This is a genomic window from Rhodanobacter denitrificans (genome assembly GCF_003335105.1).
GTDB classification, from domain to species: Bacteria; Pseudomonadota; Gammaproteobacteria; order Xanthomonadales; family Rhodanobacteraceae; genus Rhodanobacter; species Rhodanobacter denitrificans_A.
Genome location: NZ_QFWQ01000001.1, coordinates 1 through 219,431 on the forward strand (window position 1 = coordinate 1; position 219,431 = coordinate 219,431).

General features: G+C 66.8%; 198 protein-coding genes. 111 read left to right on the forward strand and 87 right to left on the reverse strand.

The window, feature by feature from the left end; all coding sequences use genetic code 11:
- Positions 1 to 540 precede the first annotated feature (540 nt).
- The 10 genes from DEO45_RS16390 to tkt all read left to right on the forward strand — a co-directional run bounded on the left by DEO45_RS16390 (position 541) and on the right by tkt (position 11,985).
- The gene (locus DEO45_RS16390; RefSeq protein WP_147269653.1) at positions 541 to 831 is read left to right on the forward strand and encodes a hypothetical protein; all 291 of its coding nucleotides are present in this window, start codon (positions 541 to 543) and stop codon (positions 829 to 831) included.
- Between the two features lie 80 nt (positions 832 to 911).
- Positions 912 to 1,688, forward strand: coding sequence for an Imm50 family immunity protein (locus DEO45_RS00005; protein ID WP_114340279.1), 777 nt, complete (start codon positions 912 to 914; stop codon positions 1,686 to 1,688).
- 62 nt (positions 1,689 to 1,750) lie between these two features.
- Positions 1,751 to 2,197, forward strand: coding sequence for a hypothetical protein (locus DEO45_RS00010; protein ID WP_114340280.1), 447 nt, complete (start codon positions 1,751 to 1,753; stop codon positions 2,195 to 2,197).
- Positions 2,198 to 2,704: 507 nt separating this feature from the next.
- Entirely contained in the window at positions 2,705 to 3,079 is a 375-nt protein-coding gene (locus DEO45_RS00015) for an iron chaperone (protein ID WP_223250720.1), read from the forward strand.
- Between the two features lie 199 nt (positions 3,080 to 3,278).
- Positions 3,279 to 4,682 (forward strand): glucose-6-phosphate dehydrogenase, encoded by a 1,404-nt coding sequence (zwf, locus tag DEO45_RS00020; protein WP_114340450.1) that lies wholly within the window; start codon positions 3,279 to 3,281, stop codon positions 4,680 to 4,682.
- Positions 4,676 to 5,392, forward strand: coding sequence for an HAD family hydrolase (locus tag DEO45_RS00025; RefSeq protein WP_114340282.1), 717 nt, complete (start codon positions 4,676 to 4,678; stop codon positions 5,390 to 5,392). The genes zwf and DEO45_RS00025 overlap by 7 nt, the downstream gene beginning before the upstream one ends.
- Before the next feature lie 38 nt (positions 5,393 to 5,430).
- Positions 5,431 to 6,534 (forward strand): transaldolase, encoded by a 1,104-nt coding sequence (gene tal, locus DEO45_RS00030; RefSeq protein WP_114340283.1) that lies wholly within the window; start codon positions 5,431 to 5,433, stop codon positions 6,532 to 6,534.
- Positions 6,531 to 8,195 carry a glucose-6-phosphate isomerase gene (gene pgi, locus DEO45_RS00035; RefSeq protein ID WP_114340284.1) on the forward strand — a complete coding sequence of 555 codons (1,665 nt, stop codon included), beginning with the start codon at positions 6,531 to 6,533 and terminating at the stop codon, positions 8,193 to 8,195. Before tal ends, pgi begins: the two co-directional genes overlap by 4 nt.
- Positions 8,192 to 9,838: a phosphoglucomutase (alpha-D-glucose-1,6-bisphosphate-dependent) gene (pgm, locus tag DEO45_RS00040; protein ID WP_114340285.1), complete on the forward strand. Its 1,647-nt coding sequence runs from the start codon at positions 8,192 to 8,194 to the stop codon at positions 9,836 to 9,838. Before pgi ends, pgm begins: the two co-directional genes overlap by 4 nt.
- A 98-nt stretch (positions 9,839 to 9,936) precedes the next feature.
- On the forward strand, positions 9,937 to 11,985 hold the full coding sequence (gene tkt, locus DEO45_RS00045) for a transketolase (protein ID WP_114340286.1): 2,049 nt from the start codon (positions 9,937 to 9,939) through the stop codon (positions 11,983 to 11,985).
- A gap of 5 nt (positions 11,986 to 11,990) precedes the next feature.
- Here tkt and DEO45_RS00050 read toward each other — a convergent pair whose 3' ends face one another.
- Positions 11,991 to 12,746 (reverse strand): Bax inhibitor-1/YccA family protein, encoded by a 756-nt coding sequence (locus tag DEO45_RS00050; protein WP_114340287.1) that lies wholly within the window; start codon positions 12,744 to 12,746, stop codon positions 11,991 to 11,993.
- A 123-nt stretch (positions 12,747 to 12,869) separates the two neighbouring features.
- On the opposite strand from DEO45_RS00050, the gene hemC reads away from it, so the two are divergent.
- Positions 12,870 to 13,787: a hydroxymethylbilane synthase gene (gene hemC, locus DEO45_RS00055; protein ID WP_114340288.1), complete on the forward strand. Its 918-nt coding sequence runs from the start codon at positions 12,870 to 12,872 to the stop codon at positions 13,785 to 13,787.
- Between the two features lie 125 nt (positions 13,788 to 13,912).
- On the opposite strand, the gene DEO45_RS00060 is transcribed toward hemC, so the two are convergent.
- A complete protein-coding gene (locus tag DEO45_RS00060) occupies positions 13,913 to 14,728 on the reverse strand; it encodes a DUF481 domain-containing protein (protein ID WP_114340289.1) in 816 nt (271 codons plus the stop codon).
- A 277-nt stretch (positions 14,729 to 15,005) separates the two neighbouring features.
- Here DEO45_RS00060 and DEO45_RS00065 point away from each other — a divergent pair, with 277 nt between their 5' ends.
- Both DEO45_RS00065 and DEO45_RS00070 read left to right on the forward strand, forming a co-directional pair.
- Entirely contained in the window at positions 15,006 to 15,989 is a 984-nt protein-coding gene (locus DEO45_RS00065; RefSeq protein WP_114340290.1) for a helix-turn-helix transcriptional regulator, read from the forward strand.
- A gap of 11 nt (positions 15,990 to 16,000) precedes the next feature.
- Positions 16,001 to 16,939: a patatin-like phospholipase family protein gene (locus DEO45_RS00070; protein WP_114340291.1), complete on the forward strand. Its 939-nt coding sequence runs from the start codon at positions 16,001 to 16,003 to the stop codon at positions 16,937 to 16,939.
- 8 nt (positions 16,940 to 16,947) lie between these two features.
- On the opposite strand, the gene DEO45_RS00075 is transcribed toward DEO45_RS00070, so the two are convergent.
- From DEO45_RS00075 to DEO45_RS00095, 5 genes are all read right to left on the reverse strand, one after another.
- Entirely contained in the window at positions 16,948 to 17,316 is a 369-nt protein-coding gene (locus tag DEO45_RS00075) for a DUF488 domain-containing protein (RefSeq protein WP_114340292.1), read from the reverse strand.
- Positions 17,317 to 17,394: 78 nt separating this feature from the next.
- Positions 17,395 to 18,111, reverse strand: coding sequence for a glycosyltransferase family 2 protein (locus tag DEO45_RS00080; protein WP_114340293.1), 717 nt, complete (start codon positions 18,109 to 18,111; stop codon positions 17,395 to 17,397).
- A gap of 169 nt (positions 18,112 to 18,280) precedes the next feature.
- Positions 18,281 to 19,150, reverse strand: coding sequence for a ParB/RepB/Spo0J family partition protein (locus DEO45_RS00085; RefSeq protein WP_189339636.1), 870 nt, complete (start codon positions 19,148 to 19,150; stop codon positions 18,281 to 18,283).
- A gap of 3 nt (positions 19,151 to 19,153) precedes the next feature.
- Positions 19,154 to 20,020 carry a ParA family protein gene (locus DEO45_RS00090; RefSeq protein ID WP_114340295.1) on the reverse strand — a complete coding sequence of 289 codons (867 nt, stop codon included), beginning with the start codon at positions 20,018 to 20,020 and terminating at the stop codon, positions 19,154 to 19,156.
- A gap of 69 nt (positions 20,021 to 20,089) precedes the next feature.
- Positions 20,090 to 21,181 (reverse strand): ABC transporter ATP-binding protein, encoded by a 1,092-nt coding sequence (locus DEO45_RS00095; RefSeq protein ID WP_114340296.1) that lies wholly within the window; start codon positions 21,179 to 21,181, stop codon positions 20,090 to 20,092.
- A gap of 128 nt (positions 21,182 to 21,309) precedes the next feature.
- Here DEO45_RS00095 and DEO45_RS00100 point away from each other — a divergent pair, with 128 nt between their 5' ends.
- The gene (locus tag DEO45_RS00100; protein WP_114340297.1) at positions 21,310 to 22,665 is read left to right on the forward strand and encodes a GH1 family beta-glucosidase; all 1,356 of its coding nucleotides are present in this window, start codon (positions 21,310 to 21,312) and stop codon (positions 22,663 to 22,665) included.
- A gap of 9 nt (positions 22,666 to 22,674) precedes the next feature.
- Here DEO45_RS00100 and rsmG read toward each other — a convergent pair whose 3' ends face one another.
- Together rsmG and DEO45_RS00110 are read right to left on the reverse strand one after the other, a co-directional pair.
- The gene (gene rsmG / locus DEO45_RS00105) at positions 22,675 to 23,304 is read right to left on the reverse strand and encodes a 16S rRNA (guanine(527)-N(7))-methyltransferase RsmG (RefSeq protein ID WP_114340298.1); all 630 of its coding nucleotides are present in this window, start codon (positions 23,302 to 23,304) and stop codon (positions 22,675 to 22,677) included.
- A gap of 150 nt (positions 23,305 to 23,454) precedes the next feature.
- The gene (locus DEO45_RS00110) at positions 23,455 to 23,910 is read right to left on the reverse strand and encodes an SPFH domain-containing protein (protein ID WP_114340299.1); all 456 of its coding nucleotides are present in this window, start codon (positions 23,908 to 23,910) and stop codon (positions 23,455 to 23,457) included.
- A 752-nt stretch (positions 23,911 to 24,662) separates the two neighbouring features.
- On the opposite strand from DEO45_RS00110, the gene DEO45_RS00115 reads away from it, so the two are divergent.
- From DEO45_RS00115 to DEO45_RS00125, 3 genes are read left to right on the forward strand one after another with little or no spacing between them, the layout of a single operon-like run.
- Positions 24,663 to 25,823, forward strand: coding sequence for a DNA methyltransferase (locus DEO45_RS00115; RefSeq protein ID WP_223250721.1), 1,161 nt, complete (start codon positions 24,663 to 24,665; stop codon positions 25,821 to 25,823).
- A 6-nt stretch (positions 25,824 to 25,829) separates the two neighbouring features.
- On the forward strand, positions 25,830 to 27,317 hold the full coding sequence (locus DEO45_RS00120; RefSeq protein WP_114340301.1) for a TRM11 family SAM-dependent methyltransferase: 1,488 nt from the start codon (positions 25,830 to 25,832) through the stop codon (positions 27,315 to 27,317).
- Complete coding sequence (locus tag DEO45_RS00125) at positions 27,314 to 28,435, forward strand: restriction endonuclease (protein WP_114340302.1); 1,122 nt, start codon at positions 27,314 to 27,316, stop codon at positions 28,433 to 28,435. The genes DEO45_RS00120 and DEO45_RS00125 overlap by 4 nt, the downstream gene beginning before the upstream one ends.
- Before the next feature lie 270 nt (positions 28,436 to 28,705).
- Here the strand turns inward: DEO45_RS00125 and DEO45_RS00130 are convergent, their stop codons facing one another.
- From DEO45_RS00130 to DEO45_RS00150, 7 genes are all read right to left on the reverse strand, one after another.
- On the reverse strand, positions 28,706 to 29,626 hold the full coding sequence (locus DEO45_RS00130; RefSeq protein WP_114340451.1) for a hypothetical protein: 921 nt from the start codon (positions 29,624 to 29,626) through the stop codon (positions 28,706 to 28,708).
- 180 nt (positions 29,627 to 29,806) lie between these two features.
- The gene (locus DEO45_RS16395; protein ID WP_147269654.1) at positions 29,807 to 30,118 is read right to left on the reverse strand and encodes a hypothetical protein; all 312 of its coding nucleotides are present in this window, start codon (positions 30,116 to 30,118) and stop codon (positions 29,807 to 29,809) included.
- A gap of 88 nt (positions 30,119 to 30,206) precedes the next feature.
- Complete coding sequence (locus DEO45_RS16805) at positions 30,207 to 31,376, reverse strand: TniQ family protein (RefSeq protein ID WP_114340303.1); 1,170 nt, start codon at positions 31,374 to 31,376, stop codon at positions 30,207 to 30,209.
- Entirely contained in the window at positions 31,328 to 32,299 is a 972-nt protein-coding gene (locus DEO45_RS00140; RefSeq protein ID WP_114340304.1) for a TniB family NTP-binding protein, read from the reverse strand. Before DEO45_RS00140 ends, DEO45_RS16805 begins: the two co-directional genes overlap by 49 nt.
- Positions 32,300 to 32,301: 2 nt before the next feature.
- Positions 32,302 to 34,143 carry a Mu transposase C-terminal domain-containing protein gene (locus tag DEO45_RS00145; RefSeq protein ID WP_189339638.1) on the reverse strand — a complete coding sequence of 614 codons (1,842 nt, stop codon included), beginning with the start codon at positions 34,141 to 34,143 and terminating at the stop codon, positions 32,302 to 32,304.
- Entirely contained in the window at positions 34,133 to 34,516 is a 384-nt protein-coding gene (locus DEO45_RS16400) for a hypothetical protein (protein WP_147269655.1), read from the reverse strand. The genes DEO45_RS00145 and DEO45_RS16400 overlap by 11 nt, the downstream gene beginning before the upstream one ends.
- Positions 34,506 to 35,036 (reverse strand): TnsA endonuclease N-terminal domain-containing protein, encoded by a 531-nt coding sequence (locus DEO45_RS00150; protein ID WP_189339639.1) that lies wholly within the window; start codon positions 35,034 to 35,036, stop codon positions 34,506 to 34,508. The genes DEO45_RS16400 and DEO45_RS00150 overlap by 11 nt, the downstream gene beginning before the upstream one ends.
- A 1,163-nt stretch (positions 35,037 to 36,199) precedes the next feature.
- On the opposite strand from DEO45_RS00150, the gene DEO45_RS16810 reads away from it, so the two are divergent.
- The 4 genes from DEO45_RS16810 (at position 36,200) to DEO45_RS00170 (ending at position 39,992) form a co-directional block, all read left to right on the forward strand.
- Complete coding sequence (locus DEO45_RS16810) at positions 36,200 to 36,511, forward strand: helix-turn-helix domain-containing protein (RefSeq protein ID WP_223250729.1); 312 nt, start codon at positions 36,200 to 36,202, stop codon at positions 36,509 to 36,511.
- A 96-nt stretch (positions 36,512 to 36,607) separates the two neighbouring features.
- Entirely contained in the window at positions 36,608 to 38,176 is a 1,569-nt protein-coding gene (locus DEO45_RS00160; RefSeq protein ID WP_262982177.1) for a recombinase family protein, read from the forward strand.
- Positions 38,177 to 38,190: 14 nt separating this feature from the next.
- On the forward strand, positions 38,191 to 39,072 hold the full coding sequence (locus DEO45_RS00165; RefSeq protein ID WP_114340308.1) for a plasmid partitioning protein RepB C-terminal domain-containing protein: 882 nt from the start codon (positions 38,191 to 38,193) through the stop codon (positions 39,070 to 39,072).
- Positions 39,069 to 39,992, forward strand: a complete 924-nt coding sequence (locus tag DEO45_RS00170) for a plasmid partitioning protein RepB C-terminal domain-containing protein (RefSeq protein ID WP_114340309.1) — start codon at positions 39,069 to 39,071, stop codon at positions 39,990 to 39,992. The genes DEO45_RS00165 and DEO45_RS00170 overlap by 4 nt, the downstream gene beginning before the upstream one ends.
- A 56-nt stretch (positions 39,993 to 40,048) precedes the next feature.
- Here the strand turns inward: DEO45_RS00170 and DEO45_RS16815 are convergent, their stop codons facing one another.
- From DEO45_RS16815 to DEO45_RS00180, 3 genes are read right to left on the reverse strand one after another with little or no spacing between them, the layout of a single operon-like run.
- A complete protein-coding gene (locus DEO45_RS16815; RefSeq protein ID WP_223250722.1) occupies positions 40,049 to 40,381 on the reverse strand; it encodes a DUF6527 family protein in 333 nt (110 codons plus the stop codon).
- Positions 40,378 to 41,754 (reverse strand): ThiF family adenylyltransferase, encoded by a 1,377-nt coding sequence (locus tag DEO45_RS00175; protein ID WP_114340310.1) that lies wholly within the window; start codon positions 41,752 to 41,754, stop codon positions 40,378 to 40,380. Before DEO45_RS00175 ends, DEO45_RS16815 begins: the two co-directional genes overlap by 4 nt.
- The gene (locus DEO45_RS00180) at positions 41,754 to 42,458 is read right to left on the reverse strand and encodes a multiubiquitin domain-containing protein (protein ID WP_114340311.1); all 705 of its coding nucleotides are present in this window, start codon (positions 42,456 to 42,458) and stop codon (positions 41,754 to 41,756) included. Before DEO45_RS00180 ends, DEO45_RS00175 begins: the two co-directional genes overlap by 1 nt.
- A 106-nt stretch (positions 42,459 to 42,564) precedes the next feature.
- Here DEO45_RS00180 and DEO45_RS00185 point away from each other — a divergent pair, with 106 nt between their 5' ends.
- The 3 genes from DEO45_RS00185 to DEO45_RS00195 all read left to right on the forward strand — a co-directional run bounded on the left by DEO45_RS00185 (position 42,565) and on the right by DEO45_RS00195 (position 46,893).
- Positions 42,565 to 42,882: a helix-turn-helix domain-containing protein gene (locus DEO45_RS00185; protein ID WP_189339641.1), complete on the forward strand. Its 318-nt coding sequence runs from the start codon at positions 42,565 to 42,567 to the stop codon at positions 42,880 to 42,882.
- Positions 42,882 to 43,673, forward strand: coding sequence for an ImmA/IrrE family metallo-endopeptidase (locus DEO45_RS00190; RefSeq protein ID WP_114340313.1), 792 nt, complete (start codon positions 42,882 to 42,884; stop codon positions 43,671 to 43,673). Before DEO45_RS00185 ends, DEO45_RS00190 begins: the two co-directional genes overlap by 1 nt.
- 1,129 nt (positions 43,674 to 44,802) lie before the next feature.
- Entirely contained in the window at positions 44,803 to 46,893 is a 2,091-nt protein-coding gene (locus DEO45_RS00195; RefSeq protein WP_114340314.1) for an ATP-binding protein, read from the forward strand.
- Between the two features lie 66 nt (positions 46,894 to 46,959).
- Here the strand turns inward: DEO45_RS00195 and DEO45_RS16405 are convergent, their stop codons facing one another.
- A complete protein-coding gene (locus DEO45_RS16405) occupies positions 46,960 to 47,283 on the reverse strand; it encodes a hypothetical protein (RefSeq protein WP_147269656.1) in 324 nt (107 codons plus the stop codon).
- Between the two features lie 872 nt (positions 47,284 to 48,155).
- Between DEO45_RS16405 and DEO45_RS00205 the strand changes: the two genes are divergently transcribed.
- Positions 48,156 to 48,695 (forward strand): hypothetical protein, encoded by a 540-nt coding sequence (locus DEO45_RS00205; RefSeq protein WP_114340316.1) that lies wholly within the window; start codon positions 48,156 to 48,158, stop codon positions 48,693 to 48,695.
- A gap of 303 nt (positions 48,696 to 48,998) precedes the next feature.
- On the opposite strand, the gene DEO45_RS00215 is transcribed toward DEO45_RS00205, so the two are convergent.
- Positions 48,999 to 49,562: a PIN domain-containing protein gene (locus tag DEO45_RS00215; protein ID WP_114340317.1), complete on the reverse strand. Its 564-nt coding sequence runs from the start codon at positions 49,560 to 49,562 to the stop codon at positions 48,999 to 49,001.
- 3 nt (positions 49,563 to 49,565) lie between these two features.
- Positions 49,566 to 50,021 (reverse strand): helix-turn-helix domain-containing protein, encoded by a 456-nt coding sequence (locus DEO45_RS00220; protein WP_114340453.1) that lies wholly within the window; start codon positions 50,019 to 50,021, stop codon positions 49,566 to 49,568.
- Between the two features lie 815 nt (positions 50,022 to 50,836).
- Here DEO45_RS00220 and DEO45_RS00225 point away from each other — a divergent pair.
- The 7 genes from DEO45_RS00225 to DEO45_RS00255 all read left to right on the forward strand — a co-directional run bounded on the left by DEO45_RS00225 (position 50,837) and on the right by DEO45_RS00255 (position 61,095).
- Positions 50,837 to 51,865 (forward strand): LacI family DNA-binding transcriptional regulator, encoded by a 1,029-nt coding sequence (locus tag DEO45_RS00225; RefSeq protein ID WP_114340318.1) that lies wholly within the window; start codon positions 50,837 to 50,839, stop codon positions 51,863 to 51,865.
- Positions 51,866 to 51,918: 53 nt separating this feature from the next.
- The gene (locus DEO45_RS00230; protein ID WP_114340319.1) at positions 51,919 to 54,930 is read left to right on the forward strand and encodes a TonB-dependent receptor; all 3,012 of its coding nucleotides are present in this window, start codon (positions 51,919 to 51,921) and stop codon (positions 54,928 to 54,930) included.
- 101 nt (positions 54,931 to 55,031) lie between these two features.
- Positions 55,032 to 56,552, forward strand: coding sequence for a tryptophan halogenase family protein (locus DEO45_RS00235; protein WP_114340320.1), 1,521 nt, complete (start codon positions 55,032 to 55,034; stop codon positions 56,550 to 56,552).
- Positions 56,553 to 56,625: 73 nt separating this feature from the next.
- Positions 56,626 to 58,089 (forward strand): glucoamylase family protein, encoded by a 1,464-nt coding sequence (locus tag DEO45_RS00240; RefSeq protein ID WP_114340321.1) that lies wholly within the window; start codon positions 56,626 to 56,628, stop codon positions 58,087 to 58,089.
- A complete protein-coding gene (locus DEO45_RS00245) occupies positions 58,086 to 59,402 on the forward strand; it encodes a sugar ABC transporter substrate-binding protein (protein ID WP_114340322.1) in 1,317 nt (438 codons plus the stop codon). The genes DEO45_RS00240 and DEO45_RS00245 overlap by 4 nt, the downstream gene beginning before the upstream one ends.
- On the forward strand, positions 59,399 to 60,277 hold the full coding sequence (locus tag DEO45_RS00250) for a carbohydrate ABC transporter permease (RefSeq protein ID WP_114340323.1): 879 nt from the start codon (positions 59,399 to 59,401) through the stop codon (positions 60,275 to 60,277). The genes DEO45_RS00245 and DEO45_RS00250 overlap by 4 nt, the downstream gene beginning before the upstream one ends.
- Positions 60,274 to 61,095 (forward strand): carbohydrate ABC transporter permease, encoded by an 822-nt coding sequence (locus DEO45_RS00255; RefSeq protein ID WP_114340324.1) that lies wholly within the window; start codon positions 60,274 to 60,276, stop codon positions 61,093 to 61,095. Before DEO45_RS00250 ends, DEO45_RS00255 begins: the two co-directional genes overlap by 4 nt.
- 126 nt (positions 61,096 to 61,221) lie before the next feature.
- Here the strand turns inward: DEO45_RS00255 and DEO45_RS00260 are convergent, their stop codons facing one another.
- From DEO45_RS00260 to xth, 3 genes are all read right to left on the reverse strand, one after another.
- Complete coding sequence (locus DEO45_RS00260) at positions 61,222 to 62,055, reverse strand: pirin family protein (protein ID WP_114340325.1); 834 nt, start codon at positions 62,053 to 62,055, stop codon at positions 61,222 to 61,224.
- 181 nt (positions 62,056 to 62,236) lie between these two features.
- Entirely contained in the window at positions 62,237 to 62,914 is a 678-nt protein-coding gene (locus tag DEO45_RS00265; RefSeq protein WP_114340326.1) for a YecA family protein, read from the reverse strand.
- Positions 62,915 to 62,919: 5 nt separating this feature from the next.
- Entirely contained in the window at positions 62,920 to 63,687 is a 768-nt protein-coding gene (gene xth, locus DEO45_RS00270) for an exodeoxyribonuclease III (protein WP_114340327.1), read from the reverse strand.
- Positions 63,688 to 63,923: 236 nt separating this feature from the next.
- Between xth and DEO45_RS00275 the strand changes: the two genes are divergently transcribed.
- Positions 63,924 to 64,133: a cold-shock protein gene (locus DEO45_RS00275; RefSeq protein WP_007512189.1), complete on the forward strand. Its 210-nt coding sequence runs from the start codon at positions 63,924 to 63,926 to the stop codon at positions 64,131 to 64,133.
- A gap of 61 nt (positions 64,134 to 64,194) precedes the next feature.
- Here the strand turns inward: DEO45_RS00275 and DEO45_RS00280 are convergent, their stop codons facing one another.
- On the reverse strand, positions 64,195 to 66,252 hold the full coding sequence (locus tag DEO45_RS00280; RefSeq protein ID WP_114340328.1) for a M3 family metallopeptidase: 2,058 nt from the start codon (positions 66,250 to 66,252) through the stop codon (positions 64,195 to 64,197).
- Positions 66,253 to 66,339: 87 nt separating this feature from the next.
- Here DEO45_RS00280 and DEO45_RS00285 point away from each other — a divergent pair, with 87 nt between their 5' ends.
- A complete protein-coding gene (locus tag DEO45_RS00285; RefSeq protein WP_114340329.1) occupies positions 66,340 to 66,870 on the forward strand; it encodes a gamma carbonic anhydrase family protein in 531 nt (176 codons plus the stop codon).
- A 6-nt stretch (positions 66,871 to 66,876) separates the two neighbouring features.
- Here the strand turns inward: DEO45_RS00285 and DEO45_RS00290 are convergent, their stop codons facing one another.
- The 3 genes from DEO45_RS00290 to aroE all read right to left on the reverse strand — a co-directional run bounded on the left by DEO45_RS00290 (position 66,877) and on the right by aroE (position 68,653).
- Entirely contained in the window at positions 66,877 to 67,449 is a 573-nt protein-coding gene (locus tag DEO45_RS00290; protein WP_114340330.1) for an energy transducer TonB, read from the reverse strand.
- Positions 67,450 to 67,559: 110 nt separating this feature from the next.
- A complete protein-coding gene (locus tag DEO45_RS00295; RefSeq protein ID WP_114340331.1) occupies positions 67,560 to 67,826 on the reverse strand; it encodes a YkgJ family cysteine cluster protein in 267 nt (88 codons plus the stop codon).
- Entirely contained in the window at positions 67,823 to 68,653 is an 831-nt protein-coding gene (aroE, locus tag DEO45_RS00300) for a shikimate dehydrogenase (RefSeq protein WP_114340332.1), read from the reverse strand. The genes DEO45_RS00295 and aroE overlap by 4 nt, the downstream gene beginning before the upstream one ends.
- A 118-nt stretch (positions 68,654 to 68,771) precedes the next feature.
- On the opposite strand from aroE, the gene DEO45_RS00305 reads away from it, so the two are divergent.
- Positions 68,772 to 69,029 carry a hypothetical protein gene (locus DEO45_RS00305; protein ID WP_114340333.1) on the forward strand — a complete coding sequence of 86 codons (258 nt, stop codon included), beginning with the start codon at positions 68,772 to 68,774 and terminating at the stop codon, positions 69,027 to 69,029.
- A gap of 39 nt (positions 69,030 to 69,068) precedes the next feature.
- Here DEO45_RS00305 and DEO45_RS00310 read toward each other — a convergent pair whose 3' ends face one another.
- A complete protein-coding gene (locus DEO45_RS00310) occupies positions 69,069 to 70,556 on the reverse strand; it encodes a RimK family protein (RefSeq protein WP_114340334.1) in 1,488 nt (495 codons plus the stop codon).
- Positions 70,557 to 70,754: 198 nt separating this feature from the next.
- Here DEO45_RS00310 and DEO45_RS00315 point away from each other — a divergent pair, with 198 nt between their 5' ends.
- Complete coding sequence (locus DEO45_RS00315; RefSeq protein WP_428992409.1) at positions 70,755 to 71,300, forward strand: GNAT family N-acetyltransferase; 546 nt, start codon at positions 70,755 to 70,757, stop codon at positions 71,298 to 71,300.
- A gap of 8 nt (positions 71,301 to 71,308) precedes the next feature.
- On the opposite strand, the gene DEO45_RS00320 is transcribed toward DEO45_RS00315, so the two are convergent.
- Positions 71,309 to 71,998: a hypothetical protein gene (locus DEO45_RS00320; protein ID WP_114340335.1), complete on the reverse strand. Its 690-nt coding sequence runs from the start codon at positions 71,996 to 71,998 to the stop codon at positions 71,309 to 71,311.
- Positions 71,999 to 72,109: 111 nt separating this feature from the next.
- Here DEO45_RS00320 and lptM point away from each other — a divergent pair, with 111 nt between their 5' ends.
- The 8 genes from lptM (at position 72,110) to rbsK (ending at position 78,634) form a co-directional block, all read left to right on the forward strand.
- Complete coding sequence (gene lptM, locus DEO45_RS00325; protein WP_114340336.1) at positions 72,110 to 72,274, forward strand: LPS translocon maturation chaperone LptM; 165 nt, start codon at positions 72,110 to 72,112, stop codon at positions 72,272 to 72,274.
- A gap of 10 nt (positions 72,275 to 72,284) precedes the next feature.
- Positions 72,285 to 73,130: a diaminopimelate epimerase gene (gene dapF / locus DEO45_RS00330; RefSeq protein ID WP_114340337.1), complete on the forward strand. Its 846-nt coding sequence runs from the start codon at positions 72,285 to 72,287 to the stop codon at positions 73,128 to 73,130.
- Positions 73,131 to 73,224: 94 nt separating this feature from the next.
- Positions 73,225 to 73,911: a DUF484 family protein gene (locus DEO45_RS00335; RefSeq protein WP_114340338.1), complete on the forward strand. Its 687-nt coding sequence runs from the start codon at positions 73,225 to 73,227 to the stop codon at positions 73,909 to 73,911.
- A gap of 7 nt (positions 73,912 to 73,918) precedes the next feature.
- The gene (gene xerC / locus DEO45_RS00340) at positions 73,919 to 74,806 is read left to right on the forward strand and encodes a tyrosine recombinase XerC (protein ID WP_114340339.1); all 888 of its coding nucleotides are present in this window, start codon (positions 73,919 to 73,921) and stop codon (positions 74,804 to 74,806) included.
- Positions 74,807 to 74,920: 114 nt separating this feature from the next.
- Positions 74,921 to 75,457 carry an ATP-dependent protease subunit HslV gene (hslV, locus tag DEO45_RS00345; RefSeq protein WP_114340340.1) on the forward strand — a complete coding sequence of 179 codons (537 nt, stop codon included), beginning with the start codon at positions 74,921 to 74,923 and terminating at the stop codon, positions 75,455 to 75,457.
- 133 nt (positions 75,458 to 75,590) lie between these two features.
- On the forward strand, positions 75,591 to 76,925 hold the full coding sequence (hslU, locus tag DEO45_RS00350) for an ATP-dependent protease ATPase subunit HslU (protein ID WP_114340341.1): 1,335 nt from the start codon (positions 75,591 to 75,593) through the stop codon (positions 76,923 to 76,925).
- Between the two features lie 27 nt (positions 76,926 to 76,952).
- Positions 76,953 to 77,582: a hypothetical protein gene (locus DEO45_RS00355; RefSeq protein ID WP_189339642.1), complete on the forward strand. Its 630-nt coding sequence runs from the start codon at positions 76,953 to 76,955 to the stop codon at positions 77,580 to 77,582.
- 158 nt (positions 77,583 to 77,740) lie between these two features.
- Complete coding sequence (gene rbsK, locus DEO45_RS00360) at positions 77,741 to 78,634, forward strand: ribokinase (protein WP_114340342.1); 894 nt, start codon at positions 77,741 to 77,743, stop codon at positions 78,632 to 78,634.
- A 4-nt stretch (positions 78,635 to 78,638) separates the two neighbouring features.
- Here rbsK and mnmE read toward each other — a convergent pair whose 3' ends face one another.
- From mnmE to rpmH, 4 genes are all read right to left on the reverse strand, one after another.
- Complete coding sequence (gene mnmE / locus DEO45_RS00365) at positions 78,639 to 79,982, reverse strand: tRNA uridine-5-carboxymethylaminomethyl(34) synthesis GTPase MnmE (protein WP_114340343.1); 1,344 nt, start codon at positions 79,980 to 79,982, stop codon at positions 78,639 to 78,641.
- A gap of 151 nt (positions 79,983 to 80,133) precedes the next feature.
- Positions 80,134 to 81,870, reverse strand: a complete 1,737-nt coding sequence (yidC, locus tag DEO45_RS00370) for a membrane protein insertase YidC (protein ID WP_114340344.1) — start codon at positions 81,868 to 81,870, stop codon at positions 80,134 to 80,136.
- Positions 81,871 to 81,934: 64 nt separating this feature from the next.
- A complete protein-coding gene (gene rnpA, locus DEO45_RS00375) occupies positions 81,935 to 82,339 on the reverse strand; it encodes a ribonuclease P protein component (RefSeq protein ID WP_114340345.1) in 405 nt (134 codons plus the stop codon).
- A gap of 29 nt (positions 82,340 to 82,368) precedes the next feature.
- A complete protein-coding gene (rpmH, locus tag DEO45_RS00380; protein ID WP_007510029.1) occupies positions 82,369 to 82,503 on the reverse strand; it encodes a 50S ribosomal protein L34 in 135 nt (44 codons plus the stop codon).
- Between the two features lie 203 nt (positions 82,504 to 82,706).
- Between rpmH and dnaA the strand changes: the two genes are divergently transcribed.
- The 9 genes from dnaA (at position 82,707) to DEO45_RS00425 (ending at position 93,188) form a co-directional block, all read left to right on the forward strand.
- Complete coding sequence (gene dnaA, locus DEO45_RS00385; RefSeq protein WP_114340346.1) at positions 82,707 to 84,041, forward strand: chromosomal replication initiator protein DnaA; 1,335 nt, start codon at positions 82,707 to 82,709, stop codon at positions 84,039 to 84,041.
- Positions 84,042 to 84,288: 247 nt separating this feature from the next.
- Entirely contained in the window at positions 84,289 to 85,389 is a 1,101-nt protein-coding gene (dnaN, locus tag DEO45_RS00390) for a DNA polymerase III subunit beta (protein WP_114340347.1), read from the forward strand.
- Between the two features lie 96 nt (positions 85,390 to 85,485).
- Complete coding sequence (gene recF, locus DEO45_RS00395) at positions 85,486 to 86,565, forward strand: DNA replication/repair protein RecF (protein ID WP_114340348.1); 1,080 nt, start codon at positions 85,486 to 85,488, stop codon at positions 86,563 to 86,565.
- A gap of 95 nt (positions 86,566 to 86,660) precedes the next feature.
- Positions 86,661 to 89,093, forward strand: coding sequence for a DNA topoisomerase (ATP-hydrolyzing) subunit B (gyrB, locus tag DEO45_RS00400; protein WP_114340349.1), 2,433 nt, complete (start codon positions 86,661 to 86,663; stop codon positions 89,091 to 89,093).
- A gap of 256 nt (positions 89,094 to 89,349) precedes the next feature.
- On the forward strand, positions 89,350 to 90,639 hold the full coding sequence (locus DEO45_RS00405) for a tetratricopeptide repeat protein (protein ID WP_428992410.1): 1,290 nt from the start codon (positions 89,350 to 89,352) through the stop codon (positions 90,637 to 90,639).
- A gap of 217 nt (positions 90,640 to 90,856) precedes the next feature.
- Positions 90,857 to 91,516 carry an energy transducer TonB gene (locus DEO45_RS00410; RefSeq protein ID WP_114340351.1) on the forward strand — a complete coding sequence of 220 codons (660 nt, stop codon included), beginning with the start codon at positions 90,857 to 90,859 and terminating at the stop codon, positions 91,514 to 91,516.
- Between the two features lie 55 nt (positions 91,517 to 91,571).
- The gene (locus DEO45_RS00415; protein WP_223250723.1) at positions 91,572 to 92,345 is read left to right on the forward strand and encodes a MotA/TolQ/ExbB proton channel family protein; all 774 of its coding nucleotides are present in this window, start codon (positions 91,572 to 91,574) and stop codon (positions 92,343 to 92,345) included.
- A gap of 11 nt (positions 92,346 to 92,356) precedes the next feature.
- Positions 92,357 to 92,779 (forward strand): ExbD/TolR family protein, encoded by a 423-nt coding sequence (locus tag DEO45_RS00420; protein WP_114340353.1) that lies wholly within the window; start codon positions 92,357 to 92,359, stop codon positions 92,777 to 92,779.
- 4 nt (positions 92,780 to 92,783) lie between these two features.
- Positions 92,784 to 93,188: an ExbD/TolR family protein gene (locus DEO45_RS00425; RefSeq protein WP_114340354.1), complete on the forward strand. Its 405-nt coding sequence runs from the start codon at positions 92,784 to 92,786 to the stop codon at positions 93,186 to 93,188.
- 75 nt (positions 93,189 to 93,263) lie between these two features.
- On the opposite strand, the gene DEO45_RS00430 is transcribed toward DEO45_RS00425, so the two are convergent.
- Both DEO45_RS00430 and DEO45_RS00435 read right to left on the reverse strand, forming a co-directional pair.
- Positions 93,264 to 94,007, reverse strand: coding sequence for a pyridoxine 5'-phosphate synthase (locus DEO45_RS00430; protein WP_114340355.1), 744 nt, complete (start codon positions 94,005 to 94,007; stop codon positions 93,264 to 93,266).
- A gap of 81 nt (positions 94,008 to 94,088) precedes the next feature.
- Positions 94,089 to 94,733: a 4'-phosphopantetheinyl transferase family protein gene (locus tag DEO45_RS00435; RefSeq protein WP_114340356.1), complete on the reverse strand. Its 645-nt coding sequence runs from the start codon at positions 94,731 to 94,733 to the stop codon at positions 94,089 to 94,091.
- 95 nt (positions 94,734 to 94,828) lie between these two features.
- Here DEO45_RS00435 and DEO45_RS00440 point away from each other — a divergent pair, with 95 nt between their 5' ends.
- Positions 94,829 to 98,308, forward strand: coding sequence for a hybrid sensor histidine kinase/response regulator (locus tag DEO45_RS00440; protein ID WP_189339643.1), 3,480 nt, complete (start codon positions 94,829 to 94,831; stop codon positions 98,306 to 98,308).
- A gap of 7 nt (positions 98,309 to 98,315) precedes the next feature.
- On the opposite strand, the gene DEO45_RS00445 is transcribed toward DEO45_RS00440, so the two are convergent.
- The 4 genes from DEO45_RS00445 to acs all read right to left on the reverse strand — a co-directional run bounded on the left by DEO45_RS00445 (position 98,316) and on the right by acs (position 107,444).
- Positions 98,316 to 99,779, reverse strand: a complete 1,464-nt coding sequence (locus tag DEO45_RS00445) for a glutamate synthase subunit beta (protein WP_114340357.1) — start codon at positions 99,777 to 99,779, stop codon at positions 98,316 to 98,318.
- A 19-nt stretch (positions 99,780 to 99,798) separates the two neighbouring features.
- On the reverse strand, positions 99,799 to 104,502 hold the full coding sequence (locus DEO45_RS00450; RefSeq protein WP_114340358.1) for a glutamate synthase-related protein: 4,704 nt from the start codon (positions 104,500 to 104,502) through the stop codon (positions 99,799 to 99,801).
- A 206-nt stretch (positions 104,503 to 104,708) separates the two neighbouring features.
- Complete coding sequence (locus tag DEO45_RS00455) at positions 104,709 to 105,380, reverse strand: response regulator transcription factor (protein WP_114340359.1); 672 nt, start codon at positions 105,378 to 105,380, stop codon at positions 104,709 to 104,711.
- Between the two features lie 123 nt (positions 105,381 to 105,503).
- A complete protein-coding gene (acs, locus tag DEO45_RS00460) occupies positions 105,504 to 107,444 on the reverse strand; it encodes an acetate--CoA ligase (protein ID WP_114340360.1) in 1,941 nt (646 codons plus the stop codon).
- 221 nt (positions 107,445 to 107,665) lie between these two features.
- Between acs and DEO45_RS00465 the strand changes: the two genes are divergently transcribed.
- Positions 107,666 to 109,042 (forward strand): hypothetical protein, encoded by a 1,377-nt coding sequence (locus DEO45_RS00465; RefSeq protein ID WP_189339644.1) that lies wholly within the window; start codon positions 107,666 to 107,668, stop codon positions 109,040 to 109,042.
- Positions 109,043 to 109,199: 157 nt separating this feature from the next.
- Complete coding sequence (locus DEO45_RS00470; RefSeq protein WP_114340361.1) at positions 109,200 to 110,870, forward strand: MFS transporter; 1,671 nt, start codon at positions 109,200 to 109,202, stop codon at positions 110,868 to 110,870.
- A gap of 79 nt (positions 110,871 to 110,949) precedes the next feature.
- On the opposite strand, the gene DEO45_RS00475 is transcribed toward DEO45_RS00470, so the two are convergent.
- Positions 110,950 to 111,204: a GlsB/YeaQ/YmgE family stress response membrane protein gene (locus DEO45_RS00475; RefSeq protein WP_114340362.1), complete on the reverse strand. Its 255-nt coding sequence runs from the start codon at positions 111,202 to 111,204 to the stop codon at positions 110,950 to 110,952.
- 152 nt (positions 111,205 to 111,356) lie between these two features.
- On the opposite strand from DEO45_RS00475, the gene DEO45_RS00480 reads away from it, so the two are divergent.
- A complete protein-coding gene (locus tag DEO45_RS00480) occupies positions 111,357 to 113,033 on the forward strand; it encodes an AMP-binding protein (protein ID WP_114340363.1) in 1,677 nt (558 codons plus the stop codon).
- A gap of 10 nt (positions 113,034 to 113,043) precedes the next feature.
- On the opposite strand, the gene DEO45_RS00485 is transcribed toward DEO45_RS00480, so the two are convergent.
- Positions 113,044 to 113,283 carry a hypothetical protein gene (locus DEO45_RS00485; protein WP_114340364.1) on the reverse strand — a complete coding sequence of 80 codons (240 nt, stop codon included), beginning with the start codon at positions 113,281 to 113,283 and terminating at the stop codon, positions 113,044 to 113,046.
- Positions 113,284 to 113,428: 145 nt separating this feature from the next.
- Between DEO45_RS00485 and DEO45_RS00490 the strand changes: the two genes are divergently transcribed.
- The gene (locus tag DEO45_RS00490) at positions 113,429 to 114,547 is read left to right on the forward strand and encodes a PA0069 family radical SAM protein (protein ID WP_114340365.1); all 1,119 of its coding nucleotides are present in this window, start codon (positions 113,429 to 113,431) and stop codon (positions 114,545 to 114,547) included.
- Between the two features lie 4 nt (positions 114,548 to 114,551).
- Here DEO45_RS00490 and DEO45_RS00495 read toward each other — a convergent pair whose 3' ends face one another.
- From DEO45_RS00495 to DEO45_RS00510, 4 genes are all read right to left on the reverse strand, one after another.
- Positions 114,552 to 115,145: an HAD family hydrolase gene (locus DEO45_RS00495; protein ID WP_114340366.1), complete on the reverse strand. Its 594-nt coding sequence runs from the start codon at positions 115,143 to 115,145 to the stop codon at positions 114,552 to 114,554.
- 148 nt (positions 115,146 to 115,293) lie between these two features.
- Positions 115,294 to 117,351, reverse strand: coding sequence for a S9 family peptidase (locus DEO45_RS00500; RefSeq protein WP_114340367.1), 2,058 nt, complete (start codon positions 117,349 to 117,351; stop codon positions 115,294 to 115,296).
- Positions 117,352 to 117,442: 91 nt separating this feature from the next.
- Positions 117,443 to 118,345 (reverse strand): patatin-like phospholipase family protein, encoded by a 903-nt coding sequence (locus tag DEO45_RS00505; RefSeq protein WP_114340368.1) that lies wholly within the window; start codon positions 118,343 to 118,345, stop codon positions 117,443 to 117,445.
- Positions 118,346 to 118,419: 74 nt separating this feature from the next.
- Entirely contained in the window at positions 118,420 to 119,451 is a 1,032-nt protein-coding gene (locus DEO45_RS00510; protein ID WP_114340369.1) for a class 1 fructose-bisphosphatase, read from the reverse strand.
- Positions 119,452 to 119,604: 153 nt separating this feature from the next.
- Between DEO45_RS00510 and DEO45_RS00515 the strand changes: the two genes are divergently transcribed.
- The 11 genes from DEO45_RS00515 to DEO45_RS16410 all read left to right on the forward strand — a co-directional run bounded on the left by DEO45_RS00515 (position 119,605) and on the right by DEO45_RS16410 (position 129,080).
- Entirely contained in the window at positions 119,605 to 120,216 is a 612-nt protein-coding gene (locus tag DEO45_RS00515; RefSeq protein ID WP_114340370.1) for a DJ-1/PfpI family protein, read from the forward strand.
- A gap of 10 nt (positions 120,217 to 120,226) precedes the next feature.
- On the forward strand, positions 120,227 to 120,415 hold the full coding sequence (locus DEO45_RS00520; RefSeq protein WP_114340371.1) for a hypothetical protein: 189 nt from the start codon (positions 120,227 to 120,229) through the stop codon (positions 120,413 to 120,415).
- Positions 120,412 to 120,816: a GFA family protein gene (locus DEO45_RS00525; protein WP_114340372.1), complete on the forward strand. Its 405-nt coding sequence runs from the start codon at positions 120,412 to 120,414 to the stop codon at positions 120,814 to 120,816. The genes DEO45_RS00520 and DEO45_RS00525 overlap by 4 nt, the downstream gene beginning before the upstream one ends.
- Positions 120,817 to 120,919: 103 nt before the next feature.
- Positions 120,920 to 121,624, forward strand: a complete 705-nt coding sequence (locus DEO45_RS00530; protein ID WP_114340373.1) for a helix-turn-helix transcriptional regulator — start codon at positions 120,920 to 120,922, stop codon at positions 121,622 to 121,624.
- Between the two features lie 103 nt (positions 121,625 to 121,727).
- Positions 121,728 to 122,342 carry a ParB-like protein gene (locus tag DEO45_RS00535; protein ID WP_114340374.1) on the forward strand — a complete coding sequence of 205 codons (615 nt, stop codon included), beginning with the start codon at positions 121,728 to 121,730 and terminating at the stop codon, positions 122,340 to 122,342.
- Positions 122,339 to 124,000 (forward strand): SulP family inorganic anion transporter, encoded by a 1,662-nt coding sequence (locus tag DEO45_RS00540; protein WP_114340375.1) that lies wholly within the window; start codon positions 122,339 to 122,341, stop codon positions 123,998 to 124,000. Before DEO45_RS00535 ends, DEO45_RS00540 begins: the two co-directional genes overlap by 4 nt.
- Positions 124,001 to 124,002: 2 nt before the next feature.
- On the forward strand, positions 124,003 to 125,787 hold the full coding sequence (locus DEO45_RS00545; RefSeq protein ID WP_223250730.1) for a DUF885 domain-containing protein: 1,785 nt from the start codon (positions 124,003 to 124,005) through the stop codon (positions 125,785 to 125,787).
- 78 nt (positions 125,788 to 125,865) lie between these two features.
- Positions 125,866 to 126,276 (forward strand): MbcA/ParS/Xre antitoxin family protein, encoded by a 411-nt coding sequence (locus tag DEO45_RS00550; RefSeq protein ID WP_114340377.1) that lies wholly within the window; start codon positions 125,866 to 125,868, stop codon positions 126,274 to 126,276.
- Positions 126,277 to 126,388: 112 nt separating this feature from the next.
- On the forward strand, positions 126,389 to 127,078 hold the full coding sequence (locus DEO45_RS00555; RefSeq protein ID WP_114340378.1) for an RES family NAD+ phosphorylase: 690 nt from the start codon (positions 126,389 to 126,391) through the stop codon (positions 127,076 to 127,078).
- 43 nt (positions 127,079 to 127,121) lie between these two features.
- The gene (locus DEO45_RS00560; protein WP_428992411.1) at positions 127,122 to 127,793 is read left to right on the forward strand and encodes an SGNH/GDSL hydrolase family protein; all 672 of its coding nucleotides are present in this window, start codon (positions 127,122 to 127,124) and stop codon (positions 127,791 to 127,793) included.
- A 153-nt stretch (positions 127,794 to 127,946) separates the two neighbouring features.
- Positions 127,947 to 129,080 carry a hypothetical protein gene (locus tag DEO45_RS16410; RefSeq protein ID WP_147269657.1) on the forward strand — a complete coding sequence of 378 codons (1,134 nt, stop codon included), beginning with the start codon at positions 127,947 to 127,949 and terminating at the stop codon, positions 129,078 to 129,080.
- 194 nt (positions 129,081 to 129,274) lie between these two features.
- Here DEO45_RS16410 and DEO45_RS00565 read toward each other — a convergent pair whose 3' ends face one another.
- Positions 129,275 to 129,793 (reverse strand): lipocalin-like domain-containing protein, encoded by a 519-nt coding sequence (locus DEO45_RS00565; protein ID WP_114340380.1) that lies wholly within the window; start codon positions 129,791 to 129,793, stop codon positions 129,275 to 129,277.
- A gap of 123 nt (positions 129,794 to 129,916) precedes the next feature.
- Here DEO45_RS00565 and DEO45_RS00570 point away from each other — a divergent pair, with 123 nt between their 5' ends.
- Positions 129,917 to 130,792: a LysR substrate-binding domain-containing protein gene (locus DEO45_RS00570; protein ID WP_114340381.1), complete on the forward strand. Its 876-nt coding sequence runs from the start codon at positions 129,917 to 129,919 to the stop codon at positions 130,790 to 130,792.
- Positions 130,793 to 130,795: 3 nt separating this feature from the next.
- Here the strand turns inward: DEO45_RS00570 and phhA are convergent, their stop codons facing one another.
- Complete coding sequence (gene phhA / locus DEO45_RS00575; RefSeq protein WP_114340382.1) at positions 130,796 to 131,683, reverse strand: phenylalanine 4-monooxygenase; 888 nt, start codon at positions 131,681 to 131,683, stop codon at positions 130,796 to 130,798.
- Between the two features lie 143 nt (positions 131,684 to 131,826).
- On the opposite strand from phhA, the gene DEO45_RS00580 reads away from it, so the two are divergent.
- Positions 131,827 to 132,303 (forward strand): Lrp/AsnC family transcriptional regulator, encoded by a 477-nt coding sequence (locus DEO45_RS00580; RefSeq protein WP_114340383.1) that lies wholly within the window; start codon positions 131,827 to 131,829, stop codon positions 132,301 to 132,303.
- Positions 132,304 to 132,306: 3 nt separating this feature from the next.
- Here the strand turns inward: DEO45_RS00580 and DEO45_RS00585 are convergent, their stop codons facing one another.
- The gene (locus DEO45_RS00585; RefSeq protein ID WP_114340384.1) at positions 132,307 to 133,596 is read right to left on the reverse strand and encodes an MFS transporter; all 1,290 of its coding nucleotides are present in this window, start codon (positions 133,594 to 133,596) and stop codon (positions 132,307 to 132,309) included.
- 84 nt (positions 133,597 to 133,680) lie between these two features.
- On the opposite strand from DEO45_RS00585, the gene DEO45_RS00590 reads away from it, so the two are divergent.
- The 4 genes from DEO45_RS00590 to DEO45_RS00605 all read left to right on the forward strand — a co-directional run bounded on the left by DEO45_RS00590 (position 133,681) and on the right by DEO45_RS00605 (position 139,775).
- Complete coding sequence (locus DEO45_RS00590; RefSeq protein WP_114340385.1) at positions 133,681 to 134,289, forward strand: TetR/AcrR family transcriptional regulator; 609 nt, start codon at positions 133,681 to 133,683, stop codon at positions 134,287 to 134,289.
- Between the two features lie 97 nt (positions 134,290 to 134,386).
- Positions 134,387 to 135,199 (forward strand): lysophospholipid acyltransferase family protein, encoded by an 813-nt coding sequence (locus DEO45_RS00595; RefSeq protein WP_114340386.1) that lies wholly within the window; start codon positions 134,387 to 134,389, stop codon positions 135,197 to 135,199.
- Positions 135,196 to 136,215, forward strand: a complete 1,020-nt coding sequence (locus DEO45_RS00600) for a YheT family hydrolase (protein WP_114340387.1) — start codon at positions 135,196 to 135,198, stop codon at positions 136,213 to 136,215. Before DEO45_RS00595 ends, DEO45_RS00600 begins: the two co-directional genes overlap by 4 nt.
- Positions 136,216 to 136,529: 314 nt before the next feature.
- On the forward strand, positions 136,530 to 139,775 hold the full coding sequence (locus DEO45_RS00605; protein ID WP_428992413.1) for a GH92 family glycosyl hydrolase: 3,246 nt from the start codon (positions 136,530 to 136,532) through the stop codon (positions 139,773 to 139,775).
- An 11-nt stretch (positions 139,776 to 139,786) separates the two neighbouring features.
- Here the strand turns inward: DEO45_RS00605 and DEO45_RS00610 are convergent, their stop codons facing one another.
- From DEO45_RS00610 to DEO45_RS00630, 5 genes are all read right to left on the reverse strand, one after another.
- Complete coding sequence (locus DEO45_RS00610; RefSeq protein ID WP_114340388.1) at positions 139,787 to 140,401, reverse strand: 2OG-Fe(II) oxygenase; 615 nt, start codon at positions 140,399 to 140,401, stop codon at positions 139,787 to 139,789.
- A gap of 28 nt (positions 140,402 to 140,429) precedes the next feature.
- Positions 140,430 to 140,636: a DUF3820 family protein gene (locus DEO45_RS00615; protein ID WP_223250724.1), complete on the reverse strand. Its 207-nt coding sequence runs from the start codon at positions 140,634 to 140,636 to the stop codon at positions 140,430 to 140,432.
- Between the two features lie 8 nt (positions 140,637 to 140,644).
- Positions 140,645 to 141,457 carry a class I SAM-dependent methyltransferase gene (locus DEO45_RS00620; protein WP_114340390.1) on the reverse strand — a complete coding sequence of 271 codons (813 nt, stop codon included), beginning with the start codon at positions 141,455 to 141,457 and terminating at the stop codon, positions 140,645 to 140,647.
- 353 nt (positions 141,458 to 141,810) lie between these two features.
- Positions 141,811 to 143,322, reverse strand: a complete 1,512-nt coding sequence (locus DEO45_RS00625; RefSeq protein WP_114340391.1) for an alkaline phosphatase family protein — start codon at positions 143,320 to 143,322, stop codon at positions 141,811 to 141,813.
- A 75-nt stretch (positions 143,323 to 143,397) separates the two neighbouring features.
- Entirely contained in the window at positions 143,398 to 145,629 is a 2,232-nt protein-coding gene (locus DEO45_RS00630) for a TonB-dependent receptor (RefSeq protein ID WP_189339645.1), read from the reverse strand.
- A 246-nt stretch (positions 145,630 to 145,875) separates the two neighbouring features.
- Here DEO45_RS00630 and DEO45_RS00635 point away from each other — a divergent pair, with 246 nt between their 5' ends.
- From DEO45_RS00635 to DEO45_RS00670, 8 genes are all read left to right on the forward strand, one after another.
- A complete protein-coding gene (locus DEO45_RS00635; protein WP_114340393.1) occupies positions 145,876 to 146,964 on the forward strand; it encodes a PQQ-dependent sugar dehydrogenase in 1,089 nt (362 codons plus the stop codon).
- A gap of 134 nt (positions 146,965 to 147,098) precedes the next feature.
- Entirely contained in the window at positions 147,099 to 147,392 is a 294-nt protein-coding gene (locus tag DEO45_RS00640; protein WP_114340394.1) for a GIY-YIG nuclease family protein, read from the forward strand.
- Positions 147,393 to 147,511: 119 nt separating this feature from the next.
- Positions 147,512 to 148,135, forward strand: coding sequence for a YbhB/YbcL family Raf kinase inhibitor-like protein (locus DEO45_RS00645; RefSeq protein WP_114340395.1), 624 nt, complete (start codon positions 147,512 to 147,514; stop codon positions 148,133 to 148,135).
- A 134-nt stretch (positions 148,136 to 148,269) separates the two neighbouring features.
- Positions 148,270 to 148,425, forward strand: coding sequence for a DUF1328 domain-containing protein (locus tag DEO45_RS00650; protein ID WP_114340396.1), 156 nt, complete (start codon positions 148,270 to 148,272; stop codon positions 148,423 to 148,425).
- Between the two features lie 56 nt (positions 148,426 to 148,481).
- Positions 148,482 to 148,844 (forward strand): DUF883 family protein, encoded by a 363-nt coding sequence (locus DEO45_RS00655; protein WP_114340397.1) that lies wholly within the window; start codon positions 148,482 to 148,484, stop codon positions 148,842 to 148,844.
- A gap of 17 nt (positions 148,845 to 148,861) precedes the next feature.
- Positions 148,862 to 149,332 carry an ABC transporter ATP-binding protein gene (locus DEO45_RS00660; RefSeq protein ID WP_114340398.1) on the forward strand — a complete coding sequence of 157 codons (471 nt, stop codon included), beginning with the start codon at positions 148,862 to 148,864 and terminating at the stop codon, positions 149,330 to 149,332.
- A complete protein-coding gene (locus tag DEO45_RS00665) occupies positions 149,329 to 149,658 on the forward strand; it encodes a hypothetical protein (RefSeq protein ID WP_114340399.1) in 330 nt (109 codons plus the stop codon). The genes DEO45_RS00660 and DEO45_RS00665 overlap by 4 nt, the downstream gene beginning before the upstream one ends.
- The gene (locus tag DEO45_RS00670; RefSeq protein WP_114340400.1) at positions 149,655 to 150,833 is read left to right on the forward strand and encodes an AI-2E family transporter; all 1,179 of its coding nucleotides are present in this window, start codon (positions 149,655 to 149,657) and stop codon (positions 150,831 to 150,833) included. The genes DEO45_RS00665 and DEO45_RS00670 overlap by 4 nt, the downstream gene beginning before the upstream one ends.
- 30 nt (positions 150,834 to 150,863) lie before the next feature.
- On the opposite strand, the gene DEO45_RS00675 is transcribed toward DEO45_RS00670, so the two are convergent.
- The 4 genes from DEO45_RS00675 to DEO45_RS00690 form a co-directional block, all read right to left on the reverse strand.
- The gene (locus DEO45_RS00675; protein WP_114340401.1) at positions 150,864 to 151,610 is read right to left on the reverse strand and encodes an SDR family NAD(P)-dependent oxidoreductase; all 747 of its coding nucleotides are present in this window, start codon (positions 151,608 to 151,610) and stop codon (positions 150,864 to 150,866) included.
- Positions 151,607 to 153,049, reverse strand: a complete 1,443-nt coding sequence (locus DEO45_RS00680; protein WP_114340402.1) for an efflux transporter outer membrane subunit — start codon at positions 153,047 to 153,049, stop codon at positions 151,607 to 151,609. The genes DEO45_RS00675 and DEO45_RS00680 overlap by 4 nt, the downstream gene beginning before the upstream one ends.
- Before the next feature lie 161 nt (positions 153,050 to 153,210).
- Positions 153,211 to 156,402: an efflux RND transporter permease subunit gene (locus DEO45_RS00685; protein WP_114340403.1), complete on the reverse strand. Its 3,192-nt coding sequence runs from the start codon at positions 156,400 to 156,402 to the stop codon at positions 153,211 to 153,213.
- Between the two features lie 157 nt (positions 156,403 to 156,559).
- Positions 156,560 to 157,810 carry an efflux RND transporter periplasmic adaptor subunit gene (locus DEO45_RS00690; RefSeq protein ID WP_147269659.1) on the reverse strand — a complete coding sequence of 417 codons (1,251 nt, stop codon included), beginning with the start codon at positions 157,808 to 157,810 and terminating at the stop codon, positions 156,560 to 156,562.
- Positions 157,811 to 157,954: 144 nt separating this feature from the next.
- Between DEO45_RS00690 and DEO45_RS00695 the strand changes: the two genes are divergently transcribed.
- Positions 157,955 to 158,926 carry a LysR family transcriptional regulator gene (locus DEO45_RS00695; protein ID WP_114340405.1) on the forward strand — a complete coding sequence of 324 codons (972 nt, stop codon included), beginning with the start codon at positions 157,955 to 157,957 and terminating at the stop codon, positions 158,924 to 158,926.
- Between the two features lie 162 nt (positions 158,927 to 159,088).
- On the opposite strand, the gene DEO45_RS00700 is transcribed toward DEO45_RS00695, so the two are convergent.
- Entirely contained in the window at positions 159,089 to 159,886 is a 798-nt protein-coding gene (locus DEO45_RS00700; RefSeq protein WP_114340406.1) for an undecaprenyl-diphosphate phosphatase, read from the reverse strand.
- Positions 159,887 to 160,247: 361 nt separating this feature from the next.
- Between DEO45_RS00700 and DEO45_RS00705 the strand changes: the two genes are divergently transcribed.
- The 5 genes from DEO45_RS00705 to DEO45_RS00725 all read left to right on the forward strand — a co-directional run bounded on the left by DEO45_RS00705 (position 160,248) and on the right by DEO45_RS00725 (position 165,355).
- The gene (locus DEO45_RS00705; RefSeq protein WP_114340407.1) at positions 160,248 to 161,009 is read left to right on the forward strand and encodes a TorF family putative porin; all 762 of its coding nucleotides are present in this window, start codon (positions 160,248 to 160,250) and stop codon (positions 161,007 to 161,009) included.
- Positions 161,010 to 161,033: 24 nt separating this feature from the next.
- Entirely contained in the window at positions 161,034 to 161,372 is a 339-nt protein-coding gene (locus tag DEO45_RS00710) for a P-II family nitrogen regulator (protein WP_114340408.1), read from the forward strand.
- Between the two features lie 22 nt (positions 161,373 to 161,394).
- Entirely contained in the window at positions 161,395 to 162,717 is a 1,323-nt protein-coding gene (locus DEO45_RS00715; RefSeq protein WP_114340409.1) for an ammonium transporter, read from the forward strand.
- Positions 162,718 to 162,907: 190 nt separating this feature from the next.
- Positions 162,908 to 164,317 carry a type I glutamate--ammonia ligase gene (glnA, locus tag DEO45_RS00720; protein ID WP_114340410.1) on the forward strand — a complete coding sequence of 470 codons (1,410 nt, stop codon included), beginning with the start codon at positions 162,908 to 162,910 and terminating at the stop codon, positions 164,315 to 164,317.
- A 192-nt stretch (positions 164,318 to 164,509) separates the two neighbouring features.
- Complete coding sequence (locus DEO45_RS00725; RefSeq protein ID WP_114340459.1) at positions 164,510 to 165,355, forward strand: BRO-N domain-containing protein; 846 nt, start codon at positions 164,510 to 164,512, stop codon at positions 165,353 to 165,355.
- A 70-nt stretch (positions 165,356 to 165,425) separates the two neighbouring features.
- Here DEO45_RS00725 and DEO45_RS00730 read toward each other — a convergent pair whose 3' ends face one another.
- The 5 genes from DEO45_RS00730 to DEO45_RS00750 form a co-directional block, all read right to left on the reverse strand.
- The gene (locus tag DEO45_RS00730; protein ID WP_114340460.1) at positions 165,426 to 166,745 is read right to left on the reverse strand and encodes a carbohydrate porin; all 1,320 of its coding nucleotides are present in this window, start codon (positions 166,743 to 166,745) and stop codon (positions 165,426 to 165,428) included.
- A gap of 5 nt (positions 166,746 to 166,750) precedes the next feature.
- The gene (locus DEO45_RS00735; protein ID WP_114340411.1) at positions 166,751 to 168,151 is read right to left on the reverse strand and encodes a c-type cytochrome; all 1,401 of its coding nucleotides are present in this window, start codon (positions 168,149 to 168,151) and stop codon (positions 166,751 to 166,753) included.
- Entirely contained in the window at positions 168,148 to 169,791 is a 1,644-nt protein-coding gene (locus DEO45_RS00740) for a GMC family oxidoreductase (protein WP_114340412.1), read from the reverse strand. The genes DEO45_RS00735 and DEO45_RS00740 overlap by 4 nt, the downstream gene beginning before the upstream one ends.
- Before the next feature lie 13 nt (positions 169,792 to 169,804).
- Positions 169,805 to 170,335 (reverse strand): sugar dehydrogenase complex small subunit, encoded by a 531-nt coding sequence (locus DEO45_RS00745; RefSeq protein ID WP_114340413.1) that lies wholly within the window; start codon positions 170,333 to 170,335, stop codon positions 169,805 to 169,807.
- A gap of 245 nt (positions 170,336 to 170,580) precedes the next feature.
- Positions 170,581 to 170,796, reverse strand: coding sequence for a hypothetical protein (locus DEO45_RS00750; protein WP_147269658.1), 216 nt, complete (start codon positions 170,794 to 170,796; stop codon positions 170,581 to 170,583).
- On the opposite strand from DEO45_RS00750, the gene DEO45_RS00755 reads away from it, so the two are divergent.
- A complete protein-coding gene (locus DEO45_RS00755; protein WP_223250725.1) occupies positions 170,789 to 171,187 on the forward strand; it encodes a DoxX family protein in 399 nt (132 codons plus the stop codon). The two genes, DEO45_RS00750 and DEO45_RS00755, sit on opposite strands and share 8 nt — an antisense overlap.
- Here the strand turns inward: DEO45_RS00755 and DEO45_RS00760 are convergent.
- The 6 genes from DEO45_RS00760 to DEO45_RS00785 form a co-directional block, all read right to left on the reverse strand.
- Complete coding sequence (locus DEO45_RS00760) at positions 171,182 to 172,159, reverse strand: cation diffusion facilitator family transporter (RefSeq protein WP_114340415.1); 978 nt, start codon at positions 172,157 to 172,159, stop codon at positions 171,182 to 171,184. The genes DEO45_RS00755 and DEO45_RS00760 overlap by 6 nt on opposite strands.
- Positions 172,160 to 172,249: 90 nt before the next feature.
- Complete coding sequence (locus tag DEO45_RS00765; protein WP_114340416.1) at positions 172,250 to 173,140, reverse strand: mycofactocin-coupled SDR family oxidoreductase; 891 nt, start codon at positions 173,138 to 173,140, stop codon at positions 172,250 to 172,252.
- Positions 173,141 to 173,212: 72 nt separating this feature from the next.
- Positions 173,213 to 173,785, reverse strand: coding sequence for an NADPH-dependent FMN reductase (locus tag DEO45_RS00770; RefSeq protein WP_114340417.1), 573 nt, complete (start codon positions 173,783 to 173,785; stop codon positions 173,213 to 173,215).
- A 61-nt stretch (positions 173,786 to 173,846) separates the two neighbouring features.
- On the reverse strand, positions 173,847 to 175,472 hold the full coding sequence (locus DEO45_RS00775) for a hypothetical protein (protein ID WP_114340418.1): 1,626 nt from the start codon (positions 175,470 to 175,472) through the stop codon (positions 173,847 to 173,849).
- A 78-nt stretch (positions 175,473 to 175,550) separates the two neighbouring features.
- Positions 175,551 to 176,096 carry a Dps family protein gene (locus DEO45_RS00780; protein WP_114340419.1) on the reverse strand — a complete coding sequence of 182 codons (546 nt, stop codon included), beginning with the start codon at positions 176,094 to 176,096 and terminating at the stop codon, positions 175,551 to 175,553.
- 31 nt (positions 176,097 to 176,127) lie between these two features.
- A complete protein-coding gene (locus tag DEO45_RS00785; RefSeq protein WP_114340462.1) occupies positions 176,128 to 176,739 on the reverse strand; it encodes an NAD(P)-dependent oxidoreductase in 612 nt (203 codons plus the stop codon).
- Positions 176,740 to 176,934: 195 nt separating this feature from the next.
- Here DEO45_RS00785 and ygiD point away from each other — a divergent pair, with 195 nt between their 5' ends.
- Entirely contained in the window at positions 176,935 to 177,732 is a 798-nt protein-coding gene (gene ygiD, locus DEO45_RS00790) for a 4,5-DOPA dioxygenase extradiol (protein ID WP_223250726.1), read from the forward strand.
- 46 nt (positions 177,733 to 177,778) lie between these two features.
- On the opposite strand, the gene DEO45_RS00795 is transcribed toward ygiD, so the two are convergent.
- From DEO45_RS00795 to DEO45_RS00850, 12 genes are all read right to left on the reverse strand, one after another.
- The gene (locus DEO45_RS00795) at positions 177,779 to 179,014 is read right to left on the reverse strand and encodes a metal-dependent hydrolase family protein (protein ID WP_114340421.1); all 1,236 of its coding nucleotides are present in this window, start codon (positions 179,012 to 179,014) and stop codon (positions 177,779 to 177,781) included.
- A gap of 1 nt (position 179,015) precedes the next feature.
- A complete protein-coding gene (locus tag DEO45_RS00800) occupies positions 179,016 to 179,678 on the reverse strand; it encodes a trimeric intracellular cation channel family protein (RefSeq protein ID WP_114340463.1) in 663 nt (220 codons plus the stop codon).
- 36 nt (positions 179,679 to 179,714) lie between these two features.
- The gene (locus tag DEO45_RS00805) at positions 179,715 to 180,989 is read right to left on the reverse strand and encodes a M20 family metallopeptidase (RefSeq protein WP_114340422.1); all 1,275 of its coding nucleotides are present in this window, start codon (positions 180,987 to 180,989) and stop codon (positions 179,715 to 179,717) included.
- A 112-nt stretch (positions 180,990 to 181,101) separates the two neighbouring features.
- The gene (locus DEO45_RS00810; RefSeq protein WP_223250727.1) at positions 181,102 to 181,653 is read right to left on the reverse strand and encodes a DsbA family protein; all 552 of its coding nucleotides are present in this window, start codon (positions 181,651 to 181,653) and stop codon (positions 181,102 to 181,104) included.
- On the reverse strand, positions 181,650 to 182,162 hold the full coding sequence (locus DEO45_RS00815) for a redoxin domain-containing protein (protein WP_114340423.1): 513 nt from the start codon (positions 182,160 to 182,162) through the stop codon (positions 181,650 to 181,652). Before DEO45_RS00815 ends, DEO45_RS00810 begins: the two co-directional genes overlap by 4 nt.
- Before the next feature lie 281 nt (positions 182,163 to 182,443).
- Positions 182,444 to 183,853, reverse strand: coding sequence for a mercuric reductase (locus DEO45_RS00820; RefSeq protein WP_114340465.1), 1,410 nt, complete (start codon positions 183,851 to 183,853; stop codon positions 182,444 to 182,446).
- Positions 183,854 to 183,966: 113 nt separating this feature from the next.
- Positions 183,967 to 184,761, reverse strand: coding sequence for an SDR family NAD(P)-dependent oxidoreductase (locus DEO45_RS00825; protein WP_114340424.1), 795 nt, complete (start codon positions 184,759 to 184,761; stop codon positions 183,967 to 183,969).
- A 33-nt stretch (positions 184,762 to 184,794) separates the two neighbouring features.
- Complete coding sequence (locus DEO45_RS00830; protein WP_114340425.1) at positions 184,795 to 185,184, reverse strand: TraR/DksA family transcriptional regulator; 390 nt, start codon at positions 185,182 to 185,184, stop codon at positions 184,795 to 184,797.
- Positions 185,185 to 185,299: 115 nt separating this feature from the next.
- Positions 185,300 to 186,538, reverse strand: a complete 1,239-nt coding sequence (locus tag DEO45_RS00835; RefSeq protein ID WP_428992414.1) for a S8 family serine peptidase — start codon at positions 186,536 to 186,538, stop codon at positions 185,300 to 185,302.
- A gap of 62 nt (positions 186,539 to 186,600) precedes the next feature.
- The gene (locus DEO45_RS00840) at positions 186,601 to 187,236 is read right to left on the reverse strand and encodes an anti-sigma factor family protein (RefSeq protein ID WP_114340427.1); all 636 of its coding nucleotides are present in this window, start codon (positions 187,234 to 187,236) and stop codon (positions 186,601 to 186,603) included.
- Positions 187,233 to 187,817, reverse strand: coding sequence for an RNA polymerase sigma factor (locus DEO45_RS00845; protein WP_114340428.1), 585 nt, complete (start codon positions 187,815 to 187,817; stop codon positions 187,233 to 187,235). Before DEO45_RS00845 ends, DEO45_RS00840 begins: the two co-directional genes overlap by 4 nt.
- A 75-nt stretch (positions 187,818 to 187,892) precedes the next feature.
- Positions 187,893 to 188,696, reverse strand: coding sequence for a hypothetical protein (locus tag DEO45_RS00850; protein ID WP_114340429.1), 804 nt, complete (start codon positions 188,694 to 188,696; stop codon positions 187,893 to 187,895).
- Positions 188,697 to 189,112: 416 nt separating this feature from the next.
- Between DEO45_RS00850 and DEO45_RS00855 the strand changes: the two genes are divergently transcribed.
- From DEO45_RS00855 to DEO45_RS00930, 16 genes are all read left to right on the forward strand, one after another.
- A complete protein-coding gene (locus DEO45_RS00855; RefSeq protein ID WP_114340430.1) occupies positions 189,113 to 189,550 on the forward strand; it encodes a sugar 3,4-ketoisomerase in 438 nt (145 codons plus the stop codon).
- A complete protein-coding gene (locus tag DEO45_RS00860) occupies positions 189,535 to 190,200 on the forward strand; it encodes an acetyltransferase (protein WP_114340431.1) in 666 nt (221 codons plus the stop codon). Before DEO45_RS00855 ends, DEO45_RS00860 begins: the two co-directional genes overlap by 16 nt.
- Positions 190,201 to 190,207: 7 nt before the next feature.
- Positions 190,208 to 191,155 (forward strand): hypothetical protein, encoded by a 948-nt coding sequence (locus DEO45_RS00865; protein WP_114340432.1) that lies wholly within the window; start codon positions 190,208 to 190,210, stop codon positions 191,153 to 191,155.
- Positions 191,142 to 192,074 (forward strand): GNAT family N-acetyltransferase, encoded by a 933-nt coding sequence (locus DEO45_RS00870; RefSeq protein WP_114340433.1) that lies wholly within the window; start codon positions 191,142 to 191,144, stop codon positions 192,072 to 192,074. The genes DEO45_RS00865 and DEO45_RS00870 overlap by 14 nt, the downstream gene beginning before the upstream one ends.
- Before the next feature lie 29 nt (positions 192,075 to 192,103).
- Positions 192,104 to 193,216: a DegT/DnrJ/EryC1/StrS family aminotransferase gene (locus DEO45_RS00875; RefSeq protein ID WP_114340466.1), complete on the forward strand. Its 1,113-nt coding sequence runs from the start codon at positions 192,104 to 192,106 to the stop codon at positions 193,214 to 193,216.
- Positions 193,213 to 194,463, forward strand: a complete 1,251-nt coding sequence (locus DEO45_RS00880; RefSeq protein WP_114340434.1) for an O-antigen translocase — start codon at positions 193,213 to 193,215, stop codon at positions 194,461 to 194,463. Before DEO45_RS00875 ends, DEO45_RS00880 begins: the two co-directional genes overlap by 4 nt.
- Positions 194,464 to 194,465: 2 nt before the next feature.
- Positions 194,466 to 195,410 carry a glycosyltransferase family 2 protein gene (locus DEO45_RS00885; RefSeq protein WP_114340435.1) on the forward strand — a complete coding sequence of 315 codons (945 nt, stop codon included), beginning with the start codon at positions 194,466 to 194,468 and terminating at the stop codon, positions 195,408 to 195,410.
- Positions 195,407 to 196,585, forward strand: coding sequence for a hypothetical protein (locus tag DEO45_RS00890; protein ID WP_114340436.1), 1,179 nt, complete (start codon positions 195,407 to 195,409; stop codon positions 196,583 to 196,585). Before DEO45_RS00885 ends, DEO45_RS00890 begins: the two co-directional genes overlap by 4 nt.
- Positions 196,572 to 197,414, forward strand: coding sequence for a Wzz/FepE/Etk N-terminal domain-containing protein (locus tag DEO45_RS00895; RefSeq protein ID WP_114340437.1), 843 nt, complete (start codon positions 196,572 to 196,574; stop codon positions 197,412 to 197,414). The genes DEO45_RS00890 and DEO45_RS00895 overlap by 14 nt, the downstream gene beginning before the upstream one ends.
- Positions 197,415 to 197,502: 88 nt before the next feature.
- Positions 197,503 to 198,345 carry a class I SAM-dependent methyltransferase gene (locus tag DEO45_RS00900; RefSeq protein ID WP_114340467.1) on the forward strand — a complete coding sequence of 281 codons (843 nt, stop codon included), beginning with the start codon at positions 197,503 to 197,505 and terminating at the stop codon, positions 198,343 to 198,345.
- Between the two features lie 3 nt (positions 198,346 to 198,348).
- Entirely contained in the window at positions 198,349 to 199,581 is a 1,233-nt protein-coding gene (locus tag DEO45_RS00905) for an amidohydrolase family protein (protein ID WP_114340438.1), read from the forward strand.
- Positions 199,581 to 200,279 carry a class I SAM-dependent methyltransferase gene (locus DEO45_RS00910; protein WP_114340439.1) on the forward strand — a complete coding sequence of 233 codons (699 nt, stop codon included), beginning with the start codon at positions 199,581 to 199,583 and terminating at the stop codon, positions 200,277 to 200,279. The genes DEO45_RS00905 and DEO45_RS00910 overlap by 1 nt, the downstream gene beginning before the upstream one ends.
- A 24-nt stretch (positions 200,280 to 200,303) precedes the next feature.
- Entirely contained in the window at positions 200,304 to 201,812 is a 1,509-nt protein-coding gene (locus DEO45_RS00915) for a B12-binding domain-containing radical SAM protein (protein ID WP_114340440.1), read from the forward strand.
- 45 nt (positions 201,813 to 201,857) lie between these two features.
- A complete protein-coding gene (locus DEO45_RS00920; RefSeq protein WP_114340468.1) occupies positions 201,858 to 202,943 on the forward strand; it encodes a glycosyltransferase family 4 protein in 1,086 nt (361 codons plus the stop codon).
- A complete protein-coding gene (locus tag DEO45_RS00925; protein ID WP_114340441.1) occupies positions 202,940 to 204,046 on the forward strand; it encodes a glycosyltransferase family 4 protein in 1,107 nt (368 codons plus the stop codon). Before DEO45_RS00920 ends, DEO45_RS00925 begins: the two co-directional genes overlap by 4 nt.
- Complete coding sequence (locus DEO45_RS00930) at positions 204,043 to 204,957, forward strand: class I SAM-dependent methyltransferase (RefSeq protein ID WP_189339647.1); 915 nt, start codon at positions 204,043 to 204,045, stop codon at positions 204,955 to 204,957. The genes DEO45_RS00925 and DEO45_RS00930 overlap by 4 nt, the downstream gene beginning before the upstream one ends.
- On the opposite strand, the gene DEO45_RS00935 is transcribed toward DEO45_RS00930, so the two are convergent.
- The 4 genes from DEO45_RS00935 to DEO45_RS00950 all read right to left on the reverse strand — a co-directional run bounded on the left by DEO45_RS00935 (position 204,944) and on the right by DEO45_RS00950 (position 209,323).
- Positions 204,944 to 205,840 (reverse strand): flavin reductase, encoded by an 897-nt coding sequence (locus DEO45_RS00935; RefSeq protein ID WP_223250728.1) that lies wholly within the window; start codon positions 205,838 to 205,840, stop codon positions 204,944 to 204,946. The genes DEO45_RS00930 and DEO45_RS00935 overlap by 14 nt on opposite strands.
- 28 nt (positions 205,841 to 205,868) lie before the next feature.
- Positions 205,869 to 206,498 (reverse strand): class I SAM-dependent methyltransferase, encoded by a 630-nt coding sequence (locus DEO45_RS00940; RefSeq protein ID WP_114340469.1) that lies wholly within the window; start codon positions 206,496 to 206,498, stop codon positions 205,869 to 205,871.
- A gap of 94 nt (positions 206,499 to 206,592) precedes the next feature.
- Positions 206,593 to 207,840, reverse strand: a complete 1,248-nt coding sequence (locus tag DEO45_RS00945; RefSeq protein WP_114340444.1) for a nucleotidyltransferase family protein — start codon at positions 207,838 to 207,840, stop codon at positions 206,593 to 206,595.
- Positions 207,841 to 207,847: 7 nt separating this feature from the next.
- Positions 207,848 to 209,323: a B12-binding domain-containing radical SAM protein gene (locus tag DEO45_RS00950; RefSeq protein ID WP_114340445.1), complete on the reverse strand. Its 1,476-nt coding sequence runs from the start codon at positions 209,321 to 209,323 to the stop codon at positions 207,848 to 207,850.
- A gap of 220 nt (positions 209,324 to 209,543) precedes the next feature.
- Between DEO45_RS00950 and DEO45_RS00955 the strand changes: the two genes are divergently transcribed.
- The 4 genes from DEO45_RS00955 to DEO45_RS00970 form a co-directional block, all read left to right on the forward strand.
- Positions 209,544 to 210,566, forward strand: a complete 1,023-nt coding sequence (locus DEO45_RS00955) for a serine kinase (protein WP_114340446.1) — start codon at positions 209,544 to 209,546, stop codon at positions 210,564 to 210,566.
- A gap of 178 nt (positions 210,567 to 210,744) precedes the next feature.
- A complete protein-coding gene (locus DEO45_RS00960) occupies positions 210,745 to 211,356 on the forward strand; it encodes a peroxiredoxin (RefSeq protein WP_114340447.1) in 612 nt (203 codons plus the stop codon).
- A gap of 189 nt (positions 211,357 to 211,545) precedes the next feature.
- Positions 211,546 to 213,312, forward strand: a complete 1,767-nt coding sequence (locus tag DEO45_RS00965) for an ATP-binding cassette domain-containing protein (protein ID WP_114340448.1) — start codon at positions 211,546 to 211,548, stop codon at positions 213,310 to 213,312.
- A 637-nt stretch (positions 213,313 to 213,949) separates the two neighbouring features.
- On the forward strand, positions 213,950 to 219,431 hold a 5,482-nt coding region (locus DEO45_RS00970), incomplete at its 3' end, for a hypothetical protein (protein WP_189339648.1).

Below are 219,431 nucleotides of genomic sequence, written 5' to 3' on the forward strand. Positions count from 1 at the left end.
GCAGAATCGGGGTAGAACCCGGTCAGCGGTGCCTTGTTGCTCTTCGCTGGCGGTGCAGCCTTGGAGCTATGGTTTTGGGCTCGCATCTTTACCCGTCGCCGTGGGCCTAACCACTCGTCCAAGCGGACGTGCGAAAAGTCGCACGCCGCTTAACTCCAGCGTTAGGTGTCATAGGATGTTTAGCCCTCAAAAATTGCGTGCCGACTTCAATGGGCTGTTCGGTGACATCCTTTGTCTCTCCCACAGCGATGTGGCACTAGACGAGAGCGGCAATGAGGTGAGGCTAGCCGAAGGTATGCTCGTTGAAGCCTTCGACGATGACTTGGACGAGCATGGCAACAAAGACAATCTCATTGCCTACGGCGTGGTAGCTCGGTCGCCAGAGGCCCTGCGTTGCAACGGATCACGTTGGTCTCTCCAGATAGACAGTCGAGGTGTTTTCCACGAGTCGGATCGCGGTGGCACCTAACACCTCGTTCAAGACGGACGGCTTCGCCGCCGCTTAACTCCAGCGTTAGGCCACACAGCATAGGGATATCCATGAACGTCAAGAAAGTCATTACATCGGCCGTACTTTCGGTTGCGTCTTTCAGCGTCAAAGCAGCGGAAGTTGCGTCGCAAGCTCAGGATGCGGCCGGTCAAACAGGCGTATCAGCGATTTGGATTCTTGCAAATCTCAGCTACGCCGGCATGCGCGCTCAAAACAGCCCGAGCGCTGGCTGGCGAATTGTGTCATTCCTGTTTGGCTTCCCCGGCACATTTTTGAGTTACCTTGTAGTGGTCGAAGGCGGCGAGCGCGCTTATGGTGTAGACATTCCGAGTCGGAAATAATTGTCGACACCGAAGCCTAGCCACTCATCCAAGCGGTCAGCTGCGGCGCCGCTTAACTCCAGCGTTAGGCGCCACAAAAAATGATTTTGCACGCCGAAACCGTCGAGTCCATCTTTGGGTACTGGCCCGAGTTTTCGGATGGCCGTATCGAGCTCTTCTCGTTCGAGCGGCCCGGCATCATCTGCCTAAGAATTTCCTACATCGACTCCAACATTCAAAAGGCGGCGGTCGTCAGCCTTCGGTTCTCGGGCGTTACCGACATAGATCTCTCGGAGCTTCGCTCCGAGAACATTGTCGACGCCCTACGCATCTCCTCCGAACTCCCTGCTGTCGTTACAATCGAGGGCTGCTACGGTTTTTGCGGCACCTTCAAGTGCACCTCGGCAGAAGTTGCAGGTGTGGTGCCTAACAACTCGTTCAAGGCGGCTTCGCCGCCGCTCAACTCCAGCGTTAGGCGGCCAGACTCTATGAACTCTAGCGCGATCCGAATCATCGAAAACGCCAACCTCACGTTGACCTCGAGCATTTATTGGCTCTTTGGCAGCACGGTAGCCTTAGTCGCTACGTTCCTCGGCGGAGTGGCGCCTCTTCCTTTTCTCGCCTGCTCGCTCGGTCTTGGCGTAGCTTCGTTCGCCGTCATCTTGCTCGCTTGGCGTTTTCGCTCTTCCTTGCTTAACGGCCTATCAATTGGTCTATGGATCGTGGGCTATGTCGAGCTCGGGCGAAGCTTCAAACTGGGGCTCGGGGCCTGGTTGTTACAAGGTTTCCTGCTTTCATTGTCCGTGGCCGCTTTATTGTTTGTTCTTGCCAATCCGTTCATTCGCAGGTTCTGCCGCCTTCCAACTTCAGCGGCCTAGCTACTCATCCGAGCGGGCGGCCTCGCCGCCGCTCAACTCCAGCGTCAATACGCAAAGCCACCATGAAAGCGACGTTCACGAAAGGCAAGGGCAAATTCGACAAGCTGACCGTGGAACGTTCCGATGGTTCTATCGACAGCCTCGACTGCCCGAAGCAGCGCATCATTCCACATGACATGGTCCACCTTGCCGTGGAGGGCACGTTGCGGAAGCGCGGCTTCATGGCCCGCGTCAAGGCGGGAGAGCCCGCGAATTTCACCATGCAAGGCGACCACGAAAGCGACGGGGTCGAACGCCTGGTGGAAGTTTTCCAGGGGGATGCCTGGTCCAGTGGAGCCACTCCAATCCCGGAAATGCTTGAGTTGTATCGCGTCACATGCCAGGAGCGGGCCTGTCCCCCTCTCGATCTCTCCATCGAGGACATGCAAGCGATCAGGGCAAGGATCGAAGACCTGGACCGTCAATGGAGCCTGGTTCCTGTCGGCGGATTTCTGGATCTGGTTTTATAGGGCGGTTGCGCTCCGATAATTCGCTCGTGCGGTGGCCACGCCGCTGGTTGACTCCAGCGCTGGGCGCGAGCAGGAGGAGGCACCATGAGCCGGGAATAGTCGGTGCGATCGGACATCTCATCGCGGCCGCAGGCCTCACTCCGACCCTTGCCTTCTGGGCCGTCCAGGTGCGCGATCAGAGCCATGCCAACCATCGCGCTTCGCCTGATCTGCCCGGCACTCGGTGGCCCGAATCGCGCGCCTGACCAAGCGGTCGATCCGGCGCCGCTTCGTGGCCCGGGTCGGGGGTTTCCGCTACGCTCGGCTGGTCTTCGCGCCACGCCGCCGCACGGTTGATCAAGGTGCTGGCGGCCTGCGCATCGACCACGGGCACAAGCGCTCTCGTCCAGGACAAAAGATCCCATGGGTGAAAAGAAACCGGCAGGAAAGTCAGCGCGGAAATCCACTGGAAGCGGTACAGGGGTCGCTTCCCCCTCCGGAGGATTCACGGCGGAGGAACGCGCCGCGATGCGGGAGCGCGCCGGCGAGCTGAGGGCCGCGGCGCGAGGAGCGGATGAAGAGCGCGCCGTACTCGCGAAGATCGCCGCGATGCCCGCTGCGGATCGCGCCATGGGTGAACGGCTCCATGCCATCATCCGTGCTGCCGCGCCAGGGCTCGCGCCGAAACTCTGGTACGGGATGCCCGCCTATGCGAAAGGCGGCAAGGTCGTCTGCTTCTTCCAGGGCGCACAGAAATTCGGGACACGCTATGCAACCCTCGGCTTCAGCGACCAGGCAACCCTCGATGAGGGCCGCATGTGGCCCACGGCCTTCGCGCTGAAGGAGCTGGCCGCCGCCGACGAGGCCCGTATCCGCGAGCTGCTGCAGCGGGCGGTGCGCTGAAGAATCCTGTTGCGCGGGTTCGGCCGGCGATCGGATCGCGCCTTTCCGAAGCATGTAGCCTTGTTGTTTATGCATCGACTTAACCTGCCGGCGTGCAGGCTGGAAAATGAACCCGATGCCCGGCATGTTGGCGAAGCGCCGCGACTGCCGCGTACGCCGGGCCGCGATACCCGCCCGCCCCATGGAGAACGCGATCACCATGCCGACACCCAGCTCGGATGCCCTGGTTTTTTTCGGCGCCACCGGCGACCTGGCCTACAAGAAGATCTTTCCGGCACTGCAGGCGATGATGCTGCGCGACGGGCTTGATCTGCCGATCATCGGCGTGGCGCACTCCGGCTGGAACGTGGAGCAGCTGCGCCAGCGCGCCCACGACAGCCTGGCGCAGGCGGCGAAGGAGCAGGGCGGCGAGGTCGACGAGGCCGCCTTCGCGCGGCTGGCGGCGCGCCTGCAGTATGTCGATGGCGACTACAACGACCCGGCCACGTTCGCGCAGCTGAAGCAGGCGCTGGGCGCGGCGCAGCGCCCGCTGCACTACCTGGCGATCCCGCCCAAGCTGTTCGGAGTGGTGGCGAAGAACCTGCAGCAGGCCGGCTGCGCCGACGGTGCGCGGATCGTGGTGGAGAAGCCGTTCGGCCGCGACCTGGCCTCGGCACAGGCACTCAACCGCACGCTGCACGAGGTGTTCCCGGAGTCGGCGATCTTCCGCATCGACCACTACCTGGGCAAGGAGCCGGTGCAGAACCTGCTGTATTTCCGCTTCGCCAACACCGTGCTGGAGCCGGTGTGGAACAACCGCTATGTGGACCGCGTGCAGATCACCATGGCCGAGCAGTTCGGCGTGGACGGGCGCGGCGCGTTCTACGAGGGCGTCGGCGCGATCCGCGACGTGCTGCAGAACCACCTGCTGCAGGTGACCTCGCTGCTGGCGATGGACGCGCCGATCGGCGGCGGCCCGGAAGCGTTGCGCGCGGAGAAGCTGCGGCTGTTCCGCGCGATGCGCCCGCTCGACCCGGCCGAGGTGGTGCGCGGCCAGTTCGAGGGCTACCGCGAGGTCGACGGCGTGGCCGCCGATTCCAACGTGGAGACCTTCGTGGCGCTGCGCCTTTACATCGACACCTGGCGCTGGGCCGGCGTGCCGTTCCACATCCGCGCCGGCAAGCGGCTGCCGCTCACCACCACCGAGGTGATGGTGGACATGAAGGCGCCACCGCTGTCGGTGTTCGACGGGATCGGCGCGGCGCAGTCGAATTATTTCCGCTTCCGGGTCAACCCCGAGGTGATCATCGCCACGGGCATGCGGGTGAAGCAGCCCGGCGAGGAGATGCGCGGGGAGCCGGTGGAGCTGGTCATGCGGCATGACCTGGCACCGGAGAAGTCGCCGTACGAGCGCCTGCTCGGCGACGCGATCCGCGGCGACAACGCGCTGTTCACCAGCGACGAATGCGTGGAGGCGGCGTGGGCGGTGGTGGACCGCGTGCTTGCCCACGAGGGCGCGGTGGACGTCTACGAACCGGGCAGTTGGGGCCCGGCCGCAGCCGATCGCATCGCGGGCGACGAAGGCTGGCAGGACCCGCGGGCGGAGGAGGGCAAGCCATGCTGAGCCACCCCGCCGCCGAAGCCGCCGCGGTGGTGTTCCTGCTCGACGTGGACAACACCCTGCTCGACAACGACCGTTTCGGCGCCGACCTCGGCGCCACCCTGGAGGCGGCGTTCGGCGCCGGCGAACGCGCACGCTACTGGGCGATCTACGAGGAACTGCGCGAGCAGTGCGGCTTCGCCGACTACCTCGGCGCCCTGCAGCACTTCCGCGCCGGCCTGGACAACGACCCGTCGCTGCTGCAGATGTCCGGCTACCTGCTGGACTATCCGTTCGCCGACCGGCTGTACCCGCATGCGCTGGAGACGGTGGCGCACCTGCGTACGCTGGGGCCCACCGCGATCCTGTCCGACGGCGACGTGGTGTTCCAGCCGCACAAGATCCGCCGCGCCGGGCTGTGGGCTGCGCTGGACGGCGAGGTGCTGATCTACGTGCACAAACAGCAGATGCTGGTGGCGATGCAGCAACGCTACCCCGCCGCGCATTACGTGATGGTGGACGACAAGCCGCAGATCCTGGCCGCGATGAAGCAGCACCTGGGCCGCAAGCTCACTACCGTGTTCGTGCGCCAGGGCCACTACGCGGCCGCCAGCGCCGACGAAGCCATCGCACCGGCGCCGGACCTCACGATCGCGTGCATCGGCGATCTGCGCCGGCGTAAGCTTGAAGACTTCCTGCCGAGCGCGCCCGCGATCAGCCTGCCGGCAGACTGAACCTACCGCATCGATCGAACCGGAAACACGGAGCAAGCATGAAAGCAACCCGTCAACTGCACGACCTCGGCCAGAGCCTGTGGCTGGACAACATCACCCGCACCCTGCTCGACGACGGCACGCTGGCGCGCTACATCGCCGAGGACTCGGTCACCGGGCTGACCTCGAATCCCAGCATCTTCGACGCGGCGATCGGCAACGGCGATGCCTACGACGCCGGCATCCATGCCAAGACGCTGGCCGGACTGAGCGGCGAGCCGCTGTTCACCGAGCTGGCGCTGGAAGACCTGCGCCGCGCCGCCGACCTGTTCAGACCGGTGTTCGACGCCACCGGCCAGGTCGACGGCTGGGTCTCGATGGAGGTCTCGCCGCTGCTGGCCGCCGACACCGCCGGCTCGATCGCGGCGGCGCGCCACATCCACCATCAGGGCCAGCGCGACAACCTGTTCGTGAAGATTCCCGGCACCCCCGAAGGCGTGCCGGCGATCGAGGAGGCGATCTTCCTCGGCATTCCGATCAACGTGACCTTGCTGTTCTCGTGCGAGCAGTACCAGGCCTCCGCCGAGGCCTACCTGCGCGGCATCGAGCGCCGCATCGCCGCCGGGCTCGATCCGCGCGGAAGCTCGGTCGCCTCGCTGTTCGTCAGCCGCTGGGACGTAGCGGCCAACAAGCAGCTGCCGGACGAGCTGCACAACAAGCTGGGCATCGCGGTAAGCCAGCAGACCTATCGCGCCTACCGCGAACTGCTGGCGTCGAAGCGCTGGCAGAAGCTCGCCGCCGCCGGCGCCCGGCCGCAGCGCCTGCTGTGGGCCAGCACCGGCACCAAGGACCCGTCCGCGCCGGACACGCTGTACATCGGCGCGCTGGCCGCGCCGGATACCATCAATACGATGCCGGAGAAGACCCTGCACGCGTTCGGCGACCACGGCCAGCTGCACGGCGTGCTGTCCGATGACGGCGGCGACGCGGATGCGGTGCTGGCGCAGATCGCCAAGGCCGGCGTGGACATCGACGCGCTGGCGCTGAAGTTGCAGCAGGACGGCGCCGACGCGTTCGTCAAATCGTGGAACCAGCTGCTGCAGCGGATCGCCGACAAGGCCGGCGCGTTGGCCGAGAAATCCAAGGGGCCCGCCCTGCCATGAGCGAACCTCGACTCACCCGCCTGCCGCAATGGCAGGCGCTGCAACGTCACGCCGGCACGATCGGCCACAAGCACCTGCGCGAGCTGTTCGCCGCCGATCCGCACCGCGGCGAACAGCTTGTGGCCGAGGAGGTCGGCCTGTACCTCGACTATTCCAAGCAGCGCGTCGACGCCGACACGCTGCACTTGCTGCGCGAGCTGGCCGCGGCCTGCCAGCTGCCGCAGCGGATCGCCGCGATGTTCCGCGGCGAGCGCATCAACACCACCGAGAACCGCGCCGTGCTGCACGTGGCGCTGCGCGCGCCGGCGGGCGAGAAGATCCTCGTCGACGGCCACGACGTGGTGGCGGACGTGCACGCGGTGCTCGACCGCATGGCCGCGTTTGCCGACCGCGTGCGCAGCGGCGCGTGGCTGGGCCACGACGGCCGGCGCATCCGCAACGTGGTCAGCATCGGCATCGGCGGCTCGGACCTCGGCCCGGTGATGGCGTACGAAGCGCTGCGCGCGTACAGCCGTCGCGACATGGCGTTCCGCTTCGTCTCCAACGTGGACGGCACCGACTTCGCCGAGGCGGTGCGCGACCTGGACGCGGCCGAGACGCTGTTCATCGTCTGCTCGAAGACCTTCACCACGCTGGAGACGCTGGCCAACGCGCACGCCGCGCGTGCATGGAGCGTGGCCGCACTGGGCGACGAGCGCGCGGTGGCGAAGCATTTCGTCGCCGTCTCCACCAACGCCGCCGAAGTCGCGAAGTTCGGCATCGACACCGCCAACATGTTCGGCTTCTGGGACTGGGTGGGCGGGCGCTATTCGATGGATTCGGCGATCGGCCTGTCCACCATGCTGGCGATCGGCCCGGAGCATTTCCGCGCGATGCTGGCCGGCTTCCACGCGATGGACGAGCATTTCCGGCACGCGCCGTTCGAGCGCAACCTGCCGGTGCTGATGGGCCTGCTGGCCGTGTGGAACAACAACTTCCTCGACGCCGCCAGCGTCGCGGTGCTGCCGTACGAGCAATACCTGAAGCGTTTCCCGGCGTATCTGCAGCAGCTGACCATGGAGAGCAACGGCAAGCGCGTCACGCTGGATGGCGCCGCGGTGGACTACGCCACCGGGCCGATCTACTGGGGCGAGCCGGGCACCAACGGCCAGCACTCGTTCTACCAGCTGCTGCATCAGGGCACGCGGATCGTGCCGTGCGACTTCATCGGCTTCGGCCAGAGCCTGAACCCCTTGCCCGTACAAGGCGGCGGCGACCAGCACGACCTGCTGATGGCGAACCTGATCGCCCAGGGCGAGGCGCTGGCGTTCGGCAAGACCGCGAAGGAAGTGCGCGCCGCCGGCACCGATGCGGCCCTGGCCCCGCACCGCACGTTCCCCGGCAACCGCCCCAGCAGCACCCTGCTCGCGCCGAAGCTCACCCCGCATGCGCTGGGCACCCTGATCGCGTTGTACGAGCACAGCGTGTTCGTACAGGGCGTGATCTGGGACATCGACTCGTTCGACCAGTGGGGCGTGGAACTGGGCAAACAGCTGGCCAAGACCACCATCGCCGAGCTGACCGCGCCCGATGAGCCCACGCTCGCGCATGACAGCTCCACCAATACCCTGATACGCCGCTATCGCCAGCTGCGCGAGAGCCAGACAACGGAAGGTCCATGAGCCAGAAGATCAGCCCCCTAGCCGGCAAGCCGGCACCCAAGTCGATCCTGGTCGACGTTCCGCAGCTGCTGGCCGCCTACGCGGACCTGAAGCCCGATCCCGCGGTGCCGGCGCAGCGGGTGGCGTTCGGCACCTCCGGCCATCGCGGCAGCTCGTTCGAGCGCAGCTTCAACGAGGCGCACATCCTGGCGATCAGCCAGGCGATCTGCGAGTACCGCAAGGGCAAGGGCATCGACGGCCCGCTGTTCATCGGCGCCGACACCCATGCGCTGTCGCAGCCCGCGTTCGAGAACGCGCTGGAGGTGCTGGCCGCGAACGGCGTGCAGGCGATGATCTCCAGCGGCGGCGAGTACACGCCCACGCCGGCGGTGTCGCACGCGATCCTGGTCTACAACAAGGGCCGCACCAGCGGCCTCGCCGACGGCATCGTGATCACGCCCTCGCACAACCCGCCGGACAACGGCGGCTTCAAGTACAACCCGACGAACGGCGGCCCCGCCGACAGCGACATCACCAAATGGGTGGAGAACCGCGCCAACGCGCTGCTCGAAGGCGGCCTGAAGGACGTGCGGCGGATGCCATACGCGCAGGCGCGCAAGGCGGCCGGCACGCACGAGCACGACTATCTCAATAGCTACATCGCCGATCTGGCGAACATCGTCGACTTCGACGTCATCCGCGGCGCCGGCGTGCACATGGGCGTCGACCCGCTGGGCGGCGCCGGCGTGCACTACTGGGCGCCGATCGCCGAACGCTACAAGCTCGACCTCACCGTGGTCAGCGAGGCGGTGGACCCGCAGTTCGCCTTCATGAGCGTGGACTGGGACGGCAAGATCCGCATGGACCCGTCGTCGAAGTACGCGATGCAGCGGCTGATCGGCCTGAAGGACCGCTACGACGTGGCGTTCGCCTGCGACACCGATCATGACCGCCACGGCATCGTCACCCGCAGCAGCGGGCTGATGGAGCCGAACCATTACCTGTCGGTGCTGATCGACTACCTGTTCCGTCACCGGCCGCAGTGGGGCGCGCATGCGGCGGTGGGCAAGACCGTGGTCAGCACCGCGCTGATCGACCGCGTGGCGAAGCGGCTGCAGCGCAAACTCTACGAAGTGCCGGTCGGCTTCAAGTGGTTCGCGCCCGGCCTGTTCGACGGCTCGCTCGGCTTCGGCTGCGAGGAAAGCGCGGGTGCCTCGCTGCTGCGCCGCGACGGCAGCGCATGGGCCACCGACAAGGACGGCCTGGTGCCGGCGCTGCTGTCGGCCGAGATCACGGCACGCGAGGGCAAGGACCCGGGCGAGCTGTATGCCCAGCTGACGAACGAACTCGGCAAGCCGTTCGCCAGCCGCGTCGACGCCGCGGCCACGCCGGCGCAGAAGGCGAAGCTGGCGAAGCTGTCGCCCGACCAGTTGAAGGGCGACCGGCTCGCCGGCGAGACCATCGAGCAGGTGCTGGACAAGGCGCCCGGCAATGGCGCCGCGATCGGCGGGATCAAGGCGATCACCGCCAGCGGCTGGTTCGCCGCGCGGCCGTCCGGCACTGAGGCGATCTACAAGGTCTACGCCGAAAGCTTCAAGGACGAGCAACACCTGCAGAACCTGCTCGACGAGGCGCAGAAAATCGTCGACGCCGCCATCGCGTAGGGCGGGCACCGCCCGCCGGCTGTTGGCCTGCCGCCGACCCGATGGCGGGCAGTGCCCGCCCTACGGTCGCATCGCATCCATTCCATCGGAGAATCATCATGTCCCACGACCTCGACCAGTCATGCATCGACCTGCTGCGCTTCCTGTCGGTGGACATGGTGCAGCACGCGAACAGCGGCCACCCCGGCCTCCCGCTGGGCGCCGCGCCGCTGGCGTACGCGCTGTGGACCCATCAGCTGAAGCACAACCCCGCCAATCCGCACTGGCCCGACCGCGACCGCTTCGTGCTCTCTGCCGGCCACGGCTCGGCGCTGCTGTACAGCCTGCTGTTTGCCACCGGCTACGACCTCTCGCTGGACGACCTCAAGCAGTTCCGCCAGTGGGGCAGCAGGACGCCCGGGCACCCCGAATACGGCCACACGCCGGGCGTGGAGATCACCACCGGCCCGCTCGGCCAAGGCCTGGCGAACGCGGTGGGCATGGCGATCGGCGAGGCGCACCTGGCCGCGCGCTACAACCGCGACAGCCACAGCGTGGTCGACCACCGCACCTGGGCCATCGTCAGCGACGGCGACCTGATGGAAGGCGTGGCCAGCGAAGCCGCCTCGCTGGCCGGGCACCTGAAGCTCGGCAAGCTGATCTGCCTGTACGACGACAACTACGTCACTCTCGCCGGCGGCACCGACATCACCTTCTCGGAGGATCGCGCGAAGCGCTTCGAGGCGTATGGCTGGCAGACCCTCAGGGTGGCCGACGGCAACGACCTGGCGGCAATCGAGGCCGCACTCGAAGCCGCCCGCGCCGACAGCACCCGGCCCTCGCTGATCCTGGTGCACACGCACATCGGCTACGGCTCGCCCGAGCAGGATACGTTCAAGGCGCACGGCTCGCCGCTGGGCGTCGAGGACGTCAGGAAGACGAAGGAGAAGCTGGGCTGGCCGGTCGAACCGGACTTCCTGCTGCCGGCGCCGGCGCTCAAGCACCTGCGCCAGGCGCTGGATCGCGGCGTGGAGGCCGAACGCGCCTGGAACAGCCGCATGGACGTCTATACCCAGGCGTTCCCCGAGCTGGCCGCCGAGTTGCAAGGCCGCCTGGATGGCGAACTGCCGGCGGGCTGGGACGCGGACATCCCGGTGTTCCCCGCCGACGCCAAGGGCCTCGCCACCCGCGTCGCCGGCGGCAAGGTGATGAACGCGATCGCGCCAAAACTGCCCGCGCTTGGCGGCGGCTCGGCCGACCTCGATCCGTCCACCCACACTGCGCTGAAGGACCTGGGCGACTTCAATCCGCCGCTGCTGCCGGGCGAGGACAGTCAGGGATCGGACGGCGGCGGCTGGAGCCACGCCGGCCGCAACCTGCACTTCGGCGTGCGCGAGCATGCGATGGGCGCGATCACGAACGGGCTGGCCGTGCACGGCGGCTTCGTTCCCTACGGCTCGACCTTCCTGATCTTCTCCGACTACATGCGCCCGGCGATCCGCCTGGCTGCGCTGATGGGCGTGCACGTGGTGCACGTGTTCACCCACGACAGCGTGGCGCTGGGCGAGGACGGCCCCACCCACCAGCCGGTGGAACAGCTGGCCAGCCTGCGCGCGATCCCCAACCTCACCGTGATCCGCCCCGGCGATGCCAACGAGACCGCGGTGGCGTGGAAGGTGGCGCTGGAAACGAAGAAACGGCCGGTGCTGCTGGCGCTGACCCGGCAGGACGTGCCTACACTGGACCGCAGCCGCTACGCCGACGCCAACGGCTTGCGCCGGGGCGCGTACGTGCTGAGCGACGCGCCGGACGGCAAGCCGTCACTGATCCTGATCGCCAGCGGCTCCGAGGTGGGCCTGATCGTCGCCGCCGCCGGGCAGCTGCAGGCCAAGGGCATCGCCGTGCGCTGCGTGTCGATGCCGAGCTGGGAACTGTTCGACGCCCAGCCGCAGGCCTATCGCGACAACGTGCTGCCGCCCGATGTCCCGGCGCGGCTGGCGGTGGAACTGGGCACCTCGCAGGGCTGGCACCGCTACGTCGGCCCGCACGGCGACATGCTCGGCATCGACCACTTCGGCGCCTCCGCCCCGGCCGAGGTGCTGCTGCGCGAATTCGGCTTCACGGTGGACAACGTGGTGAAACGCGCCAGCGCACTGCTGGCGCGCTGACATCTTCAGTTGCGCGACTGCAGTTTCGACAGCAGGCGCAGCAGCTCCAGGTACAGCCAGACCAGGGTGACCACCAGCGCGAACGCGCCGTACCATTCCATGTACTTCGGCGCGCCTTGCTGGGCGCCGGTTTCGATCAGGTCGAAGTCGAGGATCAGGTTCAGCGCGGCGATCACCACCACCACCGCGCTGAACGCGATGCCGATGCCGCTGCTGCCGTTGATGAAACCGATCGAGTGGCCGAAGAAGCCCATCGCGAAGTTGACCAGGTACAACAGCATGATGCCGCCGGTGGCGGCGACGATGCCCAGCTTGAACTTCTCGGTGGCGCGGATCAGCCCGCTGCGATAGGCCAGCAGTAGCGCGGCCATGGTGCCGAAGGTCAGTCCCACCGCCTGCATCACGATGCCGGGGTAGCGCATCTCGAAGATCGCCGACAGCGCGCCGATGAACAACCCTTCCGCCACCGCGTACAGCGGCGCGGTGAACGGCGCCCAGGTCTTCTTGAACACGGTGACCAGGCCCAGCACCAGGCCGCCGATGGCGCCGACCAGCACCAGCGGCATCACCGCCGGCAGGCTGTCCGGACCGGCGAACCGGCTCCAGCTGACCATCGCGCCGACCAGCACCAGGAGCAGCAGCAGGCCGGTCTTGTTGACCGTGCCGTTGATCGTCATCACCTCGTCGCCGCGCGTGACGACGGCACCACTGGCCGCGTCGAGGAAGGTGTTCTTGTTGAGCGCCGGATTGCCGCTTTGCATGACCGTCTCCCGTGGATTGCCGCCATCGTAGCGGCTTTGCCGCCGCCCTGCGCCAATCTGCCGTTGCGCCGCCGTGCGCAAACTACGCGACAATGGCCACCTGTCGAACGCCGCGGAGCCCCGATGAGCCTTTCCACCCTGCGTATCGCCACCCGCAAGAGCGCGCTCGCGCTGTGGCAGGCCGAGCACGTCGCCACACTGCTGCGCGCGGCGCATCCGGGACTGGCGGTGGAACTGGTGCCGATGAGCACGCGTGGCGACGAGATCCTCGACCAGCCACTGGCCACCATCGGCGGCAAGGGATTGTTCCTGAAGGAACTGGAAGTGGCGATGCTGGAAGGCCGCGCCGACCTCGCCGTGCATTCGCTGAAGGACGTGCCGGCGCAGCTGGAGCCGGGTTTCGTGCTGCCGGCGATCCTGCCGCGCGCGGACGCCGCCGACGCCTTCGTCAGCAACCACTGCGCCGACCTCGCCGCGCTGCCGCCGGGCGCGCGGGTGGGCACCTCCTCGCTGCGCCGGCAGGCGCAATTGCGCGCGCTGCGGCCGGACCTGGTGCTGCTGGACCTGCGCGGCAACGTGGGCACCCGGCTGGCCAAGCTCGACGCCGGCACCTACGACGCGATCGTGCTGGCCTGCGCCGGACTGGAGCGGCTCGGCCTGGCCGCGCGCATCCGCTCGCGGCTGGCCGCACCGGACTGGCTGCCGGCGCCGGGCCAGGCGGCGATCGCGATCGAGGCGCGCGCCGACCATCCCGTGGCGCTGGCCCTGCTGGCGGCGCTGGACGACGCCGACACCCGGCTCACGGTGGACGCCGAGCGCGCGATGAACCAGGCGCTGGGCGGCAGCTGCACGGTACCGGTCGGCGCCTGGTGCATGCTGGGCGAACGCGGCCTGCACCTGCGCGGCATGGTCGGCGATGCCGCCAGCGGCCGCCTGCTGCACGCCGAGGCCAGCGGCCCCGGCGACCAGGCGCAGGCACTGGGCCGGCAGGTGGCGGCCGATCTGCTGGCGCAGGGCGCGGGTAGCCTGCTCGGGCTGTGATCGCGCGAACAGCCACGTTCCGCTCTTGCCATGCGACAGAAAAGGCGACGGACGGTGCCCGCCCTACAAAACAAACGGCCCGCCACGCGAGTGACGGGCCGTTGCTGTATCGGTGATACCCGAACTCAGAAGCTGTAGACCAGGTTGGTGGTGGTCAGCGTGTCGGTCTTCTTGGTCTTGGTGGCAGCCACCACGTCGCTGTTGTGGCGCACCTGGAAGCCGACCTTCAGCGCCAGCTTCCGGGTCATGCTGACCGCCACGCCCGCGTCGTTCTGCAGGTAGGTGTTCTTCGAGCCCGCTTCCATCAGGAACGTATCCTCGAACGCGGTGTTGTCGCTCAGCTTGTACTTGTAGTTGACCAGGCCGCGGGCGACCATCTCGCTCTGGGTGGGCTGCCGCTGGCGGGTCTCGACGCCGTTCACCATCAGGTCGAGGTCGGCCGGGCGGTAACGCTTGTAACCGGGGCCGATTTCGAACGACAGCTCGTTGCGCTCGTCCTTCAGCGCGATATAGCCGTAGCCGAGCGAGACGATGCCCTGCCACAGGTTCGCGCCGAAGTCGTCGTGCTCGTAGCGGGCCGCGCCGACGATGTAGCTGCGCGGGTCGAGCTTGAGGCCGACGGAGGCGCCGCCGTCGTAACGGTTCGCGGTGGTGTTGAACTTCTTGATGGTGTTGCCGCTGGAGTCGACCACGGTCTGCTGGCTCTTCGAGCGCAGGCCGTCGAGGAAGAAGGTGTTCTTCCACTGCTCGTTTTCCTGGCTCAGGCCGAGCTTGGCGTTGATGTTCTCCGAACGCGAGTTGCCGGTGGAGGAGGCGAAGCCGAATTCGCCCGAACCGCTCCAGCCGCCGTTGTTGGGCGTGGTGGTATCGGCATCCTGGGCCTGCACGGCGAAACTGGCGAACGCGGCCAGCAGCAGGCCGGCGATCAAGGTCTTTTTCATCGGGAAGGGGATCCAATTGTTAAACAAAGGTAAGGCCGCTACCTTAGCGCGGCGGCTTGAACTTGCAATGAACACCGCCGGCAAGCTGCCCGCGCCACTTTCATCGGATGCCCGGCACATCCGGGAGCGTGCCGGACGATGACGCCAGCCGGCGGCCAGCCGCGCGAGGAGGACGGCATGCACGCCGCGCCGGCGGTGGCGTCGCGGCGACTTGCAGCCGCCACGACCCGCCTCCATGCTACACAACGCCCTCTCCCGACGATATGCCGACGCTTCCATGGATCGCTACGAACGCATACTGACCCTGCACCGGCTGCTGAAGTCGGCGCACTATCCGATTCCGCTGTCGCGTCTGCTCGGCGAGCTGGAGTGCTCGCGCGCCACGCTGTACCGCGACGTGGCGTTTCTGCGCGATGCGCTGGGCGCACCGATCGAGAGCGCCGGCACCGACCAGGCCGCGTTCCGCTATGAAGTGGGCGAGGGCGAGAAGTTCGAGCTGCCTGGGCTGTGGCTGACGTCGGACGAGCTGGCCGCGCTGCTGGCCCTGAACGAGCTGATCAGCCGCTCCGGCCCCGGCGTGCTGGCCGGCGCGCTGGCGCCGTTCAAGGCGCGCATCGAGGGCCTGCTGTCGCACCAGGACAGCGGCAAGGCGCTGCCGATCGAGCGCATCCGCGTGGTCGCCTGGGGCGAGCGCAAGCTCGACCAGCAGGTGTTCCGCATCGTCGCCGGCGCGGTGCTGGAACGCCGGCAACTGCGCTTCCGCTACCGCGCGCGCACCACCAATGCGGACAGCCACCGCACGGTGTCGCCACAGCGGCTGACCCATTACCGCGACAACTGGTACCTCGACGTGTGGGACCACGACCGCCACGCGCTGCGCAGCTTCGCGGTCGACCGCATCGCCGATGCGCAGGCGCTGGATACGGCCGCCACCGACGTGGCCGACGCCGACCTCAACGAGCTGCTCGCCTCCAGCTACGGCATCTTCGCCGGCAAGCCGAAGGCGTGGGCGACGATCCGCTTCTCGCAACACGCCGCGCGCTGGGTCGCCGACGAGCACTGGCACTCGCAGCAGAAGGGCGAATGGCTGCCGGACGGTCGCTACGAGCTGAAGCTGCCGTACTCCAACTCGAAGGAACTGCTGATGGACGTGCTCAAGTACGGCCCGGACGCCGAGGTGGTGGCGCCGCTGTCGCTGCGCGAGGAGATGAAGATCCTGCTGCAGCTGGCGCTGGGCAGCTACCAGCAGTCGCCGCGCTGAGCCGGGATCCGATGGCTTCCACCGATATCGCCGGCGCGGCGCCCGCTGCACGCAAGCCGACCGTGGCGCTGGCGCTCGGCTCCGGCGGCGCGAAGGGGCTGGCGCACATCGGCGTGATCGAGGAGATCGAGGCGCAGGGCTACGCGATCGTGGCGATCGCCGGCACCTCGATGGGCGCCCTGATCGGCGGCATCCACGCCACCGGCCGGCTCGACGTGTACCGCGACTGGGTCTGTGCGCTGGCCAAGCTCGACGTGCTCCGGCTGGTCGACTGGACCTTCAGCGGCGGCGGCCTGATCAAGGGCGACAAGATCATCGGGACCATGCGCGGGCTGGTCGGCGATGCGCTGATCGAGGAGTTGCCGCTGGCGTTCACCGCGGTGGCCACCGACATCGAGCGCGGCCGCGAGGTGTGGCTGAGTCGCGGCGGCCTGTTCGAGGCGATCCGCGCGTCGATCGCGATTCCCACCGTGTTCCGCCCGCACACCATCGACGGCCGCCGGCTGGTCGACGGCGCCCTGCTCAACCCGGTGCCGGTGACCCCGCTGATCCGCGAGAGCGCCGACTACCTCATCGCAGTGAGCGTGGACGGCCCGGCGATGACCATCGTGCCGCCGGAGCCGCCGGTGCACGAGGTGGCCCCGTCGGAAGGCGGTTACCGCCAGCGCCTCGGCGAGTTCATCGGCCGCATGCTCCCGCGCGGCGAAAGCCGCCAGCGCGAGCCGGGCACGCTCGAACTGCTGACCCAGTCGATGGATCTGATGCAGGCGAACCTGTCGCGCCTGCGCCTGGCCGCATACGCGCCGGACCTGCTGATCCAGCTGCCGCACGACATGGCGCTCGCCTACGAGTTCTATCGCGCGCGCGAACTGATCGAACTCGGCCGTGCGCAGGCGCGCGCGGCGCTGGCAAGCTGGCCTCGCGCCGGCACGCCGCAGCGCGAGGCCTGAATCGCGCCTCAGCGCGGACCGTGCGTGTGCAACCAGTTGTCCAGATACGCCTTCAGCGCCACCGCGTTGTTGTGCTCCTCGTCGTGCGCGCCGAAGAGCAGGGTGACGTGGTGCCGCGCGGCGCGCTCGGCCAGCGGCTGCCAGTACTCGGCCAGCGCATCCAGCTCGCTCGCGTAGCGGTGGCGGAAACCGTCCCACAATGCCGGGTCGTGGCCGAACCACTGGCGCAGGGCGGTCGACGGCGCCAGCTCCTTCGCCCACAGGTCCAGCGGCACCGCCTCCTTCTTCAGGCCGCGCGGCCACAGCCGGTCGATCAGCACGCGATAACCATCGGCTTTCGCGGCCGGTTCGTAGACACGCTTGACACTGATGCTCATGGGAGCCTCCCTGAAAGGAAGATCCCCAGCATACGACTGCCGGATCGGCGCGGCGTGATCCGGGTCAGGATTCCCGACTCAGAGCTCCTCGACCCTGGTCACCTTGCCGCGGCGCATCAGCCACGCCACGCCGCGCAGGTCGGCCAGGCCCACCCACAGCCGGTCCAGCATGCCGTACTTGGACACGCCGGCGGTACGCGGGCGGTGGCCCACCGGCACGCTCTGGCTCTGGAAACCGGCGCGCTTGACCAGCGCCGGCAGATAGCGATGCATATGGTCGAAGTAGGGCAGGCGCAGGAACACCTCGCGCTCGAACAGCTTCAGGCCGCAACCGGTGTCCGGGGTGGCGTCCCTGAGCATGCGCGAGCGCACCGCGTTGGCGATCTTCGAGGAGATGCGCTTGTTGAAACTGTCGCGGCGGGTGGTGCGCCAGCCGGCGAACAGCCGCGTTTCGGCCGGGGCCGCGGCGCGCGCGGCGAGCAGTTTCGGAATGTCGGCCGGATCATTCTGGCCGTCGCCGTCCAGCGTGGCGATCCACGGCGAGGCCGCCGCACGCACGCCGTTCCACACCGCCGTGCTCTGTCCGCTGCGGGTGACGTGGTGCAGCACGCGCAGCTCCGGGTGCAGCGCCTTCTGCGCGGCCAGCACGGCGCGGCTGTCGTCGCTGGAATCATCGTCGACGTAGACCACCTCGTAATCGACCGTGCCGCGCAGCGCGGCGGCGATCTCGGCCAGCAGTGGCGGGATGTTGTCGCGCTCGTTGAACACCGGGACGACGACGGAGAGTTGCGGCATGGGGCGGGCCTTTCGCAAGTGCAGATGCTGCACGCAGCGCAGCAGGAGCGCAGTTTAGCAACACGCGTCCGTCAGCGATTTGTAGGGCGGGCACCGCCCGCCGCTTTTGGCGCGGCGTGTCGGAAAACCGGCGGGCATTGCCCGCCCTACGAAGCGACGACGGCGGGGCTCAGCGGATCTTGCCGAGGATGCCTTCCAGCTCGTCGTTGCTGTGGTAGTGGATGACCAGCTTGCCGTGGCCGCCGCGACCCAGGGCCAGTTCGACCCGGGTAGCCAGGCGTTCGGCCAGTTCGCGCTCCAGCGCGGCGATGTTCGGATCGCGCGCGGGCGGGTGCTTGGCCTTGCCCTTTGGTGCGGTCTGCGCGCGGCGCGCGGCTTCCTCCAGTTCGCGCACCGACCAGCCCAGCGTCGAGGCTTGGCGCGCCAGCGGCACGGCGATGGATTCTTCCAGGGTCAGCAGGCAGCGGGCGTGGCCCATCTCCAGCTTGCCGTCGTCGAGCAGGCGCCGGATGGGCTCCGCCATCTCGGTCAGCCGCAGCATGTTCGACACCGACGCGCGCGAACGGCCGACCGCGTCGGCGGCCTGCTGGTGGGTAAGCTCGAAGTCGTCGATCAGCCGCTTCAGCGCATCGGCTTCCTCCAGCGGGGTGAGGTCCTGGCGCTGGATGTTCTCGATCAGCGCCATCGCCGGCACCGCCGCCTCCGGCACGGCCTTCACCAGTGCCGGCAGTTCGCCCAGCTGGGCGCGCTGCGCCGCGCGCCAGCGGCGTTCGCCGGCGATCAGCTCGTAGCTGTCCTTGCCGATCTCGCGCACCACCACCGGCTGGATCAGGCCCTGCGCCTTGATCGAGGCGGCCAGCTCGTCCAGCGCCTCGTCGTTCCAGTGCCGCCGCGGCTGGTACTTGCCGGGCTGGATCTGCTGGATCGGCAGCACGCGCAGTTCGCCTTCCTGCGTCAGCACCGACGGCGCGGCGTCGCCGTCACCGCCGAGCAGGGCGTCCAGCCCGCGTCCCAATCCACGTTTTTTCGCAGCTGCCATGCCTTATTCCTGATGGTTGGCGGCCGGCGCCTTGAGCGTCGGGCCGCTGTCGCCGTGCACGGGTGATTCGATGTCGTCGACCGGATCGGGCGGCGCGCTGCGCGGCAGCCCGCGCTCGCGCCGGATCACCTCGCCGGCCAGGCCGATGTAGGCGATCGCGCCGCGCGAGCTGCGGTCGTACAGGTGGATCGGCTGGCCGTGGCTGGGTGCCTCGGCCAGGCGCACGTTGCGCGGGATGATCGAGCGCAGCACCTTGTCGCCGAAGTGCTGGGTGAGCTGGGCGGAAACCTCGTTGCCGAGGTTGTTGCGCACGTCGTACATGGTGCGCAGCAGGCCTTCGATCTCCAGCTGGGGGTTCAGCCGGTGGCGCACCGCCTTGATCGTGTCGAGCAGGCTGGACAGGCCTTCCAGCGCGAAGTATTCGCACTGCACCGGGATCAGCACGCCGTCGGCCGCGGTCAGCGCGTTCAGCGTGAGCAGGTTCAGCGACGGCGGGCAGTCGATCAGGATGGTGTGGTAGTCGGCCGCGATCTTCGCCAGCACCTCCTTCAGCCGGTGCTCGCGCGCCAGCGCGTCCATCAGCTTCAGCTCGGCCGCGGTGAGGTCGCCGTTGCCCGGCAAGAGGTCGTAGTGCGCGTCGGTGGGCACGATCGCCGCGGCGATCTCCATTTCCTCCAGCAGCACCTCGCAACCGCTCGCCCTGATGTCGCGCTTGTTGATGCCCGAGGCCATCGTGGCATTGCCCTGCGGATCGAAGTCGACCAGCAATACCTTGCGCTTCGCGGCGGCCAGCGCAGCAGCGAGATTGACGGCAGTGGTGGTCTTGCCGACGCCGCCCTTCTGGTTGGCGACAGCGATGATGCGGGCCATGGATGGATAGCTACCGTACGCGTGGAGTGGGCTAGTGTAATGCCTCGCCCAGCCGTGCGCTGCCCGCGCTCAGGCGCCGATCCGCGCCCCGCCGGCGGCGTCGAACAGGTGCAGCCGTTCGGCCGCCAGACCCAGCGGCAGCGTGTCGCCCGGCTCGGGCAGGGCCCGCGGCGGCACCCGCGAGACCAGTGCCTGGCCGCCGTAACGCAGGTTGAGGAACACTTCGTTGCCGACCGGTTCGAGCACCTCCAGCCGGGCGTGGAAGGCGGCCTCGCCGGTCTCCCGCGGCTGCAGGTGTTCCGGGCGGATGCCCAGCACCACCTCGCGGTCGCGCCACGGCTGCCATGCCGTCGCTTGCGGCGGCTCACCCAGCGCGATGGCGCCGTGGGCGGTAGCCAGTGTCCAGCCGCGGTCGTGGCGCAGGGTGCCGCGCAGCTGGTTCATCGCGGGGCTGCCGACGAAGCCGGCCACGAACAGGTTGGCGGGCCTTTCGTACAGCGCCATCGGCGTATCGATCTGCTGGATCACCCCGCCGTCCAATACCACGATGCGCTGGCCCAGGGTCATCGCCTCGATCTGGTCGTGGGTGACGTAGACCATGGTGGCGCCGAGCTGGCGGTGCAGCCGCGCGATCTCCACCCGCATCGACAGGCGCAGCTTGGCGTCCAGGTTGGACAGCGGCTCGTCGAGCAGGAACACCTTGGGATCGCGCACCAGCGCCCGGCCCAGCGCCACGCGCTGGCGCTGGCCGCCGGACAGCGCGGCCGGGCGCGAAGCCAGCCGCGCCTCCAGCTCCAGCGTCTTCGCCGCCGCGGCCACGCGACGGTCGATCTCGGCCTGCTTGTGCCCACGCAGCTTCAGGCCGAAGCCGAGGTTCTCGGCCACCGTCATGTGCGGGTACAGCGCGTAGTTCTGGAACACCATCGCGATGTCGCGATCCTTCGGCGCCACCGCGTTGACCACGCGGCCGTCGATGCTCAGCGTGCCGCCGCTGATCGACTCCAGCCCGGCGATCATCCTCAGCAGGGTGGTCTTGCCGCAACCGGACGGCCCCACCAGCACCAGCAGCTCGCCGTCGGCGATCTCGAAACTGGCGCCGGCCACGCCGACGTGGCCGTTGGGGTAGACCTTGCGCAATTGATCCAGACGTACGGCAGCCATCGGCATCTCCGGTGCGGTTGGCCACGACGGCCGTCCCACGCAGCATGCGCTGGTCTGCACTTCCGCGGGGCATTGGGCTATTCTGCCCATGTAATCGTTTACATCAAGCCTTGCCCGAAGGATCGCCCATGTCCCGCCCCAGTTTCCGCTTCCCCGACGGTTTCCACTGGGGTGCCGCCACTTCGGCCTACCAGATCGAAGGCTCGCCGCTGGCCGACGGCGCCGGCCCCAGCATCTGGCAGCGCTTCGCGCACACGCCGGGGATGATGGCGAACGGCGACACCGGCGACGTCGCCTGCGACCACTACCGCCGCTATCGTGAAGACGTGCAGCTGATGAAGGCGCTGGGCCTGCACGGCTACCGCTTCAGCATCAACTGGGCGCGCGTGCTGCCCGAGGGCACCGGCCGGGTCAATCCGAAGGGACTGGATTTCTACTCGCGGCTGGTCGACGAATTGCTGGAGCACGGCATCGCGCCGAACGCCACGCTGTTCCACTGGGACCTGCCGGCGGCGCTGGACGACCGCGGCGGCTGGCTCAACCGCGACATCGCGCACTGGTTCGCCGAGTACGCCGAGGTGATGTTCAAGGCGCTCGACGACCGCGTGCCGCGCTGGTCCACGCTCAACGAACCCTGGGTGGTCACCGACGGCGGCTACCTGCACGGCGCGCTGGCGCCGGGCCACCGCAGCAAATACGAGGCGCCGCTCGCCGCGCACAACCTGATGCGCGCCAGCGGCGCCGGCATCCAGGCCTACCGTGCGCACGGCAGGCACGAGATCGGCGTGGTGTTCAACATCGAGCCGAAGTACCCGCACTCGGATCGCGCCGAGGACGTGGCCGCCACCCGCCGCGCGCACGCCTACATGAACCAGCAGTTCGCCGACCCAGCGCTGCTGGGCAGCTATCCGCCCGAGCTGAAGGAGATCTTCGGCGACGCATGGCCGGACTTTCCTGCCGATGATTTCAAGCTGACGAAACAGAAGGTCGACTTCGTCGGCATCAACTACTACACCCGCGCCGTGGTGAAGCACGACCCGAACCAGTACCCGCTGCAGGCCACGCCGGTGCGTCAGCCGAACAGGACCTATACCGAGACCGGCTGGGAAGTGTTCGAGCAGGGCCTCACCGACACGCTGACCTGGTTCAAGCAGCGCTACGGCGACATCCCGCTCTACATCACCGAGAATGGTTCTGCGTTCTACGACCCGCCGGTGGTCGAGAACGGCGTACTCGACGATCCGCTGCGCACGAGCTACCTGCGCAAGCATCTCGGGGCGCTGCACAAGGCGATCGCGGCCGGGGTGAACCTGAAGGGTTATTACGCGTGGTCGCTGCTGGACAACCTGGAGTGGTCACTGGGCTTTTCCAAGCGCTTCGGCCTGTACCACGTCGATTTCGCCACCCAGCAGCGCACGCCGAAGGCCACCGCGAAGCTGTATGCGCAGGTGATCGCAAGCAACGGCAGCGTGCTCGACGAGTAAAACCGCGGGTCAGGCTCGGCCGAGCACCAGCAGGTGGCGCTCGGCCGGCAGCCCCGGCACGATCAGCTCATGCGTGCTGCGCACCACGAAGCCCGCCGGGATGCCGGGCAATTCCTCGTCCGGCCGCTTGCCCTTCATCGCCAGCCAGATCCCGTCCGGCGCCAGCAGGTGGCCGCCCCAGCCGAGCATGTCGGCAAGGCTGGCGAACGCGCGCGCGGTGATGCAGTCGTACTGACCTTCCACGTCTTCCACCCGCGACTGCAGCGCGCGCACGCCGTCCAGCTTCAGCGCGCGGATCGCCTCGCGCAGGAAGCGCACCTTCTTGCCGTTGGAATCGACCAGCAGGACTTCCCGCCCCGGCGCAGCGATCGCCAGCACGATGCCGGGCAGGCCGGGACCGGTACCGAGATCGGCCAGGGTCCGGCCCTGCGCATACGGCAGGATCGCCAGCGAATCGAGCAGGTGGCGGGTGACCATCTCCGCCGGGTCGCGTACCGCGGTGAGGTTGTAGGTCGCGTTCCAGCGCTCCAGCAGGGCCTGGTAATCGAGCAGCCGCGGCACCGCGTCGGCCGGCAGCTGCAGGCCCAGCTCGGCGATGCCTTGTTCGAGTCGTGCCTGCAAGGCGGCGCGGGTGGTCATGGGCTCACTCGGGGAGATGGGGCGCAAAGTATCCGCGGCGCATGCCGGGCTTGCCAGCCCCGGCCAAAGAAAACCCGCCGGACGGCGGGTCGAAAGCTTGCAGATCCCCTGTGGCGCGGGCGCTCTCGGGCGCCCTGGCGCGTGTCGTGCTCAGGCGACCTCGAGGTCGACCCGGGTCACCATCATGCCGCGCTCGCGCAGCGCACTGTTCAACGACTGCTTCACCCGCGCGCCCAGGTCGCGACGGTCGCTGCGAACCGCCGCCGGCTCGCTGCGCAGCGCTTCCTGCGCGCCGCGGCGGATCAGCTGGTCGACCTGCTCGAACACCGCATCGGCGCGCTCCGGCTCCAGCACCTGCCAGTACACGGTGCCGCGCACGTCGTGCGCATCGGCCAGCGGCTCCTCGAAACGCAAGGTTTGCCCGGCCAGGTCGATCTTGTGCGCGACCCGATCCAGCAGCGGCAATACCAAATGCGTACCCGGCTGCAGCACGCGCATCAGCTTGCCGCGACGGTACAGGCTGTAGACCTGCCCGGCCGGCACGCGCCTGACCGCGCCGAGGATCAGCACGACGCACAGGAGCAGCAGGGTCATCAGCAAGGTCATGGTATGCAAATCAGCTACTTGGTTGGTGTTTCTTCGCTATTACGACAACTTGAGGATACAGTCGGCTGAGTGGACGTAGATTAACCCTGATTTAACGACAGGGAGAAATTTTTAACAACAGGCAGAGGCGGCCTAAATTGAGACATCGTCCGCAAATGCCGTTTGTCGGCTGTCGGCGGCACCCATTGATGTCAGTCGCAGCCAATTCACGTCAGCATCGTTAGATAGTGTCAGTCGACGCCAAGTTGCCGCTTCCCTAGCAGCTCCATAGCTGGACTACAAGGCAGACGAAGCATGAATCCTGCCAATGGATATCGGCCGCGCCTGTTATGACTGCAATTTGGAAGGGCCAGGGGAATCGGTATCGCTGAACAATGGCATGAGCCTGGGGTGCTGCCTCGTGGTTCGGTGCCGCTGAAATCAACAAGCAGTAGACCCGCCGATGATCGGCGAAGAAATCGGCAATATGGATCGTCTGACTTTCTATCCCCCCGGTCGCGGGAAATGAGAATTCGTGCGCGGATGATCCGCTGGCCCACTCTCCCGGAAGACGATGGCCTCCTTGGCTGTCAAACGCCAATGAGAGGGTAGGTGAGGACGTTCGTGCGGAACCGCATGGCATACTTCCCGACGTCCCTCATTCAACTTTGCGCGAACAGGCCGGATTAGATAATGGTGGAAGAAACTGAGGCCTTGTCAGCTAGGATCACATACACTGACGGGGCTGGCCGATGACGGAGAAGGCTGTCCGCGTGACCACGCGCGAGCGTGACTCTTTTCCCTCCGATGCCAAAAATGTCCTTGAGCAGCTGCTCGCGACCGATTGGAGCTTTGCAGAGCGTGCAAAGGCCCCCCTGATCGAGAGCATCCACCCTTATCCAGCCAAGTTTATCGGAGACATCCCGAGGGCTTTGCTCGATATTCTTCCGGTGCCAGAAGGAACTTCTGTGCTTGATCCGTTCGTCGGGAGCGGAACAACGCTCGTGGAGGCGCAAAGGCGGGGACTGCCATGCGTAGGCATCGACCTCAATCCCATTGCGTGCCTGATTTCACGAGTGAAGACGGGCGCCGAACCCGACAAACTCCAAGAAATGGCGGCAGCTATCGTTAGCAGGGCTAGGGCCAACAAGACACCCGACCGTCGAGCCATTCCGAACCTGGATCACTGGTTCAAGGTCGAGGTGCAGACGGCAGTTGCGGCAATCCTGGAAGAAATTCGCGACTTAGAAGACGACGGCATCAAGGACGCCCTCAACCTTTGCCTTTCCTCGATTATCGTCCGGGTTTCCAACCAAGACAGCGATACGAGGTATGCGGCAGTGGACAAGGCCGTTACCTGGGATGGGGTATTTGACGCATTCACAGCCGCTGCCAATAAGCTGCAAATCGCCATGGCCTCACGCTCATGGACGCAGACGAGCGCACACGTGCTCAACAAAAACACACTTGAAGTCCAGCCTACAGACCTACCCGGAAAGGTTGGACTCGTGGTGACCTCACCGCCATATCCAAATGCCTACGAATACTGGCTCTACCACAAGTACCGGATGTGGTGGCTGGGGTATGACCCCATCGAAGTCAAGAAACAAGAAATCGGGGCTAGGGCGCATTTCTTCAAAACAAACCACCACACGGAAGAGAACTTCTGGGAGCAGATGAGGGGCACCCTCAAACTCATTGACAGCGTTATGGTCGCCGATGGCTACGCATGCTTCGTTATCGGCCGCTCGAAAATCCACGGCGTGGTAGTCGACAACGCTGCCATCATCCGCAGCATTGCTGAGTCCATGAACTTCCATTGTGTTGCCCAAATCGAGCGGGTCATTTCGGCTTCCCGGAAATCTTTCAATCTCGCTCATGCCAACATCAAGACAGAAACGGTTTTGGTCTTACAAAAAATGCAAGGTCGCTAAGCAGTAATGGAACTCGTTCGCCACGGCTACAACTATTACCCCTATGAGCTGGAATTAGCCAACCGAGAGGCGCGGGTGCTCTTTCCAAACGCGCGCTTCACGGAGACCGACAAGGGCATCCGTCTAGCTGGAAAGGTGGATTCTGCCATCGCCGACAGACTGGTATATTACTCGGCGATCAAGAGCGGCGAGACAACAGTACGCACTCTTCAGGGCAAGCTTGAGCGCATAAACGGAGCCGAACCACGTCGCCAAGCGACGCGGTACTCCGCGCATGGACTTCATGAGTACAAGGGTAAGTTCAACCCTCAGATCGCCCGGGCCATTCTCAATATCTTGGACATCCCTGTGGGTGCGCATGTCATTGATCCGTTTTGCGGATCGGGGACGTCGTTGCTGGAATGTGCGCATCTCGGGATGACTGCCATAGGGACCGACATCAATCCATTAGCGGTCTTCATTGCTAATGCAAAGATCGAGGCTTTGCGGCTGCCGAAAGGACGCCTCGAAAAGGAACTTTCGAATGTCCTCGAAAACTTCAAAGTGGCACGGGTATCTAAGCCGACCGACGAGGCGGGTGAGGCTCGTGCGACCTATCTTGCCGCTTGGTTCGACGACGCTATCCTGCGGGTCATCGAGCGACTACGTTCTGCCATAGAGCGCGCTGATCCAGGATGTGCTCCAGCCTTCCTGGCCGTCGCGAGTAACCTCCTTCGGGATTACTCCCATCAGGACCCGGTCGACCTACGCATTCGTCGGCGGAAGAGCCCGCTGCCGAACGTGTCCTTCATTGATGCATTTGAAGAGACAGCACTTGCCTTCATCGGTAAGTTGGAGGAGACCAAAAAGGTCCTCCCCCGCCTTCGGGGTGCCGGTAAGGCATGGCTGCACGATAGTCGCCAGCTAGACTCCGCTACATTTCTAAATGGTCAGAAATTCGATTGCGCCTTGACCAGTCCTCCATATGCTACGGCGCTCCCTTATATTGATACCCAGCGCCTTAGCTTGGTCTGGCTGGGTCTAGCTCAGCCCTCGGAGATTGCCCCACTCGAGTCACGCCTAGTCGGTAGCCGCGAAGTCCGGGATAAAAAACAGGCACTGACTGCCCTAAAGAACAACGGTGCAGAACTGCCGGCCGCACAGGCCCAGTACTGCGTCGAATTACAGGAGGCGCTGACGGATGCGGACGGATTCCGCCGACGAGCGGTCCCATTACTCCTCTATCGCTACTTTGCCGGGATGGCTTCTGTGTTCCAAACCCTCCGTCCCAACATGAAAAGCGGGGCTCCCTTTGCGCTGATCGTCGGGACCAATCACACGGTACTCAGCGGGAAACGGTTCGATATCGACACGCCTCAGCACTTAGCGGAGCTAGCGGCCGCGAATGGGTGGGTGCATGAGGAATCCGTTCCGCTTCAGATCTATCATCGCTACGGTTATCACACCGGAAATGCGGTCACCGGAGAGGCGATGGTCATAGTGAGGGCAAAATGAACCAGCTCGCGCTCCATCCGAATGTCTATGCCACCGGGCAAAACAAAGGGTTGGTCAACATCCTCGAGGATGTCTGGGTCCGGAACCACCGTCCTGGGGACGGCACGTTGTTTGTGGTCTCGGGCTTTGGCAACTACAACGGCGGAGTGCGGTTTTACGAGACATTCAAGGAGCACACTCGGCGAGGCGGGCGCATTACCGCAGTCTTCTCCGGCAGCACCAGGTCGCGTCTAACCAGCAAGCAGGTCGTTCACGAAATGCTTGGATGCGGTGCAGATGTCCATATCATCAACCGCAAACGGTTGCTACACGCTAAGTGCTACGGAGCTCTGACGGATGAGGGAAATTCCCTTGTCGTCACATCCGGTAACTTCACCGGTCCAGGTATGTCCCAGAATGTAGAGCTGTCCGTTCTCCTGGATCGGGAGACAACTGCGAGCATGCAGTTTTCCTGGGACGGGATGGTAACGGCGCTGCTCCGACAGAATTGGGACTATCATCGCCCGAGTCTGGGGGACCTCGCGGCACCCGCTTGGCGGTTGCTCTACGACGAGCAGGCCGCAGAACTCGTGCTTGATGACTCGGCTGAGGTAACGATGCTATTGCGGCTCAGTCATGCCGATACCGCTCGAATCAATGCAGCACCCGGTACAAATGCCGGAAAAGGCTCCCAGTATTTCTGGCTGAGCAAGGACTGCTTCGACTTTTTTCCTCCGCTGACAATCCGCAACGAGCGCGGCCACAAGGCTACTTACTCCTGTCTTGTCACCATGAAGTACATGGATATCGGCGTGGAGGATCCGAATTGTCGGGTGACATTCGAAGCCGAGAACAATCTGGATTTTCGGCTCGGCACGGGGCCGCTCCGCTATCGGGGCATTGCGGCCGCGGGGGACATCGCCGCGATTACCCGCACCGGGGAGGCAACGTATGAGCTTCGAATTTTCCGAGAAGGGACCAGGCAGTTTGAGCGACTGCGCGAATACACCATCAACCTCATAGGACACCAGGGCAAGAGCTACGGGTTCGTCAACAACAGCGACTTCGAAGGCCTTACCGGTGTTCACCTGCAGCGGATAGCATCCCGCCGGGGCGCGCCACGCATCCCCACCGTTTAGCGAAGACAGCGTATGTCGGGCATATCACCCTCCATTTTCCATTGCTGCAAGTAATGTTCGTTGCGCAGCTACAAATCGATTTCACCATCGGCGTTGCTCACGCTGCGCCACTCACCGTCGAACGTGGCTTACTTTAATCTGAGTTGCTCACGCCGACCAAACGGCAATGCCGGCGTGGCGTGTAGTTCTTCGAGGATCAGGAGGTCGATCTCACGCTCCTAGACGGCGAGTTCGACGGACGTGTCATCGAGTTTCATGAAGCGCTCCGTGTCACGACACGCGATCTTTCAACCATCCCAGCAAGCCGGCATCTAGCACCTTGCTGCCGATGACATCCGGCCCCCAGAGCGTAATGTTGGCCGGCGGATCCCGGTTGATCGTGCCGGTGTGCCAGACGTAGAACATTCGAGCATGGGCATCCGTCGCCGCAAACTCGGCTGCGTAATCTGCAAACTGCGCAGTGTTCGTCCGCGATTTGACCTGTACGAAGGCCCGCTCATGGGTGGTGGGCAGGAGTAGATCCAAATCAAGGGTTTTCTGCGAGCCGCCCGTGCGCGACTGCCGCTGCCAGCCGCTGCGGGAGAAGATCAGCTCCACCATCAGCTCGAAGTCTCTTGGCGTAAGCAACCGGACCATTGCCAGGATCTGTTTGAGCAAGACTTGCTCCGCGCCTTCAGCCTCAGCCAGTTCCGGAGTCTTCTCATCGTTGATCCGGCGCAACAGATATGCGCGCTCCTCAACGTCGCAAATAGTCCCCTGATACATCTGCGTCTTCGTGAGCTTGCCAGACAATCGGCTCACCTGCAGGGGTTCACCTCCGATGCTGGTGTTCTTCCAACCATCAATCGTCTGGCGCACGCGTGCTCCGTCATCATCGTGCATCACGACCGGCGTGCCAGTGGGCCGGCACCACCACATGTAGCCCTTAGCGAACGTGATGAAAATGTCGTCCTCATTCGCCTCAAAAAACGTACGAATTTGGCGCATGTCATTGCTGGCCGTGCTCTCTTTGCCGCGCCGTTCAGTCCAGAACGCCTTGACCTTCTCCCACTCACCCTGCAAGCACAGGTCCTGTGGCGTCGCGTGATAACCAAACTTGATCGTGCCCTCTGCGAGGCACACTGACTCCCAGGCCCCGCCTTCGCCCAACTTGATGAAATAGGCCTTCGTCGTTGCCGGTAATGACTTCACTTGGCTCCCCTTGCCCAAGTTAAGTGAACCCTCGGTGGCGCCCTCGGACGAAACTCATAGCTTGTAGCCATCCAGGCAAATACCCTGCGCTTAAATACTTACCGGTACGTATTCGCCTTCGGGTATGACTTAGAAAACGCGTGACCGACAGTCCAAAGCGATGCACGGCGTCTTGAGTATTTAGTCGTGATGCTGATCTTCTATGACTTCTACATGGCCACCTGGCATCGTTCGAACAAGTCGTCCCTGGTCATCGAATCCAACATACCCACCTTCGGAGCACATCTTAGCGGCGAAGGCTTCACCTTCGGCGTTGGGTCCCATTAGATACTCAGCGAGAAGATCCGTGAATACCACTTGCTCGTCGAGTTCCAGCAGGTCTGCGTCGAACTCACCACGCAAAGCCGCGTAAACGCGATCGAGCGTATACCCTGATGCTGAGGCTATCGGCTCATTGGGAATGAGTGCTTCGTCTGATTTGGAGTTTTTCATAGAGTCCTCACTTCGCCGTTTCACCGGAGTCCCTCATCTTTGTCCCACGGCGCGATGGCCGAATGGGAACGCGCTCATTAGATGTAACTCACCAAAAGTGTGGAGGCGGGCCATCCGCCGATGAATAGTGGCGGGGCTCAAGCAAGTGACGGGACGGCTGATTCTGTAGGGCCGCCTTGACCTGCTCCCGCGAACCAATGACTGTCGACATGGCCTCCAGCCAGCCTGGACAATGGCCAGGCGGGGCATACCCGCCATTCCGTAGCTTGGTTTTCGGTGACAGCCTGGAGAACGTGTGAGCGACGACCCAGAGAGCCGCTCGCCTCGTCGGCATATCACTGAGGCATCGTACTCCAAATCGCCACGCCAACTGCCTCGTCGCTCTCGGCAAAGCATTGTGATTGAACGATAAATATTTGCGGTCGAAAAAGTCGGGGCAAAGATCGCGAGCGATCCAATGAAACTCTTTCGGCCCGCCCACGCGCCGAAGCACCAAGACTAGTGCACGACAGACGGAGCCCATGTCCTCCGCACCGCTGCTAGATCGACCAGCAGAGGCTCGATACGGCTCGTAATCTAGACACGCGCGCTCGAAGATCTTTAGCGTATCCAATACTTCCTTGGATTGAGGGTGTCGGCGCAGACCATCGATGAGCGTATCAACCGCGAGTAGATCCATGGGGAGTCGGCCCGACGCATCGACGTGTTTCGAGCTCGGATCGTTTATCCAGGCTGGCGGAAGTATGCGGCTTCCATCACTGTGCGTATGCAGCCATTCGAACAACGGCGTCCCGTGAATCGCACAATGCGTTATCAGAACATGGGCCCAACCGAGTCGAAAATATGGTGTCTTGTGTTGCCGCAAATCGTCCTCAAAGCAACGCGGACAATAGTGTCTTCTGCAGGAATGATGGAGCAGCCATTCTCTTTCCGGCACCGGGCTGGCAAACGGTGCTAGGTCTGACCACTGCAAACCCGTCGCATCGAAAAATGGACGGCGTGCCTCCCAACAATCGAAAGCATCAAAGTCCCATGCCCGTTCAAATCGGGCTCCGGTAGATCTCACCGCGGCCTGTCTTGTCAGCCCATAGCGTTGCACATTTCGATCCAGCCAGGACGACAGCGATTCACCGTCCTGGGGGCGGTCACAATAGATGAATGGACCGCCCCCTTTGCGTTTTCGCCAAATTTGCCTATCCACCGTACGGCTCAGTGAAGGGTTGGGCAATCCAGTATTTCGTGGGAAGGAACATCCCACGGCCGGCGAAGCATTTCTGGGGTAATGGTTTCCATTCCGGAGCTGATTCCTTCAATGGCGGCGTTCCGAAGTATGTCGACGATGTAGCCGAGCCTCCCTTCGGAAAGTTCGAGAAGCTTCTTGACCATTTCCCTGGTGCGCAGATTGACGCTCCGCTGCAGCAAAAGATTCGGCTCCAGGCTAGCGAGCAGATCGATCAAGTCGTCATCGTCCTTCCAAGACGGAAGCTTAATTTCACTGAATCGTGCGCGCAGGTGTTGATCGCTGTCGAATGCTTTTCCAGCCTGTTCGACACCTAGAGCGAGAACCGGCAGTTTCAGCGAGTTCATCAGATATTTGAGGGCGTCCAGTACACGCTGCTGGTCGCGCTCTGACGTCTTCAGAACGTCTTGAGCCTCATCAAGGATAAGGAGCCTGCAGTTGATGTTTCGCAAGGTCATGGTGACGACAAGCTCGCGATCTGCCAGCCTTGCGTGACTATCTACCGGCGCATGGATTTGTTCGAGAATTCGACCGTAGACGCCTCGCTGCGTCGTGAGCCCTGATAGTTCAATCATGACGGCACAAGGACGAACGCTATCAATGAAGGAGGATGGTGATAGCTGGGAGTACGCGTTTAGAATCCAGTTGCCTAAGGTCGTCTTTCCGCTATTAGTGGGGCCGGTAACAATCAGCCCAGGCGCACGGGACCGTGGCTTCTGTTTGATCATCCAAAGCACGCGGTTTACCGCTTCCCCAAGTCTTGGATACAGGACGACTCGCTCTGTTTGGACCGCCATGATTCTTTCGGCTTTAGATTTGTAGCGCAGTTCTTCTGGTATCTCTACGGTTTTAGGCGTGATGTCGTCATACATTTCGCCCATCTCTTGATCTTGCGGCAACGACAAAGGAGATGAGTCATTTGAATTGTCTAGTGTGGTCATGATCAGAACTCCAGGATCTTGAAGGGCGTGGGAACTCTATTTGGATTGAAGGTCGATGCCACGTTGCCCGGCGATGCCTCCGCGACTGGGAGCGGCCGAGCTTGCAAGCTTTTGTCTCTTTCAACCTTCTTGTTCGAATCCCGATGCGCTTGGCGCGAGGCCTTTTCGCTCGAGGCGACGAGCGCTTTGTTGGCATCGTGACCGGCGATCCTGTCGTCGATTCGCTGCTGGATGGCCCCCGTTGTCCGCTGAGCGGCACCTAGTTTTTGCCACTCCTGAACCGACATTTGAGGTACGTCTTGGCGAACGCAATTGACGACGATGACCTTTCCGAAAGGATCGACAAAGTAGACGCGCCGTATATCGCGTGAATCGTATCGGATGGCATGCTTTCGACCTCTGGCGACGTAATCACGCAGCTCGTCAGACCAATAGCGCATCGCGTTCATGTTGATGCCAACGCGGGAAATGGGGCGCTCGCAGTAGGGTAGAAAATCAACAAATAGACGCAAACACTCCTGATCCGAGAGCTCGCGCGGCTGGGATATTTGTGTCGAGCTCTTCATTCGCCACGCCTCAATCGGTGGCATGTTGATCCCTCGGTGCACCACCTGGTGGTAGTGCGTGGCGATCTCTGTGACCAGCCACTGCCGAAATTCCGAGAGTGTCAAACAAGCGCGTTTTTCGACGTCCTGGCCGTCTTTCGCTCGGACGTCTCGCTGTGTTGCACCCGGCAGCATGCGCAGGCGTCCCATCATTGTTCCGATGAGACGTTCAATGACTCCGCCCCAGTGAGGGCTACCTACGGGTCGATATCGAAGCTCGATCCCGTGTTCTTGGCATCCACGCATTACCGCGGCACCGTGAAAGTCGCGGCCATTGTCCGTCAGGAGTACTTCGAATTTTCCGCTACAAGGCCATTCCACACCAAGCAGATCGAAATCGAGATAGCGTGCCAATTGGTCTTTAGGTAGAACGATGGAAAGAATGCACATAGCCAGAGAGGTGCTGCTCGGCGCATCGAACGATAGATGAAATCCAACGACGCACCGTGTTGCAACGTCGACGGCCAGCGTCAGCCACGGCCTACCGACAACTTTTCGCGTTGCGTCATCGGATACGAGAAGGATGTCAGCCAACGTGTGATCTATTTCGATTAGCTCCATGGGTCGCGTCGCCATGAGCGTTCCTGGCACCGGCTTGTACTTTTCTCTCGCTCGCTTTCCACCCTGACGCTTTTGCATCACATATTTCGGGTCGATGGCTCGAAGGCGATTACGTATGGTTTGCGCACACACTGGTCGCAACTGGCGCCGTTTGCACTCCAGCTCCACGTCGTTAGTGGCCGTACCGGCGCTCGGTCGTTCGCGCTTCAGATAGGACTCCTCTAAGACGTCGTGCACGATTGCCTCACGTTCCAAAGAGAGGAAGCGACTTCCCTTTTTTGGGCCAGGTTTTCGACTGACCAAGGTGGAAACCTTCGAGTCGGTTCTGTAGCGCTTCTGAATTCGCCAAACCGTTCTTGGCTGCACTCCAAGCATCTTGGCGGCATCTGCTACCGCGCTAGTCTTGTCGCAAGCTGCCTCTATTTCACGGCAAGCGCTTGCCCTCTTAGCTGCCTTGTCCCACTCGTCGGCCTCGACGGCAGCCAACGGCAAGTCGCGATTCGTTTCATCCAGCGAGTCAAGGGGCGTTAGGTCGGACGCTGCCATCGTGCGGATCACCTTTTCACCGACGAGGCGAACCAGAACTTCGGACAAGGTGTCGGGATTTTCAACAACCTCTCCTATATGACCGTTCCAAACGACGGTTCGACCTTCGAAGAACAAGGCATTAGCTGACATGGCTGTTCTCCCCAGAGGTGCTCGTTGGCACATCGAGCGAAAGATGAGATCCAACGATGCACCGCGTTGCGACGTTGATGGCCAGAGTCAGCCGCGGCTTGCCGACATCTTTTCGCTTTGCGTCATCGGATACGGCGAGGATATCGAGCAATGTTTTCTCTGTTTCGATCAGCTCCGTAGGTCGCGTCACCATCGGTGTTCCGTCCGGTGCATCAAGGGGCGTTAGGTCGGACGCTGCCACTGTTCGAGAGATCTTTTCGCCCGCCAAGCGAATCCGCACGTCGGAGCGTGTGCGGGGGTTCTCAACAACCACTCCCATATGACCATTCCAAACGACGGTTCGGCCTTCGAAGAACAAGGCATTAGCTGACATGGCCGTTCTCCCCTGTTTCGGTAAGGTCGTTTTCTGTAATGACAACCAAGGGGAGAGCCGTTGACAGCACCACCGCTGCCTGCCGTTCCTTCAGCTTGTAGCGATACCGATCGGCCTGGTGTTTCGTCTTTACTTCAATGAAGAAGCAGTCCAGTTTGCGCGTTGCCTTGCATGCGTACGCAACAAGAATGTCAGGCGTGTAACTGCGCTTATCGCCGCCGGCGGTGTAGTGGATCGTTACGGGTTGCGTCGCCAGCGCGGCGCAGTCAGGGCCTCCACTGAGTGCTTTGAGCACATGGCGCTCGAGCCGGCTTTCAACGGGGAGTAATGCCTGCCCCGGCCACGTTGGCGTGTATCCGGTCGAGTGACGGCCATGCGACAACGGTATAGAGCGGGACCACCAATCCAGGTGCTTTATTTCGATGCCTGCGTGGGAATGCCTGGCCAGTGCCGAGGCGTGAACCAAGGAGCGAGCTCGCTCGCGCAGCGCATGTTGAAGATCGAGGGGTGTGGCATTCATAGTCACCTCTAACGAGTTAGAGGCGAGCCGGTAGGGCGCGAACATACCCCCTTGAACGGCATTTCGAGGAGGTATACGCTGAGGGCGTCGGTCACCAAATCGACTGCTACAGCGTTCGCCCAGGCCCCAAACCTGGGCGTTCGCGTTTATGGGGCTCGCCAAATGGCGTCACCAAGAAGTCGTTTATGCGTGTGGCGGTACCTCCCTTGTGGCCAAGACGGGCTTGCAACGAGCCTTGGACTGGCAAATCGCATTAACCAATCGCCAGCAGACTTCGCTCGTTAAAACGTAGGGTGTCGCCGCGACTCGCAGGCACGTAAAGGGCTCAGCCCGGAGACCCAACCGGATCGCCGGCCCCATTTGAGCGATCACCGTATGAACGTCTTGCAGGGGAATGACCGGTCCCCATTGCTCAAGTTGGGCTTGCACCCAATCTGCCGCCTCATGAGATGCGTGGTTCTCATGGGAGAGTGGGCTCTTCCGCGACCTGAAACCGTCGTACGACGCGTTATGCATCTGTCGGCTCCCGTGCGGACAACGCTTCCGAACGACCCTGTGACGAAGACGGAAGAATGGATTCCAGCCAACTTCTGACGTCACTCGTCGCGGCGAACCAACCACGTCTTCCCGGAACTCGAAACATTTCGATCGGGAGGCGCCCTTCGAGTCGGGCGCGCGAGAGCGCGCTAGTGGACTCGAAGCCCATCGCTCTCGCCGTTGCGGTAGAGCTAAGAAGCGCCGTGCTGGGCAGGTATAGCTCCGGGCGCGTGGAGACAGGATCTTTCGCCACTTAAACCCCCAAGATGCGGGAAGAGCACGCTTAACGCAGCTTACGCGCATACTTGGCCAAAACGCAAACGTAAGTCATTGATTTTTGGAGTGATATATATGTATTACGTCAAAATCTGGATGCGGTGCGCAAGACGCTGAAATTGTTCATATCTGCGTGACGCGTTTTGGTTGCTTGCGCCTGACCTACCCAGCTTCAGCCATGCCGGATCGCCGCTGAGGCTGCCGCACCTGCTTTGTTCGAACTGAGCTCAGGGGGCTCACGGAGGCCCTACATCCAGGCAAACACCCATCTTTTGCGTGCTTTCCTCTCTGGTACCTTTAGGCACCTTCAAAAGTCGGAGCGTTCTCAAGACGTGGACAACCGGATCAGAGTGCTCCGCGAAGCCCGGGGCCTTTCCCTGGAGGCCTTAGCCGCTGCCGCTGGCACCTCCAATCAGCAAATCAGCCTTCTAGAGGCCGGCAAGCGTCGCCTCACGGTTGATTGGCTCCTCCGGATATCCCACGCTCTGAACTGCCACCCGTGGGAACTTGTCTCTACAGATCTTCCCGGTTCTCTTAATGCGCGTGACCTCCGCTTACTTAAACGGTTTCAAGACCTTACCGAGCTGCAGCAGACTGCTCTGCTCGGGGTCCTAGACGCCTTCGCGACCGATAGACACCAGCAGGCGGACGCCTTGGGGTAGCAACGTCTTCAAATGTTGGAATTACTTGACAATATCCAACATTTTGCCTAAAGATCAAAGGCCTCCACGGCATGGGAATTGATCCCGGGCACGATCATGGGCGGGTGGGGAGAGACATCGCGTCGAGGTACGAGTGGGCAGCCAACTCGGGCCGCCCAGTATGTGCGCATGTCGACCGATCATCAGCGCTACTCGACTGAGAACCAGCGCGAGACCATAGGTAAATACGCCGCTCAGCATGGCATGGTCATCGCCCAGACCTATGCGGACGAGGGGAAGAGCGGCCTAAGTCTCGAAGGGCGTAGCGCCCTGCAGCAGCTGATTAAGGACGTCCAGACAGGTCATCCTGATTTCGAGGCCATTCTCGTCTACGACATCAGTCGCTGGGGTCGATTCCAAGACGCCGATGAGAGTGCTTTCTACGAATACCTGTGCCGTCGCTCTGGAATCCAGGTGTTCTACTGCGCAGAGCCGTTTGAAAATGATGGCAGCCCTATGGCGACCATCATGAAGAGCGTAAAGCGCGCGATGGCTGGCGAGTACAGCCGGGAGCTTTCGAACAAGGTTTTTCAAGGGCAATGCCGGCTCATCGAACTCGGCTTCCGACAGGGCGGGTCGCCGGGATTTGGGCTGCGCCGGATGCTGCTCGATGAGCATCGAGCACCGAAGGGGCCGTTGCGTCCCGGCGAGCAAAAGAGCCTTCAAACGGATCGTGTGATTTTGACTCCGGGTCCGCACGATGAAGTCGCCACGGTCCATTACATCTACAAAGAGTTCCTGGAAGCCGGAAAACTCGAACAAGACATCGCCGATGCGTTGAATGCCAAAGGCCTGCGGACGGATCTTGACCGTGCATGGACTCGAGGCACCGTTCATCAGGTACTAACGAACGAAAAATACATTGGCAACAACGTCTACAACCGCACATCGTTCAAGCTAAAACAACGACACGTGCGAAACACAGCTGATATGTGGGTCCGTCGCGATGGAGCATTTGAATCCCTTGTTCCTATCGAATGGTTTAGGCGAGCCCAGGAAGTCATTGCAGCTCGCTCACGACGGTTAGACGACGCTTCCATGCTTGAGCTGCTTCGCCACCTCTACGAGAAGGCAGGTGCTCTTTCGGGATTGTTAATAGACGAGCAAGAGGCCATGCCATCCAGTAGCACCTACCGATCCCGGTTTGGCGGGCTCGTGCGTGCCTATTCGTTGATCGGCTTTCGCCCTTCACGCGACTATCGCTACCTGGAGATCAACCAAGCGCTCAGGGCTTTGATGCCGAACATCGTCGCAGAGATCGTCGGTGGCCTAAGTGACTTCCATGCAACAGCGAATAGCGATATTCGAACCGGGCTTCTGAACGTCAACGATGAGTTCACCCTTTCGATCGTTATAGCTCGTTGCCATCAGCTTATTAGTGGCACGTTTCGGTGGCGGCTTCACTTTGATACAAGCCTTGCCCCTGACATCACTGTCGTAGTTCGGATGGCTGCAGACCAAAGGACAGTGCTCGACTACTACCTCTTTCCCCGAATCGATCTTCCGTTACGACCGTGTCGCCTGGCTGAGCAAGACAACGAGGTGACGCTTGATGCTTATCGCTTTGAATCCCTCGAGCCGCTGTACGTACTGGCCGAGCGCTGCGTCCTGAACAAAGCTGCCTAACGTGGAGATGCGATATGCGAACTATCGAGATGATTCCAGTCAACCACGTTCAGGTGCTTAATCCAAGAGCCCGAAATCAGCGACAGTACCGTGAAATCGTGGAGAACATTGATCGGATCGGTTTGAAGCGTCCCATCACCGTCAGCCGGAAGGCCGTTGCCGAAGGGGACCTTGAATACGACCTCGTTTGCGGCCAAGGGCGACTGGAGGCCTACCGGTGGCTCGGAAGAACTGAGGTGCCGGCGATAGTCATCACGGCCAACGAAGAAGATTGTTTGGTAATGAGCTTGGTGGAGAACATTGCCAGGCGTCAGCACCCCGCCATTGAATTGATGCGGGAAATCGAGAGCCTCCATCAACGCGGATACAACGAAACACAGATCGGTCAGAAGCTCGGCGTCACCGCATCATGGGTAAGCATGCTTCTCAATTTGCTGGAGAACGGCGAAGAGCGATTGGTAGCCGCCGTTGAAACCGGACTAATTCCCATCAGTCTGGCTGTAACTATCGCGCGAAGCGATGACGCCGGTATCCAAGAGGCTCTGGCGGATGCATATACCCAGGGAGTGGTTCGTGGAAGGAAGCTTCCAGTATTGCGCCGCCTGCTAGAGCAGCGTGCGCTGCGTGGCAAGAACGAACGACATTCGTCTTATGGACGAAGGGGCAGTCGAAAATTGTCTTCAGAGAATCTTCGCCGCATCTATCAGCGGGAAGTGGGTAAGCAGCAACTGCTGCTACGAAAGGCAGATTTCACACAGAAACGTCTGCTTTTCGTCATTCAGGCAATGCAGATCCTGCTCCAGAGCCCTGATTTCGTCGCAGTGCTACGCGAAGAGCACATGGAAACGATTCCTGGACCGCTCGAACGGCGTATGGCACGAGGCGCAATCCAATGAGCGATGCATATGACCCAAGATATGACATGCACGTGGGGTTTGAGCTCGACACCCGCGTCATACCGCTATCCGCGATTCTTCCGCTGAAAGCGCTTCGACCCACAACGAAACAGAGCCAGAAATACAGGCAGATTGCCGCATCAATTCATGCTATTGGCCTTGTCGAATGCCTGGTAGTCGTGCCCAACCCAGACAAGGATGGCAGCTACTTTTTGCTGGACGGCCTGTTGCGTCTTGAAATTATCAAGGAGCTCGGATGGAAGGAGGTCGAATGCCTGATATCAACGGACGACGAGAGCTATACGTACAACAAGCGAATCAGCCGCCTAGCCTCGATCCAAGAGCACAGGATGATCGTGCGTGCCGTTGAGCGCGGCGTCCCCGAGGAAAAGATTGCAAAGGCGCTGGATATGGAACTTGGCTCCATTCGTCGCCGATTTCGATTGCTCGATGGCATTTGCCGCGAAGCAATCGAGCAGCTCTCCGACAAACCATGTCCCATGGCGGTATTCGATCAACTTAAGCGTATGAAGCCAATGCGGCAATTGGAAGCTGCTGAGTTGATGACGGGGCAGCGGAACTACACAACACCGTTTATTAAGGCGATTCTCGCGGCCACGCATGATGAGCAGTTGGTGAAGCCTCGGCGAGACAAGCAGGGCCAGGATATTTCGCGAGAGCAAATTGCACGGCTAGAACGAGAACTTGAGGCCGCACAGAACCGTACGCGATACGCCGAGGAAGCATATGGCGAGGACAATCTTCAGCTCACCATCGCGAAGAGCTACCTCGCTAAGCTACTGAAGAATAGTCGAGTGTTAGCCTGGCTTGAGCTTCACGAACCTGAGTATCTGGCGGAATTTCAGGAAATCGCGGAGATCGATTCACTGGCAAAGGTAGTTGGCGAGACCTATCGCTAACCGGAGGTTCGCGGACCGCTCACCACTTGCCCAAAGGCGATCATGACGTCGATAGATCAAACCCAGATGATTTGACCGTTCCGCATAAAGTAGTGAGATCGGCAACCGACCTTCTTCCAGACTGACGGCGACAAAGATACTTTCCCTTCGTTATCGACAGACGCTGTCCAATGAGGTCTGTACTGTTTGAGGAGACAAAGCTCAACCATCTCCTTGCAGCCGCAGGGGCAAAGAAACGCGACTCGCCAAGCGGGCGTACCCAAAACATATACCCGTCCCCGAGCGAGGTGCTTCGGTAGTTCGTCATCGGGACAGTCAACCCCCTTGTAGGGGAACCAGCCAGTGAAGATGTTCAGCCCTTTGCGACGAAGCGATTGCCAAATCGTCATGTAAGCCCCGCCAGTCCTAGAGGTGGTGTGGCGTCACCGAGTCCACATAATGGGCTCATCACCGGGCACGGGCCATTGGCGACGCTGGTCGTCTGAAACTCTTCGACCAAATTGACGCGTCGGAAGGCATGTTCATCCGGCGATCCCGCACGAAAACCGTGCAACCTCGCAAGCAATTCGTTTACCGCCATGCTGGCTCCCTGCATGTTGATGGAGATTACCGCCGGCCTCTCTTCTTCAACACCTTCGATGTAGCCGGTCTTGACGCGCTCCGCATAGAGTTCGGGATTGGTCCGACGGAGCGTTTCGGCCTCGACCACCGACATCCGATAGCCTCGACGTGAAAGCAGGCTGTCGCCACCGGGGCGAAGGTAGTGGACCGCCATACCCGCATAGCGAATCCCATCATGCTCATCCGCTCGAAGATCTACCCCGACGTCGATATAGGGCATGACGTAGTAATGACATAGCCTGTCGAGATGCATTCGGGCTTCCGCGCTATCCGTACAACCAAACACGATGTCCGCCGTGGCCGCGACACGCCAAGCTTCCGCGAGCGTACCGTGCTCCGGAATGATCCGCGGAGCATCGGTCCCGAGATTGGATAGGATTTTCCGTGCCAGAGCCTCTACCTTCGGCGTACCCATCCGCGCGTCAGCCCACGTCGAATTGACGATGCGATTGAGGTTTCGGTCCTCCACATGGTCGGGATCGATGAGGATCAGCTCCTTCACACCAAGTCGTGCAAGCAACTCAATAACGATGCTTCCCGTGCCGGAGCAGCCGACGACAGCGATGCGCAACTTGCCCAGCAGTGCCGTTGTGCCGCCCCCAAGTGCTTGGCGATGGCTGGCGTGCAGCGCTTTCAGGACATCGTGTTCCTGGGCGGAGAAACGCCGGATTCGGTCGCCGATGACGAAGATCCCGTCGAGCGGTTCAAACACCCCAGAGGACCAGGTGCGCCCAAAAATCTCTCCATTCGGTAGCATGACCGCGCTCGCCATGGGAAGGCCGTCTTCGTAGATCTTGGCCAGATCGGCGTGGAGGACACGGTCGCTCTCGTCATCGACACGTGAAAACGCGTTTGCCCCGGCCGGATGGCTGTGAAAGTGCACGATCGCTGGGGAATCCAGGCCCTGCGCCGCCTCAAGTAAGGGATGCAAACTGTCGATCCGCCAAGTCACTTGATGCGGCTTTCGTGAAGTCGCCTCATGGCTGATCGGAAACACGGCACGTGCGCACAAGATGCCTCGATCGTCGTCGCGACGGCGGCCACAAAGAAGCCAGGCCGCCGCCTCCTTTCCATCGCCAGGGTGCAGATGTGCCAGCAGCTGCTGATGTTGCTCTTCAGTCATTCGCAACGAAAGTCGCATTACTGGCCTCCCGCCGCGCGGGCAAGAAAGTGATCCACGTAGGCGAGATGGGTTTCCAGGCAATCGATACCCGGGCGCCACCCGTTTGAGGGGCGGTGACGCGACCACTGTTGCCAGGCTTGCCCGCGGACCTGAATGGTCGCCAGGCTGGGGATCGCCCATCCCTGGGCGTGGCTCAAGGGCGGCAGGAAGTACGCCATGTCGATTTGCGACATTGGGTAGTTGGGATCGATGCGCAACGCAATGTCGGCGTGGCCGGGAACCAGGCCGACAGGAAGCGGCCAGTTGCGGATCAGAAGCCACCGCTGTTCCGCATCGAGGAACACCTCCCATTCCAGGCTGGCGTCACGAAGGTAGGCGAGGTCTTCTGCGGGGAGCTTGAACGCCAAGGCCTCTTGGCCATCCCCGTTGCTGTGTTCGTTCTTCATGGTGAAGAATCGTTCCGTGCCGGGTTCCGCCAGATCCACGGATTGGTCGGCTGCAATGGGGTCGCGACGTCCTCCGCGACTGGCCTTAAAGAGGTCGTAGTGCTGCGGATCGAGCCCAGCGAAGGCCAGGATTTCCCTGCCGGTCAGAACGGCTTGATCGGAGATGTAGGGGGCCTTATCCAGGAAGAAACGGTACCGGTGCCCCTTGGGCGGGTGCTTGTCCGCCGCTGCATATTCAGCAATATCAATGATTTCTGGATGTTCCGAAGTGTTCATTGCGGTTTACTCCCAATTGAGTAGAATCGGCTGTGGCCGGATTCGAAATCCGGTTATGGCGAACCATACGCCTGAAATCATGCCATAGCAATACCTGGAGTCATGCTTGAGCGAACTTTCTACATTTGGAGTGCGGTTGAAGGCCGCCCGCACCGGGGCCAAGCTCAATCAAGAGGAGCTGGCCAAGCGAGTTGGATCATCAAAGGGCTATATCTCAGAACTTGAGACGAACCCGGATATCCGGCCGTCGGCCGAGTTGGTCATGAAGTTGGCGGAGGAACTGCAGACCACCGTGGAGACTTTGATGCGTGGCGAGATCACGGAAGCTCCAGCCGACGCAGTGTTTTTTCGCAACTATCAAAGCCTGGACGAACCCACGAAGTCGAAGCTTCAAGGGATCTTGAGACTGCTGAAGGATGACTAGTGCGGCCACGCGCTGCGGCTAACCAACTCACAAAGGTGCTCCGCGAGGCCATCCCTCCGGAGCAATGGTTTCCTGTTGATCCGTTCTTTGTTGCGCGTGGCCTGGGCGTCCAGGTTCATGAAGACGATTTGGGCCAGGGCATCGAAGGCGCCATGCTCACGGCTGGCAAGAAGAGCGCCATTGTTATCAATAGCCGCATCCAGGATCAGGGCCGCCGTGCGTTTACCGGCGCGCACGAACTGGGTCATTTTTCCTTGCATCGCAACCGAGCAGAGCTTCGCTGCACGGTCGACAACCTCTTAGACACGGCACCGCATCCGGCCAATATCGAGCAAGAGGCGAACGAGTTCGCCATGACGTTGTTGATGCCTATTGACGATTTTCGGTCGCACTCAAGCAACGCGCTGCCTTCGATCGGCTTAGTGAAATCGCTCGCTTTGAGGTACGGGACGTCACTCACAGCGACAGCCCTACGGTTACGAGAATCTTCGTCCAAGGCTTTTGCACTGGCTTATGTGACGTCGGGGCAACTCAAGTGGTGGTGGCCCACGAATCGTTTTCGCTGGCGAGTGCCGCGGGGGCAACCATGGATAGATGCATTGGTGGCGAGTGAAGAGCCACTTCGCTACAACACTGAAGAGATATTCGGAACGGCTGCCGCCGCCCGCCTCGGAGAAACACTGCGCATTTCTGGGGTCGACATGCCGAGTTACGACGCAAGTCTCTGGGTTGTCGACACCCCTGACGAGCGACGCCCTTGGGAGTGGGACAAGAACGAAGAGGACGACTGAACGCTCTAACTGGGCGTGGAGATGCTCGCGAGCGGATAGCCTGTTTCAGCGCACCGCGCTTTGACTGCGAATTCCGCTTCGGCCAGCGACTGGCCGAAGCGGGCCGGCAACGGGTATGCGCGTGACGGCGCGAACAAAAGCCCTGCGCTGGGGGCTTGCAAAAGGGTTCACCCAATCTTGGATTGCAGCACGTGACGCCCGTTCCTGGGGCATGGGTTCACGCACCAAAACTCCCACCAAATGATGTCAGTTCGCGACAAATCGATGCTAGATGGCGTCAGTTTAGGTCTTATTCCTGAGCAAGAGCTCGCAAGCAATTGAGATGATTCAAGGAGTTAGAACCACTGACAGGAACTGGCATCGCCGACATCGGCGGTCCTTATTGATGTCAGTAGGGACCTTAAAAGTGTCAGCGAACCTAAAACGTGTCAGCTGGTACTTGGCCGCCTTACTAAACGCCGAAGCATAAGACCTGCCAGCTCCCTCTCTAAGCCACCGGTAGGACCAGATCGGTCGGAAGACACGAGGATTTACGGGCGATGTAGCCTGCTTCAGCGCAAGACCTCGGATGAGATCGATTCTCGTTGGGGGCGACTGGGCTGCGCACTTTTTGGCGGTTATTGACCAGATGCGCCTCTACCCATTGGGTGAATCGACCGGCCAACTCAGCGACATGTTTTCATCAGCTAGCGTCCTTTTCAGCGTGGAAGACCAGATGCCGAGCCACTGAGAAGGAGGATCTGCTTATGGCAGATGGTGTGTTTCAGCGAAATTGCAGTCGTCGGCAAACTGGGGATGTTTGTTATCGACAGCGAAGGCAGACGTTGTGCTGTCGGGGCTGACACGCTGCTAGCCTCCGCTTCCTACCCGAAGGCGACATCGGTGGCCAAGCGGCAATCTCGGGATGTCCACCACCTATAGCAGTCATTGCTTCGCTTGTGCGGCTGGTATGCAGGCCCCAACGCGCACGACATCTAGTGCAGCTGGGTGCAGGCCGGCGGCAGCCAAGAGCTGCGGTAACGGATAGTTCGTCGGGACAGCCGCAAGAAGTAATATGACGCTACCGTGTCTCAGGGCTTGAGTGGCGGGAGGGAGATGATGGTGCTTCACGTCATCGAAGGAAAATGCAATGCGCGTCGGCGACCGAGCAGGGAACCAGACAAGGAGAGCGGTGGTGGCCAACTTCCAGGGTACGACGCAAATTGGCGTCGCGGGAATCAAGAAGCACTTCGTGCGGACCGAGCCGCCGCAGGCGGTCATTGAGCTCGTTTGGAACGGCTTTGACGCCCAGGCGCCCCACGTTGAAGTGGAGCTCGCCTACAACGACCTCGAGCAGCTGAGCTCGGTCTCAGTCATCGACGACGGAGAAGGCATCGACGTCGCCAATATCGACGATAACTTCGGCCGGTTTAATGAATCGGCCAAGCAGGAAGATGTCACCCTCCATGGCTTCAACGGAAGGGGGCGCCTCGCGTTCCACCGGCTGGCTGACCGGGCAACCTGGTATACCCAGCACAAGGGGAGAGCCGCGACTATCGTGGTCACGGGTGCCAACCTGGAACGGTTCTCCGGCGACACATGGGAGGCCGGGCAGTCGCACGGAATGGTGGCAACCGGGTCGGGGACGAGGGTCTTACTGGATCCTGTCCGTGCAGCGCTGCCCGAACCGAAAGACATGCTCAAGCTGCTGTCAACCGAGTTTGGCTGGTACCTCCTGCTCAACCCGGACCGTCACCTGACCTATGACGGCACGCCGGTGTCGGCCCCAGCTCATGAGCTCATCGACAGCTCGATTTTGGTCGATGGTGATGATTTTCGGGTCCGCATCATTCGATGGCACGAGCGTCTTGCTTCGGAAAAGTCCTATGTCTACCTACAGAACTCGTCAGGCAAGACGGTCTTCCACAAGCTGAGTTCCCATAACAACAAACCCGGGTTCTTCGTCAGCGTCTACATCCAGTCGCCTTGGGCGGATTCATTCGCACCGGAACAGGACCTGTTAAACCCCGATGCGGCCACAGCTGAATCGAAGACCTGGAAAGCAGTCGACCGCCTGGTCGTCGGCAAGGTCCGAGAGGTGTACGAGGCATTTCTGCGTGAGCACGTTGAGCGTGAGATCCGGAAATACGAAAGCGAAGGCTCGTTCCCCGACTTCAGTGAACTGCCCGAAATTGACGCAGAGTGGCGCTCACGCAACATCCGGCACATCGTGCGTACGGTGTATGTTGCCGACCCTAGCCTTTTTGGCCCTCTTCCCAAAAAGCAGCGGAGCGTGCTCATCCGGCTTCTGGACCGCCTATCGGTTTCAAATGAAAATGACGCCATCTTCGATGTGCTGAAGGGCGTCCTCGACCTCGATGCCGGGGCAGTAAAGCGGCTCGCATCGCACCTTGAACGAACTACCTTCGACAGCATTGTCGGGACCATCGAGGCCCTGCAGAAACGGCAGACGGCGGTTGATCAAATCCGGCAGCTCATGCGGGTCCACTATAAGGAAGTTCGAGAGACGCCGGACTTGCAGAAAATCATTGAACTGAACACTTGGCTGTTCGGCCCCCAGTTTGAGACCCTGGGGGCCGAGGAGACTACGTTCACTGAAATCGCGCGCAGGTTGAGGAGCAAGATTCGCGAAATCGATAACGTTACTGGCGAAGACGTCGAGGATGATGCGACGGTCGAAGTGTCGCAACGCCAGCCCGACCTCTTTCTGGTTCGCAAGCTTCCAATGCCGGATTCACTCGGCCGGATGCAAAACCGCTGGGTCATTATCGAAATCAAGCGACCCGGGGTTGCGCTCAATTACCGGCACCTTCGTCAGGTCGACGATTACATCCGGATCATCGAGGGCGACCCTGAGTTTGCGGCCGAGCAAACGCGCGTCGAGCTGGTTCTCGTTGGTCGGAAAATCTCGTCGGCTGACACGGAAATTCGGTCGCGCCTGAAGCAGGTTGCGGACCGAGGTGTACCCGGCCTAATCCGCCAGGATGAGCGGTTCACCGTCTTCGTCCTGAATTGGGAGACCATCCTCGCGGGTTTCGAGCTCACCAACGAATATTTGCTCAAGCACCTGCGGCTCAAGCGCGCAGAGCTCGAAGGCACAAGCATGGATCAACTGGTGCATGCACTGTCTGGCGGCTTGGACGAAAGCGCCCTTCTATCGGCTGGTGCTGTACGCAAAACAGTCCGGAAACGCAAACCGTTGGCGCCCGTGTCTCACTGAAGCCGTCGCGGGGACCGGCACAATAGGTCGCACCCACCGACGGCATGTCGCGTCGACCCGATGTCCTCAGACGTTGGTCGAATTATCTACGAGTTCTACGCCGCCTCCAGGAAGCGTGCGGACAAGTCTGCCCTGATCATCTTCTCCAACATAGCCACCATCGGTGTGCATCTTGGCCACAAAAGCATCGCGCTCTGGGTTCGGACCTGCCATGTAGATGCCCCAGAGATCTGCAAAAATACGGGCCTCGTCAGGCTCCAATTGGTCGGCATCGAATTCACCACGCAAGGCCGCATGAACGCGATCCAGCGTACGGCCAGGGGATGATTCCGTGGGGTCGTCAGGAATCAGCGCTTCATCTGATTTAGATAGTCGGACCTTCTTATGCATGTCCTCAACCTCCAAGGGTGAATTCAGCTAAATGTGTGCGTTTCACCAATAGTGCGGCGGGGGCCCATCGACTGATGAATAATGTCTGGGCTCCAGCAAGTGACGGGACGGTTGATCTTGTAGCGCGTCCTTGACCTGCTCTCTCGAACCGATGACCCTCGACATGGATTCCAACCAGCCTGGGCAATGTCCAGGGGGAGCGCACCCGCCGTGCCGCAGTCTGGTTCGCGGCGATAGTCTTGAGAACGTATGCGCAACAACCCATAGCGCGGCCCGACGAGTGGGCATGTCGCTCAAACATCGCACTCCGCGCCGCCATGCCAGCTGCCTCGTTGTTCGGGGCAACGCGTTGCGGTTGAAGCACAGATAACTACGTTCAAAGAAGTCAGGGCAGAGATCACGCGCGATCCAACGAAACTCATTCGGATTTCCAGCTCGACGAAGTACCAATACCAGCAGCCGACAGATGGCGCCAAGGTCATGGGCGGCTTGCGTCGGTGCATTTCCCGGTGAACGGTACGCCTCGTATGTAAGGCATGCCCGCTCAAAGGTGGTCAGCGTATCCCACACCTCTTTCGATTCGGGATGCCGCGATAGGCTACCGCGATGTACTACCTGGTGGTAGTGAGCTGTGATTTCCGTGACCAGCCATTGCCGAAATTCGGACAGAGTAAAACAGGCCCTTCGTTCAACGTCTTGACCATCTTTTGCTCGCACGTCTCGCTGCGTAGCGCCGGGGAGCATGCGCAATCGCCCCATCATTGTCCCAATGAGGCGTTCAATGGCTCCGCCCCAGTGTGGGCTATGAGCATTGGCACCACGTCACCCTGTGTTTCCGAGAGACCGAAGGCGTCTCCGCCGATCGTTCCCTGATGGGAACCGTCGAGAAGATCGTGCAGTCCGAGTTGTCTGGCCACGCGCTCATCGTCGGTACTGACAGCGAGACCTCGACATCCCAGCCCTTCATGCTGTTCGCCAGCGGCATCGGCGATGCGTGGCTGCTTGATCCCTTAGGTCATAGAGCGGTATGCCTTGTATGGCGCGGCGAACGGCAGTCGTCGACCGTGCGCGAGACATCTGAACGCCTGGAGATTCAGTGGGAAGGCTCGTACGAGTTGCTCGGCGAGTTCTTCTCGGTCGACCTCGACCACCCGCTGATAGGTCGGCGCACCATCGGTGGCTACCCAGTCGAGCAGTTGCGCAAGCTGCTGCATTCCGTGCAGCCGGTCGAGCGGACGATCGACCAAGTGATTGAGCAGAACGACGCGGTTGAGCTCTCGCCGGAGATCGTGGCGCAGCTGACCCGGACGGGTTGGTCGGCAGAACAGCTCACGAAGGCCGCGAGACAGGGTGCTCGCTACTCGCCCTCGCGTGATTCGGTGTTATTCCCGGCGATGGTCGGACCAGAATAAGGGCTGTATAGGCTTCAACTGAACAACCCATGGAGCATTCAGCGCCCGGGTTCGGCCGGCGCGCAGAATACTTGGGCGCATTGTCCCTGGCTGGTGCGCACCATGTAGTAATCCCGGCGCAGATCCCCGCCATCCCAGCAGCCGGTTTCCAATTGTTCGGGACCGGCAAGGATGATGGTGATGACCTACTCAATGGAATGGGGTGGTCGAGCAACCAGGTTGGACGCGGTGATGTTTCCGCGGTATCCGGTATGCATGGTTGGCTGTCGCATGGGCATGCTCGGGACGGGAATCGGTGTGCCACTACAGCAATTCGATCATCGGTTCGAGGACAGCAACGGTCGCCACAAGTCGCTGCTCCAGAAAAGTGTCCAACAACTGGCGCGCGGATTGCGGTGGGTTCTTTAGCGACGTCCGTTGCGACCGTACCGCAGACAAGAGCGCAGGCTGGTGAAGGTCGAACAAGTACCGCAGAAATTCGTCCGGATGTTGCGCTTCTACCCCGTAGGGCTTTAGGCACTCAGCCGGAAAATCCTTGAGGTTGTACGTCACGATCACGTCGGCGCGGCCACAGATCGCGCTCGCGAGCACGTGTCGATCGTCTTTATCAGGCAGCTCTAAGCCAGCTTCGAGCGGTTCATAGCCAGTGATGAGGCAGTCGGGAATGGCTTTGTTTATCAGCTCCCGGGTTCGTGCCAGTTTCTGAGCCAGCTCTGGGCGGTCTTCTATAAGTGAGCGAATCCATTCGTCGTGGATGCGTTCAGTCCAACGGGCACGAAAAGCCCCTGTGCGAGCCGTCCGTATCAGGAGGTCGCGCAGGGGCGCTGGATAAAGAACGCAGGCATCGAACAGAGCGGTGTACGCCATCCGTCAGTAGCCCATTCCCAATTCTTGGGCTTGGGCGGCCAATTCTTCGAGCGCCTGATGGCTTTCAGCATCGCGCTGCTCTTTGTATGCCAGGGCATCCTGGAAATAGACCCGGCGATGGGTACCGGCCGTGTGGAACGGGATCTCGCCTTTTTCCAGAAGGCCGACTAGGTAGGGGCGCGATACGTTGAGGAAATCGGCAGCCGTCTGCGTTGTCAGAGCAGCATTGGACGGCATGATATTGACCGCCTTGCCCTCGCCCATAAAAACGAGGATGTCGGCCAGAAGTCGCAGGGCTGAGACGGGAACATCAATGGTCTCCTCGCCGTTGTGCACGCGCAGGCGTGCGGTATCGCCTTGCCCTAAGAGAGCGGCAATTTGGCGACTACTTGTGCGAGCGAGTTGGATTTCTTCCGGGGTCGGCAGATCCGGCGGGAGCATTTGGCGTGCGGCAGTCATGGCTTGCCTCCTGGGCAGGGAGTGCATGTGTTCTATCACGTGCAAGAAACGTCATTGGCGTGCTGTTTGAATTCGCTGTTGAATTCTCAGTGCCACTTTCATCGTCGAATACGAGCATCGAATTTAGGAGCTCGTTTTCCACGTGGAAGATTTTGGAACATATCCGAAATAAGCGCAACAACCGAAATAAACGTCACGAAAACGACGGCAGTATTTTTCGTGGCTAGCTTAGCTAGCGTTCGCTTTCGCGTGACTTCTCGTGGGGCGTAACAAATTGTTACGCTGGGCAAACCCCCAAAAAAAGCCCCCTTGCGGGGCATGGGCTGGCTGTTTTGTGCGCGGGAACGGGCCCGGTGTCTGATTGAGGCAACCAGAGGGGCCACTCACTTGAGCTGATCCCGCGTAGCGATCCCTCATGGCTGGCGGAGCGTCAATAGGTGCTAATTGGCGTCAGTTGGCAACAATTGGGAGCTTATTGGCGTCAGTTGGCGTCCGTACGATCCGTTGCTCGGCACAAAATATAGTTTTCAGTCATGGCCTTATACGAGCTGACATCAATTTGGGGCGCCGACACCGTTTCTTGACTCCGCTTCGACGCCAGCGCTCCCCGCGGCTTGCTGCATTGCCATAACGCGATCCATCCGATCCGACCACGCGTTTTCCGCCCGGCCAGCCGCTTGCCCGGCCCATCCATGAAAACGTTTGCATAAACGTTCCGCAACGCAACAGAAGCGTTCTTAGCGGATGCTTTACAAGCCTTGATGAAAACGATTACGTTGTTGCCGCGGCGGAGTTCAGCACTCGGGGCAACTCACATGGCGGCAGTGACGATCAAAGACGTGGCGCGCGAGGCCGGCGTTTCCGTAGCCTCGGTGTCGCGCGCGCTGAACGGCGGTGGCGGCGTCACCGCCGAAACCGGTCAGCGCATCCGCGACGTGGCCGCCCGCCTGAGCTACGTGCCGCATGCAGCGGCCCGCAGCCTGATCACCCGGCGCACGCATACCATCGGGGCACTGTTGCCGGATCTGCACGGCGAATTCTTCTCGGAGCTGATCCGCGGCATCGACCAGGCCGCCCGCGCGCGCGGCCTGCACCTGCTGGTCTCCAGTTCGCACGACGGGGCCGCGGATGCCGCCACCGCCCTGCGCGCGATGCAGGGCCGGGTCGACGGCATGCTGATCCTGTCCAACCATGTCGACGCCGCCTTCCTGCGCAGCAACCTTCCCGCCAGCGTGCCCGCCGTGCTGCTCAACAGCGCGGTGAAAAGCAACGCGCACTCGGTGCTCAACATCGACAACCATGGCGGTGCCTACGCGATGGTGCGGCACCTGCTGCAGGCCGGCCACTCCGGCGTGACCTTCATCGCCGGCCCCGCCGACAACTTCGATGCGCAGCAGCGCGAACTCGGCTACCGCGCCGCGATGGCGAAGTACGCGCCGCATGCGCCGCTGGACGTGGTGGCGGGCGATTTCAGCGAAGAGGCCGGCTACCGCGCCGGGCAACAGTTGCTGGCACGCAAACCGCGGCCGCAGGCCGTGTTCGCCGCCAACGACATGATGGCGGTGGGTTGCCTGTACGCGTTCAAGGAGGCCGGCGTGGACGTGCCGGGCGACATCGCGCTGGCCGGCTTCGACGACATTCCGATCGCGCGTTACGTCACCCCGCCGCTCAGCACGGTGCGCGTGCGCATCGCCGACCTCGGCCGCAGCGCGCTCGAACAACTGGCTGCGCTGCTGGAAGACTCCAGGCACGCCACGCCATCCAGCCACACGCTCGCCTGCGAGATCGTCATTCGCGCCACTTGCGGCGGCGAGCAACAAGCGTCGTCCAGACAAGGTATTTGAAGAAAAAGCTGCATCAACTCGGGGAATCGGTCATCCGGTATGGGAGGGAAAACATGAACACACCAATGCAACTCAGAAAGAAGCTGCTCGCAAGCCTGATCAACGCCACGGTGATCGCGGTGGCTGGCGCGCCGATGCTGTCGTGGGCACAGACCTCCGACGCCAACCTGCGCGGCAAGGCCGCGGCCAGCGCCACGATCACCGCGCGCAACGTCGCCACCGGCAGCACCCGGCGCACCACGGCCGGCGCCGACGGCGGCTACACGCTGGTCGGCCTGCCGCCTGGCACCTACCAGGTCGACGCCGGGCCGGGCACCGCACGCACGGTCACCCTGACGGTCGCCTCGACCGCCACGCTGGACCTGAGCGCCGCGGCACCGGCCGTGTCGACGGCGAACGCGACCACGCTTTCCGGCGTCACGGTCAGCGCAGCCACGCTGACGGAGGTGAAGACTTCCGAGATGGGCTCGACGATTTCGCTGCACCAGATCAACACGATCCCGCAGGTTTCGCGCAACTTCCTGGAGTTCGCCGACACCGTGCCGGGCATGGTGTTCAACGTCGACTCCTCCGGCCACACCTCGCTGCGCGGCGGCGCGCAGAACAACAGCTCGGTCAACGTCTACATCGACGGCGTGGGCCAGAAGAGCTACGTCAAGGAAGGCGGCGTCAGCGGCCAGTTCGCCAGCCAGGGCAATCCGTTCCCGCAGCTGGCGATCGGCGAATACAAGGTGATCACCTCGAACTACAAGGCCGAGTACGACCAGATCTCCAGCGCCGCGGTCACCGCCGACACCAAGTCCGGCACCAACGAGTTCCACGGCGAGGTGTTCGGCACCTACACCAACGACTCGATGCGCGCGCGCACGCCTTCGGAAAATGACGCGGGCAAGAAGACCAAGTCGCACGAGAAGGAGTACGGCTTCGCGATCGGCGGCCCGATCATCAAGGACCAGATGCATTTCTTCTTCACCTATGAGGCGAAGAAGTTCGACACGCCGATCACGGTGACGCCGGGCGTCACCGGCACGGCCGCGTTCCTGCCGGCCAGCGCCTCCGCGCAGCTGGGCCCGGCCAGCCTGCCGTTCAACGAGGATCTCTACTTCGGCAAGATCGACTGGGAGCCGACCGACCGCGACCGCTTCGAGCTGAGCGCGCAGCTGCGCAAGGAAGGCCAGTACGACAACATCGGCAACCAGACCGCCGCCTCCGCCGGCATCGACGCGATCAACCGCGACACGCGCATCGCGGCGCGCTGGCAGCACAGCGGCGACTCGTACTTCAACGAACTCCTGTTCACCCACGAGAACGCCTACAACAACCCGACCCCGCTGCATTTCGCCGACGGCGCGGCCTACACCTGGGCGCCGCAGCAGGACGCCACGATCCTGATCACCGGTTCGGCGAACGCGCTGGCGACGCAGAAGAAAGGCCAGAAGGGTCCGGCGATCCAGGACGACCTGACGCTCAACGACCTCAGCTGGTACGGCGACCACGTCATCAAGATGGGCGTGAAGTACAAGAAGGTGGACCTGAACGCGCAGGATGCCGGCAACAGCAACCCGCAGTTCACCTACAACGTCGATCCGACCGGCACTGCGGCGACGCCGTACAAGGTGTTCTTCCCCAACCCGGTACCCGGCCTGAGCCCGGTGGCCAGGTCGAGCGACAAGCAGTTCGGCACGTATATCCAGGACGACTGGGCGGTCAACGACAAGCTCACGCTGAACCTCGGCGTGCGCTGGGATTACGAGAAGAACCCGTCCTACCTCAACTACGTCACACCGGCCAACGTGCTGGCGGCGCTCAACGGCCCGAACCCCGATCCGAGCGCGCCGGCCGGGCAGACCTACGCCCAGGCCCTTGCGCTGGGCGGCGTGAACGTCAACGACTACATCAGCAACGGCCACAACCGCAAGGGTTACAAGGGCGAGATCCAGCCGCGACTGGGCTTCTCCTACGACCTCGACGCCGACCAGCAGCACGTGATCTTCGGCGGCGCCGGCCGCGCCTACGACCGCGACCTGTACGACTACCTGCAACTGGAGCAGACCAAGTCGGCGCTGCCGCAGCTCACCGTGTATTTCCAGGATCCCGCCACCGGGCTGTGCCACAACAACGGTACGCCCTGCTTCGCCTGGGACCCGAAGTACCAGAACAATCTCGGCGCGCTGCAGGCGCTGGTCGCCTCCAGCAACACCGGCCAGGAAGTGGATGCGATCAACAACCACCTGAAGGCGCCGTATTCCGACCAGTTCAGCCTCGGCATGCGCAACAAGATCGGCGACTGGAACACCAGCGCGGCGATTTCGCGCATCCTCAGCCACGACGGCTTCGCGTTCACCCTGGGCAACCGCTATCCGGACGGCGCGTTCTTCAAGAACGGCAGCCAGCCGTGGGGCAACGGCGTGCCGGGCTTCGGCCCGTTGATCATCGGCAACAACGGCATCGCGACGCGCACCACCCAGCTGCTGCTGTCGGCGGAGAAGCCGTACACGAAGGAATCCGGCTGGGGCACCACGTTCGCCTACACCTACACGCGGGCGAAGCAGAACCGGGACATCAACGAGCACTACTCGTTCGACGAGGCGACGATCCACCAGTACCCATTCGTCGATTCCAACGCCGCCGCCCGGCACCGCTTCGTCGCCACCGGCACGATCGACGTGCCGTGGGGCATCACGCTGTCGGCCAAGCTGACCCTGGCTACGCCGATCCCGTTCAACGACATCGCCTGCTACGGCGTGACCTATCCAAACGGCAGCGGCTGCATTCCGATGGCGGCCACGCCGGGAGGCAACGGCAAGTTCCTGGTCGGCGGCAAGGTGTTCGGTTACCGCGACATCGACTTCCAGGCAACCAAGGACTTCGACCTTGGCCACGGCCTCAAGCTCTACGGCCGCTTCGACGTGCTCAACGTCTTCAACTTCAGGAACTACACGGACATCCTGGCCAACTGGGGCTCCAACGGTGTGGCGAACCCGAACCCCGTGATGTACAACCCGACCGGCAACATCACCTTCGTGCCGCGCACGCTCAAGCTCACGATCGGCATGAAGTTCTGACGCCACATCCGATGGCATCGAGGCGACGATAGAGGCAGCACCGCAAAGCCCGCTCCCCTCGCGGGCTTTGCTTTTTCCACCCGACCCCATCACAGGTTCCCATGACCGATCCGCGCATCAGGAACATCGTCATCGTCGGCGGCGGCACTGCCGGCTGGATGGCCGCCGCCGCCTTCGCCAAGGTCCTCGACGCCGGCTGTTCGATCCGCCTGGTGGAGTCGGAGGAGATCGGCACGGTCGGCGTGGGCGAGGGTACCGTGCCGCACCTCAAGCTGTTCAACAACCTGCTCGGCATCGACGACGTCGAGTTCGTGCGGAACACCCAGGGCACGTTCAAGCTCGGCGTGCAGTTCAACGACTGGGGCCGGCTCGGCGACAGCTACGTGCACGGCTTCGGCACGATCGGCCACGACGTCGGCCTGCTGCCGTTCCACCAGTACTGGATCAAGGCGCGCCAGTCCGGCAAGGCGGACGAGATCGGCGCGTACTCGCTGAACACGGTGGCCGCGCCGCGCGGCCGCTTCATGCCGTCGGCCAGCGACGCGCCGCCGGGCTCGCCGCTGGCCAACGTCGCCTACGCCTACCATTTCGATGCCGGCCGCTACGCGCGCTTCCTGCGCAGCTACGCCGAGCAGCGCGGCGTGCGCCGCACCGAAGGCAAGGTGGCGCAGACCGTACTGCGGGCAGGCGACGGCTTCGTCGAGGCGATCGTGCTGGAAAACGGCGAACGCATCGAGGGCGAACTGTTCATCGACTGCTCCGGTTTCCGCGGCCTGCTGATCGAGCAGGCGCTGCACACCGGCTACCTCGATTTCAGCCACTGGCTGCCATGCGACCGCGCGCTGGCAGTGGCCTGCGAGAAGGTCGGCCCGCCGACGCCGTACACCCGCGCGTCGGCACGGCCGGCGGGCTGGCAGTGGCGCATCCCGCTGCAGCACCGCACCGGCAACGGCTATGTGTATTCCAGCGCCCACGTCAGCGACGATGAGGCCGCCGCCACCCTGCTCGGCCACCTCGACGGCGCGCCGATGGGCGAACCGCGGCTGCTGCGCTTCACCACCGGCGTGCGGCGGCAGGCCTGGAACCGCAACGTGGTCGCGCTGGGCCTGGCCGGCGGCTTCCTGGAACCGCTGGAATCGACCAGCATCTACATGATCCAGTCCGCCATCGCGCGCCTGCTCAACCTGTTCCCGCGGCGCGATTTCAGCCCGGTGCTGACCGAACGCTACAACGCGCAGTCGCGCTTCGAGTACGAGCACATCCGCGATTTCCTGATCCTGCACTACCACGCCACCGAACGCGACGACACGCCGTTCTGGAACCAGTGCCGCACGATGTCGATCCCACCGCAGCTGGCGGACAACATCCGCCTGTTCCGTGACAGCGGCCGCTTCTTCCGTGACGGCGAGGAGATGTTCGCTACCCCGAGCTGGGTACAGGTGATGCTGGGTCAGCGCATCGCACCGCAGGGCTACCACCCGCTGGTCGACCAGATGCCCGACGCGGAGCTGGCCGGGTTCATGGCCAGCGTCAGCCACGTGGTCGCCAGCTGCGTCGAGGTGATGCCGGCGCACCAGGCCTTCATCGACCGCTGCTGCACGGCACCGGCCATGGTCGCCTGAGGCACCCTCGGCGTCCCGGAGACCGCGCCGGGGTCGCGTCCGATACCTCCCCCGCAAGAGAGAGCGTTTCAGCATGTCCAAGTCTTTTCGTATCCTGCGCGCCGTCGCCCTCACCGCCCTGCTCGCGTTCGGTGCCGGCTGGCAGGCGCCCGCTGCGGCGCGGCAACCGAGCCCCGGCTATACCGAGCTGCCGGCCCGGCAGCAGGCGCTGGTCGACGATCTCCAGCGGCGCAGCTTCGACTGGTTCTGGCAGAGCGGCAATCCGCAGAACGGGCTGGTGCCCGACTCCTGGCCGAGCCAGTCGTTCTCCTCGATCGCCGCGGTGGGTTTCGGCCTGACCACGTACGGCATCGGCGTCGAGCGTCACTACATCACGCGCGAGCAGGCGGTCGAACGCACCCTGAAGACGCTGCGCTTCTTCGCCGATGCGCCGCAGAACGGCAGCGAGGACGACGCCAGCGGCTACCACGGCTTCTTCTACCACTTCCTCGACATGCACAGCGGCAAGCGCTTCGCGCGCTGGACCGAGCTGTCCAGCGTGGATACCACCCTGCTGCTCGGCGGCGTGCTGTTCGCGCAGTCGTACTACGACCGCGACACGCCGCAGGAGCGCGAGATCCGCCAGCTCGCCGACACCATCTACCGCCGCGTCGACTGGCCGTGGATGCAGCCGCGCCGGCCGCTGATCAGCATGGGCTGGACACCGGGCGGCCGGTTCATCCCGGTCGACTGGAAGGGCTACAACGAGGGCATGCTGGTCTACATCCTCGCGCTGGGCTCGCCGACCCACCCGGTCGGGCCGGACGCGTGGACGGCGTGGCTGTCCACCAACCACCTTACCTGGGGTACCTTCCAGGGCCAGACCTTCCTCAACTTCGCGCCGATGTTCGGCCACCAGTACAGCCAGAGCTGGGTCGACTTCCGCGGCATCCGCGACGCCTGGAGCCGCGAGCACGATCTCGACTATTTCGAGAACAGCCGCCGCGCCACCTACGCGCAGCGCAGCTACGCGATCGCCAACCCCGGCCACTGGACCGGCTACGGCGCCAACGTATGGGGCCTCACCGCCAGCAACGGCCCCGGCGGCCTGGTCGTGAAAGGCGCCGACGGCGAGCGCACGTTCCACGGCTACACCGCGCGCGGCGCCGGGCTCGACTACATCACCGACGACGGCACCATCGCGCCGACCGCGGCCGCCGGCTCGATCGCGTTCGCGCCGGAGATCGTGATCCCCGCGCTGACGACCATGAAGCAACGCTACGGCAAATACATCTATGACGACTACGGCTTCGTCGACGCCTTCAACCTCAGCTTCCACACGCCCACCACGCTGCGCACCGGCAAACTGGTGCCCGGGCTGGGCTGGGTCGACAGCCTGCAGCTGGGCATCGACCAGGGCCCGATCGTGCTGATGATCGAGAACTGGCGCAACGGCTTCGTGTGGAACGTGATGAAGAAGAATCCGTACATCCGCAAGGGGCTCGAGCGCGCCGGCTTCGAAGGCGGCTGGCTGGGCGCGGGGGCCGCGGAAAGATGACGGCGGGCACGCGTCCGCAGCGATTGCGGCGCGGCCGGTGGCTGGCCGCCGCCGCCCTGTGCGGCGCGTGGCTGGGGGGCTGCGCACCGGCGCCACCAGGGCAGGAGCTCACGTTCTGGACGATCGGCCGCGAAGGCGAGGCGATCGTCCAGCTGCTGCCGGCGTTCGAGCGCGCGCACCCGGGCATCCAGGTGAAGGTGCAGCAGCTGCCGCTGACCGCAGCGCACCAGAAGCTGCTCACCGCCTTCGCCGGCGGCTCCACGCCGGATTTGAGCCAGCTCGGCAACACCTGGCTGCCCGAGCTGGCGGCGCTGCACGCGCTGGAACCGCTGCAGGCACGCGTGGATCGCTCCGCGGTGGTGCGGCCGGACGACTATTTCACGAGCATCTGGGCCACCAACGTGATCGACGGCACGCTGCTCGGCGTGCCGTGGTACGTCGACACCCGGCTGCTGTTCTACCGTCGCGACCTGCTCCGGCAGGCTGGTTTCCGTGCCCCGCCGCGCAACTGGGAGGAGTGGCGGCGCCAGCTTGCCGCGCTGAGCGACCCGCCGCGGCACCGCTACGCCATCCTGCTGCCGACCAACGAGTACGAGCAGCTGATGTCGCTGGCGCTGCAGCAACCCGACCCGCTGCTGCGCGACGGCGACCGCTACGGCAACTTCGAGAGCGCCGGCTTCAAGCATGCACTGGCGTTCTATGTCGACACGTTCCGGCTGCAGCAGGCGCCGCCGATCAGCAACGTCGAGGCCGGCAACCCGTGGACGGAATTCGGCCGCGGCGTGTATGCGTTCTACCTGTCCGGGCCGTGGAACATCGGCGAGTTCCGTTCACGCCTGCCGGCGGCGCAGCAGGACGACTGGGCCACCGCGCCGCTGCCCGGTCCGCGCACCGCCGGCATCGGCGTGGCCGGTGGTTCCAGCCTGGTGATCTTCCGCGCCTCGAAGCACAAGGATGCCGCCTGGCAGCTGATCGAGTACCTGTCGCAACCGGCGGTGCAGCAGCGCTTCTACGCCCTGCTCGGCGACCTGCCGCCGCGGCGCAGTTCGTGGCAGGACGGTGCGCTGCGCGACGACCCGAAGCTGCGCGCGTTCCGCGAACAGCTCGAGCACGTCAGGCCCGCGCCGGCGGTGCCGGAATGGGAGCGCATCGCCAACGAGATGCAGCTGGTCGCCGCCGAGGCGATCGCCGGCCGGCTGACCATCGACCAGGCCGCCGCCGAGATCGACCGCCGGGCCGACGCGATCCTGGCCAAGCGCCGCTGGGTGCTCGACCATGCGGTACCCGCCCCGACCCGGGAGCATCCGCCATGAACCCGCCGCGCGCCGCCTGGCTGTTCCTCGCCCCGGCGCTGCTGGTGCTGGGCGTGTTCTTCCTGCTGCCGGTGCTGGGCGCACTGGTGCTCAGCCTCACCGACTACGACCTCTACGCCTTGGCCGACCTGCACAACCTGCGCTTCGTGGCGCTGGGCAACTACTGGGAGCTGCTGCACCGCCCGCTGTTCTGGTCGGCGCTGGGCCACACGGTGTATTTCGTGGCGGTGGGCGTGCCGTTGTCGATGGGCGCCTCGCTGGGTGCGGCGATGCTGCTCAACTCGCCGCTGGCGCGCTGCAAGCCGCTGTTCCGCACCGCGCTGTTCGCCCCGGTGGTGACCACGGTGGTGGCGGTGGCGGTGATCTGGCGCTACCTGTTCAACACCCGGTACGGCATGGCGAACTACGTGCTGGGCCTGGTCGGCGTGCACCCGGTCGACTGGCTGGGCGATCCGCACTGGGCGATGCCGACGATCATCCTGTTCGCGGTGTGGAAGAACTTCGGCTACAACATGGTCATCTTCCTGGCCGGGCTGCAGGCGATCCCGCCGGAGCTGTACGAAGCCGCGCGCATCGATGGCGCCTCGGCCTGGCGGCAGTTCCGCCACATCACCCTGCCGATGCTGAAACCGACCCTGCTGATGGTCGGCATCCTCACCGTGTCAGGCTATTTCCAGCTGTTCGCCGAGCCCTACGTGATGACCGAGGGCGGCCCGCTGCAGAGCACGGTGAGCGTGCTGTACCTGATGTACGACGAGGGCTTCAAATGGTGGAACCTCGGCTCGGCCTCGGCGGTGGCGTTCCTGCTGTTCGTGATCATGTTCGCGGTGACCGCGCTGATGCTGAAGCTGTCGCGCCACGGAGAGGAGCCATGAACCCGAGGCTGGCGAAGGCGCTGGTCAACGGGCTGCTGCTCGGCGGCGCGGTGGTCGCGCTGTTCCCGCTGCTGTGGATGCTGTCGGTGTCGTTCATGGCGCCGGGCGAGGCCGGCGCGCTGCCGCCGCCGCTGCTGCCGGCGCATCCCGGCTGGGCCAACTACCGCGAGCTGTTCCTGCGCGCCGGCATGGGCCGCTACCTGCTCAACAGTGTGCTGGTGTCCGGCGCGATCACGGCGCTCTCGCTGGTGTTCAACCTGATGGCCGGCTACGCCTTCGCCAAGCTGCGCTTCGCCGGCCGCGAGCGGCTGTTCCGCGCGCTGCTGGGCGCGCTGATGATCCCCACCCAGGTGGCCATGCTGCCGCTGTTCCTGCTGCTGAAGTACGCGGGGTTGGTCAACAGCTATGCCGGCGTGGTGATGCCGGGGATGGCCGCCGTATTCGGCATCTTCCTGGTGCGCCAGTACGCGCGCGGCATTCCCGACGAGCTGCTGGAGGCGGCGCGCATCGACGGTGCCGGCGAATGGCGCATCTTCGTGCGGATCGTGCTGCCGCTGCTGAAGCCGATCATCGCGACGCTGGCGATCTTCAGCTTCCTCGCCGCGTGGAACGACTTCATGTGGCCGCTGATCGTGCTGACCGGGCAGGAGCACTACACGCTGCCGATCGGGCTCGCCTCACTGGCGCGCGAGCACGCGCAGGACAGCGAGCTGATGATGGCCGGCTCGGTGGTCACCGTGCTGCCGGTGCTGCTGCTGTTCCTGTCGCTGCAGCGCTACTACCTGCAAGGGCTGCTGCTGGGCAGCGTGAAGGGCTGAACCCAGGCACCGCGTTCCGCGTCCGGTTTCGTTGCTGGCGCCGTGGCGGCGTCCGTGCAGCCGGGCCGCCACGCTGCATATCGTCCGGCAGGAGCCCGCTTGCGGGCTCCTGCACGGTCGGCGATCTCAGAACTTGCCGGCGCGGAAGTCGGCGATCGCCTGGTGGATCTGCTCCGGAGTGTTCATCACGAATGGCCCGTAGCGCGCCACGCTTTCGTTCAGCGGCTTGCCGGCGACCACCAGCAATCGTGCCGGCTGGTCGCCGCCGGCCAGCTGCAGCTGGCCGTCTTCGGAGAGCACGCCCAGTTCGCTGCGGCGCAACTGCTCGCCGCCGACCAGCGCCGACTCGCCGTCGAACACGTAGGCGAAGCCGTGATGACCGGCCGGCAGATCCAGCGTCAATTGCGCGCCGGGTTGCAGGCTGACGTCCAGGTACACCGGCGCGGTGACGACACCCTCGACCGGGCCGGTGGCGCCGGCCAGTTCGCCGGCGATCACTTTCACCTCGACGCCCTCGGCCGGGTGCACCACCGGGATCCGTTCCGGCCCGAGGTCCTGGTAGCGCGGCGCGGTCATCTTGTCCTTCGCCGGCAGGTTCACCCACAGCTGGAAGCCCCACATCAGGCCGTTCTCCTGCTGCGGCATCTCCGAGTGCAGGATGCCGCGGCCGGCGGTCATCCACTGCACGCTGCCCGGGGTGAGGTCGCCGCGGTTGCCGTGGTTGTCGCCGTGCTGCATGTGCCCGGCCAGCATGTAGGTGACCGTTTCGAAGCCGCGATGCGGGTGCTCCGGGAAGCCGGCGATGTAGTCGTCGGCGCTGTCGGAGCGGAATTCGTCCAGCAGCAGGAACGGGTCGAGCATGTCCAGCCCGGGCTGGCCGATGATGCGCTTCAGCTTCACGCCGGCACCGTCGGCGGTGTCGATGCCGCGGATGCGGCGGGTGATATAGCGGTCGCTCATGGCAGGACTCCGGTGGATGGAATGGCACCAAGATGATCGCGCGACCGGTGTTATCCAAGCGCCACGGCAGGAACGGATCGTTCTGCCGGCGCGACAGTCCGCGAGAGCTATGGAGACAGGGGCGAGAGCAAGGCGCTCCGGCCTTCTCTCGCGTCCCACGCCTCTTCCCGCTCTCCTGCCTTCAGTGCACCCAGTGCCCGCTGCGCTGGCGCGGCGGGTTGCCGTCGTCGCCGGGGTCGGGCTGCTGCTGGTGCACCATCGCCTCGACTTCCGCCTCGGTGGCCGGCTTGGCCTGCCAGTACTGGTTCACCGCGCCGAGCACGGCGGGCACCTGGGCCAGGCATTCGTCGTACTCGTCGTCGCTGAGCTTTTCGAATTCGGCGTCGGCGCTGAGGATGCCTTCGTCCACCGCCAGCGCCATCACCGGGCCGAGCAGTTCCATCAGCTGCGGATCCTCGGCCAGCCGGCTCTCCCACAGCCCGGCGCGCAGGTCGATGCCGCGGCTGAAGCCTTCGCACCAGCCGGCGGCGGACAGCATCGGGCCACCTTCCATCTCGACCTCGCCGAGGATCGGCTCGTAGGCGTCGACCTCGAGTTCGGCGATGATCGAATCGTTGAGCTTGGCCAGCAGCGCCAGCACCCGGTTGCCTTCGTCCTCGTCGGTGAACGGCTCGTGCAGCACCTCGGGCAGCCATTCGTCCGGCAGCACCAGCAGCGGGCCGACCGCCAGCGCCGAAAGCAGGCCATGCACGCCGTCCAGCAACAGGTCGCCTTCGCCGGTGTGCGCGCGCAGGTAGCGGTCCAGCTCGTCCAGTTCGTTGTCGTCCAGCGAGCTGGGCCATTCGGTCTTCGAGGTCATTTCAGTCAGATATCCAGTTCCAGCGTCACCGGCGTGTGGTCGGAGGGGCGTTCCCAGCGGCGCGGCTCGCGGTCGATCGCTGCCGCGGTGGCGGCGGATTTCAGGGCTTCGCCGATCAGGATCAGGTCGATGCGCAGGCCCATGTTGCGGCGGAATGCGGCCTGCCGGTAGTCCCACCAGCTGTAGTGCCCGGCTTCCGGCTGGAACAGCCGGAAGCTGTCGTGCAGGCCGAGGCGGGTGATCGCCTTCAGCGCGTCGCGCTCCGGTGGCGAGCACAGGATGTCCTCGCCCCAGGCGACCGGATCGTAGACGTCGCGGTCGTCCGGGCAGATGTTGAAGTCGCCCAGCACCACCAGGTTCGGGTGGCGTTCCAGCTCGCGCGCCAGGAACTCGCGCACTTTCGCCAGCCAGTCCAGCTTGTACGCGTACTTCTCGTCGCCGACCCCCTTGCCGTTGACTACGTACAGGTCGACCACGCGCAAATGGCCGACGGTGGCGGCCAGGATGCGCCGCTGCGGGTCATCCAGGCCGGGGATGTCGGTGACCACGTCGCTGAGCTCGTCGCGGGCCAGGATCGCCACGCCGTTGTAGGTTTTCTGGCCCGAATACACCGCGCGGTAGCCGGCCGCGGCCAGCTCGTCGCGCGGGAATTTCGCGTCCTCCAGCTTGGTTTCCTGCAGCGCCACCACGTCCGGCTGCGCCTCGGCCAGCCACTGGGTCAGCTGCGGCAGGCGCACCTTCAGCGAATTGACGTTCCACGAGGCGATCTTCATGGCGGCATTGTACGGGATGCACCGGCGACCACTGCGGCACGGGCGGGGCGGGCGGCGGATCCGGCCGGGCGGTAGCGCAAGATGAACGGAAGCTATGGGAAAACCACCGAAAGCGCGTATTCCAGTGTATGCTGCGCGAGCAAGAATCCGAGGAGACTCCTATTTTTGCTCCTATTGCGGGCCGTGCCTTCGCGCACCGGAGCGCAAACACATCCATGCTTCAAAGGTAAAGTTACATGTCGGATCGTCAGAGCGGTACAGTCAAGTGGTTCAACGACGCCAAGGGTTTTGGCTTCATCACCCCGGAAAGCGGTGATGACCTGTTCGTGCATTTCCGCGCGATCCAGGGCACGGGCTTCAAGTCCCTGCAGGAAGGTCAGCGCGTCACGTTCATCGTCACCAAGGGCCAGAAGGGCCTGCAGGCTGAGGAAGTCCAGGCGGTCTGAGTCCCTCGGACTTCAACCCCCTGAAGAAAAGCCCGCCTCGGCGGGCTTTTCTTTTTTGCCCCTATGCCAGCCCGTGGCTGCGCAGCAGCGCCTCCGGTTCCGGCTTGCGGCCGCGGAACGCGACGAAGCTCTCCAGCGCCGGACGGCTGGCGCCGACGGCGAGGAACTCGCGGCGGAAGCGCTCGCCGGTGGCGCGGTCGATCACGCTGCCGCGTTCTCCCGCACACGCCTCGAACGCGCCGAACGCATCGGCGCTGAGCAGCTCGGCCCACAGGTAGCTGTAGTAGCCGGCTGCGTAGCCACCGGCGAAGATGTGGCTGAACGCATGCGGGAAGCGCTGCCATGCCGGCGGATGCATCACTGCGACCTGCTTGCGCACCTCCTCCAGCACCGCCAGCGCCCGCGCGCCCTGCGCCGGGTCGTACTCCAGGTGCAGCAGGAAATCGAACAGCGCGAACTCCAGCTGGCGCACCAGGAACAGGCCGGCGTGGAAGTGCCGCGCGGCCAGCATGCGCTGGAACAGCTCCTCCGGCAGCCGCTCGCCGGTTTGCCAGTGGCGCGCGAACAGGTCCAGCGCCTCGCGGTTCCAGCCGAAATTCTCCATGAACTGGCTGGGCAGCTCCACCGCGTCCCACTCGACGCCGTCGATGCCGCCGATCGAGGGCAGCGCGATCTCGGTGAGCAGGTGGTGCAGGCCGTGGCCGAATTCGTGGAACAGGGTCAGTACGTCGTCGTGGGTGAGCAGGGCCGGCTTGCCCTCGGTGGGCGGCGCGAAGTTGCAGGTGAGGAAGGCCACCGGCAGCTGCATGCGTTCGCCGTCGTCGAAGCGCGCGCGGCAGACGTCCATCCACGCGCCGCCGCGCTTGCCGTTGCGTGCGTAGAGATCCATGTAAGCACCGGCGAACACTCGGCCGGCGGCGTCGCGCACGTCGTAATAGCGCACCTCGGGATGCCACACGTCGACGCCATCGCGCGGGGCGAGGGTGATGCCGTAGAGTTTTTCGGTGAGGCCGAACAGGCCGCCGATCACCGCCGGCAGAGGGAAGTATGGCTTCAGCTGCTCCTCGTCCAGCGCGTATTCGCGCTGGCGCAGCTTCTCCGCGGCGTAGCCGACGTCCCACGATTCGAGGTTGTCGAGTTTCAGCTCGGTACTGGCGAACTCGCGCAGCCGGGCCAGCTCGCGCTGCGCCACCGGCTTCGCACGCACGGCCAGGTCGTGCAGGAACTCAAGCACCTCGGCCGGCGAGGCGGCCATCTTGGTTGCCAGCGATTCCTCCGCCGCGTTGGCGAAGCCAAGCAGCTGCGCCGCCTCGTGGCGCAGCGCCATGATCCGCTCGATGCGCTCGCCGTTGTCGAACTTGCCCGCATTCGGACCCTGGTCGGACGCGCGTGTCTGATAGGCCCAGTACACCCGCTCGCGCAGGCCGCGGTTGTCGGCGTAGGTCAGCACGGCCTGCACGCTGGGCTGCTTCAGGGTGACCAGGTAGCCGTCCAGTTGCTGGTCTTCGGCGTACTGGCGCAGCACCGCGCGGCCCGACTCGGGCACCCCGGCGAGATCGCGCTCGTCGGTGACGTGCTCGTGCCACGCCTCGCTGGCGTCCAGCACGGCGTTGGAGAATTCGGTGGAAAGCCGGCTCAGCTCCACCCCGATCTCGCGAAAGCGCGAACGCGCCGGCTCCTCCAGCGCCACCCCGGACAATTTGAAGTCGCGCAGCGCGTGTTCGACCAGCGTGCGCTCCGGTCGCGGCAGCGCGGCGAAATCCGCTGCCTCGGCCAGCGCCCGCACCGCGGCATACAGGTCGCGGTTCTGGCCCAGCTCGATCGCGTGCTCGGTGAGCTTCTCCTCGGCCGGCCCGTAGACCTTGCGCAAGGCCTCGCTGTCGGCCACCGAATGCAGGTGCGACACCGGCGCCCAGGCCCGCGCCAGGCGCTGCTCCAGCCGTTCCTGGGTCAGCATCACGTGTCCGAAGTCGCGTGCTGCGCCGGGGGCAACCAGTGCGTCGATGCCGGCACGGTAGTCGGCCAGGATCGTGTCGATCGCCGGTTCGACGTGTTCGGGGCGGATCTGCGCGAACGCCGGCAGCGCGTCGTCGGCCAGCAGCGGGTTGTGGTCACTCATGGACGCTCCTTTGCGAAGCTGCCAGCGTGGCGACCGCGCCGGCCGAAATCAAGCGCGGCGGCGTGACGGCGCCGCTAGAATGCCCGGATGAATTCCCTGCGCAGCTTCAAGGGCATCGCGCCCACCCTCGGCCAGCGTGTCTACGTCGACCCCGCTGCCAGCGTGATCGGCGACGTGGTGCTGGGCGACGACGTCTCGATCTGGCCGGGCGCGGTGCTGCGCGGCGACGTCAACCACATCCGTGTCGGCGCGAAGACCAGCATCCAGGACGGCGCCATCGTGCATGTGGCCCACGCGGGGCCCTACGGCCCGGGCTTCCCGTGCCTGATCGGCGAGGGCGTCACCGTCGGCCACGCCGCCGTGGTGCACGCCTGCGACATCGGCGACTACTGCCTGATCGGCATGCATGCCAGCGTGCTGGATGGCGCGGTGGTGAAGAAGCACGGCTTCGTCGGCGCCGGCGCGCTGATCCCGCCGGGCAAGGTCGTCGGCGAGCGCGAGCTGTGGCTGGGCAACCCGGCGAAGTGCGTGCGCCTGCTCAGCGACCGCCAGATCGAGCAGCTGCATTATTCGGCCGACCACTACGTGCGGCTGAAGGACGCCTACCTCGCCGGCTGAACCCGCTTACTGCGGCGCGACGGCGCCAGGCTGCCGCGCGCTGATCGCCACCGCCTCCGCCGCGTGCTGGCGGCCGAGCAGGATGCGCTGCGCGTCGAGATAGCCGCCAAGCAGGGCCAGCTGGTAGTTGCTGGCATTGGTCTCGTAGTGCGATGGGTCGTACTTGTAGTTGCCGGCGTCGTAGGCACGCAACAGCTGCAGTTCGCGCTGCGCCTCGTCGAGGTGGCCCGCGGCCACGGTCTGCTCGACCACCGCACAGCCCAACTTGAATGCCTCGCGCAGACTGTCCTTTGCCACCCGGTTGTTCGGATCGAGCTGCAGCACGCTGAAGTAGAACTCGAACGCGTTGTTGCCTTCCGGCGCCACCAGGCGGCCATCGCGCATTGCGTCGCGGGCAAGCCCGAGCACGATCGCGCTGGCGCTCTGTGCCTCGTCGTCCGCCGCCCCAGCCTTTTTTGCCGGCGTCGCATCCGCGGTGGCCCGGCCGTACCAGAATACGCCGCCAGCCACGAGCAACAGGCACAGGCATACCAGGGCGAGTGCGTAGCGATGCGCAGGAAGGAAGGCTGGACGGGACATGACGGGTTGCGCCGGGCAACGCCGCGCGCTGGAGCCTGCGTCGTCGACGCGCTCCCGGCGGCAAGCGGCACCTTAGTGTCGCCATGTTGCAGTCATGTTGCTAAGCCGCTTCAGTGTGTGACAGTGGCCGCTTCCAGCCGGGCCAGCCATGCCAGCGCATGGTCGCGGTGCCCACCGCACATCGCCGGCTCCGGACGCAGGCGACGGCAAACCTCCGGGCGCTCGGGGTGCCCGAACAGCGCGCAGCGATAATCCGCCGCGAGCTGCACGCAGCGCACGCCGGCCGGCTTGCCGTGCGGCATGCCGGGGATCGGCGAGCTGATCGACGGCGCGATGCAGCAGGCGCCGCAGCCGCTACGGCAGGCCGGGGTGCTCACGCGCCCTGCCGGCGCAGCTGCTGGTACACGGGCTCGGTCTGGGGCCGCCGGCCGTGCCACAGCTCGAACGCATCGGCGGCAGTCTCCACCAGCATGCCGAGGCCGTCGACCGCGTAGCGTGCGCCGGCCGCCTTCGCCCAGGCCAGGAAGCTGCCGGCCGCCGCGCCGTAGGACAGGTCGTAGCACAGCGCGCGCGCGCCAACCAGCGAGAACGGCAGCTGCAGCGCCACGCCCAGCACGCCGGCCGAGGTGGCGTTGACGATCAGGTCGTAGCTGCCGATGTCGGCGAGGTCTTCCCAGTAGCGCGTATGCGCCCGCGCCGGGTCGCCGATCGCGTCGGCCAGCACGTCGGCCGCCGCGGGCGAACGGTTGACGATGGTCAGCGTTTCCACGCCGGCGTCCAGCAGGTTCCACGCCACGCCGTGTGCGGCGCCGCCGGCGCCCAGCAGCAGCGCGGTGTGGCCGCGCAGATCCAGGTCATGGCGCTCGGTGATGTCGCGCACCAGGCCGGCGCCATCGGTGTTGTGCGCCGCCAGCCGGCCGGCGGCCAGCGGGGTCAGCACGTTCGCGCTGCCGGCGCGGGCGGCCGCCACGCTGCGCTGCTCGGCCAGCGCGAACGCGGCAGCCTTGTGCGGCAGGGTGACATTGGCGCCGCGGCCGCCGTCAGCGAAGAAGCGATGCACCGCCGCGGAGAAATCAGCCGGCGCCACGTCGATTGCGCGGTACTCCAGCTCGATGCCGAACTGCCGCGCGAACGCCTGGTGGATCGGCGGCGACAGCGAGTGGCTGATCGGGTGGCCGAACACGGCGAACTGGGCGGCTGGCATGAGGATTCCCTGGTGATGGCTGGCGTCCATTCTACGTGGGGCCTCCGCAAAGGGGGTCGCAGCCGGTGAGATGGGTGAGCGCCAGCCTGCGCTTGCCCATCCCGACGAGACGACCGCCATGCGCACGCAAGCCTTGCCACCCGCCCACCATCTACGCCTGCTCGGCGCGGCCATGCTGTGGCTGCTGGGCGGCGGTGCGTCGCTGCTGAGCACGCTGGTACCGGCGCACACCGACTTGCTCGGCTGGACGCCGGCGTTCTGGCTGGTCGGCGCACCGCTGGTCGTACTGCTGGCGCTGGAGCCTTCGCTGCCGCGGCAACTGCTGGCGCTGTGCCGGCCGCGCCGACGCATGCTCCGCCACGCGGCCTGGCATTAGCCCGACCCTCCCTGCGCTGCAGGGGGGGGCGAATCGACGTCAGTGGGTGGTGCCGCCCTGGCGCTTGCGCTCCATCCGCCGCAGGAACTCCTGCATGATGCGACGGTACAGCTCGTCGCCCAGATGGGCATCCTCGACGCCGGCGTCGATCGACGGGTTGTCGTTCACCTCGATCACCACCGGCTTGCTGCCGACCTGTTTCAGGTCGACGCCGTAGAGGCCGTCGCCGATCGGCTGGGTCGCCTTGAGCGCCAGCTTCATCACCTCGGCCGGCGCATCCTTCAGCGCGATGCTCTCGAAGCCGCCGGACTTCGCGGTGCCCTTGGCGCCGTGGTTGTAGATCTGCCAGTGGCCACGCGACATGTAGTACTTGCAGGCGTACAGCGGCTCGCGATTGAGCACGCCGATGCGCCAGTCGAACTCGGTGTAGACGTATTCCTGCGCCAGCAGCAGCGCGCTGTGCTGGAACAGGCTGCTGGCCGCCTGCGCCAACGAGTCCTCGTCCTCGACCTTGACCACGCCGCGCGAAAACGAGCCGTCGGGGATCTTCAGCACCAGCGGGAAACCGAGCTTGGCGACGACCTCCCTGGTGCCCTTGCTGTCGTCGCGGTAGAGAATTTCCGTACGAGGGACAGCCAGCTTGCGCGAGACCATCAGGTCGTTGAGGTAGATCTTGTTGGTGCAGCGCAGGATCGAACTGGGGTCATCGATCACCACCATGCCTTCCTTCTCCGCGCGGTGGGCGAAGCGGTAGGTGTGGTTGTCGCTGGCGGTGGTCTCGCGGATGAACAGGCCGTCGTACTCGGCCAGGCGCTGGTAGTCGTTCCTGCCGATCGGGTCGACCTCGATGCCGAGCTCCTTGCCCGCGGCGACGAAGGATTTGAGCGCCTTGCGGTTCGATGGCGGCATCTGTTCCTTCGGGTCGACCAGCATCGCCAGGTCATAGCGGAACTGCCGCCGCGCGCGCGGCTTGCGCCACAGCTTGCGCGAGAAGCGGTCGAGCTCCTCGGCGAACGCGTCCTCCTGGGCGTCGACCAGGGTGTGCAGGCCGACCGGCTTGATCGAGCTGACCTGCCACACGCGGTCGCGCTCGAACTCGATGCGCAGCAGCGGACAGGGGAACATTTCGAACACCTGCCGGGCCAGGTCCTGCAGCGCCGGGTAGGCGGTCTCGCCGAAGTAGACCAGGATGCCGAAGTCGGTGGTGTCGCGGCCGCCGGCGGGCAGGAAGTGGGTGAGCTTCTGGTTGAGGTCGTCGATATCCAGGCCGTACAGCGAGCGCCGGCGCAGGTCGTTCACCGTGCGCACCGAGGGCATCACCCGGTGCCCGCGCGCCTCGGCCAACAGCGACACGTAGTAGCCGGTACCGAGGTACTTGTAGCTGCGGCACAGGTTGATCACCTGGGTGCGCTCGTTGTCGCCGCCCACCGGGGTGCGCAGGTAATCCATCGCGCTCATCACGTCGACGGAGGGGTAGTACGAAGCCCAGTCGGAGGCTTTTTCGACAACGATGACCAGACGGGCCATGACACCACCCAGGCGATGCGGCGCTAGCAGGGGAAATCCCGCGCGGAGCGCGGCGGGACGGGCAGGGGTCGAAGTTTGGCACAGCGTGCGCGTGGCACAAGGGAAAGCGCTGAAGCGTGAATGAATGGACCGCGGCGCGTCCGCCTGCCGGCGCCGGCGGCGCTGCGCGAAGGGCGCGACGGCTGCTAGAGTCCGCGCGTGCCGACCATTCCCCTGCCCTCGCCCCCCGAACGCGCGCGCCGCCCCGCACTGGAGCCTGCCCGCCTGCCCACCACGTCCGCCGACACGTCCGCCGGCGTGCGCGTGCGCCGCGCCGATGCCACCGATCTCGACGCCCTGGTCGCGATGGAGCAGCGCAGCTTCAGCAGCGACCTGTTGAGCCGCGCGCAATACCGCCGCCACCTGGACAGCGATTCCGCGCTGGTGCTGGTGGCCAGCGACGGCCACCAGCACGTGCTCGGCGCGGCGGTGCTGTTCTTCCGCAAGGGTAGCGGCGTGGCGCGGCTGTACTCGCTGGCCACCCTGCCCGAGGCGCGCGGCCGCGGCATCGCCGCTGCGCTGCTGGAGGCCGCCGTGACGGCCGCCCGCCGCCGCGGTTGCCGCGCGCTGCGGCTGGAAGTGCGCAGCGGCAACAGCGCCGCGATCGGCCTGTACGAGCGGCGGGGGTTCCACCGTATCGGCCACCACCCGGGCTACTACGAGGACGGCGAGGACGCCTGGCGCTATGAGAAGCCGCTGGACTGAGCGCCCGCTCAGTCGCCCAGCGGCTGGCCGATGCGCCGCTCGGTGGCCTCGTCCGGCCGCGCCACCAGCGCGCCGGTGCGCATCAGGCTGACGCTGTAATGACCTTGGTCGACCAGCGGCAGGAATGCGCCGCTGCCGTAGACGGTGTCGATCTCGGGTATCCAGCGCGGGTACTGCCGCTTCAGGTCGAGCAGGTCGAACGCGCCGGCTTCGCCGAAGCCGATCACCGTGCGCGGCGCCTGGGCCTCCTGCGCGGGATCGTCGTAGCGGCCGGACAGCCGGTCGAGCCGGTACAGCGGCGGCACGCCGGCCAGCAGGGTCGGCAGTTTCCACTTCAGCACGATCGCCTCGACGCGCCAGGCATCGCCGGCCAGCTGCAGCTGGCGCGTGCTGCCGTCGGGCCAGGTCAGGGTGAGCGCCCAGCGTTGCGGCGACAGGATGCGCGCGTCGATCTCGACCACCGGCGCCTCCTCGCCGAGCAGGCGGTAGCCGCGCAGCGCGCAGCCGGCACCGGCCAGCAGCAGGGTCAGCGCGAACGCGGCCAGGCACAGCAGCGCGCGCCAGCTGGCGGCGAGCCGATGGCCGTCGTGCAGGTGCTGGCGCAGGGCCACCAGCTGCACCAGGGTGATCAGCGCGAAGACCACCGCCAGTATCAGCAGCACGGTCATCGGCATGCGCAGCAGCGCGCTCCAGTCCATCGTCGTTACCTCGCCGCCCCGTCGGGCGATTCGTGCGCGCATCATAACGGCGATGCCGCGGCCGGGCCGTCGCGCCTCGCTATACTGCGCCCGTCCACAGGAATCCCGACCATGCGCCGATCGTTCTTGCTGCTGCCGTTCTGCCTCGCCATCGCCGCGCTCGCCGGTTGCGGCAACAAGGGTCCGCTGGTGTTGCCGACCCAGCCCGCCGCAGCCTCGACCACGGCGAAACCGGCCGCGCCGGCGCTGCCGGCCAGCGCCGGCAATCCGCGCTGATCGTCCGGCCATGCCGTTGCGATTCTCCAAGATGCACGGCATCGGCAACGACTTCGTCGTGCTGGATTGCCGCCAGCATCCGTTCGCGCTGACCGCGACGCAGATCCGCGCGCTGGCCGACCGCCACACCGGCGTGGGCTTCGACCAGCTGCTCAGCGTCGAGCCGGCGCGCGACCCGGCCTGCGCGTTCTACTACGGCATCTGGAATGCCGACGGCTCGCCGTCCGGCCAGTGCGGCAACGGCGTGCGCTGCGTGGCGGCGTGGCTGCATCGCGCCGGCGCGCTGGCGGTCGGCGACGACGTGCGGATCGAGAGCCCGTCCGGCCCGGTGACGGTGCGCCTGCTCGGCGCCGACCAGGTCACCGTGGACATGGGCGAGCCAGTGTTCGAGCCGGCGCGGATCCCGTTCGCGGCCGCGGCCGCGGCGAAGCATTACCCGATCGTCGTGGGCGGCGACACGCTGCAGATCGGCGCGGTGTCGATGGGCAACCCGCACGCGGTGGTGACGGTGCACGACCTGGCCGACCCCGCGCTGCAGCGGCTCGGCCCGCTGCTGTCCGGCCACGAGCGCTTCGCGCAGGGCGCGAATGCCGGCTTCGTGCAGCGGCTCGACCGCGGCCACCTGCGCCTGCGCGTGCACGAACGCGGCGCCGGCTGGACGCTGGCCTGCGGCACCGGCGCCTGCGCCGCGATGGCGGTGCTGCACCAGCGCGGCGACGTGAACGACACGGTGATGGTGGAGCTGCCCGGCGGCTGCCTGCGCATCGACTGGGCCGGCCCCGGCCACACGCTGTGGATGACCGGCCCGGCGGCGTTCGCGTTCGAGGGCGAGTGGCCGGTTCCGGCCGTCGCCTGACGCCACGGTTGAAGCGCGCCCGCGTCCATCGCACACTCCAGCCGGACGGCGCGACTCTTTCGCGCGCCGCGCAACGGTTCGAGGACATTCGCGCATGACCGCCACCCTGCTCGACGACGCCACCCAGGCCCGTGTGGTTGCCGCCTACCTGAAGCGCCATCCGGAATTCCTCAGCGAATATCCCGAGCTGGCCGCCAAGCTGACCATGCCGCGCGGGCAGGGCGCGGTATCGTCGCTGGCGGTGTACCAGCTGCAGAGCCTGCGCGAGAAGAACGCGGAACTCGAGCGCCAGCTGGCCGAGCTGATCGGGATCGCCGCCGAGAACGAGAAACTGATGGAACGTGTGCACGCGCTCACCGTGGCGCTGCTGCGCGCGAGCACGACCGAGGTCACCGCGCGCACCGTGGTCGCCAGGCTCAGCGCGGATTTCCACACCGAACAGGTGCGCCTGCTGCTGTTCGGCGACCAGCCGCCGCTGCCGCGCGCCGACTGGCTGCAGCAGGTCGCCGGGGGCATGGCCGCGCTGCCGGAGTTCGCCGAGTTCCTGCACAAGAACGAGCCGGTCTCCGGCCGGCTCTCCGCCGAGAAGCTCGCGCGCCTGTTCGGCGCCGACGCCGGGCAGATCCGTTCGGCCGCGCTGATGTGCCTAGGCGACTGCGGCATGCTGGCGATCGGCAGCGCCGACCCGGACCGCTTCCAGCCCGGCATGGGCACGCTGTTCCTGAAGATGATCGCGGCCACCATCACCGCCGCGCTGGCCCGCTCGCGGGACATCGCCTGAGCCGGGCATGACGCCGGCGCAACAGGTCGAGCGCTGGCTCGCCCGCCTTGCCGACGAGCGGCATGCCTCGCCGCACACGGTGGCCGGCTACCGCCGTGACCTGGCCAAGCTGCTGCGCTTCATGCAGCAGCAGCAGCTGGCCGCGTTCGACGCGCTGGACGCGAACCGGATGCGCACGTTCGTCGCCGGCGAGCATCGCGCCGGCCTGGCGCCGAAGAGCCTGCAGCGCCTGCTGTCCTCCTGCCGCAGCCTGTTCCGCCAGCTCGGCCGCGAAGGCGCGCTGGCGAACGACCCGTTGCTCGGCGTGCGTGGCCCGAAGGTGCGCCGCAAGCTTCCGCAGGTTCTCGACGTGGACGAGGCCGCCGCGCTGGTCGAAACCGGGGGCGACGGCGCGCTGGCCACGCGCGACCGCGCGATGCTGGAACTGTTCTATTCCAGCGGCCTGCGCCTGTCCGAGCTGTGCGGCGTGCGCTGGCTCGACCTCAGTCTCGACGAGGGCGAGGTGCGCGTGCTCGGCAAGGGCGGCAAGACCCGCATCGTGCCGGTCGGCCGCCACGCGGTCGCCGCGCTGCGTGCGCTCGGCGCGGAGCAGGGCATGCCGGCGGACGGCGCGGTGTTCCGCGGCCGCGGCGGCGCACCGATCAACCCGCGCACGGTGCAGCTGCGCATGAACAGGCTGGCGCTGCAGCAGGGCATCCCGAAACACATCCATCCGCACCTGTTGCGGCACACCTTCGCCAGCCACATGCTGGAATCCTCCGGCGATCTGCGCGCGGTACAGGAGCTGCTCGGTCATGCCGACATCGCCACCACGCAGATCTACACCCACCTGGATTTCCAGCACCTGGCGAAGGTCTACGACGCCGCGCATCCGCGCGCGAAACGCAAGCCGTAACGCCCGAACAGCTTCCTCCCCTGCCACGCAGAGGGGAGGAGCTCGATCCCAACATTGAAGCCCAACCTCCGCGGCCCCATTTCATCCGCTCAGACATCCTCTAGCGGAGCTTCCATGGAATCCTTCCACGCCACCACCATCGTCTGCGTGCGCCGCGAAGGCCGCGTCGTGATCGGCAGCGACGGCCAGGTCACGCTGGGCAATACGGTGATGAAGGGCAATGCGCGCAAGGTGCGCCGGCTGGGCAAGGCGGGCGAGGTGGTGGCCGGGTTCGCCGGTGCCACCGCCGATGCGTTCACCCTGTTCGAGCTGTTCGAGCTGAAGCTCGAGAAGCACAACAACAACCTCACCCGCGCCGCGGTGGAGATGGCCAAGGAATGGCGCACCGACCGCCGCTTCGGCCGGCTCGAGGCGATGCTGGCGGTGGCGGACCGCGAGACGTCGCTGTTGATCTCCGGCAACGGCGACGTGGTGGAGCCCGAGCACGGCCTGATCGCGATCGGCTCCGGCGGCCCGTTCGCCCAGTCCGCCGCGATGGCCCTGCTTGAGAACACCGAACTGGACGCACGCACGATCGTCGAGAAGGCGCTGAAGATCGCCGGCGACATCTGCATCTACACCAACCACAACGTGTCGATCGAAGAGCTGTAGGCGCGACCCGCGACCCCGCTCCTCGACATCGTCATCCCGGCGGAAGCCGGGATCCAGTGCCTTCAACCATCACGGCGCTGGATTCCGGCTTTCGCCGGAATGGCGGACCAAGACCAACCTCTACTGGTGCCTCATGTCCGAATTGACCCCCCGCGAAATCGTCAACGAACTCGACCGCTACATCATCGGCCAGCAAGACGCCAAGCGTGCGGTGGCGGTGGCGCTGCGCAGCCGCTGGCGCCGCATGCAGCTGGCACCGGAGATGCGCGACGAGATCACCCCGAAGAACATCCTGATGATCGGCCCCACCGGCGTGGGCAAGACCGAGATCGCGCGGCGCCTGGCCACGCTGGCGAATGCGCCATTCGTGAAGGTCGAGGCGACCAAGTTCACCGAGGTGGGTTATGTCGGCAAGGATGTGGAATCGATCATCCGCGACCTCGCCGACGTGGCCTACAAGCTGACCCGCGAACAGGCAGCCCGGCGCGTGCGCAGCCAGGCCGAGGACCGCGCCGAGGACCGCATCCTCGATGCGCTGCTGCCGCGCCGGCAGACGCCGACCGACTGGAGCCACGATTCCGCGCCGGCGATCGACAGCGACACCCGCCAGAAGCTGCGCAAGCAGCTGCGCGAGGGCGCGCTGGACGAGCGCGAGATCGAGCTGGATTTCGCCATGAACGTGGGCGTGGAGATCATGTCGCCGCCGGGCATGGAGGAGATGGGCGCACAGCTGCGCCAGATGTTCCAGAACCTGGGCGGCGCCAAGACGCAGAGCCGCAAGCTGGCGATCAAGCTGGCGCGGCCGCTCCTGATCGACGAGGAGGCCGGCAAGCTGCTCAACGACGAGGAGGTCCGCACCCAGGCGGTGGAGGCCGCCGAACAGAACGGCATCGTCTTCATCGACGAGATCGACAAGGTGGCGCAGCGCTCCGACCACGGCCACTCCGGGGTCAGCCGCGAAGGCGTGCAGCGCGACCTGCTGCCGCTGGTGGAAGGCTCCACCGTATCGACCAAGTACGGCCCGCTGAAGACCGACCACATGCTGTTCATCGCCTCCGGCGCGTTCTCGCTGGCCAGGCCGTCGGACCTGATCCCCGAGCTGCAGGGCCGCCTGCCGATCCGGGTCGAGCTGAGTGCGCTCTCGGTGGACGACTTCAAGCGCATCCTGCGCGAGCCGCACAACGCGCTGACCAAGCAGTACGTGGCCCTGCTCGGCACCGAAGGCGTCGGCATCGAGTTCGCCGACTCGGGCGTCGACCGGCTGGCCGAGGTGGCGTTCCAGGTCAATGAGCGCACCGAAAACATCGGCGCCCGCCGGCTGCACACCGTGATGGAACGGCTGCTGGAGAAGATCTCCTTCGAGGCTGCAGACAAATCCGGCGAAAAATACCTGATCGACGCCGAACAGGTAGACAAAAACCTGGGAAGCCTGGTCCAGGATGAAGATCTCAGCCGCTACATCCTGTAAACAAGCCGGTCAGGCCGGTCTGCTAAAATGAGCGCCGTGAACAACGTTATTGAATTGAAGAATACCGGCCAGCGCGCCCAGTTGCGCGAGGCGCAGCAGAAACAGACGCTGGTGCGGTTGTGGCGCGAGGAGCTTGAGCACGGCAGCTTCTGCGGCTACGTGGGCGGCGTGGGGCGCGAGTTCTTCCTGCTCTGGGTGGTCGGTGACGGCATCACCTACGACGGCATGTACGTGATGCGCCACCGCGACGTCACCGAACTGGAGGCGCCGGACAAGCACCACGCCTTCATGGAAAAGGCACTGACGCTGAAGCACATCCTGCCGCGCATGCCGCGCGGATTCCCGCTGGACGGGATCCGCGAAGTCATCCAGGCCGCTGGCGCGCAGGCACCGGTAATCGGCGTGCACGTGGACAGCGAGGACGAGTCCGAGGTCTGCTATATCGGCCGCCTGATCGACGTCGAGGAAGACGGCTTCAACATGCAGGAGCTCAGCCCCGACGCGGAATGGATGCGCGAGCCCTCGTTCTTCGCCTGGGACGAGGTCTCCACCGTCAGCCTCGAGGACAGCTACGCGCAATCCCTGCTCGCCGTGGCCGGCCCCGCGCCAGCCCTGCTGCCCGGCGACACTGGCATCGGCCGCGTCCCGTCTCCCTGACTGATGCTCTGCTCCCTCTCCTGCGATGCAGGGAGGGTCGGGGCAGGGCCGCTCTTCGCTTCCTCTTTCGCGAAGCCATCGCAGCTGAAGCCGCCCCGCAAGACACAGCGGTTAAGCTCTCCCCTTCATCGTGAAACCGGCGCAGGGGGGAGCGACAGATGACGCGCATCGTCATGGTCGGCAGCATCAACATGGACCTCGTCACCCAGGCGCCGCGCTTCGTCGGCCCTGGCGAGACCATCCTGGGCGAGCGCTTCCTCACCGTACCCGGCGGCAAGGGCGCCAACCAGGCGGTGGCCGCCGCGCGGCTGGGTGCCGAGGTGGCGCTGGTCGGTGCGATCGGCGACGACGGCTTCGGGCAACAGCTGCGCGCCGGCCTCGCCGCCGAAGGCGTCGACCTGGACCACGTCGTGCAGCTCGCCGACAGCGCCAGCGGCACCGCCTCGATCACCCTCGCCGGCGGCGAGAACCAGATCATCGTGGTACCCGCCGCCAACGCGCGCGTCATGCCGGCACAGGTCGAGGCGGCGCAATCGCTGATCGGGCGCGCCGACGCCGTGCTGGTGCAGATGGAGATCCCGCTGGAAACGGTGGAAGCCACCCTGCGCCTGGGCCACCGTCTCGGCGTGCCGGTGATCCTCAACCCCGCCCCCGCGCAGAAGCTTCCGGCGGAATGGCTGCAACTCGCGAGCTACCTCACCCCGAACCAGCACGAACTCGCCACCGTGCTGGGCGCCGACGAGTCGACGGGTTTCCACGAACTGATGCGCCGCGCCCCGTGCCCCGTGGTGCTCACCCGCGGCGGCGAGGGCGCGTGGTACCGCGACGCCGGTGAGCCTGTCCACCAGCCCGGCTTCAGGGTCGAGGTGGTCGACAGCACCGGCGCCGGCGACACCTTCAACGCCGCGCTGGCGGTGTTCCTGCGCGAAGGCCTGCCGCCGGCGGTGCGCAAGGCCTGCGCCGCGGCGGCGCTGTCGGTGACCAAGCTTGGCGCGCAGGGCGGCATGCCCGACCTGCATGAACTGGATGCTTTTCTCGCGCAGCAGCGCTGATTGATTACTTGCCGATGCAGAACGAGCTGAAGATCGCGCCGAGCAGGTCGTCGCTGCTGTAGTCGCCGGTGATTTCGCCCAGCTCGTGCTGGGCGGTGCGCAGTTCCTCGGCGGCGAGTTCGCCGGCGCGGGTGGTGGCGAGGATGGCGGCGGTGCGATCGAGATGCATGCCGACCTGTTGCAGCGCCAGCACGTGGCGGCGGCGGGCGCTGAAGGCGCCTTCGCCGCTGCCGGCGCCGGCGAGCCGCTTGAGGTGGTCGCGCAGGGCGTCGAGGCCTGCGCCGGTTTTGGCCGAGGCCCACAGCCAGGTGATGCCGTCACGTGACTCGACATGCGCGTCGAGCAGGTCGCGGTCGATCTTGTTGACCAGCACGAGGCGCTCGACGCCAGCCGGCAACGCGGCGAAGAAGGCGAGGTCGGCGCCGGCGTGTTCGGCATCGCTGACCAGCAGCACCACATCCGTGCGCTGCAATTCGCCATGCGCACGACGCACGCCCTCGCGTTCCACTTCGTCGTCGGTGTCGCGCAGGCCGGCGGTGTCGGCCAGTTCCAGCGCGATGCCGTCGAGGCTGAGGCTTTCGCGCAGCACGTCGCGGGTGGTGCCGGGAATCGCGGTGACGATGGCGCGCTCGCTGCCGGCCAGCGCGTTGAGCAGGCTGGACTTGCCCGCGTTGGGACGGCCGACGATGGCCACCCTGAGGCCGTCGTTCAGACGCAGGCCGCGTTGCGCCTCGCGCAGCAGTTCGGCCAGCCCGGTGCGCAGGCTTTCGAGTCGCGCTGCGATCGCCGGGTCGGCGAGGAAGTCGATTTCCTCCTCGGGGAAGTCGATCGCCGCCTCGATATGCACGCGCAACGCGACCAGCGCCTGCAGCAGCGCCTCGACCCTGCGCGAGAACACGCCTTCCATCGACTGCAAGGCGGCGCGCGCGCCAGCCTGCGAGCGCGCCGCGATCAGGTCGGCGACCGCTTCGGCCTGGGCCAGGTCGAGCTTGCCGTTGAGGAACGCGCGCTCGGTGAACTCGCCCGGACGCGCCAGCCGCGCGCCGAGTTCGCAGACGCGGCGCAGCAGCGCGTCGAGCAGCACCGCGCTGCCATGGCCCTGCAGTTCCAGCACGTGCTCGCCGGTGTATGAGGTGGGGGCGGGGAAATGCAGCAGCAGGCCGCGGTCGATCAGTTCGCCTGCGCCGTCACGGAATGCGGCGAAGTGCGCGTGGCGCGGCTGAGGTGCGCGGCCGAGCATGGCGTGCGCGATCGCCGGTACCGCCGGCCCGGACACGCGCAGCACGCCCACGCCGGCGGCGCCGGGTGCGCTGGCGATGGCGGCGATGGTGTCGGTGCTCTGGCTCATGCGCGGCAGGTTAAACGAAGACGGCCGCTTTTATTGGAAGTGCGGCCACGGATGGCCGCTCACTTGATCCTGGCGATCAGGGATGAGCGCACTAACACACCCGGCCGCTCACTTGATCTTCGCGATCATGGATGATCGCAATAGTTACTCATCAGGCGGCCTGGGGCTTGGCCGCATCCTCGCGATCCACGTGATGGGTGATCCACCACTGCTGGCCGAGGCCGACGATGCCGTTGACCGCGTAGTACAGGCACAGGCCGGCGGGGAAGAAGGCGAACATCACGGTGAACAGCAGCGGCATCACCTTCATCATCTTCGCCTGGGTCGGGTCCATGCCCGCAGCGACCGGGTTCAGCCACTGCGTGCCCAGCATCACCAGCGCGTAGATCACCGGCAGGATGTAGAACGGATCGGGCGCGCTCAGGTCGGGGATCCACAGGAACGGCGCGTGGCGCAGCTCCAGGCTGTACTCGAGCACGAAGAACAGGCCATAGAAGACGGGCAAGGTGATCAGCACCGGCAGGCAGCCGCCCATCGGGTTGACCTTCTCCTTCTTGTACAGCTCCATCATCGCCATCTGCATCTTCTGCTTGTCGTCGCCGTAGCGCTCCTTGAGCGCCTGCACGCGCGGCTGCAGCTTGCGCATGCGGGCGCTGGAGCGGTACTGCATGGCGGTGAGCTTCCAGCTCAGCCCCTTGATCAGCAGCACCAGCAGGATGATCGCCACGCCCCAGTTCTTGGTGATGGCGTGGAACTGCGACAGCACCCAATGCATCGGCACGGCGATGATCTTGAACATGCCGTAGTCGATGGTGAGATCCAGCCCCGGCGCGATCGCATCCAGCGTGCCCTGCACATTCGGACCCACATACAGGCGCGACTGGCTGGTCACGCTCTGCCCCGGCGCCACGCTGAGCGTGGGGCCGACGGTGCGGATCAGGTAGCGCGGGTGCGCGCTGTCCGGGTTGAGGGTCTGGGTGACGTAGTGTTCGGTCTGGTCGGCCGGCGGGATCCAGGCGGTGACGAAGTACAGCTTCAGCATCGCCGCCCAGCCGCCCTTGATCGAGGCGTTGAGCTGGTCCTTCGGTTCCGCGAAATTCTTGAACGGCAGCTTCTCGAACTTCTCGCCGGTGTACCAGGCCGCGCCCTGGAAACTGCGGGTCTCGGGGTTGGTGTAGTTCGACAGCCAGCTGCCGGCCTTCGGCGGCTCGACCCGCAGCAGTTGCTGGTAGGCATTGCCCTGCCACGTGGCAGCGGTGCCGTTGTCGATGCGCTGGCTCACGCCGATCACGTAGCTGCCACGCTTGAAGGTATAGGTCTTGGTGACCTTGAGGCCGGCGGCGTCCTGCCAGGTAAGGTCGACCTTCAGCTCATCCTGGCCGTCGGCCAGCGTGTAGGCGGTCTTCTCGGCATGGAACAGCGCCTGGTGGTTCGGCTGGTCCGCCGGCGCGTTGTCGCTGCTGCTGACCAGGCCGTTCTGGGCCACCGCGTAGTGCGCGTCGTCGCTGGACAGCAGCACGGTCGGCGGCGGATTCGGCGCCTTGTGCGTGCGTGGGGCCTGCGGGTAGGCCAGCAGGTCAGCGTGCACCAGGCTGCCGCCGCGGGTGTCCACGGCCAGCTTCAGTACGTCGGTGTCGATGGTGATCAGCTGCGCCGCGGCGGGTGCGGCGGCCGCCGTGTCGCCAGCGATCGTCGGCGCGGGCACGGAGCCCGACGCAGCGGCGGCCGGAATCGCACCGGGTACGCCGGCATCCGCGGAAGGCATGCCTGCCGTCGCGGTGCTGGCGACCGGGGTCGGCGGCGGTGCGTAATCCTTCTCCCAGGCCAGGAACAGGAAGTAGGCCACGGCCAGCAGGGCGAACAGGAGGAAGGTGCGCGTTTGATTCATCGCGTAGCAGATCCGGGTAACGCCACGACACTTGTCAACGCCGCGGAGACGGAAGGAATGGAGATCAGCGTTCGATTGTGCGGGTGTCGCCGGCGGGCTTCAATGGTCCGGAGGTCGCAGCATGGTTCGCCAGCAGCTTCTTCCACAGGCCGTCGAGCTCGGCCAGCAGCTGAGGTCCCGGCACGCCGGCCGCCTGCTCGCGCGCCATCACCATCATGTCCACCGCCGGCAGATGGTGTCGCACCTGCCGGAACGACTCGCGCAGCAGCCGCTTGATCCGGTTGCGCTCGACCGCCCGCTTTGAGACGCGCTTGGAAATCGCCAGGCCGAGCCGGGCATGGCCGAGGTCGTTGTCGCGGTAGCGCATATGAAAACAGCGGCCGCCTGCGCGTCCGCTGCTGGTCCGCAAGGCGGCGAAGTCACCGGGCCGACGCAACCGCGCTTCGCGCGGCAGACCGGCGGTGGACATGGCACCCGTCCCCAATACTTGATCGGTACTTACGGGATCAGGCGCTTGCGGCCCTTGGCGCGACGGGCGTTGAGGACTTTGCGACCGTCGGCGGTGGCCATACGGGCACGGAAACCGTGCGTGCGAGCGCGCTTGAGCTTGCTGGGCTGGAAGGTCCGCTTCATGGCTTACTCCGAAGGGAATGTGGATAAAAAGGTTGGAAAGTATGTGGGGTAGCCGCCGCCGCTGTCAAATGGCGCCACCGGGCGGCCTGTGCACGTCCTGTGGATAGCGGTGTGGATATGTGGGCGGCGAGGGCGGTCGGGCTGCTGCTAGACTAGTCCGTCCCGTGCGCGCAAGCGCCCAAAAGCTGTGGCTGATTTTATCCATGAGTGATCTGTGGCGGCGCTGCCTTGAGCGCCTCGAAGGCGAGCTGAGCGCCGAAGACCTGCACACCTGGCTGATGCCGCTGCAGGCGCGCGAGGATGCCGACGGCCTGCAGCTGTTCGCGCCGAACCCCTATACCCTGGACACCGTGCGCGAGCGCTACCTGGAACAGATCGGCAAGGTGCTGCAGCAGCTGGGCGGCAAGCCCTGCCCGGTGCGGCTGGAAGTCGGTTCGAGTTCGGCGCGACCGGTCCCCGCGGCCAAGCCGGCCGTTGCGCCAGCGCCCCGGGTTGCCAGCGCCCCGGCGCCGGCGTTCAGCCACAACCTGGACCCGCACTACACCTTCGAGACCTTCGTCGAGGGCAAGTCGAACCAGCTCGGCAAGGCCGCCGCGATGCAGGTGGCGACCAACCCCGGCCGCGCCTACAACCCGTTGCTGCTGTACGGCGGCACCGGCCTGGGCAAGACCCACCTGATGCATGCCGCCGGCAACCTGATGCGCGAGCGCAATCCGGAGTGCAAGGTGCTGTACCTGCGTTCGGAGCAGTTCGTTGGCTCGATGATCGAGGCGCTGCGCGCCAAGAGCATGGACCAGTTCAAGCAGCGCTTCCGCTCGGTCGATGCGCTCTTGATCGACGACATCCAGTTCTTCGCCGGCAAGGACACCACGCAGGAGGAGTTCTTCCACACCTTCAACGCGCTGTTCGAATCCAAGCAGCAGATCATCCTCACCTGCGACCGCTACCCGAAGGAAGTGGACAAGCTGGAGCCGCGGCTGAAATCGCGCCTCGGCTGGGGCCTGTCGGTGGCGATCGAGCCGCCGGATTTCGAGACGCGCGCGGCGATCCTGCTGGCCAAGGCGCACGACAAGGGCGTGGCGGTGGACGAGCACGTGGCGATGCTGCTGGCCAAGCGCATCCGCTCCAACGTGCGCGACCTCGAGGGCGCGCTGAACACGCTGGCGGCGCGGGCCAACTTCTACGGCAAGCCGATCACCACCGATTTCGCCGAGGAAACCCTGCGCGACCTGCTGGCCACGCATGCGCAGGCGGTCACCATCCCGAACATCCAGAAGATCACCGCCGAGTACTTCAACGTGCGCCTGCAGGATCTGCTGTCCAAGCGGCGCGTGCGTTCGCTGGCGCGGCCGCGGCAGATCGCGATGACCCTGTCCAAGGAACTCACCGAGCACAGCCTGCCGGAGATCGGCGAGGCGTTCGGCGGCCGCGACCACACCACCGTGATGCACGCCTGCAAGACGATCCGCAAATTTATCGAGACCGACGCGCGGATGCGCCAGGACTGGGAGCAGCTGATCCGCACGCTGACCGGCTGAAACCGGTCGGCGCGCAAAGTTTATGGATAAGCGGGAGCCCAAGCTGTGGATAATGGGTGGATGGAATCGCGTCGAAAGTTATCCACAAACCGTCCACCGTCGGCCAGCTGTTCCAGACACACCTGTTTTATCGTTCAATTGTTTGATTGGCATACAAAAAATACGATATAAACCTTATCCACCGCGCCAACAACAACCACTAAACTTCTTTTAAAGACAGAACAGCAGGTATAGGGGAAGCACAGCCATGCAATTCAGCATCCAGAGAGAAGCCCTGCTCAAGCCGCTGCAGCAAGTCGTGGGCGTGGTGGAGCGCCGGCAGACCCTGCCCGTGCTGGCCAACCTGCTGGTCAAGGTAGGCCACGGCCGTCTGTCGCTCACCGGTACCGACCTCGAAGTGGAGATGGTGGCGACCGCGGAAGTCGAGAAACCGGCCGATGGCGAGATCACCATTCCCGCGCGCAAGCTGTTCGACATCGTGCGCGCGCTGCCTGATGGCGTGCGGATCGACCTCAAGCTCAATGGCGACCGCGTGGCGCTCAGCGCCGGGCGCAGCCGCTTCACCTTGACTACCCTGCCGGCGGCCGAGTTTCCCACCATCGACGAAATCGAGCTGGTGGAAAAGGTGAGCTTGCCGGAGGAAGTGTTGCGCGACCTGATGGAGCGTACGGCCTTCGCGATGGCGAACCAGGACGTCCGCTACTACTTGAACGGCATGTTGCTGGACCTGCAGGAACATACCCTGCGCTGCGTGGCCACCGACGGGCATCGCCTGGCGATGAAGGAAACCGGGCTGCAGAGTTCCGTAAGTACCCGCCGGCAGATCATCATTCCGCGCAAGGGCGTCAACGAACTGGTCGGTTTGCTGGAATCCGGCGACGGTGAGGTCGAGCTGGAGTTCGGTCGCAACCACCTGCGTGTACGCCGCGGCGACGTGGTGTTCACCTCCAAATTGATCGATGGCCGGTTCCCGGATTACGAGGCGGTGATTCCGCTGGGCGCGGACAAGACCGCCACGCTCGATCGCGAGGTACTGCGCGGTGCACTACAACGGGCCGCGATCCTGTCCAACGAGAAGTACCGCGGCGTGCGGCTGGAACTCTCGCCGGGCAAGCTGCGCATCGTGGCGCACAATCCGGAGCAGGAAGAGGCGGTGGAAGAGGTCGAGGCCGATACCCATGTGTCCGACCTCGCGGTGGGTTTCAACGTGGGCTACCTGCTCGATGCGCTGTCCGCGTTGCGTGGTGACCAGGCCCGGCTCAGCCTGCGCGACGCACAGTCGAGCTGTCTGGTGCAGGAGCACGACAACGAGCACGCCCGCCACGTGATCATGCCGCTGCGGCTCTGACGCCCACCGCATGGCCTGCATATCGGGCGGTAGGCAAGGGCAACGCCGGGGCGTCCGCGAGGAACCCCGGCGTTGCCGTTTACGGGAACTCCGCCGATGAGGCTGGAGCAGTTGCGGGTGCGCGGGTTGCGTTGCCTGGGCGACATCAGCGTGGAACTGGATCCGGCGCTCAACGTATTTACGGGCGCCAACGGCGCCGGCAAGACCAGCGTGCTGGAAGCGGTGTTCCTGCTCTCACATGCCCGCTCGTTCCGCAGCGGCGCAAAAGAGGCGTTGCTGCAGCGGGGCGCCTCGCAGCTGGCGATTTTCGCCGAGCTGCATCACGTCGACGGACGAACCGGCCGGGTAGGCCTGGGCCGCGATGGCGTGCGCTGGGAAGCCAGGCTGGATGGCGCGAACGTGGCGATAGGCCAGCTGGTCCGCGAGTGCGCGGTGGTCTGCTTCGAGCCGGGGTCGCATGCGCTGATCGCCGGTGCCGCGGAGGAACGCCGCCGCTACCTGGACTGGGGCGTGTTCCACGTGGAACATGAATTCCTGATCTGCTGGCGCCGCCATCAGCGGGCGCTCAAGCAACGCAACAGCCTGCTGCGTTCCGCCACGCCGACCGATGATGCCTTGTTCGCGCCGTGGGAGGCCGAATTGGCCCAGTCCGCGCTGCAGATCGACCAGCAACGCCGCGCCTACCTGGATCTGCTGCGACCGAAGCTGCTGACCAGCGTCGGCGGCCTGTTGCCGGAGTTGGGGGCGCTCGAGCTGCGTTATCGGCGGGGCTGGCCGGAGGATCAGGAGCTGGGTCGCCAGCTGCGCGAGCAGAGGGGCAGGGACCTGGCCCGCGGGCATACCACGCTCGGCGCGCACCGGGCCGACTGGTCGATCGTCTTTGAGCACGCGCCGCTGCGCGAGCACCTGTCCCGCGGTCAGGAAAAACTCACGGCGCTGGCCTGCATGCTGGCCCAGGCCGAGCTGTATGCCGAACACCGCGGCGAGTGGCCGATCGTTTGCCTGGACGACCTCGCCTCCGAGCTGGACCGGGCGCATCAGGCCGCGGTGGTTGCCCAGCTGGCGGCGGTCCAGGCGCAGGTCCTGCTGACCGGGACGGAGCTGCCGCAGGCTTTACAGGGACGGCCGGCTCGCGTGTTCCACGTGGAACAAGGCGAGCTGACGCGCCTGCTATAATCAGCGGGTTGCATCTCCCTCAGAGGGCATAACCCTGTCCGGCCTTTCACGGCGCCGTGTCGGGCGGGTCGCTGGCGCCAGGAAACGGTCGACGCATGAACGAATCCATCAACGAATCGCACTACGACTCCAGCAACATCAAGGTCCTGAAGGGCCTGGAAGCGGTGCGCAAGCGCCCGGGCATGTACATCGGCGACACCGATGACGGCACCGGCCTGCACCACATGGTGTTCGAAGTCGTCGACAACGCGATCGACGAGGCGCTGGCCGGCTACTGCGACAAGGTCGTGGTCACCATCCTCGATGACGGCTCGGTCAGCGTCAGCGACAACGGCCGCGGCATTCCGGTCGACATCCACCCGGAGGAGGGACGTTCCACCGCCGAGGTGGTGATGACGGTGCTGCACGCCGGCGGCAAGTTCGACGCGAATTCGTACAAGGTCTCCGGCGGCCTGCACGGTGTGGGCGTCTCGGTGGTGAACGCCTTGAGCGAGCACCTGTGGCTCACCATCCGCCGCGATGGCCACGAATACCTGCAGGAATACGCACACGGCGAGCCGTTGTATCCGTTGAAGGAAGTCGGCCCGTCGGCCCAGCGCGGCACCCTGGTGCGCTTCCTGCCCAGCCCGGCCACGTTCACCCACAACATCGACTTCCACTACGAGATCCTGGCCAAGCGCTTGCGCGAGCTGGCCTTCCTCAACTCCGGCGTCACCATCGAGCTGAAGGACGAGCGCGGCGAAGGGCGGCAGGACACGTTTGCCTACGAGGGCGGCATCCGCTCGTTCGTGCAGCACCTGGCCCAGCTGAAGACCGCGTTGCATCCGAACGTGATCAGCCTGAGCGCGGAGCAGGACGGCATCACCGTGGAAGTGGCGATGCAGTGGACCGACTCCTACCAGGAGACGATGTTCTGCTTCACCAACAACATTCCGCAGCGCGACGGCGGCACCCACCTCACCGGTTTCCGCGCCGCGCTGACCCGCTCGCTGCAGAACTACATCGAGAAGGAAGGCCTGGCCAAGAACGCCAAGGTCGCGCTGTCCGGCGACGACATGCGCGAAGGCATGATCGCGGTGCTGTCGGTGAAGGTGCCCGACCCCAAGTTCTCCTCGCAGACCAAGGACAAGCTGGTTTCCTCCGAGGTGAAGACCGCGGTGGAGCAGGCGGTCAACGAGAAACTCGGTGAGTTCCTGCTGGAGCACCCGAGCGAGGCCAGGGCGATCGCCTCCAAGGCGGTCGATGCCGCCCGCGCCCGCGAGGCCGCGCGCAAGGCGCGCGAGATGACTCGCCGCAAGGGCGCGCTGGACATCGCCGGCCTGCCCGGCAAGCTGGCCGACTGCCAGGAAAAGGATCCGGCGTTGTGCGAGCTGTTCCTGGTCGAGGGTGATTCCGCCGGCGGCTCGGCCAAGCAGGGCCGCAACCGCAGGACCCAGGCCGTGCTGCCGCTGAAGGGCAAGATCCTCAACGTGGAGAAGGCGCGCTTCGACAAGATGCTGTCCTCGGCCGAGGTCGGCACCCTGATCACCGCGCTGGGCACCGGCATCGGCAAGGAGGAGTACAACCCCGACAAGCTGCGCTACCACCGCATCATCCTGATGACCGATGCGGACGTCGACGGCTCGCACATCCGCACCCTGTTGCTCACCTTCTTCTACCGCCAGATGCCGGAGCTGATCGAGCGCGGCCACGTCTATATCGGCCTGCCGCCGCTGTACAAGGTGAAGCAGGGCAAGCAGGAGCTGTACATCAAGGACGACACCGCGCTGAACGACTACCTGATCTCCAGCGCGGTGGACAATGCCTCGCTCACCTACAGCCCGGACGCGCCGCCGGTCACCGGCGAGGCGCTGGAAAAGTTGCTGCGCGGCTACCAGCAGGCGCTGGACCAGATCGGTCGGTTGTCGCATCGCTTCGACGCGGCCGTGCTCAACGCGCTGCTCGAACATCCGCCGATCGAGCCGGCGCTGTGGGCCGACCCGGGCGCGATGCAGGCCTGGCTGGATGGCGTCGCCCGGCGCCTGGCCGCCAGCGGCCTGGGCAAGCCGCACTATCGTCTGGCGCTGCGTCCGGCGCACGGCGAACAGCCGGCGGCCATCGAGGTGGTAAAGGAGCAGCACGGTCTCAGCCATACCTGGCTGCTGCCGCAGCCGTTCTTCGCCAGCAACGAATACCGCCCGCTCCTGGCGATCAGCCGCCAGATCGCCGGCATGATCCAGCCCGACGCCGTGGTACGCCGTGGCAACGCCTCGCGTGGCGTGCTCAGCTTCCTCGATGCCCGCAACTGGCTGCTGGAGGAGGCCAAGAAGGGCCGCAGCATCCAGCGCTTCAAGGGTCTGGGCGAAATGAATCCGGAGCAGCTGTGGGACACCACGGTGAATCCGGAGACCCGGCGCATGCTGCAGGTCGGGATCGAGGACGCGATCGCGGCGGACCAGATGTTCTCGATGCTGATGGGCGAGGCGGTCGAGCCGCGCCGCGATTTCATCGAGGCCAATGCGCTGAAGGTCGCCAACCTGGATATCTGAATCCTGGCGCCGGCGCGACGTTTTCCGACGCGTCCGGTATCGGGCTGGCTGCTCCAGCGGAATCAGCGAGCCGGCACCCGGCCGGGACGTCCGACGAAACACAAAATAATCGACACGCCGGCCGGGAAGACCGCCAAGTAATTGATTTTTAACAAACTTTGATGCGGCACTGCAACTTGTTATCCCCGCCCGGGTCGGGGTACGCTTCGCAATCCCCCGCGTCGTTACGACACGCCCAGACATTACGAGGATCACCATGAAGCATGCCCGAGGGTTAACCATGCTGGCCGGCGTTGCGCTGTTGCTGGGCGTGGCCAGCAGCCCGGCGCTGGCGCGCAAGAGCGACGACGCCAAACCCAAGAAGGAAGTGCTGTATCCGAACGCGACCCGCGTCGAGCCGAAGCTCGACCTGACCAGCGAGAAGGACCAGAAGAACCTCAACGAGGGCCTGGACGCGGTCAACGCGGGCGACAAGGCCAAGGCCGAGAAGGTCCTGCAGCCGATCATCGACGGCAGCAAGAGCAAGTACGCCCAGGCGCTCGCCTTGCAGGGCATGGCCAGCCTCCATTACAACGACGGCGACATCAAGGGTGCGATCGCCTCGCTGCAGCGCTCGCTGGCGCTCGGCGTGATGCCGAACGACACCTACTTCCAGCTGATGTACATGCTGGCGCAGTTCCAGATGGCCGACGAGCAGTACCAGCCTGCGCTGGACACGATCGCCAAGTGGCGCGCCGAGGGGAAGAAGGAAACCGCCGACTCCTACGCGCTCGAGGGCAACGCCGACTATCGCCTCAACAAGTATCCCGAGGCGATCGCCGCGATCAACAAGGCCAAGTCACTGACCGACAAGCCGCAGCCGACCTGGGACCAGATCCTGATGGCCAGCTACTCCGAGTCCGGCCAGAACGACAAGGCTGCCGCGCTGGCGCAGAGCCAGCTCAACACCAATCCTGATGACCCGAACGCGCTCAACAACGCGGTGGCGGTGCTGACCCAGGCGCAGAAGTATCCGCAGGCGATCCAGATGCTGGAGAGCGCCCGCGCTGCCGGCAAGCTCACCAAGGACACGCAATACGTGAACCTGGCCAAGCTGTACCTGATCACCGGCCAGGACAGTTCCGACCCGGCGCCGAACGCGACCAAGGCCGGCCAGGTGCTCGAGGACGGCATCAGCAAGGGCGTGGTCAAGACCGACGCGGATACCTACGTGCTGCTTGGCCAGTCGGCCGAACTGGCCAACAACACCGGCAAGGCGATCGACTACTACAACAAGGCCGAGCCGACCGCCACCGACGGTGAGCCCGCGCTGCGCAGCGGGCGCCTGCTGCTGAGCGAGAACAAGTACAGCCAGGCCAGGACCCTGATCCAGAAGGGCATAGACAAGGGCGTCAAGCACAAGGGCACGGCCTACATGCTGTTGGCCGAGGCCGAGCGCGGGCTGAAGAACAAGCCGGGCGCGATCGATGCCATGAAGAAAGCAGCCCAGGATCCCGAGACGGCCGCGAAGGCCAAGGCATGGCTGCAGAAGAGCGGCGCAGGCTGATCCGCAACGCCGTAGCAGGCGCCGCGGTGCGGATGGACGTCCATATTTCTGCCACCGCGGTGCTATACAAATGCCATGCTCTGTTGTACCGTTGAAAACCTTTCCCTGCGTATCCCCAGCGGCTAGTTCTTTCCGGGTTCCGTCCACGTATCGGACGGTTTCGGGTCAAGCCCTGCGGCAACGTTCTCTTCCGTTGATCAGCTTCAGACAGTGACAGATGGCCTCAAGTAACGAAGATATCGGGCGCGAGCCGTTTAGCTGGAAGCGCACCTGGGCATTGGCAGTTGCCATCGGGCTGCATGCGTTCGCGTTCCTGTTGATCGTGGCGCCGATGGCGCCTCCGCATCAGGACCACAAGGAAAAAGAACGCATCGTCCAGGTGAACTTCATCGAGCCGCCGCCGCCGCCGCCGCCGCCACCACCGCCGCCGCCGGAACCGCCGAAGCAGCCGCCGCCGAAGATCATCCAGCAGGTCAAGCCGCCACCGACCCCGCCGCCGCCGACTCCGCCGCCGCCGGTAGAGGAAGTGTCGAGCAATGCAGTGGCCGCTGCACCGCCCGCGCCGCCGGCACCGCCCGCGCCGCCCGCGGACATCACGGCCAGCTCGGACCTCAGCTACAACAGCCGGCTTCAGCCGAAGTATCCGCCGCAGGCGATCCGTCAGCGGCATGAAGGTACGGTCGTGCTGATGATCCTGGTGGGTGTGGATGGCTCGCCCAAGGACATCCAGGTCGACAAGTCCAGCGGCTACCATGAACTTGATCGTGCCGCGATGGATGCGGCACGCCGTTGGCGCTTCAATCCAACGATCCGAAATGGACAAAAAGTTGAAGGGTACGCACGCGTTCCGGTCAACTTCAATCTCAGCCAGCTGTAACCGGGTTCGCCCGGTTACGGTTACAGTTCACGCTTGACTTCCCTAGGGTAGCGTTATGTTCCTACAGACTCCTGATACGACCGGTGCCGCACAGGCGATGGGTGGCAACACCAATGCCGAAGCCATGAAGCAGATGGGCTTCGACAACCTGATCCAGAACTTCGACTGGCTAGGCTGGGTGGTCTTCGTGACCCTGGTCGCGATGTCGTTCCTGTCGTGGTACTTCATCATTGCCAACGGCATCCGCAATGCCACCGTGAAGGCCCGCGCCGACAAGGTCATCAACGGCTTCTGGGGCAATGGCTCCACCCAGGACGCGATCCGCGAACTGGAAGCCCAGCCGCGCAGCGAGCCGTTCTCCAAGATCGCGCTCGATGCCGCATCGGCGGTCGCCCACCATCAGCAGGCCACCTCGGCGGCAGGCACCACCGGCCGTCTGGCCGAGTCGCTGAGCCGTTCGGAGTTCATCGACCGCGCCCTGCGCCAGGCCGTGGCCCGCGAGAGCCTGCGCCTGGAAGGCGGCATGACCCTGCTCGCCACGGTGGGTTCGGCGGCGCCGTTCGTCGGTCTGCTCGGTACCGTGTGGGGCATCTACCACGCCCTGATCCGCATCGCCGCTTCCGGCAACGCGTCGATGAACGCGGTGGCCGGCCCGGTCGGCGAGGCGCTGATCATGACCGCGTTCGGTCTGTTCGCGGCTATCCCGGCGCTGTTCGCCTACAACTTCTTCAGCCGTTCGAACCGCGTGGTCTATGCCCGCTTCGACGAATTCGCGCACGACCTGCACGACTTCTTCGCCACCGGTTCGCGCGTCGAAAGCCAGAAGTGAGGGATTGACCCATGGCAGTCAGCCTAGGTGGCAATTCCGGCGGTCCGATGTCGGAAATCAACGTCACGCCGCTGGTCGACGTGATGTTGGTACTGCTGATCATCTTCATGATCACCGCGCCGCTGATGTCGCACTCCATCACGATCGACCTGCCCACCGCGAATCCCAAGACACCGGATTCGGAGATGGTGGTGCCGCCGCTGGATCTGGCGGTCAAGCAGGACGGCAGCATGTACTTCAACGACCACCAGGTCACTGAAGCCGAGTTGCGGGCGCAGTTTGCGGTGAATGCGCAGAAGTCGCCCCAGCCCGAGCTGCAGATCCGCGCGGACAAGGGTACCGAGTTCAAGATCGTCAAGAAGATCATCGGTGATGCCAAGGATTCGGGCATGGTGCATGTCGCATTCATGACCACTGACGCACCGAAGGGGTGACGAGATGGCTTTCACTACCAACACCAGTGGACCGATGTCGGACATCAACGTCACGCCGCTCGTCGACGTGATGCTGGTGCTCCTGATCATCTTCATGATCACGGCGCCGGTGCTCGCGCACCGGATCCAGGTCGACCTGCCGCAGCCGAATCCGAATGTGGTTCCGCCGACCAACCCGCCGGATCCGATCCACCTGAAGATCGACCAGGGTGGCGCGCTGTACTGGAACGATACCCCGGTGGACGAATTGGGCCTCAAGGCACAGTTCGCGGTGATCGCCCAGCAGAGCAATCAGCCGGAAATCCAGATCGCCGCGGCCGACGCGGTGGCCTACGAGCATGTGGCACGCGTACTGGCTGACGCGAAGAGCTACAAGCTGGTAAAGATCGGGTTTACCGAAAACCTCTGATCCGGCGTTGCAGGGCCGCGTCAAGCACGAAACCCCCGCCTCGCGCGGGGGTTTTCGTTTGCACGGGAAACTCGTTCAGCGCAGGATTTGCAGGTAGTTGCGCACCGTGCTGGCGAGGCCCTCGTACAGCGCCTCGCCGATCAGCGCATGGCCGATCGAGACCTCGGCCAGGCCGGGGATCGCTGCCTTGAACGTGCCCAGGTTCGCCTGGCTGAGATCGTGCCCCGCATTCACCGCCAGCCCGGCCTGCTGCGCGTGCCGCGCGGTGTCGGCGCAGGCGGCCAGCGCGGCCTGGGGCTGGCCTTCGGCAAAGGCATGCGCGTAAGGCCCGGTGTAGATCTCGATGCGTTGCACGCCGATCGAGGCGGCCAGCTCGAAGCCCAGGCAGCCGGCGTCGACGAACAGGCTGACACGGCAACCGAGCGCGCGCAGTTCGTCGACCAGCGGCTGCAGCCGCGCGAGATCGCGCCGCAGGTCGAAACCGTGGTCGGAGGTGATCTGGCCGTCGCCGTCGGGCACCAGGGTGACCTGGGTCGGGCGCACCTCGCGGGCCAGCGCGAGCAGCCCGGGATAGGCGCCGCGGGCGGCGGCAAACGGATTGCCTTCGATGTTGTATTCGACCCGGCCGCGCAAGGTCGCGGCCAGCGCGCGCACGTCGTCGGGACGCACGTGGCGCAGGTCGGGGCGCGGGTGCACCGTGATGCCGCCGCAGCCGGCCTCGATGCAGGTCTGCGCGGCGTGGCAGATGTCGGGCTCGTCGCCGCCGCGCGAGTTGCGCAGCACGGCGATCTTGTTGAGGTTGACGCTGAGCAGGGTCATCGCGGACAGGCGCTCCCGGGTAGAGCCGTGGATGGGGCAACGCCGGCGGCGCTGCCGGCGGGGTCGGAAACAGTGCGCCGATCAGCCGCGACTGGCAAGCGTGCCGAAGCGGATGTTCCGTTCGCCGCCACGCCAGGCCAGCGCCGCGACCAGTTCCGGCGCGATGGGGAGCCGCCGCAACTGCCAGGCGGCCGCATTGTCGCCTTCGAGTCGCAGCAGGCTGGGGCACTCGGCGGTGCCGGCGATGCTGAGCCGGTCCAGGCCGAACGCGAGGCCGCGTCCCAAAGCCTTCAGCACCGCTTCCTTGGCCGTCCAGAGTTCGAGAAAGGCCGCACTGCGCGCGGCCGGCGGCAGCGCCAACAGGGCGGCGGCCTCCTCGGCGCTGAAGTAGCGCTCGGCGATCGCCAGCGCGCGGGGATGGGGACGCAGGCACTCGAGATCGATCCCGGGCGCAATGTGCCGGCCCACCGCAACCAGCGCGTGGACGCCGCTGTGCGACCAGTTGAAGTCGAGCGAGGGATCGTGCCCGCCGGCCAGCGACGGCCGGCCGTGCGTGCCATCGGCGAGCGCCACCTGGTCCGCCGGCAAGCCGAGGTAGGCGCCCAGCACCGCGCGCAGCGGTCCGCGTCCGTCCCGTGGGTGGTAGTCCAGTCGCCACACGTGAATCTCGTCATCGCGCAGGTGCTCTGCTACGTTGGCAAGCGTCGGTAGGCGCGCGGCGATCATCCGCACATGGTGCCGCCCGTACGGGCAGCGCACAAGCACAGGCCCGGGCCTGCGCCGGGCGGAAACGGGTTGGAGAAAGTAAGAGGGCTGATGGCTTGATCCAGGGCTGGCTGCTGCTGCTGGTGTCGCTGCTGTACGTCGGGCTGCTGTTCGTGGTGGCCTACGCCGGCGACCGGCGGCCGCTGTATCCGCGCCAGCCACGGCTGCGCCCGATCGTCTACAGCCTCGCGCTCGCGGTGTACTGCTCGTCGTGGACGTTCTACGGCGCCGTCGGCACGGCCGCGCGCGACGGCCTGGCGTACCTGCCGATCTATCTCGGTCCGATCCTGCTGTACGTGCTCGGCTTCGGCCTGCTGCGCCGGCTGGTGCAGGTGGTTAGACAGCGCAACATCACCTCGATCGCCGACTTCATCGGCGCGCGCTTCGGCAAGTCGCACGGCCTGGCCGCGCTGGTGGCGGTGATCGCGGTGGTCGCGGTAGTGCCGTACATCGCGCTGCAGTTCAAGGCGGTGGCCATGTCGTTCGGCGTGCTGGGCGGAACCGCGCTGGGCGCGGTCAGGACCGGCGGCATCGACAGCGCGATGTGGTGCGCGGTGCTGCTGGCGGTGTTCGCGATCCTGTTCGGCACGCGCAGCATCGATGCCACCGAGCATCACCACGGCATGATGCTGGCGATCGCGCTGGAGTCGCTGATCAAGCTGCTGGCGTTCGTGGCCCTGGCCGGGTACGCGCTGTGGCGGGGACCGGGACTGGCCGACACGATGCAACTGCCGCTCGACCTGCTGGGCCATGGGGCGCCGCCAGGCTTCCTCGCGCAGACCATGCTGGCGTTCTGCGCGATGTTCTGCCTGCCGCGGCAGTTCCAGATCGGCATGGTCGAGTGCGAGGACGCCGGCGACCTCAGCCGCGCGCGCTGGATGGTGCCGCTGTACCTGGTCATCGTCAGCGTGGCGGTGCTGCCGATCGTGGCGGCCGGCATGCACATGCCGCTGCTGCACCAGGGCGGCGCCGATGCGTGGGTGCTGACCCTGCCGATGGCGCACGGCGACCGCGGCGTGGCGCTGCTGGCCTTCATCGGCGGCTTCTCGGCAGCCACCGGCATGGTGATCGTGGCTTCAGTGGCGCTGTCGACGATGATGAGCAACGACCTGGTGATGCCTGCGCTGCTGCGCATCCGCCGGTTGCGGCTGGAACAGCGCAGCGACCTGTCGCAGCTGGTGCTGGGCGTGCGCCGGATCGCGATCATCGTGCTGGCGCTGATGGCCTACGCCTACTACCGGGTGGCCGCCAACGCCGAGAACCTGGCCGCCACCGGCCTGCTCGCGTTCGCCGCGGTGGCGCAGTTCGCGCCCGCGTTGATCGCCGCGCTGTACTGGCGCAGCGCCAGCCGCCGCGGCGTGGCGACGGGCCTGATCGGCGGTTTCGCGGTGTGGCTGTATACCCTGTTGCTGCCGGCGGTGGTGCGCTCGGACCAGTGGCTGCGCGACGGTCCGTTCGGCTGGGACTGGCTGCGCCCGCACGCGCTGTTCTACCTCAGCGGCTGGGATCCGGTGATGCACGGCACGTTCTGGTCGCTGCTGGTCAACGCCGGCTGCCTGGTGTTCGTCTCCCTGCGCTTCCGGCCCAGCCTGGAGGAACGCCTGCACGCGGCGGTGTTCATGGACGCCGACCCGGCCAGCCGCGGCGGTGTCGGCGACTGGCGTGGCCGTGTGGCGGTGGCCGACCTGCGCACCATAGCCGAGCGCATCGTGGGCGAGCGCAGCAGCGTGCGCGCGTTCGATGAGTATGCGCAGCGGCGCGAGAAGCCGCTGCTGCCGGGCGAGGCGGCCGACCGCGCGCTGATCCAGTACACGGAGCGACTGCTCGCCTCGGCGGTGGGCGCGGCCAACGCGCGGCGCATCCTGATCAGCGCGCTGTCCGGCAGCGGCCTGGACCTGGCCGAATCGGTGGCGCTGCTGGACGAGGCCTCGCAGGAACTGCGCTTCAACCGCGAGCTGCTCTCCACCACGCTGGAGAACGTCTCGCAGGGGATCAGCGTGGTCGATGCGCAGATGCGGCTGGTGGCGTGGAACCGACGCTACCTGGAGCTGTTCGAATATCCCGACGGCATGGTCCACGTGGGCGTGCCGGTGGCCGAGCTGATCCGCTGGAACGCCGAGCGCGGCGAATGCGGGCCGGGCGAGGTCGAGGCGCATGTGGCCAAGCGCATCCAGTACATGCGCGCCGGCTCGCCGCACCTGTTCCAGCGCGTGCGGCCCGACGGCACGGTGATCGAGATGCGCGGCCGCGCGCTGCCCGGCGGCGGCTACGTCACCACCTACACCGACGTCACCGCATACAAGCACGCCGAGCAGGCGCTGATCGAGGTGAACGAGACGCTGGAGCAGCGCGTCGAGCAGCGCACCGCCGAGCTGTCCGAGGCGCTGGCCGCCACCGCGCAGGCGCGTCGCGCGGCGGAAACCGCGAACATCTCCAAGACGCGCTTCCTCGCCGCCGCCAGCCACGACCTGCTGCAGCCGCTGAACGCGGCGCGCCTGTTCACCTCGGCGCTGCGCCAGCATTCCGGGCTCGACACCGAGGCAAGCGGGCTGGCCGAGCGCATCGACGCCTCGTTCCGCGCCGCCGAGGACCTGCTTGACGCGTTGCTCGACATCTCGCGCCTGGATGCCGGCAGCTACCATCCCGAAGTCGGCGGCTTCGCGCTGGCCGAACTGTTCGATTCGCTGAAGGCGCAGTTCGCGGTGGTTGCGGAGCAGCGCGACCTGCGCCTGCGCGTGGTGCCGACTACCCTCGCCGTGCGCAGCGATCCGCAGCTGCTGCGCCGGATCCTGCAGAACTTTCTCTCCAACGCGCTGCGCTATACCAGCCGGGGCGGCGTGCTGCTGGGTGCGCGGCGGGTGAGCGGCGAGGTGCGCATCGAGGTGTGGGATTCCGGCCCCGGCATCGCGGCGGAGCAGCGCGCGCGCATCTTCGACGAGTTCCAGCGGCTGGAACACCCTTCGCCATGGGGCGAGAAGGGGCTGGGCCTGGGCCTGTCGATCTGCGACCGCCTCGCCGGCATGCTCGGCCACCGGCTCGACCTGCATTCACGGGTCGAGCACGGCAGCTGCTTCGCGGTGACCGTGCCACGCAGCGAGCCGGTGCCGGTGCGGCGTCAGCGGGTGGAGCGCGCCGGCCCGGACAAGCAATTGCCGCTGACCGTGCTGTGCCTGGACAACGATGCCAGCATCCTCGACGGCATGCGTGCCCTGCTCAGCCGCTGGGGCGTCGATTGCCGCACCGCGCTGGACGTGGCGCAGGCCCGCGACGAGCTGGGGCGCGGGCCCATCGACCTGATCCTGGCCGATTACCACCTCGCCGACGGCGTCGACGGCCTGCAGGCGTTGCAGCAGCTGCGCGACGCGCTGGGCGAACTGCCGCCGGTGGCGATGATCACCGCCGACGGCAGCAGCGAACTGAAGCAGCGCGCGCGGGCGCGCGGCTACCCGGTACTGCACAAGCCGGTGCGTCCGGCCGCCTTGCGTGCGCTGCTGACCGCGCTCGTGCGACGGCAGGGCGAGGAGCGCCCTGCCTGAGCCGCGGTCAGCGCGGCAGGCTGGAATGGCCCATCAGGAACTCGTCCACCGCGTGGGCGCACTGGCGCCCTTCGCGGATCGCCCAGACCACCAGCGACTGGCCGCGGCGCATGTCGCCGGCGGCGAACACCTTGTCCACGCTGGTGCGATAGCCGCCGCGCGCCTCGGTGCCGGCCCTGGCGTTGCCACGGGCATCCCTCGCCACGCCGAACGCGTCGAGCACGCCCTGCGCGGGCGCGACGAAGCCCATGGCCAGCAGCACCAGGTCCGCCTGGATCTCGAACTCGCTGCCGGCCACCTCGTGCATCTTGCCGTCCTTCCACTCCAGCCGGACGGCGGTGAGGCTTCTGACCCGGCCCTTGCCGTCGTCGTTGAAGCACTTGGTGGCCACTGCCCAATCGCGCTGGCAGCCTTCCTCGTGCGAGCTGGAGGTGCGCAGGCGGATCGGCCAGTACGGCCACACCAGCGGCCTGTCCTCCTGCCGGGGCGGCTGCGGCAACAGCTCGAACTGGGTGACTGCCACGGCGCCCTGGCGGTTCGAGGTGCCCACGCAGTCGGAGCCGGTGTCGCCGCCGCCGATGACGACCACCTGCTTGCCGGTGGCGACCAGCTGGTCCTGCAGCACGTCGCCGGCCACCACACGGTTCGCCTGCGGCAGGAACTCCATCGCGAAATGCACGCCCTGCAGCGCGCGGCCGGGCACCGGCAGGTCGCGCGGGGTTTCCGCGCCGCCGGTGAGCACCACCGCGTCGTATTCCTGCCGCAGCTGTTCGGGCGCGATCACGCGGGGGTTGCCGTGCTGGCCGGCGTCGGCCGCGGCGCCGACGAACACGCCGGTGCGGAACTGCACGCCTTCGCCGCGCATCTGCTCCAGGCGCCGGTCGATATGGCCCTTGTCCAGCTTGAAGTCGGGGATGCCGTAGCGCAGCAGGCCGCCGGCGCGGTCGTTCTTCTCGAACACCGTCACCGCATGGCCGGCACGGGCCAGCTGCTGCGCGGCGGCCAGCCCGGCCGGTCCTGAGCCGACCACGGCCACCTTCCAGCCGGTCCTGCGCGCGGCCGGCTGAGCCACCACCCAGCCTTCCTCCCACGCCTTGTCGATGATCTTGTGCTCGATCGACTTGATGCCCACCGCATCGTCGTTGACGTTCAGCGTGCAGGCCGCCTCGCACGGGGCGGGGCAGACGCGGCCGGTGAACTCGGGGAAGTTGTTGGTCGAATGCAGCACGTCGATCGCGCGCTTCCAGTCCTGCCGGTACACCAGGTCGTTGAAGTCCGGGATGATGTTGTTGACCGGGCAGCCGTTGTGGCAGAACGGCACGCCGCAGTCCATGCAGCGCGCCGCCTGGGTCTTCGCCTGGTCGTCGTCCAGGTGCTCGGTGAATTCGCGCCAGTGCTTCTTGCGCTGCGCGGGCGCCTCGCTGGTTTCCTGCAGGCGCGGGTATTCGAGAAAGCCGGTGATCTTGCCCATCTGTACGGTTCCCCTGGACTCAGGCCGTGGCCTTCTCGGTGGATGCGGCCGCGGTCTCCCGCGGAGGTTGGGCCAGCGCGCGCTTGTACTCGTGCGGCATCACCTTGACGAAATGCGTGCGGGCATTGCTCCAGTCGTGCAGGATCGCCTTGGCGCGGAAACTGCCGGTGTAGCGGAAATGCGCCTCGACCAGCCGGCGCAGGATCGCCTCGTCGGTTTCGCCGGGCGCGCCGCGGGTGAGCGGATGCCACAACGCCCGCGGCACCCGCAGCTCCTGCTCGACGCCGGAGAGCAGCGGTTCCAGGCCGACCATGGAGAGGTTGCAGCGTGACTGGAAGTGCAACTCGGGGTCGTAGACGTAGGCCACTCCGCCGGACATGCCGGCGGCGAAATTGCGGCCGGTTTCGCCGAGCAGGACCACGGTGCCGCCGGTCATGTACTCGCAGCCGTGGTCGCCGACGCCTTCCACCACGGCGGTGGCGCCGGAGTTGCGCACGGCGAAGCGCTCGCCGGCGACGCCGTTGAAGTAGGCCTCGCCTTCGGTGGCGCCGTACAGCACCGTGTTGCCGGCGATGATGTGCTCCGGGCCGAAGCCGTGGAAGTCGTTCGGCGAGCGCACGATGATGCGTCCGCCGGACAGGCCCTTGCCCACGTAGTCGTTCGCCTCGCCGACCAGGTCGAGCGTGATGCCGCGGGCCAGGAACGCGCCGAAGCTCTGTCCGGCGGTGCCGTCCATCTGGACGTGGATGCTGTCGTCGGGCAGGCCGGCGTGGCCGTGGCGGCGCGCCACCTCGCCGGAAAGCATGGTGCCCACGGTGCGGTTGACGTTGCGCACGCCGACGATGAAGCTGGTGCGCTCGCCATGCTCCAGCGCGGGCCGGGCTTTCTCGATCAGGGTGTGGTCGAGCGCCTTGCCGGCCTTGTCGAGGCCGTGGTCCTGTCCGCTCGCGTGCCGCCGCGCCACCGCCGCCGGCACCTCGGGGCGATGGAACACGCGGCTGAAGTCCAGCCCGCGCGCCTTCCAGTGTGCGATGCCCTGGCGGAGGTCGAGCAGGTCCGCGCGGCCGACCAGCTCGTCGAAGCGGCGGATGCCCAGCTGCGCCATGATCCGCCGCGCTTCCTCGGCCACGAAGAAGAAGTAGTTCACCACGTGCTCGGGCTTGCCGCTGAACTTCCGGCGCAGCACCGGATCCTGCGTGGCCACGCCGGTGGGGCAGGTGTTGAGGTGGCACTTGCGCATCATGATGCAGCCTTCCACCACCAGCGGCGCGGTGGCGAAGCCGAATTCGTCGGCGCCGAGCAGGGCGCCGATCACCACGTCGCGGCCGGTCTTCATCTGGCCGTCCGCCTGCACCCGGATGCGGCCGCGCAGGCGGTTCAGCACCAGGGTCTGCTGCGTTTCGGCCAGGCCCAGCTCCCATGGCGTGCCGGCATGCTTGATCGACGACCACGGCGAGGCACCGGTGCCGCCGTCGTGCCCGGCGATCACCACATGGTCGGCCTTGGCCTTGGCCACGCCAGCCGCCACGGTGCCCACGCCCACCTCGGACACCAGCTTCACCGAGATCGATGCCTGCGGGTTGCAGTTTTTCAGGTCGTGGATGAGCTGGGCCAGGTCCTCGATCGAGTAGATGTCGTGGTGCGGCGGCGGCGAGATCAGGCCCACGCCCGGTACCGAGAAGCGCAGCCGGGCGATGTACTCGGAGACCTTGTGGCCGGGCAGCTGGCCGCCTTCGCCGGGCTTGGCGCCCTGCGCGATCTTGATCTGGATCTGGTCGGCCGAGACCAGGTAGGCCGCGGTGACGCCGAAGCGGCCGGAAGCCACCTGCTTGATGCGCGAACGCAGCGAGTCGCCGGCCTGCAGTTCAAGGTCGCGCTCGATGTGCGCTTCGCCGAGCAGGCCGGCGACGGTGTCGCCCTGCTTGATCACCACGCCACGCAACTCACCCTGGTAACGCGCCTCGTCCTCGCCGCCCTCGCCAGTGTTGGACTTGCCGCCGATGCGGTTCATCGCGATGGCGAGGGTGGTGTGCGCCTCGGTCGAGATCGAACCCAGCGACATCGCGCCGGTGACGAAGCGCTTGACGATCTCGCCGGCCGGTTCCACTTCGTCCAGCGGAATGGCGGCAGCCGGATCGGCGCGGAACTCGAACAGCCCGCGCAGCGTCATCAGACGCCGGCTCTGGTCGTTGACCAGCTGCGAATACTCCTGGTAGGTCTGCGCGCTGTTGGCGCGGGTGGCATGCTGCAGCTTGGCCACCATGTCCGGCGTCCACATGTGCTCCTCGCCGCGCACGCGCCAGGCGTACTCGCCGCCCGCATCCAGCGCGTCGGCCAGCACCGGGTCGTCGCCATAGGCGGCGGCGTGCAGGCGCAGCGCTTCCTCGGCCACCTCGAACAGGCCGATGCCCTCGATGTTGGAGGTGGTGCCGGTGAAGTACTTGTCCACCAGCTTGCGATTCAGGCCCACCGCCTCGAAGATCTGCGCGCCGGTGTAGGACATGTAGGTGGAGATGCCCATCTTGGACATCACCTTCTGCAGGCCCTTGTCGATCGCCTTGACGTAGTTGCGGATCGCCTTGTCCGGGCCGATCCCGTCGCCGGCAGCGGCGAAGTGCTGCGCCAGCACCTCCATCGCCAGGTAGGGGTGGATCGCCTCGGCGCCGTAGCCGGCGAGCAGCGCGAAGTGGTGCACCTCGCGCGCCGACCCGGTCTCCACCACCAGGCCGGTACTGGTGCGCAGGCCCTTGGTGACCAGGTGCTGGTGCACGGCCGAGGTGGCCAGCAGGGCCGGGATCGCCACGCGCTCGCGGTCGCTGCGCCGGTCGGACACGATCAGGATGTTGTGGCCCTGGCGGATCGCGTCGGTGGCCTGCGCGCACAGCGAGGCGAGGCGCGCCTCGATGCCGGCCTTGCCCCAGGTCGCCGGATAGGTGATGTCCAGCTCGAAGCTGCGGAACTTGCCCTTGGAGTAGCGCCCGATCTTGCGGATCTTGGCCATTTCGGCGAAGTCCAGCACCGGCTGGGCCACCTCCAGCCGCAGCGGCGGGTTGATATTGTTGATGTCCAGCAGGTTGGGCTTGGGCCCGATGAAGGACACCAGCGACATCACCAGCTGTTCGCGGATCGGATCGATCGACGGGTTGGTGACCTGCGCGAACAGCTGGCGGAAATAGCTGTACAGCGGTTTGCTGCGCTCCGACAGCACCGCCAGCGGCGAATCGTTGCCCATCGCGCCGATCGCTTCCTCGCCGACCTGCGCCATCGGCAGCAGCTGGAACTTCAGGTCTTCCTGGGTGTAGCCGAAGGCCTGTTGGCGGTCGAGCAGGCTGTCGACCACGTGCGACTCGGCACGCGGCTCCGGCAACGCGTCCAGCTTGATCCGGATGTGCTCGATCCACTGCTTGTACGGCCGGGCGTTGGCCAGCTGGTCCTTCAGTTCCTTGTCGTCGATGATGCGGCCCGCTTCCATGTCGATCAGCAGCATCCGGCCCGGCTGCAGCCGCCACTTCTTCACGATGCGCGACTCGGCGACCGGCAGCACGCCGGCCTCGGAGGCCAGGATCACCAGGCCGTCGTCGGTGATCAGGTAGCGCGCCGGGCGCAGGCCGTTGCGGTCGAGCGTGGCGCCGACCTGGCGCCCGTCGGTGAAGGCGATCGCGGCGGGGCCGTCCCACGGCTCCATCATCGCGGCGTGGTATTCGTAGAACGCGCGGCGGTTGTCGTCCATCAACGTGTGGCGTTCCCATGCCTCGGGAATCATCATCATCATCGCGTGCGACAGCGGGTAGCCCGCCATGGTCAGCAGCTCGAGGCAATTGTCGAACGAGGCGGTGTCGGACTGGCCGGGATAGATCAGCGGCCACAGCTTGGCCAGGTCGTCGCCGAGCACCGGCGAGGAGATCGCGCCGGTGCGCGCGTTGATCCAGTTGACGTTGCCCTTGACCGTGTTGATCTCGCCGTTGTGCGCGATCATGCGGTACGGGTGGGCCAGCTCCCACGCGGGGAAGGTATTGGTGGAGAAGCGCTGGTGCACCAGCGCCAGCGCCGACACGGTGCGCGGGTCGGCCAGGTCGAGGTAGTACTGGCCGACCTGGCCGGCCAGCAGCAGGCCCTTGTAGACCACCGTGCGGCTGGACATCGAAGGGACGAAGTATTCCTTGCCGTGCTTCAGGCCCAGCGCGCGGATCGCGTGGCTGGAGGTCTTGCGGATGACGTACAGCTTCCGCTCCAGCGCATCGGGCACCATCACGTCCGGCCCGCGCCCGATGAAGATCTGCCGCACCACCGGCTCGGTCGCCTTGACCGCCGGCGACATCGGCATTTCGGCGTCGACGCGCACGTCGCGCCAACCCAGCACCACCTGGCCTTCGGCCCGCACCGTGCGTTCCAGCTCCTGTTCGCAGGCCAGCCGCGAGGCGTGCTCCTTGGGCAGGAAGATCATGCCCACGCCGTACTCGCCCGGTGCCGGCAGCTGCACGCCCTGCTGCGCCATGTCCTCGCGGTAGAGCTGGTCGGGGATCTGGATCAGGATGCCGGCGCCGTCGCCCATCAGCGGATCGGCGCCGACCGCGCCGCGGTGGTCCAGGTTGCGCAGGATCAACAGGCCCTGCTGGACGATCTCATGGCTTTTGCGGCCCTTGATATGGGCGACAAAACCCACGCCGCAGGCGTCGTGTTCGTTGGACGGGTTGTACAAACCCTGCGCGTGCGGCTGAGCCATGTTCTCCACTCCCGGCATGGGGAGAATCGACTATAGTGCGCCGCAACAAAAGAAAGCAAGAAAATCAAATAGCCGTATATAAGGCTGTTTGACGGCAGGCGCGGGCCTCGCGCAAACGATGGCCGACCCGCGCCGGCGCCGGCCCTGTGGCGGGCGGGTCGGAATGCCCGCCTCGCCCGCAGCTTCAACGGGCCGCCCGAAACGGTTCAGCCAGGGTCGTTCGATATGGCCGGCAGGCTTTCCTGGTCAACCGCGAGCTGGCTGGCGAGCAGGGCCACCTGGGTGCGGTTGTTGACGCCGAGCTTGCGCATGATCGCGGTCATGTGCGCCTTCACGGTGGCCTCGGAGACACCCAGCTCCCATGCGATCTGCTTGTTCAGCAGACCCTCGGCGATCATCGTCATTACGCGGAACTGCTGCGGCGTCAGCGCGGCGACCTGCGCGGCGGCGGCCGCTTCGTCGGGCCTGAGTTCGGTGGGGTTGCCGAGCAGGGCCGGCGGCAACCAGACATCGCCGTCCAGCACGGCACGGATCGCCGCCACGATGTCGGGGCCGGCGGTGGACTTGGGAATGTACGCCGAGGCGCCGTGCGCCAGCGCGCGGCGCGCCACCTGCGCCTCCTCGTGCCCGGATACCACGATGGTCGGCAGCCCCGGGTACTGGCCGCGGATGTGCGCCAGCGCGGAGTAGCCGCGCGCGCCGGGCATGTGCAGGTCAAGCAGCAGCAGCTCGGCGTCGGGGAACTGCTCGATCAGGCCGAGCAGGGCGTGGACGCTGTCGGCCGCATGCACGCGCGCCTGCGGCAGCGCGGCCAGCACCGCGCGCTGCAGGGCGTCGCGGAACAGCGGATGGTCGTCGGCGATCAGGATGTCGGGCATGGCGTTCGAACCGTCACCCCGGCGAACGCCGGGGTCCAGTGGCTTGCGCCCGAAAGGCGCTGGATGACCGGCCTTCGCCGTTGAAAGTTCTTCCGGCTTGCGCCCGAATGACGAAGGAAGGGATCACTTGATCAGCCGCTCGTCCACCAGGTTCTTCACCACGCCGGGATCGGCCAGGGTAGTGATGTCGCCGAGCTGGTCGGGCAGGTTCTCGCCGATCTTGCGCAGGATCCGGCGCATGATCTTGCCGGAGCGTGTTTTCGGCAGGCCGGGCGCCCACTGCAGGTAGTCCGGCGTGGCGATCGGGCCGATCTCCTTGCGCACCCAGGCGATCAGTTCCTTGCGCAGCTCGTCGTTGCCGGTCTCGCCGGCGACCAGGGTGACGTAGGCGTAGATGCCCTGGCCCTTGATCTCGTGCGGGCAGCCGACCACCGCGGCCTCGGCCACCTTCGGATGCGCCACCAGCGCGCTCTCCACCTCGGCGGTGCCGAGGCGGTGGCCGGACACGTTGATCACGTCGTCGACGCGGCCGGTGATCCAGTAGTAGCCGTCCTCGTCGCGGCGGGCGCCGTCGCCCGAGAAATAGTTGCCGGGATAGGCACTGAAATAGGTGTCGATGAAGCGCTGGTGGTCGCCGTAGATGGTGCGCACCTGGCCGGGCCAGGAGTCGGTGATCAGCAGGTTGCCCTCGGCCACGCCTTGCAGCACCTGGCCGTCGGCGTCGACGATGGCCGGCTTGATGCCGAAGAACGGCAGCGTGGCCGAGCCGGGCTTGGTGGCGATCGCGCCGGGCAGCGGCGAGATCATGATGCCGCCGGTCTCGGTCTGCCACCAGGTGTCGACGATCGGGCAGCGACCCTCGCCCACCACGTGGTAGTACCACTCCCACGCCTCCGGGTTGATCGGTTCGCCGACCGAGCCGAGCAGGCGCAGGCTGGCGCGCGAGGTCTTCTTCACCGGACCTTCGCCTTCGCGCATCAGCGCGCGGATCGCGGTGGGCGCGGTATAGAACAGGCTGACCTTGTGCTTGTCGATCACCTGCCAGAAGCGGCTGTGGTCGGGATAGTTCGGCACGCCCTCGAACATCACCGTGGTGGCGCCGTTGCAGAGCGGGCCGTACACCACGTAGCTGTGGCCGGTGACCCAGCCGACGTCGGCGGTGCACCAGTAGACGTCGTCCTCGCGCAGGTCGAACACCAGCTCGTGGGTGTAGCTGATGAACACCAGGTAGCCGCCGGTCGAGTGCTGCACGCCTTTCGGCTTGCCGGTGGAGCCGGAGGTGTACAGCACGAACAGCGGGTGCTCGGCCTCGACCGGGGTGGGCGCGCAGTCGGCCGACTGGCCTTCCATCAGGGTGTGCCAGTAGCGGTCGCGCGGCGACTGCATGTTCACCGCGCCGCCGGTGTGGCGCACCACGATCACGGTTTCCACGCTGTTGGTGCCGGGGCGCTCCAGCGCCGCGTCCACGTTGACCTTGAGCGGAATGCGCTTGCCCGCGCGCAGGCCTTCGTCGGCGGTGACCACCACCTTGGCCTGCGAGTCGGCGATGCGTCCGGCCAGCGAGTCGGGCGAGAAGCCGCCGAAGACCACCGAGTGGGTGGCGCCGAGGCGGGCGCAGGCCAGCATCGCCACCGCCGCCTCGGGGATCATCGGCAGGTAGATCGCCACGCGGTCGCCCTTGGCCACGCCGAGGTGCTTCAGCGTGTTGGCGAACCTGCACACTTCGGCATGCAGCTCGCGGTAGGTGATCCGGCGCGAATCCTTCGGGTCGTCGCCCTCGAAGATGATCGCGACCTTGTCGCCACGCTTCTCCAGGTGGCGGTCGAGGCAGTTCGCCGACACATTGAGTTCGCCATTCTCGTACCAGCGGATGTGCAGGTCGTCGCGCCGGAACGAGACGTCCTTGATCCGGGTCGGCGCGCGGGTCCAGTCCAGCCGCTGGCCGACGCGACCCCAGAAGCCCTCCGGATCGCGCACCGACTCGGCGTAGAGGCGCGTGTAGTCGTCGTGGCGCAGGCGCGCGGCGGCGGCGAACGAGGGATCGACCGGATAGAGCTTGGACATGGCTGGGCTCCTGCTGGCTGGGTGCCGGGAACGGCGGAGGAGAATGCCGCGACAGGCGACGGCGCGCGGCGGCATGCGGGTTTCGAGTGTAGCCCGATCGTTGCGGTGGCGGCGGCGCGCCGGCGTCTCGACTTTGGTCGAAGTTCGACCAATGGCGAATAGTCGCCCGCGCCGCAGCATGGCCATGCTCGGCCCGTCATAAACCTTGGGGAGACGCACGCATGACGACGCGATACACGAACCGTTACAAGGCGCTCGCCCTGAGCATGGCCTGCGCGCTGGCCCTGCCGCTGGCCGCGCATGCACAAAGCGACGCGCGCGAACAGCAGCTCGAGCAGCGCGTGGCGCAGCTGGAGCAGCAGTTGAACGAGCTGAAGGCGATGATCAAGGCGCAGAAAGCCGCGCCGGCACCGCAAGCTCCAGCCACGCAGAGCGTGGCCGCCGCCCCCGCGTCCACGCCGACCTTCAGCAGCGCGCCCGGCGTGTCGGTGGCGCTGCACGGCTTCATCAGCGCCAGCGCGTTCAGCCAGAACAAGAGCTTCACCTACGGCAACGGCCAGAACGCACTGTTCCCGATACCCGGCTCCACCGGTTCGCTCAGCGGCGTCGACGTGCGCAACACGCGCTTCTGGCTCGACTTCAAGGGCGCCAAGTTCGCCGGCGACTGGAACGGCGGCGGCCGCATCGAGATGGACTTCTTCGGCGGCTTCAACGGCACCGGCGCCTACAGCCAGCAGCAGGCGACGCCGCGGCTGCGCCAGGCCTACATGGACCTGACCAATCCCGAGACCGGCACCACCGTGCGCATCGGCCAGCAGTGGGACCTGATGTTCCCGATCGACAACTCGCCCACCTCGCTGGCGCACATCGCGTTCCCGCTGGGCTTCGGTTCCGGCTACGGCGGCTGGCGCTTCCCCGGCGTGGTGGTGATGCAGGACATCAACCACGGCAGCACCGGTGCGCAGTGGCGTTTCGACGTGGCGGCGTTCGAGGGCAACTGGAGCGGCCCCGGCAACAACATCAACTACCTCACCGCCGGCAACGCCGGTTTCCGGCCGCAGCTGGAGGCGCGGCTGCACGTGCAGGACAAGAACTGGCTGGCGTATTTCGCCGCCCACTACAGCAAGGTCGACCTGCGCGGCGTGGAAGGCAATGCGCCCACGCCGATCCGCTCCGAGGTGACCAGCGTCGGCTACGAGGTCGGCGGCCAGTGGAAGCCCGGTCCGTGGACGTTCAAGGGGCTGGCCTACGCCGGCAACGGCCTCGGCGAGATCTTCGGCGCGATGTCGCAGTTCGGCGACATCAAGGAACGTGGCGGCTTCGTGCAGGCCGGCTACAGCTTCACGCCGAACTGGGCCGTTTATGCTTTCTACGCATACAGCAAGCCTGACAGCCAGGACGTGATCACCTGGATGGGCCACGGGGCGACCGGCCTGCTGCGCAACCGCCAGGCCGCATTGAGCCTGCAGTACACCGCCGGCTCCTACGACCTCAGTGCCGAGTGGATGCACGACAAGATCGACTCAACCAGCAACGGCACCGATCGCAAGACCACCACCGGCAACCAGGTCAGCCTCAACGCGCTGTATCGCTTCTGAGGTTCTTGGCGGCGTGCCCCGGCACGCCGCCGCCCAACCTCCCGCGAAACCGGGAGGATGACGAGGTGCGGCCCGGGGCAAGGGACGGTCCGCGCCTTCCGACTTCTCCCCAGGGTTCCGGGCAGAGGCAATCCACTATTTCGGGAGGGGAAACATCATGGCCACCAATGCCATCGACGCCATCGGCAGCCGTGCCGGCAGCGCACTCGACGTCAGCCACAAGCGGGTGATCCTGGCGTCCAGCCTGGGCACCGTATTCGAATGGTACGACTTCTACCTGTACGGCTCGCTCGCCGTGATCATCGGCCACCAGTTCTTCTCGGGGTTGAATGAAGCGAGCCAACTGGTGTTCGCCCTGCTCGCGTTCGCCGCCGGCTTCGCGGTGCGCCCGTTCGGTGCGCTGGTGTTCGGCCGGGTCGGCGACCTGGTCGGGCGCAAGTACACCTTCCTGATCACCATCGTGATCATGGGCCTGTCCACCTTCTTCGTGGGCCTGCTGCCCAGTTACGGCTCGATCGGCATGGCCGCGCCGGTGATCCTGATCGCGTTGCGCATGCTGCAGGGCCTGGCGCTCGGCGGCGAGTACGGCGGCGCGGCCACCTACGTGGCCGAGCATGCGCCGCAAGGCAAACGCGGCCTGTACACCAGCTTCATCCAGATCACCGCCACCTTCGGCCTGTTCCTCTCGCTGCTGGTGATCCTGGGCTGCAAGTGGATGCTCGGCGACAAGTTCGACGACTGGGGCTGGCGCGTGCCGTTCCTGCTGTCCTCGCTGCTGCTGGCGGTGTCGGTCTATATCCGCCTGCAACTGGCCGAGTCGCCGGTGTTCAAGCAGATGAAGGAGGAGGGCAAGCAGTCGAAGGCGCCGCTGACCGAGTCGTTCGCGCGCTGGGGCAACCTGAAGCTGGTGATCCTGGCCCTGCTCGGCGCCACCGCCGGCCAGGCCGTGGTGTGGTACTGCGGCCAGTTCTACGCGATGTACTTCCTCGGCAGCACGCTGAAGATCGATGCCACCACCACCCAGCTGATGATTGCTGCGGCACTGCTGATCGGCACGCCGTTCTTCGTGGTGTTCGGCTGGCTGTCGGACAAGATCGGGCGCAAGCCGGTGGTGCTGGCCGGCTGCCTGCTCGCGGCGCTGACCTACTTCCCGATCTTCAAGGCGATTACCCACTACGGCAACCCGGCGATCGAGGCGGCCAGCGTGACGGCACCGATACGGGTGGAGGCCGATCCCGCCGGCTGCAGCGTGCAGATCGACCTGATCGGCAAGAAGGTCTTCACCAGCTCCTGCGACGTGGCCAAGAGCTACCTGGCCAAGCGCGGCGTGCCGTACGAGAACGTGGTGGCGGCCGCGGGCACGCCGGCGGTGGTCACCATCGGTGGCCAGCAGTTCCCGTCGTTCGAGGGCGGGGCCCTGTCCAAGGCCGACTTCACCGCCCAGAGCAAGGCGTTCGGCGACAGCGTCGGCAAGGCGCTTGCCGCAGCCGGCTACCCGGCCAAGGCCGATCCGGCGCAGACGAACAAGCCGATGCTGGTGCTGCTGCTGACCATCCTGGTGCTCTACGTGACCATGGTCTACGGCCCGATCGCCGCGTGGCTGGTGGAGATGTTCCCCACCAGGATCCGCTACACCTCGATGAGCCTGCCGTACCACATCGGCAACGGCTGGTTCGGCGGCTTCCTGCCCTCGGTATCGTTCGGCATCGTGGCGGCCACCGGCAACTTCTACGCCGGCCTGTGGTATCCGGTGGCGATCGCGGCGATGACCTTCGTGATCGGCATGCTGTTCGTGCGCGAAACCAAGGACGTCGACCTCAGCGACTGAGGTGGGCAGCGGGAATACGGGAAACGCAGCGGCATCGGCCGCTGCGTTTGCCGTTGGCCACGATCGGCCGACCGGCGGCTCAGGCGCGCTTGATCAGTCCGATGATGACCAGCAGGATGATCGCGCCGATCATCGCGTTGATGATCGCCGCGATGATGCCGCCGCCGATCACCAGGCCGACCATGGGCAGCAGCCAGCCGGCGAGGAACGCGCCGATGATGCCGACCACGATGTTGCCGAGCAGGCCGAAGCCGAAGCCGCGCACGATCAGGCCGGCCAGCCAGCCGGCAATGGCGCCGATGAGCAGGAAAACGATCAGGCCGCTGGCAGTCATCGTGAATCCCTCATGTGGTTTTCGGGTGGCACGCATGCGTTGCTTGCGATGGCACCGGCCAAGCGTCCGGCATCCGCTGTGCAGTCATCGTGACGGGCGGATGCGGCGCTATGCTGGCGGCCACGGCAGGGCATGACGACCGGAGACCGCGCATGAGCCATGCAGCAGCCAGCTATGTTCACGGCTCCAGCGCGAAGTCCCTGCTCGGCGACACCGTCGGCAGGCTGATCGACCGCATCGCCGCCACGCATCCGGAACGACCGGCGCTGGTGGTGCGTGCGCAGGACGTGCGCCTGAACTACCGTCAATTCCATGCCGAAGTGGAACGCGTGGCCGCCGGTCTGCTGGCGCTCGGGCTCCAACGCGGCGACCGTGTCGGCATCTGGGCGCCGAACCGGGCCGAGTGGGTGCTGCTGCAGTTCGCGGCGCCGAAGGCCGGGCTGATCCTGGTCAACATCAACCCGGCCTACCGCACACACGAGCTGGAGTATTCGCTGAACAAGGTGGGCTGTCGCGCGCTGGTGCTGCCGCGCCGCTTCAAGACTTCGCACTACCTGGACATGCTGGCCGAGCTGGCGCCGGAACTGGCCGCCAGCGCGCCCGGCCAGTTGCAGGCGACGCGGTTGCCGACGCTGCGCGAGGTGATCCTGCTCGCCGATGAACCGGCGCCCGGCACGCGCGGCTGGCGGGAGCTGGCCGCGTTCGGCGATGCCGTGGCGCTGACGAAGCTGCACGAAGCGGAGCAAGCGCTGAACTTCGACGACCCGGTGAACATCCAGTTCACCTCCGGCACCACCGGCGCACCGAAGGGCGCCACGCTGACCCACCACAACATCGTCAACAACGGCTGGTTCATCGGCGAGGCGATGCGCCTCACCGAGCACGACCGGCTGTGCATCCCGGTGCCGTTCTACCACTGCTTCGGCATGGTGCTGGGCAACCTCGCCTGCGTCACCCACGGCGCCTGCATGGTGATCCCGGGCGAGGGCTTCGACGCGCTGGCCACGCTGGAAACCGTGGCCGAGGAAAGATGCACCGGCCTGCATGGCGTACCCACCATGTTCATCGCCGAGCTCGAACATCCGCGCTTCGCCGAGTTCGACCTGTCCAGCCTGCGCACCGGCATCATGGCCGGCTCGCCGTGCCCGATCGAGGTGATGCGGCGGGTGGTCGGCGAGATGCACCTGGGCGAGATCACCATTGCCTACGGCATGACCGAGACCAGCCCGGTGAGTTTCCAGACCGTGCCGGAGGATCCGCTGGAGCGCCGCGTGGACAGCGTGGGGCGCATCCATCCTCAGCTGGAAGTGAAGCTGGTGGACGAGCGCGGGCACATCGTGCCGCGCGGCACGCCGGGCGAGCTGTGCACGCGTGGCTACTCGGTGATGCTGGGTTACTGGGACGATCCGGCACGTACCGGCGAGGTGATCGATGAGGCGCGCTGGATGCACACCGGCGACCTCGCCACGCTGGACGACGACGGCTACTGTCGCATCGTCGGCCGGCTCAAGGACATGATCATCCGTGGCGGCGAGAACGTGTACCCGCGCGAGATCGAGGAATTCCTCTACACCCACCCGAAGGTGCTCGACGTGCAGGTATTCGGCGTGCCCGACGCGAAGTTCGGCGAGCAGGTATGCGCGTGGATCCGCCTGCGCGAGGGCGTCGAGGCCAGCGTGGCGGAGATCCAGGATTACTGCCGTCACCACCTCGCCTACTACAAGGTGCCGCATTACGTGCGCTTCGTGGACGCTTTCCCGATGACGGTGACCGGCAAGGTACAGAAGTACCTGATGCGCGGGGCGATGGTCGCCGAGCTTGGGCTGTAGCGCGCCGGGCCTAACGCACGGTGCGGTCGTGCTTCAGCGGGTCCTTGCCCTCGCGCAGCCGCCTCAGGTCGTACTCGGACAGGCTGTCCTCGCGCGCATGGCCGGCGATGCGCGCCTGCACGAAGGCCAGTGTGGTGGCGAAGATGCCGACCAGCCCGACCAGCAGCCAGAAACCCCAGGCGCCGGCACCGTGGCGGGTGAAGCACAGCACGAACGCGAACACGGTGAAGGCGAGCAGCAGCCAGCGCATGGGGAAGCCCCGACGGGTGGAAACGCGCCGCCGGTGGCGGCGGACGGCCGCATCATAGCGCCGCCGTCGTGCGTCCGGCGCGAGCCGGATCACGCCGCGCAAAGATGTCGCGACGGCTGAGACGTCGCCGCGCGAAACTGCCCCGATGGATGATCCTTTGCCGCCGCCGACCTCGCCGGAACAGCTCCCGGCGACGCGCCCGTTCAAGGGCCGCGGCGCCGCCTCCAACCCGGAAGGCCGCTTCGAGAGCATCCGCCACCAGGCTGAGGACGACGGCTGGCAGAGCGCGCTGCTGGACGAGGACGCGCCGCGCCCACCGACCTGCGTCACCGAGGAACGCGCAAGTAGCGTGATCAGCCGCAACGACTCGCCGGACATCGCCTTCAGCCAGGCGATCAACCCGTACCGCGGTTGCGAGCACGGCTGCATCTATTGCTTCGCGCGGCCCTCGCACAGCTACCTCAACCTGTCGCCCGGGCTGGACTTCGAGACCAGGCTGCGCGCCAAGGGCAACTTCGCCGAGGTGCTGCGCGCGGAACTGGCGAAACCCGGCTACGCGGTCAGCCCGATCAACATCGGCAGCAACACCGACCCCTACCAGCCGGTCGAGAAGCGCTGGCGGTTGACCCGCGCCGCGCTGGAGCTGCTGGCCGAATGTCGCCACCCGTGCACCATCGTCACCAAGAACGCGCTGGTCGAACGCGACCTCGACATCCTGGTGCCGATGGCACGCGAACGGCTGGTGCAGGTGTTCTTCTCGGTCAACTCGCTGGACAACCACCTTGCCGCCAAACTCGAACCGCGCGCCAGCGCACCGCACCGGCGGATCAAGGCGATCCGCACGCTGGCCGCGGCCGGCGTGCCGGTCGGCGTGCTGGTGGCGCCGGTCATCCCGGCGCTCAATGACAAGGATATGGAAGCGGTGATGGCGCAGGCCGCCGACGCTGGCGCGCGCTGCGCCGGCTACACCACGCTGCGCCTGCCGTACGAGCTGAAAGCGTTGTTCCGCGAATGGCTCGCGCTGCATGCGCCACAACGCGCCGAGCACGTGATGAGCCTGGTCCGGCAGATGAACGGCGGGCGCGACTACGACAGCGACTTCGCCACCCGCATGCGTGGCCAGGGCGTGTTCGCCGACCTGCTGCGCCGCCGCTTCGAAGTCGCCTGCCGCAAGCACGGCTTCGGCCGCGCCCGCGAACTCGTGCTCGACACTTCGCGCTTCGTGCCGCCGCGCAAGGCGTCGCCGCAGGGTGAGTTGTTCTGAGCGTTCAGGCGATCTCGACGCCGCGATAGAAGCGCTTGTGCGCCAGCGCCAGCAACGCCTCGTCCTCGTGGGTGTCGCCGTAGGCGTAGCAGAGCGGGTAGGCGACGAGGTCGAGGTGCGCGCGCACGCGGCGGGCCTTTTCCTCGCCCACGCACTGCGGGCCGTGGTAGCGGCCGGTGAGTCGGCCGCCGCGGATTTCCAGCAGCGAGCAGAGCAGTTCCAGACCGTGCTGCCGGCACCACGGCGCGAGGTAGGCATCGAACCCGCCTGAGACCAGTACCACGCGATCGCCCTGCGACTGGTGCCAGGCGAGGCGTTGCATCGCCTCCGGGCGCAGCACGGTGGGCAGGAAGTCGGCGGCGAAGCGCTCGCCGGCCGCGCGGACGTGCTTCTCGTGCGCGCCGCGGAAACCGAACGCGGCGACCGACTGGCGGATGCGCGTGCCGGACACCAGGCCCAGCTTGTAGCCCGCCAGCATCGGCGCGAACAAGGGCGCGCCCAGCGCGCGACGCCGCGGCGTCACCGCAAAGCGCATGAAGTCGCCGAAGGTCTCGCGAGTGGTGAGGGTGCCGTCGAAGTCGAACAGGGCGAGGTTCACGCGGTGTCGGCGTCCGTGTCGAGGCGCAAGCGCGGTGTGGTGGGTACGACGGAATCTTCGCTGGACTGCAGGAAGTTCCGCCGGGAGGGGATCGCTTTCAGAGCCGCGGCCGGACACGCCCGGACGGGCGCGACCGGCCATGGCGCCATCACTCCGACGCCGGCAGGTATTTCTGGAACCAGGCCAGCGCCCGCTGCAGCACGTCGCGCTGGTGCACCGGGTCGACGAAGTGGTGGCCTTCGTTGGGGTACACCACCAGCGAGGTGGGCACGCCCTGCGCGCGCAGCGCGTGCCACATCTCGAACGACTGCGGCGCGGGGCATTCGGCGTCGCGGTCGCCCACCACGATCAGCATCGGTGTCTTCACCTGCTTGATGAAATTGATCGCCGAGCTCTTCGCGTATACCGCCGGATCGTCGTAGACGGTTGCGCCGAAGAACGGCGGCATCCACTGGTCGATCAGGTTCTGGCCGTAGTAGCTCTGCCAGTTGGCGATGCCGGCGCCGGCCACCACGGCGCGGAAGCGCTGGGTCTGGGTGGGCGCGAACATGCTCATGAAGCCGCCGTAACTCCAGCCGGTGAGGCCGAGCCGCTGGTCGTCCACCGGCAGCTTCTTCTCCACCGCGTCGACGCCGGCGAGGATGTCGCGCAGGTCGCCGTAGCCGAAGTCCTTGCGGTTCGCCTGCACGTACTTCTCGCCCTGGCCGAAGCTGCCGCGCGGGTTCGGCATGAACACGAAATAGCCCAGCGCGGACAGCGGCGCGCCGCCGTAACCGACGCCCGGCCAGCGCGGGATCACCGCGCTCGACGGACCGCCGTGCACCACCACGATCATCGGGTAGCGCTTCCTCGCGTCGTAGTTCGCCGGATACAACAGCCAGCCCTGCACGCGGAAGCCCTCGTTGTTCCATTCCACCGACTCGGCCTTGCCCCAGGCCGGCTTCAGCGCGGCGTTGAACGAGGTCACCGCCGGCGGCGGGGTGCGGTCGAGCGTACCGGCATGCACTTCGGTGGCGGCCGCATACGAGCTTTGCAGGAACGCGATGCGCTTGAGATCGGCCGACAGCGACATCGCCATCGAGGCGCTGCCGTCGCCGATGCTGGCAGGCACGTTGAAGCGCACGCGCTGCTGCTGCGCGCGGTCGGCGGTGACGGTGTAATCCGCCAGCTGGCTCTGGCCGTTGCTGACCTGGCTGACCAGCATCGAATGCGCTCCGCTCCAGCGCAGCCACGCCGGCGTGACGCGGATGCCCGGAGTGAGATTGACCAACGCGCCGCCGTGGGCCGGCACCGCGTAGATGTCGCCGCCGGTGGCGCCCTGGTCGCTCATCAGGCCGCCAATGAAGGCGATCCGCGTGGCGTCCGGCGACCAGCGCGGCAGCGCGATCTGCAGGCCGCGCAGCGAACCGCTGGCGGCGCTGGACGCATCGACGAGCACGCGGGCGGCGGCATCCTGCCGCGCATCCTGCACATAGAGCTTCGCGATCCACCAGTTGTTGTCGCCCGGCGGCGGCGCGGCGGTGTAGGCGATGCGCGTGCCGTCCGGCGACCAGTCGAATTCGTACGCGTACATGCCGGCCGGCGTCAGTACGCGCGGCGCGCCGCCGGCCACGTCCAGGCTGGCCACGCGCTGCACTTCCAGCCCGCTCACGCCGATCTCGCCGGCAGCCGGCTTGGCCGCGGCCACCGCACTGGCGTGGCGGGTGGCGCCGGCCACGTAGAGGAAGCCGAGCGACCTGCCGTCGCCGGTCCACCGCAGTGAACGCACATAGCCTTGCAGTTCGGCCAGCCGGGTTGGCGCGCCGTTGCCTCGCGTGTCGGCGAGATAGATGGCGTTCTGCATCGCCTTTGTGCTGGTCAGGTCGACGCTGCAGTTGGACACGAACGCGAGGTGGCGCGAATCGGGCGCCCAGGCGATGCCGGATTCGGCGCAGGCGCCCAGCCTGGCCGCGGCGCTCACGCGACGCGCATGGCGGCCGTCGGCATCGGCCAGCTCGATCGCCGGCTTGCCGTCGCGCTCGATCACCCACGCCAGCTGTGCGCCGTCCGGCGAGATTGCCACCGCCTGGATCGACTGCGCCTTGCCCAGCTGGGTCAGCACCTGCTCGATACGCGGGTCGACCACGGGGGTGGCGGCGAAGGCATGCGATGCCAGCGCGAAGGCCAACAGCGACAGGGAGGAGATCAGGCGCGAATGTTTCGGCATGAGGGGATTCCGGCGAGTGGAAGCCCCGACGCTACAACCCGGCATCGCGCGCGCCAAGTGCGGGTCGGCACATGGGTCGCGGCAGCAGCGTTCAGTGCGTGGCGGTGGCCGCCTGGCGCGACGCCGCCAGTGCGGCGAGCTTGGCGCGGATCGCGGGGATCGCCGCCAGCGCCGCTTTCTCGCCGGCCAGGATGGCCAGGTTCTTCTGTTCGAAATCGGTGGGGCCGATGCCGCGCAGCTCGGGCCGGATCACCACGTCCGCGCGCGCGCTTTCCTGCGCAGCCAGTTGCCGGCCCATGATGGTGATCGACTGGCCGACGATGCCCACCATGCCTTGCGGATTGTTGCCGTCCGGTGCGGCGGAGATGTCCACCGCGATCACGAAGTCGGCACCGAGCTGGCGCGCCGCATCGATCGGGATCGGGCTGACCACGCCGCCGTCGACGTAGTGCCTGCCGCGGATCTCCACCGGCTCGAACACGCCGGGAACGGCGGACGACGCGCGCACCGCGCGACCGGTGTCGCCGCGCACGAACACCGTGCGCTGGCCGGTCTCCAGCTCGGTGGCGACCGCGGCGAACGGGTGCTTCAGCTGTTCGATCGGCTGCTTGTGCAGCAGCTGGTTGACGTAATCCTGCAGCGCCTGGCCCTGCACCAGTCCGCCGGAAAACAGCCGCACATCGCGGATCTTCGCCTCGTCGAGGCCGAACGCGGTCTGCTGCAGCGCGAACGCATCCATGCCGCTGGCGTACAGCGCGCCGACCACGCTGCCGGCGCTGGTGCCGGCAACCACGTCGGGATGGATGCCGCTGGCCTCCAGCATCTTGATCACGCCGATGTGCGCGAAGCCCTTCGCCGCGCCGCCGCCGAGCGCCAGGCCGATCTTCAGCGGCGGCGGTGGGGGCGCCACGGGGGGCGGCACGGGTTTGACGGCGTGCGTGCAGGCGCCAAGAAGGAGCGTGGCGAGCAGTGGCAGCAGGCGGCGGAGGGGCATGGGTGTCGGTGTCGGGGGGAAGGGTTTCTGGCCAGGCTCCCTCTGCACAAGGCAGCGGGAGAGAGCAGGCAGCGTCAGCGCAGCGCGCCGTCGGCTTCCAGGTGGTAGTGCGTGGCCACTTCCACCTCGGCCTTCGAGCCGAGGAACACCGGCACGCGCTGGTGCAGGCCGGTCGGCTGCAGTTCCATGATGCGCTGGCGACCGGTGGTGGCGGCGCCGCCGGCCTGCTCGACGATGAAGGCCATCGGGTTGGCCTCGTACATCAGGCGCAGCTTGCCGCCCTTGTCGAGGATCTTCGCGTCCAGCGGGTAATAGAACACGCCGCCGCGGGTCACGATGCGGTGCACGTCGGCCACCATCGAGGCGACCCAGCGCATGTTGAAGTCCTTGCCGCGCGGGCCTTCCTTGCCGGCCAGCAGCTCGCCGACGTAGCGCCGCATCGGCGCCTGCCAATGGCGCTGGTTCGACATGTTGATGGCGAACTCGGCGGTCTCGACCGGAATGCGGATGCTGCGCCGGCTGAGGATGAAGCTGCCCACCTCGCGGTCCAGCGTGAACTCGTGGGTGCCATGGCCGAAGGTGAGCACCAGCACGGTGGACGGGCCGTACACCACGTAGCCGGCGGCCAGCTGGGTGGTGCCCGGCTGCAGGAAGTGTTCGGCCTTCGGCTCGGTCACGCCGTCCGGGCAGCGCAGCACCGAGAAGATGGTGCCGACCGAGATGTTGACGTCGATGTTCGAGGAACCGTCCAGCGGGTCGAACAGCAGCAGGTGCTGGCCCTTCGGGTAGCCGTCCGGGATCTGCTGCGGGTCTTCCATCTCCTCCGAGGCGCAGGCGGCGAGGTGGCCACCCCAGGCGTTCGCCTCCAGCAGGATCTCGTTGGAGATCACATCCAGCTTCTTCTGCGCCTCGCCCTGGATGTTCATGCTGATGGAATCGGCGGTGCCGGCCATGCCCAGTACGCCGCCAAGCGCGCCCTTGCCGGTGGCCACGCCGATGCGCTTGCAGGCGCGCGCGACCACTTCGATCAGCAGCGAAAGTTCGGCGTTGATGTGGCCGGCACGGCGTTCCTCGATCAGGAACTGGATCAGCGAGACGGGTTTCATGTCGGGTCCATGGCAAGAGGAAGCGCCATTGTCCGGGCTCCGGCTGAACAGTGCCAGCCTGGTACCCCGCGTGCCCGCATCCGGCCCGGCTGCTGACATCACGTTGGCAGCAAGGGGTGGGCAAGCTGTACCTCCATAGCGGAGGGACACGACATGCGCGACCTGGTTTATTTCCTGGTGTTCGACGGCTTTGCCGACTGGCAGGCCGCACTGGCACTGTGCGAGATCCGCCGCCCCGGCGACTGGCAGGTGCAGGCGGTAGGCTTCTCGATGGCGCCGGTGGTCTCGATGGGCGGCCTCACCGTGCAGCCCGAGCTGTCGCTGGACCAGCTCGATCTCAAGCGTGCGGCCCTGCTGATCGTGCCCGGCGGCCATCTGTGGCAGCGCGGCGAGGGCGCCGAGGCGGTGGCGGCGATCCGCCAGCTGTACACGGCCGGCGCACCGGTGGCCGCGATCGACAGCGGCGTGCTGGCGCTGGCCCGCGGCGGCCTGCTCGATCACTGCCGGCACACCGGCAATTGGGCCGGACACATTGACGGCCACGTGCCGGCCTACGCCGGCGCGGAGCAGTACGACGCCGGCGTGCTGGCGGTCAGCGACGGCGGCGTGATCAGCGCCAGCCACCTCGGCAGCGTGGAGTTCGCCCGCGAGGTGATCCGCACGCTGGACCTGTACAGCCCCAGCGACCGCGAACACTGGTACCGCCTGTTCAAGCACGCGCAGCCGCCGCCGTGGTGCGTCGGCGAAGCCGCGGCGATGGCATGAGGAGCCCGTCATGAAACCGATGCTGAAAACCCTGCTGATGGCCTACCGCCCGCTCTATCTGAACGGCCTGCTGCTGGATGGGCAGTACAGGCTGCCCAAGGCGGCGCCGGCGGGCGCGGCCACCGTTCCGCGTGCGCGCCGGCACACCGTGCTTGCCGCACTGACCGCCATCATCCTCCACCCCCGGAGCAGGCGATGACCAGGACCTGCCACGGCAGCTGCCACTGCCGCGCCGTAAGCTACGAAGCCGATCTCGATCTCGCCGCCGGCACCGGCCGCTGCAACTGCTCGATCTGTACCAAGACGCGCCACTGGGGCGTGGTCATCAAGCCCGACGCGTTCCGCCTGCTGGCCGGCGAGGAGGCACTGTCGGACTACCAGTTCAACACGCGCAGCGCGCACCACCTGTTCTGCCGGCACTGCGGCGTGCGTCCGTTCTGTCGCGGCCACATCGAAGAGATCGGTGGCGACTACGTGTCGATCAACCTGGCCTGCCTCGACGACGTCGAACCGCAAGAGCTGATCGACGCGCCGCTGCGCTTCTCCGACGGCCGCCACGACAACTGGATGTCGCCACCGGCCGAAACGCGGCATCTCTGAAGCCGCCCATCCCGGGAACCGCGTTCGCCATGCAGCTGCGCGGTTGCCACGACCATGACTTGCGTCGCAGGCGCGGCGACGCGCCTGGAGGCATCATGCGCGGATGCGTCGAGCCGATCGCCTGTTCCTCATCATCCACGCCCTGCGCGGCCGGCGTACCGCGTTGCAGGCGCGTTCGCTGGCACAGACGCTGGGCGTGTCGCTGCGCACTGTGTACCGCGACGTCGCCGACCTGCAGTTGTCCGGCGTGCCAATCGAGGGCGAGGCCGGCGTCGGCTATGTCCTGCGCAAGGGCTCGGACATCCCGCCGCTGATGTTCACCGCGAACGAACTCGAGGCGCTGGTGGTCGGCACGCGATTCGTGCAGGCCTTCGCCGGCGACAAGCTGGCCGGCGATGCCCGCGCGGCGCTGCTGAAGATCGAGGCCGTGCTGCCGCCGGAGCTGCGCGAGCGCGCCGCGCGCACGCGCATCTACGCGCCGGTGTGGCGCGACGAATACAAGCTCGCGTTCGCGGCCCGCATCGATCGGCTGCATGCCGCCATCGAGGCGCGCCGGGTACTGAAGCTGACGTACAGCGATGAAGGCGGCAATGTCAGCCGGCGCGAGGTCGAGCCGTTGTGCCTGGCGTTCTGGGGCGGCAAGTGGACGCTCGGCACGTGGTGCCGGCTGCGCGAGAATTTCCGCAACTTCCGCCCCGACCGCATCGATGAACTCGCCGAGACCGGCGAGAGGTTCGACGACCGGGCAGGCCACGATCTGGACGCCTACCTGCAGTCGATGCGCGGCTACTACGCCGGCATGGAATAGCCGTCCGTCCGCGCAGAAACTTGCGCGCCGCAGCCGGCTCTTATCGGCCCGGTCCGGCTCGGGTACGCTCGGCGGCACGGCATCTGCCCGGAGGAGTCATGCCATGTCGTCAGGCTTGCATCACCCGTTGTTGTCGATCGCCCCGGCCAAGCTGCGGCCGACCCAGCTCACCGTGGGCCGGGCCGAGGTCGCGGGCAAGCGCGCGGAATGGGAAAAGCTCGGCCGGAAGAAGCGCAAGGAGCTGATCCAGGCGCACTGGTTTCCCGGTGTGCTGGGGCCGAAACAGCGCGTCTACATCGTCGACCACCATCACCTCGGGCTGGCCTTGCTGGAAGAAGGCGTGAACAGCGTGCCGGTGATGATCCAGCGCGATTTCTCCTGGCTGGAACCGGACGTGTTCTGGCGCACGATGGAATTCAACCGCTGGGCGCATCCGTACGACCAGCACGGCACCCGCACCGACTACACCGCGATCCCGGCCAGCTTGCGCGACATGGCCGACGACCCCTACCGCACCCTCGCCGCGCGGGTGCGCACGGCCGGCGGCTGCGCGAAGGACGCCACGCCGTACGCGGAATTCCTGTGGGCGGATTTCTACCGCCGCCGGCTCAAGCTGCCGGGCGGCAAGGTCGGTGCGAAGGCGCTGCAGCAGGCCCTGCTGCTGGCGCACAGCCATGACACGGCTTACTTGCCGGGCTGGAGCGGGCTGATCGAATGAACGCGGGCCCGGCACCTGCGTCCGCGGCGGGTTCCACCTTCGGCGTCGATGTCCTGGCCGGCGTGTCGATCGCCGGCCTGCTGCTGCCCGAGGCGGTGGCGTACTCGGGCATCGCCGGGTTGCCGCCGCAGGCCGGCGTGATCGGCCTGTTGGCCGGCCTGGCCTGCTACGGCCTGATCGGCCGCAGCCGTTTCGCGGTCGTCTCGGCGACCTCGTCCTCGGCGGCGGTGCTGGCGGCGGCGACGCTGGCGCTGGCCGGCGGCGATGGTGCGCAGCGCCTCGCCACCGCAGCGATGCTGGTGGTGCTGGCGGGCGGCAGCTTCCTGCTTGCCGGGGTGGCCCGGCTGGGCGCGCTGTCGAACCTGATCGCGCGGCCGGTGCTGCGCGGCTACGCGTTCGGCCTCGCCTGGGTGATCGCGGTGAAGCAGTTGCCGCACGTGTTCGGGGTGTCCACCCGGCACGGCGACGTGGCGCGGGTGCTGGTCGAGCTGGTCGAACAGTTTCGGCAGTGGCAACCGGCCGCGATCGCCGCCGGCGCGGCCGCCCTCGGCTTGCTGTTCCTGTGCGGGCGGGTACGGCAGCTGCCGGGCAGTCTGCTGGTGATCGTGCTCGGCATCGCCGCTTCCGGCTGGCTGGCGGGGCAGGGCGTGGCGCTGGTCGGGCCGGTGCATCTGGCCCTGGCATGGACGGCGCCGGCCTGGCCGGAGTCGTCGCAATGGCTGCCGAACATCGAGCTGGCGGCGGCGCTGATGCTGATCCTGTATGCCGAGTCGTACAGCGCCATCCGCAGTTTCGCGTTGAAGCACGGCGATCCGGTGCGGCCGAACCGCGACCTGGTAGCGCTCGGCGTGGCCAATATCGTCTCGGGCCTGTTCCATGGCATGCCGGTCGGCGCGGGCTACTCGGCCACCTCGGCGAACGAGGCGGCCGGCGCGCAGTCGCGGCTGGCCGGGCTGGTGGCGGCGGTCACCGTGCTGCTGCTGGTGCTGCTGTTCCTGCGCTGGATCGAGCGCATCCCCGAGCCGGTGCTGGCGGCGATCGTGATCCACGCGGTGAGCAAGTCGTGGCGGCTGGCGGTGTTCCGGCCCTACCTGCAATGGCGGCGCGACCGGCTGGTGGCGCTGGCCGCGGTGCTGGCGGTGCTCGCCCTGGGCGTGCTGGATGGCCTGCTGTCCGCGATCGCGTTCAGCCTGCTGCTGTTGCTGCGCCAGCTGGCGACCCCGCGGATCAGCGTGCTCGGCCGGCTCGCCGACAGCCACGACTTCATCGACACGAAGCAGCACCGGGCGGCGCGCGAGCAGCCCGGCATGGTGATCCTGCGGCCGGAGGAGCCGCTGTTTTTCGCCAACGCGGAACCAACGCTGGCGCTGGCGCGCGAGCGAATCGGCGAGCGCGACGGCATCCGGGTGGTGGTGCTGAGCCTGGAGGAATCGCCGGATCTGGACGGCACAACCGTGGAGGCGCTGGCGGATTTCGCTGCCTGGCTGCAGACTCGTGGGATTGCGCTGCGCGTGGCACGATTGAAGGATGCCGTGCACGCGCTGTTGCTGCGCGCGGCATTGCCCCAGCTGCCGCCCGCGGCACTGGCCTACTGGAGCGTGGAAGATGCGGCGAAGCCGCCCGCCGCGCCGTCACCGGCAGAAGGAACGGTTTCGTGAGCATGGCAACGAGAGTGGCGTGGCTGGGCCTGGGCGCACTGGTCCTGGCGACGCCGGCATGGGCCCGGCAGGACACAGCGGCACGTTTCAGGCAGGTCTACCAGCAGGAATGGAACTGGCGCAGCGCGCAGTCCGGCGTGCTCTCCTCCGGCGAGGTGCAACCAAACGGTGGCCGGCTGGACAACGTCGACGCGGCCAGCCAGCAGCGCCGGCTGGACTACTGGCGGAAGGTGCTGGACCGGCTCGACGCGATCGATCCGCGGCAGCTGTCCGCCGAAGACCAGGTCAACTACGCCGTGTACCGTGCGCAGATCGGCAACCTGCTCGCCGCGCAGCGGTTCAAGGCGTGGCAGATGCCCTTCAACAGCGACTCGGCGTTCTGGTCGGACATCGGCTACGTGCTGGGTGGCGACCACCTGCGCACGGCTGACGACTATCAGCGCTACCTCGACCGGCTGGAACAGATCCCGGCCTACTTCGACCAGCAGATCGCGAACATGCGCGCCGGTCTCAGGCGCGGCTTCAGCGTGCCGCGGGCGGTGCTGGACGGCCGCGACGCGTCGATCGCCGCGGTGGCCGAGCTGAAGGATCCGACCCAGAGCAGCTTCTATGCGCCGTTCAGGCAATTGCCGGCGTCGATCCCCGCCGACCAGGCGCAGGCATTGCAGGGCCAGGCGCTGCGGCGCATCCGCGACGAGGTGATCCCGGCCTACGCGAAGCTGCTGGCGTTCTTCCGCAACGAATACGTGCCGCGGGCGCGCACCACGCTGGCGGCGGAGGCGCTGCCCGACGGCAAGGCCTACTATCGCCAGCAGATCCGCGAGTACACCACGCTTGAACTCGACCCGGACGAAATCCACCGCATCGGCCTCGACCAGGTGGCGAAGATCCACGCGCAGATGCTGGAGGTGATGCAGGACACCGGCTTCAAGGGCAGCTTTGCCGACTTCCTGAAGTTCCTGCGCACCGACCCGCAGTTCTACGCGAAGACGCCCGAGGAGCTGCTGATGCGCAGCGCCTGGGTGGCCAAGCAGGTGGACGGCCAGATGCCGCGCTACTTCGGCCACCTGCCGCGCGCGCACTTCACCATCCAGCCGGTGCCGGCCGACATCGCGCCGTACTACACCTCCGGCCGCGGCGGCGCGGACACCTACCTGGTCAACACCTACGACCTGAAGTCGCGGCCGCTGTTCAACGTGCCGGCGCTGACCCTGCATGAGAGCTACCCCGGCCATGCGCTGCAGCTGGAACTGGCCGACGAGCAGCACGACCAGCCCGCGTTCCGCCGCAACGGCTACATCTCCGCCTACGGCGAAGGCTGGGGGCTGTACTCGGAATATCTCGGCAACGAGATGGGCATCTACCACACGCCATACGAGCGCTTCGGCTACCTCAGCTACCAGATGTGGCGCGCCTGCCGGCTGGTGGTCGACACCGGCGTGCACCATCTCGGCTGGACGCGCCAGCAGGCGATCGACTACCTCACCGTCAACACCGCGCTGTCCGCGCGCGAGATCGCCAACGAGGTGGACCGCTATATAAGCTGGCCGGGCCAGGCGCTGTCGTACGAGCTGGGCTACCTGAAGCTTCGTGAGCTGCGTGCGAAGGCGGAGCAGGCGCTGGGCGCGAAGTTCGACCTGCGCCACTTCCACGACACCGTGCTCGCGCTCGGTTCGGTGCCGCTGCCGGTACTGGAGCAGCGCATCGACCGCTTCATTGCCGACGGCGGCCCGGAGCCGGATTACGCATGCGACTGCGTGAAGGCAAAGGGCACGGCGGCGCACTGAGCCTCGGAAACGGGCCATTGGCTTTGCTGCATTCGTGGAGTAATATTCCAAATAACTTTACAGGGAGAGTCAAGCATCATGACTGCCCATCCGACCCGCATTGCCGAAGCCGCGCCCCGCTACGCGCCGCCGGACACGCTTGCCGACCCGGCGCTCCGCGCGTTCTTCAAGTTGGCCGAACACTGGAAGCTGCGGATCGCCGACCAGCGCCGGCTGCTCGGCGATCCGCCCGAATCGACCTTCTACAAGTGGAAGCGCCAGCAGGGTGGCGCCTTGGGACGCGACACGCTGGAGCGGATCAGCTACCTGCTCGGCATCTGGAAGTCGCTGCAGATCCTGTTCCCCGACCCGGCCCAGGCCGACGCCTGGCTGCACAAGCCGAGCACCGCGCCGTTGTTCGGCGGCCATTCCGCGCTGCAGCGCATGCTGTCGGGCAACGTGGCCGACCTCTACGTGGTGCGCCAGTACCTGGACGCGCAGCGCGGCTGAGTCCGCGCCGCGGCGTCGTCGCGCCCGGCGAGAGCGCCCGCCGCCATGCTTGTGCCTCCACCTTCGAGCGCGGGGAAGCAAGCGAACCCGTCACCACGATCCGGAACGTCCGATGCCCGCCGACCTGCCGCCCGCCCGCCGCATCCGCTGGAGCCACGCCTTCCGCATCGTGCCCAGCCGCTTCCCCCCGGTCGGCGTATACGACCGCATCGCCGATCCGGCCGACCTCGACGCGTTGTTCGCGATCGAGGCGCTGACCAACCCGCGCCTGCGCGAAGAGGCTGGCGCGCTGAAGCTGGTGTCGAAGGAGCACCGCATCAGCGGGCCGGGCACGACGCCGGTGATGGCCGCGTTCACCCATCTCAACCCGGAAGGCAGCCGCTTCTCCGACGGCAGCTGGGGCGTGTTCTACGCCGCGCACAGCGTGCCCACCGCGGTCGAGGAAACCGTGTACCACCGCGAGCGCTTCCTTGCCGCAACCGCCGAGCCGGCTTGCGACATCCAGATGCGCTGCTACCGCACCAGCGTCGACAGCCGCCTGCACGACATCCGCGGCGGCTGGAAGGCCGAGCAGGATCCGGACGTCTATACGGCCAGCGTGAAACTGGCTCGTGAACTGCGCGGGGCGCACTCCAACGGTATCGTCTACGACAGCGCACGGCACCGCGGCGGCGAGTGCCTGGCCGCGTTCCAGCCCGACGTGGTTGCACCCTGCACGCAGGCGCAGCACCTGGTCTATCGCTGGGACGGCAAGCGCATCGCGCAGGTGCTGGAGGTGTCGGAACGGGTACGGCCGCGCTAATCTGCAGACCGGCACGACCGGGGCGAGGCAGACGATGAAAGGCATGCGCAAGCTGTGGTGGATCCTTCTGCTGTGGCCGCTGCTGGCCACCGCGCGCGACAACCGCGAAAACGACCATACGCAGTGGAACCGGGAGATCGCCGCGTTCCAAGCCGCGGATCGGGCGCAGCCGCCGGCGGCGGGTGCGGTGCTGTTCATCGGCAGCTCGTCGATCCGCATGTGGACCTCGCTGGCGACGGACTTCCCCGAACTGCGCACGATCAACCGCGGCTTCGGCGGCTCGGAGATCGCCGACAGCACCTACTTCGCCGACCGCATCGTGGCGCCGTACCACCCCCGCGCGATCGTGATGTATGCGGGCGACAACGACCTTGAGGCCGGCAACAGCCCGCAGCAAGTGCGCGGCGATTTCGCCGCTTTCGTGCGCACGACGCGTGCGGCCGACCCCGGCGTACCGATCGCCTTCATCGCAATCAAGCCCAGCATGGCGCGCAAGGCCCTGCTGCCGAAGATCCGCGAGGCGAACGCGCTGGTGCGCGACTGGGCGGCCACTCAGCAAGACGTGGCCTACCTCGACATCTTCACCCCGATGCTGGGCAGCGACGGCCAGCCGCAGGCCAAGTGGTTCATCCAGGACGGCCTGCACATGAATCGCAGCGGCTATGAGCTGTGGCTCGGCGTCGTGCGGCCGTGGGTGGATGTGCACGGACGGTGATGGAGGTGGGGGCGGTTATCGGCACTGGCGCGAGTTTCGAGATCAAGTGACTGGCACGTGTCCTGATCGATAAGGTCCGCTTCCGGCCTGACGCGGACATTGACACGACGAAGCACTTCAGGATTTGCGTGAGGTTTTCACAAAGGGGGCGACGTGCACGTTTCAGCTAAGGCAGTGCGTTTGACGGCGATCTTGGGGTTGGCAGTCTTAGCCGCCATCGTGATCGGTGTAGTGGCTATTCGCCTAAAGAGCTCATTTGTCTTGGCGCCGCTAGCATCGTTCAAAGACTGTCCTGGCCGCCTGCCCATTCAGAGTGACGGCTTTCCCGGCGATCATGCGATCGTCGCCGATGGTGGTGAAGTGGTTGCGCTTCAGTGTTCCGATGGGACCGTTCTAACTTGGCAGGAGGGCGGCGTGGCCAGAAAATTCAAGGGCCGCACGCTCTTTAACGTGGCGTCCACTGTTGGCAGTGTGTCCCCGGAGTTGCAATGCTCGTACCACTTGGCCACTGACATGTGCGGCACAAAAGGCGGCGTTGCGATACCTGGTTTCCTTGCGTGCCAATCGCCGGATGTCGAGATACCAGAACCACCTGATTGCGAGGTGATCGATCATCCGAACGGCGGCTCAATATACGTCATGCGCAACCTCGGAGAACCAGGAGGCTTTGTGGCTGCCGCGTCATCGAGCGATATCTTGGTATTGGGTATATCAGAGCGGCCCGGTGTGTTGATGCCTAGAATTGGTAGGGCGAAAGACTTTGTCTACATAAGTAACAGGGCACTTTTGATGTCCCTGTCGTTAGCGACCGGCCGTACCACGGTGCTCGCTGCAGTTCCCGTCGGCTATACGCCTTGGGGGAACAGTGAATCGGAACCCGATCAGGTTGCCTATTCCGATGCCTACGACCTGATGATCGTATCGTTTGGTGGTTCATTCTTGGGGTCCAAGGCGATCGCTTTCGTTCGTGCCTACACGCCCGATGGCCTGGAGAAGTGGGGCATTGGGGGTAACGTGGTGGCTGACAAAAGTGGCTTTTCGGGAGACTTTGCGGAGGTCCATGTGTTTGGAGGTGGAAGGTACGCAACGTTCAATCGTGGGTCCAATCGCCGGTCTTTCGACATCATTGATTTAAAGGATGGCGACGTCCTGGCAACATTCGAGGGATGGCCCATTGCCGTCGCTTCCAAAGCAGATCGAATGCTCGTCAAGAATCCTAATGGGGATTACTCCTACTTTGAGATGATCAATAAGGAGGCCGCGCGTCCGGGTCATCGCGCACCGTGACGCCTAACCTGCAGGTCCCTTACGACGCCTCTTTGAACTGTCAGAAGTGGAACGGAAGATCCTTCCGACCCAAAGCACGCATTATGGATGCCATGAAGCCAAACGCCGGCGTCTGACGCAGTGAGTACGGTATTCTCTTGGACGAGGCGCGGTGTAATCGATGCCCTCACGAGGCGGATGCAGGCACCCGGCCGTCAGTCGATCTTCCGCCACACCGAGATCGGCACATCGCCATTGGGGCGCGCTTTCACGCGGTAGCTGAGTACTCCGTCCTTGAGCTGGTATTGCCGGCGCTGTTCCTGTCCCTCCCAGTTGGGGAAGGAGGCGCCCTCAATGTGGAACACCAGCACGCCGCGATCCGCTTCGATGCGCAGCGTGCCGTAGTGGGTGCTGGAGCCCATCACGGCGGCCTTGTACTCGTCGGGCGTGCCTTTTGCCTTGTCGGCGGCGCGGAAGGCCGGTCGCTCGGCCTTGAAGATCTGCAGCGAGTAGTGGCCCTGGCCGTCGATCAGCAGCAGGCCCTTGGGCTTGGTGCCGTAATCGGGTGCGTGCGAACCATCGGGGTGCTGCACCTCGGCCGCGACCAAGGTCCACGTGCCGGCGAGCGGCGACGCGTCGCGAGCCGCGCCGGCCGAGGCGGCGGACGTCCAGAGCAGACCTGCCGAGAGGAGTGCGGCCAGGGTGTGGCGGTTCACGACGGTATGGATGTTCATGCGAGGAGTCCCGAGTCCGGAATGGCGTGCGCGCATTGCTGCGCCGGTCACCGGATGCTAGGCTCTTGGCATGCTGAAGAAAATCCGATAACTCGGAACCAACCATTCGGGAAAACGAAAGCAATGTCCCTGCCGAACCTGGACATGGATGCGCTGCGGACGCTGGTGGCGATCCTGCAGCTGGGCAGCCTGGGGCGGGCGGCGGAGCGGATCGGCCGCTCGCAATCGGCGGCGAGCCAGCAGATCAGGAAGCTGGAAAGCCAGCTCGGCCAGCCGCTGTTTCGCAAGCAGGGGCGAAACATGGTGCTGACGGAAAGTGGCGAGCTGGTGCACTCCTATGCGCGCCGCATCCTCGAGCTCAACGACGAAGCCGCGCGCAGCGTGGCCGGCCGGTCGGTGGAAGGCGCCGTGCGCTTCGGCCTGCCGGGCGATTTTGCGGAGACCTGGCTGCCCGCGGCGCTGGGCCAGTTCAAGCGGGCGCATCCGGCGGTGCGGGTGGACGTCGAGGTGGAGCGCAACGGGCGCCTGCTGGAACGCCTCGACCGGGGTGAATTCGACCTCGTGCTCGTCATGGGCCATGGCAATCGCCCGGACGCCAGGCGCCTGGCCACACTGCCCATGACGTGGATCGGCCCGGCGGGTACGCAGGTGGTGCTGAAGGCCGGTGCCCCGCTCGACCTGGCGCTCTACCACCCGCCCTGTTTCTTTCGCCGCGCAGGCATCGAGGCGCTCGACCAGGCCGCCGTTCCCTGGCGGCTGGCCTATGCCACGGCAAGCCTGCAAAGCCTGTGGGCCGGGGTGGCAGCCGGCCTCGGCATCACGCTGCGCACGACGGCCGGCATCCCGCCTTCCCTCATGCGGCTCGGTGAAAGGCATGGCTTGCCGCCGCTGCCCGTGGTCGAGCTGTGCCTGCATGCGGCACCAGGCGCATCGAACCCGGCGCTGGGTCAGCTCGAGCGCGTGGTGATCGACAACATCAACGGCAACCTGGGCTGGTAGGAGTCAGGTGTCCGCGTTGGTCGCCCAGCCCACGCGATCGCCGCGGGTGAACACGCGGTCGCCGTCGAGCACGTCGCCGGCAGCGTGCGCGGGCTCCGCCTTGAGCTTCGCATAGATCGGCGTGAAGTCGGGATGCGTCGCTTCGAACAGCTGCTCGAAGCTGTCGATCACGAAGTAGGTCTGCTGGTAGGTGTCGATGCGGTAGCGCGTGCTCATCACGCGCTCCAGGCCGAAGCCGATGCGGTTCGGCGAGGGCGAATCGAGCGAATAGATCGACTCGCCCTTGGAGCTGACGATGCCGGCGCCGTAGATGCGCATGCCTTCGGCGGTGTTGATCAGGCCGAATTCCACCGTGTACCAGTACAGCCGGGTCAGGTTCATCAGTGCGTCGGGGCCGATCGCGAACGCCTTCATGCCGCCGCGGCCGTAGGCCTGCATGTAGTCGGCGAACACCGGGTTGAGCAGCAGCGGCACGTGGCCGAACAGGTCGTGGAACAGGTCCGGCTCGCTGAGGTAATCCAGTTGATCGGGTTTGCGGATCCACCAGCTCACCGGAAAGCGCCGATTCGCCAGATGGTCGAAGAACACTTCGTCCGGCAGCAGGCCTTCCACCGCCACCAGCTCCCAGCCGGTGGCCTTGCCCAGCACCTTGTTGATTTCGGAAAACCGGGGGATGCCGCCGTCGCCCAGGCCGAAGCGTTCGACGCCGGCCATGAATTCCCGACAGGCGCGCGCAGGCAGCAATTCGCGCTGGCGCTTGTACAAGGTGTCCCACACCTCGTGGTCGGTCTTGCTGTAGCTGGCCCACGGCTGCTCGACCACGCCGGTGGCGTACACCGGCACGTAGCCGCGATCGGTCTGCTGGTGTTCGACTTTGCGTGGCGTATCCATGGCGTGCTCCGGTGCGGGCGTGGGCTGATCGCGTCACAAGCTTACGGTGGTTCGACCGCACGAAGATTGCTTTGTTGCCGAAGGCGAGGCCATGAGCGCATTATTATTGCGTATTTACAGGTAATACCGGACACATATTGCATATGACGACACTCGATCGCACCGACCTGCGTCTGCTCGCCGTGCTGCAGGGCGAAGGCCGCATCACCAACGCCGAGCTGGCCGAGCGGGTCAGCCTGTCGCCGTCGGCGTGCCTGCGCCGGCTGCAACGGCTGGAAGCGGACGGCATCATCACCGGCTACGCCGCGCAGATCGACCCGCAGGCGGTGGGGCTCGGCCTGCAGGCCTTCGTGCGGGTGCAGCTGACCAAGCACGAGAGCGCGGCGATCGAAGGCTTCGTCGAGCGCGTCAACGGCTGGGACGAGGTGGTCGCCTGCCACGCGCTGACCGGCGACATGGATTACCTGCTGCATGTCTATGTGGCCGACCTGCAGGACTTCTCGCGCTTCCTGCTCGACCATCTGCTGAACGCCGCCGGCGTGGCCGACGTCAATTCCAGTTTCGTGCTGCGCACGGTGAAGCGTTCGCCGTCGCTGCCGCTGGGCCAGCTGGAACGTTGACGCTCAGGCGGCCTCGCTAGCCAGGGCCAGCGGCGCGTCGTCGTTGCGCCGACGGATGCGCAGGGCGAGGAAAGCCGCCGCCACGCCGGTGGCGCCGGCGACCACGAACGGCATCAGATAGCTGCCCAGCTGTACGCGCAGCACGCCGGCCATGAAAGCCGCGGCGGCGGCACCCACCTGATGGCCGGCGACCACCCAGCCGAACACCACCGGCGCGTCGCGCTCGCCGAAGGCATCGGTGGTGAGGCGCAGCGTGGGCGGCACGGTGGCGATCCAGTCCAGTCCGTAGAACACGCCGAACAACGACAGGCTGTACAGCGAGAAATCGGAATACGGCAGATAGATCAGCGACAGCCCGCGCAGGCCGTAATAGGCGAACAGCAGCTTGCGCGGGTCGACGCGGTCGGTGAGCCAGCCCGAGGCGGTGGTGCCGAACAGGTCGAAGATGCCCATCATCGCCAGCAGCCCGGCCGCGCGTACCTCCGGAATGCCGTGGTCGCCGCACAGCGCGATGAAGTGCGTGCCGATCAGGCCGTTGGTGGTGAAGCCGCAGACGAAGAAGGTGGCGAACAGGTACCAGAACGCGCCGCGCCTGCTGGCGCGCCGCAGGGCGCCCAGGGTCAGCGCAAACAGATTGCCGCTCGCGGCGCCGGCATCGGCGGCCTCGTCCGGACCGGCGCCGTAGCGGACCAGGCCAATGTCGGCCGGCCGCTCCGGCAGCAGCCACAGCACCAGCGGCAGCAGCGCGAGGCAGCAGGCGGCGATGGTCAGCACCACCGCGCGCCAGCCGGCGTACTCGGCGATGGCGGCCAGGCCCGGCAGGAAGATCAGCGTGCCGGTGGCGGTGCTGGCGGTCAGCAGGCCCATCACCAGGCCGCGATGGCTGCTGAACCAGCGGCCGACCACGGTGGCGCCCAGCACCACCGCCACGCAGCCGGTGCCGGCGCCGGACAGCACGCCCCAGCTCAGCAGCAGCTGCCAGGGCCGGGTCATCGCGGCGCTGCCGGCGGCCGCCAGCACCATCACGGACAGCGCGATGAGCAGCACGCGGCGGATGCCGAAGCGCTGCATCAATGCCGCGGCGAACGGACCCATCAGGCCGTACAGCAGGATGCCGACCGCGGCGGCGGTCGAGATGCTGTCCCGGCTCCAGCCGAAGGCGCGGCCCAGCGGCAGCATCAGCACGCCCGGCGTGGCGCGCATGCCGGCCGACACGAGCAGGGCGAGGAACACCACCGCGATCACCACGAACGCGTAGTTTTGGCCGAACGGCCGTGGGCGCTGTATAGTCATGTTACCGATCGGTACGGGCGGGAAGCGCAGCGTACGTACCGATCGGTAACATTGTCAACAGGTCATGCTAAATCAGGTCAGGCCATGTCCCGCCGTTCCAGAACCAGGGAAGCTCCCCCCGCCGAAGCGCCGCGTCGCGCGGCCGATCGCATCCGCGACACCGCCTTCGAGCTGTTCTACCGCGAGGGCATCCGTGCCATCGGGGTGGAGGAGATCGTCAACCGCGCCGGCGTCACCAAGCCCAGCCTGTACCGCGCCTTCGAATCGAAGGACGAGCTGGCGGCGGCCTACCTGCGCGACTACGACCAGCGTTTCCGCCAGCGTTTCGAGGAATCGGCGGCCAGCCACCCCGGCGATCCGCGTGGCCAGCTGCTGGCCTATCTGGAAGGCCTCGCGTCGCGCGCCAGCAGCGACGGCTACCGCGGCTGCGGACTGACCAACGCGGTGATCGAATATCCCGACCCCACGCATCCGGCGCACCGGGTCGCGGTGGAGAGCAAGCGTGCACTGCGGGAGCGCCTGCGACACCTGAGCGAGGCGATCGGCGCGCGCGATCCGGTGGCGCTGGCCGACGGGCTGCTGCTGCTGATCGAGGGTAGTTACGTTTCCGGCCAGACCTTCGGCGAAGATGGCCCGGCACGCATCCTGGCGCGTGCCGCGCGCTGCCTGATCGACGCCAGCCTCGAAGGCTGAAGCGCGAAGTTTCAAACGCCGGCTGCGTCACCCGCTGCGACGATGCGCGCACGTACTGCCGAAGCGGGGCCGCATTGACGTTAAACTTGCCGGACTGATGAGCACCGATACCGATACCGATACCGATACCGTTCCCGAACGCGATCCGTTGCGTCCGCTGCGCTATTTGTGGCGGGTGCCGCTGGTGCTGCTGCACATCGTGCTCGGCGTTGCGCTGTGCGCGTTGATCCTCAGCTGGAACCAGCAGGCGGTGATGAAGGACGGCCGCGAGCCGTTCGCGCACCGCATGATCCGCTGGTGGTCGGTCAGGCTGTTGCGCATCTTCGGCCTGCGCTCGGTGCGTTTCGGCGAGCCGCTGCGCGATCCGGTGCTGTTCGTCGCCAACCACACCTCGTGGATCGACATCGTGATGCTGCACAGCCAGCGCGCGGCCTGCTTCGTGGCCAAGGCGGAGATCGCCGACTGGCCGCTGGTCGGCTGGCTGGCCCGGAACGGCGGCACCATCTTCCATCGCCGCGGCAACAACCATTCGCTGTCCACGGTGATGCAGGCGATGGTCGAGCGGCTGCGCGGCGGCCGTTCGGTGGCGGTGTTCCCGGAGGGCGGCACCGGTTACAACGGCGTGCTGAAGGTGTTTCACGCTCGCATCTTCCAGGCCGCGCTGGACGCCGGGGTGCCGGTGCAGCCGGTGGCGCTGCGCTTTGCCCGCGACGGGCGGCGGGTGGTCGACGCCGGCTTCCGCGAGCACGAGAGTTTCGTGCAAAACATCGTGCGCATGCTGGGCGAGGCGCCGCTGGACGCCGAGGTGCACTTCCTGGCGCCGGTGCCGGCCACCCCGGAGGCACGCCGGCGCATGGCCGAGCTGTCGCGCGAACGCATCGCCGCCGCACTGGAAGACGACATCGGATGAACCTGCTGCACGGAAAGGACTTCCGGCCGCCCTGGCCGCTCACCAGCGGCCATATCCAGACCATGCTGTCCTCCAGCGGCGTGCGCCGCATGCTGCTGCCGCGCGCGGCAACGGCCGTGCAGCGCGGCGCCGAGGCGGTGGTGGTGGACGGCGGCGGCGGCGTGCGCCTCAGCGGCGCGTACACCGCGCAGCAGATCCGGCCGCAGCCGCGTGGCCTGGCCGTGCTGTTCCACGGCTGGGAGGGCAGCGTCGATTCCACCTACGTGCTGCAGACCGGCAGTCGCCTGCTTGCCGATGGCTGGGACATCTTCCGGCTGAACTTCCGTGACCACGGCGACAGCCACGGACTCAACGAGGCGCTGTTCCACTCCTGCCGCATCGACGAGGTGGTGCATGCACTGGGCGACATCGCGCAGCGCTGGCCGGCGCGTCCGATCGCGCTGGCCGGCTTCTCGCTGGGCGGCAACTTCGCGTTGCGCGCGGCGATGCAGACCTCGCGCGTCGGCATTCCGCTGAGCTACGTGCTGGCGGTATGCCCGATCATCGATCCCGGCGAGGGTCTGTTCTCGCTGGAGGAAACGGCGCCGTGGTTCTACCAGGCCTACTTCATGCGCAAGTGGCGGCACTCGCTGCAGGCCAAGCAGAAGGCGTTCCCGCAGCACCAGTATTTCGAGATGTCCGAACTGAACCAGCACCTGCGCGGGCTGACCGAGGCGATGGTGCTGCGGCATACCGACTTCCAGTCGCTGCAGCAGTATCTGGACGGCTATTCGGTGGCCGGCGACATCATGCAGTCGCTGCAGATTCCCGCCACCATCCTCACCGCCCGGGATGATCCGGTGATCCCGGTCAGCAGCTTCGAGAAACTCGAACTGCCGCCCAACGTCGAGCTGGACATCGCGTCGTACGGCGGCCACTGCGGCTTCATCCGCGACTGGGGCATGACCAGCTACACCGACGACTACATCGCCACACGCTTCAATGCGGTGGCGGACGCCGGCGCCGCCTCAGGCTGAATCGGCTGGCGGCCAGCCGCGGCCGGGCATGTTGCGACGCGGTTTGACAGGTTCGATTTAGATCGATACAAATCGCTCCATACCGGCGTTCCTGCTCCAGTTTTCCGCGCCTCGGCAGTCGCCGCGGACGACGTGAAACGCCGCCACCGCCACACCGACGCAGAGGGCTGGCCGTGACCGGATCGCCGTTGACGAAATTCGCGCACGCCGGCCGGTGCCTGTGCCGCGGGCTGGGGTTGATCGGGCTGCTGCCGGTGCTGGCGATCGCGGCCGCACCGACGACCTTCCAGACCTCGTTCGAACCCGGGCAACCGATGCCGTCGGCCATGCGGCCCACGGCGCCGTTCTCCGTCGACGTGGCCGGTGGCCCCGGCACCGCGGCGGCGCTCGCGGCCATGCCCGGAGTCGGCTTCAGCGGGCTGCATTCGCTGCATTACCGCGGCAGCGCCGGCGGGCAGCAGCAGGCGGAACTGTACGCGGTGAACCTGCCGGTGCAGCCGGATACGCAGCTGTCGTACCTGGTCTTCCCGCTGTCGAACGCGGGCGACCTGCGCAATCCGGCCAACTACGTGGCGGTGGATCTGCTGTTCGACGACGGCAGCCGGCTGTCCACCCGCGGCGCGCGCGACCAGCACCGGGTGGGCGCCTCGGCGCGCGCGCAGGGCGAGGGCCGCACGCTGTATCCGGACCAGTGGAACCAGCTGTCGATCGACGTCGGTGCGGTCGCCGCGGGGCGCACGATCAAGCGCATCGTGCTGATGCACGACGGCCCGGCAGCCCGCTTCGAGGGCTACCTGGACGACCTGCGTATCGGCGCCGCGCCGATCGACGCGCGCCGGCGCCCCAGCGAGTTCGTCGACACCCGCCGCGGCAGCAACTCCAATGCGCGCTTCTCGCGCGGCAACACCTTTCCCGCGGTGGCGGTGCCGCACGGCTTCAACTTCTGGACGCCGGTGACCGACGCCGGCTCCGACTGGATGTATCAGTACCAGCAGCGCAACGGCGCCGACAACCGCCCGCGGCTGGAGGCGTTCGCGCTGTCGCACGAGCCGAGCCCATGGATGGGCGACCGGCAGACCTTCCAGCTGATGCCTGCCGCGGTGGCGCATGGCGCGCCCAGCGCGAACCGCGCGGCGCGTGCACTGAGCTTCAGCCACGCCAACGAGACCGCGCACGCGCACACCTACCGCGTGGCGTTCGACGACGGCATCGTCGCCGAGGTCGCGCCGACCGACCATGCTGCGATGTTCCGCTTCACCTTCGCGGGCGACCGCTCGCAGCTGGTATTCGACAACCGCGACGACCACGGCGGCATCGTGCTGGACCCGGCGACGCGCAGCTTCAGCGGCTGGTCCGACGTGAAGAGCCGGCTCTCCGCCGGCGCCACCCGGCTGTTCTTCTACGGCACGCTCGACCAGCCGGTCAGCGAGAGCGGGGGCCTGAGCGGTGAAGGGCGCGATCACGTCGCCGCCTGGTTCGGCTTCGACACGACGAAGACGAAAGTGGTGAACCTGCGCATCGCCACCTCGCTGATCAGCCTGGAGCAGGCGCGGCACAACCTGGCGCTGGAGATCGCGCCAGGCGAGAGCTTCGACGACGTGCGCGGGCGCGCGCAGCAGCAGTGGGATGCGCAGCTCGGCATCGTCAGCGTGGATGGCGCCAGCGCCGACGAACGGACCACGCTGTACTCCAACCTCTATCGCCTGTTCCTGTATCCGAACGAGGCCTACGAGAACACCGGCAGCGCGGCGCAACCGCGCTACCGGTATGCCAGCCCGTTCTCCGCTCCGACCGGCCACGACACGCCGACCCACACCGGCGCGCGGATCGTCGACGGCCAGCCCTACGTCAACAATGGGTTATGGGACACCTACCGCACCGCGTGGCCGGCTTACGTGCTGCTCACACCCGCGAAAGCCGGCGAGATGATCGACGGCTTCGTGCAGCAGTACCGCGACGGCGGCTGGATCGCGCGCTGGTCGTCGCCCGGCTACGCCGACCTGATGGTCGGCACCAGCGCCGACGTGGCGTTCGCCGATGCGTGGCTGAAAGGCGTGCGCCACTTCGACGTGCGCGCGTTCTACCAGTCCGCCCTGAAGGACGCCACGGTGGTCAGCCCGCTCGCCGGCACCGGCCGCAAGGGGCTGCAGCGTTCCATCTTCAACGGCTACACCGACACCGGCGTGGACGAGGGGCTGTCGTGGTCGATGGACGGCTACATCAATGACTTCGCGATCGGCAACCTCGCCGCCGCGCTGGCGCAGCAACCCGCGGCAGGCGATCCGTATGCCGCGCATTATGCCGACGACGCGCTGTATTTCCGCCAGCGCGCGCTGGGCTATGCGAACCTGTTCGATCCCGCGACGGGCTTCTTCGTGGGCCGCGATGCGGCCGGCAAGTGGCGCTACGACGCGGAGCATTTCGACCCGCTGCGCTGGGGCGGCGACTACACCGAGACCAACGCCTGGAACATGGCCTTCCACGCGCCGCAGGATGGCGCCGGCCTCGCCGCGCTGTATGGTGGCCGCGCCGCGCTGGCGGCAAAGCTCGACGCGTTCTTCGCCACGCCGGGCGAGTTCCACGTCGGCAGTTACGGCGAACCGATCCACGAAATGCTGGAGGCGCGCGACGTGCGCATGGGCCAGTACGGCCACAGCAACCAGCCATCGCACCACATCATCTACATGTACGACTTCGCCGGACAACCATGGAAGGCGCAGGACAAGGTGCGCGACGTGCTCAGCCGCCTCTACGTCGGCAGCGAGATCGGCCAGGGCTACCCGGGCGACGAGGACAACGGCGAGATGTCCGCCTGGTACCTGTTCAGCGCCGCCGGTTTCTATCCGCTGCGCATGGGCACGCCGGAGTACGTGATCGGCGCGCCGTATTTTCCGCACATGGACATCGCACTGGAGAACGGCAAGCACCTGGTGATCGACGCGCCGGCAGTGAGCGACGTCAACCGCTACGTACAGGGCCTACGCGTCAACGGCCAGCCGTGGAACAAGCTGACCCTGCCGCACGCGCTGCTGGCGGCGGGGGCCACGCTGGAGTTCGCGATGGGACCGCAGCCCTCGCGCTGGGCCAGCGACGACGCGGCGCTGCCGCCGTCGCTCACCACTCAGGGCCGACCGCAGCCGCTGCACGACTTCACCGACGGAGGGCAGGGCAAGCTGCGCAGCGTGCCGGCCATCGCGCAGCTGTCCGCGCTGTCCGACAACGACGCCACCACCGAGGTCGCGCTGCCGGCCGCGGCGACCACCCTCAACTGGTACTTCGCGCAACCGCGCGAGGTCGCGGTGCTCACGCTCACCTCGGGCGCCCGCATCGCGGCGCCCTCCGGCTGGCAACTGCAGGCCTCCCGCGACGGCCGGCACTGGCGCACGCTGGATGCGCGGCAACACGAGCGTTTCGCGTGGCCGCACCAGACACGCGCCTTTGCCGTGCATGCACCGGGCAACTACGCGTATTACCGGCTGCGCCTCGATCCGTCGGCGGGTGCTGCGCCGACGGCGCTGGCCGAAATCGAACTGCTCGGGTCGGGCGCGGCGGGTCCGTAAGAGCGGGCGCTTCAGAGTATCGCCGTCAGCACCCGTTGACGCATCCAGCAGGCGATGCTCATGCGGTCGCGCGTGGCCGGGAGCACCTCGTGCTCGAACTGCGCGGAGAGGAACAGCAGCAGGCTGCCGGCGTGCGGAGGGATGTCGCGATGCGAGCCGCCGTCAAGATACAGCCGCAGCGCGCCGCCGTCCGCCGCCAGCCAGTCTTCGTTGAGGTAATACACCGCCGACACCACCCGCGCGTCGCTGTCGCGCAGGCGGTCGAGATGGCGGGTGTAACCGGCGCCCGGCGGATACACCGCGTAGTGCGCCTCGCATTCGACCAGACCCAGCATCAGCTCGCGGTTGAGCGCGGTCCGCAGCGCGTCGAGGCGATCCATGAACGCCTGCTGCGCCGCGCTCATCGCCCCGGCGTGGAACCACTGCGTGCTGTCGCCGCGCAAGGGCGTGGCCGTGCGCGCGGCGCCCACCCGCGCCGGCGTCAGCCGATGCGCCTCGTGCAAGGCGCGGCACTCGGCGGCCAGCGCCCACGTCTCTGCGGCCGGCAACAGATCCGGCAGCACGCACCAGCCATCCGCAGCCAGCGCGTCCGTCGCGCCGTCGAATGCGTTCGATTCGATGTTCATCGGCGCCAGTGTAACCGTGCAGGCCGCGCTATCGCCCGCGCAGCGGATCGAGCAGCGACGACAGCCCGTTGTGATCCAGCTCCAGCATCAGCGCGAGCAGCCGGCCCAGCTCGCCTTCCGGAAAACCCTTGCGCGCGAACCACGCGAGATACGCGCCGGGCAGGTCCGCGATCAGCCGGCCCTGGTGCTTGCCGTACGGCATGCGCGCGCTCACCAGCTTCGGCAGGTCTTCCACCCCGGCAATCAAGGCTTCACAAACCTCAACGTCATCCGGTCCGACTCGCCGATCGCCTTCATCTGCGCATGCTCGCTGCCGGGGCCGGCCAGGTCGGGTGGCAGGCGGTGCACGTTGATGTCTTCCGGGTCGTTCGGGTTGGCATTGACCTCCGACACGCCGGCCACGCGGAAGCCGGTCTTGAGGGCCAGCGCGATCAGGTAATCCTCCGGGATACGGTGCAACGCCCCGGCGCTTTCCACGCCGTCGGCGAACGGTCTGGCGCGGTGTTCGGTGACGCCGAACACGCCGCCGTGCCTGAGCACGTTGAATGCGGTCTTGAACACGGCATCGAGCGTGGCCGGGCTGTGGTTGAGCCAGTCGTGCGTGTTGCGGAAGGTGAGCACCATGTCAGCGGAATTGTCGGCGCCCAGCTTCACCTGCTCCGGTGGGGCGAACGGGACGATCTTTGCGACGTGCCCGTACACCGCGGGGTCGGCCTTGAGCTTGGCGGTGAACTTCGCCGCCGATGGTGGCGCCGCTTCGATCAGGCGGCCGTGCGCGTGGAGGAAGGGCGCGAGGATCTCGGTGTACCAGCCGCCGCCGGGCGCCAGCTCGATCACCGTCATGTCCGGCTTGATGCCGAAGAACTGCAGGGTCTCGAGCGGGTGCCGGTATTTGTCGCGGGCCCGGTTCGCATCGGAACGCCAGTGGCCGCTCACCGCCTGCTGCAGCGCCGCGGCGGTGCTGTCGGCAGCGCTGGGGGGAGTGGCGTTGGCGACGGCTGGCAGCAGCACGGCGGAGAGCAACGGGATGAGCAGTTTGCAGGTACGACGAAACATGGTTCGACCCTCCTGGCGATGGGCCTTCCAGACTACGCCGAAACCGGGCGTCGGGTAGAACCGCGCCGGCGTTGCGCGGCGCGTGTGGGTGTCGTTCGATCAGCGGGAGATCGATTGTTTTCGCCACGCGGCCACGCGGGCGCCGCGCGCGCCCGGTTCGCTCATGCCGCTTCCCTGAAAGAGGGCCAGTTTAGCGGGCGTCGCCGTTTCTGGCTTCGCGCGGTCCGGGGTAGCCTCGCCTTCGAGTCACCCGTGCGTCGTCGTCGCGCAGCCAGGCGTGGGCCGCGCATGCACGACGCGGGGACAGCCGCACCAGCTTCGCCCGATGCGGGCCGTGCGCATCGACGGGCTTTTCAGCGCGTGCCCCAGGAAATCCCGGGCAGGCCCTTCGTGGCCTGCTGCTTCGCGGCCTGCAGGCGGTCGGGCGACAGGCCGAGGGCGGTCAGCATGCTGGGTGCCAGCTGGGTGGTGCTGACCGGTGCGTCCAGCTGCTCGCCGTGATGGGCCCATCGCGGATTGCTGAGCAACAGGGCGACGTGGGTGTCGTCGTCGTCGAAGCCGCCGTGCTCGGCCAGCTTGGCCTCTCCAGGCTTGCCGTAGATCACGCCCGGCGCGGGAACCACCAGCAGGTCGGGCGTGCGCGCATCCGCGGCGGAAACCGCCAGGAAGCGGAGCAGGGCCGGCCCCTGGAGCACCTGCCGGATGCCCAGCGCCTGGCGCGCCTGCTGCAGGGCCGCCGCGACCCGCGGCGCGTCGCCCGGTTCCTTCAACCAGACCAGCGCGCCCTGGTCCGCGGTCAGCTGCGCAAGTCCGTGGGGCGCCGCCGCCTCGATGCTCCGCCGCAGCGCCTGCTTGTCGACGTGCCGCAGCTGCGCCCGATCGATCGGCGCGTTGCCGTGCTTGGCCGTCACCACGATCAGGGTGGAGTCGAGCAGCCGCCGCGCACGCAAGGCGCGCACCATGTCGCCAAGCAGCGCATCGCAATGGTCCAGGGCGCCGCTCAGCGCGGCGGTCGGAGCGCCGTCCGCATCGGCATATCCGGCAAGCTTCTGCGCCACGTTGACCGCCTGCAGGTTCATGCCGAACAGGCTGGGCACGGGTGCGCGTCGGCTCCGGTCGTGTGTCCAGCCGTCGATCTGGTTGAACAAGGCCTGCGCCTTCATGGTGTCGTAGCGCTCGGTGCGGTCGATCGACCCGGTGATGTGATCGGCCGGCCTGGTGCGTTCGCCCTCGTAGTCGCCGCCGATTTCCGGGGTGTACAGGTCGTCGATGTCGCCGCCATCGGGCCCCTCGAGGATCTCGTAAACCGGATGCTTGTCGATCCAGGCGGTATACCCGCCGGCGGCATGGACCACCGAGAACACGGTATTGCTGCGCAGGTAATCGTGCGGATAGACCGGCGCGCAGGCACCCGGCCGGTGCGGCAGTCGCGCGGGGTCGAGCTGCCGCCGGCCCTGCGCATCGGCCGCGCCGTCGGCGGCCTCGTCGAAGGCGACCGGCGTGCCCGTGCGGCCGGCCTTGCAGTCCGCCGTGCTGCCGCTCAGCCGGCGGTCGTAGCTCACGTCGAAATACACGCCAGTGGCGGCGGGCGTGCCGCCGGTCATGATGCCGAGCAGGCCGGGGAACGAGTCGGCGGGCACCACCGCATGGGCGTTGCGGTACTCCACGCCGGCGGCCGCCAGCGCCGCCAGGGTCGAGCGGGGGTGCTGCCGGATGTAGTGGTCGAGGTCGCTGGCGTGCATGCCGTCCACGCTGACCAGCAGCACGTGCCGGATGCGGCTCGCCGGCATGGTCGCATGGACCGGCAAAGCAAGCATAGCGGCCAGGCCGGCGGCAGCCAGCGCGGCGGCGGACGTCTTTTTCATGGCGGCTGATCCGTGGTCGTGTCGGTGCGCCGGGAGGGTGGCCGCGACGGATGCGCGGTTTCTCCCGGGTGGTGCTCAGAAATGCGCGGAAAGATCCAGCTCGAAGCTGCGCTCCGGAATCGTCCAGTACAGCGGGGTGCCGTCCTGTCCGGTGTAGCCGGCCAGCGCATTGATGCGCGTGTTGTCGGCGAGGTTGTTGACCTTGACCGACACGGTGGCGTCGCGCACGGCGCCCAGCGGGTGCACGAACACGTAACTGGCGGCCAGGTCGGCGGTGGAGTAGCCGCCCAGCCGCTCGGTCTGCCCGTCGTCGCCATAACGCACGCCCACATACTTGTCGATCAGCGAGGCCGACCAGGGGCCGTGATCGAACAGCACGCCGAGGGCGGCGGTGCGATCCGGTGCGTTCGGCAGCCACGAGTCGTCGCTCTTTTTCCTGGCGCTGTTCAGCGAGGCGTTGCCGTACACACTGAAACCGCCGGCGAGCGCCACCGTGAGCTCGCCTTCCACGCCTTTGTAGATCGCGCCGCCGGCGTTGTAGAACATCGTCTGGGCGGCGATCTTGCGGCTCTCGATCTTGTTGCTGAAGTCGATGTGGTAGGCATCGAGCGAAAAATTCAGGCCGTCGGTGTTCCAGGCGGTGCCGATCTGCTCGTTGGTGGTGCCCTCAGGAACGACCTGGTTCTTCGACGGATCGATCGTGTAGAACGTGTTGAGGTTCGGCGCCAGGAAGCCCTTGGCCCACTGCGCGTAGGCGCTCCAGTGGTCGGCCAGGGCGTAGTGCAGGTCCAGCGACGGAAGATCACGCGTCCAGGTCTGCGCGTAGTTGATCGGCAGGCCGGTCTTCTGGTTGACCGCGGCGTTCAGCGTGCGGCGGAAATTCACGAACTTGAGGCCGCCGGTGACATCCAGCTTGTCCGTGGCGTGCCACTGGTACTCGGCATACGTCTGCATGTCGGTCAGGCTGTCGCTCATGTAGCGGTCGACCGCGGCGCTGGTGGGCACCGCGTTGAGCGCGCCGCCGTTGCTCCAGTCGATCTCATACTGGAGGCGCTGGTTGGTCTGCCGGTCGGCCCAGCCACCCAGGTGCACCTCACCGGGGCCGAATGTGTGGCTCAGGCGCAGGATGTCGCCGACCGAGCGGTAGTCCATGCGCATGCGCTGGCCGGGGACGTTGTCCGGGCCGTATACGGTGCCGTTGGGCTGCTCGCCGTTCGGGTCGGCGCCGTTGTAGCCGCGATGCCGGTAGCCATAGGTGTAGAGCTTGTCGCCGATGTCCCAGCCATCCAGCTTGGTCTGCAGGTCGAGGTATTCGAAGTCGGTGGTGATGTCGTCGTAGTTGTAGCGGTAGTACGACTGGCTCGTGGGGTCCGCGCTGAGTCCGTAGTCCGGCCCGAACTGCTCGATCTGCGCCCGCGTCGCGCCCAGCGAAACGTTCTGGTGCAGGCGGGTGAGGTTGCTGGCGAGGGTCAGCGTGGTGTCCGCGCCGAGCGGCTGCACGATCTTGCCGAAGAAGTTCTGGCGATCCAGCCCGGCATGCGTGAGATAGCCATCCGAATTCAGGTTCTTGACGCTGAAGTAGGCGGTGGTGCCGCCGTACTGGTCGAGCTTGCCGGTGTCCACGCGCACGCCTTCGACCTGGGTGTTGAAGCTGGCCACGCTGAGGAACGGGTTGACCGACATCGTCTGGTCGGGGTCCTTCGAGTCCACCGACAGGGTGCCGCCGAACGTCGCGTTGCCCAGCGTGCGCGCGCTGCCGGGGCCGCGATCGACGGTGACCTGGCCGATGTCCTGCGGCATGAAATACGAAGTCGAGTGCTGGGTGAAATCGTTCGAGTCACCCCAGGGAATGCCGTCGAACGTCACGTTGTATTCGCCGTTCTGGAAACCGCGTATCGACAGGAATTGCGACTCCATCAGGCCGGGACCGTTCGGGTCGACGTCGGCGACACTGGGCGCGATTTTCACGATATCGCTGTAGTTGGCGGTGGCAGCCGCCACGTTCTCGATGTAGCGATCGCCGATGATCGATTGCGGCTGGGTCGCCACCAGCGAGGCCTGCGTCGGCGCCTGGTCTGCCGCAGTCTCGACGCCCGCCGACACGACCACGCCTTTCAACTGCACGATCCGCGTATTGCTGCCCATCGTGCCGGTGGTGGTCGTGCCTGCGGTGGGTTGGGCCGTGTCAACCGGCGCATCGGCAGCCATGGCCAAGCGCAACGGAACGCTGCACAGCAGCACCGAGCCCAGGGCAGTTGCGACGGATACGGACAACAGCGACCGCTGAGCCGAAAGACGATTGCGCATGAAAAATCCTCGACGATGGGATTTCGGGCCGAATGGACGGGTGCATGCCATCCGCCCGGACGAGCCACGCAAAATCGCCGGTGGAGATGTAATTTCAATGACGCGGCGGTGACATCGAAAATGACGGCAAGATAACGCCGGCGCGATCTTGCTAAAATCGCAAGTCATTGCGCGGAAACGCCGTTCCAGAAGTGGCGTTGGCGTGCGCCGGTATACGCTTTCTCCTCCCCGCTCCCGGAGGTCGCCATGCGCCTGCTGCTGTCGTTGTTGCTGGCATTTTCGTCGCTGCCGGCGTTGGCCGCTGCGCCGCTCGACAGGCTGAGCGTGCCGAAGGGTTTCCACATCGCGCTGTACTCCGACCAGGTGCCGGACGCGCGCGAGATCGCGCTGGGCGCGAAGGGCACGGTGTTCGTCGGTTCCAACGATGCCGGCAAGGTCTATGCACTCACCGACACGAACGGCGATGGCGTCGCGGACAAGGTGCGGGTGATCGCCAGCGGCCTGCAGCTGCCGGTCGGCGTGGCGTTCAAGGACGGCGACCTGTACGTCTCCGCGGTGAGCCGCATCCTGGTGCTGCGCGACATCGAGAACCATCTGGACGATCCGCCGAAGCCCGTCGTGGTCACCGACCGGCTGCCCACCGAGACCCACCACGGCTGGAAGTTCATCGCGTTCGGCCCGGACGGCAAGCTGTACGTGCCGATCGGTGCGCCGTGCAACATCTGCGACCCGGGCCCGGACCACGGCAAGCTGATCCGCATGAACGCCGACGGCAGCGGCTGGCAGGACGTGGCGCGCGGCATCCGCAACTCGGTGGGCTTCGACTGGCAGCCAGGCACGCACCGCCTGTGGTTCACCGACAACGGCCGCGACATGATGGGCGACGACATGCCCAGCGACGAGCTGAACGAGATCGTCGGCCCGGGCGAGCATTTCGGTTACCCATACTGCCACCAGGGCGACACGCTCGACCCCGAGTTCGGCAAGGGCAAAAGCTGCAGGGATTACGTGCCGCCGGTGCTGAAGCTCGGCGCGCACGTGGCCGCGCTGGGCATGCGTTTCTATACCGGCAAGCAGTTTCCGACCAGCTACAAGGGCGCGATCATCGTCGCCGAGCACGGCTCGTGGAACCGCACGAAGAAATCCGGCTACCGGGTGATGACGGTGCGGCTGAATGGCAGCCGGGTGGTCTCCTACGAGCCGCTGGTCAGCGGCTTCGAGCAGGACGAGAAGGCCTGGGGCCGTCCAGCCGACGTGCAGCCGCTGCCCGACGGCAGCGTGCTGGTCAGCGACGATCTCGCCGGGTCGGTGTATCGGGTGACGTACAAGCCGTGAGTTTCGCGCCGTGCCTATGCCAAGTGCGATTCCTGCCTGCGCAGGAATGACAGCTAAAAGGCGGCATGCCCAACATCACCCCACCGTCATTCCTGCGCAGGCAGGAATCGCATTTTCCGCCCGGAGAAAAAGCCATGGACCGGCGACAACCCTGCGTCTACATGCTGGCGAGCAAGAAGAACGGTGTCCTCTACGTTGGTGTCACCAGCGACCTGGTCAAACGCATCTGGCAACACAAGAACAACGTGGTGGAGGGTTATACCCACCGCTACGGTGCGCATACGCTGGTGTGGTACGAACTTCATCCCACCATGGAGTCGGCGATCCTGCGCGAGAAAACGCTCAAAGCTTGGAAGCGCGACTGGAAGACGCGGTTGATCAACGAAGGCAATGCCGAGTGGCGTGACTTGTATCCGACTATTCTGTAGGCGTTGAAGTGCGATTCCGGCCTGCGCCGGAATGACGGTGGCAGGGCTTTTTATCTCGTCATTCCGGCGCAGGCCGGAATCGCACTCCACGTTCCATGCAACCCGAGTGGAGACACCCCATGCACCTGCGCAGTGACAACTTCGCCAACGACCAGCCAATCCCCGCCGAGTTCGCGTTCGGCAAGCGCGGCGATCCGGTCGCGCTGTCGGACAACCGCAGCCCGCAGCTGGCGTGGAAGGACGCACCGCCGGCCACCCGTTCGTTCGTGCTGACCTGCATCGACCCCGACGTACCCAGCCGCGGCGACGACGTGAACCAGGCCGACCGTACTGTGCCGGCGGATCTGCCGCGGGTGGAGTTCGTGCACTGGCTGATGGCGAATATCCCCGTCGAATGCGGCGAACTGGCCGCAGGCAGTTGCAGCGACGGGCTCACCGCGCGCGGCAAGCACGCGCCGTTCGGGCCACCGGGCAGCGTGCAGGGCGTCAACGACTACACCAGCTGGTTTGCCGGCGACGCTGCGATGGGTGGCGACTATCTCGGCTACGACGGCCCGTGCCCGCCGTGGAACGACGCGCTGCTGCATCACTACCACTTCAAGATCCATGCGCTCGACGTGGCCGCGCTGCCGCTGGTCAAGGGTTTTTCGCTGGCCGAATTGCGCACGGCGATGGCCGGTCACGTACTGGCCGAGGCGGAACTGGTCGGCACCTACAGCCTGAATCCCGCCGTCGCCGGCTGAACGTACGCCGTCGCAAACGTCGGCATCGCGTGCACGGCGCTGCCGGCTCCCTTCACACCCGCATGGCGTGCGCTGTGGGTGAATGGCCTCGTGCGGTTTCCCCGCCGCCATTCTCTGCAGATGAGGACGCCCCCATGCTTCACTATGCCCTTGTATTCCTGATCATCGCGATCATCGCCGCCGTGCTCGGCTTCGGCGGCATTGCGGGCGCGGCGACCGGAATCGCGAAAATCCTGTTCATCATTTTCCTGATCCTGGCGGTCATCGCGTTCTTCCGCCGCGGCGCTTGAACGGTGCAGCCATCGCATCGTGTCTGTGCCACCATGAACCTTCTCCGGAGCATGCAATGAACAAGCAAGTCCAATCCCCCGAACAGGCCGCCGGCAACCGCATCGACGAGCGCGCCGAGCGGATCAAGCAGGCCACTTCCGAGGCGGTGGCCAGCACCAAGGAAAAAGTAGATCGCGCCGCCGACCACGTCGAGGAAGGCCTGCACCGCGCCACCGACAAGGCGGCCGGTGCCGCCCACAAAGCCAGCGACAAGGCCGCGCAGGTCAGCGAGCGCGGTCGCGAGGTCTACGATGAGACGATGGACCGTGCCGACGCATGGCTGGAACAGGTGCGCGACTACGTGCGCGAGAAGCCGGTGCAATCGGTCGCCATCGCGCTCGGCGCCGGCTGGCTGCTCGGCCGCATCCTGCGACGTTGAGCGTCGCGGGGCCGGGCATGCACGACGAGGATGCATCGTCCCCCGAAGCGACGGCGCCGGATCCGGCGCCGTCGTCGTCTGGCCTGCTGGCCGAGATCGGTCAGCTCGGCCGCGCGGTCAGGCGGCTGTTCGGCGCGCAACTGCATTTGCTGGCCGCGGAACTGGGGCTGGCCCGCAGCGCGGTTTCGTGGATGCTGCTGGCAGGCCTGGCCGCCACCGTCGCCGGCGTCGGTCTGGGCCTGACCTTGCTCGGTCTGGCGGGCGTGCTGCTGGCGGCATGGCTCGGCTCGTGGATCTGGGCGCTGCTGGTGCTGGCGGTGCTGCAGGTGCTGTTCCTGCTCGCCGCGATCGGGCTGTTCCGTCGCTGCATGCACTGGATGAGCCTGCCCGCCACGCGCGGCGAGTGGAGTGCGATGATGCGCGAGACCCTGCACAAGGCCGAAGCGGACGCTGCGGCCGCGCCGGGCGACAGGGAGGATCGGCGATGAGCTTGTTGAAGCAGAAGGCCAGGGTGCAGGCCGCGCGCCTGCGCGTGCGCGCCGCGCGGCATGAGCTGGGCACGCCGGCGGCCGCCCTGCTGGCGCGCGGTCGCGAATATCCGTTGACCACGGTGGGTACGGCCGCCGGCACCGGTTTCGTGCTGGGCAGCCTCAACGTGCACCCGCTGCGGATACCGGGACTGGCGTCGCTGCTCGGCGGCGGGCTGGCCGAGGCGGTTGCCCATGGCGCGCGCCTGATCACCGAGCTGGGCGTGCTGGGGCTGGGCTCCGCCGCGGCGGGCAAGGCGGATGCGGATGACGGCGAATCCGCATGAGCGACCCCGAAACACTCCTGCCGGCGCTGGATGTCGTCGACGATGTTGCCGCGAGGGCGCGGCCGGTCGAGCCGGTCATTCCGGATGAGCCGGCTGTGCAGGTTGCACGCCGCCTGAACGTGGCGCGCGCCACGCGCCGCCACCTGCATGCGGTGCGCATGGTGCTGAGCGCGCTGCTGCTGCTGGCGCTGCTGTACACCGTCACGCTGGCCAAGGTGCTGCTGATCCCGCTGGTGCTGGCCGCCTTCATCGGCCTGGCGCTGAATCCGATCGTCGCCTTCGGCGCACGCCTGCGCCTGCCGCGCTGGCTCACCGCCAGCGTGCTCATGCTCGGCCTGATTGCCGGCATCGGCAGCGGCGTGGGGCTGCTGGCGCAGCCGGCAGTCGGCTGGTTCCACGGCGCGCCGGCGGCGATCAAGAGCTTCGTGCCGAAGCTGCGCAGCTTCACCCGCCCGCTGGAAGCGGCGAACCGTGCCACCCAGAGCCTGGTCAGCGGTACCGCCACGCACACGTCCGCGGCGCCTGCCACGCCGGTATCGGTGAGCGCCTGGGACGTGGCCACCACCGCGCCGAAGGTGCTCGCCGCGGTACTCGGCGTGCTGCTGCTGGTGTTCTTCTTCCTGATCTACGGCGATTCGATGCTGCGCCGGCTGGTCGAGATCACTCCCGGCTTCGCCTACAAGCGGCATGCGGTGAGCATCGTGCGCGGCATCCAGAGCGAGGTGTCGCGCTACCTGCTCACCGCGTTGCTGATCAACGCCAGCCTCGGCGCGGTCACCGCCGGCATGTTGTGGCTGTACAAGGTGCCCGACCCGCTGCTGTGGGGCGCGGTGGCGATGTTCGCGAACTTCATCCCCTACGTCGGCGCGATCGTCACCACCGCGCTGCTGGCGGTGGTGTGCATGCTCTACGCCAGCGACGCGAGTTTGCAGGTGTTCCTGCCGGTGCTGACCTTCGCCGGCATCACCGCGGTGGAAGGCAACCTGATCACGCCGTTCATCCAGGGCGCCAGCATGCGCCTGTCGCCCATCGCGATCCTGCTGTGGCTGCTGGTGTGGGGCTGGCTGTGGGGCATCCCCGGTGCGCTGCTGGCGGTGCCGATGCTGACCTGCACCAAGCTGATCTGCGAACGCGTACGCGGCTGGGAGTGGTTCGCGCACATCGTGCAGCGTTGAACAAGCCGCGATGGACTCCTCATCGCCGGTTCACCACGGGATCTCTTCGCCGTCGCGGAAGAAGCGCCCGGTTGGCGCCGGGGCGGCCAGGCTGGCGGCCCACACGATGCCGGCGGCGCCGACGCTCACCGGCCGGCCACCGGGGCCGCCGAGTTCGGTGGCGACCCAGCCCGGGCACACCGCATTGACCGCGATGCCGCTGCCCTCCAGCTCGGCCGCCAGCGTGCGGGTGTACGCGTTGAGCGCGGATTTGGAGGTGCGGTAGCCCACGCAGTGGCTGCCGCTCGACCCGCTGGCGCCGCAGCCGCTGGAGACGTTGACGATGCGGCCGTAGCCGTGCCGGCGCATCAGCGGCAGCAGCGCGCTGCTCAGTCGCCAGGTGCCGAACAGGTGGGTCTGCATCGCGTCCAGCGCCGGTGCGAGGTCGGCGTGGCTGGCATGGGCGTCGTGGTCGTAATGGCCGCCGGCGTTGTTGACCAGCACGTCGAGCCGGCCGTAGGTCACCTCGATCCAGCGCACCAGCGTGTCGACCTGGTCCTGGCGGGTCACGTCCAGCTGCACCGCGATTACCTCGCCGTGGCCGCCGGCCAGCTGGCGCGCCGCGTGCAGGCCTTTGTCCAGATCACGCGCGCCCAGCAGCACGGTCATGCCGTGCCCGCTGAGCTGACGCGCCACCTCGAAACCGAGGCCGCGATTGGCGCCGCTGACCAGCGCCACGCGATAGACAGGCGTGATGACCGGCGTCGCCGCCGGCTGGCGCCGGGCCGTGCGGTTCATGGCGCCGTGCTGGCTGCGGCCACCGCGCTGCAGCGCTCGTCGCCGCAGGCCTGCCAGCCGCCACCGAGCGACTTGTACAGCGCGACGGCGCGGGTGTTGATCGCCGCCTCGGCCTGGGCCAGGTCGTCCTCGGCGGCAAGCTGGGTGCGTTCGGTGTCGAGCAATTCGAGGAAGCCGGTGGCGCCTTCCTGGTAGCGCACGCGCGCGAGGTCGGCGGCGTGTTTGCTCTGCGCGGCCTGCTCGATCAGGCGGTCGACGCGGATGCGCTGCTGGTTGAAGCCGGTGACGGCGTTGTCGATGTCCTCGATCGCTTCCAGCATCGTGCGCTGGTAATTCGCCTGCGCCGCATCGGCACGCGCCTCGCTGGCGTGCAGGTTGGCGCGTACGCGCTGCACGTTGAGGCCGGCCCAGCTGATGCTCGGCGCCAGCGACCACGCACGCGTCGAAGGACTGCCGAAATCGTTGCTGCGCCCGGACAGGAAGCCGAGGAAGCCGCCCAGCGTGATGTGCGGGAAGAAATCCGCCTTGGCCACGCCGATGCGCGCGGTGGCGGCGGCGTATTCGCGTTCGGCCGTCCGCACGTCCGGACGGCGTGACAGCACGTCGCCGGCGTCGCCGATTGGCAGGCTCGCCGCGATCGGGGTGAAGCTCTTCGGCGACACGTCGATGTCCAGCTCGCCCGGCCGCGCGCCCAGCAGTACGGCGAGGCGGTACTCGCTGGCGCTGGCCTGCGTCTGCAGCAGCGGCAGCTGCGCCTGCACCGCGGCGAGCCGCGCCTTCGCGCTGGCCACGTCCTGCTCCGCGCCGGAGCCGAGCTGCTGGCGCACCTCGGTGAGGTGCACGGTTTGCTGCTGGTTGTCGATGTCGCGGCGGGCGATGTCCAGCCGCAGCTGGCTGCCGCGCAATTCGAAGTAATTGCGCGCGACTTCGGCCAGCAAACTGACCTGGGCATCGTGCAACGCCGCTTCGCTGGCGCCGAGGTCGGCGCCGGCCGCCTCCACCGAGCGACGCACGCCACCGAACAGGTCCAGCTCCCACGAGGCATCGAAGCCCGCCTGGTAGGTCGTGGTGGTACGGCGCTGCGTGCCGAAGCCGGGCTGCTGGCCTCGGCTGCGCGTGTAGTTCACGCCGGTGTCGATCCTCGGCAGCTGCTCGGATTTCGCACCGCTGAGCAGCGCACGCGATTCCTGCAGACGCGCCACCGCGATGCGCAGGTCGAGGTTGTTCGCGGCGGCACGCTGGATCAACGCATCCAGCACGGGATCGTTGAACTGCTTCCACCAGGCGGCCTGGAACTGCGCGTTGTTTTCCTGCGCGGCGTCCAGTCCTTGCAATTGCGGCGCGGCAATCTTTGCGGCGTGATAGTCAGGGCCCACGCTGGCGCAGCCGGCCAGTGCAAGCGCGGCTGCCAGCAGCGTGCTGCGAACTACCACCGTCATTCCTGCGAAAGCCGAGCGGCGGGGTGTAGGGCGGGCACTGCCCGCCGTGGTGCCCGCGTCGCCTGCTGTGGCGTTGTGGCGGGCTATGCCCGCCCCACGGTTACCTTGCCGGGCGAGATCCTGCGGCGCCGTGGGTCCGGCCATTGTCATGAAAGTTTTCATCAGTGGTTCTCCAGCGCCGGCAGCGCATGCGCGGCGGCGCGTTCGGCCGCGCGCGCCTCGCGGCGCTCGACCAGCGCGCGAATGACGACGTAGAACAGCGGCGTGTAGATCAGCCCGAAGATGGTCACGCCGAGCATGCCGGCGAACACCGCCACGCCCATCGCATGGCGCATCTCGGCGCCGGCGCCCTGCGAGGCGACCAGCGGCACCACGCCCATGATGAAGGCGAACGAGGTCATCAGGATCGGGCGCAAGCGCAGCTTCGCCGCTTCCAGCACCGCCTCGTGGCGGCTCATGCCTTCATGCTGGCGTTCGCGGGCGAACTCCACGATCAGGATCGCGTTCTTGCAGGCCAGTCCGACCAGCACGATCAGGCCGATCTGGGTGAAGATGTTGTTGTCGCCGCCGCTGAGCCACACGCCGGCGATTGCGGACAGCAGCACCATCGGCACGATCAGGATCACCGCCAGCGGCAGCGACAAGCTCTCGTACAGCGAGGACAGCACCAGGAACACCAGCAGCACGCACAACGGGAACACCAGGATCGCGGTGTTGCCGGCGAGGATCTGCTGGTAGGTCAGCTCGGTCCATTCGAAGCTGATGCCGTTCGGCAGGTTGTCCTTCGCCAGCTTCTCCATCGCCGCCTGCGCCTGGCCCGAGCTGAAGCCCGGCGCCGGGCCGCCGTTGATCTCAGCGGTGGCGTAGCCGTTGTAGTGCTGCACGCGATCCGGGCCGGCGCCCTGCTTCACGGTGACGAACGAACCCAGTGGCACCATCTGGCCCTGCGCGTTGCGTGTCTTCAGCTGCAGGATGTCCTGCGGCGTGTGGCGGAACGCCGGGTCGGCCGAGACGTTCACCTGGTAGGTGCGGCCGAAGCGGTTGAAGTCGTTGACGTAGAGCGAGCCCAGGTAGGCCTGCATGGTCTGGTACACGTCGGCCAGGTTCACGCCGACGGTCTTGGCCTTCTCGCGGTCCACCTCGGCGTCCACCTGCGGCACGCTGATCTGGAAGCTGGAGAACAGCCCGGCCAGCGCTGGATCCTTGCGGCTGGCGGCGATCAGGTTCTGCGTCTGCTGGTACAGCTCGTCGAAGCCGCGGTCGGCGCGATCCTCGATCTGCAGGCGGAAGCCGCCGATCGTGCCCAGCCCCATCACCGGCGGCGGCGGGAACACCGCGATGTACGCGTCCTGGATCGCGGCGAACTTCTGGTTCAGCGCGCCGGCGATCGCGCCGGCCGACAACGATGCGTCACGGCGTTGCTCGAACGGCTTCAGCGCGACGAACACGATGCCGGAGTTGGTCGAGTTGGTGAAGCCATTGATCGACAGGCCGGGGAAGGCCACCGCATGTTCCACGCCCGGCTGCTTCAGCGCGATCGCGCCCATGCGCTGGATCACGTCCTCGGAACGGTCGAGCGAGGCTGCGTCGGGCAGCTGCGCGAACGCCACCAGGTACTGCTTGTCCTGACCCGGCACGAAGCCGGTCGGCACGTGCGAGAAGCCGAACCAGGTCAGTGCGATCAGACCGGCATACACCACCAGCGCCAGCTTGCCCTTGCCGACGATGCGCTTCACGCCGCCAACATAGCGCTCCGAGCCGCGATGGAAAACGCGGTTGAACGGGCGGAACAGCCAGCCGAATGCGCGATCGATGCCGCGCGTGAGGCGGTCCTTCGGCGCGTCGTGGCCCTTCAGCAGCACGGCGGCCAGCGCGGGGCTCAGGGTCAGCGAGTTGAACGCGGAGATCACCGTGGAGATCGCGATGGTCAGCGCGAACTGGCGGTAGAACTGGCCGGTGAGGCCGCTGACGAAGGCGGTGGGGATGAACACCGCGCACAGCACCAGCGCGGTAGCCACGATCGGGCCGGTGACCTCGCGCATCGCCTGTCGCGTGGCCTCCTTCGGCGACTGGCCCAGCTCGATGTGCCGCTCCACGTTCTCCACCACCACGATCGCGTCGTCGACCACGATGCCGATCGCCAGCACCAGGCCGAACAGGCTCAGCGCATTGAGCGAGAAGCCGGCCAGGTGCATCACTGCGAAGGTGCCGATCAGCGACACCGGCACCGCCACCAGCGGGATGATCGAGGCGCGCCAGGTCTGCAGGAACAGGATCACCACCAGCACCACCAGCAGGATCGCCTCCAGCAGCGTGTGCGCTACCGCCTCGATCGAGCCGCGCACGAACACGGTCGGGTCGTAGACGATGGAATAGTCGACGCCCTGCGGGAACTCCTTCTTCAGCTGCGCCATGGTGGCGCGCACCTCGTCGGAGATCTGGATCGCGTTGGAACCGGGTCGCGCGAAGATCGGCAGCGCCACCGCCGGCTTGTTGTCGAGCAGGCTGCGCAACGCGTAGTTGTTCGAGCCGAGGTCGACCTTGGCCACGTCGCCGAGGTGGATGACACCGCCGCTCGCATCAGTGCGCACGATGATGTTGCGGAAGTCGTCCTCGCTGACCAGCCGGCCGCGGGTGTTGATGTTGAGCTGGAACGCGTTGTTGCTCGGACCCGGCGGCGCGTTCAGCGCGCCGGCGGCGACCTGCACGTTCTGTTCGCGGATCGCGGCGATCACGTCGCCGGTGGTGAGCGAGCGCTGCGCCAGCTTCTGCGGGTCCAGCCACACGCGCATCGAGTATTCGCCGGCGCCGAAGATCTGCACGTCGCCCACGCCGTCGAGCCGGCCCAGCACGTCCTTCACGTGCAGCCGCGCGTAGTTCGACAGGTACAGCATGTCGTAGCGCTGGTCGGGCGAGATGAGGTGCACCACCATGGTCAGGTCGGGCGAGCTCTTCTGCGTGGTCACGCCGAGTCGCTGCACTTCCTCGGGCAGTTTCGGCAGCGCCTGCGCCACGCGGTTCTGCACGTCGACCTGGGCGGTGTCGAGATTGGTGCCCAGCGCGAACGTCACGGTGAGCGTCATCGCACCGTCGCTGGTGGCCTGCGAGGAGGTGTACAGCATGCCCTGGACGCCGTTGATCTGTTCCTCCAGCGGCGTGGCGACGGTCTCGGCGATCACTTTCGGGTTGGCGCCCGGGTAGGCGGCGCGCACCACCACGGTGGGCGGCACCACTTCGGGGTATTCGCTGATCGGCAGCTGGAACACCGCGATCGAGCCGGTGATCACGAACAGCAGCGACAGCACGGCGGCCATGATCGGCCGGTCGACGAAGAATTGGGCGATGTTTTTCATGGAATGGATCCTCGACGAAGCCGTTTCGCGGCCTCGGTCTTTTTTGCCAACCTGTCCGGGAGCCGTCATTCCAGCGAAAGCCGGAATCCAGCGCCGTTGCGGTTCAATGGCTGGAGTCGCTGGACCCCGGCTTTCGCCGGGGTGACGAGCTGAACGACTAACCCTGGGGCGGAGCCGTTGCCGCCGTCGTGCTGCCGGCTTGCGCCGTGCGCTTGTCCGCAGCAGGCAGATCACCGCGCTCGACCAGCGCCTTGTCGGTCGCGTCGAGGCGGTAGCCCATCGCCACCTTCTGCGGGTTCACCTGGACGCCGGGGCGCACGCGCTGCAGGCCGTTCACCACCACCACGTCGGTCGGCGCGAGGCCGCTGTCGATCACGCGCAGGCCGTGGAACAACGCGCCGGTGTCGACCTTGCGGTACTGCACCTTGTGCTCCTGGTCCACCACGTAGACAAAGCGGTTGCCGAGGTCGGTGCCGATCGCACGGTCGTCCACCAGCACGCGCGCCCGGGCCTGGCCGCTCTGCAGCTGCACGCGGGCGTACAGGCCGGGCGTGTACAGGCCGTCGGCGTTGTCGAACACCGCGCGCAGGCGCATCGTGCCGGAGCCGGTGTGCAGCTGGTTGTCGACGAAGTCGAGGCGGCCTTCATGCGGGTAGCCCGATTCGTCGGCCAGGCCCATCGCCGCCTCGATCCGAGCGTCGTGGCCGGCCTGCTTCGCGCTGGCGCGCAGGTGGTCGAGCTTGAGCCAGGTCTGCTCGTCCACGTCGAAGTAGACGTACACCGGGTTCACCGAGACCATGCTGGTCAGCACGTCGTTGCTGGTGACCAGGTTGCCGGGGGTGACCCGCGCATTGCTGACGCGGCCGTCGATCGGTGCGCGCACCCGGGTGAAGTCCAGGTTCAGCCGCGCCGCAGCGAGCGCGGCGGTGGCCGCGCCCAGTTGCGCCCGCGCGCTCTGCGCGGTGGTGGCCTGGCGATCAGCTTCCTGCTGCGCGATCGCGTGCTGGGCCAGCAGCATCTCGGCGCGGCGCTGGTTGGTCTCGGCCAGGCTCAGTTCGGCGCGGGCCTGTGCCTGGTTGGCGACCAGCCGGTCGACCTCCGCCTGATACGGGCGGGCATCGAGCTGGAACAGCACGTCGCCCTTGCGCACCAGCGCGCCTTCCTGGAACTGCACCGACTCCACGAAGCCGCCCACGCGCGGCTGCACCTGCACCGTGTTGACCGCTTCCAGTCGGCCGGTGAACTCGGCGCTGTCGCTGACCCGCCGGGTCAACGCCTGCGCCACCGTCACCTCCGGCGGGCCACCGGCGGCGGGGCCCTGCGCGTGGCTGTCGTTGCCGTGCAGCAGCAGCCAGCTGCCCAGTGCACCGGCCGCGACCAGGGGGACCAGCATCCATTGTTTTTTCATCATGCGCTCCCAACACCTTGTTGGCCGGGGAGGGGGAACCCGGCGAAGGGTCGAGAGAATAGGTGTACTTTTCGGTATAGAAAATCCGTTTCTTGCGCACTACACTCGTGAGCTGCAGTCACGAATCGACGAGGAATTGAAACAATGGAAGACTTTTCCGCCATTTCGACCTTCGTCCGCGTGGTCGAAGCCAAGAGTTTCGCCGCCGCCGCCAGCCAGCTGGGCATGACCCCGTCCGGCGTCAGCCGGGCCGTGTCGCGACTGGAAACCCAGCTCGGCGCACGACCGCTGTTCCGCTCCACCCGATCGCTGCGTTTGACCGACGATGGGGCCTCGTTCCACGCTCGTTGCAAGGAGATCCTCGCCGATCTAGCCGAGGCGACCGAGGCGCTGAACTTCGCCAACAGCAAGCCGACCGGCAAGCTGCGCGTGGGCATCTCGTTGTCGGTAGGCCGTGCCGCGGTGATCCCGCGCCTGACTGAATTCGAGCAGCGCTACCCGGACATCCGGCTGGAGCTGTCGATGAGCGACTCGCCGGCGGATCTCAACGGCGAGGGCCTGGACTGCGCGATCCGAGTCGGCCAGCTGGAGGATTCCAGCCTGATCGCGCGCAAGATCGGCTATCTCAGCAACGTGGTGTGCGCCTCGCCCGACTACCTGCGCAAATACGGCGCGCCGCGCAGCATCGAGGACCTCAAGGATCACCGCTGCATCAACTACGTCTACCCGAACGGCCGCCCGCGCCAGTGGCAGTTCGACACGCCGGGCGGGCAGATGAGCGTGGACATCGAAGCGCACATGCTGATCAACGACGGCGAATCGGTATTGCAGGCGGTGGCGGCGGGGCTGGGCATCACCCAGGTACCGCACATGCTGGCCGCCTGCCTGCTGGAGAAAGGCGTGCTCGAACTGGTGATGACCGATACCAACTCAACCGGCAAGCCGGTGTGGATCGTCTACCCGCAGAAGAAGCACCTGTCGGCCCGCGTGCAGGCCTTCATCGAATGGGTGCGCGAGCTGTTCGACCGCACCAACCAGCCGGGCCAGTGCGCGCTCGGCACGCAGAAAGCCCTGCCGAAACCGGTGTACAAGCGGGCGCTCGTCGAAGCGGCGTAGATACGTACCGCCTCGTACCGACGTTCCATCGGGGCCGATCCAGCTTCACAGTTTCGTAGGGCGGGCAGTGCCCGCCGCTTTGTCGTGATGCCCGGGACACGAGCCGGCGGGCAGTGCCTGCCCTGCATCGTGCCGGGCTTGCCGGCAACGGCAGCGGCGGGTTCAGGCGCCGGCCGGCACCAGCAACAGCAGCGCCACGCCGAGCGCGATGCGGTAGATCGCGAACGGGGTGAAGGTGTGGCTGCGGATGTAGCCGAGCAGCCACTTCACCGCCACGAACGCGACGATCGCCGAGACCACGAAGCCGACCACCAGCGCGGTCCAGTCCTCGTGCGCGGCGCCACCATCCTTCACCACCTTCAGCAGCTCGTAGCCGGTGGCTGCGTACATGGTGGGGATGCCGACCAGGAACGCGAACTCGGTGGCCGCCGCGCGGTTGCTGGTGCCGAACAGCATCGCCGCGAAGATCGTCGCGGCCGAACGCGAGGTGCCGGGGAAGATGCCGGCGACCATCTGCGCGATGCCGACCAGGATCGCCACCTTCCACGTCACCGCGCTGCGCTCGGGCTGGCGTGCGGCCAGCTGCTCGGCCGCGATCATCCAGAAGCCGCCGATCACCAGCGCCCAGGCGACCGGGGTCACCGTCTCGGGCAGCTTGAAGCCCAGTTTCACCGCCGCGAAGCCGATCACGGCGGTGATCAGGAACGCCACCGCCAGCTTCAGCAGGTAGTCGCGGTTGGCCGGGTCGCGCCACTGCGTGGACAGCTGCCAGATGCGCTTCCAGTAGATCAGCGTGACCGCCAGGATCGCGCCTGCCTGGATGCCGATGTTGAACAGGTCCGAGCGCGCGCCCAGCCCGAACTTCTCGGCGATCAGCAGGTGGCCGGTGGAGGAGATCGGCAGGAATTCGGTGATGCCTTCGATGATGCCGAGCAGGATGACGCGGAGCAGGTCGGTCACGGGAGGGGTCCGTTGGCAGGGTGGAGACACGCCGTCGAACGGATCGCCGGCCTGAAGCGCCATAGCTTACGGGTTTTGCCCCCTCGTGTCGGAGGGCTGCGAGTTGGGTGGTCAGCGGCCCGCGCACGCACTGGAACAGTGCAAACCGGTCGCTGCGACGGGTGCGGATGGTGCTAACGCGGAGACGGCCGGTTCGCCACGGTGTCTCCGATGCAGTCACGGCCACGGTTTCCGTCCGTGGCACGTGGCTTGCTGAGGGGAAGGGGAGTCATGCAATCGCATGACCGCGTCGCGGTAGCTGATGGACGTCTGGACGTCTGGATGGCCATCAATGCGACGCCATCACCGAGGAGCATGGCCGATGAAACGAAGTTGGATATCCGCGACGGCCGTCGTGCTTTGGTGTGCCGCCTCCGGCCCGGCGCCGGCACGGGCCGAAGAAGTGCCGGCCAGCAAGTGGGCCGGCAGCGCCGGCGTGGTCAGCGACTACCTGTTCCGCGGGCTGTCGCAGACCGATCGCAAGCCTGCCGTGCAGGCCGGCGTCGAATTCGACCATGCCAGCGGCTGGTACGTGGGGGGTTGGGGCAGCAACGTCAGCTGGCTGTCCGATGGGTCGACCTCAGCGGCGCCGGTTTCCAGCAGCGTGGAGCTGGATCTCTACGGCGGCTGGCGCGGCAGCCTCGGCGGCGACTGGAGCGGGGACGTCGGCGTGTACCGCTACCAGTACCCCGGCAGCTACCCGGCGCGCTTCACCCTGCCCGACACCACCGAGGGCTATGCCGCGCTGGCCTGGAAAAGCGTGTCGCTGAAGTACTCGTACGCCTTCACCGACCTGTTCGGCTACGCCGGCAGCCAGCACAGCGGCTACCTGGACCTGTCGTGGAACCAGGAGTTCGCGCCGGGCTGGCTGCTCAACGCGCACGCCGGCCACCAGCACGTGGCGAACGTGCCGGGCGCCTCATACAGCGACTGGAAGCTGGGCGTGACCCGCAACATCGGCAGCGCATGGTCGGTGGCGCTGGCCTACTGCGACACCAATGCGGGCAGGGCCGCCTACACCAATGCGCATGGCCGTTACCTGGGCTGCGCCACCGCGGTGCTGAGCGTGGCCAGGTCGTTCTGAAAGAGATTCCACCGGGAGCCATCCATGAAAATGATCACCAGCGTCATCCGCCCATACAAGCTCGACGAGGTCCGCGACGCGCTCGCGCGCGCCGGCGTGTCGGGCATCACGGTGACGGAAGTGCGCGGCTTCGGCCGCCAGAAGGGCCACACCGAGCTGTACCGCGGCGCCGAGTACGTGGTCGATTTCCTGCCCAAGCTCAAGGTCGAGGTGGTGGTGCCCGACGAGCTGCTCGACGCGGCGCTGGAGGAAATCCAGCGCGCCGCGCGCACCGGCAACGTCGGCGACGGCAAGGTCTTCGTCACCGGCGTGGACCAGGTGATCCGCATCCGCACCGGCGAACTCGACGCCGACGCCCTCTGACCCGAATCACGCGAGGTTTTCCATGAAAGAGTTCAAGTTCCATCGCGGCATCGGCGCGGGCCTGGCGCTGGCCCTGGCCGCGCCGATGCTGCACGCCACCGCGGCCGCGCCGGTGGTCGACAAGGGCGACGTGGCCTGGATGCTCACCTCCACCCTGCTGGTGCTGCTGATGACGGTGCCGGGACTGGCGCTGTTCTACGGCGGCCTGGTGCGTTCGAAGAACGTGCTGTCGGTGCTGATGCAGGTGCTGACGGTGTTCTCGCTGCTGCTGCTGCTGTGGGTGGCATACGGCTACAGCCTCGCCTTCAGCGGCGGCGGCGCGGTGATCGGCAACTTCGCCAAGCTGTTCCTGCACGGCGTGACGAAAGACACGCTGGCGGCCACCTTCACCGCCGGCGTGGCGCTGCCGGAGTACGTGTTCGTGGCGTTCCAGGCCACCTTCGCCGGCATCACCGGCGCGCTGATCGTGGGTGCGTTCGCCGAGCGCATGCGTTTCCGCGCGGTGCTGCTGTTCACGGCGATCTGGTTCACTTTCGCCTACCTGCCGATCGCGCACATGGTGTGGGCGGGGCCGAGCGGCTTCCTGTTCGCCCGGGGCGCGCTGGATTTCGCCGGCGGTACCGTGGTGCACATCAACGCCGGCCTGGCCGGCCTGGTCGGCGCCTGGTTCGTCGGGCCGCGGCTGGGCTTCGGCCGCGAACCGATGAAGCCGCACAACGTGACGTTCACCATGGTCGGCGCGGCGTTGCTGTGGGTGGGCTGGTTCGGCTTCAACGCCGGCTCCAACCTGGAGGCGAACGCGGGTGCGGGGCTCGCCTTCATCAACACCCTGCTGGCGGCGGCGGCGGCGGTGCTGGCGTGGCTGGCGGTGGAGGCGGCGATGCGCGGCCATGCGTCGATGGTGGGCGGCGCCTCCGGCGCGGTGGCCGGCCTGGTCGGGATCACCCCGGCCTGCGGCACGGTGGGGCCGATGGGCGCGATCGTGATCGGCGCAGTGGCCAGTTTCTGCTGCGTGTGGGGCGTGACCGGGCTGAAGAAGCTGCTGCGCGCGGACGATGCGCTGGACGTGTTCGGCGTGCACGGCGTCGGCGGCATCGTGGGCGCGCTGCTGACCGGCGTGTTCACCGCACCGGCGCTGGGCGGCACCGGCGCGGCGGACTATTCGGTCGTCCACCAGCTTGGCGTGCAGATGCTGGGCGTGGGCATCACCGTTTTCTGGAGCGGCGTGGTTTCGGTGCTGGCCTACCTGGCGGTGAAGGCGGTGTTCGGCCTGCGCGTGTCGTACGAGGCGGAGCGCGAGGGACTGGACATTACCTCGCACGGCGAAAGCGCCTACGATGGGTGAGGCAGCCGGTCGCCGGGCATGATGACCGACCCATGATGGTGCAATGCGCTGGACACATTGCACCATCATGCTGCTTGCAACTGCCTTTGCCGTCACCGTGGCATCCGCCAAGCCGTTGTCGGGCAACGGTTCTGCCCGCTGGCATGGACCTTGCCAAAGAACAGTCACCATCCACCTTCGAGGTTGCCCCATGTCCGCCAACAAAGTGCTCGACCTGATCCAGGAGCATGAGGTCGAGTTCGTCGACTTCCGCTTCGCCGACATGCTCGGTACGCATCACCACGTCACCTTCCCGGCCCACGCGATCGACGAGTCGACGTTCGAGGACGGCAAGATGTTCGACGGTTCCTCGATCACCGGCTGGAAGGGCATCAACGAGTCGGACATGATCCTGCTGCCCGATCCGGATACCGCCCACCTCGACCCGTTCAGCTCGCACACCCAGCTGATCCTGCACTGCGACGTGCTCGAGCCGAGCACCATGCAGGCCTACGGCCGCGACCCGCGCTCGATCGCCAAGCGCGGCGAGGCGTTCCTGAAATCCACCGGCATCGCCGACACCGCGTTTTTCGGCCCGGAGCCGGAGTTCTTCATCTTCGACTCGGCGCGCTGGCAGAACGACCCCGGCCGCGTGTTCTACGAGATCGGCTCGGAAGAAGCGGCGTGGTCGTCGCGCTACAAGTACGACGGCAACAACAGCGGCCACCGCCCCGGCGTCAAGGGCGGCTACTTCCCGGTCAGCCCGGTCGATTCGCTGGGCGACCTGCGCGCGGACATGTGCAAGGTGCTGGAGTCGCTGGGCCAGAAGGTCGAGGTGCACCACCACGAGGTGGCCAACGCCGGCCAGTGCGAGATCGGCGTGAGGTTCAACACGCTGGTCAAGAAGGCCGACGAACTGCTGACGATGAAGTACGTCATCAAGAACGTGGCGCACCAGAACGGCAAGACCGTCACCTTCATGCCGAAGCCGCTGGTCGGCGACAACGGCTCGGGCATGCACGTGCACCAGTCGCTGTCGAAGAACGGCGAGAACCTGTTCGCCGGCGACCTCTACGGCGGCCTCAGCCAGACCGCGCTGTGGTACATCGGCGGCATTTTCAAGCATGCCCGCGCGATCAACGCGTTCGCCAACTCCACCACCAACAGCTACAAGCGGCTGGTGCCGGGCTTCGAGGCGCCGGTGATGCTGGCCTACTCGGCGCGCAATCGTTCGGCGAGCTGCCGCATCCCGTACGTGGCCAGCCCGAAGGGCCGCCGCATCGAGGTGCGCTTCCCCGATCCGATGAACTCCGGCTACCTGGTGTTCACCGCGCTGATGATGGCCGGCCTGGACGGCATCATCAACAAGATCGACCCGGGCGCGCCGGCCGACAAGGACCTGTACGACCTGCCGCCGGAAGAAGAGAAGAACATCCCGCAGGTCTGCTCCAGCCTCGACGCCGCGCTGGAAGCGCTGGACAAGGACCGCGACTTCCTCAAGGCCGGCGGCGTGTTCACCGACGACTTCATTGACGCCTACATCGAGGTGAAGATGAAGGAAGTGACGAAGTACCGTGCCAGCACGCACCCGCTGGAATTCCAGATGTACTACTCGCTCTGATCAAAGCCGGCTGCAAGCGTGAGCACAGCGGAAAACGACGGGCGCCTCGGCGCCCGTTGTCGTTTTGGCCACCGAGGAATCCATGCGTTCGCCGATGACCTCTACCCGCGCCGATACCTCACAACCGCCGTGACGACGGCCGGTTACAGTGACGGGACAACGCCCGCAGTGAACCCGCACAAGGAGTCGGCCATGCAACAACTACCCACCCAGTTCGAAGACCATGCGATCCGCCGCGTCTACGACGAAGCCAGCGAAACCTGGTGGTTCTCGGTGGTGGACATCGTGCAGGTGCTGACCCGGCAGCCGGATTACCAGGCGGCCCGCAAGTACTGGAACAAGCTGAAGGAGCGACTGGGCAAGGAGGGCAACGAGTCGGTGACAAATTGTCACCGACTGAAATTGACGGCTGCGGATGGCAAGAATTACCTGACTGACGTAGCCACCGCCGAAACCTTGCTGCGCCTGGTGCAATCCGTGCCCAGCCCGAAGGCCGAGCCGATCAAGCTGTGGTTGGCCAAGGTCGGCTACGAGCGCATGCAGGAACTGGCCGACCCGGCCCTGGCGCTGGATCGCGCCCGCGCGACATGGCAGAAGCACGGTCGCAGCGAGAAATGGATCAGCCAGCGCATGACCGGGCAGGAAACGCGCGCCAAGCTGACCGATTACTGGGACAGCCACGACGTAAAACGCGGTCAGGAGTTCGCCATCCTCACCAACCTGATCCACGAGGAGTGGACCGGCCTTGGCGTGAAGGAGCACAAGCAGCTCAAGGGGCTGAAGACACAGAACCTGCGCGACCACATGAGCGAGGCCGAACTGATCTTTACCGCGCTGGCCGAACTGTCCACCCGGCAGATCGCCGAGACCACGCAAGCCACCGGCATGCCGGCGAACAAGGTGGCCGCGAAGAGTGGCGGCGCGATCGCGAAACGTGCCCGGCTGGAGCTGGAAGGCCAGACTGGCAAGAAGGTGGTGACCGGCGAAAACCATCTGCCGCCATCGCGCCAGCGGCGCCTGAAGACGCCGGGCAAATAGCGCGAAACGGAAAATGGAACGGAGCAAGTCAGGCGAACCTGGTTTGACTTTCCCATCCCGTCTCTGCAGTTCAGAACGTCACCTGCGTGTACAAACCGATGACGAAGGCATCGGGGATGTCGCCGGTGCCGCCGGGGTGGATCACGTATTGCAGGTTCGGACGCAAGGTCAGCCAGGGCGTGATTCTTGCGCCGTAGTCGATTTCGGCGACGCTTTCGTAGCTTTGAATACCCACACTGCCGGGTGCCACGCGATCGCGGTCGCGCTGGTAGCGGGTCAGGCGCGGATTGGTGCGGCCGCTGGCGAGCATGAACGAGATCACGTCGTTGTCGCGGCCGGCGAAGGTACCCTGGTAGTGGCCGCCGATGACCCAGAAGTCGCGGAAGCGGGCGGTGGCTTTGTCGCCGACGCCGGCCATCATGCCGAGGGTCAGGCCGCGGCTGGAGTCGGGGCCTTCGCGGTAGACCATGCGGTCGGCAATCACGTAGCCGCCGGAGCGGCCGTTGTGCTGCAGGAAGCGGGCGCCGGTGAGGCCGGCGGGTTGGCCGTTGATGTCGGTATAGACGTCGGGCGTGCCGGCAGTGTTGTAGTACACGCCGAACTTGAGATCGCCGGGCAGCTGCCCGACGCCGCGGCCGGTGCTCCAGCCCAGTTCGACCGGCACGAACACGCCGCGGTGCTTGAGGCTGAGATTGAAGCCCTGGTCCTTGTTGCCGGCGTTGGGGTTGTTCAGGTAGGCGCCGATGGTGGCGTAGAAGTTCGGCGTGGCGTGCCACTTCACGTGGCCGCCCCATTGCGCGGTGGGAAAGTTGTGTGCGCCGCTGTTGGTGGTCATTGCGTTGGCATGGCCGCAGATGATGCCGTTCTGGAAATTGCAGAACGCCGGCAGCCGCGCGAAGTCGTCGCCCACCGGCGACCAGCCCAGTTCCACGAAGATCCGGTGCTCGAGGAAATCCTGCTGCCAGTTCAGCTCGGCCAGACGGAAGTTCTGCCCCGCGCCGTAAAGCTCCTGCACCGAGAACTGGTTGCCCAGCGCATCGTTGCTCAGGCTGCGCCCATCGCGTTCGGTGACGGTGAACTGGATCTTCGCGTTCGGCACGCCCCACAGCTTGTCGAGGTCGAGATCCGCGCCGGCGTCGAGTTGCTGGGTGTAGCGCGCGGTCTGCTCGTGGCCGCCGGAGAGGTTGCCCGCGCTCTCGGTGGTCCAGTGCGCGCGCAGGGTGATGCCATCGTCCTGCAGGCTGCTGCGCGTGCCGCCCCAGTCGCCGGTCAGCGTGGGCCGAGTGAGCCAGCTATCGTCGCCGGCCTGCTGCGCCATGACCGGCAACGTGCACAGCCACAACGCGCCGCCGAGCGCCAGGCCGAAAATCGTGCAGGATGGATGGCGCATGAGGATCAGGCCCGGCCGGAGGAAGTCCGGCGCCGCTTGCGCCGGCGCCACAGAACGATGATGGCGAGGATCAGCACCACCACCACGACCATCGCCAGCCGCGCCAGGGCGACCAGGTGCGATGGCGCGCCGCCGGCGCGCAGGTTGGCGACCTGTGTCGCCGTGATCCGTGCGGCGGGGTTGCCGTAGTGCAACGTCAGGTAATTGGCCAGGTTGGCGACCTGATGGTCGGACAGCGCGTGCGCGAAGCCCGGCATGCGCACGCCGGAATCGCCGGTCTGCCAGCGGATGCCGTCGAGGATCACCAGCACCAGGTTGGCGGTGTCGGCGCGGCCGGTGGCGGTGTTGTGGAACAGCGGCGGCAGGCCGCCGTCGAAGCTGCCCTCGCCGCTGGCCTGGTGGCAGCTGGCGCAATGCGCGTCGTAGAGCTGCGCGCCGCTCCACTGCTCGCCGTCGTCGGGCAGGGCGGTGCCGCGCTGGTCGGCGATCCCGTCGAACGCCACGCCCCAGTTGTCGACGGGCCGGGTGTCGGCCGGGTCGTGTTGCGCGGGGACCGTTTTCAGGTAGGTGGCGATCGCCTGCAGGTCGGCCGGTTCGAGGTGCTGCAGGCTGTGCTCGACTGCCTCGGCCATCGGCCCGGCGGCTTGTGCCCTGCCGCGGGCATGGCCGAGCCGCAGGTAGTCGACCAGGTCCTGTTCGCTCCAGCCGCCGATGCCGCTGTTCGCATCGGAGGTGATGTTCGGCGCGCTCCAGCTGCCGACCATGCCGCCGGCCAGTTCGCGCGATGATTGTTCGGCCATCAGCAGGTTGCGCGGCGTGTGGCAGGTGCTGCAGTGGGCCAGCCCGCGTACCAGATAGGCGCCGCGGTTCCATGCCGCGCCTTTGGCCGGGTCGGGCGTGAACGGCTTGCTGTCGAGAAACAGCAGGTTCCACGCCGCCATCGACAGGCGGATGTTGAACGGGAACGGCAACCGGGTCGGCGCCGGCTTGCTGTCCACCGGCGCCACCCCGTGCATGAAGTACGCGTACAGCGCATGCACGTCGTCGTCGGTGAGCTGCGCGTACGACGTATACGGCATCGCTGGATACAGCCGCCGGCCGTCCGCGCGGATGCCCCTGCGCAAGGTGTCGCGGAACTGTTGCTCGGTGTAGTGGCCGATGCCGGCCGTGGTCGACGGCGTGATGTTGGTGGCGATGATGTTGCCGATCGGCGTGGGCACCGTCAGCCCGCCGGCGTAGGGCTTGCCGCCGGGCGCGGTATGGCAGGCCACGCAGTCGCCCGCGGTGGCCAGGTACTGGCCGCGCTGCAGCAGGGCGGCATCGGTGTTGTCGGCAGCGCTGGCAGGCGTGGCGACGAGAAGGCCGATCAGGGCGAGCAGCGGGATGCAGCGGATCGGTGCGTTCATGCCAGGTCCGCCTCGCGGCCGGCGTGCGCCGTGGCTGCGCGCGCCTGTTTAGCCGGCAGGATGTGCTCGGCGGTGCGCAGCGCCAGCGCCACTGCGGTGAGCGTGGAGTTCATCGTGGCCGCGGTGGGCATCACGCCGGTGCTGCAGACGAACAGGTTCTCATGGTCGTGCGTGCGGCCGAACGCGTCGACCACCGAGCTGGCCGGATCGTTGCCCATGCTCATCGTGCCGGTGATGTGCTGGTTGTTGGCGAACTGGCCTTCCGCGCTGTAGCGCAGGCCGGTGCCGCCCATCAGCTCGGCGATGCGGGCGAAGTCGGCCTTGGACACTTCCGCGGCGCGGCGCGTGTAGTCGTCGATCGCGTAGTGCGCCTCCGGTTTCGGGATGCCCATGGCGTCCTTCTCCGCGCTGAGAGCGATGCGGTTGTCGGGGTTGGGCAGCACCTCCAGCACGTTCTTCACGTTGACCTGTCGCGCGGCGCGCCAGCGCAGTTGCTTCTCGAACTCCGCGCCGTAGACGCCTTCCTTGATCAGGTCGTTGGTGACGCCATACACCTGCGAGATGTTGGTGAAGTCCAGCCGGTACGGCGCGTGCTGGCTGCGGAACGCGCCGTCGCGCAGCGTGTTGATCGAGCTGGGGCTCTGCGGGCCGCGGCCCAGCCACAGTTCCTCGTCGGCGTAGAAGGTGAGCGAGGTGCTGGGATGGTCCATCAGGTGGCGGCCGACCATGCCGGAGCTGTTGGCCAGTCCGTTCGGGTACTTGCTGCTGGCCGACAGCAACAACAGTTTCGGGCTCTCGATGCCGTTCGCGGCGAGGATGAAGGTCTTGCCGGTGACGCGGTGCTCGCTCTTGTCCGGCGCGTAGTAGTGCAGCGCCGCGATGCGGCCCTTCGCATCGTGCTCGATGCGGTAGACCACCGCGTTGGGTACCAGCTTCGCTCCCGCCGCCTCGGCCGCTTCCACCGCGTTGATGCCCAGGTACTGCGCGTTGACCGGGCAGATCGGCTGGCAGCTGTTGTTGCCCACGCAGGCCGGTCGTCCGTCATAGCCGCGGCTGTTGCGCGCCACCGTGTTGGCGACCACCGGGTACGCCGGAGCCAGCCGTTCGCGGAAGCGGCGCATCGACCACGGCTCGGCCACCGGCTCCATCGGAAACGGATGCTGTCGCGGCGAGCCGGTGTTGTCCGCGCCGGCCACGCCGAGGATTTCCTCCGCCTCCTGGTACCACGGGTCGAGTTCCTCGTAGGTCAGCGGCCAGTCCACGCCCACGCCGTACAGGCTCTTGATGCGCACGTCGTTCGGCACCAGCCGCCACGCCTGCGCGGCCCAGTGCCAAGTGGTGCCGCCCACGGCGCGGATGTACTCCGCAGGATACGGATACGGCCCGGCCTGTTTCAGGTAGCCGTTGTCCTTCGGCACGTAGATCGGATGCGGCGCCCACGGCGACGGCGGGTACGGTGCCATCCAGTTGCCTTTCAGCGGCGAGTTGCGGAACGCGGCGACGATGCGGGCGCTTTCCAGCCGCGGCCCCGCTTCCAGGATCAGCACCGAGGCGCCCTGCTGCGCCAGCCGGCGCGCGGCCAGCGCGCCGACGATGCCCGAGCCGATCACCACGATGTCAGCCGACAGCTGTGCGGGCATCCGACTTCACTCCTCAGGTGTTGGGTTTGGCGGCCCAGCTGCCGTAGCTGCCGTAGGCATAGGTCGGCGGCTTGAGCACGTCGGCCACGATCACCGCGTTGAGCGCGGTCTCGTAGGCGACGCAGCGCGCGCCTTCGCCGCTGCCGATCACGCCCAGGCACCAGGCGCTGACGATCTGGCGCGGCAGCGGCGCCAGCGGCGAATGCTCGCCGTCCAGCACGCCCTGCAATTGCAGCGGGTCGATGTGGCGTTCGTTGATCAGGGCCAGCAGCGCCTGTACGTCGGCCGGAAAATTCGGATGGGCCGCGGCGAGGGCGTCGTACAGGCGCGTTGCCTGCGCGGCATCCAGTGCCTGCCGGCCGACCAAGATCGCGGAGAGCGCGGTGAACGCGCCGCGGTCGGCATGCGGCGCGGGTTGCGCCAGTGCCCAGGGGATCAGCGAAGCGGTGTACGCGGTGAGCAGGCCGGCCAGCAGGCGCCGCCGCGAAGGATCGACGGGGCTGTCGCACCGAGTGCCGATGCTTCCGGGCAGGTTCGTCGCCATGATGTTCCCCCAGCTTGATGCCCCTACCCAGCGGTCTGCCGGGCAAGGCAACGCTACTCTGTTGCCGGTTCAAGGCGACGTGAAAATCCGGGTCGGCGAAAGCCGCGGTGGGTAGTTGGCGCCCCGCGGAAGGAAAGGCATCGCGGTGGCTTCCCCCGGCATCGCTCCGGCCATGCCGCCCGAAAAATCTTGCGGCGTCTCCGCCTTGCGGCGTTCACGCATGTGTGACGGGCGACGGATCAACTTCATGCAGCGCGATGACCCTTGGTCATGTCGATCCTTCCATCGATCGCCTTGAACCGGGCGAGCATCGCCGACCGCACGGCATGCAAGGCGGTGCCGCGGGCGGAGGCAGTTGGTTGAAGGACGCGTTCCATCGGGGCGTCGGCGGCGGCTTCTCCCGCGCGCACCCGGCGGGTCGGCAAGCTCAACTTCGTGAAAGGGGAGAACATCGTGGACAAGTTGATCAGCGTAGCGGCACGCCTGTTGATGGCGCAGCTCTTCATCATCTCGGGCTGGCAGAAATTGACGGGCTTCAGCGGCACCGAAGGTTACTTCGCCCAGATGGGCATTCCCCTGGTCGGCGTGGTGACCCCGCTGGTCATCCTCATCGAGCTGGGCGGCGGGCTCGCCCTGCTGTTCGGGTTCAAGACGCGTTGGGTGGCTGCTGTCATCGCGCTGTTCACCGTAGGCTCGGCGCTGATCGCGCACACGCATTTCGCCGATCCGAACCAGGCGATCAATTTCATGAAGAACGTTTCGATCGCCGGTGGCCTGCTGTGGTTCGTCAGGAACGGCGGCGGCTCGGCAAGCGTCGACATCGCGATGGATCGACCGTCGCATTCATCATGACGTGCGGCCGGCCACTGCCGGCCGCGCCTCGCCGAAACGTCGGCGCATGCTTTCCCGGTAGGCGTCATCGGTCTGCGGTTTCACGAACAGGTCGATGACCTCCGGATGGGCCTGACGGATCTTCCGTTCGAGGGCGAGCACCAGATCCTCGATCTCGCTGGCGCGGATGTCGTCGGCGAACTGCAGGCTGAGCGCGGCGACGATCTGGTTCGGTGCCAGCTGCACGGTAAGCAATCCGTTGACGCATGCTATCGGGCCCTGTTCCTGCGCGATGCGCAGGATCGCCGCATGGAGTCGGCGATCGCCGCGTTCGCCGATCAGCAGGCTCTTGCTCTCGCGGGCGAGCAGGGCGGCGACGAAGGCGAGCACCAGGCCGATCAGGATCGAGGCGATACCGTCGGCGGCCGGCACCGCCAGCGTGGTGGCGGCATAGGTGCCGGCCACGCCGATCGCGATGCCGACCAGTGCGGCGCTGTCCTCGAACAACACCATGAAGGACGGCGGATTCTTGCTGCGGCGGAAGGCCTCGTAGTAGCCCAGCGGACCCTTGGCGGCCCGGAACTGGCGCAGCGAAACCAGCCAGGAGGCGCCCTCGAACACGAAGCACAGGCCGAACACTACGTAGCTCGCCAGCGGGTGGCTGATCGGCTGCGGCTGGCGGACGTGAACAACGCCCTGGTAGATCGACACGCCGGCGCCCAGGGCGAACACCATCAGGGCGACGATGAAGCTCCAGAAATACAGCTCGCGGCCGTAGCCCAGCGGGTGCTCCGGGTCCGCCTGCTGCATCGAGCGGCGCATGCCGTGCAGCAGCAGGAGCTCGTTGCCGGTATCGACGAACGAATGGACGGCCTCGCTCAGCATCGCCGAACTGCCGGTGCCGATCGCGGCGGCGGTCTTGGTGAGCGCGACCAGGACATTGCCCAGCAGGGCGGCGTAGACGGTCACGCGGGTGGATGATGTGGATGTCATGTTCTCCGTGACCGTTCGGGACCCGGAACCCCCGCCGCCGCCACTGGCGGTGATGCTTGCGGCCTTCGCCGGACCGCATCCGGCCAGCGGTCACGCCGTGTTGCGGGCACTGTCGCCGGCCGTGACGTCGAAGGTGGAGCCGGAAACCATGCGCGCAGCATCGGACGCGAGGAAAACCACGATCGGTGCGACATCTTCGGGTTCGACCCAGGGTACGCCGAGTGGCGTCTTGGCCACGAGGATCCTGCGGGCTTCCTGTTCGTCCGCGGATGTCCCCGTCGGCACCCGGCCGCCGTCCTCAAGCACTTGGGCGTAACGCTCCCGGTGGCGCGTCAGGGGCGTGTCAATCAAGCCGGGAACGACGGCGTTCACGGTGATGTGGCGCGGGCCGAGTTCGAGGGCGGCGGACTTCATCAAGCCAATGATTCCCCACTTTGAGGCCGAGTAGGCGGCGCCGTATTTCGTGCCATGTCGTCCCTGGGTCGAGGCGGTGAGGATGATGCGTCCACCGCCCTGGCTCACGATATGCGGCGCGAATGCCCGGATGGCGTTGGCCGTGCCGGTCAGGTTGACGTCGATCATGATGTGCCAGTCCTGGTCCTCCATCTCCAGCAACGGATGGAAGCTTTGTATTCCGGCGTTGGCGAACAGGATGTCGATGCCGCCGAACTCGCGCTGCGTCTGCTCCGCAGCCGCGCGCAGCGCCGGCAAGTCGCGCTGGTCGAGCACCGCGCAACGGCAGCGCCGGCCGCTGGCCTCGACCAGGCGCCGCGTCTCTTCCAAGTCGCCCGGGCTCGCCGGCTCGACACCGGAGCGCGGGTCGACGGGGGCGCAGACGTCGATGCAGGCGACATCCGCACCCGCCCGGGCCAAGGCGACCGCCGCGGCCCGGCCGATGCCGCGCGCGGCACCGGTCACCACGGCCACCTTGCCGTGCAGGCACCCGCCTGCATTCCATGTCGCTGCGTCGTTCGTCACCATGGACACTCCTGCATGCCAACGGAGCCGGCCCGCGAAGGCAGTCGCGCCTTGGCGCGCGCTGCCGTCGCCCCGTCAGTCCCCGCGCGGGTGCACGGTCAACACGCGTTCGATATGCAGGTGCAGTTCCTTCATGTAGCCGCCCAGGAACTCGGCGGTGGATTCGTTGGTGATCGCGCCATCCTCGGCGATCAGTCCCGGCGTGAACTGGATGTAGGCCTCCAGCGTGTTCATCAGCGGCGAGTTGCAGAAGCAAAGCATGCCGCGCAACTGAGCCTGGGCGACCGCGGTGCCGATCGCTCCGGGCGAGGTGCCGATGATGCCCGACGGCTTGCGCGCGAAGGAGTTCTTGCCCCACGGGCGGCTGGCCCAGTCGATCGCGTTCTTCAGCGCGCCGGGGATCGAGCGGTTGTACTCCGGGGTGACGAACAGCACCCCGTCGACCTTGGCGATCGCCTGCTTGAACGCGCGCGCCACCGCCGGGTAGTCGGCGTCGTAGTCATAGCTGTACAGCGGCAGATCCCTGATCGGGATCTCCATCAGCTCCAGTTGCGGTGGTGCCAGCTTGACGAGCGCCTGGGCCAGCTGGCGGTTGATCGAGCCCTTGGCGAGGCTGCCGACGATGTAGCCGACCTTGAACGTAGTCATGGGAACTTCCTCGTGGGTGGCGTGGTGTGGTGCCGCTGGAGCCGTCGCGGCGGGTGATCTCTCAATGGCAGGCTGGGTTTGCCGCGCCCGCCATGGCGAAGAAGGTGATGGTGGCCGGTGCCAGTGCGGCGCGACCCGCCGTTTGCTGTGTGCCCTGCAGCGGCGGCAACGCGTCGCCGGCAGCCAGTGCCAGCGCGCGGCCATTCAACTGCACCTGGTGGTCTTCGAGTTTCGCTGCACCCAGGGTGTAACGCCGGGCCCCCAGCGGCAGCTCGATGGATGCGGGCCGGGTGCGGCTGTTGTTGATCGCCAGCACGGTCACGCCGCCGGCGTGTCCGGGCAGGCATTGCGCGTACAGGTGCAGGCCGGGGCGCGACGGGCCCGCGTCGAGCACGGTGGTGCCCATCAGCCGATGCCACAGCAGGGCCGCCCAGTAATTGGGCCGGGGCGCGAAGGTGCTTTCGTCGAGCAGGCCGTATTCGCTGGACGCCAGCGTGTTGTGGAACACCACGCCGACGCCGCGCCGGGCCAACCGGCCGAGCTGGTCGAGGTAGCGGAAGCTGTCCAGGAACGTCGCGGCCCACGGGTTGCCGCCGCAGGCCGCGTCGGCGGTCTCGGTGACCCACACCGGCTTGCCCGGTGCGTAGCGGTCGCGCAAGCCCTTTACGTAGAAGTCGTAGCTGGTGTCCGTGCGCGCCAGCCATGCTTCGGACAATGCATCCGCGGCGGTGGTCTGCGCGCCGGCGCCCATCGACGCGCAGCGGATCGAGGCTGCGCCGTAGAAGTGGTACGAGAAGATGTCGACCTTCGGCGCCGGCGTGGCGGCGAGCATGGCCGCGGTCCTGACCAGGCCGGTCGCCAGCCCGCCACCGCCCATGGCGGGCATCAGCACGCCTTCGCCGACCGAGCCGGGGCCGACGATCTTCATGTCGGGCGCGGCCTTTGCCGCGAACGCGCGGAACACCGCGAAGTCGCGTGCGTAGTCCTGTGCGGTGTAGCCCTTCGGCGCACCACCATAGACTGGCATGTCCGGCTCGTTGAAGAACTCCGCCGCGGCGATATGGCCGCCGGCAGCCTTGGTGAAGGCGACGAACTGCCGTGCTTGTTCGGACGTCCAGATGCCGTTCTGGTCACGCACGCCGGCGCTGATCGCGAAGGAGGTGACCAGCTTGGCGTCCACGGCGTGCGCGAAGTCGATCACGCCCTTCCACTGCGCGCGGTCCAGCACGCCCTGGAAACCTTCCGGCACCCTGGCCGGTGCGGGACCGTCGGCATCGTGGAAGTACACCGTGTTGGCCCAGGTGCCGCTGGTGCGCATGTACGCCGGCCCGAGCGCCGCGGCGAGCTTGCGCAGGCGCGGGTTGGACAGGTCGATCGCCGGGCGGGCCTGGAACATCGTCGGGTCCTGCCCGGCCACCCCGGCCGCCGCCGCGCCTGCGCCAGCCCTGGCCTTCATCGCCGCGATGCTCTCTGCGGTGTACGGCTTCCAGAAGTTGCCGCCGACCACCTCGGCCATCTCGACGTTGTACGACTGGTAGCGCGCGTCGACCTGCGCGATCGGCGGCAGCGTGGCCGGAGCAAGCCGGACCGTGCCGGGCGTCGCGGACGGGCTGACGCTGCCCGCCGTCGCCGCCAGCGCCGCGAAGCATGCGCCGGCGGCGAGTCCGATCCATCTGGTCGTTTCCATCTGTCGAACCTCGTGAGTGGACCATCCTCCCGGCCGCGATGGCGCGTCGCGGCACAGCGCTGTCTCGCGCCCGGGGGTTCAATGCCCGCTGGAATCACCGCGACGCATGGTCTCGAACAGGAACCAGGTGCGTCGTTCGGTCTCGTCGATCCATTCTTCGATCAGGCTGGCGGTGGCGATGTCGTGGCGCTCGTCGCAGACCTCGTGGGCCTCGCGCAGGCGAGCGGCCAGCGCCTTGTTGTCCTCGCGCAGCTCGGCCAGCATGTCGGTCGGCTCGACGTACTCGGCGTCGTTGTCGTCGACGCGCTGCAGCCGCGCGATGTGGCCGATCGAACGCAGCGTGCTGCCGCCGATCTTGCGGATGCGTTCGGCGATCGGGTCGGTCATCGCGAAGAGCTGGTCGCCATGCTCGTCGAGCAGCAGGTGATAGTCGCGGAAGTTCGGCCCGCTCATGTGCCAGTGGAAGTTCTTGGTCTTCAGGTACAGCGCGAACACGTCGGCGAGGATCGCGTTCATCGCGCCGCTCACGTCGCGGGTGGCGCGGGCGTCGAGGTCGGTGGGGGTAGCCAGCGGGGCATGTTGCATGCGCTGTGCGGAGGCCTTGCTGGAGCCGGATTTCTTCATGGGACGGGTCCTCTGGTCGGAAGGGTGGAGGTCAGTAGCCCACCGTGAAACGTTGCCGCGGATGTTTCGGCGTTTCCAGCTCGTCGACGAAGGCGATCGCGTAGTCCTCCATCGAGATCCAGCTCTTGCCGCTGGCGGCGGTGAGCAGCTGGTCGCCGCCCAGCCGGAATTTGTCGGTGCGCTCACCGGGGACGAACTCGGCGGAGGGCGACAAAAAGGTCCAGTCGAGCTCGCGCTCGCTGCGCAGGGTGTCGAGGAAGCGGCGGCCGGCTTCCGCCTCCGGCCGGTACGCCGCGGGAAAGTCCGGCGTGTCGAGCAGGGCATGGCCCGGCGCCACTTCCAGGCTGCCGGCGCCGCCGACCACCAGCAATCGGCCGACCCCCGCGTGCTTCACCGCGGCGATCAGCGAGGCGGCATCGGTAGTGGCGAATTTCAGCGCGCTGAGCACCGCATCGTGGCCGGCCAGCAGCGGCGCCAGTTGCGCCGGCTGGTTGGCATCGCCGTTCTTCAGCACCAGGTGGGGCTGGCTGGCCAGCTTGCCGGTGTCGCGGGCGATCCCGGTAACCTGGTGGCCGCGTCGCAGCAGTTCCGCCAGCAGGCGCGAACCGACGCGGCCGCTGACCCCGATCAAGGCGATGTTCATGTTGCCTCCCGGTGCTGCATCGGGTTGATTGCCGGTTTCGTCCGTACCGGCGGGATGGCCGGAAGCGGTGCGGCAGCCGCGGTGCGAATGGCCTTCCATTCACGACCCGTGGTGCCGCGTCGCCGATCACGTCAGACTAACGCGGTGGATGTCAGCAATACGTGGACATGAACCGTCATGGATGGAGTTATCCCAATGCCAGAGCTACATACCCCGGCGACCCGGATGCCGACGATCTTCTTCGGGCATGGCAATCCGATGAACGCGCTGCACGACAACGCCTGGACGCATGGCTGGGCGGCGATCGGCCAGCGCCTGCAGCGGCCGCGCGCGGTGTTGTCGGTGTCGGCGCACTGGTACCTGCCCGACACCGCGGTGACCGCGACGGCGGCGCCGCGCACGATCCACGATTTCGGCGGCTTTCCGCGCGAGCTGTTCGAGGTGCACTACCCCGCGCCCGGCGATCTCGAGCTGGTGCGCCGCGTGCGCGAACTGCTGAACCCGCTGCCGGTACGCGCGGACCCGTCATGGGGGCTGGACCACGGCACCTGGTCGGTGCTGCGCCACGTGTTTCCCGCCGCCGACGTGCCGGTGGTGCAACTGTCCATCGACGAGTCGCAGCCGCCGGCGTTCCACTACGGGCTGGGCCGGATGCTGCGGCCGTTGCGCGACGAGGGCATCCTGCTGATCGGCAGCGGCGACGTGGTGCACAACCTGCACAGCTATGCCTGGGGCCGCCATCCGGTCGAACCGTTCGACTGGGCGCTGCGCTTCGAGGCGAAGGCGCGCGAGCTGATGCTGCGCGGCGATCACCAGGCGCTGACGGACTATGAAGCGCTGGGCCGCGATGCGGAGCTGTCGATCCCCACGCCGGATCATTACCTGCCGCTGCTGTACGTGCTCGGCGCCAGCCACGAGGGTGACGCTGTGACGTTCCCGGTCGAGGGCATGGACGGCGGCTCGATCTCGATGCTGAGCGTGCAGTTCGGCTGAGCGCCGACGGCGCCCGCGCCGTTCCCGGCACGTTGCGTTCCGGCCTTCAGCGGCTCGCCGCAGCTGCCGGCTCCGGCTGGCGATAGACGCGGCCGCTCTTCATCACGAAATCCACCCGGGCGGTGGCGCCGATGTCGGCCAGCGGATCGCCGGGCATGGCCACGATGTCGGCGTGCTTGCCGACCGCGAGCACGCCGATGTCGTCCTGGCCGAGCAGTTCCGCCGCGACGCTGGTGGCGGCCCTGAGCGCGCGCGCGGGCGTGAGGCCCGCCGCGACCATCGCCTGGAATTCGAGGATGCCGTGGCTGAAGGGGAACATGCCGCAATCGGTGCCGTAGGCGATTTTCACCTCGCTCTGTGCGATCAGCCGCTGCGAGTCGACGATCGAGCCGCTGTCGCGGCTGAACTTCCAGATCCCCTGGCATGGCAGGGTGTGCTCGTGCAGGGCGTGCAGATCTTCCTGGGTCATCTGCATCGTTGGCACCAGGTAGGTGCCGGCTTCCTTCGCCAGCGCCAGCGCCTCGGCATCGATCAGGTAGGCGTGCTCCAGGCTGCGCGCGCCGGCGCGGATGGCCTGCCTGCAGCCGTCGGCGGCGCCGGTGTGCACCGCCACCGGCATGCCCAGTTGCCGCGCGGTGGCGGCCAGCAGGTTCATCTCGTCGTCGAACCATGTCACCCGGGCCGGGTCGTCGCCGGGGCTGAAGTAGCCGCCGGTGTTGGTGGTCTTGATCCAGTCGCTGCCGAAGGTGTGCTCGCGGCGCACCAGCGCCTTGATCGCGCCCGCATCGTCGGCGATGGCGGAAACCGGGATGTCCCAACGCGGCCCGTAGAACCCGCGCAGGTCGCCATGGCCGCCGGACGAGCTGATGATGTGCGCGGCGACGATCAGCCGCGGCCCCTCGACGAGGCCGGCGGCGAGCGCATTGCGCAGGTCCACGGTGGGGAAGTCCGGATCGACGCAGCCCATGTCGCGCAGGGTGGTGAAGCCGTAGCGCATGTACTCGCGGGCGATGTTCAGTCCCTTCAGCGCCTTGGTCGCGGACGACGTCAGCGTCTGCTGCGCCAGGTCGGCGGCATCCATGGTCAGGTGGACGTGGCTGTCGATGAAGCCGGGACTCACGGTGCGCTCGGACAGGTCGATCGTCTGCGCATCGGGCGGCCGCCGCACCGTGGGGCCGATCTCGGCAATGCGGTCGTCTTCCACGAGGATCTCGACCGGGCCGGTCAGGCGGTCGGCCAGGCCATCGAACATCCGGCCGCACAGCAATACGCAGGTTCCCATTTCAGTTCCCTTCGTCGTGGTGTGGGTGGTGCGGTGCGTCCGGTGCCACCGTGGGTGCCGGCCGCGCCGTGGGCAGGCGCCAGCCGTGCCGGATCGCCATGAAGCGCAGCGCGAAGCACACTCCGCCGCCGGCCGCCGCGGCGACCATCGGGTGCAGGTGCAGCAGGTGGGCGCTCACCACCACGGCGGCGCCGGCGAGCGCCGCCAGCGCATACAGGTCGGCGCGCAGCACGGTGGGGATGCCGGATACCAGCACATCGCGCAGCATGCCGCCGCCGATGCCGGTGAGCATGCCGAGCAGGGCCGCCATCGTCGGGTCGATTCCGTGGGCCAGCGCCTTCTGCGCGCCGGCGACCGCGAAGAACGCCAGCCCCACGGCGTCGAACCACAGCACGTCGTTGGCCACCTTCTTCGTCACCGGGTACCAGAAGAAGGTGGCCAGCCCGGCCAGGGCGGACACGCCGGAATACTTCCAGTCGGCGATCGCCGCCGGCGGCACCGCGCCGATCAGCAGGTCGCGCGTGATGCCGCCCGCATTCCCCGCCGCGAACGCCAGCACCAGCACGCCGAAGACATCGAGCCGATGTCGGACTGCAACCATCGCGCCGCTGATGGCGAACACGAAGGTGCCGCCGAGATCCAGCACGATCAGCAGGACAGGCAGCATGACCTGGGTGGCTACGCTCGGGTGTTCCATGGTTCAGCGCGCTGCCGACAGCCATGCCCGCGCGGCCACCATCAGCGTCTCCACGCCGGTCTCCAGGGTCGGATGGAGTACCGGCAGGAAGCGCGGGTTGTGGTTGGTCGGGATCTCGTTGAGGCGGTTTTCGGCCTTGGCTTTCGCGTAGGTATCCGGGTCGGTGCCGCCGACGAACCAGAACACCGACGGCACGCCCCATTCGGCGCCGAACGAGCCGAAGTCCTCGCTGGCCGAGGTTGGTCCGGCCTGCCGGATGCGCTCGGCCGGGAAGTGCTGGCGGAACGCCTCGACCACGGTCGTGGTTGCCGCCTCGTCGTTGGTCACCAGCGAATAGTTGTCCAGCGGCGTGATCTCCGGCGGCTTCGGCGCACCCGAGGCCGCCGCCTCGGCGTTGACGATGCGGGTGATCGCGGCGAGTACGCGCTTGCGCACGCCCTCATCGAAGGTGCGCACGTTGAGCTTGATGACGGCCTCGTCGGGAATCACGTTTTCCTTGGTGCCGGCCTGCAGCGAGCCGATCGTGACCACCGCCGCCTCGGTGGGCGCCAGCTCGCGCGCGACGATGGTCTGCAGCCGCAGCACCGTCGCCGCCGCCATCACCACCGGGTCGATGCTGGCCTGCGGCATCGAGCCGTGCGCGCCGCGCCCGAACAGGCGGATCTGCAGGCTGTCGGCGGCCGAGGTGATCACCCCCTTGCGCCCGCCGATCGCACCGGCCGGGCCCACCATCACGTGCTGGCCGAGCACCGCGTCGGGTTTGGGAAAACGCTTGAACAGCCCGTCGTCGATCATCGCCTGGGCGCCTTGGGCCGTTTCCTCCGCCGGCTGGAACACCGCCATCAGCGTGCCGCGCCAGCTGTCCCGCGTCTGAGCCATCAACGTCGTCGCGCCCACCAGCCAGGTGACGTGCATGTCGTGGCCGCAGGCGTGCATCACCGGCACGGTCTTGCCCTCGTGGTCGACCGCCGTGACCTTGCTCGCGTAAGCCACGCCGGTGGCTTCCTCGACCGGCAGCGCATCCATGTCGGCGCGCAGCATCACGGTGGGTCCGTCGCCGTTGCGCAGCAGGCCGACGACCCCGGTCTTGCCGACCCCGGTGGTCACTTCGTAGCCGGCGGCGCGCAGGTGGTCGGCGGCGAGGCCCGCGGTGCGGGTTTCCTGCATCGACAGTTCGGGGTGTGCGTGGATGTCGGTGTACAACTTCTCCAACTGCGGCAGCAGGTCACGAAGATTGCCCGGCAATGGCTTGGCGGAAGGTGTCGGTTTCTCGTTCATGGTCGTGGGTATCCCGGATTTCGAACGTGTGATGGAGGCTGCTTCATGGCAGCGGACATTCCGTGCATGACCTCGATCGATGCTGGCCGTGGTGGCCGGCGTCGGCGTGACGTCACGGCTGCCGGGCGATCACCCGGCCGATGCTGTGCACCAGCGTGTCGAAGTCGCCCTGGTACAGGTAGCCGTTGACGTAGAAGCTGGGCGTGCCGTTGACGCCGCTGCGCACGCCGCCCATGAAGTCGCGGCGGATGTGCGCATCGATGTCGGGGCTGCGCAGGGTGGCGGCGAGCGCCTGCGCGTCCAGGCCCAGCGCGCGCACGCCGGCTTCCAGCCCGGCGCCGCCGTAGGGAGCCCAGTCCGGCTGGTTCTCGTAGAGCCAGTCGTGCATGGCCCAGAACTGGCCCTCGACCGCCGCGGCCTCGGCCAGTTCGGCAGCCATCTGGGCGTAGGGGTGGGCCTGGCTCAGCGGGAAGTGGCGGAACACGAAGCGCAGGTTGCCGGCGTAACGGTGCTGCAGCTGCTTCACCAGCGGGTAGGCCATGCCGCAGGCCGGGCACTGGAAATCGCCGTACTCCACCAGGGTCACCACGGCGTGCGTATTGCCCTGGATATGGTCGTGCGCGGCGACCGGCACGGCCAGGATCGAATCCTCGTGCAGCATCATGCAGCCTCCTGCGCGGCATCGGCGGGCAACGCCTTCTGGACGTTGTTCGACGGCAGCGCTTCCAGGGCCTTGATGATGCCGGCGGCGCCGGGGTTCACGCCCATCGGCGACAGGTAGCTCCAGCGGATCACGCCGTCGCCGTCGAGCACGAACAGGGCGCGACCGGCGATGCCGCCCTTCGCGTCATAGACGCCATACGCGCGCGCCACCTCGCCCTTTGGCTCGAAGTCGGACAGCAGCGGGAAGTGATACTTGCGCTCGCGCGCCAGCGCGGCATGGCTCCACACGCCGTCGACCGAGATCGCCAGCAGCTGCGCGTTGAGGCGGGCGAACTCGTCCAGCAGCTCGTTGTACAGCGCCAGCTGGTCGCTGCACACCGGGCTCCAGTCGGCGGGATAGAACGCCAGGATGACGTTGCGGCCGCGGAACTCCTTCAGCGCCACGGTCTGGTCGGGGGTGGAATGCAGGGTGAACTCCGGTGCGGCGGTGCCGGCGGCGAGAATGGTCATGGCAGTCTCTTGTCTGGTGGTTCCGTGCTGCGAAATTTTCATGTCCGCGGAGATGCTTCCATGGTTATCGGTCGTTGTCGTGACGGCCTCTCCCGCGGCGCGAAGATCGTGATTCCTTGCGGATGGCCGGTGCACGGTGGCGTTTCACTGCAGAAGATCCACGCACGATCGCCCATGCGGGAGCACATGTTGAATGATGTGCCTTGGCATCGTTTTGAATTGGTGAAAATCGGCGCGTTGGTGCGCGGGGCAATGTCCCTCCCGGCAGGATGATCGCGTCGTCAGTGCGCGGTTGCCGCCGGCATGGCCGGCGGATTTGCAAACAGCACCGTGAGGCCCTCGGCGATCGTGGGGTGGGTAAAGATGGTGTCGCGCAAGGCGGTGTAGGGAAGGCCGGCCAGCATCGCGGTCTGCACCACCGCGATCAGTTCACCGCCCGATGCTCCCAGTGCGGTGAGGCCGAGCAGGCGATCGCTGTCGACAGCCACCAGCGCCTTGAGAAAGCCGCCTGTCTCGGACAGCGTGCGGGTGCGCAGCACCGCCGCCATCGGCGTGCGGGCGACCCGGTAGGCGATGCCGGCGCGCTGCGCCGCCGTTTCGTTCAGACCGACCCGGCCGAGTTCCGGATCGGTGAACATGCAGTACGGCACCAGCCGGTCGCGTGTCGTGCGCTGGCCGCCGGCGAGGTTGTCCCTGACCACCCGGAAATCGTCGAACGCGACATGGGTGAACTGCGGACTCCCCGCGCAGTCGCCCATCGCCCACACCCCGGGCGCGCTGGTCTCCAGGTGCTCGTCGATCTGCACGTAGCCGCGCGCATCGAGCTTCACACCCGCGACGTCGAGGCCGATCGCCTGCGTGTTCGGCGTGCGTCCAGCCGCCACCAGGATGTCGCTGCCCTCGATGACCTTGTCGCCCGTCGCGGTGTGCACATGGAAGCGGACCTTGTCGCCGGAGCGACCCTCGACCTTGATCGGCCGGGCATTGAGCTCGACCGCGATGCCTTCATCGGCGAAGCGCTGCATCAGCAGCTGCGCCACGTCGGGATCCTCGTGGCCGGCCAGCTGCGGGCCTTGTTCCACCACCGTGACGCGGCTGCCGAAGCGCCGCATCGGCTGTGCGAACTCGAGGCCGACATAGCCACCGCCCAGCACGATCAGGTGTTCTGGCACGCGATCCAGCTCGAGCGCCTCGACATGCGTAAGCGGCGCAGACTGGCGCAGGCCCGGCACGTCGGGAACCGCCGCACGAGTGCCCAGATTCAGATAGACGCGTTCGCCGCTCAGCACGCGGGTGCCGCCATCCTGCAGTTGCACCTCGACCGTCCTTGGAGCGATGAAGCGGCCTTCGCCCATGACCAGTTCCGCGCCACTGTTCGCGTAGTTGTTGCGATGAATCGCGATCAGCTCATTGACCATCGTGCGCTTGCGCTCGCGCACCCCCGCCATGTCGATGCCGACCGGGCCCGTAGCGATGCCGAATTCCTTGCCGCGGCGAACCAGCGAGGCCACATGCGCGCTGTAGATGACGTTCTTGCTCGGCAGGCAGGCGATGTTCGGGCAGGAGCCGCCGATCCAGCGGCGCTCGATCACCGCGACGCGGTGGCCGGCCCTGGCCATGGTCCACCCCAGATACTTTCCCGATTCACCGCTGCCGAGGATGAGGAAGTCGTAGCGTTCGGGCTTGGCCATCATGATGCTTCCGATGAGGGTGGATACGCCGGGAACTTGCGCCTGAGCCCGTGCATCGGGCGTCAGCGGCAGGGCCCGGAGGTTGGCGGCGCGGGCGTGACCGGTGCCTCGATTCAGACGATGCTGTCGACCACGCCGCCATCGACCCGGAGCGCGGCACCGGTGGTGGCGGAGGCCTGGGTCGAGCAGACGTAGACCACCAGGTTGGCCACCTCGTCCGGAGTGGCCGGTCGCTGGAGGATCGAGCTGGGTCGCTGCGCCTTCACGAAGGCGACGCCGGCCTGCTCGATCGATTCACCCTGCTGGGCGGCGGTATCCTGCAGCATCGCGCGCATGCCCTCGGTCAGGGTCGGGCCGGGCAGCACCGCGTTGACGGTGACGCCGGTGCCCGCCACCCGCTTGGCCAGCCCGCGCGATACCGCGAGGTTGCCGGTCTTGCTGAAGCCGTAGTGGATCATGTCGGCCGGGATGTTGAGCGCGGACTCCGACGACAGGAACACCACGCGACCCCAGTCACGCGCCAGCATGCCGGGCAGGTAGATCCGCGACAGACGTACGCCGGACATCACGTTGACTTCGAAGAACCGTGTCCATTCCGCGTCCGGTGTTTCAAAGAAATCCATCGGGCCGTAGATCCCGACGTTGTTGACCAGGATGTCCACCTGCGGCGCGACCGCCGCCAGCGCCGCGCAACCCTGCGCGGTGCCGACATCGGCCACCGCCCCGTGCAGCGACGCGCGAGGCAGCACGTCCGCCAGGGCGGCCAGCGCGTGGTCGACCGAAGCCTGGCTGCGGCCATTCACCACGACGGTTGCGCCGGTGGCTGCCAGCCCATGGGCGATCGCGAAGCCGATGCCGGCGGTCGAGCCGGTGACGAGGGCCGTCCTGCCGCTGAGGTCGATGTTCATGGGGTGGTACTTCTGCTTGTCGCGTCAGCCGGACTAACGGGCCTGATCCTTTTCCTGGCGGCGTTCCTCCTGCACGGTGAGGATCGCTTCGGGCGTGCTTTCGAGCCGGGCCTGCGGGATCGGCTCGCCGCTGAGGTCGGACAGGCCGTAGCTGCCTTCCGCGATCTTCTGCAGCGCACGCTCGATGTTCGCCACGCGGCGATCGTCCACGTCGTGCAGGGCTTGGTCGACTTCGTACTGCGACAGGGTCTGCGCACGTTCCTCTTCCTCTCCGGCCTCGTCGCCATGCTCCTGCTGGAACCCACGCTCCCGCGCGAGGTTGGCTTTCTCGCCACCCAGCAGCCGGTTGCGCAACACCAGCAGGCGCCCGCGCTGCTGCTCGATGAACTCCCGGCTCAGGCCGGCATGCGGTTCCGACGACATGGAATGCTCCTGCGCGCAGCATCTGTTCGCACGCGTCCGTGCACAGTGGAATCAGCCGGGTGAATGCGCCGTAAAAACCGTCAGGCGAACAGCCGGTCATGCATCCGCGGCCGGATCAGCGGTCGGCTTTCGGCGTGCCGCGCAGTTCCGTCACGGCCGCGGCGGCGTTCACCTGGAGAACACCGCCGGAGACCTTGCTGCTGCGCAGCAGGAGGTCGCGGATCGCGCGCGCGTCCAGCCCCGGCGCCAACGACAGCAGCAGGGCGGCCATGCCGCTCACGTGCGGCGCGGCCATGGACGGGCCGGAGGTGAAGTCGTAGCCGCCCCCGGGCTGGGTGGTCAGGATGTCGTTGCCGGGAGCGCTCAGCACGCCGGGCGGCGCCGCCGACGGGCCGCTCATGCGAACCAGGATGACCCCTGGCGTCGTGTCGGGGAATCCGTCGACGTTTCCCTCCGGCGGAATGGCGGCGACCACGATGCGGCCCTGTTCCAGGATCTGCACCAGCAGCAGGTTGAGCAGCGAATCGGCGGGCCCGCCCAGGCTCAGGTTGATGATGCGGGCGTCGGTGCCGATGATCGTCGCCAGCGCCTTGGCCAGCGTGAAGGAGTTGCAGCGTGCGCCGGCATTCGGCGCGGGCGGATACCAGCAGGCCTTGTAGACGCTGAGCTCGGCCTTGGGCGCCATTCCCACGATGCCCTGGTGGTTGTCGCCATCCGCGGCGATCACGCCGGCGACTTCCGTGCCGTGGCTGTCGCGGTTGAACGCCGCCGCGTCGTCGTCGACCATGTTGTGCGCATCGTGGATGCGCCCCTGGAGGTCGGGGTGCGCCAGGTCGACGCCGGTGTCGACGATCGCGATGCGCACTCCGCTGCCCTGGCTGAAGTCGTGCGCCAGCGCGGTATCGGTTTCGACGAAACCGCGTTGCAGGCTGACGTAGGGATCGTTGTAATGGTGTGCCGCGTCGGCGGACCGCTTGCCGTAAACGGCATAGTCGTGCAGCGGCTGCGCGAGGCGCACCCGGTTGTCCCTGGCCAGCGCCTTGAGCAGGGCTTCCCGGCTCATGCCGGGCGGCGGCTGCAGCACGATGCAGTACAGGTCGAGGGCCTTGATCGGCCAGCCGGCGAGCTCGCTGAACGCGTAGCTCTTCTTCAGCGCGGCCAGGGTGGATGCCGCGTGCTGGCCGGCGCCGTAGTACCTGGCCGGCGCGTAGCCGAGCAGGCTGGAGCCGGCGTGTATCGGCGGCGGTTCCAGCGGGTTGGCGACGGCCAGGATGATGTCGCGCCGGCTGTCCATCGCCGACGCGCTGGCGATCGACATGCGGCCGAGGCCGGCGTGGTTGTCGGGGCCCGCCATCGGGCGCGTGGTCGCGCACGCGCTCAGGGCAGCGGTCATCACGAAGATGAGGATGCCGTGTTTCATGGCGTGGCGGCGACGGGCTCCGCCAGCAGGATGCCTCGGGTGGTGCGCAGTTGCTGCAGCACATGTTGCGCGGTCGAGGCGGGACTCACCGGGGCGACCGTGTAGGCACCCACGTCGTTGGGGCCGTTCACCACCTGCAGGCGCAGGGCATGCAACAACGCGTTCCAGTCGGCCAGCGTCATGTTGGCGTCCGGCACAACGCGGATCGTCCCCGGCGTCGCGGGCAGGGTTTCCTGGCTCAGCGTGCGATACGAGGGGCTGCCGCCCACCGACCACAGCTTCACGCCCAGGATGCCGATGCCGAGCGCCTGTACCAGCACCGCGGCGACCAGCGCCCGGCTCAGCCAGTTTCCCGCCCGTGGGCGGAGCGGAGCCTGCTGCGGGTCGGGCGTGTCGAGGCGGGCCAGCAGGCGCCCCAGCCCGGCGTCGGCGTCGACTGGAACGTCCGCCGGCAGCGACAGCGCAAGCCGCAGGCGGCTCTGCTGTGCGAACTCCGCGCGGCACGCCTCGCATTGCGCCAGGTGGCTGTCCAGCCACGCGCCCTGTTCCTGCGTGGCGGTGTCCTGCAGCACCCACGGCATCATTTCCCAGGCGCGGACGCAGTCCTTGCCGGAATCCATCGGGAACGTCATGGCGCGCTCTCCGAGCGTTTGGGCGAATCCCCGGCCAGGCTCGGCAGCACGTTGCGCAGCTTGACCCGCGCATGGAACAGGCGCGCCTTCACCGTGCCCACCGGGCACTGCATGATCACCGCGACGTCGTCCAGGGTGTGCCCCACGCCGTAGACCAGTTCGATCACGACGCGCTGATCCGCCGACAGGCGGTCGAGTCCCTTGCTCAGCCAGTCGCGCAGCTCGCGATCCTCGTCCAGGTCGGGGGCGGAGTTGCGCTCTTCGTGCCGGGCGTCGTCCTCGACGGGCTCGTCGCCGTGCTGCCGCAGCGCCTTCAGCCCGCAGCGGTAGGCGATGCCCATCAGCCAGGTGGAGACGCGCGAATCCCCGTGGAAGCTGCCGGCCTTCTGCCAGGCGATCCAGAAGCAGTCGTTGATGACTTCCTCGATGACGTCCGCGCGCCGCGTCAGCCGGGTCAGGAAACGGCACAACCTGCCGTGGTAGCTGCGGTACAGGATCCCCAGCGCGGCGCGATCGCCCGCCGACATGCGCTGGAGCAGCATGCGGTCGGTGACGTCGGAGTCGGTGTCGTCGTCGTTCATGGGGCTGCGGAAGGGTGGGGACTACGCTGTGTCGCGAAGTAAGTACCGCGTCGGTGCCAAAAGGTTGCTTCCGGATCAAAAGGACCGCGAGAGGGTGGCGACCCAGGGCGAGGCGCCCATGACGTCCCATTGCCGGCGTGTTTCCGGGTCCGCCAGGATGCGGTCGATCTCGATCCGCCAGGGTCCGCGGCTCCACAGCAGCCCCACGTGGCCATAGGTGTGGATGCCGGTGTTGCGCAGGTGGCTGTAGGAGCCCGCATGACCGTACTCGTGGTCGTCGGCGTGACCGTAGCCGTAGGTATCGTAGGGCGCAATGGGGGACTGCGCGGCGCCCGCTCCGACGGAAAGGGAGAGGTCGCGTGCCAATGGCCAGTGGAAACTGATGTCCGCGGCGCCGCGCAGCCGGTGCCGGCCCTTGCGACCGATGACGTGGATGGCCGACAAGCCGAAGGTCAGCACATCCCGGTAACTCCAGCCGAGTCCCGTTTCGGCGCGGGCGAAGGCCCTGGAACGGGCCGTGCCGGCGTATCGGTAGTAGAGCAGGTTCGCCTGCATCTGCCAGTCGCCGGAAAGCGACCAGTGTCGGGACGCCTGGGCAAGGGCGGCCACGAGACCGCCGGGCGAGCGCGCTTCCGCGCTGGCGGACAGGCCCAGCGACCAGCCTGCCGGGAAAGTCCAGGAGGCTGCCCCTTGCAGGATGGGCGTGGTGGAAGTCATCGCCTGGCCCCGATCCACCAGCTGCGAGCTGAGTGCCGCGGCGCCGTCGAAAGTGGCCGACTGCGCATGCAGCACCGGCGGCAGGCAGGCGCCGATCAGCAGCGCCGCGAAACCGGCCCGGATGGCCAGGCCGCCGCGGGCAACGTGCTGCCGCGGACGCATCACGCGCGGGTCAGGCGCATGCGACCCGCACCCACGCAACCGTGCCGGCCGAGGCGTGGCCCAGTCCGGTAACGCTTGCCAGAAAGTCGTTGGACACATCGGTTCGTGATGGAACGGCCAGTGTTGACGCCGGTGGCGTTCGCGTCATCCCGGGCGGGAGGGCGCGGGGAGTTTCAGATGGCCTGCGCAGGCTGCAGCATGTCATGGATACAGGCTGCCGGGGTAGGCGACAAGAGCGTCCGGATCCGCGGGGCCGGCAAGTCCGTTGCATCTCATCCGGGTGCCGGGGCAGGCCTTTCCTGCCAGCTGCGACGTTGTCGTCTGACGGCGCCCCGCCGGGGCCGACGCAACCTTTCGCTTGCCGGGTGGCACCCAGACAGGTCGGTCCTCCTCGACATCACCGCCGGGTCCGGAACATGGAAATCGAACGCATCCCGTTGCAGAAGCACGGCGACAGCCGCGGCATGCTGATCGCCCTGGAGCAGGACCGGAACGTGCCCTTCGTGATCCGGCGCGTGTATTACCTGTTCGCCACCAGCGGCGGCGTGCATCGGGGCCGCCATGCGCATCGTCATCTCAACCAGCTGGCGGTGGCGGTGCGCGGTTCCGTCACCTTCCTGCTGGACGACGGCGGCGGCCCGATGGAGGTGGTGCTCGACGACCCCTCGTACGGCCTGCATCTCGGCAGCATGGTATGGCGCGAGCTGTACGGCTTCAGCGAGGACTGCGTGCTGATGGTGCTGGCCGACCACCTTTACGACCCGGCCGACTACATCACCGACTACGCCGCCTTCCTGCGCGAGGTTCGCGGCCCCGTGTACCAGGAGGGCATGGTGGCATGCCAAAGCCTCTAGTCCTCATCGGCGCGGGCGAGTTCGCGCAGATCGCCTGCGAATACTTCGAACACGACGGCGACCGCGATGTGCTTGCCTTCAGCGTCGAGCGCGACTACCTCGCGCAGCCGCTGCTGGCCGGCCGCCCGGTGGTGGCGTACGAGACGCTGGAAGCGCACTACCCGCCGGTGGAGGTCGACGTCTTCGTCGCCGTGCCGGCCAGCCAGCTCAACCGTCTGCGCACGCGCCTCTACCGGGATGCGAAGCGCCGCGGCTACCGCTTCGCTACGTACGTCAGTTCGCGCGCCTTCGTGTGGCGCAATGCCGAGCTGGGCGAGAACAGCTTCATCTTCGAGGGCAACGTGGTGCAGCCGTTCGTGCGCATCGGCAACAACTGCATACTGTGGAGCGGCAACCACGTGGGGCACCGCACGGTCGTGCACGACCACGTGTTCGTCGCCTCGCACGCGGTCATCTCCGGCTACTGCGAGATCGGCGAGAGCAGCTTCGTCGGCGTGAACAGCACCTTCAACGATCACGTGAAGGTCGCGCCCGACAACGTGATCGGCGCCGGCGCGCTGGTCACCCGCGATACCGAGCCGGGCCGGGTCTACGTCGGTTCGCCGGCCCACGCGGTGCCCGACCGCTCGAGTCTCGACGTGAGGCTTTGAACGACGCATGTTCGAATGGACCAAGAAAGGCCTGGTGTTCGAGACCGCGCGGCAGGGCGTGGGCGGCTGGATGCGCCACTCGGCGCTCACGCCGACGCCGTACCGCCTCGACGACGAGCTGATCCGCGTCTACGCGGGGTTTCGCGACGCCGCCGGCGTCAGCCGGATCGGCTACGTCGACGTGCGCGCGGACGACCCCGCGGCCGTCGTGCGGGTCAGCGCCGAGCCGGTGCTGGACATCGGTCGGGCCGGCTGCTTCGACGACAACGGCGTGATCCTGGGCGACCTCGTCGACGCGCCGGGCGGTCTGCATCTGTTCTACGTGGGCTTCCAGCACGTGGCCCGGGCGAAGTTCCTGGCCTTCACCGGCCTGGCCGTTTCCCGCGACGGCGGGAACAGCTTCCGGCGCACGCAGGAAACTCCCGTGCTGGATCGCGCGCCCGGACGCAGCACCATCGGCGCGGTGCATTCGGCCATGTACGAAAGCGGCCGCTGGCGCCTGTGGTACGCGGTGGGCGACGACTGGGAAACCATCGGCGGCCAGCCGTTCCCGCGCTACCACATCCGCCATGCGGAGACCGACGACCTCGCGGCGATACCGCGCGCGGATCGTGTCTGCCTGCGCCCGCAAGGCAGCGAGTACCGCATCGGCCGCCCGCGCGTGTACCGCTTCGGTGGCCGCTACGTCATGTACTTCACGCGCGGCAATCGCGCCGGCGACTATTTTCCCGGCGTCGCCCTGAGCGACGACGGCATCGCGTGGGAGCGCCGCGACGCGGCACTGGGCATTTCACTTTCCGCCAGCGGCTGGGATTCGCGCACCCTCTGCTATCCCGCGCTGATCCGCCGGCGCGACAACCTGCTGATGTTCTACAACGGCAACGACATGGGCGTGGACGGTTTCGGCGTGGCCGAGGCCGAGGCCGGCGACGGTGATGCCGATGTGCAGCGTTAGGCCCTACACCCCCGCCGACGTGAACACCTGGGACGCGCTGGTCGGGCGCTCCCGCAACGGCAACCTGCTGCACCGGCGCGGCTACATGGACTATCACGCCGACCGTTTCGTCGACCAGTCGCTGATCGTCGAGCGGCACGGCGAAGCCGTGGCGGTGTTCCCCGCGAACATCCGGGACAACGTGGTGACCAGCCACGGTGGCCTCAGCTACGCCGGACTGGTCACCACGCACGCCTTGCGTGCCGAATCGACGCTGGCTGTGTTCGGGCAGATCGCCAGCCACTATCGCGCACTGGGCGTGGAGCGGGTGATCTACAAGGCGGTACCGCACGTGTTCCACGCCTATCCGGCCGAGGAGGACCTGTATGCCCTGCACCGGCTGGGCGCGCAGCTGAAGCGCCGCGACGTTTCCTCGGTCATCGCGCTGCAGGAAGCGTTCCACTTCACCCCGGGTCGCCGGCGCGCCGTCAACAAGGCCGGGAAGGCCGGCATCCGCGTGCAGGTCGGCACCGACCCGGCGGATTTCCATGCCCTGCTGACGGAGGTGCTGCACAAGCACGACACCCGGCCGACCCACAGCCTGGCCGAGCTGCGCCTGCTGCAGGCGCGCTTCCCGCAGCAGATCGTGCTGCACGAGGCGCGCCGCGAGGGCACCTTGCTGGCGGGCGTGCTTGTCTACGATCTCGGCCAGGTCGCGCACACCCAGTACATGGCCGTCTCGGAGGAGGGGCGCCACCTGGGCGCGCTGACCCTGCTGCTGGCGGAACTGATCGGTGGCCTCTATGCGGGTCGGACATATTTCAGCTTCGGCATCTCGACCGAAAAGGAAGGGCAGGTGCTCAACGGCGGCCTGGTCACGCAGAAGGAATACTTCGGCGCGCGCGCCGTCGTGCACGACTTCTACGAGTGGCCGCTGTGATGGAGCGCGCGCGGATGGAAGCCACGCTGATGGACGTTCCGTTCCTCGACCTCGGGGCGATCAACGCGCGCCATGCCGACGAGCTGAAGGCGGCGGCCGCACGGGTGATCGATTCGGGCTGGTACATCATGGGCGAGGAGCTGGCGGCCTTCGAGCGCGAGTTCGCCGCCTGGTGCGGCGTGCGCCACGCCGTTGGCGTGGGTAACGGGCTGGATGCGCTGTCGCTGATCCTGCGCGGCTACCTGCAGCTCGGCGCGCTCGGCGAGGGCGACGAGGTCATCGTGCCCGGCAACACCTTCATCGCCAGCTTCCTCGCCATCAGCGAGAACCGGCTGGTGCCGGTGCCGGTGGAGCCCGATCCGCGGAGCTTCAACCTGGACCCGGCCTGCGTGGCGGCGGCGATCGGGCCGCGCACGCGCGCGATCATGGCGGTGCACCTGTACGGCCAGCTGGCCGACATGTCGGCGCTGGCGGCGCTGGCCCGGCGACACAGGCTGCTGCTGATCGAGGACGCCGCACAGGCGCACGGTGCGGCGCGCGACGGCCGCAAAGCCGGCGCGTTCGGCGATGCGGCGGCCTTCAGTTTCTTCCCGGCCAAGAACCTGGGCGCGCTGGGCGACGGCGGCGCGGTGGTGACCGCCGACGCGCGGCTGGCGCAGCGGGTCACGGCGCTGCGCAACTACGGCTCGGAGGTGAAGTACCGCCATCTATTCCAGGGCGTCAATTCGCGGCTCGACGAGATCCAGGCGGCGATGCTGCGGGTGAAGCTGCGCCATCTCGACGAGGACGTCGCCTGGCGCCGCCGCGTGGCGCGCCGCTATCGCGACGGCATCCGTCATCCGCAGATCCGGTTGCCGCAGGTGGCGCAGGAGGAGCAGCACGCCTGGCATCTGTTCGTGGTGCGCTGCTCCCACCGCGACGCGTTGCAGCGGCACCTGCTGGCGCACGGCATCCACAGCCAAGTGCATTACCCGGTGCCGCCGCACCGGCAGCCGGCCTACCCGGACCTGCATGATCGGCGGCTGCCGCTGACCGAGCGCCTGCACGAGGAAGTGCTGAGCCTGCCGATGGGCCCGACGCTGGGCGGGGATGCGGTGGAGCGGGTGATCGAAGCCTGCCAGGCGTTCGAGTGTCCGGCATGAACATCGTGCGCGCCGGCTTCTACTCCGCCCTCGCCACCGCGGCGCGGCTGCTGGCGGCGCTGGTGGTGATCAAGCTCGTGGCGTGGTTCGCCGGGCCCGAGGGCGTGGGCAAGCTGGGCCAGTTCATGAGCCTGATGTCGCTGCTGGCCGTGCTGGCCGGCGGCGGCATCAGCGCCGGCATCGTGAAGTACGTCGCCGAGTACCGCGAGGACCCGCAGCGGCTGGCGCGCCTGCTGGCCGCCGCGCTGTGGTATGCGCTGTGCGCCTCCGTCCTGATGGGTTGCCTGGCGCTGATGTTCAGCCGGCAGCTGGCGCTGTGGCTGCTGGACGATCCCGCCTACGCGGGCCTGATCCGCGTGCTCGCGGTGGCCCAGCTCGGCATCGCGCTGGTCAACTACATCCTGGCCGTGATCAACGGTTTCATGGACGTGCGCCGGCTGGCGCTGATCCAGGTGCTGGGCTCGCTGCTGAGCATCGTGACGGTGATCGGGCTGGCGCGCTGGCTGCACCTGTACGGCGCACTGCTGGCGCTGATCGTGGGCCAGCTGCTGTGGCTCGTCGTCGGCCTGCCGGCGTGGTGGCGCAGCCCGTACTTCCGCCGCAGCATGCTGCGGCTGCGCTTCGACCGCGAGATGACCCTGCGGCTGGCGGCATTTTCGGTGATGACACTCACCGCCGCGCTGGTCTCGCCGCTGGTGAACATTGCGGTGCGCGACCACCTCGCGCTGCAGCTCGGCTGGCAGCAGGTCGGCTACTGGCAGGCGGTGAGCAAGGTGTCGGACGCCTACCTGCTGTTCCTCACCGCGGCCATCAACATCTACTACCTGCCCAAGCTGGCGTCGATCCGCCAGCGCGACGCGCTGGTGCTCGAACTGCGCCATGCGTACCGCTACATCCTGCCCGCGGTGGTCGTGCTGGCGGCGTCGGTGTACCTGCTGCGCGACTGGGTGACGCGCCTGCTGTTCAGCGCGGACTTCGCGCCGGCCAATGCGCTGTACGGGCCGCAGCTGGCGGGCGACGTGGTCAAGATCGCCTCCTTCATCCTTTCCTACGTGATGCTGGCCAAGGCCATGACGCGGCTGTTCGTGGTTTCCGAGTGCGTGTTCGCGGCCAGCTACCTGGCGCTGGTATACGCGTTCACTGCGCATTTCGGCCTGGTCGGCGCGATGTACGCCTTCGCCGCCAACTACCTCGCCTACCTCGCGTTCAACGTGCTGGTCGTGCGGCGCTACCTGGGAGGGCTGTGACGATGGCGTCCGACGTATCCAGAGGCATGGCGCCGCCGCTGGTTTCGGTGCTGATCCCGGCGTACAACCACGAGCGTTTCGTGCGGCGCTGCCTGGACAGCGTGCTGGAGGACCCGTATCCGGCGAAGGAGCTGATCGTCATCGACGACGGCTCGACCGACCGCACCGGGGCGCGCATTGCCGACTGGGTGGCGACGCATTGCATGGACATCCCCATCGAGTACGTGCAGCGGGAGAACCGCGGCATCGCGGCGACCCTCAACGAGCTGGCGGCGCGCGCGAACGGCGAGTTCCTGCGGCCGGGCGCCAGCGACGACTACCTGCTGCCCGGCGGCCTCGATGCGCAGGTCCGCTACCTGCAGGCGCACCTGGGCAAGGGCGCGGTGATCGGCGATTCGATCGTGGTCGACCAGGACGACCGCAAGCTGCACGACAGCGGCATGTGCGACCTGCACGGCGCCGACAAGAGCCTGTACCGCTCCGACGACGGCATCCGCCGCGCGGTGATCCGGCAGTGGGCCATCGGCGGGCCGGTCGCGCTGATCAGGAAGAGCGCGCTCGACACCGTCGACCGCTGGAGCGAAGGGCTGCGCATCGAGGACTGGGACCTGTTCCTGCGTCTGGCCGCGCGCGACGCGCTCGGCTTCGTCGACGTCAGCGTCTGCGCCTACCGCATGCACGAGGCGAACCTGAGCCGCACGCGGCACATCGAGACCCGTCTGGGCAACCTGGCCGAGTCGCGGCACATCGCGCTGCGCCGGGCCGGCCTGTTCGACGAACCGTACCGCACCCTGCTGCGGGCGCAGTCGCATTACATCGGCGCCAAGATCTCGTTCCTGGAAAGAAGGCCGGGGCCGCTGCTGGCGCACATGACGGCATACCTGTCGCTGGTCGTGGCCGCGAAGACCCGGCTGCCGCCGGCGCCCCGCGGCGCGGAGGGAACATGAAACGGCTGCTGCGGCTTCCCTCCACCTGGCTCGGCCTGCCGATCCTGTTCGCCTGCGGGCTGACCTGGCTCACCTACGACCTTTCCGCCGACTACCTGCAGGGCCTGTTGCTGCTGACCGTGCTCGCGGCGGCGATCATCCTGTTCGATGTGCAGGCGGGAGTGCGGCTGCCGGAGTTCGCACAGTTCCGCGCGCGCCGCTACGCCGGCACCCGCGAGGCGTTCCTCGCACTGGCGCTGGCCTGGCTGATCGTGCTGTTCTGCGTGCTCGACCTCGCGCTGTTCCCGATCCCGCTGTTCGACAAGCCGTCGGCCTATGCGGTGATGGAGGGCGGCCGCGCGCACATCCGGCATGTGTCGGACATGTGCTGGGTGCTGCCGCCGATCGGGCTGCTGTGCGCCAGGAGCCGGCGACTGCGCAGCGCGCTCATCGCGATAGGTTTCGTGTTCCCGGTGCTGGTGATCGACCGCAACCGGCTGTTCGCCACCTTCTTCTCGTTCGCGCTGGTGCTGGTGCTGCGCCGGGACGGGGCGCTGCCGCTGCCGTGGAAGACCTTGCTTGCCCTGGCGTTCGCCGGCGGCAGCATCTTCTCCATCCTCGGCATCCTGCGCTCGGGGCCGCTGGAGTACATCACGCTGCCTTTCAGCGCGACGTATCACGCCGCTCCGCAGGGCATCAAATGGCTGCTGCTGTACGCCAGCGCCGGTCCCTACAACTTCAGCGCGATCCTGGCCAAGGGCTACCTCAACCCCGATTTCCTGATCAACCAGCTGGTGCCGCTGCACGGCTCGGTGGTGACGGCCGGCACGAGCATCCCGCTGGATGCGTCGAACATCAACGTGGGCACGGAGTTCTTGCCCTTCCTGATGGCGTTCGGCCCGGTCGGCGCCGCGCTGGCGGTGCTCGCGCTGTACGCGATGCTGCTGTGGAGCGTGCAGCGCCTGCGCCAGGCGGTGCCGCTGTTTTCCCTGCTGATGTTCCTGCGCGTCTCCTACGTCTGCGTGATGTCGCCGTTCGCGCCGCAGGCGTTCACCTGGACCAATTTCGGCTTCATCGGCATCTGCCTGCTGCTGCCGGTCATGGCGAACTGGCTGCCGAACCGGAAGGCGCCAGCCGCCGCGCCGGCCCCGTCTTCACCCTCCCTCCAGCGAGTACCGGACCATGGAACGCGATGAAATCTATCTGATCGACCTGTGGCGGATCTTCACCCGCGAGTGGACGTGGTTCGTGCTGGTGCTGGTGCTGACCCTGGCCTGCACCTATGCCTTCGCGCACCTGGTGAAGCGCCAGTGGGAGGCGACCGCCTGGATCCAGATCGCGCAGGTCGGGCAGGTGCCGTCGGGCCAGGATCCGAAGGTCGAGCCGCTGCAGCGCGTCACCGAGCGGCTGCAACTGGTGCCGTTCGAGAACGAAGTGCTGGAAAGCGCCGGTTATGCGAAGACCTCGTCGGTGGCCCGGCTGTACCGGAAGAGCCTGAAACTGGAGCCGCTGCTCTACGCGGGCTCGCTGGTCAAGCTGACCGTGCGGGCCTACTCCCGGCAACAGGCCAGCGAGCTCGCCGCCGCGACGGTCGCCCGGCTGCGTGCGGTCCATCAGGACCTGGAAGAGGCGCCGCTGAAGTCGGCGCGCGCGCGCCTCGCCCAGATCGAGTCCGATCTGCAGACCGCGCAGGCCGACCGCGCCCGCTATCAGCAGGCGGCCGCGTCGGGAAGCAAGGGCGGGGCGGGCGGCAAGGACATGGCGAACCCGATGCTGGCCAGCCTGCTGCTGGCCAACAAGAACGAAGAGATCCGCGGCTTGCGGCAGGCGCGGGGCGATCTCGCCGAGCGCCTCGGCCCCGCCTACACCTATGAGACGTCGCTGATGTGGCCGGTCTATGTCCCCGACAAACAGGCGTTCCCGAATCCCGAGCTGACCTATGGCATCGGCCTGCTGCTGGGAATTTTCCTGGGCTCGTCCGCGGCCCTGGCCAGGAACGTCGCGCGGCGGCCTGCGCGGGGCTAGCCCCCCGTTCGCCCGCCGGACATTCAACCAAAGCAGCCCATACCGGCACTCACCGGAAAGGCCATCGGGCGGCAGAACACGGATGGGCATGAACGGGCAGCACGAACTCGAAGGCGCCGGCATGTCGCTGGACGAAGCGCAGCTGCTCGACACGCAGCGCGCCTTCGACAGCGTCGCCGCCGACTACGACGGTCCGCGTGGCAACAACGAGCTGATCCAGCGCATGCGGCTGGCCCTGTGGGACACCGTGCAGGGCGAGTTCCCGGCCGCCTCGCGCCTGCTCGACCTGGGCTGCGGCACCGGCATCGACGCGCTCGAGTTCGCCCGGTGCGGCCATCAGGTTGTCGCCAGCGACTGGTCGCCGCGGATGGTCGCGCGCACCCGGGCACGCGCCGTAGCCGAGGATCTGCAGTCGCGCGTCACGGCCATCCATCTCGGCATCCAGCAGCTGGACCAGCTCGACGGTACGTTCGACGGCATCTACTCGAACTTCGGGCCGCTGAACTGCGTATCGGACCTCGGCAGTGTGGCAGCCGAATGCATGCGCCTGCTGCGCCCGGGCGGCAGCCTGGTGTTCTCGGTGATGGGCCGGATCTGTCCATGGGAACTGGGGCACTACGCACTGCGCGGCCGCTTCAGGCGCGCCGGCGTGCGCGCGGCGCGCGGCGTCACCGCGGTAGGCATGAACCACCACACGATCTGGACCCGCTACTACCTGCCGCGCGAGTTCTACCGCGCCTTCGCCGAGCACTTCTCGCTGGCCGGCTACCGCGCGCTGAGCCTGTTCATGCCGCCGCCCTACCTGGTGGGTTACTACCGTCGCCACCGCCGCTGGTGCGAGCGCCTGGGCCGGCTCGATGACCGCTCCGGGGCGCTGCCGTGGCTGCGCGACATGGGCGATCACTTCCTGATCGTGATGCGGCGGCGCTGAGCCATGGACGTCCTGCAGGCAGCGCTGGATGTCAGTCTGTGCCGTGCGGTGTCGGTCACGCCGGAAGGGGCGTCGCGCGCGCCGTTGCCGATCCGGGCCGGGCGGATCGGCTCCTCGCTGGCCGCGCGGGCCTGGCGGATCGACCTGCGCGACCACCTGATCTTCCCCGGCCTGGTCAACGCGCACGAGCATCTGCACATCAACGCCGTGCCGCCGCTGCGCCGCGGCGCGCCGTTTCCCAACAGCTACGCCTGGATCGCAGCGTTCCAGGCCCATTTCGCGGAACCTGCCGTCGCCGCCGCGCTGCAGCGGCCGAAGGCGCTGCGGCTGCGCCACGGCGCACTGAAGAACCTGCTCGCCGGCACCACCTGCGTGGCGCATCACGACCCCTGGCATGCGGCGCTCGACGCGATGGATTTCCCGGTCGCCCTGTTGCGCGATTACGGCTGGAGCTACGCGCTGGGCTGGCCCGGTTATGGGCCGCCGGTGCCGTCGAGCTTTGCCGCCACGCCCGCCGATCGCCCCTGGCTGATCCACCTGGCCGAAGGCACCGACGCGACGGCGCAGGCGGAACTCGATCAGCTGGACCAGCTGGGCTGCCTCGCGGCGAACAGCGTGCTGGTGCACGGCGTGGGCCTGCGCGAGCGCGACATCGACCGCGTGATTGCCAGCGGTGCGGCGGTGGTGTGGTGCCCGACCAGCAACCACGCCCTGCTCGGGCGCTCGCTCGATCCGCGGCGGCTGTGCGCGGCCGGGCGGCTGGCGCTGGGCAGCGACTCGCGGCTCAGCGGTGCGCGCGATCTGCTCGACGAAATGCGCGGGGTGGTCGCCCGCGGCGAACTCGGTCCCATGCAGGTGCTGGAACTGGCCACCGTTGCGGCCGCGCGCATCCTGCGCCTGCCTTCGCGCGGCAGCCTCGCGCCGGGCGCGCGGGCGGACCTGGTGATCGTCGAGGACCGCGGCGGCGACGCGGCCGGCAGCCTGACCGGTATCCGGCGCAGCGACCTCCGCGCCGTGGTGCGCGATGGCGTGCCGCACATCGCCGATCCGGATTTCGCCGAATGGTTCGCGGCCACCGGCGTGGAAGCCGTGCCGGTGACGCTGGACGGCAAGCCGAAGCTGCTGGCCGCGCCGCTGGCCGATCCCGCGCTGCTCGCGCTCGAACCCGGGCTCGAACAGGCCGCCGGGCGCAACGGGCGCGCGCGCGACGCCAGCCTCGAAGCCAGGTGCTACTGATGATCCGCCCGCCGACCCTCGAACCGCGCGCGGCCTACGCGCTGTGGGCGCCCAGCTATCCGGCGCACGCGCACAACCCGGTGATGCAGGCCGAGGAGCGCGCGATGCTCGGGCTGATGCCGGCCGCGTTGCGCGGACTGGCGGTGCTCGACGTCGGCTGCGGCAGCGGACGCTACATGCTGCATGCGCTGCGCCGCGGCGCAGCGCGCGTGACCGGCGTGGACCTTTCGCCGCAGATGCTCGAACGCGCCGGCGCGGAACTGGCCGCGCTGCATGCCGACGCACAGGTCGCGCTGGTGCAGGGCAGCCTGGCCGCGCTGCCGCTGCCGGATGCGCAGGCGGACCTGACCGTGTGCGGCCTGGTCGTCGGACACCTCGACGACCTCGGACAGTCGCTGGCCGAGCTGCGCCGGGTCACCCGGCCCGGCGGTACGTTGCTGTGCAGCGACGTGCATCCGGTCGGGAACGCGCTCGGCTGGCGGCGCGACTTCAAGTCCGGCGGCCGCCGCTACGCCGTGCGGCATACGCTGCATCTCTACAGCCACTGGCATCGCGCCTGCTCCGCGCTCGGACTGCAGATCGAGCGGGTGCTGGAACCCATGCTCGACCCAGCCGACGTCCCCGCCGGCGCGCACTTCGACCGCATGGCGCTGGAGGTTCCCGTCGCGCTGGTGTTCCAGCTGCGCCGGGCGCCCTGACGCCGCTTGCCCGCAGGCCTTCCCATGACTTCCCCGCGCACCCTGCTGATCAACCCCACCATCACCTCGCGCAGCAGCGCGCGCTTCCCGCTGGCGTTGCTGCACCTGGCGGCGGCGCTGGACCGCAGCGGCAGCAGCCGGATCGTCGACGGCAACGTGGACCGCGACTTCGTCGACGACACCCTGCGCGCGCTGGAGCAGGAGCGCTACGACGCCGTCGGCATCGGCGTGATGGGCGGCCCGCAGGTGGCGCCGGCGATCGCCGTTTCGCGGGCGATCCGCGCACGCTTTCCGGCGCTGCCGATCATCTGGGGCGGCTACTTCCCCACGCTGCATACGGACGCCACGCTGGCCGCGCCCTACGTCGACTACGCGGTGCGCGCGCAGGGCGAGGAAACCCTGTCGGAGCTGGTCGCCGCGCTCGCCGGCACCGGACCCGCGCTGGAGCGGATCGCCGGGCTGTCCTGGAAGAACGCCGGCACGGTGGTGCACAACCCGGCCCGCCGCATCGTGCGCCACGACCCGGCGGGGCTGCTGCCCTACGACAAGCTCGGCGATCCGCGCCGCTACCTGGCGCGCACCTACCTCGGCCAGCGCACCGTCGCGCACCAGGCGGCGATCGGCTGCCGCTACCACTGCACCTTCTGTGGCGTGGCCGCGATGTTCAACGGCGTCACCCACCTGCCGGCCGCTGCACGGCTGGAGCGCGAGCTGGGTTATTTCAAGCACGTGCTGGACGCCGATTCGGTGCAGTACTTCGACCACAACTTCTTTGATCGCGAGGCGGACATGGTGCCGCTGCTCGAGGTGATGGCGAGGTTCGAGCTGCCATGGTGGTGCTTCGCCCGTTCCGACGCGTTGCTGAAACTATCCGAGCGCTCGTGGGAACTGGTGCGCAAGAGCCGGCTGCGCATGGCCTACATCGGCGCGGAATCGCCCAGCGACCAGATGCTGCACGACATCCGCAAGGGCACGCGCCCGGACCAGACCCGGGCGGTGGTCGAACAATGCCGCCGCTACGGGGTGATCCCCGAGCTGTCGTTCATGGTCGCGCCGCCGGAGAACACCGAGGAGGAGACCGAGCGCACCTTCGAATTCATCCGCGAGCTGAAGCGGATCAACCCGCAGACGGAGATCGTCATCTACATCTACACGCCGCTGCCGGAGCACAGCCGCCACGAGCAGGACCGCGCAAGGCGGCCAGGCGCGCCGCTGCTCGACCTCGATGGTGCGCCGGTGGTATTCCCCGCGACGCCGGATGAGTGGGCCCAGCCGCGCTGGGTCGATTACGCCTGCCATATGGATGCGCCCTGGCTCACCGACCGGCTGCGCCACCGCATCAACGACTTCGTCACCGTGCTGCGCTGTCGCTATCCCACCGTGCAGGATCTGCGCGCGCCGCCGTGGGCCAAGCGCAAGCTGAGCGCGATGGCCGGCTGGCGCTACCGTTTCCGCAAGTACGACCGGCCGTGGGAGCTGAACCTGGCGAACCGGTTCGTGCGCCTGCGCATGCCGCAGGTGTCGGGCCTCTAGGCGCGGAGGCCGCTCGTGCACGTGGCGCAGATCAATTTCCTGCCCATGCCGGCAGGCCTCGCGTCGGCCGACGTGTTCGAGCATTGGCCCACGCTGGCCGATGTCGCCGAAGCGGTGACCAGCGCCGGCACCCGCGTGTCGGTGATCCAGCTGGCGACGCGCCCGGAGCGCGTGACGCGCAACGGCATCGATTACCGTTTCGTCGCGGTGCCCGGTACGAAGCGCACGCGCCGCCTCGCCGAGGTGCTGGGCGAGATCCGGCCCGACGTGCTGCACGTGCACAGCCTGGGCTTCGCCGCCGACGCGTTCGCCTTGGCGCGACGCCTGCCATCGCTGCCGCTCGTGATCCAGGACCACGCCGACCGGCCGCCGCGCCGGTGGCGGCGGCCGTGGTGGCGGCGCTGGTATGGAGTTGCCGCAGGCATCGCCTTCACCGCCGCCGACATGGCGCAGCCGTTCACCCGCGCCGGCCTGTTCGCGCCGCACACGCGGCTGTTCGCGATACCCGAATCCAGCAGCCGTTTCACGCCGGGCGATCGTGCCCGCGCGCGCGCCGAAACCGGCCTGCACGGCGACCCCTGCGTGCTGTGGGTCGGCCATCTAAACCCCGGCAAGGACCCGCTGGCGGTGCTCGACGGCGTTGCGCGCGCCGTGGCGCGTTTGCCCGGCCTGCAGCTGTGGTGCGTGTTCGGAAACGCGCCCCTGCTCGATGCGGTGCGCCAGCGCATCGAACACGATCCGCGGTTGGCCGGGCGCGTGCACCTGCTCGGCAAGGTGGCGCACGCGCGGATCGAGACGCTGATGCGGTGCGCCGACCTGTTCGTCGCGGGCAGCCATGCCGAGAGCTGCGGCTATGCGCTGCTGGAGGCGCTGGCCTGCGGCGTGGCACCGGTGGTCACCGACATCCCTGCGTTCCGCGCGCTGACTGGTGATGGCCGCATCGGTGGGCTGTGGTCCTGCGGCGACGCGACGCAGCTGGCCGAGGCATTGGTCGCGACCGCGGCGGACCGGCCGCCGCCGGCACAGGTGCGCGCCCATTTCGACGCCACGTTGTCGTTCGCAGCCCTGGGTCGGCGCTGGGCCGATGCCTATGCGCAGCTGCTCGACGATCGGGTACGGAGGGCAGGGTGAAACTCGCGCTGGTGGTGCCGGGCGGCGTGGATCGCAGCGGCGAGTTCCGCGTGATCCCGGTATTGCTGGCGTTGATCGAACGGCTGGCGCGAGCGCATGAGGTGCACGTCTTCGCGTTGCGCCAGGAAGCAATGGCAGCTCGCTGGGAACTGGTCGGCGCCACCGTGCACAACATCGGCGACGGCTGGACCCGGCTGCGCGCGATCGCGGCGATCCGCGCCGAGCATCGCCGTGCGCCGTTCGACGTGGTGCAGGCGATCTTCTCCGGTTCCTGCAGCCTGGTCGCCGTGGCCGCGGCAAAGCTGCTGCGGCGGCCGAGCCTGGTGCATATCGCCGGCGGCGAGCTCGTTGCGCTGCATGCAATCGGCTACGGCGGACGACAGACATGGAAAGGACGGCTGCGCGAGGCGGTGGTGTTGCGCGGCGCCGACGTCGTCACCGCGGCCAGCTTGCCGATTGTCGATTCCTTGCGGCTGCTCGGACTCGAGGCCCGGCGCGTGCCGCTCGGCGTCGACCTGCGCAGCTGGCCTCCGCTTGCGCCGCGCCGGCGCAATACAGAGCAGGCGCGGCTGCTCCACGTTGCCAGCCTCAACCGGGTCAAGGATCAAGCGACGCTGCTGCGGGCGTTGGCGGTCCTGGCCGGGACGGGGCCGGACTTCCGGCTGGACGTCGTCGGCGTCGATACGCTGCAGGGTGAGATGCAGCGGTTGGCGCAACAACTCGGACTGGAGTGCCACGTCCGGTTTCTCGGATTCAAGACCCAGCGCGAATTGCGCCCGATCATGGAGTCGGCCGACTTGCTGGTGATGTCGTCGTTGCACGAGGCCGGGCCGCTGGTGATGCTTGAGGCCGCGGCAACCGGTGTGCCCACCGTGGGCACGGCGGTCGGACACCTTGCGGAGTGGGCGCCTTCGGCGGCCTTGGTCGTACCCGTCGGAAACGTGCCGGCACTCGCCGACGCCATCCGTCGGATGCTTGGCGACGAGGAACTGCGGCTGCGATTGGCTGCGACGGCGCAGTTTCGAACGATCCGCGAGGACGCCGATCACACCGCCCTCGCGTTCGAAGCGCTCTATCTGCGTTTGCTCACCGCATGCGAATGAAAAGCGCCACGGGTCCGTCCGGCATCCGGGCTGGAATGCTCGGCGATACCCAGCAACGTGATTATGCGGAGAAGCTGAGGCTGTTCAACGCATTTGCACGATCCGAGTTGTGCGAGGCGATCGCCGCATTGTCGCTCCCGGCGGATTCCCGTGTGCTTGACGCCGGTTGCGGCACGGGCGAGGCGGTCGCCTGGCTGCACGAGTCGATGCAGGGCCGCGCGATGGTGGTGGGGATGGATCTGGCGACCGTGCATGTCCGTGCCGCCCGCCGTACCGCGCCGGCCGGTGCGCCGATCCTGCAGGCCGACATGATGCGGCCTCCGCTGGCGGACGGCAGCTTCGATCTCGTCTGGTCCGTCAATGCCATCCATCATCTGCGTGATCCCGCCGCCGGCGTGCGGGTGCTTTCCGGCCTGCTGCGCCCGGGCGGTCGCCTCGTGCTGGGACAAAGCTCGTTGCTGCCCGACATGTATTTCGCCTGGGATGCGCGCCTGGAAAGGATCGTGAACGAGGCGGTCCGGCAGTATTACCGGGAGCGTTACGGGCGGAACGAGCAGGATCTGGCCGCAGTCCGTTCGCTCATCGGATGGTTGCAAGCGGCGGAGTTGGAGCGGGTGGACGTGCGGACGCGGATGATCGAACGGACCCATCCGCTCACGGACGCGGACAAGCGTTACCTGCTCGACGTGATCTTCCGTGGCACATGGGGTGAGCGCCTGCGCCCCTATCTGCCCCGGGAGGATTTCGAAGCGCTGATGCGGCTGTGTGATCCGGATGACGCCTGCTATGCGTTGCGGCGGCCGGACTTTCACTTTCTTCAAAGTCTCACGATCGCCGTGGCGACGAAACAGGAAGCCGTTCCCTTTGTCCGCCATCGCTCCTCCCGTCCGGTGCGGGCTAGATTTCCGTGAACGGCATGCCCAGCCGGCGGCGCCAGGCTTGGTGAAAGCCGGCCGTGTGATGCAGCTGGGCACCTTCCGCCAAGGTTTCGTCGGAAACGATGCGGCCAAGGAAAAACGTGTGCGAGCCGATCTCCTGGCTGTGCACGATGGCCAGCTCCCGGATGCGCAGCGCCGCGGCCACCGCGGGAATGCCGAACTCCCGCGACAGGCGCACCGGAAACGGAAGTTCGTTCCAGTCCGCCAGCGGCTGCTTGTGATGCCCGCTCAACTGGTAGACGACCGCCTTCATCGTCGCCGGGGTGCCGGACAGGACCACCCGGCGCACTTCGCGCATGGTTGGCACGGATACGTTGGTGCTGCGCAGCGCGAGCGAAAAAAATCCGCTGCGTTCCAGCGGGCCGATCAGATCCATCGGGAAGATGTTCCGGTGGCCCGGCGCGTCGACCGAGACGAGGACGACCGGCCGCGGGCACAGGTAGGCGATCATCAGCTGCTGCGCCACCGCGGGCTCCATGTTCAGGTGGTTCGACGCGCGATTTTTCCGCATGAGACGGTTCTGCAGCCACGCGTTCCACGGGCGCCGCGGCCAGCCGAGGCAGCGGTGCTCGCTCGCGGCGACGTGGTAGAGCACGAGTGACGCCTTTTCGGTGGCGATCGACGCGGTCCGCGCCAGACGCAAAACCCCCAGCGGCTTGCCCGTGATGATGTCGGCGTATTCGAGTACGGGATGTTCGCCGGCATCCACGCTGGTCGCGATCGTGAGCGGCTTGAGCGAAGCCACGGTGTGGTCCGCCGTGACGTCCGCCGAGTTGCCGTCCCAGCGCAAGCTGGCGGCGACCATCCGCTGCGGTGGCGCCACGCCAACCACGGACCATTGCGGCAGTGGGCGCACGAACGGCCTTATCCAGTCCTTCCACATCTCAGGTGCGCCGAAAGAGCAGGAACATGTACAGCTGGGTGACCCATCCGAAACCATGCGGAAGGAGCTGTTCCAGCCGGAAGTACGGTGCTGCCGCCCGCACCACGACACGCGGCGCAAAACGGTGGATGCCGCTTTCGCTGGCGATGGCGTAGCGACCGTGGCGCACCAGGTTCAGGAGGTTCGCCCGCCACCAGCCGTAGCGCGCGTCACCGAGGTAATAGGGGTTGAGCATGCTGGCCAGGACAAAACCACCCTGGCGGACCACGCGCGACAATTCCTCGAAAAGCGAGGCGTGATCCGCGAAATGATTGAGGACCGCAAAGTTCGCCGTGACCGCCTGCACCTTGCACGCGAGCGGCGACGCCACCGCGACGATGGTCTTGCCGGCGATTTCGCCGTGGCAGTACTGCGCCAGGTACTCGCTCATCGCCGCCGCAGGTTCGTACACGAAAGTCGGGTGTCCCTGGGCGGCATAGGTTTTGGCATCGATGCCGGTGCCTGCGCCGAAATCGAGCACCTCCGCTCCTGCGGGCAGCAGATCCAGCACCAACTGCTGGAACCTGTCGCGCACCGCCCGGTCCCGTTGCGAGGCCAGGATGATTTGGTGGTACTCCTCTCCGGTATGCATGTCGTCGACCACCTTGCTGACAAACCCGTTGCCTGATGCCTTGTCACCTGTGCCCCGGTGCCGGTTGGTCGCCCGACTGCACGAACTCCGGGCCCTATCTCGAAACGACCAGGGAGAGCTTCCTGCTCGCCTTCGGAACGGGGGGCTCCAATGCCGCGCGCACCACGTACAAGGTGTCCATCCGCGGCACCGGCTGGGTGAGCCAGGTCAGGACGCGCCGGCGATGCGGTGCGGTTACCCAGCTCTGCCCCTGCAGCCAGAGCTGGGTGCGCACCATGTCGGCGCGCTCCTTGCGCGCTTCGTCCGGGGGACTCACGCGATTCCTGAGGTAGCGCCCGGCTTCGTGGACGGAGCGCGACCACTCGATGCCGGCAAATGCGTGCAGCCACAGCTCCGAGCACGACACCCGGGTCAGGCTTTGCCGGCGCGAGATTGCCCGCAGCAGCAGCGGACAGTCGCGTTCGAGCCGGGCCAGCACGTCGGCGGGGACCGCCTCCGGGTAGTAGCGGGCGGCCAGCCGCAGCGGCGGCAGCGCCCACCACGGCGGCTCGACGGCGTTGTCGTTCCACAGCACGTCCCAGTCGTTCGCGGACAGGTGCGTCGCCAGCCGCGCGATGTCGTGCAGGTGCAGCAGGCGCAGGCTGCGCCCGCACATGTTGCCCGCTGTGTGCAGCAGCAGGTGAGCCATCAGGGCGCCATTCGACAGGTAGGGATTCAGGCCCGGCCGCGGCTCGCGCGGATAGATCCGCGCCGTGATGTCGACCGCGGATACCGGCAGCCGCTCGCGGATGCGGGTATGCAGCTCGATGTTGACCGGCGTGTCGCGGTGCTCGCCCAGCCCGGCGAACGGCTGGCCGCTGGCCGGCTTGAACACCCGGTGCTTCCACTGCGCGAACGACTCCACGTAGCCGAGATCCAGCAGCAACGTGATGGTCGCGGCGGCATCCTCCTCGCGCACCAGCAGGTCGATGTCGGCCATCGGCCGCTCGCCCGGCGCATAGATCCCCAGCGCGTGCAGCGCGGCACCCTTCAGCGGCACCATCGCCAGCCCGGCGACGCGGGCGTCGGCGTCGATGCGCTTCAGCAACGACGCGATGCGCCGGTGGCGCAGCTCGACGTGCGCGCGCTGGCCTTCCAGGAAGCGCCGCCACGACGGCTTTTTCCACGCGCAGCATCGGCACAGCAGCGGCGACACGCCATGCGCGACGGCGACCGCCGTGGCCAACCGCCATTCCAGTTCGCTCCACGCCGGCGTCGCGCTGCCCGGGCCCGCCAGTTCTGCAGCGAGCGCCTCGGTGGTGCGGCGCAAGCCATACCGGACGATCCTGAGTGGCGGCAGCATGGCGCGCTCAGTGCAGCTGCAGGGCGATGGGCCGCGCCGTGGCCGGCGGCGGCGTCGCGTTCTGGTTGCGGTGCGCGCCTTCGCGGGCAATCAGCCCATCCCACTGCGCGTCGAGCGCGGCATGTCGCTCTGCCCGTGCGGCGGGCTTGGCCTGCTGGATGGCGACCTGCTCGTGCAGCAGGTCGCGCACGCGGCGGTAGAAGTCCGAGTCGTAGGCGCCGCTGAACATCATGGCCAGGTCGCCGCTGTCCTGCCAGTGCGTCTTCGCGCCCAGCTGGGCCTTCACCTGCTCATAGAATTTCGTGCCCGGCAGTGGGTAGGACACGCTCACCCCGATGTCGTCAGGCGCGGCCCGCGCGATCAGATCGCGGGTCGCCAGCAGGTCCGCCAGCTGCTCGCCCAGATAGCCCAGCTGGATGAAGAAGCCCACGCGGATGCCGTGTTCGCCCAGGCGCGTGCGGGCGGTGACGAGGTCGGCGATCTTGGTGCCCTTGTTCATCGCGTCAAGCACCCGCTGGCTGCCGCTTTCCGCGCCGATCCACGCCTCCGCGCAGCCGGCCTGGCCGAGCGCGGCGGCCATGCGCTCGCTGATCAGGTCGGCGCGGATCTGGATGGTGAACGGGACCGGCCCGTCGGCGGCATGCAGGTGTGCGGCGAATTCCGCCACCCAGTCGACGCGGAAGCCGAAGATGTCGTCCGCCAGCCAGATGTGGTCCGGCTTGAACGTCCGCTTGAGGTAGCTCATCTCCGCCGCCACGTCCTCGGCGCTGCGCTGGTTGTAGTGATTGCCCCAGATCGGCTTGGCGCACCAGTGGCAGCGGAACGGGCAGCCGCGAGACGCCGCCATGCCGAGGCTGAAGTAGCCGTGCCGTTCGTGCCACAGCGCGCGGTAGCGTTCGATGTCGACCAGGTCCCAGGCGGGGTGGCCGACCAGTCGCGGGTCCGGCGGCAGCGCGCCGAGCCGGGTCAGTTGCGTCTGCCCGTTGACCAGGGTGGCGACGCCACCGAGGCCGGCCGCCCAGTCGTCGGCGTCGGCCTCCGGGTGGCGTTGCAGCCGATCGATCAATTCAGCCAGGGCGGCGATGCCTTCGCCGACCAGTACCGCATGCGCGCCGGCGGCGAGGAACGCATCCGGGTGGTCGGAGGCGTCGGAGCCGGCGACGACTACCCGGGCGCCCGCGGCGCGCGCTGCGGCGATCATCTGGCACGCGGCCTCGCGCATGCGGCCCAGGCACATCTTGGTCAGGAAGTTGAAGTTGTCCTCGTACAGCACCACCAGGTCCGGCCGGGTGGCGTGCAGCGAGGCCTCGAAGTCGCCGACGCCGTCGGCAAGCATCGCGTCGAACAGGCTCACCGCGTGCCCCATCTGCCGCAGCAGCGCGGCGACCTGGATCGTGGCGAGCGGGGGATACGGCTTGCCGCGCTCCCACTGTTTCGGGTCGAACCGCAGGAAGTAGGAGTGGCCGACGTGAATCCTCAGCATCTCGGAATAACCTCGATCATTGCCAGGGGACCGGCCGCGGATGCGCGTCCGCGCTGCCTGGCGTAAGTGCCCCGGCGTGGACCTTCGGTTGCCTGGCGCGGGAAAAAATCCGGCGGTAGCCGTAGGGGCACAACCTTTGCCGGCCGTGGCCGCACTCACCGATCGGCATGCCCGCATGACGCGGTGCCATCCACCCCGGCTGAACCAGCGAACGGCGACGATGACCCTGAACTCACCCCGTGCTGTCCGCGACGCCGCTGCCGATCCGTTCGGGGAGCACTCGCGCGGGCAGGCTGCGCTGTGCCGGCAGATCATGGGCGGCCGCTTCCGCTTCGAAAGCGCCAGCGCGGCGTTGCTGGACCTGGTCGATGTCGCCTACGCCGGCCTGCCGCCGCATCGCCTGCCGCCGGCCGCGCCGGAGTTCCGCATCGAGCTGCAACTGATGCCGCGCCGCGCGTCGCCGCCTGCCGCCGAGCCGCCGCCGGTGCAGATGCAGTCCGGTGCCGGCTTGCTCTGCGGCGTGATGGACGCGTCGAACTACGTGGTGCTGGCGCCCGCGCAACGGCAGGCGCTGGTGGTGGCTTCCGAGGACATGCTCGAGCGTCCCTACCACCTGCGCTACGAACTCGTCGAATTCGCCGTGTTCACCCTGGCCACGCGCGGGTTGGGCCTGGTGCCGCTGCACGGCGCCTGCGTGGGCCGGCAGGGGCGCGGCATCCTGTTGCTGGGGGCCAGCGGTTCGGGCAAGTCGACCCTCGCCCTGCACAGCCTGCTGCAGGGCCTGGATTTCCTCGCCGAGGATGCGGTGTTCGTGCAGCCCGAGAGTCTGCTCGCCACCGGCGTCGCCAACTACGTGCACGTGCAGGCCGATGCGCTGCGCTTCGTCGATGACGAGAAGGTTCGCCGCTGGATCGGCGCGGCGCCGCGCATCCGCCGCCGCAGCGGCGTCGAGAAATTCGAGGCCGACCTGCGGCAGGGTCACGGCCGGCTCGCGCCGGCGCCATTGGAACTGGCCGGCGTGGTCTTCGTTTCCAGTCAGCCGGCCGACGATCCCGACGAGCTGCTGGGTTCCGTGCCCGCGGGCGAGATCGCCGCAAGGCTGTGCGCCGACCAGCCCTACGCGTCCGGGCAGCCGGGCTGGCATCCATTCCAGCAGCGGATGGAGCAGGTCGGCGCCCACCAGCTGCGCCGCGGGCGCCATCCGCGGGACGCCGTCGACGCCCTGCGCCGACTGCTCGACTGAGGTCGCCGGCGCATTCGATGCCGCCCCGCGCCGCAGAGGCAACGATGGGCAGGTGTGCGGCGAAGAACTTGGGAGTAGGTTGCCGGGCGTACCTGGGAAGTTCGATGTTCAACGGGCAACGGATCGAAGCGCGGAGGTGTTCCGTGCCGGGTCGATGCCCTTCACGAGGATCGCGGAAATGAAAAAACGTCTTGTGGGAGCGGTGGCGGCCGGTGCGCTGCTGACGCTGGCTTTGGCGATGCCGGCCCTTGCCGCGCTCAAAACGGGCGCCACAGCACCCGACTTCACCGCCGCGGCCAGCCTGGCCGGCAAGCATTTCACCTTCTCCCTCGGCGAGGCCCTGAAGAAGGGGCCGGTCGTGGTGTACTTCTACCCGTCGGCCTTCACCGGCGGCTGCGATCTCGAGGCGCATACCTTCGCGACCGAGAAGGACAAGTTCGATGCGGCCGGCGCCACCATCATCGGCGTGTCGGCCGACAGCATCGAACGGCTCGACGCGTTCTCGGCGGACCCGAAGTACTGCGCCGGCAAATTCCCGGTCGCCTCCGACGCCGACGGCAAGGTCGCCGGTTCCTATGACCTCGAGACGGTTGCGGCGAAGCCGGGCATGAAGGACGTGCGCGGCGTGGCGATCGACCATGTCTTCATCCCGCGCACGACCTTCGTGATCGCCGGCGACGGCCGGATCGTCGCCACGCTGTCCTCGGAGACCGATCACCTGCGGCCCGACCAGCATGTGAAGGAATCGCTGGCCATCGTGCAGCGCATGCAGGCTGGCAAGAGCCACTAGCAGGACGTGAAACACCTGGCGCGTGCGGACCGCGGACGGCCCGTCGCGCCTCGGGCCCGCAGCAACCTTTTCCCGCGCGCGCCGCACCTACCGGCGTGGAAATTCCGGCCCGGAGAGGTGTTGCCCTGAACCGCCACGCAGTACGTCGAAACCGTGGCCGCGTTGGCCGGTCGACCGCGCGGACCCGTCATGCAGCCGGCTGAGTCGCCGCGGGCGCCTGAGCGGCCCCTGGATCTGCTGCGTTCGCTGGCGCGCACGCTCAGCGGCGTCGAGCGGGTGGAGACGGTCGCGTATGTGGTGCTCTCGCTGGGCGCGGCGTTCGCCGGCAGCCTCGCGGCCTTGCTGCTGGTGCCGCTGGTGCCGCTGGTGCCGCTGGTGCAGCCGGGACAGACGCTGTCGTTCGGCGGCGCGCTGTTCGACCCGCGCCGCAGCGTCGAGCTGCAGGCCGCCATCTTCGCCGCCGCCACCGGCGCCTTCGCGCTGCTGCGCTGGCAGGCGGCGCGGTTGGGCGCGCGCCTGGTCGGCCGCTACGGCATGCACCTGCGGCGCAAGGTGCATGCGCGCCTGATCGAGGCGCCGCTGACCTCGCTGGCGGATGCGACGTCGGCGGAAATCGCCAACGTGCTCACCCACAACGTCGAGCTCATCGTGCAGGGTTTCAGTGCGCTGCAGCAGCTGCTGATCGCCGGCGTCAGCGCCGCCGTCAGCCTGGGCTTCGCGTTCTGGGTCTCGCCGCCGCTGCTGCTGGCGGCACCCGTGCTGATGGGCCTGGGCCTGCTGGCGTCGCGCGCTTACGGCCGCGAGCAGTCGCTGGTCGGCCGGCAGTACGTCGTCGACATGACCCGGCTGTTCTGGCACAGCGAGGATTTTCCGCGGCGCCTGCGCCACGTCCGCTCGTTCGAGCGCGAGGCGGCGGAGAAGGCGAACTACGGCGCCATTTCCGAGCGGCTATGCGATGGCTATAGGCGCCAGCTGGAGCTGGTCGCGTCCGGACGGCTGATGCTGGAGCTGCTGGCGGCGGCAGGGATCGCCGCGATGTTCGTGCTGGCCCATCGCTGGCATGGGGTCGAACAGTCCGAGTTGATCGCGGTGTGCCTGTTGCTCGGGCGCCTGCTGCCCCACCTGGTGACCACGCGGCAGAGCTTCCAGCAGCTGCGCTCGGCCGCGCCGGCCTTCGAGCTGTGGCAGCGCTACGTGAACCTGGAGCCGGTGCACGCGTCCGCGACGCCGTCGGACGCCAGCGCTGCGGGCGCCGCGCTGCACGTCGAGCGGATGCGGCTGGTGCCGCCGCCCGGCGGTCTGGAGATCGGTGGGCTGGTGCTGCGGCCCGGCGAACTGACCCTGGTCTGTGGCGACTCCGGCATCGGCAAGAGCAGCCTGGTCGACGTGCTGGCCGGCATGATGGCGCCCGAGGTTTTCGTGGCGCGTCGCGACAGCCAGCCGATCGGTTTCGACGCGTACCGCGAACTGGTGCGCCACGGCGCGTACGTCAGCCAGAACGTGCGGCCATGGCAGCGCTCCGTGCGCGAATGCCTGCTGTGGGCGGCACCCGATGCCACCGACGCGATGTTGCGCAGCGCGCTGGCCGACGTCGGCCTCGACAAGCGGCTGGCCGACTCGCCGCATGGGCTCGACACTACGCTGCACGGCGCGTCGAGCCGGCTTTCCGGCGGCGAGCTGCAGCGCCTGCTGCTGGCCCAGGTAATCCTGCGCCGACCGTTCCTGGCCGTGCTGGACGAGGCCACCAGCGCCCTCGACGCCACCGCCGAGACCGCGGTGCTCACGGCGATGCGGCATCGCCTGCCGCAGACCATCCTGATCGTCGTGTCGCACCGCCCCGGCGTGGCGGCGATCGCGGACCAGTGCCTGACCATCGGTAACGACCTCGTCGCCACGGTGACCGGAAGACCGGCCCGTGTCGCGGCAGTGGCCGGTTCGCCTGTAGGCGATTCTTAATCTTGTCGCTGCCAGAAGGCCGTTGATTGCAAGGGAATTCCGCGACGTTGGCGTGAAAACAAGGCCCCACTGCGACAGGGTTTAGTGAACAAGTCATCGACTGCGATAGGGTCAAGCAGTCTGTTAACCCACCAAACCGGCGCTGGATGGTGGTGAGAGCAGCAAGAATATTGATCATCGACGCCGAGAATTGCGGATTCAACTGATCGATGCAACACACTGAGGACTGTCTAGGCAGCAGGAGTGTTGCAGATGGAGTACAGGACGCGAATCCATGATCTCGCATGAACTCGGTCAACGATATGGCCCGTGCACAATATTCATAGAGTGTCTGTTCTACATAGGAGTAGTGCCAGATACGGCAGCAGGCGGCGGCTAGCTCGGAGTCTTTCGCCTCTCAGTGACCTGGTGAGAAGTGACCGCACTCGACCTGGATGAATTTCTGGCCTGCGTGCGGTCGCCCCCGAAGGATCAGTGGTTGTGTTCGCCGCAGCTTTGGGTATGTGTATGAGGGAAGCAGGACGTTGTAGGGAGTAGGAGATCTAGCAGCCCTGTTGCTTTGCAGCGTGAAATGTCCCCAAGCCAGGCGTAGCGTCCAACCGTCCTCAGGGGGAAACAGGCTATGCGCACAGGGAACGTGTTCGCTTTTCTGTTGGCTGTTTTTTCGCTAACGGCCCAAGCCCAGTCCGGCAGCACCAACGTCGATGCCTACGAGGAGTACGGCAAGCATGTCCGGGCCGCGCAGGAAGTCACTCCGCTTACCTCCAATCTCTTCGGCGATCACGTCAGCCTCTACAACGGCGCGACCGAGTTTGATGTCACGGACGTGGATCTACCCGGCAACAGCAGTCTGCCGGTGCGGTTCGGTCGTCGCCTCGAGATCGATGACCGACGCCAGCCCACCGGCAAACTCGGCGGCCTCGGCGAATGGGACATCGACGTTCCCTATATCGACGGTGTTTTCACTACCGAGAATGGCTGGGAAGTGCAAAACAACGTCGGGCAGGGCGGCGTCTATTCGCGTTGCAGCGTCGTCACGCCACCCTATACCGTCATCGCCAGCCTCGGCGGTATCGAGGAGCCCGCCTCTCAGATATGGGATGGCAACCAGCTGCATATTCCAGGCGAGACCGACGAAGAGCTGCTGGCGAATACGGAGACCGCACTGCCCGATAATCGGGCTACGTATCCCTGGATCACCAAGAGTTTCTATCACGCATCGTGTGCTTCGAGCACGGCCAATGGCTATCCCGGTGAATCGTTTGTCGTGGTATCGCCCAGTGGGGTGAGCTACACCTTCAATTGGATGGTGGTGAATCCGACCTCGATCCTGCATTACCAGCGACCGAACCCCACCGGCACGGGAACGATCGGATCCCTCGCCAACCGTTCCCGCTTCTTTCTGCTGGCGACCCAGGTCACGGATCGTTTTGGCAACTGGGTCAAATACAACTACAACGCGTCGTCGCAGCTTCAGAGCATCACCGCCAACGATGGCCGGGAGATCGATGTCACTTGGTCGGGCAATGTGGTGCAATCGGTCAGCATCCCCTCGACGAACCCGGGGCCGAGGACGTGGCGGTACGGCTACGTCGCTAGCTCGGATGGTTATGCCGCGAATGGTTTGCTGAATACCGTCACCCGGCCGGACGGATCGCAATGGACTTATACCGTCACCTCGGGGTCGCTGCGTACCCTTAAGGATCTGTCGGTCGATACACCACCGACCTATCACTGCCAGATCGACGCCAATGCCAACACCGGCAGTATGGTCTACACCATCGGCGCGCCGTCGGGTGCGCAGGGGATCTTCAGTTTCACGTATCAGCGCAATCCACGCTCGTACGTTCCGTTGAATTGCACGGACGTGAACCCGTATACCGAGTACCCGGATGTCTATGATTTCTTCGACAACTTCGCGTTGGTATCGAAGCAGATCAGCGGTGCCGGCCTGGCCACGATGAACTGGTCGTACGACTACGCCGCTACCGTCAATGGCGGCGGTTATGTCACCGCCAATATCCCGTTTCCCTACCCGACCGAAACCTATATCCCCCAGTCGAGTTCGGCGTACCACCCTCCCAAGATCGTGACCGTCACCGATCCCACGGGGATCACCAAATACTCCTTCGGAATCAACTACGGTGTCGATGAAGGGCGATTGCTGCAGACCGAGACCGACACACTGTCAGGGCAGATGGTCAGGACGGTCACCAACACCTATCTCCCCGACAGCCAGATTGCGAGCCAGGCCTTTCCGGACAACGCCGGGCGTTCGGTCCAACCCATCTACAAGAATCCGATGGTGGGGCGTATTCGTCCCGAGGTCGTGACGACCACGGTACAAGATGGCGACACCTATACCCGGCAGACTCTGGGCTTCGATGTCTTCGCACAGGCGACCGACGTCAAACGCTTCAACTCGATAGCCGGCCAGCAGGCGATCGAGGAGCAAACCAGCTACCTCAACGACACGACGCTGTGGGTGCTGGGTTTGCCGCAGCAGGTGACCAATGTCACCACCGGCGAAATCGAGAGCTTCAATGCATACAACAGCAACGACACGCTGCAATCGCGCGCTCGTTTTGGCCAGACGCTGTTGACCTACACCTACAACGCTGCCGGCCAGCTGGCCAGCTTCACCGATGGCAACAGTCACACCACCAGCCTGAGCAACTATTACCGAGGTATCCCGCAACAGGTCAATTACCCGGACAGCACGAGCCAGACGGCCATCGTCGACTATTACGGTGACATCCTGTCGATCACCGATCAGGCCGGCCTTACGACGTCCTATACCTACAATCCCATGGGCTGGCCGAGCCAGGTCAGCTATCCGACCGGCGACGAGGTGGCGTGGTATCCCAAGAACTACGCGTTTGCCTATGTAACCGGCGCGGAGCGCGGCATTCCCGGTGGTCACTGGCGGCGCACCGTCACCACAGGCAACAACACGGAGGTGACCTATTTCGATGCGATGCTGCGCCCCCTGCTCAGCGACGTGTCGATCGCTGGCACGGCGGGTTCGGACATCACGACCGCGAGCAGTTTCGACTGGCGCGGCCTGACCACATTCACGTCCTATCCGGTCAGTGGCACCCCCGATCTGTCGGCAGTGACCAGCGGATCGCACAACACCTATGACACGCTGGGTCGGCCGACGACCAGTCAGCAGGATTCCGAGCTGGGCACGCTGACCACCACCACCGCCTACCTGTCCGGCGCCGGTGTGCAGGTGACCGACCCCAAGAACAACGTCACCACCACTTATGCCCAGGTCTTCGACGCGCCGTCGTACGACGCGCCGATCCAGGTGCAGGCGCCTGCGGGCGTCACCCAGACCATCGCCCGCGATCTCTATGGCAATCCATTGTCGATCACGCAGTCGGGCATCTACAACGGTACCGAGAGCGACAGCATCACCAAGACACTGACCTACGACAGCTACCACCGCCTGTGCCGCACCACCGAGCCGGAAAGCGGTAGCGAAGTGATGGCCTACGATGCGGCCAACAACTTGGCGTGGAGTGCCGCGGGACTCGCGATCACCGGCGCCGGCTGCGGGCAGGATCAGGTCGCGACCGCGGCGCAGACGGCGCGCACCTATGACGCGATGAATCGCGTCAAGACGATCGCGCCGCCCGCCGGCACGCAGAGCACCAGTTACGGCTACGATCCGGTCGGCCGTCTCACCAGTGCGGTTTCGGGCATCAGCACCTGGAGGGGTACCTACAACTTCCGCGGCATGTTGACCGGCGAGAGCCTGCAGCTGGCTGGCCAGAACGCGTGGGGCCTCGGCTATGCCCACGATGCGTATGGCAGCCTCAGCCTGATCCACTACCCCGACGGCGAGAACGTCAGCTACGCGCCCGACGCGCTGGGGCGGCCGACCCAGGCCGGCAGCTATGCGACCGGCATCGGCTACTTCCCGAACGGTCAGGTGGCGCAGTTCACCTACGCCAATGGCAGCAGTTATGTGGCCGCGCAGAACGCACGCCAGATGCTCAGCAATTTCAGCTATGGCACCGGCAGCACGGTGCAGCTGAGCGAAGACCTGAGCTACGACGCCAACGGCAACATCACCACGGTGGCCGATTTGGCGGGTGGCCCGCGTGCCAAGTCGTTCGGCTACGACGCGCTGAACCGGTTGACCAGTGCCAACGCGGCTGGCTTGTGGGGTACCCAGGCGTATACCTACGACGCGCTCAATAACCTGCGCACGCTGCAGATCGGCAGCCAGACGTCGACCTACACCTACGATCCCACCAACAAACTGGCCAGCATCAGCGGCGCGCAATCGGTCAGCTACACCTACGATCCGCGCGGCAACGTGGCGACCAAGAACGGTACGAGCCTGGTATTCGACCAGAAGAACCAGCTGACCCAGGTCGCTGGCAGCAACACCTATGCCTACGATGCGTCGGGCCGACGGGTGTCGAAGACCGCCGGTGGCGTGACGACGTATTATTTCTACAGCCAGGCCGGGCAGCTGATGTATCAGTGGGCGCCCGGCAGTGCGCTGACCACCAGCTTCGTCTACCTGGGCAGCAAGCTGGTCGGGGACAACGAGACACTCGTGCTGGGTGCGCCGGCCACGGTCGACTTCGATGCCAACCCCAACAACGGCAGCTACACGGTGAGCTGGGGCGCCGTGACGGGCGCCACCAGCTACGTGCTGCAGGAAAGTGCCAACGGTGGCGGCTGGGTGACGGTCTACTCTGGTGGCAGCCCCAGTGTCACGCTGAGCGGCAAAGCCGGCGGCAGCTATGTGTATCAGGTGGAGGGTTGCGCAGGAACCACCTGCGGCGGCTGGACAGGCTCGGCCACGCTCGGCGTGCGTCCGGCGCTACCGACGGTGACCGTACCCGGCGGCACGATCAACGGCACCTACAACGTGAGTTGGACGGCCCCTGCGACCGCCACCAGTTATGACGTGCAGGAGCGCTTGAACAGCGGTGCGTGGAACACCATCGCCAGCGCTACCACGGCAAGCTCGATCAGCCGTCCGGGCAATGTCAGCGGCAGCTACACCTATCAGGTCGCGGCCTACAACGCCTATGGCACGCGCGGCTGGGCCGGCTCGGCTGCGGTGACGGTGGATACCACCTATGGCGTGTTGCCCGCCGCACCGGCGAGTCTGACCGTGCCGGCTAGCAGCAACGATGGCAGCGCCACATTGAGCTGGGCTGCCACCAGTCTGACCACCCGCTATGTGGTCGAGCAAAGCAGCAGCGGCGGCACCAGCTGGGCGCAGATCTACAACAGCACGGGCACCAGCACCGCCGTGTCCGGGTTGGCGGACGGCAGCTACAGCTACCACGTGCAATCGTGCAATACCTATGGCTGCAGTGCCTGGACCAACGGCAGTGCCACCTTGGTGGTAACGCATCCGCCCACCACGGCGCCCACCCTGAGCGTGCCGGCCAGCAGCACCAACGGCAGCTATGCGGTGAGCTGGGGCGGCGTCCCGGGTCAGATCAGCTACACCCTGCAGGAGCAGATCAACGGCGGCGGCTGGACCACGGTGCAGAGCAACGGAATGACCAGTTGGAGCACCAGCGGCCGCGGCAATGGCACTTACGGCTATCAAGCGCAGGCGTGCAACGTCGGCGGCTGTGGGCCGTGGAGCGCGGTAGCGAGTACCAGCGTGCTGTGGCCACCACCGACACCGGCCAGCATCAGCGTGCCCGGAAGCAGCAGTGGTCTTATCACCGTGACGTGGGCGACCTCGGCCACAGCGACCAGCTACACCTTGCAGCAAAGCATCGATGGTGGCGGTTGGACGACCGTCTATAGCAATGCGGCGAATGGCACGACTCTGAATGAGTCATCCACGGGCAATTACACCCTGAGGGTGCAAGCCTGCAATGCCAGCGGCTGCAGCGGTTTTGTGACCAGTGGCGCGGTGGCGGTGACCATCCCACCGGCCAGCGCACCGGGCCTGAGTGTGCCGGCGAGCAACAATACCGGCAGTTACACGGTGAGCTGGGGCGGCGTGAGCGGCGCCACCAGCTACACCTTGCAGGAGCAGGTCAACGGCGGCGGCTGGACCACGGTGCAAGCCAGCGGAGCCACCAGCTGGGGTACCAGTGGTCGCGGCAATGGCACCTATGGTTATC

Coding starts and splice junctions, on each gene's coding strand:
- DEO45_RS16390 (WP_147269653.1), top strand. CDS start 541: ATGAACGTCAAGAAAGTCATTACATCGGCCGTACTTTCGGTTGCGTCT.
- DEO45_RS00005 (WP_114340279.1), top strand. CDS start 912: ATGATTTTGCACGCCGAAACCGTCGAGTCCATCTTTGGGTACTGGCCC.
- DEO45_RS00010 (WP_114340280.1), top strand. CDS start 1,751: ATGAAAGCGACGTTCACGAAAGGCAAGGGCAAATTCGACAAGCTGACC.
- DEO45_RS00015 (WP_223250720.1), top strand. CDS start 2,705: ATGCGGGAGCGCGCCGGCGAGCTGAGGGCCGCGGCGCGAGGAGCGGAT.
- zwf (WP_114340450.1), top strand. CDS start 3,279: ATGCCGACACCCAGCTCGGATGCCCTGGTTTTTTTCGGCGCCACCGGC.
- DEO45_RS00025 (WP_114340282.1), top strand. CDS start 4,676: ATGCTGAGCCACCCCGCCGCCGAAGCCGCCGCGGTGGTGTTCCTGCTC.
- tal (WP_114340283.1), top strand. CDS start 5,431: ATGAAAGCAACCCGTCAACTGCACGACCTCGGCCAGAGCCTGTGGCTG.
- pgi (WP_114340284.1), top strand. CDS start 6,531: ATGAGCGAACCTCGACTCACCCGCCTGCCGCAATGGCAGGCGCTGCAA.
- pgm (WP_114340285.1), top strand. CDS start 8,192: ATGAGCCAGAAGATCAGCCCCCTAGCCGGCAAGCCGGCACCCAAGTCG.
- tkt (WP_114340286.1), top strand. CDS start 9,937: ATGTCCCACGACCTCGACCAGTCATGCATCGACCTGCTGCGCTTCCTG.
- DEO45_RS00050 (WP_114340287.1), bottom strand. CDS start 12,746: ATGCAAAGCGGCAATCCGGCGCTCAACAAGAACACCTTCCTCGACGCG.
- hemC (WP_114340288.1), top strand. CDS start 12,870: ATGAGCCTTTCCACCCTGCGTATCGCCACCCGCAAGAGCGCGCTCGCG.
- DEO45_RS00060 (WP_114340289.1), bottom strand. CDS start 14,728: ATGAAAAAGACCTTGATCGCCGGCCTGCTGCTGGCCGCGTTCGCCAGT.
- DEO45_RS00065 (WP_114340290.1), top strand. CDS start 15,006: ATGGATCGCTACGAACGCATACTGACCCTGCACCGGCTGCTGAAGTCG.
- DEO45_RS00070 (WP_114340291.1), top strand. CDS start 16,001: ATGGCTTCCACCGATATCGCCGGCGCGGCGCCCGCTGCACGCAAGCCG.
- DEO45_RS00075 (WP_114340292.1), bottom strand. CDS start 17,316: ATGAGCATCAGTGTCAAGCGTGTCTACGAACCGGCCGCGAAAGCCGAT.
- DEO45_RS00080 (WP_114340293.1), bottom strand. CDS start 18,111: ATGCCGCAACTCTCCGTCGTCGTCCCGGTGTTCAACGAGCGCGACAAC.
- DEO45_RS00085 (WP_189339636.1), bottom strand. CDS start 19,150: ATGGCAGCTGCGAAAAAACGTGGATTGGGACGCGGGCTGGACGCCCTG.
- DEO45_RS00090 (WP_114340295.1), bottom strand. CDS start 20,020: ATGGCCCGCATCATCGCTGTCGCCAACCAGAAGGGCGGCGTCGGCAAG.
- DEO45_RS00095 (WP_114340296.1), bottom strand. CDS start 21,181: ATGGCTGCCGTACGTCTGGATCAATTGCGCAAGGTCTACCCCAACGGC.
- DEO45_RS00100 (WP_114340297.1), top strand. CDS start 21,310: ATGTCCCGCCCCAGTTTCCGCTTCCCCGACGGTTTCCACTGGGGTGCC.
- rsmG (WP_114340298.1), bottom strand. CDS start 23,304: ATGACCACCCGCGCCGCCTTGCAGGCACGACTCGAACAAGGCATCGCC.
- DEO45_RS00110 (WP_114340299.1), bottom strand. CDS start 23,910: ATGACCTTGCTGATGACCCTGCTGCTCCTGTGCGTCGTGCTGATCCTC.
- DEO45_RS00120 (WP_114340301.1), top strand. CDS start 25,830: ATGGAACTCGTTCGCCACGGCTACAACTATTACCCCTATGAGCTGGAA.
- DEO45_RS00125 (WP_114340302.1), top strand. CDS start 27,314: ATGAACCAGCTCGCGCTCCATCCGAATGTCTATGCCACCGGGCAAAAC.
- DEO45_RS16395 (WP_147269654.1), bottom strand. CDS start 30,118: ATGAAAAACTCCAAATCAGACGAAGCACTCATTCCCAATGAGCCGATA.
- DEO45_RS00140 (WP_114340304.1), bottom strand. CDS start 32,299: ATGACCACACTAGACAATTCAAATGACTCATCTCCTTTGTCGTTGCCG.
- DEO45_RS00145 (WP_189339638.1), bottom strand. CDS start 34,143: ATGTCAGCTAATGCCTTGTTCTTCGAAGGTCGAACCGTCGTTTGGAAC.
- DEO45_RS16400 (WP_147269655.1), bottom strand. CDS start 34,516: ATGTCAGCTAATGCCTTGTTCTTCGAAGGCCGAACCGTCGTTTGGAAT.
- DEO45_RS00150 (WP_189339639.1), bottom strand. CDS start 35,036: ATGAATGCCACACCCCTCGATCTTCAACATGCGCTGCGCGAGCGAGCT.
- DEO45_RS00160 (WP_262982177.1), top strand. CDS start 36,608: ATGGGCGGGTGGGGAGAGACATCGCGTCGAGGTACGAGTGGGCAGCCA.
- DEO45_RS00165 (WP_114340308.1), top strand. CDS start 38,191: ATGCGAACTATCGAGATGATTCCAGTCAACCACGTTCAGGTGCTTAAT.
- DEO45_RS00170 (WP_114340309.1), top strand. CDS start 39,069: ATGAGCGATGCATATGACCCAAGATATGACATGCACGTGGGGTTTGAG.
- DEO45_RS16815 (WP_223250722.1), bottom strand. CDS start 40,381: ATGACGATTTGGCAATCGCTTCGTCGCAAAGGGCTGAACATCTTCACT.
- DEO45_RS00175 (WP_114340310.1), bottom strand. CDS start 41,754: ATGCGACTTTCGTTGCGAATGACTGAAGAGCAACATCAGCAGCTGCTG.
- DEO45_RS00180 (WP_114340311.1), bottom strand. CDS start 42,458: ATGAACACTTCGGAACATCCAGAAATCATTGATATTGCTGAATATGCA.
- DEO45_RS00195 (WP_114340314.1), top strand. CDS start 44,803: ATGCGCGTCGGCGACCGAGCAGGGAACCAGACAAGGAGAGCGGTGGTG.
- DEO45_RS16405 (WP_147269656.1), bottom strand. CDS start 47,283: ATGCATAAGAAGGTCCGACTATCTAAATCAGATGAAGCGCTGATTCCT.
- DEO45_RS00205 (WP_114340316.1), top strand. CDS start 48,156: ATGGGAACCGTCGAGAAGATCGTGCAGTCCGAGTTGTCTGGCCACGCG.
- DEO45_RS00215 (WP_114340317.1), bottom strand. CDS start 49,562: ATGGCGTACACCGCTCTGTTCGATGCCTGCGTTCTTTATCCAGCGCCC.
- DEO45_RS00220 (WP_114340453.1), bottom strand. CDS start 50,021: ATGACTGCCGCACGCCAAATGCTCCCGCCGGATCTGCCGACCCCGGAA.
- DEO45_RS00225 (WP_114340318.1), top strand. CDS start 50,837: ATGGCGGCAGTGACGATCAAAGACGTGGCGCGCGAGGCCGGCGTTTCC.
- DEO45_RS00230 (WP_114340319.1), top strand. CDS start 51,919: ATGAACACACCAATGCAACTCAGAAAGAAGCTGCTCGCAAGCCTGATC.
- DEO45_RS00235 (WP_114340320.1), top strand. CDS start 55,032: ATGACCGATCCGCGCATCAGGAACATCGTCATCGTCGGCGGCGGCACT.
- DEO45_RS00240 (WP_114340321.1), top strand. CDS start 56,626: ATGTCCAAGTCTTTTCGTATCCTGCGCGCCGTCGCCCTCACCGCCCTG.
- DEO45_RS00245 (WP_114340322.1), top strand. CDS start 58,086: ATGACGGCGGGCACGCGTCCGCAGCGATTGCGGCGCGGCCGGTGGCTG.
- DEO45_RS00250 (WP_114340323.1), top strand. CDS start 59,399: ATGAACCCGCCGCGCGCCGCCTGGCTGTTCCTCGCCCCGGCGCTGCTG.
- DEO45_RS00255 (WP_114340324.1), top strand. CDS start 60,274: ATGAACCCGAGGCTGGCGAAGGCGCTGGTCAACGGGCTGCTGCTCGGC.
- DEO45_RS00260 (WP_114340325.1), bottom strand. CDS start 62,055: ATGAGCGACCGCTATATCACCCGCCGCATCCGCGGCATCGACACCGCC.
- DEO45_RS00265 (WP_114340326.1), bottom strand. CDS start 62,914: ATGACCTCGAAGACCGAATGGCCCAGCTCGCTGGACGACAACGAACTG.
- xth (WP_114340327.1), bottom strand. CDS start 63,687: ATGAAGATCGCCTCGTGGAACGTCAATTCGCTGAAGGTGCGCCTGCCG.
- DEO45_RS00275 (WP_007512189.1), top strand. CDS start 63,924: ATGTCGGATCGTCAGAGCGGTACAGTCAAGTGGTTCAACGACGCCAAG.
- DEO45_RS00280 (WP_114340328.1), bottom strand. CDS start 66,252: ATGAGTGACCACAACCCGCTGCTGGCCGACGACGCGCTGCCGGCGTTC.
- DEO45_RS00285 (WP_114340329.1), top strand. CDS start 66,340: ATGAATTCCCTGCGCAGCTTCAAGGGCATCGCGCCCACCCTCGGCCAG.
- DEO45_RS00290 (WP_114340330.1), bottom strand. CDS start 67,449: ATGTCCCGTCCAGCCTTCCTTCCTGCGCATCGCTACGCACTCGCCCTG.
- aroE (WP_114340332.1), bottom strand. CDS start 68,653: ATGCCAGCCGCCCAGTTCGCCGTGTTCGGCCACCCGATCAGCCACTCG.
- DEO45_RS00305 (WP_114340333.1), top strand. CDS start 68,772: ATGCGCACGCAAGCCTTGCCACCCGCCCACCATCTACGCCTGCTCGGC.
- DEO45_RS00310 (WP_114340334.1), bottom strand. CDS start 70,556: ATGGCCCGTCTGGTCATCGTTGTCGAAAAAGCCTCCGACTGGGCTTCG.
- DEO45_RS00320 (WP_114340335.1), bottom strand. CDS start 71,998: ATGGACTGGAGCGCGCTGCTGCGCATGCCGATGACCGTGCTGCTGATA.
- lptM (WP_114340336.1), top strand. CDS start 72,110: ATGCGCCGATCGTTCTTGCTGCTGCCGTTCTGCCTCGCCATCGCCGCG.
- dapF (WP_114340337.1), top strand. CDS start 72,285: ATGCCGTTGCGATTCTCCAAGATGCACGGCATCGGCAACGACTTCGTC.
- DEO45_RS00335 (WP_114340338.1), top strand. CDS start 73,225: ATGACCGCCACCCTGCTCGACGACGCCACCCAGGCCCGTGTGGTTGCC.
- xerC (WP_114340339.1), top strand. CDS start 73,919: ATGACGCCGGCGCAACAGGTCGAGCGCTGGCTCGCCCGCCTTGCCGAC.
- hslV (WP_114340340.1), top strand. CDS start 74,921: ATGGAATCCTTCCACGCCACCACCATCGTCTGCGTGCGCCGCGAAGGC.
- hslU (WP_114340341.1), top strand. CDS start 75,591: ATGTCCGAATTGACCCCCCGCGAAATCGTCAACGAACTCGACCGCTAC.
- DEO45_RS00355 (WP_189339642.1), top strand. CDS start 76,953: ATGAGCGCCGTGAACAACGTTATTGAATTGAAGAATACCGGCCAGCGC.
- rbsK (WP_114340342.1), top strand. CDS start 77,741: ATGACGCGCATCGTCATGGTCGGCAGCATCAACATGGACCTCGTCACC.
- mnmE (WP_114340343.1), bottom strand. CDS start 79,982: ATGAGCCAGAGCACCGACACCATCGCCGCCATCGCCAGCGCACCCGGC.
- yidC (WP_114340344.1), bottom strand. CDS start 81,870: ATGAATCAAACGCGCACCTTCCTCCTGTTCGCCCTGCTGGCCGTGGCC.
- rnpA (WP_114340345.1), bottom strand. CDS start 82,339: ATGTCCACCGCCGGTCTGCCGCGCGAAGCGCGGTTGCGTCGGCCCGGT.
- rpmH (WP_007510029.1), bottom strand. CDS start 82,503: ATGAAGCGGACCTTCCAGCCCAGCAAGCTCAAGCGCGCTCGCACGCAC.
- dnaA (WP_114340346.1), top strand. CDS start 82,707: ATGAGTGATCTGTGGCGGCGCTGCCTTGAGCGCCTCGAAGGCGAGCTG.
- dnaN (WP_114340347.1), top strand. CDS start 84,289: ATGCAATTCAGCATCCAGAGAGAAGCCCTGCTCAAGCCGCTGCAGCAA.
- recF (WP_114340348.1), top strand. CDS start 85,486: ATGAGGCTGGAGCAGTTGCGGGTGCGCGGGTTGCGTTGCCTGGGCGAC.
- gyrB (WP_114340349.1), top strand. CDS start 86,661: ATGAACGAATCCATCAACGAATCGCACTACGACTCCAGCAACATCAAG.
- DEO45_RS00405 (WP_428992410.1), top strand. CDS start 89,350: ATGAAGCATGCCCGAGGGTTAACCATGCTGGCCGGCGTTGCGCTGTTG.
- DEO45_RS00410 (WP_114340351.1), top strand. CDS start 90,857: ATGGCCTCAAGTAACGAAGATATCGGGCGCGAGCCGTTTAGCTGGAAG.
- DEO45_RS00415 (WP_223250723.1), top strand. CDS start 91,572: ATGTTCCTACAGACTCCTGATACGACCGGTGCCGCACAGGCGATGGGT.
- DEO45_RS00420 (WP_114340353.1), top strand. CDS start 92,357: ATGGCAGTCAGCCTAGGTGGCAATTCCGGCGGTCCGATGTCGGAAATC.
- DEO45_RS00425 (WP_114340354.1), top strand. CDS start 92,784: ATGGCTTTCACTACCAACACCAGTGGACCGATGTCGGACATCAACGTC.
- DEO45_RS00430 (WP_114340355.1), bottom strand. CDS start 94,007: ATGACCCTGCTCAGCGTCAACCTCAACAAGATCGCCGTGCTGCGCAAC.
- DEO45_RS00435 (WP_114340356.1), bottom strand. CDS start 94,733: ATGATCGCCGCGCGCCTACCGACGCTTGCCAACGTAGCAGAGCACCTG.
- DEO45_RS00445 (WP_114340357.1), bottom strand. CDS start 99,779: ATGGGCAAGATCACCGGCTTTCTCGAATACCCGCGCCTGCAGGAAACC.
- DEO45_RS00450 (WP_114340358.1), bottom strand. CDS start 104,502: ATGGCTCAGCCGCACGCGCAGGGTTTGTACAACCCGTCCAACGAACAC.
- DEO45_RS00455 (WP_114340359.1), bottom strand. CDS start 105,380: ATGCCCGACATCCTGATCGCCGACGACCATCCGCTGTTCCGCGACGCC.
- acs (WP_114340360.1), bottom strand. CDS start 107,444: ATGTCCAAGCTCTATCCGGTCGATCCCTCGTTCGCCGCCGCCGCGCGC.
- DEO45_RS00465 (WP_189339644.1), top strand. CDS start 107,666: ATGACGACGCGATACACGAACCGTTACAAGGCGCTCGCCCTGAGCATG.
- DEO45_RS00470 (WP_114340361.1), top strand. CDS start 109,200: ATGGCCACCAATGCCATCGACGCCATCGGCAGCCGTGCCGGCAGCGCA.
- DEO45_RS00475 (WP_114340362.1), bottom strand. CDS start 111,204: ATGACTGCCAGCGGCCTGATCGTTTTCCTGCTCATCGGCGCCATTGCC.
- DEO45_RS00480 (WP_114340363.1), top strand. CDS start 111,357: ATGAGCCATGCAGCAGCCAGCTATGTTCACGGCTCCAGCGCGAAGTCC.
- DEO45_RS00485 (WP_114340364.1), bottom strand. CDS start 113,283: ATGCGCTGGCTGCTGCTCGCCTTCACCGTGTTCGCGTTCGTGCTGTGC.
- DEO45_RS00490 (WP_114340365.1), top strand. CDS start 113,429: ATGGATGATCCTTTGCCGCCGCCGACCTCGCCGGAACAGCTCCCGGCG.
- DEO45_RS00500 (WP_114340367.1), bottom strand. CDS start 117,351: ATGCCGAAACATTCGCGCCTGATCTCCTCCCTGTCGCTGTTGGCCTTC.
- DEO45_RS00505 (WP_114340368.1), bottom strand. CDS start 118,345: ATGCCCCTCCGCCGCCTGCTGCCACTGCTCGCCACGCTCCTTCTTGGC.
- DEO45_RS00510 (WP_114340369.1), bottom strand. CDS start 119,451: ATGAAACCCGTCTCGCTGATCCAGTTCCTGATCGAGGAACGCCGTGCC.
- DEO45_RS00515 (WP_114340370.1), top strand. CDS start 119,605: ATGCGCGACCTGGTTTATTTCCTGGTGTTCGACGGCTTTGCCGACTGG.
- DEO45_RS00520 (WP_114340371.1), top strand. CDS start 120,227: ATGAAACCGATGCTGAAAACCCTGCTGATGGCCTACCGCCCGCTCTAT.
- DEO45_RS00525 (WP_114340372.1), top strand. CDS start 120,412: ATGACCAGGACCTGCCACGGCAGCTGCCACTGCCGCGCCGTAAGCTAC.
- DEO45_RS00530 (WP_114340373.1), top strand. CDS start 120,920: ATGCGTCGAGCCGATCGCCTGTTCCTCATCATCCACGCCCTGCGCGGC.
- DEO45_RS00535 (WP_114340374.1), top strand. CDS start 121,728: ATGTCGTCAGGCTTGCATCACCCGTTGTTGTCGATCGCCCCGGCCAAG.
- DEO45_RS00540 (WP_114340375.1), top strand. CDS start 122,339: ATGAACGCGGGCCCGGCACCTGCGTCCGCGGCGGGTTCCACCTTCGGC.
- DEO45_RS00545 (WP_223250730.1), top strand. CDS start 124,003: ATGGCAACGAGAGTGGCGTGGCTGGGCCTGGGCGCACTGGTCCTGGCG.
- DEO45_RS00550 (WP_114340377.1), top strand. CDS start 125,866: ATGACTGCCCATCCGACCCGCATTGCCGAAGCCGCGCCCCGCTACGCG.
- DEO45_RS00555 (WP_114340378.1), top strand. CDS start 126,389: ATGCCCGCCGACCTGCCGCCCGCCCGCCGCATCCGCTGGAGCCACGCC.
- DEO45_RS00560 (WP_428992411.1), top strand. CDS start 127,122: ATGCGCAAGCTGTGGTGGATCCTTCTGCTGTGGCCGCTGCTGGCCACC.
- DEO45_RS00565 (WP_114340380.1), bottom strand. CDS start 129,793: ATGAACATCCATACCGTCGTGAACCGCCACACCCTGGCCGCACTCCTC.
- DEO45_RS00570 (WP_114340381.1), top strand. CDS start 129,917: ATGTCCCTGCCGAACCTGGACATGGATGCGCTGCGGACGCTGGTGGCG.
- phhA (WP_114340382.1), bottom strand. CDS start 131,683: ATGGATACGCCACGCAAAGTCGAACACCAGCAGACCGATCGCGGCTAC.
- DEO45_RS00580 (WP_114340383.1), top strand. CDS start 131,827: ATGACGACACTCGATCGCACCGACCTGCGTCTGCTCGCCGTGCTGCAG.
- DEO45_RS00585 (WP_114340384.1), bottom strand. CDS start 133,596: ATGACTATACAGCGCCCACGGCCGTTCGGCCAAAACTACGCGTTCGTG.
- DEO45_RS00590 (WP_114340385.1), top strand. CDS start 133,681: ATGTCCCGCCGTTCCAGAACCAGGGAAGCTCCCCCCGCCGAAGCGCCG.
- DEO45_RS00595 (WP_114340386.1), top strand. CDS start 134,387: ATGAGCACCGATACCGATACCGATACCGATACCGTTCCCGAACGCGAT.
- DEO45_RS00600 (WP_114340387.1), top strand. CDS start 135,196: ATGAACCTGCTGCACGGAAAGGACTTCCGGCCGCCCTGGCCGCTCACC.
- DEO45_RS00605 (WP_428992413.1), top strand. CDS start 136,530: ATGCCGTCGGCCATGCGGCCCACGGCGCCGTTCTCCGTCGACGTGGCC.
- DEO45_RS00610 (WP_114340388.1), bottom strand. CDS start 140,401: ATGAACATCGAATCGAACGCATTCGACGGCGCGACGGACGCGCTGGCT.
- DEO45_RS00620 (WP_114340390.1), bottom strand. CDS start 141,457: ATGTTTCGTCGTACCTGCAAACTGCTCATCCCGTTGCTCTCCGCCGTG.
- DEO45_RS00625 (WP_114340391.1), bottom strand. CDS start 143,322: ATGAAAAAGACGTCCGCCGCCGCGCTGGCTGCCGCCGGCCTGGCCGCT.
- DEO45_RS00630 (WP_189339645.1), bottom strand. CDS start 145,629: ATGCGCAATCGTCTTTCGGCTCAGCGGTCGCTGTTGTCCGTATCCGTC.
- DEO45_RS00635 (WP_114340393.1), top strand. CDS start 145,876: ATGCGCCTGCTGCTGTCGTTGTTGCTGGCATTTTCGTCGCTGCCGGCG.
- DEO45_RS00640 (WP_114340394.1), top strand. CDS start 147,099: ATGGACCGGCGACAACCCTGCGTCTACATGCTGGCGAGCAAGAAGAAC.
- DEO45_RS00645 (WP_114340395.1), top strand. CDS start 147,512: ATGCACCTGCGCAGTGACAACTTCGCCAACGACCAGCCAATCCCCGCC.
- DEO45_RS00650 (WP_114340396.1), top strand. CDS start 148,270: ATGCTTCACTATGCCCTTGTATTCCTGATCATCGCGATCATCGCCGCC.
- DEO45_RS00655 (WP_114340397.1), top strand. CDS start 148,482: ATGAACAAGCAAGTCCAATCCCCCGAACAGGCCGCCGGCAACCGCATC.
- DEO45_RS00660 (WP_114340398.1), top strand. CDS start 148,862: ATGCACGACGAGGATGCATCGTCCCCCGAAGCGACGGCGCCGGATCCG.
- DEO45_RS00665 (WP_114340399.1), top strand. CDS start 149,329: ATGAGCTTGTTGAAGCAGAAGGCCAGGGTGCAGGCCGCGCGCCTGCGC.
- DEO45_RS00670 (WP_114340400.1), top strand. CDS start 149,655: ATGAGCGACCCCGAAACACTCCTGCCGGCGCTGGATGTCGTCGACGAT.
- DEO45_RS00675 (WP_114340401.1), bottom strand. CDS start 151,610: ATGAACCGCACGGCCCGGCGCCAGCCGGCGGCGACGCCGGTCATCACG.
- DEO45_RS00680 (WP_114340402.1), bottom strand. CDS start 153,049: ATGACGGTGGTAGTTCGCAGCACGCTGCTGGCAGCCGCGCTTGCACTG.
- DEO45_RS00685 (WP_114340403.1), bottom strand. CDS start 156,402: ATGAAAAACATCGCCCAATTCTTCGTCGACCGGCCGATCATGGCCGCC.
- DEO45_RS00690 (WP_147269659.1), bottom strand. CDS start 157,810: ATGAAAAAACAATGGATGCTGGTCCCCCTGGTCGCGGCCGGTGCACTG.
- DEO45_RS00695 (WP_114340405.1), top strand. CDS start 157,955: ATGGAAGACTTTTCCGCCATTTCGACCTTCGTCCGCGTGGTCGAAGCC.
- DEO45_RS00705 (WP_114340407.1), top strand. CDS start 160,248: ATGAAACGAAGTTGGATATCCGCGACGGCCGTCGTGCTTTGGTGTGCC.
- DEO45_RS00710 (WP_114340408.1), top strand. CDS start 161,034: ATGAAAATGATCACCAGCGTCATCCGCCCATACAAGCTCGACGAGGTC.
- DEO45_RS00715 (WP_114340409.1), top strand. CDS start 161,395: ATGAAAGAGTTCAAGTTCCATCGCGGCATCGGCGCGGGCCTGGCGCTG.
- glnA (WP_114340410.1), top strand. CDS start 162,908: ATGTCCGCCAACAAAGTGCTCGACCTGATCCAGGAGCATGAGGTCGAG.
- DEO45_RS00725 (WP_114340459.1), top strand. CDS start 164,510: ATGCAACAACTACCCACCCAGTTCGAAGACCATGCGATCCGCCGCGTC.
- DEO45_RS00730 (WP_114340460.1), bottom strand. CDS start 166,745: ATGCGCCATCCATCCTGCACGATTTTCGGCCTGGCGCTCGGCGGCGCG.
- DEO45_RS00735 (WP_114340411.1), bottom strand. CDS start 168,151: ATGAACGCACCGATCCGCTGCATCCCGCTGCTCGCCCTGATCGGCCTT.
- DEO45_RS00740 (WP_114340412.1), bottom strand. CDS start 169,791: ATGCCCGCACAGCTGTCGGCTGACATCGTGGTGATCGGCTCGGGCATC.
- DEO45_RS00745 (WP_114340413.1), bottom strand. CDS start 170,335: ATGGCGACGAACCTGCCCGGAAGCATCGGCACTCGGTGCGACAGCCCC.
- DEO45_RS00760 (WP_114340415.1), bottom strand. CDS start 172,159: ATGACATCCACATCATCCACCCGCGTGACCGTCTACGCCGCCCTGCTG.
- DEO45_RS00765 (WP_114340416.1), bottom strand. CDS start 173,140: ATGGTGACGAACGACGCAGCGACATGGAATGCAGGCGGGTGCCTGCAC.
- DEO45_RS00770 (WP_114340417.1), bottom strand. CDS start 173,785: ATGACTACGTTCAAGGTCGGCTACATCGTCGGCAGCCTCGCCAAGGGC.
- DEO45_RS00775 (WP_114340418.1), bottom strand. CDS start 175,472: ATGGAAACGACCAGATGGATCGGACTCGCCGCCGGCGCATGCTTCGCG.
- DEO45_RS00780 (WP_114340419.1), bottom strand. CDS start 176,096: ATGAAGAAATCCGGCTCCAGCAAGGCCTCCGCACAGCGCATGCAACAT.
- DEO45_RS00785 (WP_114340462.1), bottom strand. CDS start 176,739: ATGAACATCGCCTTGATCGGGGTCAGCGGCCGCGTCGGTTCGCGCCTG.
- ygiD (WP_223250726.1), top strand. CDS start 176,935: ATGCCAGAGCTACATACCCCGGCGACCCGGATGCCGACGATCTTCTTC.
- DEO45_RS00795 (WP_114340421.1), bottom strand. CDS start 179,014: ATGGGAACCTGCGTATTGCTGTGCGGCCGGATGTTCGATGGCCTGGCC.
- DEO45_RS00805 (WP_114340422.1), bottom strand. CDS start 180,989: ATGAACGAGAAACCGACACCTTCCGCCAAGCCATTGCCGGGCAATCTT.
- DEO45_RS00810 (WP_223250727.1), bottom strand. CDS start 181,653: ATGATGCTGCACGAGGATTCGATCCTGGCCGTGCCGGTCGCCGCGCAC.
- DEO45_RS00815 (WP_114340423.1), bottom strand. CDS start 182,162: ATGACCATTCTCGCCGCCGGCACCGCCGCACCGGAGTTCACCCTGCAT.
- DEO45_RS00820 (WP_114340465.1), bottom strand. CDS start 183,853: ATGGCCAAGCCCGAACGCTACGACTTCCTCATCCTCGGCAGCGGTGAA.
- DEO45_RS00825 (WP_114340424.1), bottom strand. CDS start 184,761: ATGAACATCGACCTCAGCGGCAGGACGGCCCTCGTCACCGGCTCGACC.
- DEO45_RS00830 (WP_114340425.1), bottom strand. CDS start 185,184: ATGTCGTCGGAACCGCATGCCGGCCTGAGCCGGGAGTTCATCGAGCAG.
- DEO45_RS00835 (WP_428992414.1), bottom strand. CDS start 186,538: ATGGCGGGCCCCGACAACCACGCCGGCCTCGGCCGCATGTCGATCGCC.
- DEO45_RS00840 (WP_114340427.1), bottom strand. CDS start 187,236: ATGACGTTCCCGATGGATTCCGGCAAGGACTGCGTCCGCGCCTGGGAA.
- DEO45_RS00845 (WP_114340428.1), bottom strand. CDS start 187,817: ATGAACGACGACGACACCGACTCCGACGTCACCGACCGCATGCTGCTC.
- DEO45_RS00850 (WP_114340429.1), bottom strand. CDS start 188,696: ATGCGTCCGCGGCAGCACGTTGCCCGCGGCGGCCTGGCCATCCGGGCC.
- DEO45_RS00855 (WP_114340430.1), top strand. CDS start 189,113: ATGGAAATCGAACGCATCCCGTTGCAGAAGCACGGCGACAGCCGCGGC.
- DEO45_RS00860 (WP_114340431.1), top strand. CDS start 189,535: ATGCCAAAGCCTCTAGTCCTCATCGGCGCGGGCGAGTTCGCGCAGATC.
- DEO45_RS00865 (WP_114340432.1), top strand. CDS start 190,208: ATGTTCGAATGGACCAAGAAAGGCCTGGTGTTCGAGACCGCGCGGCAG.
- DEO45_RS00870 (WP_114340433.1), top strand. CDS start 191,142: ATGTGCAGCGTTAGGCCCTACACCCCCGCCGACGTGAACACCTGGGAC.
- DEO45_RS00875 (WP_114340466.1), top strand. CDS start 192,104: ATGGACGTTCCGTTCCTCGACCTCGGGGCGATCAACGCGCGCCATGCC.
- DEO45_RS00880 (WP_114340434.1), top strand. CDS start 193,213: ATGAACATCGTGCGCGCCGGCTTCTACTCCGCCCTCGCCACCGCGGCG.
- DEO45_RS00885 (WP_114340435.1), top strand. CDS start 194,466: ATGGCGTCCGACGTATCCAGAGGCATGGCGCCGCCGCTGGTTTCGGTG.
- DEO45_RS00890 (WP_114340436.1), top strand. CDS start 195,407: ATGAAACGGCTGCTGCGGCTTCCCTCCACCTGGCTCGGCCTGCCGATC.
- DEO45_RS00895 (WP_114340437.1), top strand. CDS start 196,572: ATGGAACGCGATGAAATCTATCTGATCGACCTGTGGCGGATCTTCACC.
- DEO45_RS00900 (WP_114340467.1), top strand. CDS start 197,503: ATGAACGGGCAGCACGAACTCGAAGGCGCCGGCATGTCGCTGGACGAA.
- DEO45_RS00905 (WP_114340438.1), top strand. CDS start 198,349: ATGGACGTCCTGCAGGCAGCGCTGGATGTCAGTCTGTGCCGTGCGGTG.
- DEO45_RS00910 (WP_114340439.1), top strand. CDS start 199,581: ATGATCCGCCCGCCGACCCTCGAACCGCGCGCGGCCTACGCGCTGTGG.
- DEO45_RS00915 (WP_114340440.1), top strand. CDS start 200,304: ATGACTTCCCCGCGCACCCTGCTGATCAACCCCACCATCACCTCGCGC.
- DEO45_RS00920 (WP_114340468.1), top strand. CDS start 201,858: ATGCCGGCAGGCCTCGCGTCGGCCGACGTGTTCGAGCATTGGCCCACG.
- DEO45_RS00930 (WP_189339647.1), top strand. CDS start 204,043: ATGAAAAGCGCCACGGGTCCGTCCGGCATCCGGGCTGGAATGCTCGGC.
- DEO45_RS00940 (WP_114340469.1), bottom strand. CDS start 206,498: ATGCATACCGGAGAGGAGTACCACCAAATCATCCTGGCCTCGCAACGG.
- DEO45_RS00945 (WP_114340444.1), bottom strand. CDS start 207,840: ATGCTGCCGCCACTCAGGATCGTCCGGTATGGCTTGCGCCGCACCACC.
- DEO45_RS00950 (WP_114340445.1), bottom strand. CDS start 209,323: ATGCTGAGGATTCACGTCGGCCACTCCTACTTCCTGCGGTTCGACCCG.
- DEO45_RS00955 (WP_114340446.1), top strand. CDS start 209,544: ATGACCCTGAACTCACCCCGTGCTGTCCGCGACGCCGCTGCCGATCCG.
- DEO45_RS00960 (WP_114340447.1), top strand. CDS start 210,745: ATGAAAAAACGTCTTGTGGGAGCGGTGGCGGCCGGTGCGCTGCTGACG.
- DEO45_RS00965 (WP_114340448.1), top strand. CDS start 211,546: ATGCAGCCGGCTGAGTCGCCGCGGGCGCCTGAGCGGCCCCTGGATCTG.